At 59.9% G+C, this 230,686-nt stretch carries 209 protein-coding genes, 3 tRNA genes and 4 pseudogenes (2 of these 216 only partly in view); 99 read left to right on the top strand and 117 right to left on the bottom strand.

The genetic code is table 11. The features are described 5' to 3' along the window. Positions 1-626: the start of a preprotein translocase subunit SecA gene (gene secA, locus EXW71_RS19870; protein WP_123715719.1), read on the bottom strand. The gene continues 2,110 nt to the left of window position 1, outside the view; 626 of the gene's 2,736 nt are visible here — the first part of the coding sequence; it begins with the start codon at positions 624-626; the stop codon falls past the left edge of the window. 305 nt (positions 627-931) lie between these two features. Between secA and EXW71_RS19865 the strand changes: the two genes are divergently transcribed. Then, positions 932-1,387 (top strand): DUF721 domain-containing protein, encoded by a 456-nt coding sequence (locus EXW71_RS19865; protein WP_123715720.1) that lies wholly within the window; start codon positions 932-934, stop codon positions 1,385-1,387. A gap of 4 nt (positions 1,388-1,391) precedes the next feature. On the opposite strand, the gene EXW71_RS19860 is transcribed toward EXW71_RS19865, so the two are convergent. Then, positions 1,392-2,870: a helicase HerA-like domain-containing protein gene (locus EXW71_RS19860; protein ID WP_134660122.1), complete on the bottom strand. Its 1,479-nt coding sequence runs from the start codon at positions 2,868-2,870 to the stop codon at positions 1,392-1,394. Positions 2,871-3,075: 205 nt separating this feature from the next. On the opposite strand from EXW71_RS19860, the pseudogene EXW71_RS29450 reads away from it, so the two are divergent. Together EXW71_RS29450 and EXW71_RS29445 are read left to right on the top strand one after the other, a co-directional pair. After that, positions 3,076-4,107, top strand: a pseudogene (locus EXW71_RS29450) (cache domain-containing protein); the annotation flags it as partial. Positions 4,108-4,200: 93 nt separating this feature from the next. Further along, positions 4,201-4,965: a methyl-accepting chemotaxis protein gene (locus EXW71_RS29445; protein ID WP_372241339.1), complete on the top strand. Its 765-nt coding sequence runs from the start codon at positions 4,201-4,203 to the stop codon at positions 4,963-4,965. Between the two features lie 34 nt (positions 4,966-4,999). Here EXW71_RS29445 and EXW71_RS28815 read toward each other — a convergent pair whose 3' ends face one another. Continuing rightward, entirely contained in the window at positions 5,000-5,170 is a 171-nt protein-coding gene (locus EXW71_RS28815; RefSeq protein ID WP_167659661.1) for a hypothetical protein, read from the bottom strand. A gap of 80 nt (positions 5,171-5,250) precedes the next feature. After that, positions 5,251-6,099, bottom strand: a complete 849-nt coding sequence (gene purU / locus EXW71_RS19850; RefSeq protein WP_019821236.1) for a formyltetrahydrofolate deformylase — start codon at positions 6,097-6,099, stop codon at positions 5,251-5,253. A 348-nt stretch (positions 6,100-6,447) separates the two neighbouring features. Here purU and mvaT point away from each other — a divergent pair, with 348 nt between their 5' ends. Next, a complete protein-coding gene (gene mvaT / locus EXW71_RS19845) occupies positions 6,448-6,822 on the top strand; it encodes a histone-like nucleoid-structuring protein MvaT (protein ID WP_003175830.1) in 375 nt (124 codons plus the stop codon). A gap of 88 nt (positions 6,823-6,910) precedes the next feature. Here mvaT and sbcB read toward each other — a convergent pair whose 3' ends face one another. Beyond that, positions 6,911-8,338: an exodeoxyribonuclease I gene (gene sbcB / locus EXW71_RS19840; RefSeq protein ID WP_123715723.1), complete on the bottom strand. Its 1,428-nt coding sequence runs from the start codon at positions 8,336-8,338 to the stop codon at positions 6,911-6,913. Between the two features lie 166 nt (positions 8,339-8,504). Here sbcB and EXW71_RS19835 point away from each other — a divergent pair, with 166 nt between their 5' ends. The 6 genes from EXW71_RS19835 to EXW71_RS19810 are packed head-to-tail and all read left to right on the top strand — an operon-like array spanning position 8,505 to position 15,175. Beyond that, the gene (locus EXW71_RS19835; protein ID WP_134660123.1) at positions 8,505-9,197 is read left to right on the top strand and encodes an RDD family protein; all 693 of its coding nucleotides are present in this window, start codon (positions 8,505-8,507) and stop codon (positions 9,195-9,197) included. Continuing rightward, positions 9,194-10,174, top strand: coding sequence for a stage II sporulation protein M (locus EXW71_RS19830; RefSeq protein ID WP_134660124.1), 981 nt, complete (start codon positions 9,194-9,196; stop codon positions 10,172-10,174). Before EXW71_RS19835 ends, EXW71_RS19830 begins: the two co-directional genes overlap by 4 nt. Then, positions 10,161-11,690 carry a DUF4129 domain-containing protein gene (locus EXW71_RS19825; RefSeq protein ID WP_134660125.1) on the top strand — a complete coding sequence of 510 codons (1,530 nt, stop codon included), beginning with the start codon at positions 10,161-10,163 and terminating at the stop codon, positions 11,688-11,690. Before EXW71_RS19830 ends, EXW71_RS19825 begins: the two co-directional genes overlap by 14 nt. After that, on the top strand, positions 11,687-12,844 hold the full coding sequence (locus tag EXW71_RS19820; protein ID WP_134660126.1) for a DUF4350 domain-containing protein: 1,158 nt from the start codon (positions 11,687-11,689) through the stop codon (positions 12,842-12,844). Before EXW71_RS19825 ends, EXW71_RS19820 begins: the two co-directional genes overlap by 4 nt. Further along, positions 12,841-13,836: a MoxR family ATPase gene (locus tag EXW71_RS19815; protein WP_134660127.1), complete on the top strand. Its 996-nt coding sequence runs from the start codon at positions 12,841-12,843 to the stop codon at positions 13,834-13,836. The genes EXW71_RS19820 and EXW71_RS19815 overlap by 4 nt, the downstream gene beginning before the upstream one ends. A gap of 7 nt (positions 13,837-13,843) precedes the next feature. Then, positions 13,844-15,175 carry a DUF58 domain-containing protein gene (locus EXW71_RS19810; protein WP_134660128.1) on the top strand — a complete coding sequence of 444 codons (1,332 nt, stop codon included), beginning with the start codon at positions 13,844-13,846 and terminating at the stop codon, positions 15,173-15,175. A gap of 58 nt (positions 15,176-15,233) precedes the next feature. On the opposite strand, the gene EXW71_RS19805 is transcribed toward EXW71_RS19810, so the two are convergent. Beyond that, positions 15,234-15,593, bottom strand: coding sequence for a PilZ domain-containing protein (locus EXW71_RS19805; protein WP_134660268.1), 360 nt, complete (start codon positions 15,591-15,593; stop codon positions 15,234-15,236). 225 nt (positions 15,594-15,818) lie between these two features. Continuing rightward, the gene (locus EXW71_RS19800; RefSeq protein WP_134660129.1) at positions 15,819-16,193 is read right to left on the bottom strand and encodes a tol-pal system YbgF family protein; all 375 of its coding nucleotides are present in this window, start codon (positions 16,191-16,193) and stop codon (positions 15,819-15,821) included. 175 nt (positions 16,194-16,368) lie between these two features. Between EXW71_RS19800 and pyk the strand changes: the two genes are divergently transcribed. Next, entirely contained in the window at positions 16,369-17,820 is a 1,452-nt protein-coding gene (pyk, locus tag EXW71_RS19795) for a pyruvate kinase (protein WP_123715747.1), read from the top strand. 55 nt (positions 17,821-17,875) lie between these two features. On the opposite strand, the gene EXW71_RS19790 is transcribed toward pyk, so the two are convergent. Both EXW71_RS19790 and EXW71_RS19785 read right to left on the bottom strand, forming a co-directional pair. Further along, complete coding sequence (locus tag EXW71_RS19790; protein ID WP_134660130.1) at positions 17,876-18,625, bottom strand: enoyl-CoA hydratase-related protein; 750 nt, start codon at positions 18,623-18,625, stop codon at positions 17,876-17,878. A gap of 30 nt (positions 18,626-18,655) precedes the next feature. Beyond that, a complete protein-coding gene (locus EXW71_RS19785; protein WP_134660131.1) occupies positions 18,656-19,588 on the bottom strand; it encodes an iron-sulfur-binding ferredoxin reductase in 933 nt (310 codons plus the stop codon). Positions 19,589-19,804: 216 nt separating this feature from the next. On the opposite strand from EXW71_RS19785, the gene EXW71_RS19780 reads away from it, so the two are divergent. From EXW71_RS19780 to EXW71_RS19765, 4 genes are all read left to right on the top strand, one after another. After that, positions 19,805-21,328 (top strand): fumarate hydratase, encoded by a 1,524-nt coding sequence (locus EXW71_RS19780; RefSeq protein WP_104994706.1) that lies wholly within the window; start codon positions 19,805-19,807, stop codon positions 21,326-21,328. 151 nt (positions 21,329-21,479) lie between these two features. Beyond that, entirely contained in the window at positions 21,480-23,246 is a 1,767-nt protein-coding gene (locus EXW71_RS19775; RefSeq protein WP_123715750.1) for an ATP-binding protein, read from the top strand. Then, positions 23,240-24,574 carry a sigma-54 dependent transcriptional regulator gene (locus tag EXW71_RS19770; RefSeq protein ID WP_134660132.1) on the top strand — a complete coding sequence of 445 codons (1,335 nt, stop codon included), beginning with the start codon at positions 23,240-23,242 and terminating at the stop codon, positions 24,572-24,574. Before EXW71_RS19775 ends, EXW71_RS19770 begins: the two co-directional genes overlap by 7 nt. 166 nt (positions 24,575-24,740) lie before the next feature. Beyond that, the gene (locus tag EXW71_RS19765) at positions 24,741-26,060 is read left to right on the top strand and encodes an MFS transporter (RefSeq protein ID WP_123715752.1); all 1,320 of its coding nucleotides are present in this window, start codon (positions 24,741-24,743) and stop codon (positions 26,058-26,060) included. A gap of 97 nt (positions 26,061-26,157) precedes the next feature. Here EXW71_RS19765 and EXW71_RS19760 read toward each other — a convergent pair whose 3' ends face one another. Next, a complete protein-coding gene (locus EXW71_RS19760) occupies positions 26,158-26,913 on the bottom strand; it encodes a hypothetical protein (RefSeq protein WP_123715753.1) in 756 nt (251 codons plus the stop codon). 193 nt (positions 26,914-27,106) lie between these two features. Here EXW71_RS19760 and EXW71_RS19755 point away from each other — a divergent pair, with 193 nt between their 5' ends. Beyond that, a complete protein-coding gene (locus tag EXW71_RS19755; RefSeq protein ID WP_134660133.1) occupies positions 27,107-27,739 on the top strand; it encodes a flavin reductase family protein in 633 nt (210 codons plus the stop codon). A gap of 125 nt (positions 27,740-27,864) precedes the next feature. Here the strand turns inward: EXW71_RS19755 and EXW71_RS19750 are convergent, their stop codons facing one another. Together EXW71_RS19750 and EXW71_RS19745 are read right to left on the bottom strand one after the other, a co-directional pair. After that, entirely contained in the window at positions 27,865-28,110 is a 246-nt protein-coding gene (locus tag EXW71_RS19750) for a hypothetical protein (protein ID WP_123715802.1), read from the bottom strand. A 41-nt stretch (positions 28,111-28,151) separates the two neighbouring features. Further along, positions 28,152-28,493, bottom strand: coding sequence for an antibiotic biosynthesis monooxygenase family protein (locus EXW71_RS19745; protein WP_110621500.1), 342 nt, complete (start codon positions 28,491-28,493; stop codon positions 28,152-28,154). A 327-nt stretch (positions 28,494-28,820) separates the two neighbouring features. Between EXW71_RS19745 and EXW71_RS19740 the strand changes: the two genes are divergently transcribed. Continuing rightward, on the top strand, positions 28,821-29,750 hold the full coding sequence (locus tag EXW71_RS19740) for an AraC family transcriptional regulator (RefSeq protein WP_123715755.1): 930 nt from the start codon (positions 28,821-28,823) through the stop codon (positions 29,748-29,750). 61 nt (positions 29,751-29,811) lie between these two features. On the opposite strand, the gene EXW71_RS19735 is transcribed toward EXW71_RS19740, so the two are convergent. From EXW71_RS19735 to edd, 4 genes are read right to left on the bottom strand one after another with little or no spacing between them, the layout of a single operon-like run. Beyond that, the gene (locus tag EXW71_RS19735; protein ID WP_167659665.1) at positions 29,812-31,239 is read right to left on the bottom strand and encodes an ATP-binding protein; all 1,428 of its coding nucleotides are present in this window, start codon (positions 31,237-31,239) and stop codon (positions 29,812-29,814) included. Positions 31,240-31,270: 31 nt separating this feature from the next. After that, positions 31,271-32,005 carry a response regulator gene (locus tag EXW71_RS19730; protein ID WP_123715803.1) on the bottom strand — a complete coding sequence of 245 codons (735 nt, stop codon included), beginning with the start codon at positions 32,003-32,005 and terminating at the stop codon, positions 31,271-31,273. Between the two features lie 32 nt (positions 32,006-32,037). Continuing rightward, positions 32,038-32,994 (bottom strand): glucokinase, encoded by a 957-nt coding sequence (locus EXW71_RS19725; RefSeq protein WP_134660135.1) that lies wholly within the window; start codon positions 32,992-32,994, stop codon positions 32,038-32,040. Beyond that, positions 32,991-34,817, bottom strand: coding sequence for a phosphogluconate dehydratase (gene edd, locus EXW71_RS19720; RefSeq protein WP_123715757.1), 1,827 nt, complete (start codon positions 34,815-34,817; stop codon positions 32,991-32,993). Before edd ends, EXW71_RS19725 begins: the two co-directional genes overlap by 4 nt. 221 nt (positions 34,818-35,038) lie before the next feature. Between edd and gap the strand changes: the two genes are divergently transcribed. From gap to EXW71_RS29435, 8 genes and pseudogenes are all read left to right on the top strand, one after another. Further along, on the top strand, positions 35,039-36,040 hold the full coding sequence (gene gap / locus EXW71_RS19715; RefSeq protein WP_123715758.1) for a type I glyceraldehyde-3-phosphate dehydrogenase: 1,002 nt from the start codon (positions 35,039-35,041) through the stop codon (positions 36,038-36,040). 87 nt (positions 36,041-36,127) lie between these two features. Next, entirely contained in the window at positions 36,128-36,646 is a 519-nt protein-coding gene (locus EXW71_RS19710) for an RNA polymerase sigma factor (RefSeq protein ID WP_123715759.1), read from the top strand. Between the two features lie 73 nt (positions 36,647-36,719). Next, positions 36,720-37,688 (top strand): FecR domain-containing protein, encoded by a 969-nt coding sequence (locus tag EXW71_RS19705; RefSeq protein WP_134660136.1) that lies wholly within the window; start codon positions 36,720-36,722, stop codon positions 37,686-37,688. A 116-nt stretch (positions 37,689-37,804) separates the two neighbouring features. Then, entirely contained in the window at positions 37,805-40,363 is a 2,559-nt protein-coding gene (locus EXW71_RS19700) for a TonB-dependent receptor (RefSeq protein WP_134660137.1), read from the top strand. A gap of 135 nt (positions 40,364-40,498) precedes the next feature. Continuing rightward, positions 40,499-41,107, top strand: coding sequence for a biliverdin-producing heme oxygenase (locus tag EXW71_RS19695; RefSeq protein ID WP_134660138.1), 609 nt, complete (start codon positions 40,499-40,501; stop codon positions 41,105-41,107). A gap of 92 nt (positions 41,108-41,199) precedes the next feature. Beyond that, positions 41,200-41,601 carry a YbaN family protein gene (locus EXW71_RS19690; protein WP_134660269.1) on the top strand — a complete coding sequence of 134 codons (402 nt, stop codon included), beginning with the start codon at positions 41,200-41,202 and terminating at the stop codon, positions 41,599-41,601. Positions 41,602-41,739: 138 nt separating this feature from the next. Continuing rightward, positions 41,740-42,972: pseudogene (locus tag EXW71_RS29440) on the top strand (cache domain-containing protein); the annotation flags it as partial. Between the two features lie 150 nt (positions 42,973-43,122). Continuing rightward, positions 43,123-43,878: a methyl-accepting chemotaxis protein gene (locus EXW71_RS29435; RefSeq protein WP_372241338.1), complete on the top strand. Its 756-nt coding sequence runs from the start codon at positions 43,123-43,125 to the stop codon at positions 43,876-43,878. On the opposite strand, the gene EXW71_RS19680 is transcribed toward EXW71_RS29435, so the two are convergent. Continuing rightward, positions 43,879-44,442, bottom strand: coding sequence for an NAD(P)H nitroreductase (locus EXW71_RS19680; protein ID WP_123715765.1), 564 nt, complete (start codon positions 44,440-44,442; stop codon positions 43,879-43,881). A gap of 139 nt (positions 44,443-44,581) precedes the next feature. Here EXW71_RS19680 and EXW71_RS19675 point away from each other — a divergent pair, with 139 nt between their 5' ends. Genes EXW71_RS19675 through EXW71_RS19665 form a run of 3 tightly spaced genes read left to right on the top strand, consistent with a single transcriptional unit; the run spans position 44,582 to position 48,204 of the window. Continuing rightward, complete coding sequence (locus EXW71_RS19675; RefSeq protein ID WP_134660140.1) at positions 44,582-46,009, top strand: di-heme oxidoredictase family protein; 1,428 nt, start codon at positions 44,582-44,584, stop codon at positions 46,007-46,009. A gap of 30 nt (positions 46,010-46,039) precedes the next feature. Continuing rightward, entirely contained in the window at positions 46,040-47,104 is a 1,065-nt protein-coding gene (locus tag EXW71_RS19670; protein WP_134660141.1) for an imelysin family protein, read from the top strand. A 2-nt stretch (positions 47,105-47,106) separates the two neighbouring features. Further along, positions 47,107-48,204 carry a DUF1513 domain-containing protein gene (locus tag EXW71_RS19665; protein WP_134660270.1) on the top strand — a complete coding sequence of 366 codons (1,098 nt, stop codon included), beginning with the start codon at positions 47,107-47,109 and terminating at the stop codon, positions 48,202-48,204. 67 nt (positions 48,205-48,271) lie between these two features. On the opposite strand, the gene EXW71_RS19660 is transcribed toward EXW71_RS19665, so the two are convergent. From EXW71_RS19660 to colR, 5 genes are all read right to left on the bottom strand, one after another. Further along, positions 48,272-48,499 (bottom strand): hypothetical protein, encoded by a 228-nt coding sequence (locus tag EXW71_RS19660; protein WP_123715769.1) that lies wholly within the window; start codon positions 48,497-48,499, stop codon positions 48,272-48,274. Next, positions 48,496-49,215: a lipopolysaccharide kinase InaA family protein gene (locus EXW71_RS19655; RefSeq protein WP_134660142.1), complete on the bottom strand. Its 720-nt coding sequence runs from the start codon at positions 49,213-49,215 to the stop codon at positions 48,496-48,498. Before EXW71_RS19655 ends, EXW71_RS19660 begins: the two co-directional genes overlap by 4 nt. Positions 49,216-49,219: 4 nt before the next feature. Beyond that, on the bottom strand, positions 49,220-49,900 hold the full coding sequence (locus EXW71_RS19650; RefSeq protein ID WP_134660143.1) for a class I SAM-dependent methyltransferase: 681 nt from the start codon (positions 49,898-49,900) through the stop codon (positions 49,220-49,222). Positions 49,901-50,090: 190 nt separating this feature from the next. Beyond that, positions 50,091-51,371 (bottom strand): HAMP domain-containing sensor histidine kinase, encoded by a 1,281-nt coding sequence (locus EXW71_RS19645; protein WP_123715772.1) that lies wholly within the window; start codon positions 51,369-51,371, stop codon positions 50,091-50,093. After that, positions 51,361-52,044: a two-component system response regulator ColR gene (gene colR, locus EXW71_RS19640; RefSeq protein WP_010565305.1), complete on the bottom strand. Its 684-nt coding sequence runs from the start codon at positions 52,042-52,044 to the stop codon at positions 51,361-51,363. Before colR ends, EXW71_RS19645 begins: the two co-directional genes overlap by 11 nt. 270 nt (positions 52,045-52,314) lie before the next feature. Here colR and EXW71_RS19635 point away from each other — a divergent pair, with 270 nt between their 5' ends. The 3 genes from EXW71_RS19635 to EXW71_RS19625 all read left to right on the top strand — a co-directional run bounded on the left by EXW71_RS19635 (position 52,315) and on the right by EXW71_RS19625 (position 55,815). After that, positions 52,315-53,013, top strand: coding sequence for a response regulator transcription factor (locus EXW71_RS19635; protein ID WP_123715773.1), 699 nt, complete (start codon positions 52,315-52,317; stop codon positions 53,011-53,013). Next, on the top strand, positions 53,003-54,301 hold the full coding sequence (locus EXW71_RS19630) for a sensor histidine kinase KdpD (RefSeq protein WP_134660144.1): 1,299 nt from the start codon (positions 53,003-53,005) through the stop codon (positions 54,299-54,301). The genes EXW71_RS19635 and EXW71_RS19630 overlap by 11 nt, the downstream gene beginning before the upstream one ends. Positions 54,302-54,387: 86 nt before the next feature. Next, positions 54,388-55,815, top strand: a complete 1,428-nt coding sequence (locus tag EXW71_RS19625; RefSeq protein WP_134660145.1) for a glycosyl hydrolase family 8 — start codon at positions 54,388-54,390, stop codon at positions 55,813-55,815. A 74-nt stretch (positions 55,816-55,889) separates the two neighbouring features. Here the strand turns inward: EXW71_RS19625 and groL are convergent, their stop codons facing one another. The 5 genes from groL to EXW71_RS19600 all read right to left on the bottom strand — a co-directional run bounded on the left by groL (position 55,890) and on the right by EXW71_RS19600 (position 60,519). Further along, positions 55,890-57,536: a chaperonin GroEL gene (gene groL, locus EXW71_RS19620; protein WP_134660146.1), complete on the bottom strand. Its 1,647-nt coding sequence runs from the start codon at positions 57,534-57,536 to the stop codon at positions 55,890-55,892. Positions 57,537-57,576: 40 nt separating this feature from the next. Further along, complete coding sequence (gene groES, locus EXW71_RS19615) at positions 57,577-57,873, bottom strand: co-chaperone GroES (protein ID WP_123715777.1); 297 nt, start codon at positions 57,871-57,873, stop codon at positions 57,577-57,579. Between the two features lie 247 nt (positions 57,874-58,120). Continuing rightward, positions 58,121-58,597 (bottom strand): FxsA family protein, encoded by a 477-nt coding sequence (locus EXW71_RS19610; protein ID WP_134660147.1) that lies wholly within the window; start codon positions 58,595-58,597, stop codon positions 58,121-58,123. 66 nt (positions 58,598-58,663) lie between these two features. Beyond that, positions 58,664-59,395, bottom strand: a complete 732-nt coding sequence (locus EXW71_RS19605; RefSeq protein ID WP_134660148.1) for a HugZ family protein — start codon at positions 59,393-59,395, stop codon at positions 58,664-58,666. Between the two features lie 116 nt (positions 59,396-59,511). Beyond that, positions 59,512-60,519, bottom strand: coding sequence for a DUF481 domain-containing protein (locus EXW71_RS19600; RefSeq protein ID WP_134660149.1), 1,008 nt, complete (start codon positions 60,517-60,519; stop codon positions 59,512-59,514). A gap of 145 nt (positions 60,520-60,664) precedes the next feature. On the opposite strand from EXW71_RS19600, the gene EXW71_RS19595 reads away from it, so the two are divergent. The 4 genes from EXW71_RS19595 to EXW71_RS19580 all read left to right on the top strand — a co-directional run bounded on the left by EXW71_RS19595 (position 60,665) and on the right by EXW71_RS19580 (position 65,493). Continuing rightward, the gene (locus tag EXW71_RS19595) at positions 60,665-61,027 is read left to right on the top strand and encodes an MGMT family protein (RefSeq protein WP_134660150.1); all 363 of its coding nucleotides are present in this window, start codon (positions 60,665-60,667) and stop codon (positions 61,025-61,027) included. A 43-nt stretch (positions 61,028-61,070) separates the two neighbouring features. Next, on the top strand, positions 61,071-62,603 hold the full coding sequence (locus EXW71_RS19590; protein WP_134660151.1) for an AmpG family muropeptide MFS transporter: 1,533 nt from the start codon (positions 61,071-61,073) through the stop codon (positions 62,601-62,603). Between the two features lie 200 nt (positions 62,604-62,803). Then, positions 62,804-64,519: a proline--tRNA ligase gene (locus EXW71_RS19585; protein WP_134660152.1), complete on the top strand. Its 1,716-nt coding sequence runs from the start codon at positions 62,804-62,806 to the stop codon at positions 64,517-64,519. A 20-nt stretch (positions 64,520-64,539) separates the two neighbouring features. After that, positions 64,540-65,493: a hypothetical protein gene (locus EXW71_RS19580; protein WP_123715784.1), complete on the top strand. Its 954-nt coding sequence runs from the start codon at positions 64,540-64,542 to the stop codon at positions 65,491-65,493. Between the two features lie 126 nt (positions 65,494-65,619). Here the strand turns inward: EXW71_RS19580 and dinB are convergent, their stop codons facing one another. Further along, positions 65,620-66,678, bottom strand: coding sequence for a DNA polymerase IV (gene dinB / locus EXW71_RS19575; protein WP_123715785.1), 1,059 nt, complete (start codon positions 66,676-66,678; stop codon positions 65,620-65,622). Between the two features lie 278 nt (positions 66,679-66,956). On the opposite strand from dinB, the gene EXW71_RS19570 reads away from it, so the two are divergent. The 4 genes from EXW71_RS19570 to EXW71_RS19555 all read left to right on the top strand — a co-directional run bounded on the left by EXW71_RS19570 (position 66,957) and on the right by EXW71_RS19555 (position 71,524). Beyond that, positions 66,957-67,033: transfer RNA gene (locus EXW71_RS19570), tRNA-Met, on the top strand. A 206-nt stretch (positions 67,034-67,239) separates the two neighbouring features. Beyond that, positions 67,240-67,316: transfer RNA gene (locus EXW71_RS19565), tRNA-Met, on the top strand. Positions 67,317-67,595: 279 nt separating this feature from the next. Beyond that, positions 67,596-70,238: a bifunctional lysylphosphatidylglycerol flippase/synthetase MprF gene (mprF, locus tag EXW71_RS19560; RefSeq protein WP_123715786.1), complete on the top strand. Its 2,643-nt coding sequence runs from the start codon at positions 67,596-67,598 to the stop codon at positions 70,236-70,238. Continuing rightward, the gene (locus tag EXW71_RS19555; protein WP_123715787.1) at positions 70,238-71,524 is read left to right on the top strand and encodes a virulence factor family protein; all 1,287 of its coding nucleotides are present in this window, start codon (positions 70,238-70,240) and stop codon (positions 71,522-71,524) included. Before mprF ends, EXW71_RS19555 begins: the two co-directional genes overlap by 1 nt. 137 nt (positions 71,525-71,661) lie before the next feature. On the opposite strand, the gene recJ is transcribed toward EXW71_RS19555, so the two are convergent. Both recJ and EXW71_RS19545 read right to left on the bottom strand, forming a co-directional pair. Next, a complete protein-coding gene (recJ, locus tag EXW71_RS19550; protein WP_123715788.1) occupies positions 71,662-73,371 on the bottom strand; it encodes a single-stranded-DNA-specific exonuclease RecJ in 1,710 nt (569 codons plus the stop codon). Positions 73,372-73,425: 54 nt separating this feature from the next. Continuing rightward, positions 73,426-73,968 carry a YaeQ family protein gene (locus EXW71_RS19545; RefSeq protein ID WP_123715789.1) on the bottom strand — a complete coding sequence of 181 codons (543 nt, stop codon included), beginning with the start codon at positions 73,966-73,968 and terminating at the stop codon, positions 73,426-73,428. Positions 73,969-74,117: 149 nt separating this feature from the next. Here EXW71_RS19545 and EXW71_RS19540 point away from each other — a divergent pair, with 149 nt between their 5' ends. Further along, entirely contained in the window at positions 74,118-75,317 is a 1,200-nt protein-coding gene (locus EXW71_RS19540; RefSeq protein WP_134660153.1) for a CaiB/BaiF CoA-transferase family protein, read from the top strand. After that, positions 75,317-76,201, top strand: a complete 885-nt coding sequence (locus tag EXW71_RS19535; protein WP_134660154.1) for a TIGR02285 family protein — start codon at positions 75,317-75,319, stop codon at positions 76,199-76,201. Before EXW71_RS19540 ends, EXW71_RS19535 begins: the two co-directional genes overlap by 1 nt. Positions 76,202-76,371: 170 nt before the next feature. Here the strand turns inward: EXW71_RS19535 and EXW71_RS19530 are convergent, their stop codons facing one another. Next, the gene (locus tag EXW71_RS19530) at positions 76,372-76,656 is read right to left on the bottom strand and encodes a DUF3509 domain-containing protein (protein WP_134660155.1); all 285 of its coding nucleotides are present in this window, start codon (positions 76,654-76,656) and stop codon (positions 76,372-76,374) included. A gap of 230 nt (positions 76,657-76,886) precedes the next feature. Here EXW71_RS19530 and EXW71_RS19525 point away from each other — a divergent pair, with 230 nt between their 5' ends. Then, positions 76,887-77,525, top strand: coding sequence for a response regulator (locus tag EXW71_RS19525; RefSeq protein ID WP_372241337.1), 639 nt, complete (start codon positions 76,887-76,889; stop codon positions 77,523-77,525). Here EXW71_RS19525 and EXW71_RS19520 read toward each other — a convergent pair. The 6 genes from EXW71_RS19520 to xerD form a co-directional block, all read right to left on the bottom strand. Continuing rightward, positions 77,494-78,738, bottom strand: a complete 1,245-nt coding sequence (locus tag EXW71_RS19520; RefSeq protein ID WP_134660157.1) for an EAL domain-containing protein — start codon at positions 78,736-78,738, stop codon at positions 77,494-77,496. The two genes, EXW71_RS19525 and EXW71_RS19520, sit on opposite strands and share 32 nt — an antisense overlap. Positions 78,739-78,811: 73 nt before the next feature. Next, positions 78,812-82,393 carry an ATP-binding protein gene (locus EXW71_RS19515; RefSeq protein ID WP_134660158.1) on the bottom strand — a complete coding sequence of 1,194 codons (3,582 nt, stop codon included), beginning with the start codon at positions 82,391-82,393 and terminating at the stop codon, positions 78,812-78,814. 110 nt (positions 82,394-82,503) lie between these two features. Continuing rightward, complete coding sequence (gene thrC, locus EXW71_RS19510) at positions 82,504-83,913, bottom strand: threonine synthase (protein WP_123715794.1); 1,410 nt, start codon at positions 83,911-83,913, stop codon at positions 82,504-82,506. Positions 83,914-84,016: 103 nt separating this feature from the next. Next, positions 84,017-85,321, bottom strand: coding sequence for a homoserine dehydrogenase (locus EXW71_RS19505; RefSeq protein ID WP_123715795.1), 1,305 nt, complete (start codon positions 85,319-85,321; stop codon positions 84,017-84,019). 130 nt (positions 85,322-85,451) lie between these two features. Beyond that, positions 85,452-86,183, bottom strand: coding sequence for a thioredoxin fold domain-containing protein (locus EXW71_RS19500; RefSeq protein WP_060754271.1), 732 nt, complete (start codon positions 86,181-86,183; stop codon positions 85,452-85,454). 149 nt (positions 86,184-86,332) lie between these two features. Further along, positions 86,333-87,229, bottom strand: coding sequence for a site-specific tyrosine recombinase XerD (xerD, locus tag EXW71_RS19495; protein WP_134660159.1), 897 nt, complete (start codon positions 87,227-87,229; stop codon positions 86,333-86,335). 107 nt (positions 87,230-87,336) lie between these two features. Here xerD and EXW71_RS19490 point away from each other — a divergent pair, with 107 nt between their 5' ends. Then, positions 87,337-89,145, top strand: a complete 1,809-nt coding sequence (locus EXW71_RS19490; protein WP_134660160.1) for a sodium:proton antiporter — start codon at positions 87,337-87,339, stop codon at positions 89,143-89,145. 2 nt (positions 89,146-89,147) lie between these two features. Here EXW71_RS19490 and EXW71_RS19485 read toward each other — a convergent pair whose 3' ends face one another. From EXW71_RS19485 to ffh, 6 genes are all read right to left on the bottom strand, one after another. Continuing rightward, the gene (locus EXW71_RS19485) at positions 89,148-89,561 is read right to left on the bottom strand and encodes an acyl-CoA thioesterase (protein ID WP_134660161.1); all 414 of its coding nucleotides are present in this window, start codon (positions 89,559-89,561) and stop codon (positions 89,148-89,150) included. Between the two features lie 81 nt (positions 89,562-89,642). Continuing rightward, positions 89,643-89,993, bottom strand: coding sequence for a 50S ribosomal protein L19 (gene rplS, locus EXW71_RS19480; protein ID WP_003175895.1), 351 nt, complete (start codon positions 89,991-89,993; stop codon positions 89,643-89,645). 45 nt (positions 89,994-90,038) lie between these two features. Beyond that, positions 90,039-90,812, bottom strand: coding sequence for a tRNA (guanosine(37)-N1)-methyltransferase TrmD (gene trmD / locus EXW71_RS19475; protein WP_024077235.1), 774 nt, complete (start codon positions 90,810-90,812; stop codon positions 90,039-90,041). Then, a complete protein-coding gene (gene rimM / locus EXW71_RS19470) occupies positions 90,794-91,330 on the bottom strand; it encodes a ribosome maturation factor RimM (protein WP_134660162.1) in 537 nt (178 codons plus the stop codon). The genes trmD and rimM overlap by 19 nt, the downstream gene beginning before the upstream one ends. A gap of 5 nt (positions 91,331-91,335) precedes the next feature. Continuing rightward, positions 91,336-91,587: a 30S ribosomal protein S16 gene (gene rpsP / locus EXW71_RS19465; RefSeq protein ID WP_003209587.1), complete on the bottom strand. Its 252-nt coding sequence runs from the start codon at positions 91,585-91,587 to the stop codon at positions 91,336-91,338. Positions 91,588-91,837: 250 nt separating this feature from the next. After that, positions 91,838-93,214, bottom strand: a complete 1,377-nt coding sequence (gene ffh / locus EXW71_RS19460) for a signal recognition particle protein (protein WP_134660163.1) — start codon at positions 93,212-93,214, stop codon at positions 91,838-91,840. Between the two features lie 234 nt (positions 93,215-93,448). Between ffh and EXW71_RS19455 the strand changes: the two genes are divergently transcribed. From EXW71_RS19455 to EXW71_RS19445, 3 genes are all read left to right on the top strand, one after another. Then, on the top strand, positions 93,449-94,261 hold the full coding sequence (locus EXW71_RS19455) for an inner membrane protein YpjD (protein ID WP_123715376.1): 813 nt from the start codon (positions 93,449-93,451) through the stop codon (positions 94,259-94,261). Between the two features lie 12 nt (positions 94,262-94,273). Beyond that, positions 94,274-95,512 carry a transporter associated domain-containing protein gene (locus EXW71_RS19450; protein WP_134660164.1) on the top strand — a complete coding sequence of 413 codons (1,239 nt, stop codon included), beginning with the start codon at positions 94,274-94,276 and terminating at the stop codon, positions 95,510-95,512. A gap of 266 nt (positions 95,513-95,778) precedes the next feature. Continuing rightward, positions 95,779-97,089, top strand: coding sequence for an MFS transporter (locus tag EXW71_RS19445; protein WP_123715374.1), 1,311 nt, complete (start codon positions 95,779-95,781; stop codon positions 97,087-97,089). Positions 97,090-97,199: 110 nt separating this feature from the next. Here EXW71_RS19445 and purT read toward each other — a convergent pair whose 3' ends face one another. From purT to EXW71_RS19420, 5 genes are all read right to left on the bottom strand, one after another. Further along, a complete protein-coding gene (purT, locus tag EXW71_RS19440; protein ID WP_019817237.1) occupies positions 97,200-98,381 on the bottom strand; it encodes a formate-dependent phosphoribosylglycinamide formyltransferase in 1,182 nt (393 codons plus the stop codon). Between the two features lie 71 nt (positions 98,382-98,452). After that, a complete protein-coding gene (locus tag EXW71_RS19435) occupies positions 98,453-98,920 on the bottom strand; it encodes a preQ0 transporter (RefSeq protein ID WP_123715373.1) in 468 nt (155 codons plus the stop codon). A 124-nt stretch (positions 98,921-99,044) separates the two neighbouring features. Then, a complete protein-coding gene (locus EXW71_RS19430) occupies positions 99,045-99,260 on the bottom strand; it encodes a DUF1289 domain-containing protein (RefSeq protein WP_123715372.1) in 216 nt (71 codons plus the stop codon). Then, positions 99,257-99,781 (bottom strand): gamma carbonic anhydrase family protein, encoded by a 525-nt coding sequence (locus tag EXW71_RS19425; RefSeq protein ID WP_134660165.1) that lies wholly within the window; start codon positions 99,779-99,781, stop codon positions 99,257-99,259. Before EXW71_RS19425 ends, EXW71_RS19430 begins: the two co-directional genes overlap by 4 nt. A gap of 36 nt (positions 99,782-99,817) precedes the next feature. Beyond that, positions 99,818-100,420, bottom strand: coding sequence for a CoA pyrophosphatase (locus tag EXW71_RS19420; protein WP_123715370.1), 603 nt, complete (start codon positions 100,418-100,420; stop codon positions 99,818-99,820). A 146-nt stretch (positions 100,421-100,566) separates the two neighbouring features. On the opposite strand from EXW71_RS19420, the gene EXW71_RS19415 reads away from it, so the two are divergent. The 7 genes from EXW71_RS19415 to nagE all read left to right on the top strand — a co-directional run bounded on the left by EXW71_RS19415 (position 100,567) and on the right by nagE (position 109,081). Beyond that, positions 100,567-101,115: an NUDIX hydrolase gene (locus EXW71_RS19415; RefSeq protein WP_123715369.1), complete on the top strand. Its 549-nt coding sequence runs from the start codon at positions 100,567-100,569 to the stop codon at positions 101,113-101,115. A gap of 39 nt (positions 101,116-101,154) precedes the next feature. After that, on the top strand, positions 101,155-101,658 hold the full coding sequence (locus EXW71_RS19410; RefSeq protein ID WP_134660166.1) for a murein L,D-transpeptidase family protein: 504 nt from the start codon (positions 101,155-101,157) through the stop codon (positions 101,656-101,658). 263 nt (positions 101,659-101,921) lie between these two features. Then, entirely contained in the window at positions 101,922-102,680 is a 759-nt protein-coding gene (locus tag EXW71_RS19405; RefSeq protein WP_123715367.1) for a GntR family transcriptional regulator, read from the top strand. Positions 102,681-102,690: 10 nt separating this feature from the next. Then, entirely contained in the window at positions 102,691-103,797 is a 1,107-nt protein-coding gene (nagA, locus tag EXW71_RS19400; RefSeq protein ID WP_134660167.1) for an N-acetylglucosamine-6-phosphate deacetylase, read from the top strand. Beyond that, positions 103,790-104,800 (top strand): SIS domain-containing protein, encoded by a 1,011-nt coding sequence (locus EXW71_RS19395; RefSeq protein ID WP_123715365.1) that lies wholly within the window; start codon positions 103,790-103,792, stop codon positions 104,798-104,800. Before nagA ends, EXW71_RS19395 begins: the two co-directional genes overlap by 8 nt. A 36-nt stretch (positions 104,801-104,836) precedes the next feature. After that, positions 104,837-107,347, top strand: a complete 2,511-nt coding sequence (gene ptsP, locus EXW71_RS19390; RefSeq protein WP_134660168.1) for a phosphoenolpyruvate--protein phosphotransferase — start codon at positions 104,837-104,839, stop codon at positions 107,345-107,347. Positions 107,348-107,374: 27 nt separating this feature from the next. Then, complete coding sequence (gene nagE / locus EXW71_RS19385) at positions 107,375-109,081, top strand: N-acetylglucosamine-specific PTS transporter subunit IIBC (protein ID WP_134660169.1); 1,707 nt, start codon at positions 107,375-107,377, stop codon at positions 109,079-109,081. A 60-nt stretch (positions 109,082-109,141) separates the two neighbouring features. Here the strand turns inward: nagE and EXW71_RS19380 are convergent, their stop codons facing one another. The 3 genes from EXW71_RS19380 to purL all read right to left on the bottom strand — a co-directional run bounded on the left by EXW71_RS19380 (position 109,142) and on the right by purL (position 113,861). Next, positions 109,142-109,426, bottom strand: coding sequence for a hypothetical protein (locus EXW71_RS19380; RefSeq protein ID WP_134660170.1), 285 nt, complete (start codon positions 109,424-109,426; stop codon positions 109,142-109,144). 222 nt (positions 109,427-109,648) lie between these two features. Beyond that, entirely contained in the window at positions 109,649-109,960 is a 312-nt protein-coding gene (locus tag EXW71_RS19375) for an NGG1p interacting factor NIF3 (protein ID WP_123715362.1), read from the bottom strand. A gap of 4 nt (positions 109,961-109,964) precedes the next feature. Next, a complete protein-coding gene (gene purL, locus EXW71_RS19370; protein ID WP_134660171.1) occupies positions 109,965-113,861 on the bottom strand; it encodes a phosphoribosylformylglycinamidine synthase in 3,897 nt (1,298 codons plus the stop codon). A gap of 287 nt (positions 113,862-114,148) precedes the next feature. Here purL and mltF point away from each other — a divergent pair, with 287 nt between their 5' ends. Next, on the top strand, positions 114,149-115,609 hold the full coding sequence (gene mltF, locus EXW71_RS19365) for a membrane-bound lytic murein transglycosylase MltF (RefSeq protein WP_123715360.1): 1,461 nt from the start codon (positions 114,149-114,151) through the stop codon (positions 115,607-115,609). 53 nt (positions 115,610-115,662) lie between these two features. On the opposite strand, the gene EXW71_RS19360 is transcribed toward mltF, so the two are convergent. The 5 genes from EXW71_RS19360 to treP all read right to left on the bottom strand — a co-directional run bounded on the left by EXW71_RS19360 (position 115,663) and on the right by treP (position 123,163). Beyond that, positions 115,663-115,938 (bottom strand): PTS transporter subunit EIIB, encoded by a 276-nt coding sequence (locus EXW71_RS19360; RefSeq protein ID WP_134660172.1) that lies wholly within the window; start codon positions 115,936-115,938, stop codon positions 115,663-115,665. Between the two features lie 2 nt (positions 115,939-115,940). Further along, a complete protein-coding gene (gene ptsP / locus EXW71_RS19355; RefSeq protein WP_134660173.1) occupies positions 115,941-118,478 on the bottom strand; it encodes a phosphoenolpyruvate--protein phosphotransferase in 2,538 nt (845 codons plus the stop codon). A 184-nt stretch (positions 118,479-118,662) separates the two neighbouring features. Further along, positions 118,663-119,883 carry a carbohydrate porin gene (locus tag EXW71_RS19350; RefSeq protein WP_134660174.1) on the bottom strand — a complete coding sequence of 407 codons (1,221 nt, stop codon included), beginning with the start codon at positions 119,881-119,883 and terminating at the stop codon, positions 118,663-118,665. 71 nt (positions 119,884-119,954) lie between these two features. Next, positions 119,955-121,601 (bottom strand): alpha,alpha-phosphotrehalase, encoded by a 1,647-nt coding sequence (gene treC / locus EXW71_RS19345; RefSeq protein WP_134660175.1) that lies wholly within the window; start codon positions 121,599-121,601, stop codon positions 119,955-119,957. 119 nt (positions 121,602-121,720) lie between these two features. Then, entirely contained in the window at positions 121,721-123,163 is a 1,443-nt protein-coding gene (gene treP / locus EXW71_RS19340) for a PTS system trehalose-specific EIIBC component (protein ID WP_123715356.1), read from the bottom strand. Positions 123,164-123,412: 249 nt separating this feature from the next. Between treP and treR the strand changes: the two genes are divergently transcribed. Next, entirely contained in the window at positions 123,413-124,117 is a 705-nt protein-coding gene (gene treR / locus EXW71_RS19335) for a trehalose operon repressor (protein WP_134660176.1), read from the top strand. 190 nt (positions 124,118-124,307) lie between these two features. Here treR and EXW71_RS19325 read toward each other — a convergent pair whose 3' ends face one another. Next, positions 124,308-125,090: a hypothetical protein gene (locus tag EXW71_RS19325; RefSeq protein WP_134660177.1), complete on the bottom strand. Its 783-nt coding sequence runs from the start codon at positions 125,088-125,090 to the stop codon at positions 124,308-124,310. 86 nt (positions 125,091-125,176) lie between these two features. On the opposite strand from EXW71_RS19325, the gene EXW71_RS19320 reads away from it, so the two are divergent. Then, positions 125,177-125,947: an APH(3')-II family aminoglycoside O-phosphotransferase gene (locus EXW71_RS19320; protein ID WP_134660178.1), complete on the top strand. Its 771-nt coding sequence runs from the start codon at positions 125,177-125,179 to the stop codon at positions 125,945-125,947. A gap of 334 nt (positions 125,948-126,281) precedes the next feature. Next, the gene (locus tag EXW71_RS19315; protein WP_134660179.1) at positions 126,282-128,354 is read left to right on the top strand and encodes a TerD family protein; all 2,073 of its coding nucleotides are present in this window, start codon (positions 126,282-126,284) and stop codon (positions 128,352-128,354) included. Between the two features lie 163 nt (positions 128,355-128,517). Here the strand turns inward: EXW71_RS19315 and guaA are convergent, their stop codons facing one another. The 4 genes from guaA to EXW71_RS19295 all read right to left on the bottom strand — a co-directional run bounded on the left by guaA (position 128,518) and on the right by EXW71_RS19295 (position 133,388). Next, positions 128,518-130,095 (bottom strand): glutamine-hydrolyzing GMP synthase, encoded by a 1,578-nt coding sequence (gene guaA, locus EXW71_RS19310; protein WP_134660180.1) that lies wholly within the window; start codon positions 130,093-130,095, stop codon positions 128,518-128,520. Between the two features lie 126 nt (positions 130,096-130,221). Then, on the bottom strand, positions 130,222-131,691 hold the full coding sequence (gene guaB / locus EXW71_RS19305; protein WP_134660181.1) for an IMP dehydrogenase: 1,470 nt from the start codon (positions 131,689-131,691) through the stop codon (positions 130,222-130,224). A 240-nt stretch (positions 131,692-131,931) separates the two neighbouring features. After that, on the bottom strand, positions 131,932-132,480 hold the full coding sequence (locus EXW71_RS19300; protein ID WP_058422675.1) for a hypothetical protein: 549 nt from the start codon (positions 132,478-132,480) through the stop codon (positions 131,932-131,934). A gap of 140 nt (positions 132,481-132,620) precedes the next feature. After that, positions 132,621-133,388: a sulfite exporter TauE/SafE family protein gene (locus tag EXW71_RS19295; RefSeq protein ID WP_134660182.1), complete on the bottom strand. Its 768-nt coding sequence runs from the start codon at positions 133,386-133,388 to the stop codon at positions 132,621-132,623. A 99-nt stretch (positions 133,389-133,487) separates the two neighbouring features. On the opposite strand from EXW71_RS19295, the gene EXW71_RS19290 reads away from it, so the two are divergent. The 4 genes from EXW71_RS19290 (at position 133,488) to leuA (ending at position 138,594) form a co-directional block, all read left to right on the top strand. Continuing rightward, complete coding sequence (locus tag EXW71_RS19290) at positions 133,488-134,378, top strand: LysR family transcriptional regulator (RefSeq protein ID WP_134660183.1); 891 nt, start codon at positions 133,488-133,490, stop codon at positions 134,376-134,378. 9 nt (positions 134,379-134,387) lie between these two features. Beyond that, on the top strand, positions 134,388-135,767 hold the full coding sequence (xseA, locus tag EXW71_RS19285) for an exodeoxyribonuclease VII large subunit (protein WP_123715347.1): 1,380 nt from the start codon (positions 134,388-134,390) through the stop codon (positions 135,765-135,767). Between the two features lie 3 nt (positions 135,768-135,770). Further along, positions 135,771-136,592, top strand: a complete 822-nt coding sequence (locus EXW71_RS19280; protein WP_134660184.1) for a M23 family metallopeptidase — start codon at positions 135,771-135,773, stop codon at positions 136,590-136,592. 322 nt (positions 136,593-136,914) lie between these two features. Beyond that, positions 136,915-138,594, top strand: a complete 1,680-nt coding sequence (leuA, locus tag EXW71_RS19270) for a 2-isopropylmalate synthase (RefSeq protein ID WP_123715345.1) — start codon at positions 136,915-136,917, stop codon at positions 138,592-138,594. A 118-nt stretch (positions 138,595-138,712) separates the two neighbouring features. On the opposite strand, the gene EXW71_RS19265 is transcribed toward leuA, so the two are convergent. From EXW71_RS19265 to trmJ, 21 genes are all read right to left on the bottom strand, one after another. Then, positions 138,713-139,504 carry an amidohydrolase gene (locus tag EXW71_RS19265; protein ID WP_134660185.1) on the bottom strand — a complete coding sequence of 264 codons (792 nt, stop codon included), beginning with the start codon at positions 139,502-139,504 and terminating at the stop codon, positions 138,713-138,715. Continuing rightward, on the bottom strand, positions 139,492-140,640 hold the full coding sequence (locus EXW71_RS19260; RefSeq protein ID WP_123715344.1) for a pyridoxal phosphate-dependent aminotransferase: 1,149 nt from the start codon (positions 140,638-140,640) through the stop codon (positions 139,492-139,494). Before EXW71_RS19260 ends, EXW71_RS19265 begins: the two co-directional genes overlap by 13 nt. A 189-nt stretch (positions 140,641-140,829) precedes the next feature. After that, positions 140,830-142,299 (bottom strand): ribosome biogenesis GTPase Der, encoded by a 1,470-nt coding sequence (gene der / locus EXW71_RS19255; protein ID WP_016977675.1) that lies wholly within the window; start codon positions 142,297-142,299, stop codon positions 140,830-140,832. Positions 142,300-142,570: 271 nt separating this feature from the next. Beyond that, complete coding sequence (gene bamB / locus EXW71_RS19250) at positions 142,571-143,722, bottom strand: outer membrane protein assembly factor BamB (RefSeq protein ID WP_123715343.1); 1,152 nt, start codon at positions 143,720-143,722, stop codon at positions 142,571-142,573. Next, positions 143,715-144,356: a tetratricopeptide repeat protein gene (locus EXW71_RS19245; protein ID WP_123715342.1), complete on the bottom strand. Its 642-nt coding sequence runs from the start codon at positions 144,354-144,356 to the stop codon at positions 143,715-143,717. Before EXW71_RS19245 ends, bamB begins: the two co-directional genes overlap by 8 nt. 41 nt (positions 144,357-144,397) lie before the next feature. After that, a complete protein-coding gene (hisS, locus tag EXW71_RS19240; protein WP_134660186.1) occupies positions 144,398-145,687 on the bottom strand; it encodes a histidine--tRNA ligase in 1,290 nt (429 codons plus the stop codon). Positions 145,688-145,708: 21 nt separating this feature from the next. After that, positions 145,709-146,818 carry a flavodoxin-dependent (E)-4-hydroxy-3-methylbut-2-enyl-diphosphate synthase gene (gene ispG, locus EXW71_RS19235; RefSeq protein ID WP_123715341.1) on the bottom strand — a complete coding sequence of 370 codons (1,110 nt, stop codon included), beginning with the start codon at positions 146,816-146,818 and terminating at the stop codon, positions 145,709-145,711. A gap of 2 nt (positions 146,819-146,820) precedes the next feature. Then, the gene (locus EXW71_RS19230; RefSeq protein WP_134660187.1) at positions 146,821-147,801 is read right to left on the bottom strand and encodes a RodZ family helix-turn-helix domain-containing protein; all 981 of its coding nucleotides are present in this window, start codon (positions 147,799-147,801) and stop codon (positions 146,821-146,823) included. A 2-nt stretch (positions 147,802-147,803) separates the two neighbouring features. Then, positions 147,804-148,559, bottom strand: a complete 756-nt coding sequence (gene pilW / locus EXW71_RS19225) for a type IV pilus biogenesis/stability protein PilW (RefSeq protein ID WP_134660188.1) — start codon at positions 148,557-148,559, stop codon at positions 147,804-147,806. Positions 148,560-148,571: 12 nt separating this feature from the next. Continuing rightward, a complete protein-coding gene (rlmN, locus tag EXW71_RS19220; protein WP_060754318.1) occupies positions 148,572-149,720 on the bottom strand; it encodes a 23S rRNA (adenine(2503)-C(2))-methyltransferase RlmN in 1,149 nt (382 codons plus the stop codon). Between the two features lie 29 nt (positions 149,721-149,749). Next, a complete protein-coding gene (gene ndk / locus EXW71_RS19215) occupies positions 149,750-150,175 on the bottom strand; it encodes a nucleoside-diphosphate kinase (protein WP_060754319.1) in 426 nt (141 codons plus the stop codon). Between the two features lie 91 nt (positions 150,176-150,266). Further along, on the bottom strand, positions 150,267-150,467 hold the full coding sequence (gene iscX / locus EXW71_RS19210) for a Fe-S cluster assembly protein IscX (protein WP_123715338.1): 201 nt from the start codon (positions 150,465-150,467) through the stop codon (positions 150,267-150,269). Positions 150,468-150,481: 14 nt separating this feature from the next. Further along, positions 150,482-150,823, bottom strand: coding sequence for an ISC system 2Fe-2S type ferredoxin (gene fdx, locus EXW71_RS19205; protein WP_032890689.1), 342 nt, complete (start codon positions 150,821-150,823; stop codon positions 150,482-150,484). A gap of 3 nt (positions 150,824-150,826) precedes the next feature. Further along, on the bottom strand, positions 150,827-152,689 hold the full coding sequence (gene hscA, locus EXW71_RS19200) for a Fe-S protein assembly chaperone HscA (RefSeq protein ID WP_134660189.1): 1,863 nt from the start codon (positions 152,687-152,689) through the stop codon (positions 150,827-150,829). 51 nt (positions 152,690-152,740) lie between these two features. After that, positions 152,741-153,262, bottom strand: a complete 522-nt coding sequence (hscB, locus tag EXW71_RS19195) for a co-chaperone HscB (RefSeq protein WP_123715337.1) — start codon at positions 153,260-153,262, stop codon at positions 152,741-152,743. 8 nt (positions 153,263-153,270) lie between these two features. Then, positions 153,271-153,594 (bottom strand): iron-sulfur cluster assembly protein IscA, encoded by a 324-nt coding sequence (iscA, locus tag EXW71_RS19190; protein ID WP_010565230.1) that lies wholly within the window; start codon positions 153,592-153,594, stop codon positions 153,271-153,273. A gap of 28 nt (positions 153,595-153,622) precedes the next feature. After that, entirely contained in the window at positions 153,623-154,009 is a 387-nt protein-coding gene (gene iscU, locus EXW71_RS19185) for a Fe-S cluster assembly scaffold IscU (protein ID WP_007929523.1), read from the bottom strand. 99 nt (positions 154,010-154,108) lie between these two features. Next, positions 154,109-155,323: an IscS subfamily cysteine desulfurase gene (locus EXW71_RS19180; RefSeq protein WP_060754323.1), complete on the bottom strand. Its 1,215-nt coding sequence runs from the start codon at positions 155,321-155,323 to the stop codon at positions 154,109-154,111. Positions 155,324-155,373: 50 nt separating this feature from the next. Beyond that, positions 155,374-155,865 (bottom strand): Fe-S cluster assembly transcriptional regulator IscR, encoded by a 492-nt coding sequence (gene iscR, locus EXW71_RS19175; protein ID WP_003194020.1) that lies wholly within the window; start codon positions 155,863-155,865, stop codon positions 155,374-155,376. A gap of 338 nt (positions 155,866-156,203) precedes the next feature. After that, on the bottom strand, positions 156,204-156,986 hold the full coding sequence (gene cysE / locus EXW71_RS19170; RefSeq protein WP_134660190.1) for a serine O-acetyltransferase: 783 nt from the start codon (positions 156,984-156,986) through the stop codon (positions 156,204-156,206). A 2-nt stretch (positions 156,987-156,988) separates the two neighbouring features. Continuing rightward, positions 156,989-157,759, bottom strand: coding sequence for a tRNA (cytosine(32)/uridine(32)-2'-O)-methyltransferase TrmJ (gene trmJ, locus EXW71_RS19165; protein ID WP_090368708.1), 771 nt, complete (start codon positions 157,757-157,759; stop codon positions 156,989-156,991). 145 nt (positions 157,760-157,904) lie between these two features. Here trmJ and suhB point away from each other — a divergent pair, with 145 nt between their 5' ends. Further along, positions 157,905-158,720 (top strand): inositol-phosphate phosphatase, encoded by an 816-nt coding sequence (gene suhB / locus EXW71_RS19160; protein ID WP_003175971.1) that lies wholly within the window; start codon positions 157,905-157,907, stop codon positions 158,718-158,720. Positions 158,721-158,924: 204 nt separating this feature from the next. Here suhB and EXW71_RS19155 read toward each other — a convergent pair whose 3' ends face one another. The 6 genes from EXW71_RS19155 to queA all read right to left on the bottom strand — a co-directional run bounded on the left by EXW71_RS19155 (position 158,925) and on the right by queA (position 164,998). After that, positions 158,925-159,467: a glycine zipper 2TM domain-containing protein gene (locus EXW71_RS19155; RefSeq protein ID WP_123715335.1), complete on the bottom strand. Its 543-nt coding sequence runs from the start codon at positions 159,465-159,467 to the stop codon at positions 158,925-158,927. 123 nt (positions 159,468-159,590) lie between these two features. Then, on the bottom strand, positions 159,591-160,505 hold the full coding sequence (secF, locus tag EXW71_RS19150; RefSeq protein ID WP_123715334.1) for a protein translocase subunit SecF: 915 nt from the start codon (positions 160,503-160,505) through the stop codon (positions 159,591-159,593). A gap of 9 nt (positions 160,506-160,514) precedes the next feature. Beyond that, positions 160,515-162,383 carry a protein translocase subunit SecD gene (secD, locus tag EXW71_RS19145; protein WP_134660191.1) on the bottom strand — a complete coding sequence of 623 codons (1,869 nt, stop codon included), beginning with the start codon at positions 162,381-162,383 and terminating at the stop codon, positions 160,515-160,517. A gap of 62 nt (positions 162,384-162,445) precedes the next feature. Then, the gene (gene yajC, locus EXW71_RS19140; RefSeq protein WP_003175975.1) at positions 162,446-162,784 is read right to left on the bottom strand and encodes a preprotein translocase subunit YajC; all 339 of its coding nucleotides are present in this window, start codon (positions 162,782-162,784) and stop codon (positions 162,446-162,448) included. Between the two features lie 43 nt (positions 162,785-162,827). Continuing rightward, complete coding sequence (gene tgt, locus EXW71_RS19135) at positions 162,828-163,943, bottom strand: tRNA guanosine(34) transglycosylase Tgt (RefSeq protein ID WP_010565220.1); 1,116 nt, start codon at positions 163,941-163,943, stop codon at positions 162,828-162,830. 5 nt (positions 163,944-163,948) lie between these two features. After that, on the bottom strand, positions 163,949-164,998 hold the full coding sequence (queA, locus tag EXW71_RS19130) for a tRNA preQ1(34) S-adenosylmethionine ribosyltransferase-isomerase QueA (RefSeq protein WP_123715333.1): 1,050 nt from the start codon (positions 164,996-164,998) through the stop codon (positions 163,949-163,951). 108 nt (positions 164,999-165,106) lie between these two features. Between queA and EXW71_RS19125 the strand changes: the two genes are divergently transcribed. Together EXW71_RS19125 and EXW71_RS29225 are read left to right on the top strand one after the other, a co-directional pair. Further along, a tRNA-Leu gene (locus tag EXW71_RS19125) sits at positions 165,107-165,191 on the top strand. A gap of 1,514 nt (positions 165,192-166,705) precedes the next feature. Next, positions 166,706-168,202, top strand: a complete 1,497-nt coding sequence (locus tag EXW71_RS29225; protein ID WP_134660193.1) for a methyl-accepting chemotaxis protein — start codon at positions 166,706-166,708, stop codon at positions 168,200-168,202. A gap of 77 nt (positions 168,203-168,279) precedes the next feature. Here the strand turns inward: EXW71_RS29225 and EXW71_RS19110 are convergent, their stop codons facing one another. After that, positions 168,280-169,146: an SDR family oxidoreductase gene (locus EXW71_RS19110; RefSeq protein ID WP_134660194.1), complete on the bottom strand. Its 867-nt coding sequence runs from the start codon at positions 169,144-169,146 to the stop codon at positions 168,280-168,282. A gap of 105 nt (positions 169,147-169,251) precedes the next feature. Between EXW71_RS19110 and EXW71_RS19105 the strand changes: the two genes are divergently transcribed. Together EXW71_RS19105 and EXW71_RS19100 are read left to right on the top strand one after the other, a co-directional pair. Further along, complete coding sequence (locus tag EXW71_RS19105; protein WP_134660195.1) at positions 169,252-170,199, top strand: AraC family transcriptional regulator; 948 nt, start codon at positions 169,252-169,254, stop codon at positions 170,197-170,199. Positions 170,200-170,371: 172 nt separating this feature from the next. Beyond that, complete coding sequence (locus EXW71_RS19100; RefSeq protein ID WP_134660196.1) at positions 170,372-170,701, top strand: hypothetical protein; 330 nt, start codon at positions 170,372-170,374, stop codon at positions 170,699-170,701. A gap of 6 nt (positions 170,702-170,707) precedes the next feature. Here EXW71_RS19100 and EXW71_RS19095 read toward each other — a convergent pair whose 3' ends face one another. Then, on the bottom strand, positions 170,708-171,343 hold the full coding sequence (locus tag EXW71_RS19095; protein ID WP_134660197.1) for a LysE family translocator: 636 nt from the start codon (positions 171,341-171,343) through the stop codon (positions 170,708-170,710). 167 nt (positions 171,344-171,510) lie between these two features. Between EXW71_RS19095 and EXW71_RS19090 the strand changes: the two genes are divergently transcribed. Next, a complete protein-coding gene (locus EXW71_RS19090) occupies positions 171,511-171,882 on the top strand; it encodes a PH domain-containing protein (RefSeq protein WP_134660198.1) in 372 nt (123 codons plus the stop codon). 151 nt (positions 171,883-172,033) lie between these two features. On the opposite strand, the gene EXW71_RS19085 is transcribed toward EXW71_RS19090, so the two are convergent. After that, complete coding sequence (locus EXW71_RS19085; RefSeq protein WP_134660199.1) at positions 172,034-172,327, bottom strand: DUF3077 domain-containing protein; 294 nt, start codon at positions 172,325-172,327, stop codon at positions 172,034-172,036. A 735-nt stretch (positions 172,328-173,062) separates the two neighbouring features. Between EXW71_RS19085 and EXW71_RS19080 the strand changes: the two are divergent. The 3 genes and pseudogenes from EXW71_RS19080 to EXW71_RS19070 all read left to right on the top strand — a co-directional run. Then, positions 173,063-173,530 (top strand): annotated as a pseudogene (locus tag EXW71_RS19080) (detoxification); the annotation flags it as partial. A 65-nt stretch (positions 173,531-173,595) separates the two neighbouring features. Further along, on the top strand, positions 173,596-173,883 hold the full coding sequence (locus EXW71_RS19075) for a colicin E3-like toxin immunity protein (RefSeq protein WP_134660200.1): 288 nt from the start codon (positions 173,596-173,598) through the stop codon (positions 173,881-173,883). Between the two features lie 4 nt (positions 173,884-173,887). Next, a complete protein-coding gene (locus EXW71_RS19070; RefSeq protein WP_134660201.1) occupies positions 173,888-174,349 on the top strand; it encodes a hypothetical protein in 462 nt (153 codons plus the stop codon). A 127-nt stretch (positions 174,350-174,476) separates the two neighbouring features. Here the strand turns inward: EXW71_RS19070 and EXW71_RS19065 are convergent, their stop codons facing one another. Both EXW71_RS19065 and EXW71_RS19060 read right to left on the bottom strand, forming a co-directional pair. Further along, a complete protein-coding gene (locus tag EXW71_RS19065; RefSeq protein ID WP_134660202.1) occupies positions 174,477-175,829 on the bottom strand; it encodes a sensor histidine kinase in 1,353 nt (450 codons plus the stop codon). Then, entirely contained in the window at positions 175,826-176,488 is a 663-nt protein-coding gene (locus EXW71_RS19060) for a response regulator (protein ID WP_123715319.1), read from the bottom strand. The genes EXW71_RS19065 and EXW71_RS19060 overlap by 4 nt, the downstream gene beginning before the upstream one ends. A 147-nt stretch (positions 176,489-176,635) precedes the next feature. Between EXW71_RS19060 and EXW71_RS19055 the strand changes: the two genes are divergently transcribed. The 5 genes from EXW71_RS19055 (at position 176,636) to EXW71_RS19035 (ending at position 181,433) form a co-directional block, all read left to right on the top strand. Further along, on the top strand, positions 176,636-176,902 hold the full coding sequence (locus EXW71_RS19055; RefSeq protein ID WP_134660203.1) for a PepSY domain-containing protein: 267 nt from the start codon (positions 176,636-176,638) through the stop codon (positions 176,900-176,902). After that, positions 176,902-177,447 carry a cytochrome b/b6 domain-containing protein gene (locus tag EXW71_RS19050; protein WP_134660204.1) on the top strand — a complete coding sequence of 182 codons (546 nt, stop codon included), beginning with the start codon at positions 176,902-176,904 and terminating at the stop codon, positions 177,445-177,447. The genes EXW71_RS19055 and EXW71_RS19050 overlap by 1 nt, the downstream gene beginning before the upstream one ends. A gap of 21 nt (positions 177,448-177,468) precedes the next feature. After that, the gene (locus tag EXW71_RS19045; protein WP_134660205.1) at positions 177,469-178,737 is read left to right on the top strand and encodes an exo-alpha-sialidase; all 1,269 of its coding nucleotides are present in this window, start codon (positions 177,469-177,471) and stop codon (positions 178,735-178,737) included. After that, positions 178,737-179,348, top strand: a complete 612-nt coding sequence (locus tag EXW71_RS19040; protein ID WP_134660206.1) for a hypothetical protein — start codon at positions 178,737-178,739, stop codon at positions 179,346-179,348. The genes EXW71_RS19045 and EXW71_RS19040 overlap by 1 nt, the downstream gene beginning before the upstream one ends. A gap of 63 nt (positions 179,349-179,411) precedes the next feature. Beyond that, positions 179,412-181,433 (top strand): LTA synthase family protein, encoded by a 2,022-nt coding sequence (locus tag EXW71_RS19035; protein ID WP_134660207.1) that lies wholly within the window; start codon positions 179,412-179,414, stop codon positions 181,431-181,433. Here the strand turns inward: EXW71_RS19035 and EXW71_RS19030 are convergent, their stop codons facing one another. Beyond that, positions 181,434-181,808 carry a cytochrome c family protein gene (locus tag EXW71_RS19030; protein WP_134660208.1) on the bottom strand — a complete coding sequence of 125 codons (375 nt, stop codon included), beginning with the start codon at positions 181,806-181,808 and terminating at the stop codon, positions 181,434-181,436. It abuts the gene before it with no gap. Positions 181,809-182,023: 215 nt separating this feature from the next. Here EXW71_RS19030 and EXW71_RS19025 point away from each other — a divergent pair, with 215 nt between their 5' ends. From EXW71_RS19025 to EXW71_RS19015, 3 genes are all read left to right on the top strand, one after another. Continuing rightward, complete coding sequence (locus tag EXW71_RS19025; RefSeq protein WP_123715314.1) at positions 182,024-182,404, top strand: response regulator; 381 nt, start codon at positions 182,024-182,026, stop codon at positions 182,402-182,404. A 193-nt stretch (positions 182,405-182,597) separates the two neighbouring features. Next, positions 182,598-183,212, top strand: coding sequence for a biliverdin-producing heme oxygenase (locus tag EXW71_RS19020; RefSeq protein WP_134660209.1), 615 nt, complete (start codon positions 182,598-182,600; stop codon positions 183,210-183,212). Then, a complete protein-coding gene (locus tag EXW71_RS19015) occupies positions 183,209-185,452 on the top strand; it encodes an ATP-binding protein (protein WP_134660210.1) in 2,244 nt (747 codons plus the stop codon). The genes EXW71_RS19020 and EXW71_RS19015 overlap by 4 nt, the downstream gene beginning before the upstream one ends. Here the strand turns inward: EXW71_RS19015 and EXW71_RS19010 are convergent. Continuing rightward, entirely contained in the window at positions 185,443-188,757 is a 3,315-nt protein-coding gene (locus EXW71_RS19010; protein ID WP_256657103.1) for a DEAD/DEAH box helicase, read from the bottom strand. The genes EXW71_RS19015 and EXW71_RS19010 overlap by 10 nt on opposite strands. Positions 188,758-188,978: 221 nt before the next feature. On the opposite strand from EXW71_RS19010, the gene EXW71_RS19005 reads away from it, so the two are divergent. Both EXW71_RS19005 and EXW71_RS19000 read left to right on the top strand, forming a co-directional pair. Beyond that, positions 188,979-189,170 (top strand): hypothetical protein, encoded by a 192-nt coding sequence (locus tag EXW71_RS19005; RefSeq protein WP_134660212.1) that lies wholly within the window; start codon positions 188,979-188,981, stop codon positions 189,168-189,170. A gap of 257 nt (positions 189,171-189,427) precedes the next feature. After that, positions 189,428-190,441, top strand: a complete 1,014-nt coding sequence (locus EXW71_RS19000; protein WP_134660213.1) for a diguanylate cyclase domain-containing protein — start codon at positions 189,428-189,430, stop codon at positions 190,439-190,441. Positions 190,442-190,444: 3 nt separating this feature from the next. Here EXW71_RS19000 and EXW71_RS18995 read toward each other — a convergent pair whose 3' ends face one another. Further along, positions 190,445-191,473, bottom strand: coding sequence for an amino acid ABC transporter substrate-binding protein (locus tag EXW71_RS18995; RefSeq protein WP_134660214.1), 1,029 nt, complete (start codon positions 191,471-191,473; stop codon positions 190,445-190,447). Positions 191,474-191,616: 143 nt separating this feature from the next. Here EXW71_RS18995 and EXW71_RS18990 point away from each other — a divergent pair, with 143 nt between their 5' ends. The 5 genes and pseudogenes from EXW71_RS18990 to EXW71_RS18970 all read left to right on the top strand — a co-directional run bounded on the left by EXW71_RS18990 (position 191,617) and on the right by EXW71_RS18970 (position 195,379). Further along, positions 191,617-192,510, top strand: a complete 894-nt coding sequence (locus EXW71_RS18990; RefSeq protein ID WP_134660215.1) for a LysR substrate-binding domain-containing protein — start codon at positions 191,617-191,619, stop codon at positions 192,508-192,510. An 89-nt stretch (positions 192,511-192,599) separates the two neighbouring features. Beyond that, positions 192,600-193,850 (top strand): aspartate aminotransferase family protein, encoded by a 1,251-nt coding sequence (locus tag EXW71_RS18985; RefSeq protein WP_134660216.1) that lies wholly within the window; start codon positions 192,600-192,602, stop codon positions 193,848-193,850. A gap of 109 nt (positions 193,851-193,959) precedes the next feature. Further along, positions 193,960-194,058 (top strand): annotated as a pseudogene (locus EXW71_RS18980) (Txe/YoeB family addiction module toxin); the annotation flags it as partial. A 43-nt stretch (positions 194,059-194,101) separates the two neighbouring features. After that, positions 194,102-194,605 carry a DUF6622 family protein gene (locus tag EXW71_RS18975; RefSeq protein WP_134660217.1) on the top strand — a complete coding sequence of 168 codons (504 nt, stop codon included), beginning with the start codon at positions 194,102-194,104 and terminating at the stop codon, positions 194,603-194,605. Positions 194,606-194,674: 69 nt separating this feature from the next. Next, positions 194,675-195,379 carry a hypothetical protein gene (locus EXW71_RS18970; RefSeq protein WP_134660218.1) on the top strand — a complete coding sequence of 235 codons (705 nt, stop codon included), beginning with the start codon at positions 194,675-194,677 and terminating at the stop codon, positions 195,377-195,379. Between the two features lie 147 nt (positions 195,380-195,526). Here the strand turns inward: EXW71_RS18970 and EXW71_RS18960 are convergent, their stop codons facing one another. Both EXW71_RS18960 and glyA read right to left on the bottom strand, forming a co-directional pair. Further along, positions 195,527-196,618 carry a pyridoxal phosphate-dependent aminotransferase gene (locus tag EXW71_RS18960; protein ID WP_134660220.1) on the bottom strand — a complete coding sequence of 364 codons (1,092 nt, stop codon included), beginning with the start codon at positions 196,616-196,618 and terminating at the stop codon, positions 195,527-195,529. 97 nt (positions 196,619-196,715) lie between these two features. Continuing rightward, complete coding sequence (gene glyA, locus EXW71_RS18955) at positions 196,716-198,071, bottom strand: serine hydroxymethyltransferase (protein WP_134660221.1); 1,356 nt, start codon at positions 198,069-198,071, stop codon at positions 196,716-196,718. Between the two features lie 238 nt (positions 198,072-198,309). Between glyA and EXW71_RS18950 the strand changes: the two genes are divergently transcribed. Both EXW71_RS18950 and EXW71_RS18945 read left to right on the top strand, forming a co-directional pair. After that, the gene (locus tag EXW71_RS18950; protein WP_134660222.1) at positions 198,310-198,915 is read left to right on the top strand and encodes a helix-turn-helix transcriptional regulator; all 606 of its coding nucleotides are present in this window, start codon (positions 198,310-198,312) and stop codon (positions 198,913-198,915) included. Continuing rightward, positions 198,902-199,786 (top strand): queuosine precursor transporter, encoded by an 885-nt coding sequence (locus EXW71_RS18945; protein ID WP_123715298.1) that lies wholly within the window; start codon positions 198,902-198,904, stop codon positions 199,784-199,786. The genes EXW71_RS18950 and EXW71_RS18945 overlap by 14 nt, the downstream gene beginning before the upstream one ends. Positions 199,787-199,921: 135 nt before the next feature. On the opposite strand, the gene queC is transcribed toward EXW71_RS18945, so the two are convergent. The 8 genes from queC to hmpA form a co-directional block, all read right to left on the bottom strand. Beyond that, positions 199,922-200,620: a 7-cyano-7-deazaguanine synthase QueC gene (gene queC, locus EXW71_RS18940; RefSeq protein ID WP_134660223.1), complete on the bottom strand. Its 699-nt coding sequence runs from the start codon at positions 200,618-200,620 to the stop codon at positions 199,922-199,924. 178 nt (positions 200,621-200,798) lie between these two features. Next, positions 200,799-201,686, bottom strand: coding sequence for a heme o synthase (gene cyoE, locus EXW71_RS18935; protein WP_060754363.1), 888 nt, complete (start codon positions 201,684-201,686; stop codon positions 200,799-200,801). An 11-nt stretch (positions 201,687-201,697) separates the two neighbouring features. After that, complete coding sequence (gene cyoD, locus EXW71_RS18930) at positions 201,698-202,033, bottom strand: cytochrome o ubiquinol oxidase subunit IV (protein WP_060754364.1); 336 nt, start codon at positions 202,031-202,033, stop codon at positions 201,698-201,700. Next, positions 202,033-202,659 (bottom strand): cytochrome o ubiquinol oxidase subunit III, encoded by a 627-nt coding sequence (locus EXW71_RS18925; protein WP_123714348.1) that lies wholly within the window; start codon positions 202,657-202,659, stop codon positions 202,033-202,035. The genes cyoD and EXW71_RS18925 overlap by 1 nt, the downstream gene beginning before the upstream one ends. Before the next feature lie 3 nt (positions 202,660-202,662). Then, a complete protein-coding gene (cyoB, locus tag EXW71_RS18920; RefSeq protein ID WP_134660224.1) occupies positions 202,663-204,681 on the bottom strand; it encodes a cytochrome o ubiquinol oxidase subunit I in 2,019 nt (672 codons plus the stop codon). Between the two features lie 3 nt (positions 204,682-204,684). Next, entirely contained in the window at positions 204,685-205,626 is a 942-nt protein-coding gene (gene cyoA, locus EXW71_RS18915; RefSeq protein WP_123715956.1) for a ubiquinol oxidase subunit II, read from the bottom strand. Positions 205,627-206,419: 793 nt separating this feature from the next. After that, positions 206,420-206,926 (bottom strand): disulfide bond formation protein B, encoded by a 507-nt coding sequence (locus tag EXW71_RS18905; RefSeq protein WP_123715954.1) that lies wholly within the window; start codon positions 206,924-206,926, stop codon positions 206,420-206,422. A 164-nt stretch (positions 206,927-207,090) separates the two neighbouring features. Next, positions 207,091-208,269, bottom strand: coding sequence for an NO-inducible flavohemoprotein (gene hmpA, locus EXW71_RS18900; RefSeq protein ID WP_134660225.1), 1,179 nt, complete (start codon positions 208,267-208,269; stop codon positions 207,091-207,093). A gap of 147 nt (positions 208,270-208,416) precedes the next feature. Between hmpA and norR the strand changes: the two genes are divergently transcribed. Further along, positions 208,417-209,943: a nitric oxide reductase transcriptional regulator NorR gene (gene norR, locus EXW71_RS18895; RefSeq protein ID WP_134660226.1), complete on the top strand. Its 1,527-nt coding sequence runs from the start codon at positions 208,417-208,419 to the stop codon at positions 209,941-209,943. Between the two features lie 45 nt (positions 209,944-209,988). On the opposite strand, the gene EXW71_RS18890 is transcribed toward norR, so the two are convergent. Further along, a complete protein-coding gene (locus tag EXW71_RS18890) occupies positions 209,989-210,891 on the bottom strand; it encodes a DMT family transporter (protein ID WP_134660227.1) in 903 nt (300 codons plus the stop codon). A gap of 136 nt (positions 210,892-211,027) precedes the next feature. On the opposite strand from EXW71_RS18890, the gene EXW71_RS18885 reads away from it, so the two are divergent. Continuing rightward, entirely contained in the window at positions 211,028-211,903 is an 876-nt protein-coding gene (locus EXW71_RS18885) for an AraC family transcriptional regulator (protein WP_134660272.1), read from the top strand. Here EXW71_RS18885 and EXW71_RS18880 read toward each other — a convergent pair. The 7 genes from EXW71_RS18880 to EXW71_RS18850 form a co-directional block, all read right to left on the bottom strand. Further along, positions 211,900-214,395 carry a LuxR C-terminal-related transcriptional regulator gene (locus EXW71_RS18880; protein ID WP_134660228.1) on the bottom strand — a complete coding sequence of 832 codons (2,496 nt, stop codon included), beginning with the start codon at positions 214,393-214,395 and terminating at the stop codon, positions 211,900-211,902. The two genes, EXW71_RS18885 and EXW71_RS18880, sit on opposite strands and share 4 nt — an antisense overlap. A gap of 159 nt (positions 214,396-214,554) precedes the next feature. Continuing rightward, on the bottom strand, positions 214,555-215,913 hold the full coding sequence (locus EXW71_RS18875; protein WP_123715949.1) for a DUF1329 domain-containing protein: 1,359 nt from the start codon (positions 215,911-215,913) through the stop codon (positions 214,555-214,557). 27 nt (positions 215,914-215,940) lie between these two features. After that, entirely contained in the window at positions 215,941-217,716 is a 1,776-nt protein-coding gene (locus EXW71_RS18870) for a DUF1302 domain-containing protein (RefSeq protein WP_134660273.1), read from the bottom strand. 497 nt (positions 217,717-218,213) lie between these two features. Continuing rightward, positions 218,214-219,125 carry an SDR family oxidoreductase gene (locus EXW71_RS18865; RefSeq protein ID WP_134660229.1) on the bottom strand — a complete coding sequence of 304 codons (912 nt, stop codon included), beginning with the start codon at positions 219,123-219,125 and terminating at the stop codon, positions 218,214-218,216. A gap of 118 nt (positions 219,126-219,243) precedes the next feature. Then, the gene (locus EXW71_RS18860; RefSeq protein WP_134660230.1) at positions 219,244-220,146 is read right to left on the bottom strand and encodes an alpha/beta fold hydrolase; all 903 of its coding nucleotides are present in this window, start codon (positions 220,144-220,146) and stop codon (positions 219,244-219,246) included. Beyond that, positions 220,146-220,928, bottom strand: coding sequence for a class II aldolase/adducin family protein (locus EXW71_RS18855; RefSeq protein ID WP_123715945.1), 783 nt, complete (start codon positions 220,926-220,928; stop codon positions 220,146-220,148). Before EXW71_RS18855 ends, EXW71_RS18860 begins: the two co-directional genes overlap by 1 nt. A gap of 209 nt (positions 220,929-221,137) precedes the next feature. Further along, complete coding sequence (locus EXW71_RS18850) at positions 221,138-221,593, bottom strand: flavodoxin (RefSeq protein ID WP_134660231.1); 456 nt, start codon at positions 221,591-221,593, stop codon at positions 221,138-221,140. 128 nt (positions 221,594-221,721) lie between these two features. Between EXW71_RS18850 and EXW71_RS18845 the strand changes: the two genes are divergently transcribed. Together EXW71_RS18845 and EXW71_RS18840 are read left to right on the top strand one after the other, a co-directional pair. Further along, entirely contained in the window at positions 221,722-222,189 is a 468-nt protein-coding gene (locus EXW71_RS18845) for a PAS domain S-box protein (protein WP_123715943.1), read from the top strand. Between the two features lie 58 nt (positions 222,190-222,247). Further along, positions 222,248-222,853 carry a hypothetical protein gene (locus EXW71_RS18840; RefSeq protein WP_134660232.1) on the top strand — a complete coding sequence of 202 codons (606 nt, stop codon included), beginning with the start codon at positions 222,248-222,250 and terminating at the stop codon, positions 222,851-222,853. Positions 222,854-222,855: 2 nt separating this feature from the next. On the opposite strand, the gene EXW71_RS18835 is transcribed toward EXW71_RS18840, so the two are convergent. Beyond that, positions 222,856-223,815 (bottom strand): MerR family transcriptional regulator, encoded by a 960-nt coding sequence (locus EXW71_RS18835; RefSeq protein ID WP_134660233.1) that lies wholly within the window; start codon positions 223,813-223,815, stop codon positions 222,856-222,858. Between the two features lie 213 nt (positions 223,816-224,028). Between EXW71_RS18835 and EXW71_RS18830 the strand changes: the two genes are divergently transcribed. The 6 genes from EXW71_RS18830 (at position 224,029) to EXW71_RS18805 (ending at position 227,015) form a co-directional block, all read left to right on the top strand. After that, positions 224,029-224,586, top strand: coding sequence for an antibiotic biosynthesis monooxygenase (locus EXW71_RS18830; protein ID WP_134660234.1), 558 nt, complete (start codon positions 224,029-224,031; stop codon positions 224,584-224,586). Positions 224,587-224,643: 57 nt separating this feature from the next. Continuing rightward, a complete protein-coding gene (folM, locus tag EXW71_RS18825) occupies positions 224,644-225,354 on the top strand; it encodes a dihydromonapterin reductase (RefSeq protein ID WP_134660235.1) in 711 nt (236 codons plus the stop codon). A gap of 20 nt (positions 225,355-225,374) precedes the next feature. After that, positions 225,375-225,935: a GTP cyclohydrolase I FolE gene (gene folE / locus EXW71_RS18820; protein WP_123715938.1), complete on the top strand. Its 561-nt coding sequence runs from the start codon at positions 225,375-225,377 to the stop codon at positions 225,933-225,935. Between the two features lie 2 nt (positions 225,936-225,937). Continuing rightward, complete coding sequence (gene folX / locus EXW71_RS18815) at positions 225,938-226,309, top strand: dihydroneopterin triphosphate 2'-epimerase (RefSeq protein ID WP_003194073.1); 372 nt, start codon at positions 225,938-225,940, stop codon at positions 226,307-226,309. Positions 226,310-226,384: 75 nt separating this feature from the next. Continuing rightward, positions 226,385-226,681: a DUF1244 domain-containing protein gene (locus tag EXW71_RS18810; RefSeq protein ID WP_123715937.1), complete on the top strand. Its 297-nt coding sequence runs from the start codon at positions 226,385-226,387 to the stop codon at positions 226,679-226,681. Continuing rightward, complete coding sequence (locus EXW71_RS18805) at positions 226,674-227,015, top strand: HopJ type III effector protein (RefSeq protein WP_123715936.1); 342 nt, start codon at positions 226,674-226,676, stop codon at positions 227,013-227,015. The genes EXW71_RS18810 and EXW71_RS18805 overlap by 8 nt, the downstream gene beginning before the upstream one ends. 65 nt (positions 227,016-227,080) lie before the next feature. Here EXW71_RS18805 and trxB read toward each other — a convergent pair whose 3' ends face one another. Next, positions 227,081-228,043, bottom strand: a complete 963-nt coding sequence (gene trxB, locus EXW71_RS18800) for a thioredoxin-disulfide reductase (protein WP_003176041.1) — start codon at positions 228,041-228,043, stop codon at positions 227,081-227,083. 281 nt (positions 228,044-228,324) lie between these two features. On the opposite strand from trxB, the gene cysZ reads away from it, so the two are divergent. Then, complete coding sequence (cysZ, locus tag EXW71_RS18795) at positions 228,325-229,089, top strand: sulfate transporter CysZ (RefSeq protein WP_123715935.1); 765 nt, start codon at positions 228,325-228,327, stop codon at positions 229,087-229,089. A 54-nt stretch (positions 229,090-229,143) separates the two neighbouring features. Next, positions 229,144-230,343 carry a glycosyltransferase family 1 protein gene (locus tag EXW71_RS18790; RefSeq protein WP_134660236.1) on the top strand — a complete coding sequence of 400 codons (1,200 nt, stop codon included), beginning with the start codon at positions 229,144-229,146 and terminating at the stop codon, positions 230,341-230,343. Positions 230,344-230,497: 154 nt separating this feature from the next. On the opposite strand, the gene EXW71_RS18785 is transcribed toward EXW71_RS18790, so the two are convergent. Beyond that, positions 230,498-230,686: the 3' portion of an NADH:flavin oxidoreductase gene (locus EXW71_RS18785; protein WP_123715933.1), read on the bottom strand. It continues 915 nt past the right edge of the window; 189 of the gene's 1,104 nt are visible here — the last part of the coding sequence; its start codon lies off the right edge, out of view; the stop codon is at positions 230,498-230,500.

Raw genomic sequence — 230,686 nt, 5'->3', positions numbered from 1 at the left:
TCGATCACGGCAAAGTTGAGTTCACGCTGGAATTTTTCTTCCATGCTGAACGCCATGTTGTCGCGCAGGTAGTCGAAACCGAATTCGTTGTTGGTGCCGTAGGTGATGTCGGCGGCGTAGGCGGCACGTTTCTCTTCCGGCGGCTGGAACGGCGTTACCACGCCGACGGTCAGGCCGAGGAATTCATACAGCGGGCGCATCCAGTTGGCGTCGCGGCGAGCCAGGTAGTCGTTCACCGTCACCACGTGCACGCCCTTGCCGGACAGTGCGTTGAGGTAAACGCCCAGTGTTGCCACCAGGGTCTTGCCTTCACCAGTGCGCATTTCGGCAATCATGCCTTCATGCAAGGTCATGCCGCCGATCAATTGAACGTCGAAGTGGCGCATGCCCATGACACGCTTACCGGCTTCACGGGCGACCGCAAAGGCTTCGGGAAGCAGTTTGTCGAGGGTTTCACCTTTGGCTATGCGGGCCTTGAACTCTTGGGTCTTGGCGCGCAATTGGTCGTCCGAAAGGGCAACCATCTGCTCTTCGAGGGCATTGACCAGCTGCACCGTCTTGAGCATGCGTTTGACTTCGCGCTCATTCTTGCTTCCAAAAAGTTTCTTTAACAAAGGCGCAAACATATCGGCAGGTTCTTCCACACATAGGGATGGAGGGCGCACCGTGAGTGGCCCGAGCAGCCCTCACGGCCGCATGCGAACGCGCATTCTACCCGGAATCGTGGGTGAGGAAAGTGGCGTTGTTCCCAGAGGCAGGCATGGAGCTGTGAGAGGGCTTGTTTAAAATAAGGGCTTTTGCGCGAACTTCAACCCATGGAGCACAGAAGTTACCGATTGATTTCACGGGTAAAACCGCTCGGATGCGTGGCCCGCGGGCATACCGGCGCTTTCTGTTAAGATAGCGGCTCTGTTACTTTAGGTGTCTAAACATGGCATTTCGCCCGCTTACAGCCCGTGCCCCTGGCGTGTTGCTCCGCGAAGCCAAGCCCTTGAAAGCCATCTTTGGCCATGCGCAACGCTTGGGCCATTTGCAACGCCTGCTCGAAAGCCAGCTGCAACCCGCCGCACGAGAACATTGTCATGTAGCGTCCTGGCGTGAAGGGCAGTTGCTATTAATTGTCACAGACGGCCATTGGGCGACCCGCTTGCGTTATCAGCAAAAACGCTTGCAGCGACAATTGATGGCATTCGACGAGTTTGCCAGCTTGACGCGCATTCAGTTCAAGGTGCAACCCTCCACCTCGCCGCAAAAAACGGCAGGCCAGACGATGGACCTATCGGAAAATGCGGCCGAAGCGATTCAGGCTACGGCCGATGAGATCCGGGATCCGGGCCTGCGCGCGGCGCTGGAGCGGCTGGCCGCCCATGCCAGGCCCAAATCCTGAACCGCTACTTGCGCTTGCTGCCACCCAATAACGACCCCAACAAGCCACGTACCAACTGGCGGCCCATCTGATTGGCGGCCTGCTGCATCGCCGACTTCAGGGCCTTGCCTGCCGTCGTTCCCAGAAATGCGCCGGCTTTATCGGTAAAGCTCGGTTCTTCGGCCGCCGGCGTGGCTTGCTCCTGGGTACCCAGGTCTTTGCGGGCCATCAGCACTTCATAGGCCGATTCCCGGTCTATCGGCTTGTCGTACCGCCCCAATAAAGGCGAACCGGCGATCAACGCAGCCCGCTCAGCTTCACTGAGTGGCCCGATCCGTGATTGTGGAGGCGCGACCAGCACCCGCTGGACAACTTCCGGCGTACCTTTTTCCTGCAAGGTGCCCACCAGCGCCTCACCCGTGCCCAGTTCCGTCAACACCGACAAGGTATCGAACGCAGGGTTGGGACGAAAACCATCGGCCACCGCCCGCAGGGATTTCTGCTCTTTGGTGGTAAATGCCCGCAAACCATGTTGTATGCGCAGGCCCAGTTGCGCGAGCACCGTGTCAGGCAGGTCACCCGGGGATTGCGTGACAAAATACACGCCCACCCCTTTGGAGCGAATCAGGCGCACCACTTGCTCCAAACGGTCCTGCAGGGCCTTGGGCGTATCCGCGAACAACAAATGCGCCTCGTCGAAGAACAGCGCCAAAAGCGGCTTGTCTGCGTCGCCGCGCTCGGGGAGTTGTTCGAACAACTCAGCCAGAAGCCACAGCAGGAAGGTCGCGTAGACCTTCGGCGCCTCATGCACCAGGCGGCTGGCGTCCAGCAGGTGGATCCGCCCGCGCCCGTCGCTGGCGGGCTGCAAAATATCTTCGAGCTGCAGGGCCGGCTCGCCAAACAAGGCTTCGGCACCCTGCTGCTCCAGCACAGCGAGGCGTCGCAATAGCGCCTGACTGGAGCCGGTGGTCATCAGCGCCGCATCGTCGCCCAGCAGTTCCGGGTGATAGCGCAAGTGGTTGAGCAGTGCCTTGAGGTCCTTGAGGTCCAGCAGCAACAAACCCTCACGGTCCGCCACCTTGAAGGTTGCATAGAGCGCCGACTGCTGGCTGTCGGTAAGTTCCAACAGGCTACCGAGCAACAACGGCCCCATTTCGCTGATGGTCGTACGCAACGGATGGCCGGATTGCCCGTGGACATCCCACAACGTTACCGGGTAGGCCTTGGCGGTGTAATTGAGGAAAGGCATTCCTGCAATGCGCTCGGCGACCTTACCCTGGGGGTCGGCTGCGGCACCCAGGCCGCAGAGATCACCCTTGATGTCGGCGGCGAATACCGCCACGCCCGCATCACTGAAGGCTTCCGCCAGACGCTGCAGGGTGACGGTCTTGCCCGTGCCGGTGGCACCGGCAATCAAGCCATGACGGTTGGCCAGGCGCATCGCCTGAGCAATGGGCTGGCCGTCAAGGCCGGCACCGATAAGAAGTTGCGTGGAGTCAGGCATTTCGTCACCTATGGTTAATCTTTAGTGCAGCCAAGCCGATACAAGCCAATGTGAGACCCACAAAGTCTAAAAATAGGTCAGAGGGCTCCTACAAAAACCCACAGAACTATTGCCAGAAGTACCACACCTTTTTTGACGCTGCCATTTTGCGCCTCCCAAAAGGACGCGCTTTGGATATTTAAGACCTTAGCGGACCCTACAAGCCATGAATAAAAACCTGCGCTTCAGCCACAAAATCCTGCTTGCAGCCTCCCTTATCGTCATCGCCGCCTTCGCGCTGTTTACCCTCTACAACGACTACCTGCAACGCAACGCGATCCGCGACGACCTCAATAACTACCTGCATGAAATGGGCGATGTCACCGCCAGCAATATTCAAACCTGGCTCACCGGGCGCATCGTCCTGGTGGAAAACGCCGCACAAAATATTGCCACCAATCCCGAACCGTCCGCCGTTGCCACCCTGCTGGAACAGAAAGCACTGACCTCCTCATTCATGGCGACCTACGTCGGCGACAGTAAAGGGACCTTTACCATCCGTCCCGACACCAAGATGCCGGACGGCTTCGACCCGCGAGTCCGCCCCTGGTACAAAGGCGCCCAAAGCAGCAACGGTTCGACCTTGACCGAACCCTATATCGATGCAGCAACCGGGCAGTTGATCATTTCGATCGCCACGCCCAGCGCCAAAGGCGGCCAGAGTATCGGCGTGGTGGGCGGCGACCTGAGCCTGCAAACCCTGGTGGATAACATCGGCGCACTGAACTTCGGTGGCATGGGCTACGCGTTCCTGGTCAGTGCCGACGGCAAAGTGCTGGTGCACCCGGACAAGAACCTGGTGATGAAGGCCCTGGCGGATGTGTACCCGAAAAACACCCCGAAGATCAGCGCTGACTTCAGCGAAGTGGAGGCGAACGGCAAAACCAATATCGTGACCTTTACCCCGATCAAAGGCTTGCCGTCGGTCAACTGGTACCTGGGTATTTCGGTGGATAAAGATAAATCCTTCGCAATGCTCAGCCAGTTCCGCACGTCGGCGGTGATCGCCACGATCATCGCGGTGGTGATCATCATCGCCCTTCTGGGCATGCTGATCCGCGTCCTGCTGCAACCATTGCACGTAATGACCCGGGCCATGCAGGACATCGCCGATGGCGAGGGCGACCTGACGCGACGCCTGACAATCCAGAATAATGATGAGTTCGGCACCCTGGGCAAGGCCTTCAACCGCTTCGTGGAGCGTATCCATACTTCGATTCGCGAAGTGTCCTCCGCCACCGAGCAAGTCAACGAAGTGGCCTTGCGGGTGGTCAGCGCCTCCAACTCGTCAATGGTCAACTCGGACGAACAGGCCAATCGCACCAACAGCGTCGCCGCCGCCATCAACGAATTGGGTGCCGCCGCCCAGGAAATCGCGCGCAACGCGGCACAAGCCTCGCAGCAAGCCAGTGACGCACGGAGCTTGGCCGAAGACGGCCAGCAGGTGGTGGAAAGCAACATCAGGGCGATGAACCAACTGTCCGAGATGATCAGCGCTTCCGGCAACAATATCGAAGCGCTTAATAGCAAGACGGTCAATATCGGCCAGATCCTCGAGGTGATCACCAGCATCTCTCAGCAGACCAACCTGTTGGCGCTCAACGCCGCCATCGAAGCGGCACGCGCCGGGGAAGCCGGCCGAGGGTTTGCGGTAGTGGCTGACGAAGTGCGCAACCTGGCCCATCGCACCCAGGAATCGGCGCAACAAGTACAGAAAATGATTGAAGAACTTCAGGTCGGCGCTCGGGACTCCGTCAGCACCATGAGTGAAAGCCAGCGCCACAGCCAGGACAGCGTGGAAATCGCCAACCTGGCCGGCGAACGCTTGAGCAGCGTGACCCAACGCATTGGCGAGATAGACGGTATGAACCAGTCTGTCGCTACCGCCACCGAAGAGCAGACCTCGGTGGTGGAGTCGATCAACATGGACATCACCGAGATCAACACCCTTAACCAGGAAGGTGTGGAGAACCTGCAATCAACCCTGCGCGCCTGCACTGACCTTGAGCAACAAGCATCGCGCTTGAAGCAATTGGTGGGCAGCTTCCGGATCTGACGCCTGCGCCCGCCGCTTCCAGTGCGGCGGGCCGCTATTTTTGCCGGGTCTCGTCTTTAGGCTGCTCCTGCTCCCACAACTCGGCGGCGCCGGGAAACTCGGTGCCATCCTCTGCGTCCAGGTCGTCCGGGTCATACCGGCTCAAACACCCCTCCCCCAACGTTGCGGGGGCTTTTGATGTGGCTTTGTCCAGTGGGTCGCTCATCGTTCAGTCCTGCGCAGATGTAAAAAGGGCCTGGGTCGATTTAACGCCCAAGCCCTTCCTGGTTCAATCACAACGCGGGATCAGAACACAACGGTCTTGTTGCCATGCACCAGGACGCGATCTTCCAAGTGATAACGCAGGCCACGCGCCAGCACCATCTTCTCGACGTCACGCCCGAAACGCACCATGTCTTCAATGCTGTCACTGTGACTGACACGAACCACGTCCTGTTCGATGATCGGACCTGCGTCCAACTCTTCGGTAACGTAATGGCACGTTGCGCCAATCAACTTCACGCCACGCAGCGATGCCTGGTGATACGGCTTGGCCCCGACGAACGACGGCAAAAAGCTGTGGTGAATGTTGATCACCTTGCCGGCGTATTCGCGGCACAGTTCCGGCGGCAGGATCTGCATGTAGCGCGCCAGCACCACCACGTCGGCATCGTGCTGCTTGACCAGACGGGAGACCTCGGCGAACGCCGGCTCCTTGTCCTGCGGATTGACCGGTACGTGGTAGTACGGGATGCCATGCCATTCCACCATGCTACGCAGGTCGTCATGGTTGGAGATCACACAGGCGATCTCGCAATCCAGCTCATCACTGTGCCAGCGGTGCAACAGGTCGGCGAGGCAGTGGGACTCACGACTGGCCATCAGCACAACACGTTTTTTCTGCTCGGTGTCGGTGATGTGCCATGTCATCGAGAACTCTTCCGCGATCGGCGCGAACGCCTCACGGAAGGCTTCAAGACCAAAGGGCAGCGTGTCGGCACGAATTTCGTGCCGCATGAAAAACCATCCGCTGAGATCGTCCGAGTGATGGCTCGCTTCGGTGATCCAGCCGTTATGGGAGGCCAGAAAGTTACTGACTTTGGCAACGATGCCAACCCGGTCCGGGCAAGCAATCACCAGCCGAAAAGTGCGCATTAGGGGGAAACTCCAGAACTTCGCAAAGGCCGCCATTCTAGCGATTGCGCAGAAAAACTGCAGTATTCCTTGCGCCCTGTTCTGAGCCCGGGTCGCGCCCCGCCTTAATAGCTTAAGGATTTACCACCTCTATATGACCGTACAACGGCAAGCTCACGCATTTATCAAAAAAATAAACCAGACTATCTTTAGGCTTGCGACCTACTAATTAACTCGACTGCGCGGCATTACGACAAACATTCAAAGTAATTCACATAAATGCCTGCTTAAATGTTTACTTGATGAAATTGCCTGACTATTATTAGGCCACTCTCCCTCTCAATCAGCGCTCTACATAAGGTAGTCCCCATGTCACTGATCAACGAATACCGCGCCACCGAAGAAGCTATCAAAGAGCTGCAAGCCCGTTTGAAAAACCTGTCCCAAGACGACAAGCTGAAAACCGAGCTGGAATTCGAAGGCAAACTGCGCACTCTGATGGGTGAATACTCCAAATCCCTGCGCGACATCATCGCGCTGCTGGATCCAGAGTCGAAAGTTAAAGCACCGCGTGGCGCCGTGAAAACCACCGGCACCAAACGTGCTCGCAAGGTCAAGCAATACAAGAACCCGCACAACGGCGAAGTGATTGAAACCAAAGGCGGCAACCACAAGACACTGAAAGAGTGGAAAGCCAAGTGGGGCGGCGATGTGGTTGAAGGCTGGGCTACCCTGCTGGGCTAAGCCAGGTCGGGCTCTCGCCTGATACGCGATACACGAAAAACGCCAGCTTGCTGGCGTTTTTCATGCCTGGATACTCTGCAACTAGCGACTACACGTTCAAACGAGCAGCCAGCGAATCGGCATACTCCTGCCATTGGTCCAGTACCTGGCACTGAAACGGTGTAGCACTAACAGCCAACTCTGCGCATGCCTGTTTAAATGCCAACAGCGTATTGGGCGCTCCCCATTCAGCATTTGACAAACGCTGCTGACAAAAAAGTTTCCAACGTTGTTGCTCGTCGTTGTCCAGGCTTTCAGGAAAGTTACGGGCGCGGTAGCGAAATAATAATTCCGGCAAACGATGATCATCGAAAGGCCACTGCTGACGTGCTAGTTGTGCAGGCTCCGCCGCACGGACTTGTTCGCATAAACGGCGATCGCGGTCACCGATAAAACCATCGTAGAGCTGCTGCTCGGGGTCGGCAGTCGATGCAAAATCTTCCTCGCTGTAAATGGCTGCCAACTTGTCACGCCAAACTTCCTGTGCGTCAGTTAGTCGCAGTGCCCGCGCCTGACAGGTGTCCATATCCAACTGAAGCCGCTCGCGGTCTTGCGCCCTTAACACATTCAGCGGGGCAACGACCGGACAACGGTTAATATGCAACAACTTGAGAGGAACCGGCAGTTCACCTTCCCCCAGGTCATCACGGCGCGTGTAGAGGCGCTGACGCAACACATCGGCGTCCAGGTCCAGCAAAGCCTGGGGATCAAGCCCGAGGTCGCAGACGATCAACGCATTGCGATTGCGCGGGTGCCAGGCCAACGGCAGCACTACCCCCAGGTAATGGCGCTCGGCGGAGAACCGCCCGGAAATATGCACCATCGGTTGCAACAGGCGCACCTGATCCATCACCCGTTGCTTACTGCGCAGTTGAAACAGCCATTCATACAACTTGGGCTGTTTTTCTCGAACCAGCCGCGCCAAGGCGATGGTTGCACGTACATCGGACAACGCATCATGAGCCTGCCCGTGATCGATACCATTGGCTTGCGTCAGCCGCTCCAGCTTGAGGGTTACCCGCCCATCCTGCTCCGGCCAGGCAATCCCCTCGGGACGCAGGGCGTAGGCGGTGCGGACTACATCGATCAAATCCCAGCGACTGTTCCCCCCCTGCCACTCCCGTGCGTAAGGGTCGAAAAAATTCCGATACAAGCTGTAGCGCGTCATTTCATCGTCGAACCGCAGGGTGTTATAGCCGGCACCGCATGTGCCGGGCGCAGCCAACTCGGTGTGCACCCGCGTCATGAAGTCGGCTTCGGCCAAGCCCTTCTCCGCCAGCACGCCAGGGGTAATACCGGTGATCATGCAGGCGGCCGGATGGGGCAGGATATCGTCGCTGGGTTGACAATAAAGATTGAGCGGCGGGCCGATCTCGTTGAGTTCGAGGTCGGTACGAATTCCGGCCACCTGGAGCGGGCGATCGCTGCGCGGGTTGATGCCGGTGGTTTCATAGTCGTACCAGAAAATGGAGGTCACGAGCTGTTCCTGTGCTGAAGATCGACAAAGTCTAGGCGCAGCGAGGCATCCGGGGCCAGCGATACCTGCACTGTACAAATACCCAGTAAAACTTGAAGGGTTGCTTCCACCGTCGACACTGCTAGCATCCGTGTCTGTTAACCGGTCAGCACTGCCAAGGATCGCAATGCCATCAGCCCCGCTGGATACCCGCTACCAGATCGAAACCCCGGAGGGTATCGACCTGCCCTTGCGCCCCGCCGGCCTGCCGGCACGAGCGTTAGCCTTCGCTTTTGACCTGGGTTTGCGTGGTCTGCTCATGGCTATCCTGATCGTGCCCCTGGCGCTACTTGGCAACATCGGCATCGGCCTGGGCTCGCTGCTCCTGTTCCTGGTCAGTTGGTGGTACATGGTGCTGTTTGAAGTCCTCAACCAGGGCAGTTCCCCAGGCAAGCAGGTCATGGGCCTGCGTGTCGTGCAGGACGACGGCACCCCCATCGGCTGGTCGGCCTCCCTGATCCGCAACCTGTTGCGCTTTGTCGACATGCTGCCTTTCGGCTACTTCCTCGGCGCCATCAGTTGCCTGCAACATCCCCATTTCAAACGGCTCGGCGACCTGGCCGCCGGGACGCTGGTGGTCTACCGCGAGAAGCCGCTGGTTCGGCCCCGCATACCTCAAGCTGCCGCTCTGCGCCTGCCGTTTACACTGGACCTGAACGAACAACGTGCCATCCTCGCGTTCGCCGAACGCCAGGGCGAACTGTCGGCCGAGCGAGTGCATGAACTGGCCTCGATCCTCGCTGTGCCCCTGCACGTGTCCCCGGCCCGTGCAGCGGAACAACTCAACGGTGTGGCCCGCGGCTTGTTGGGGCCGACATGAAGCAGAGCCAATTTGAAAGCCGCCACCAGCAGCAATGGCAAACCTTCGCCAGACAACTGGAACAGTTGGAACAAGGTAAAGCCAAGGCCGGTGATGTCACCGACTTCCCCTATCAGTATCGGCGGCTTTGCCAACACCTGGCCCTGGCCCAGGAGCGCGGCTATAGCAGCTACCTGGTGGACCCGCTACAGCAACTCGCACTGCGCGGGCACCAACAACTGTACCGTCATCGCAGCCAACTGGCGGCGAACGTATTGGCTTTCATCCTGGCCGACTTCCCCCGCCTGGTGCGCGAGCAGTGGCGCTTTTTGCTGGTCGCCAGCCTGTTGTTCTTTGGCAGCCTCGTGGGTATAGCCCTGCTGGTCTATCTGTTCCCCGACCTGATCTACAGCATCGTCAGCCCTCAACAGGTCGCTGAAATGCAAGGCATGTACGACCCCGATGGCAGCCACCTGGGACGCGCGGCCGAACGAGCCTCCAGCGAAGACTGGATGATGTTTGGCTATTACGTGATGCACAACATCGGCATCGCCTTCCAGACATTTGCCGCCGGCTTGCTGTTTGGCCTGGGCAGTGTGTTCTTCCTGATTTTCAACGGTTTGATCATCGGGGCGATCTCCGGGCACCTGACCGAAATCGGCTATGGCCAGACGTTCTGGTCATTTGTGATCGGTCACGGTGCATTCGAACTCAGTGCCATCGCTCTGGCCGGCGCGGCAGGTTTGCAACTGGGCTGGTCGCTGATATCTCCCGGGCATTTGACGCGCAGCGAGTCCCTGCGCCTGGCAGCGCGCAAAAGCGTGCAGATGCTCTGTGGCGTGATGGTATTCCTGCTGATCGCTGCGTTTATCGAAGCGTACTGGTCATCCATCGCCACGATCGCCCCCTGGATCAAATACCTCGTGGGCGCCGTACTGTGGTTGTTGGTGGCCGCTTACCTGAGCCTGGCTGGACGGTCCCGTCATGCGCCTGACTGATGCCAGCGTGGTGATTCGCCCCCGTACCTCCTGGGAAGCCATGGACCTTGGCGTACTCATGGCCAGGGCACATCGCCGGCTGTTAATGAGCAGTTGGGCGATGGCCACTTTGCCGATATTTACCTTGCTCACGGTATTGCTGTGGGAATACCCGTCTTTTTCACTGTTCCTGTTCTGGTGGCTCAAACCGGCCTTCGACCGCCTCCCGCTGTACATCCTTTCCAAGGCCCTGTTTGGTGAAATACCCAGCACCAGGCAAGCCGTGCGCCATTGGCCGCGCCTGCTCAAGGGCCAACTGCTGGCCAGCCTGACCTGGCGCCGACTGAGCCTGAGCCGCAGCTTTGTGCTGCCGGTAAACCAGCTTGAGGGGCTGGACGGCCTGGCACGTCAGAAACGCCTGGGAGTATTGCTGCAGCATAACGCTGGAGCAGCACGCTGGCTGACCACCATCGGGATGCACCTGGAAATCGGCCTATGGTTTGGTTGCATGGCCCTGTTCTATCTATTCATTCCAGAACAGCTGGAACTGGACTGGGACTGGCAACGAATGGCGTTGGCATCAGGCTCGAACGACCTATGGGTGGAACATCTGGGCAATGCTGCCTACGCCTTGATACTGGTGTTCTGGGAACCCATCTACGTCGCCTGCGGTTTCAGTCTGTATCTCAACCGCCGTACTGCCCTGGAGGCCTGGGATCTGGAACTGATATTCCGCAGCCTGCGCCAGCGTCTAAGTGGCATCGTCCCGCTGCTACTGGTGGTGGTCGGGTTGATGCTCGCGCAAGTCACTCCACCGGCCATGGCAGCCGAACCCGTGGGCTCCAAACAGCTCAGTACTCACTCCGCCAGCCAATCCATTCAGGAGGTGCTGGAGCATCCTCCCTTCAAGAACCCTGAAACCGTCACCCGTTATCGCTTTGGCGAAGAAAAAACCGCCGTCAGGAGCAAAACAAAAGGCGACGGTAAATTGCCCGCATGGCTGCAGGCACTGTTGGATAACCTCAACAGTAATGCCTTCAAACACGTCGCCGAAGGCTTGAAAATACTGCTGTGGAGCCTGTTGATTGGCGCAATTGCCCTACTGGTGTGGCGCTACCGTGAATGGATGCGTACGTTTGTGCAACGTAGCCGACAGCCCTTACCCAAAGCGGTCAAACCGGTTCCCGCTCAGTTGTTCGGGTTGGACCTGGGGGTTGAAACCTTGCCGGAAGATATTGCCGGCACTGCCGAACAGCTATGGTCCACCCAACCCCGGGAAGCCTTGGGCCTGCTGTATCGCGGCCTGCTCAGCCGGCTACTGCACGAGTTCAACCTACCGCTGAAAAACGCCGATACCGAAGGCCAGGTACTGGAACACGTTCATCGTTTACAGCAACCGCAGTTGCTGGCTTTCAGCGACGAACTGACACGCCACTGGCAAAACCTTGCGTATGGGCACCGCCTTCCTCCGACTGCTGCCCAACAACAGCTTTGCAACGATTGGCGTGTGCTCTTCAGTTCGGGAATGCACCAATGAACAGGCCATTGCTGTGGGTGGCGCTGCTGCTGGTTTGCCTGCTGGGAGCTGGCGGTCTGTACGCGTGGCACAAGGCGATCCCTTATGACGAAGTAATCGACCACGGCCCGTCCGCGCAGGCACAGGCCAATCCCTATCTGGCAGCCGAGTACTTCCTACGCAGGCAAGGCCTGACAGTGGAGCATGCGAATGGCATCGAACGGCTGGCCGATCTGCCAGCTAAAGGCCAAAGCCTGTTGCTGCTGGGCGAGCGCAGCAACATGACCCCGCGCCAGGTCGAGCAACTGTTGGGTTGGACAAAGGCCGGAGGCCACCTGCTGGTGGTGGCCGAGGCGTTGTGGGATGAGGAAACGGGCAAGAGTGGCGACCTGCTGCTGGATCGCCTGGAGATTCACCAAACCCTGAGTGATACGTTCGACGAGCCGGCATCGCCACGTAAAAAGAAAGCACCGGACTTGACCAAGCTCTACGTCGACAATGAAACCGCCCCGGCTTACTTCAGTTTCGATACCAACTTCAACCTCACCGACCCAAGACACCTTGCCCAGTTTTCAGCCAATAGCGCCAAGTCCAGCCACCTGATGCAACTCGACCTTGGGCAAGGCCATGTGACGGTGGTCACCGACAGCGACCTGTGGAAAACCCCGAATATCGGTAAACACGATAACGCCTGGCTGCTGTGGTACCTCAACCAGAACACTGGCGTGACGTTGTTGTTCAACAACAACGCGGACAATTTACTCACCTTGTTGTTGCGCTATTTCCCCCAGGCTTTGGTGGCACTTTTCGCACTGATAATCCTGGCGCTGTGGCACGCCGGCATGCGCGAAGGCCCGATACAACCGCCAGAACCCAAGGCGCGCCGACAGTTGCAGGAGCATTTGAAGGCCAGCGCCGATTTTCTGCTGCGTCGCGGTGGGCAGGGCGCATTGTTGCAAGCGTTGCAACGCGACATCCTGCGCGCCGCCCGCAAGCGCCACCCAGGCTTTGAACACCTCGACACCGCAGCACAATGGCAGGTACTGGAACACCTGACCCGACAACCCTCCCATGCCATCAGCCAGGCGCTCGGCCCACTCCCGCCGAGGCGGCTCTCCAGCGCCGATTTCAGCCGGCAAGTGACGTGCCTGCAAACCCTCAGGAATGCCCTATGAGCGAATACCCACCGACCAAAGCCCTGACCGGCGCAACCCTGCAGCATGCCAGCCAACAGGCCCAGGCTTTGCGCGTTGAATTGCGCAAAGCCGTGATCGGTCAGGATCAGATCATTGATGACGTGCTCACAGCACTGATTGCGGGAGGCCATGTATTGCTCGAAGGGGTGCCTGGCCTGGGCAAGACCCTATTGGTCCGCGCATTGGCCCGCTGTTTTGGTGGCGATTTCGCACGCATCCAGTTCACCCCTGACCTGATGCCCAGCGATGTCACCGGCCACGCCGTCTATGACCGGCATACCGAACAGTTCAAGCTGCGCAAGGGGCCGGTGTTCACTCACTTGCTGCTGGCCGACGAAATCAACCGCGCTCCAGCCAAGACCCAGGCCGCGCTGCTTGAAGCCATGCAGGAACGGCAAGTCACCCTTGAGGGTGAAGCGTTGCCCATCGGCCAACCATTCATGGTGCTGGCCACCCAGAACCCCATCGAACAGGAAGGCACCTACCCCCTGCCGGAAGCCGAGCTGGATCGCTTTATGCTCAAGGTGCGCATGGACTATCCCGACGCCCAGCAAGAAGTGGATATGGTGCGCGAAGTAACACGTTCATCCCGGGCGGACATGCTGGACGTGCAACCATTGCGCACTGTGCTGCACGCCGACGATGTGGTGCAGATGCAACAGATCGCCAGTGAGATGCCCCTGGATGAACAAGTGCTCGATTATGCTGTACGCATCGCGCGCACCACACGCAGTTGGCCAGGGCTGACCATCGGCGCCGGCCCACGGGCGTCCATCGCTCTGGTGCGCGGAGCTCGCGCGCGTGCCCTGCTGCGCGGCGGGGAATTTGTCACACCAGACGACATCAAGGGCTGCGCCCTGGCTGTACTGCGTCACCGGGTACGTATTGCGCCTGAGCTGGACATCGATGGGCTGGAGGTAGACCAGGTGCTCAAGCAGTTGCTTGATCAGATTCCGGCTCCAAGGCAATGACGCGGAAATGAAACCGACCCGTCTGCTGCTGATCTGGCTTGGCGTGCTGCTCGGCTTGAACATTCTGCTGGGCGCTGCGGCAGCCTTGCAGTTCAAGCTGCCCGACACTGTATATTCGGTGGCCTGGGGCTTGTTGCTGGCATTGTTGCTGCTATCGCTGCTGGACGCATTCCGCCTGCGCCGCCGCCCTTCGCCACGGGTAGAAAGGCAAATACCCGGCAGCCTGGCGCTGGGACGCTGGGGGGAAGTCAGGCTGGCAGTGGAACACAATTACCCGCAACCCTTGACCTTGACGGTGTTCGATCACGTTCCTGATGGCTTGAGCGTGGAGAACCTGCCGCAGTCCATCGAGCTGCGTCCTGGCGAGCATAGCGCGCTGGGTTATCGTGTTCGTCCCTTGCGACGAGGGCATTTCAGCTTCAGCCGTTGCGAAATCCACCTGCCCAGCCCCTTGGGGTTGTGGTCGGCACGACGCTTGATTGAGGCCAGGGATGTTACCCGCGTTTACCCGGACTTCGCCCGCTTGTACGGCGCGCAGTTGCAGGGCGTGGACAACTGGCTGAGCCAACTCGGCGTACGTCAGCGCCCGCGACGAGGCTTGGGGCTGGAGTTTCATCAGCTGCGCGAGTTTCGCGAGGGGGACAGCCTGCGCCAGATCGACTGGAAAGCGACTGCACGGCAACGCACGCCAATCGCCCGGGAATATCAGGATGAGCGCGACCAGCAAATCGTGTTCATGCTCGACTGCGGTCGACGCATGCGCAGCCAGGATGACGAGCTCTCCCACTTCGATCACGCCCTCAACGCCTGCCTGTTGCTCAGCTATGTCGCATTGCGACAGGGTGATGCGGTGGGACTGTGCACCTTTGCCAGCGACCAACCGCGTTACCTGACGCCGGTCAAGGGCAGTGGTCAACTGAACCTCTTGCTCAATACGGTTTACGACCTGGATACCACTCGTAAAACAGCCGACTACCAGGCCGCCGCAAGCCATCTGCTGGCTCGACAAAAGCGCCGGGCGCTGGTGATCGTCGTGACCAATCTGCGCGATGAGGACGATGAGGCACTCATGACCGCGGTCAATCGGATCAGCCGGCAACACCGGGTGATGGTGGCCAGCCTGCGAGAACATGTCCTCGATGAACTGCGCCAGGTCCCCGTGCAGACCCTGTCGGAAGCGCTGGCCTACAGTGGTGCGATCGATTACCTCAACAGCCGCAACGAACTCCATGATCGTTTGAACGCCCACGGGCTATCGGTGCTGGATGCTTTGCCGTCCGAGTTGGGAGCCAAGCTGGTCACGCGCTATCTGGGTTGGAAAAAAGCTGGGGTTTTCTAAAAGAAAGCACGGTCCCGGCCGAGGAAAAACCCCTGACCGAGCCGACGACTCGCAGTGTTCAAGCAGAGGCCTGCAGCGGATCGAAACTGAAATAATGCAATAACGCAGTGATCAACCGCCGATACTCTTCGGGCGCCTGACGTATGCAGAAGCCTGAATCGTACTGCTGCGGGTTGATATCCTCATGACTCCACAAACACGTTGCCGTGAGGTCAACAGCCTGGAACTCGCCTCCCAGCCCTGGAAGCTTCAGACGCAGCTCGAAGTCCACGTTAACCATCATGGGTAATTGGCTGATCAACATCAGCCCGTCTTCAGACACATTGCCCAGAAAGCCGATTGGCTTGTCGGTCAGACGATTGAATACCTGCAAAAAACAAGATAACTGATGCCGTTCGATCCTTCGTTCGGTAACCATGGTGAGATCGCCGTCCAGTGGCCATGAATCTGGCCGTGCCAGTGATTCGGAACGAGCCAATTGCCCGCTCTCCCTGGATATCGGTGTGACAATAGTCATTGTATTGCCACGAAACAGCTGCCAAATCCGGGCTACTCATCCGTTCGAATAGAAAACTTGTACAAACGGACATTCAAAGGATAGCTCAAGCCTGGCAACGGGCCAGCAATGCAACGACAAATACCATTACAACGATGCGGGACGCGGCTGTGCCACGCTGGCGCCGGGGTAGTGCCCCAGCTGCTGCAAGGTATCGAGCCTGGCACGGGCGCGATAGGCGTATTCACTCGCAGGATACTGGCTGATGATGAATTGATAAGTTTGCGCGGCATCCACGAACAGCTTCTGGCGTTCCAGGCATTGCCCGCGCAGCATGGAAACTTCGGGTTGCACGTAACGGCGGGAACGGCTTTCACGGTCGACCTGGGACAACTCAAGGGTGACACGCTCGCAATCACCCACCCCGTAGGCACGGTAAGCATTGTTCAAATGATGGTCCATCGACCAGCGGGTACAGCCGACAACACTGACGGCCAAGGCAGCAACGAGCAAAATTCGCATGGGGGTTCTCCTGTCTTGTGCAGTGTATCGACCCCTTGTCGAAAATCTTCAAGGGCGTTCACCTATTCAACCGCAACGAAAACAAGTCAATCATCGATAAGTAGTGCAAACGAACAATGACTACAACGAAAGAGCATAGTAGCCTTCTCCAGCGCTTGAACTCAGGAGTCTGTGCATGTCCGTCCGTCGTACCAAAATCGTCGCAACCCTAGGCCCGGCCAGCAATTCGCCGGAAGTCCTCGAACAACTGATTCTGGCTGGTTTGGACGTCGCCCGTCTGAACTTCTCCCACGGCACCCCGGACGAGCACAAGGCTCGCGCCAAACTGGTGCGTGACCTGGCCGCCAAGCACGGTCGCTTCGTTGCATTGCTGGGTGACCTGCAAGGCCCGAAAATCCGTATCGCCAAATTCGCCAACAAGCGTATCGAGCTGAAGATCGGTGACACCTTCACCTTTTCCACCAGCCATTCGCTGACCGAAGGCAACCAGCAAGTCGTGGGTATCGACTACCCGGACCTGGTCAAGGACTGCGGCGTCGGTGACGAGTTGCTGCTGGACGACGGTCGCGTGGTCATGCGCGTCGATACCGCCACGCCTACTGAACTGCATTGCACCGTGATCATCGGCGGCCCGCTCTCCGACCACAAAGGCATCAACCGTCGCGGGGGTGGCCTGACGGCGCCGGCGCTGACTGAAAAAGACAAGGCCGACATCAAGCTCGCCGCCGAAATGGAAGTGGACTACCTCGCCGTGTCCTTCCCGCGCGACGCCGCCGACATGGAATACGCCCGTAAACTGCGCGACGAAGCCGGCGGCACCGCCTGGCTGGTGGCGAAGATCGAACGCGCCGAAGCCGTGGCCGATGACGAAACCCTCGACGGCCTGATCAACGCTTCCGACGCCGTGATGGTTGCCCGTGGCGATCTGGGTGTGGAAATCGGAGATGCCGAGCTGATCGGTATCCAGAAGAAAATCATCCTGCACGCCCGTCGCCACAATAAAGCGGTGATCGTGGCGACCCAGATGATGGAGTCGATGATCCAGAACCCGATGCCGACCCGTGCCGAAGTGTCCGACGTGGCCAACGCCGTGCTCGACTACACCGACGCCGTGATGCTCTCGGCTGAAAGCGCCGCCGGCCCGTACCCACTGGAAGCTGTCCAAGCCATGGCGCGTATCTGCGTCGGTGCTGAAAAGCACCCGACCAGCAAGACCTCCAGCCACCGTATCGGCAAAGTGTTCGAAAGCTGCGACCAGAGCATCGCCCTGGCCGCCATGTACACCGCCAACCATTTCCCGGGCGTCAAAGCGATCATCGCCTTGACCGAAAGTGGTTACACGCCGTTGATCATGTCGCGCATCCGTTCGTCGGTGCCGATTTACGCGTTCACCCCGCACCGTGAAGCCCAGGCCCGTACGGCGCTGTTCCGTGGCGTGTACACCGTTCCGTTCGATCCGGCGTCGCTGGCGCCGAACGAAGTCAGCCAGAAGGCGATCGACGAACTGGTCAAACGTGGCGTTGTAGAGAAAGGCGACTGGGTCATCCTGACCAAGGGCGACAGCTACCACACCACGGGTGGCACCAATGGCATGAAGATCCTGCATGTGGGCGACCCACAGGTCTGAGTGACACGCTGATAAAAAAAAGCCCTGCCATGTAAATGGCGGGGCTTTTTGTTTCTCAGGATCGGTTGATAAACCCCGACAACGCGGCAATCGCCTCCGGCGACTTCAATCGCTGGACAAACAAAGCGCCCTCCTCCTCGATCACCTGGCGCAATTGCTCGCGATCAACACTCTTCATGAGTTGCTTGGTCACCTGCACCGCTCCCGGTGCAAGGCATTCAAAGCGCCCGGCGATCTCCCGCGCCTTGGCCAACGCCGCCTCGCCGCTGTCCAGCGCCTCGGTGGCAATCCCCCAGGCTGCCGCCTGCTCGCCGGTAAACCCCTCGCCCAGCAGCAACAATTCGGCAGCCTTCGCATGCCCCAACAACCTCGGCAGAATAAGGCTCGAACCAAACTCGGGACACAGCCCCAGGTTGACGAACGGCATGCGCAGCCGCGCATCACGGCTGATATACACCAGGTCGCAATGCAGCAACAGGGTCGTGCCAATGCCCACTGCAGCCCCCGCTACGGCGGCGATCACCGGTTTGCGGCAGTTGAGCAGGCTTTTCATGAAATAAAACGGTGGGCTGTCGAGATCGCTGGGCGGCTGTTCAAGAAAATCGCCGATGTCGTTGCCGGCGGTAAAACACACACTGCTGCCCTGGATCAGCACGCAGCGGATACTTTCATCCGCATCCGCCTGCTCCAGTGCCTCAGCCAGTTGCATGTACATGGCGCGGGTCAGGGCGTTCTTCTTGTCGGGGCGATTGAGCTGCAAGGTCAGCAGCCCACGTTCGCGTTGCTGCTGGATGGCGTTGGTCATGGTGAGTCTCGCGGCTGTAGAGTTCAGCGCTCAACCACGGGGCAGGAACACATCGGCCAGCAGTTGATTACGCGGCAGTCCCGCCAGGAACAGGCGCTTGGAAAACGCTTCGACACTGGCCGGGTGCCCGCAGAGTAAGGCCATAGTTTGCCTTGAAACAAGCCGCAGTTGCGCCAATGCCAGGGTCGCCTGCGCCGCCGTCCACAGTTCCACCGACACGTTTGGATGCTGTGCAGCCAGCTGCGTCAGGGGTTCGGCCAAATAATGCCCGGCAGCATCATGGGCCAGATGAATCACGCGAATGTCGCCCTGATGATCCTGGCGCAAAGCCTCACGCAACACGCCCCACAGCGGCCCCAGGCCCGTGCCGGACGCCAGCAGCCACAAGGATCGATTTTGCCAGTCGGGGTCGTATTGCAGCGCGCCGCCGCGCAGTTCACCCAAGCGCAGACGGTCACCCGGCTGCAGCTGCCGGGCAAGATCACTGAACTCACCAGGCAGGCGACAATCGAGGTGAAACTCCAGGAACGCATCCTCTTGAGGCAAGCTCGCCAAGGAGTACGGCCTCGCCACCTGCCCCGCCCACAACACCAGGTGCTGCCCGGCCCGATAACGCAGGCCTCGTTCCGGTTGCAGGCGCAGGCGCAGCACCGCCGGGCTGAGCCAGTCCACACCCACCACCTGGGCCGGCAAACCGTCACGCGTGGGGTCGAACGCTTCGACGTGCAGATCGCCGCTGACCTGGCACTGACACGCCAGGCGCCAGCCATCCTGGCGTTGCGCCGGACTCAAGGCGTCGGGCAGTTTGTCCTCGACCTCGCCCAGGCACCGCACCAGGCAGGCATGGCAACTGCCCGCCCGGCAACTGTAGGGCACGCCCACACCTGCCTGGTTCAGGGCATCCAGCAGATTACTGCCGGCGGTCACCGACCAATGGCGCTCACCGACGTACAGTTCAGGCATATAAGGACTCAATCATTAGGGGCGCACACAGGGAATCATGCCTGCGACAGTTTGACCATAGTCGGGTGTATCGGCCACCGCGCCGGGTTATACTGCCGCGCCTTTTTAGCGTCGCGCCTGCACCACTTTGGCGTGCCTTGGAAAGGTGGCGTCAGCCGACCGATGCAGCACTGACGCCACCTTTATTGAATGTTCCCTTATAGAGGAGCGCGACTCATGACCGTGATCAAGCAAGACGACCTGATTCAGAGCGTTGCAGACGCCCTGCAATTCATTTCCTATTACCACCCCGTTGACTTCATCCAGGCCATGCACGAAGCCTACCTGCGCGAAGAATCGCCAGCGGCCCGTGACTCCATCGCCCAGATCCTGATCAACTCGCGCATGTGCGCCACCGGCCACCGCCCGATCTGCCAGGACACCGGTATCGTCACCGTGTTCGTGCGCGTGGGCATGGACGTGCGCTGGGACGGCGCCACCATGGGCCTGGACGACATGATCAACGAAGGCGTGCGTCGCGCCTACAACCTGCCGGAAAACGTCCTGCGTGCATCCATCCTTGCCGACCCGGCAGGTGCGCGCAAGAACACCAAGGACAACACCCCGGCCGTAATCCACTACTCCATCGTCCCGGGTAACACCGTGGAAGTGGACGTGGCAGCCAAGGGCGGCGGTTCCGAGAACAAGTCGAAAATGGCCATGCTCAACCCGTCCGACTCGATCGTCGACTGGGTACTCAAGACCGTTCCGACCATGGGTGCCGGCTGGTGCCCACCGGGCATGCTGGGCATCGGCATCGGCGGCACCGCCGAGAAAGCCGCCGTCATGGCCAAAGAAGTGTTGATGGAATCCATCGACATCCACGAGCTGAAAAAGCGCGGCCCGCAGAACCGTATCGAAGAGATGCGCCTGGAGCTGTTCGAGAAGGTCAACCAACTGGGCATCGGCGCCCAGGGCCTGGGTGGCCTGACCACCGTACTCGACGTGAAGATCATGGACTATCCGACCCACGCGGCATCCTTGCCGGTGTGCATGATCCCCAACTGCGCCGCCACCCGTCACGCACACTTCGTGCTCGACGGTTCGGGCCCTGCGTCGCTGGAAGCGCCACCGCTGGACGCCTACCCGGAAATCGTCTGGGAAGCCGGCCCTTCGGCCCGCCGCGTAAACCTCGACACCTTGACCCCGGAAGAAGTGCAGAGCTGGAAGCCGGGCGAAACCGTGTTGCTCAACGGCAAGATGCTCACCGGTCGCGACGCGGCGCATAAGCGCATGGTCGAGATGCTGAACAAGGGCGAAACCCTGCCGGTGGACCTCAAGGGCCGCTTCATCTACTACGTCGGCCCGGTTGATCCGGTGCGCGAAGAAGTCGTTGGCCCGGCAGGCCCGACCACAGCGACGCGGATGGACAAGTTCACCCGTCAGATCCTCGAGCAAACCGGCCTGCTGGGCATGATCGGCAAATCCGAGCGTGGTCCAACCGCGATCGAAGCGATCAAGGACCATAAAGCCGTGTACCTGATGGCCGTCGGCGGCGCCGCTTACCTGGTGGCCCAGGCCATCAAGAAGTCGCGTGTCGTGGCTTTCGCCGAACTGGGCATGGAAGCGATCTACGAGTTCGAGGTGAAAGACATGCCGGTCACCGTCGCGGTGGACAGCAAGGGCGAATCCGTCCACATCACCGGTCCTGCCATCTGGCAGAAAAAGATCAGTGACAGCCTGGCGGTAGAAGTGCAGTAAGCGCTTCCTCGCAAGGATAAAGGCGACTGCGGCCAATGGCCCAGTCGCCTTTTTTATCCTGGGTGCAGCCCAATGTGCACGGGGCGCTCACCACCGACTCCAGCCGCTCGTGATATGGTGCTTACCCCTGACTGCGCCTGCCCATCACCGTATGATCGTGATCCCTCGCCCACTGCGCCTGACCTTCTACTCCCTGTTGATCATCGCCGGTGCGCTGCTGGCCGCGGCCTTGGCCACCCGCCACGCCGAACGCCAGGCCCTGGTAGACGACGCCACACGCGCCAAACAGCAGCTCACGCTCTACGGTAACTCCCTGCACACCCTGATCGAACGCTACCGTGCCCTGCCCGCCGTGCTGGCGCTGGACTCGGAAATGATCAACGCGCTGAAAGGCCCGCTGGATGCCATCACCCAGGACGTGCTCAACCGCAAACTTGAACGTATCAACGGCGCGGCGCAGTCCTCCACCCTGGAACTGATGGACCGCACCGGCCTGGCTGTCGCCGCCAGCAACTGGAACCTGCCCAGCAGCTATGTTGGCCATAACTACGCATTTCGCCCCTATTTCAGCCAGACCCTGAGCCAGGGCACCGGGCGTTTTTATGCGGTGGGCGTGACCACCGGTATTCCCGGTTACTTTCTCTCCAGCGCGGTGGTGGATGAACACGAGCAGTTTCTCGGCGCCATGGTGGTGAAGCTGGAGTTCCCCGAGCTTGAACGCGAGTGGGCCCAGGGCAACGACCTGCTGCTGGTGAGCGACGCGCGCGGCATCGTATTTATCGCCAACCAGCCGGGCTGGCGGTATCGCAACCTGCGCCCGCTGTCGGACGGCGACCTCGCCGAGCTCAAGGCCACGCGCCAATACGACAAAAAACGTTTGCAGCCGCTGGAGACCCAAGCCCTGCAACGTTTCGACGACAACAGCCACCTGATGCGCGTCAACGGTCCCGACGGCAGCGCCAATTACATCTGGGAGTCGCTGCCGCTGAAGGCCGAAGGTTGGACGCTGCACCTGCTGCGCAAACCTCAGTTCGCCTTTGAAGACCAACGCAATGCCGGCCTCGCCGCCGCCGGCTCCTGGCTGGCGCTGGTGTTCCTGACGCTGTTTCTGACCCAGCGTTGGCGCCTGGCCCGTTTGCGCCAGCGCAGCCGCGAGGAACTCGAACAGCTTGTGGCGGAACGCACTCAAGCCTTGCGCATGGCCCAGGACGGCTTGGTGCAATCGGCAAAGCTGGCGGCATTGGGCCAGATGTCTGCCGCCCTCGCCCATGAAATCAACCAGCCACTGACCGCCCAACGCATGCAATTGGCGACGCTGCGCCTGTTGCTGGACCATGGCCGCGTGGACGACGCCTACAAAGCGCTCACCCCGCTGGACGACATGCTCACGCGCATGGCCGCGCTTACCGGCCACCTCAAGACATTCGCCCGCAAAAGCCCCAGTGGCCTGCGTGAACGCCTGGACCTGGCCACCGTGGTCGACCAGTCGCTGCACCTGCTCGATGCGCGCCTGCGCGATGAGGCCATCGGTGTCGTGCTGGACCTGGCCCGTCCCGCCTGGGTGCGCGGCGATGCCATCCGCCTTGAACAGGTGTTGATCAACCTGTTGCGCAACGCGCTCGATGCAATGGCCGACAAACCGCGCAAGCGCCTGGAAATCCGTCTGCATGCCGATCAGCAATTGTGGCAACTGACCGTCAGCGACAGCGGCGGCGGGATTGCTGATGAGCATTTGAGCAGCGTGTTCGACCCCTTCTTCACCACCAAACCGGTGGGTGACGGACTGGGCCTGGGACTGGCCGTGTCTTACGCTATCGTGCACGAATTGGGCGGGCGCCTGATGGCCGGCAATCGTGGCGACGGCGCCGTGTTCACCCTGACCTTGCCTATTGCACTGGAGACACCCGACCTATGTTGAACGCGGTGATTGTGGTCGATGACGAAGCCAGCATTCGCACGGCCGTCGAGCAATGGCTGAGCCTGTCGGGGTTTGACGTGCAGTTGTTCAATCGCGCCGAGGCCTGCCTGGCGCAACTGCCCAAGGACTTTCCCGGTGTCATCTTGAGCGACGTGCGCATGCCCGGGCTCAGCGGCCTGGAGTTGCTGGCCGAAGTGCAACGCCGCGATGCCGACTTGCCGGTGATCCTGCTTACGGGTCATGGCGACGTGCCGATGGCGGTGGAAGCCATGCGCGACGGCGCCTACGATTTCCTGGAAAAACCCTTCAGCCCCGATGCCCTGCTCAATAGCCTGCGTCGCGCCCTGGACAAGCGCCGGCTGATCCTGGAAAACCGTCGCCTGCACCAACAGGCCGACCACCGGGCACAACTTGAATCCAGCCTGCTTGGCGTGTCCCGGGGCTTACAGACCCTGCGTCGCCAGGTACTGGACCTGGCGAACCTGCCGGTCAATGTGCTGATCCGTGGCGAGACCGGCAGCGGTAAGGAACTGGTCGCCCGCTGCCTGCATGATTTCGGCCCGCGGGCGAAGAAGCCATTTGTGGCGCTCAACTGTGCGGCGATCCCCGAGCAGCTGTTTGAAGCCGAGCTGTTCGGCCACGAAAGCGGTGCCTTTACCGGCGCCCAGGGCAAGCGTATCGGCAAGCTGGAATACGCCCACGGCGGCACGCTGTTCCTGGATGAAATCGAAAGCATGCCCCTGGCCCAGCAGGTGAAACTGCTGCGCGTGTTGCAGGAGCAAAAGCTGGAACGGCTGGGCTCCAACCAAAGTATCCACGTGGACCTGCGCATCATCGCCGCCACCAAACCCGACTTGCTCGAAGAGGCCCGTGCCGGGCGCTTTCGTGAAGACCTGGCTTATCGATTGAACGTCGCCCAGTTGCGCCTGCCGCCCTTGCGCGAACGCCGCGAAGATATTCCACTGCTGTTCGATCACTTTGCCCAGACTGCCGCCGAACGCCTGGGCCGTAGCGCCGCGCCGCTGAGCGGAGTGCAATTGGGACGCCTGCTCAGCCATGACTGGCCGGGCAATGTACGCGAGCTGGCCAACGTTGCCGAACGCCAGGTACTGGGGCTGGGCGAACAGGAGCCGGACGCTATCGAGGCCGGGCAATCCCTGGCCGCGCAACAGGAAGCCTTCGAGGCTCATTGCCTGAAGGCGGCATTGACCCGGCATAAGGGCGATATCAAGGCGGTGCTGGCGGAACTGCAGCTGCCGCGCCGGACCTTCAATGAAAAAATGCAGCGCCATGGCCTCGCCCGAGACATGTTCATGAAGGATGAATGAGCGGACTTTCGCTCATCACCTGAAAACCATCGGCGGTTTTCCGCTCAAAATAATCCTGCAACCCTTCTAGACCGGGCCTTCATCCTCCTGGCACAGCTCCTGCTATAGCCCGAACCAGGCTGCGCACGCGCTGCTTCATAAAAACAACTAGATGAAGGATCCTTCAATGGATAACTCCAACACCCTGCCTCTGGGGTCGGCGGCCGCGCCGGCAAAAGAGCGCACCACCTCCAGCCGCATCAAATCGATTTTCAGTGGTTCGGTCGGCAACATGGTCGAGTGGTATGACTGGTACGTCTACGCCGCCTTCTCGTTGTACTTCGCCAAGACCTTCTTCCCGGCAGGCTCCTCCACCGCCCAATTGATGAACACCGCTGCGATCTTCGCCGTGGGTTTCCTGATGCGCCCTATCGGCGGCTGGTTGATGGGGATGTACGCCGACTACAAGGGCCGCAAGGCGGCACTGATGGCATCGGTCCTGCTGATGTGCTTCGGTTCGCTGCTGATCGCCCTGAGCCCCGGCTACGACACCATCGGCATCGGCGCGCCGATCCTGCTGGTCTTCGCGCGCCTGCTGCAAGGTTTGTCGGTGGGTGGTGAATACGGCACTTCGGCCACTTACCTGAGTGAAATGGCGACCAAGGAACGTCGCGGTTTCTTCTCAAGCTTCCAGTACGTGACCCTGATCTCCGGCCAGCTCATCGCGCTGGCGGTGTTGATCGTGCTGCAACAAGTGCTGACCACCGAACAACTGTATGCCTGGGGCTGGCGCATCCCGTTTGCCATCGGCGCCCTGTGCGCGGTCGTCGCGCTGTACCTGCGTCGTGGCATGGAAGAAACCGAGTCGTTCACCAAAAAGGAGAAAGCCAAGGAAAGCGCGATGCGCACCTTGCTGCGTCATCCCAAGGAACTGATGACCGTGGTCGGCCTGACCATGGGTGGCACCCTGGCGTTCTACACCTACACCACTTACATGCAGAAATACCTGGTGAACACCGTCGGCATGAGCATCTCCGACTCCACCACCATCTCGGCAGCCACGCTGTTTCTGTTCATGTGCCTGCAACCCCTCGTCGGCGGGCTCTCGGACAAGGTTGGCCGTCGGCCGATCCTGATCGCCTTCGGCATCCTCGGCACGCTCTGCACCGTACCGATCCTCACCACCCTGCACACCATCCAGACCTGGTGGGGCGCGTTCTTCCTGATCATGGCGGCGCTGATCATCGTCAGCGGCTACACCTCGATCAACGCCGTGGTGAAGGCCGAGCTGTTCCCCACCGAGATCCGTGCCCTGGGCGTGGGCCTGCCGTATGCGCTGACCGTGTCGATCTTCGGCGGTACCGCTGAATACATCGCGCTCTGGTTCAAGAGCATCGGCATGGAAACCGGTTACTACTGGTACGTGACCGCCTGTATCGCAGTGTCGTTGCTGGTCTACGTGACCATGAAAGACACCCGCAAGCACTCGCGCATCACTACGGACTAAGAATGTGAGAGGGGGCTTGCTCCCGATGGCGGTGCGTCAGTCACAAATAACTGACTGACGCACGCCATCGGCAGCAAGCCCCCTCCTGCATTTGGAATCAGGAAATTTCCGCTACCGGAGCGCGCCCGTACTTGCGTTGCGCATACGACGCGCCGGCAATCATCACCACCAGTACGGCCGCCAACACCGCCGACGAACCGATGGTGCCGAAATCCAGGCCGCCCTTTTCATAGGGCTTGGTGAGGAAGTCACCCAGCGTCGCACCAAACGGCCGGGTCAGTACAAACGCCACCCAGAACAACAGCACCGACGAGATCCTGGTGAAGTACTTGAGTGCCACCACCACCGCAATCGCCGAGCCGATCAACAAGGCGCCGCCGGCGAAACCCAGCCCGGAGTCATCCGCCAGGAAGTCGCCCAATGCCGTGCCCAAGGTGTTGGAGAACAGGATGGCCATCCAGTAGAACAATTCACCCCGGAAGGTCTGCACTTTGTTCACGTTCAGCGAGTCGCCGCTGAGGTGCCACAACGCGAAGATGATCATCAGGATCGCGATCAGGATCATGGAACCTGTGGCGTAACCCAGCCCCAGGGTGCGGTCCATGAAGTCAGACATGGTGGTGCCCGCCGTGCTGGTGGACAAAATCACGATCCAGTACAGCACCGGGTTGTAGGTTTTCGACCAGAGTTGCGTCAGCAAGGTAACGAGGAACACGCTGATCAAGATCATCGAGCTGATGGCGTAGCCAACGTTCAGGGTCATCGACAGCAAATCCCCGGCGGTTTCGCCCAAGGTAGTTGCGCAGATTTTCATGACCCAGAACGCCAGAGTGATCTGAGGAAGTTTGTTCATGGTGCAGAAGGCTCCGAAGCACAGTCTTTCAATACGCCGACTTAGAGGGGTGTCGACCTGGCGCGCAGACTGAATGCAGAGCTGTGAAAATTCGGTGGGCAATCAATGAAAATTCCATACGGCCGATGGAAATTCAGCGCTGTGCCTTGCAGTATGGCCTCCTCCCCAAAGCCACCAGCAGGAACTCCTGGCCATGTCTGACGATATCCACTTCTACGAACCCGCCAACGGTCACGGCCTGCCCCATGATCCGTTCAATGCCATCGTCGGGCCACGGCCGATCGGCTGGATTTCTTCCCACGACCGCGAAGGCCGCCTGAACCTGGCGCCCTACAGTTTCTTCAATGCGTTCAACTACATTCCGCCGATCATCGGGTTTTCCAGCGTCGGGCGTAAAGACAGCCTCAACAACATCGAACAGACCGGCGAGTTTGTATGGAACCTGGCCACCCGCCCGTTGGCCGAGCAGATGAACCAGAGTTGCGCCGCCGTATCGCCAGAGGTCAACGAATTCGAATTATCCGGCCTGACGCCGGTGGCCTCGAAAATCGTAGGCGTACCGCGGGTGGGCGAGAGCCCGGTATCGTTTGAATGCAAGGTGACGCAGATCATTCAACTGCAACGCGCCGACAAGCAGCTGGTGCCGAGCTGGCTGGTGCTGGGCGAGGTGGTCGCGGTGCACATCGCCAAGTGGTTGCTCAAGGATGGCATCTACGATACCGCTGCCGCCGAACCGATTTTGCGCGGCGGCGGCCCGGCGGACTACTTCCAGCTGGGGCCGGAGGCGCTGTTCAAAATGTATCGCCCAGGCGCAGCACCACGCTGACTGAACGGCAATAAAACCTGTGGGAGCGGGCTTGCTCGCGAGAGCGGTGGGTCAGTCACAGCACTATCGACTGACGCGCCGCATTCGCGAGCAAGCCCACTCCACATTGGGATTGGCAGCGTTCTTCAGTTGGCGGCAGTTGCCCAAGAGAGTTGACCGTCTTCATCCACATCGACCAGGTAATCAAGCTGCAGCGTCGCTGCATCATCAGCGTCGGAGGCGGTCTTGAACTTTTGTCCATCAAGGATCTTGTGAAAACGGGGTGCGCCCATGCCATCCAGTGCCTTGACGGCAACGGCGGCGCTATAGCCCCCTTCGCCCGGTACTACGGCGGAAACGGCTTCGTGGTGGGCAAACTGTTTACGTGCCATGTTGCAGGTCCTGGCCAATGGAAAGTCGGCCATTCTAACCCTCAACCGGCGAGTTGCAGGTACTCGCCGTAGGCTTTCACGGCAGATGCATCGGTGAAGGTCTGGAAGTCCATGCTGCGCACTACCATGTCGTTCAACAGCTCGGTAAAGATCATCAGGGCCGGCGAATTGAAGTAGGCACTCATCGCCTGTTCGCTGCTCCAGAAACCCGAGACCAGCCACACATCGGGATCGACCTGGGAGTGCTGCAACGAGAATTGCAGGCAACCCTGAGCCTGACGGCCCGGTTCGATCAAACTGCTCAAGCGTGCACCGAGTTCGGTGCTGCACCCGGTACGGGCACGGATAAAGGCCATATGGCTCGCGGGAATGGGGGTGGACATGTTCGACTCTCCCGTTGAGAAGTGATACTCGGCAAGCACGGTGAGGGCGTGTTGCCACAGGATCAAAGATAACGGCGCGGGTGCGAGCGCGGTTAGTCGATTCCTGCAGGCTTATTGCACAATCCTGCGAAAAGCGTAGACAGGTCATCTGGCGCGCAGGATATATGCCAGGCACACACTCAGTGTTTCAGGGAGATGACGGGGCCTGCGCTTGCCTGATTCACGACATATCGCAGGATCAGGCAAGGATTGTGCAGAATCCACGTAACACTTTTTGAAAGCCCCCACTAAGCTGAGCCCATCGAACAAGCGTGTAGAGGACACTCCATGTCGTCGCCTGAACATCAACTGATTCCCCTCGATGCCGAGATGGAAAAACAGCGCGCCGAGCTGGCCAGCATCGTGCAACGCCATACCTGGGAAGACGGTTCCTACGGCACGGCAATCACCTCGCTGTACCTGAACCGCCATAACACTCCGCGCGATTTCATGCCGGTACTGGTAGAGCCGGCCTTGTGTATCCTCGCCAGTGGCAGCAAGGAAGTACGCCTGGCCGACGAAATCTTTGCCTACGACCCGCTCAACTACCTGGTGTTCTCGGTTGCCATGCCGGTGGCCGGGCGGATCATCGATGCCACGCCGCAAGACCCCAACCTGTCGGTGCGTATCAACATCGACCCGGCTCAGCTCACCGCCCTGATCGCCGAGGCCGGGCCGATGGGCGTGCCTTCGCGCCCTACGTCCCGCGGCATGTACGTCGACCGGATCGACAGCCAATTGCTCGACGCCGTGCTGCGTCTGGCGCGCCTGTTGGACACGCCCAAAGACATCGCCATGCTCGCGCCATTGATCAACCGCGAGATCCTCTACCGTCTATTACGTGGACCGCAGGGCTATCGGCTGTATGAAATCGCCGTAGCCAACAGTCAGAGCCACCGTGTCAGCCAGGCGATCACCTGGTTGAACGGCAACTACGAACAACCGTTGCGTATCGATGACCTGGCCAAGGAGGTGAACCTCAGCGTTTCGACCTTGCACCATCGCTTCAAGGCGATCACCGCCATGAGCCCGCTGCAATATCAGAAGCAGTTGCGCCTGCAGGAAGCGCGACGGCTGATGATCGCCGAGGGGCTGGAGGCGTCGGCGGCGGGGTATCGGGTCGGGTATGAAAGCCCGTCGCAGTTCAGCCGGGAGTACAGCCGGTTGTTTGGGGCGCCGCCCTTGAGAGATTTGGCCAGGCTGCGTCAAAGCATCTGATTCATACGCAGCAGCATGTGGGTGGGGTTGCTCCCTCCCACATTTGCCCAGCGGTGTTTTTTCAGTCCAGGGTCCGGGGCAATTGCAGGGTTACCCGCAGGCCACCTTCCCGTAGATTCTGCAGGCTCACCTCCCCGCCATGGCTGTGGGCGATGTTGCGCGCGATCCCCAACCCAAGGCCATAGCCCTGTTGCTGCCCGGCCAGGCGAAAGTGCGGTTCGAAGACTTGCTCCAGACGCTGCTCCGGCACGCCGGGGCCTTCGTCGTCGACGTGCAGGATAAAGTCCACGCCATCGTCCTCGATATGCAAGTGAGCGTTCTGCCCGTACTTCAAGGCGTTGTCGATCAGATTGCCGATGCAGCGCTTGAGCGCCAGTGGCTTGCCCGGGTACGGCGCCAGTGCACGACCGTCCTGGGTGATACGGCCATTACCGTTGGGCGCCAGGTACGGTTCTACCAGGCAGTCGAGCACATGATTCAAGTCCACCGGCTCGATGTTTTCATGGATGTCCGTGTCTTTCACACATTGCAGCGCGCCTTTTACCAGCAGCTCCAATTCGTCCAGGTCGCGGCCGAATTTGGTTTGCAGGTTCTCGTCTTCCAGCAACTCCACGCGCAGGCGCAAGCGGGTGATCGGCGTGCGCAGGTCATGGGAGATCGCACTGAATAATTGGCTGCGCTCGGTCAGGTAACGGCTGATGCGCTCACGCATGGCGTTGAAGGCACGGCCCACTTCCACCACTTCGCTGCCGCCGCCTTCGGCCACCGGCTCTACATCGGCACCCAGAGACATATCCCGCGCCGCCCGCGCCAGACGCTTGAGCGGCCGGCTCTGCCAGTGCACCAGCAGGCCGATGAACAACAACAGCAAGCCGCTGGTCAGCACGATAAACCACACCTGCTGGGCCGGCAGGCCCTGTTCTTCCAGGCTGGTGTAGGGCTCGGGCAACAGCGAGGCAATGTACAGCCATTCACCCGGCGCAAGCTGGATCTGGGTCACCAGCACTGGCGGGTTCACCGGTTCCAACGTCAGCGCGTAATGCGCCCAGGAGCGCGGCAGTTCATCGAGCTTCAAGCCGGCGTTGAAAATCCGCAGGTCTTCGGCACTGACAAACTCGACCGAGATATGCACATCGGCGCCGAGGGTCTGGCGCAGCACTTCATCCACCGCTTCAAGCACCGCCTGCTTGCGCGGCGTCTGCGGCAGTATCGCCATGTCCAATGGCCGATCATTGAGGGTCACCACGAAACGGGTGCCGCCCATGCTGCGCAGTTGATCGAGCACCAACGGACGATAGGCCACCGGCAACGAGCGGAAGTAACTCACGCTGGCGGTCATCGAATGCGCCAGGCTTCGGGCGCTGGTGACCAAGCCTTCAAGCTGAGTCGCACGCAATTGCGAGACCCAGATCACGCTGGACAGCGCCTGAGCAAACAGGACCACGAGCAGGGTCAGCAACAACATGCGCCCCAGCAATGAGCGTGGCACAGGAAAGCGCGCGCGGCGCTCGGTCAAACGCTCAGTGGGCATTGCCGGCAACCACGCTGGCTGCCAGTTGATAACCGCTGCCGCGCACGGTGCGGATCAGCCGTGGGGGTTTTTCGGTATCGCGCAGGCGCTGGCGCAAGCGGCTGACGGCCATGTCGACGATACGGTCCAGTGGCATCAGGTCGCGACCGCGCGTGGCGTTGCCGATGGTGTCGCGGTCGAGAATCTGCTGAGGATGGTCAAGGAACAGCTTGAGCAGCGCAAAGTCGGCACCGGAGAGGATCACCTCTTCGCCATCCACATGAAACAAGCGGTGGCTGATCATATCCAGCCGCCACTCGTCAAACACCAGAACGTCTCCTGCACCGCTGCGCTCCTGGCCAAACTGGGCGCGACGCAACAGGGCCTTGATCCGCGCCTGCAACTCACGGGGGCTGAAGGGCTTGCCGATGTAATCGTCGGCACCCAGCTCCAGGCCGATCACCCGGTCGGTTTCGTCGGAACTGGCAGTCAGCATGATGATTGGCACCTGCGCCTGACGCGGATGCTGGCGAACCCACCGACACAGGCTGAAACCGTCTTCATCGGGCAGCATCACATCAAGAATGACCAGATCGCACGGCGCCTCGCTCATGGCTTGGCGGAACCCCGCACCGTCCGACACACCACGGACTTGGAAACCGGCGCGGCTGAGGTAGGTTTGCAGCAATTCGCGGATTTCCTGGTCATCGTCGACGAGGAGAATCGATTTACTGATTACGCTCACGGGGTCCTCCTTGTTGTTATGGGTGGCGCGGGTCAAGCAAATGCCTGTTCCAATGCAACTCCGGCACCGGTCAAGCCGGAATACGGCGCCGTCACCAACCACACCGGGATGCCCCTGAAGTAGTCGCTCATGCAGCCTTTATCACTGAAACTCTGGGTAAAACCACTGTTGATAAAGAAGTCGGCAAACCTCGGTATCACCCCGCCCACGATATACACGCCGCCGCGCGCGCCCGTGGTCAGCACGTTGTTACCGGCCACGCGGCCCAACCAAATGCTGAACTGGTTCAAGACTTCCATGGCCACCGGGTCACCGGCCAGACCCGCCGCCGTAATGGCTTCGGGAGTGTCCAGCACCGGAGTATGACCATCCACCGCACAGATCGCGCGATAGACGCGCGGCAGGCCGCCACCGCTCAGAGCGGTTTCGGCGCTGACGTGGCCAATCTCATTGTAGATATGCTGCCACAGCTGGGTTTCACGCGGACTGCTCAGGGGCAGATCGACATGGCCGCCCTCCCCTGGCAACGCCGCCCAACGGCCGCCGCCCAGATCCAGCAACGTACCGACGCCCAAACCGGTGCCTGGGCCGATTACCACCGCAGGGCGAAACGCTTCCGGCGTACCTTCGCAGACCACGCGAAATTCGTCGGGCTTGAGCCGCGTCATGCCCAGGGCCATGGCCGTGAAGTCATTCACCAGCAGCAACTCGTCCACCTGCAATGCCTGGCAAAACGCAGACTTGCTCAGGCGCCAGTGATTGTTGGTGAATTTGAATTCATCACCGCTCACCGGCCCGGCGACTGACAGGCACACCGCGCCGATATCGCCGATTTCCAACCCCTCTTCCTTGAGGTAGACCTTGATGGCCTCCTCTGGGCTTGAGTGAGCCGCCGTGGCATGCACCCGGATCGAATGCAGTTCCTGATCCCGCCACAACGCAAAACGAGCGTTGGTTCCCCCGATGTCACCGACCAGCGCTAGCTTCACTTAAGCGTCTCCAAGGCAGAGGTAAAGGCGCTGGCGCCCTGCTCTGCGGAGCTTGCGGCCAAGCGCATAAATGCAAACAGCTCGCGGCCAGCCCCCACGTTGTTGCCCAACAGGCCCGTGGCAGGCGTGCGCGCTGCAAATTCTTCGGCGTCCACCTTAAGCTCCAAGGTGCCCTTCACGCCATCCACGCGAATGATATCGCCATTCTGCACCCGTGCCAGCGGCCCACCGCTCTGGGCTTCGGGGTTGACGTGGATCGCGGCGGGGATCTTACCCGAGGCGCCGGACATACGCCCGTCCGTTACCAACGCCACTTTGAAACCACGATCCTGCAGTACGCCGAGGAACGGGGTCATTTTGTGCAATTCCGGCATGCCGTTGGAGCGCGGGCCCTGGAAGCGCATCACCGCGACGAAGTCTTTTTCCAACTGACCGGCCTTGAACGCGTCGGCCAGGTCCTGTTGATCCTGGAACACCACGGCCGGCGCTTCGACGATTTGATGTTCAAGGGCCACGGCCGAGACTTTCATCACGCCACGGCCGAGGTTGCCTTCCATTACGCGCAGACCGCCCTCGGGCGAGAACGCACGGGCCACGGGGCGCAGGATGGATTCATCGAGACTTTCGATCGGGCCGTCGCGCCAGATCAATTCGCCGTCGACCAGGAACGGCTCCTGGGTGTAACGGCTCAGGCCCTTGCCGGCCACGGTGTTGACGTCTTCGTGGAGCAGGCCGGCCTCGAGCAGCTCGCGGATCAGGAACGACATGCCACCAGCCGCCTGGAAGTGGTTGATGTCGGCCTTGCCGTTTGGATACACGTGGGACAGGGTCGGCACTACCTCGGAGAGGTCGGCCATGTCCTGCCAGGTGAGGATGATGCCCGCCGACATCGCGATGGCCGGCATGTGCAGGGTGTGGTTGGTAGAACCGCCGGTCGCATTGAGGGCGACGATGGAGTTGACGATGGATTTCTCGTCGACGATCTCGCCGATCGGCGTGAAGTTGCCGTTGGCCTTGGTCAGGCGCGTGACCTGGTGCGCAGCTTCGCGGGTCAGCGCGTCACGCAGCGGGGTGTACGGGTTGACGAACGAGGCGCCCGGCAGGTGCAGGCCCATCACTTCCATCAGCAACTGGTTGGTGTTGGCGGTGCCGTAGAAGGTGCAGGTGCCGGGGCTGTGGTAGGACTTCATCTCCGATTCCAGCAGCTCTTCGCGCGTGGCCTTGCCTTCGGCGTAGCGCTGGCGCACATCGGCTTTCTGTTTGTTGGAAATGCCCGACGGCATTGGGCCGCCCGGGACGAAGATCATTGGCAGGTGGCCATAACGCAGCGCACCCATCATCAGGCCGGGGACGATCTTGTCGCAGATGCCCAGCATCAAAGCCGCGTCGAACATGTTGTGGGACAGCGCTACCGCCGTAGACATGGCAATCACTTCGCGGCTGAGCAGGCTCAGCTCCATGCCGGGCTCACCTTGGGTCACGCCGTCGCACATGGCGGGGGTGCCGCCGGCGAACTGGCCGACCGAGCCGACTTCACGCAGGGCTTTCTTGATCTGTTCAGGGAAATGTTCGTATGGCTGGTGCGCCGAGAGCATGTCGTTATATGAGGAAACAATTGCCACGTTGGCGGCATTCATCATACGCAGACTATTTTTATCTTCAGTACCGCAGCCGGCCACGCCATGGGCGAAGTTGGCGCATTGCAGCTTGCCGCGCATCGGACCGTCGCTGGCGGCGCCGCGAATGAGCGCAAGGTAGGCCTCACGGGTGGCGCGGCTGCGGGCGATAAGCCGTTCGGTGACCTCAAGAACGCGGGGATGCATGTGTAGAACTCCAGGCTAACGGATATGGCGACCCTCGTTCCTGGGCTGAGCAAACGCCCGCATCTTGTGGGATGGCAGGGTGTCGTTTGCATCATCGGACCAGTTGATTCAGGTCACTCGTTGTAGATTGAACAAAATATTGCCACTAAAAAGGCTTGTTTTCTATTTTTATGCGAATAATCTTGTAATTCTTACAACAAATCGACGACAGGCACTTTCCAATGACTCTTCGTATCGCAATCAATGGTTTTGGCCGTATCGGCCGTAATGTCCTGCGCGCACTGTATACCCAAGGCTATCGCCAGGATTTGCAGATCGTCGCCATCAATGATCTGGGCGACAGCGCGATCAATGCCCACCTGCTCAAATACGACACTGTGCATGGCACTTTTGACGCAGAGGTCGCCCACGATCAGGAAAGCCTGACCGTCAATGGTGACCGGATTGCTGTCAGTGCCATTCGCAACCCTGGCGAACTGCCATGGGCCGCACTGAAAATCGACGTGGTCTTCGAATGCACCGGCCTGTTCACCGACCGTGCCAAGGCTGCCGCCCATATTACTGCCGGCGCGCGCAAGGTGATCATCTCCGCACCGGCCAAAGGCGCGGACGCCACGGTGGTCTACGGCGTCAACCATGACATTTTGCGTCAATCCCATCAGATCATCTCCAACGCCTCGTGCACCACCAACTGCCTGGCGCCGGTCGCTCAGGTACTGCACCGTGAGCTGGGGATCGAAAGCGGCTTGATGACCACCATTCACGCCTACACCAACGACCAGAACCTGACCGATGTCTACCATACCGACCCGTACCGTGCGCGCTCGGCCACCCAGAACATGATCCCAAGCAAGACCGGCGCGGCCGAAGCCGTCGGCCTGGTCCTGCCGGAACTGGCAGGCAAGCTGACCGGCATGGCCGTGCGTGTACCGGTGATCAACGTGTCGCTGGTCGACCTCACCGTGCAACTGAAGAAAGAAGCCACAGCCGAGGAAGTCAACGCACTGCTCAAAGAAGCCAGCCAGCATTCGAAAATCCTCGGCTATAACACCCTGCCGCTGGTTTCCAGTGACTTCAACCACAACCCGTTGTCGTCGATTTTCGATGCCAATCACACCAAGGTCAGCGGCAAGTTGCTGAAAGTGCTGGCGTGGTATGACAACGAGTGGGGCTTCTCCAACCGTATGCTGGATAACTGCCTGGCGCTGTGCAACGCCGAGTAAGCCAATGATTGGCTCACAGAAATAGCCACTTGCCACTTCAGTTGATGATAAGCATTATCATTAACTGCAAATCGGTCTGGTATCACTGTGAGCCAATCTCGTTTCAACCAAGTCTTTCTCACCCAACGGGTGATTCTGCTACGCACCTTGCAGCGGATGGTGAATAACCACAGCACCGCCGAAGACCTGTTGCAGGAAACCTACCTGCGCGTTACTCGCGCCCTCGGCGAGCGGCCGATCGATCACCTCGAACCCTTTGTTTATCAGACTGCGCGCAACCTGGCGTTGGATCATCTGCGCGCGCGCAGGATTCAGGCGCGTACGCTGCAGGAAGATGTGCCACTGGACATCCTGCAAAGCGTTGCCGCCCCCATCAGCACCCCGGAAGACGCCACCCAGGCCGAGCAACTGCTTGAACACCTGAGCGTCAGCCTCGGCCAGTTGAGCGCCCGCCAGCAGCAGATTTTCATCCTCAGCCGCCTGCACGGTTGCAGCTATCAAGAGATTGCCGATCAACTCCAGGTGTCCTTGAGCACCGTGCAAAAGGAACTGAAATTGATCATGGCCATCTGTGTAGGTGTGGCCGAACGGCTGGATCAGCCTTAAGCTGCACCCGCAGAAATGTCGATCCAAGCTGTAGGAAAGATAAATAGAACGTGGCGAAGACCCGAGGAACACCGTGACTGATCCGAATAAACTGCGCCCCCATGAGCTGGCTCATGAGGTGTTGCAAGATGCGGCCATGGACCAAGCCCTCGATTGGTTGATCGCCTTGCAATGCCCGCAGCCCGGGCAACAAGCCGAGTTTGACGCCTGGCTGGCCAGCGACCCGGCGCACCCGCAGGCTTTCGCCAAAGCCCAGGCCGCGTGGGGTGGCGCACCGGTGCACAGCGCCGCCGTGGCCCTGGCCGCACCCCGCAAGCCCAGCGCCTGGCGCCGTATCAAGCCGCACTGGAAACCTTTGGCCACAGCCGCCGTGCTACTGGTCGGCCTGTTCAGCTTCAGCAACTTGCCAGTGCGCCTGCAAGCCGATCATCTTACGGTCGTGGGCGAACGGCAGCGCCTGCAATTGGACGATGGCTCGAAAGTATTGCTGAACACCAATTCGGCGCTTTCCAGCAGCATCAAGGATCACCAGCGCGTCGCGCGCCTGTATCAAGGCGAGGCGTTTTTTGAAGTCGTGCCCAGCCGCGGCCTGCCCCTTGAGATTGATGCAGGCCCGGTGCGCGCCAGTGTGCGCGACACCGACTTCGCCGTGCGTTACTTCAACGGCGAAGCCCAAGTGCAGGTGCAACGCGGCGATGTCGACCTGAGCAGCACCTTCAACGACGCCCGGGTGCGCCTGAGCGCCGGTGAGAGCATCCGCATTGGCCCCAAGGGATTTGGCCAGCCCGCCAAGCTCGACGCCGGCAAGGATCTGGCCTGGGTCCAGGGCCGACTGGTGTTTGAGAACTGCCCGATGAGTGAAGTGCTGGCCGAACTGCGCCGCTATTACCCGGGTTGGATCGTCAACAACAACGACAAGCTCGCCAGCATCACCGTCACCGGTAATTACCGCCTCGACCAACCCTTGGACGTGGTGCGCTCCCTGGCGCACATCACCTCGGCCAAGCTGTCGGAATACCCGGCACTGGTCATTCTGAACTAAATGAGAATTATTTTTACTCGATAGCAAGCGGTGGTACGTCTCGTCTTAGCCAATGCAACTGATTCCTATTTGGTTCAGTCCGCAACTATAAGATTCGTACCTCCGGAGCGCTCTCGATGTCCTCTCGTTTCAACCGCCGGTCTTCCTCGCCCGTTCTGTCCCTGCTGACCGCCGCCATCCTCCTGGCCGGCGCGCCCATGACGACCGCCATGGCTGCTGAGCCAGTCGCCCGCAGCCATGGCAATTACACCTTCAGCATCGAGCAGCAGCCTCTCGTCTCGGCACTGAATGCCTTTACCGCGGTCACCGGCTGGCAAGTCGGCCTGCCGGCGGAACTGGGCCAGGGCGTGTCGTCCCCTGGCGTACGCGGCCCGCTGTCACCGGAAAAAGCCTTGGACCGACTGTTGGTGGGGACCAACCTGAGCTACCGCAAACTGGGCAGTAACAATATCGTCCTGGAAAAGCGCGCAGCCGGCAGCACGCTCAACTTGCAACAGGTGACGATCAGCGCGACCCGTAATGAACAGGACGTCAACAGTGTGCCGAGCACCGTCACGGTGCACGACCGCGAGGAACTGGACCGCCAGAACGTCAACACCACTCGCGAACTGGTGCGTTACGAACCCGGCCTCTCCGTCGGTGGCGCCGGCACCCGCTCCGGCAACGCGGGCTATAACATTCGCGGTATCGACGGTGACCGCATCCTCACCCAAGTGGACGGTGTCGAAGTCCCCGATAATTTCTTCAACGGCCCTTACGCCAAGACGCGTCGCAATTACGTCGACCCGGAAATCGTCAAGCGTGTGGAAATCCTGCGCGGCCCGGCCTCGGCCCTGTACGGCAGCAGTGCGATTGGTGGCGCGGTGAGCTATTTCACCCTCGACCCGGACGACATCATCAAGCCCGGCCAGGACGTCGGCGCCCGCCTGAAAACCGGCTACAGCTCCGCCGACGAAAGCTGGTTGACCTCCGGCACCGTCGCCGGCCGCGTGCAGGACTTCGACGGCTTGCTGCACCTGAGCCAGCGTAACGGTCATGAGATGGAGTCCTACGACGGTAACAACGCCACCGGCCTGGCCCGCACCGGCGCCAACCCGGAAGATGCGCGCACGACCAATATCCTCGCCAAGTTGGGCTGGAATTACGGCGAGGACAATCGCCTCGGCCTGACGTACGAGAAATTCAAGGATGACCGTGACGTCAACTTGAAGAATGCGGTAGGCGGGCCGTTCGTCGGCGGGCGCGGTTTCAATCTGTACCGTGACCGTCGCGGCAACGACACCATCACCCGTGAACGCTTCGGGCTGGAAAACAGCGTAGCCCTCGAATCGCCGATAGCCGACCGTATCAAGACCAGCCTCAATTACCAGATCGCCAAGACCGACCAGACGACGGCCGAAATCTATCAGTCAGGCCGTCGTGTCCTGCGCACCCGCGACACGCTTTACGAAGAACGCCAGTGGGTATTCGACGCCCAGTTGGACAAGGCTTTCAGCCTCGGCGAGACCGATCACCAGGTGACGTATGGCACCACCCTCAAGCAGCAGAAAGTCACCGGCTCCCGCGAGGGCTCGGCGACCTGCCTTGCCGTCGGCTCCGGCTGCACAGCCATCGGCGCGCCCAGCCCAACCGCCAGCGACAGCGTGAAGAAGTCCAGTGACTTCCCGGACCCGACCATCAACACCTACTCGCTGTTCGCCCAGGACCAGATCGCCTGGAACAAATGGACCTTCCTGCCTGCCGTGCGCTACGACTACACCCAGCTCAAACCCAAGCTGACCCAGGAATTCCTCAATACCGTCAACCCCACCGGCCAGGACACGGTCAACGACAAGGATAAAACCTGGCACCGTGTGACCCCCAAGTTCGGCCTGACTTATGCGCTCACCGATCAATACACCTTGTTCGGCCAATACGCCGAGGGCTTCCGCACGCCGTCGGCCAAGGCGCTGTATGGCCGCTTTGAAAACCTCAACCTGGGTTACACCGTAGAGCCCAACCCGGACCTCAAGCCGGAAACCAGCAAAGGCATCGAAACCGGGATTCGTGGCAAGTTCGACGCAGGCTCCTTCGACATCGCGGTGTTCTACAACAAGTACCGCGACTTCATCGACGAAGACAACGCCGTGGTCGGCGGCACCGTCGAACAGTTCCAGGCCGTCAATATCAAGCGCGCCACCATCAAGGGCGCAGAAGCCAAGGGCCGTCTGAACCTGGATGCTTTCGGCGCCCCTCAGGGACTGTACACCCAGGGTTCGGTTTCATACGCCTACGGCCGCAACGACGAAACCGGCGAGCCGCTCAACAGTGTCAACCCGCTCAAGGGTGTGTTCGGCCTGGGTTACGACGAGGACAACTACGGTGGCCTGCTGAGCTGGACCTTGGTGAAACGGCAGAATCGCGTCGACAGCACCACCTTCCACGCGCCTGATGGCAACGGCCCGTTCAAGACCCCAGGGTTCGGCGTGCTCGACCTGACCGGCTACTACAAAGTCACCCAGGACGTGACCCTCAACGCCGGCCTCTACAACCTGACCGACAAGAAGTATTGGAACTGGGATGACGTACGCAGCTACGACAGCGTCGGCGAAGCCGCCGTGACCGGCCCGGCCAACCTGGACCGTCTGACGCAGCCCGGCCGCAACTTTGCGATCAACCTGATCTGGGACATCTGATCGATGCGCCTCACCTCGCCGGAATTAATCACCGGCAGGTGAGGATTTTTTACTGTGCCACGTCTTCCTGTTCGTCTAGTTGATAACGGCTCTCTTTAGAGCCACAAGGCGCTACCCTTCTCAAGGACTTTTTCGATGACCGCTTCTCCTACCGCAGAACGCCCGAGCCTGCGCTCCCAGCGCCTGAACCAGATCACCAACGAGCCACACACCAAGCTCGACGCCCTGGTCAAAGCCCACGCCCCATTCGAAACCCAGGCCAACTTCGCCCGTTTCGTGGTGGCGCAATACCTGTTCCAGTCGGAATTGGTGGCCCTGTACAACGACCCGGAACTGATCAAAATCGTCCCGGACCTGGCCGAGCGCTGCCGCGCCGAAGCCGCCAGGCTGGACCTGCGCGACCTGGACACCGACGTGCCGGCACCGGTCGCAGGTGCAGTGAAGAACCCAGGCAAAGCCGAAGCCCTGGGCTGGCTGTTCGTGTCGGAAGGCTCCAAGCTGGGTGCGGCGTTCCTGATCAAGCGCGCCGTGGGCCTGGGCCTGAGTGAAACCTTCGGTGCCCGCCACCTGGGTGAACCGGAAGGTGGTCGCGCCGAAGGCTGGAAGCGCTTTACCCGTACGCTCGACGGCCTGGTATTCACCGCCGAAGAAGAGGCCGCGGTAGAAAAAGGTGCGATCGACGCATTCGTGCGCTTCACCGTGCTGCTGGAACAGGCGTACGCTAGCGCCCCCGAACTGGCCTGACGCCCCGATTGAAATGCAATCAACTGTGGGAGGCGCTGCCCCTCCCACACTTGGATCTCGTTTCAGACTGATTTTCTGTGATCACCCCACCTATGACCGGCAAAACCCAATCCACCTCGAAAATCGCCCAGATCCTGTTCGGCCTGCTGGCCTATGTCAGCCTGGGCATCGGGTTGGTGGCGATCGTCATACCGGGTTTGCCCACCACCGAGTTCATCCTGCTCGCCGCCTGGGCCGCGACCAAAAGCTCGCCGCGCCTCAGCGCCTGGCTGGAAAACCACCGGCTGTTCGGCCCCATCCTGTTCAACTGGCGCAACGGCAAGATCATCACGCGTCGCGCCAAAGTCAGCGCCACCGTGAGCATGCTGCTGTGTGCCGGCCTGATGCTGGTGATGCTTGATCACGGCTGGCCGATCTATCTGGCAATTGCCGGGATGAGCCTAGGCAACCTGTGGATCTGGTCGCGCCCGGAACAGCTCGCAGCCCCCGTATAATGGCGCGTGCAGGGTTTCCCCTACCACTCATCGCCTTCTCCTCATGAATCACCAGACTGCGCCGATGCTCCGGATATAGCGCCGAATGGACTTGGCTTGCCTTGCTTGCCTTTCAACACGTCCATTCACGAGTGACCTATGTTCGACACCCTCTCCATCCGCTTGAAAATCGTGCTGTTGTCCGGACTCTGTCTGCTGGGGGTGATCGCGCTCATCGTCAGCATCAACCTCTACAACACCAACCAGAACGATAAATTAGTCAGCGATTCAAGTTCGCGCATGCTCACCGCCAGCGTGGAACAATTGCTGCAAGCCAAGGCGGGCGAACAAGCCGCACAAATGCAGAAAACCTTCGGCGACAGCCTGGTCGCCATTACCGCACTGGCTGACCAGATCAAAGACCTGCGCAACACCGGTGCCAAGCGCGGGCTGGAGGCCGGCGCGCTGCGTGAAGAACTCAATCAGAGCCTGAAGACGGCCTTCGAGCGCAACCGAACAGCGTTGGGTTTCTGGCTCTCGTTCGAACCCAACGCCCTGGATGGCAAGGACAGCGAGTTCATTGATGACAAGGCACGCGTCTCCAATGAAAAAGGCCGCTTCTCCAGCTATTGGAGTCGTGCTGGCGGTGAGGGCTTGAACACCATCATGGTTGAAGACGACCTGACCAAGACCACGCTCAACCTCAGCGGCACTCCCTACAACAGCTGGTACACCTGCCCACGAGACAGCCGTAGCACTTGCCTGCTTGACCCCTACGAAGACACCGTGGCGGGTAAACCTGTGCTGATGACCACCATTTCCCTGCCGCTGATCGTGGACGGCAAAGTCATCGGCGTTGTCGGCATCGACATCGCCCTTAACGCCTTGCAAGCCAACACCGACGCAGCGCAGAAAGACCTGTTCAACGGTGCGGCGCACCTGGAGATTCTCTCCAGCACCGGTTTGATCGCGGCCTACAGCGGCGAACCCGGCAGGGTCGGCAAGAACCTGATCGACATCATCGGCACGGAAGGCAAGGACATCGTGCAACTGCTGGCCACCGGCAACCCTATGATCCGCGAACAGGACGATACGATTCGCGCGGTGTACCCGTTCAAACCGATTGCCGACGCCAAGAACTGGGGCGTGGTAATCAAGCTGCCCAAGAGCGTGATGCTCGCCGATAACGTGAAGCTGCAAGCGGTACTCGACGAAGCCCAGGCCAGCGGCCTGGTCAAAACCCTACTGATCGCCGCTGCCGCCGCGCTGCTGGGCCTGCTGCTGATCTGGCTGACCGCTACCGGCGTCACCCGCCCGATCAACAATGTGGCCGCGATGCTCAAGGATATTGCCAGCGGCGAAGGTGACCTGACCCAGCGACTGGCTTACGCCAGGAAAGATGAACTGGGCGAACTGGCGAACTGGTTCAACCGCTTCCTCGACAAGCTGCAACCAACCATCGCACAGATCAAGCAAAGCATCACCGAAGCCCGTGGCACGGCTGATCAGTCATCCGAGATTGCACGCCAGACCAGCGAAGGCATGCAGGTGCAGTTCCGTGAAATCGACCAGGTGGCCACGGCCTCCAATGAAATGAGCGCCACCGCCCATGATGTGGCCAACAGCGCTTCCAATGCCGCCAATGCCGCACGCGGGGCGGATCAGTCGGCGCGTGAAGGCATGTCGATCATCGAGAAGAGCACCCGCGACATCACCACTCTCGCCGAAGAAGTCAGCAAGGCGGTGACTGAAGTGGAAGCCTTGGCGGTAAACAGCGAGCAGATCGGCTCGGTGCTCGAAGTGATCCGCAGCATTGCCGAGCAGACCAACCTGTTAGCGCTCAACGCCGCCATCGAAGCGGCGCGTGCCGGGGAAAGCGGCCGTGGTTTTGCGGTGGTGGCCGACGAAGTGCGCAACCTGGCCAAACGCACCCAGGACTCGGTAGAGGAAATTCGCCTGGTGATCGAGCGCATCCAGAGCGGCACCCGCGGCGTGGTAGCGACCATGCATTCTAGCCAGCAGCAGGCCCAGAGCAATGCCGGGCAAATCCATCAGGCCGTGCAGGCGCTGGGCAAGATCAGCGATGCGGTGACGGTGATCAGCGACATGAACCTGCAAATCGCCAGCGCCGCCGAAGAGCAGAGCGCGGTGGCCGAAGAGGTCAATCGCAACGTCTCGGCGATCCGCACCGTCACCGAAACCCTCACCGGCCAGGCGACCGAGTCGGCGGCCATCAGCAGCCAGCTCAATGCGCTGGCCGGCCAACAGATGAAGCTGATGGATCAATTCAAGGTCTGACTACGAACCGGTCCAGGCGCTGACAAACGGCGCCACATCTTCTTTCGGTGCAATGCGCGGCGGGTTCTGCGGGGTGCCCAGGTAGAGGAAGCCAATCACTTCCTCATCCGCCGTCAACCCCAGGCCTTTGGCGACGTGGGCCGAGTAGGACAATTCGCCGGTGCGCCACACGGCACCAATCCCCTGGGCGTATGCCGCCAACAGAATGCCATGGGCCGCACAGCCGGCCGCCAGCAACTGTTCGGACTTCGGCACCTTGAAGTGTTCCTGCAGGCGGGCGATCACCACCACGACCAACGGGGCACGCAACGGGCCGTTCAGGGCTTTGTCGATGACGGCTTGCGGAGCATCGGCATCTTGCAGGCGTGCAGCTTCGGCCAACAACTTGCCCATTTGTTCACGAGCGGCGCCTTCCACGGTGAGGAAACGCCAGGGGCGCAACTGGCCGTGGTCCGGCGCGCGCATGGCGGCAGCGAACAGCACATCGCGCTGCGCCTGGGTCGGTGCCGGCTCCAGCAAACGCGGCACAGAAACACGGTTGAGCAAAGCGTCGAGAGCCTGCATTGGCCACCTCCAGAAATAAATGTGCGGCCATTCTAGCGGGAATGAATCGGGTTCCACCAAACGATAATTGCTCTTATTCAATCCGCGCTGCCCTGTTAGACTTTGCGGCTTCATTTTGCGCCCTCGTTCAGGAAACTCGATGTTCCGTTCGCTTTTTCGCCTGTCTGCAGCGTTGATGGCCTTGAGCCTGACTGCCTGCGATGCCCCACCCAGGTTTACCCAGGCAGAGCCGGGGGAATCGCGGGCCGGCGGCGCGACGACGGTGAACAAGCGCGACCAGAACGCGTTTTCCCTGCCCTCAGCCAACCTGGCGCCGAGCCGTCGCCTGGATTTCAGCGTCGGCAACAGCTTCTTTCGCAGCCCGTGGGTGATCGCACCGTCCACCACCACCGCCCGTGATGGCCTGGGGCCGCTGTTCAACACCAACGCCTGCCAGAATTGCCATATCAAGGACGGCCGCGGACACCCGCCATTACCCGACGCGCCGAATGCGGTGTCGATGCTGGTGCGCCTGTCGATTCCGGCCGCGCCGCTGGATGCCAGGCTTATCGAGCAGCTTGGTGTGGTGCCCGAGCCCGTCTACGGCGGGCAATTGCAAGACATGGCCGTGCCGGGCGTAACCCCTGAAGGCAAAGTGCGGGTGGACTACACACCGGTCAACGTCAGCTTCAAGGACGGCACGGTGGTTGAGTTGCGCAAGCCAAACCTGCAAATCACCCAGCTCGGCTACGGACCGATGCATCCAGATACACTTTTTTCAGCGCGAATCGCACCGCCCATGATTGGCCTGGGCCTGCTCGAAGCGATCAGCGATGCCGACATCCTGCGCAATACCGACACAAAAACGGCCGACAAAGAAGCCCTCGTCGGCCGCGCCAATTGGGTGTGGGATGACGCCCAACACAAGACCGTCCTCGGGCGTTTCGGTTGGAAGGCCGGGCAGCCCAACCTCAACCAACAAAATGTTCACGCGTTTTCTGGTGACATGGGCCTCACCACGTCCCTGAGACCCTTTGATGATTGCACGGATGCCCAAATTGCCTGCAAACAGGCCCCCAACGGCAATGGCCCCGATGGCGAGCCGGAAGTCAGCGACAACATCCTGCGCCTGGTGCTGTTCTACACGCGCAACCTCGCGGTTCCCGCACGCAGTGACGTCAACACGCCACAGGTGCTGGCCGGCAAAAACCTGTTCTACCAGGCCGGTTGCCAGGGTTGCCATAAACCGACGTTCACCACGGCCGCTTCTGCCTCCGAACCCGAACTGGCCAACCAGACGATTCGTCCTTATAGCGACCTGTTGCTGCACGACATGGGCGAAGGTCTGGCCGACCACCGCAGCGAGTTCAAGGCCGGTGGCCGTGACTGGCGCACACCGCCGTTGTGGGGTATCGGCCTGACGCAAACCGTGAGTGACCACACCCAGTTTTTACATGATGGTCGCGCCCGCAACCTGCTCGAAGCCGTGCTATGGCACGGCGGTGAAGCACAGGCGGCGCAGCAGCATGTGCTGTCCTTCAATGCCGAGCAGCGCGCCGCGTTGCTGGCGTTCCTGAATTCTTTATAAGCTTCGCCCCAATACAGAAGGGAGCTCTATATGTTCCGTCCCAAGTTGTTGTTCACCAGCCTGGCCGCTTTAGCCCTCGGTGCCTGTTCGCCCCAGGACCCACAAGCGGTGACCTCGGCGGCCATCGCCAAGCAGGTCATTCTGCCGACCTACAGCCGTTGGGTCGAAGCCGACCGCCAGTTGGCCGTCAGCGCCCTCGCCTATTGCCAGGGCAAGGAAAGCCTGGACACCGCGCGCGCCGACTTCCTCCACGCACAAAAAGCCTGGGCCGAGCTGCAACCGCTGCTGATCGGCCCGTTGGCCGAGGGCAACCGTTCGTGGCAGGTGCAGTTCTGGCCGGACAAGAAAAACCTGGTGGGCCGCCAGGTCGAACAACTGGTCAGCGACCACCCGCAGATCGACGCCGCTGCCCTGGCCAAGTCCAGCGTCGTGGTACAGGGCCTGTCGGCTTACGAATACATCCTCTACGACGCCAAGACCGACGTCGCCGATGAAGCGCAGAAGGCTCGCTACTGCCCGTTGCTGGTGGCCATCGGCGAACGCCAGAAAACCCTCGCTGAAGAGATCCTCGCCAGTTGGAACAACACCGACGGGATGCTCGCGCAGATGACCAAGTTTCCCAACCAGCGCTACGCCGATTCCCACGAAGCCATCGCCGACCTGCTGCGTGCGCAGGTAACCGCGCTGGACACTCTGAAGAAAAAACTCGGCACGCCGATGGGTCGCCAGGCCAAGGGTATCCCGCAACCGTTCCAGGCTGACGCATGGCGCAGCCAGGCGTCCCTGCAAAGCCTGGAAGCCAGCCTCGCCGCCGCACAGACCGTATGGGCGGGCGTGGAGAACAAGGGACTGCGCAGCCTGTTGCCGTCGGATCAAAAGCCGCTGGCCGACAAGATCGACGCCGCCTATGCCGCCGCCCTGAAACTGTTCGCCAGCAACCAGCGCACCCTCAATGAACTGCTGGCCGACGACGCCGGACGCCAGCAGCTCAACGACCTTTATGACAGCCTCAACGTGGTCCACCGCCTGCACGAAGGTGAGCTGGCCAAGGCTCTGGGCATCCAACTGGGCTTCAACGCCAACGACGGTGACTGATGATGCTCAGGCGACAGGCTTTGGCGGTTGGCAGCATGCTGCTCAGTGCACTCACGTTGGGTGGCTGGACGCTATTCAAGCAAAAGGACAAAAGCCCACTGTTGCTCTCGGCGCGCGATGACGCCGACGGCAAGCACTACGCGGTAGGTTTTCGCCTGGACGGCAAGCAGGTATTTGCTACCCAGGTCGGCCAGCGCTGCCATGACATCATCCACCACCCGACGCTGCCGATTGCACTGTTCGTCGCCCGTCGTCCGGGTACCGAGAGTTACCTGATCGATTTGCGTGATGGCACGCTGCTGCAAACCGTCACCTCGAACGCCAATCGCCACTTCTATGGCCACGCGGTCATTCACCACAGCGGCGACTGGCTCTATGCCACCGAGAACGACACGTCCGACCCGGGGCGCGGTTTGCTCGGTGTGTATAAGTTCGAGGGCGAGCGGCTGGTGCACAGCGGTGAGATTTCCACCCACGGCATCGGCCCGCACCAGGTGTCGTGGATGCCCGACGGCGAAACCCTGGTAGTGGCCAACGGCGGTATTCGCACCGAAGCCGAAAGCCGCGTGGAGATGAACCTCGACGCCATGGAACCGAGCCTGGTGCTGATGCACCGCGATGGCACGCTGATCAGCAAGGAAACCCTCAGCCAGCAGATGAACAGCGTGCGCCATATGGGGATCGCCCACGACGGCACTGTCCTCACCGGGCAACAATTCATGGGGCCGTCCCATGAACGCTCGGAACTGCTGGCGATCAAGCGGCCAGGGCAACCGTTCGTGGCGTTCCCGGTGGCCGACGAACAATTGCTGGCGATGGGTCACTATACCGCCAGCGTCGCGGTGCACAGCGAACTGCGCCTGGTGGCGCTGACCGCGCCACGGGGCAATCGCTTTTTCATATGGGACATCGATAGCGGTGAGCTACGCCTGGATGGGCCTTTACCCGACTGTGCCGGCGTCGGTGCGGTAACGGATGGCTTTGTCGTCACCTCCGGTCAGGGACGCTGCCGGTTCTACGATTGCCGTCAGACACCATTGGTTGCCACACCGTTGGAATTACCGGCGGGGCTTTGGGATAACCACTTGCATCTGATTTAAAGGCAAAAAAAAGGGCCTCGCATCGCAAGGCCCTGTTTCGGGGGGTTGAATCGTTTCAACGTTCTTCTCAACTTTGCGGCCTCATCCCTTGAGACATCCCGAACATGAACAACAGCAGATCATTATCGGGCCTTGCCTTTACGCTCGCCTTGGCGACACGCGGTAACAGGCATTGCCCGTTACCTGCCACCGCACTGAGCACTTGTGTGCGAGGTTGCTCCCACGCAGCCAGGGCCAGGGCTGCAATACCCAACGCACCGACCAGAAACAAACCTCGTGCTATTTCTAGCTTCATCTGGTTAAACCCTTGATAGCGCTGCCAAACGCCGTCTCATAAAAGTAGCTGAGTTTTTCCCAGTCGGTATCGTTCCACGACGAATGGCGACGCAGTTGCAGCATGTCGTGGGAAGCGGCCTGATAAGCGGTAAAACGCTGGCGGCACTTTTCAAAATCCAGCAGCGCGACTTCCACATTGGCCGCGTCACCCTCGCCCGTTACCCGCACAAAGATGTGCTTGATATACAGGCAACCATGCTGCCAACGCCCCTTGTGCATACGCGCCAGGGTGCCGGCCAGTTCCTTGAGCAGACGCTCATGAACAAGCTCGCCGTACTGTTCACGGCCACCGGCGGCATACCAGTTTTCAATCTCGTCGAAACCGTCCAGCGCCGCAGTCACCAACAGTGCTTTCCATTGGTGCTCCGGATCACGACGCGCTTCGCAAAACACCAGTTCCGGTACACGTACATCAAGCAAACGCAGGCCCTTGAGGGCATCACGTTCACGTAGCACGGTCGGGCGTCCGAACGGGTGGAGCCAACTGCGGTAGATATGCCCGGTCTGACGCTTGCTGTAGAGCAACCGTCCGTTGGTGCCGATGATGCGCTGCACACCACTTTCACCGCCACGTCGACGATTGGGTTCCTCGACCCATTCCCCCTTCTGGCGCCAGAAATAATCAAACCGCTCCTCGGGAGCTACATGACTACCTGCTACGCACTCAACTGCCATCCTCTCACCTCTTACGCAATACATACACACGCCACATGGCGTAGAGCGGCATGAAGTCCAGGGATTCCTGAACACGGAAACCGGCCTGCTCAAATTCTGCCTCGACAGTAGCAGCCGGTAACACAAACCGATTTTGGTAACCTTCCTGCTCACTTCTTTCGCGACGCCGTGCCTCGGTGCGCTTGCGTTTCCAGGCTTTAAAATTGCCATCGACCCACAGCGAGAGGATCACACTGTCGCGCGTTACACGCTGAAACTCCCGCAGTATCGCCAGCCTGTGCTCCGGATCACCAATATGGTGCATCAAGCGCATGCAAAAAATACTGTCGACCGCATTGTCCGGCAAATCGATATCAAAGGCGGATGTCTGCAAAGGACGTACCCGTTTCACCACATCCGCCGATTGGGCGACTGTGGCGACCTTCAACATCGACGCCGAATTATCAGCGCCGATAATCACACGGTTGGGTTTTTCGGCCAGCAATGGCCAGAAACGCCCGGCACCGCAAGGCAGGTCCAGTACCAGCCCAGGCTCACCAGCCATTGCCAGCGCAGCACGCGCCAACTGCTCGTCGCGTTTGTGGGACAACCGGCGAGCCAGATTGTCCTGATGCTTGAGCAAATATTTCTGCGCGTGTTGGTCGTCGTACTTTTCGGAAAATTCGAGCTTGATCGGGGAAGGCATCTAAAACATCTCCAGTTGCTGATGCCTACAACCTTAAGCAGCAAACTGTGAGCGACAGGTCAACTGGTTGTGAAAAACTTGTCCTGTCCAACCCCATACATTTCAAGACTTTACAGACACAAACGATGGCATGGGGCCATGTTCGCCGAAAAGCACGGAAACTGCAGCAGCCTAGCGGCAGGATGGCGAGTCAAGGTTTGACCTGACTCAACTCCACGTGAAAGCGGCAGCCGTTGGGCTCCATGGTGCTCAGGCTGACGCTCCAGCCTTGGCTCTCGCAGATACGTTGCACCAGCGACAAACCTAATCCCAGGCCCTCGCCGCGCTTCTCGCTGCCCCGCACGAAAGGCTCGAACATCGCCTCACGCTTGTCTTCCGGAATGCCCACGCCGGAGTCTTCGACGATAAAACCGCTCGGCTCCAAGGTGAGGCGGATAAACCCTTGCTCGGTGTAATGCAGAGCGTTGCGCAACAAGTTGCCCATCACCGCGTGCAGGAACGTGGTGTTATAGCGGGTAGGCAAGGGATTGCCCGGAAGGTAAATCAACTCAAGACCTTTTTGCTCGATAGGCTCGCGCCAGATACCGAGCAAGTCTTCGGCCACCTGGGTGAGAGTGACCTGCGGTGACATGGCGGCATCATCGTGTTTGGCGCGGGCCAGCATCAGGAAGGTTTGCACCAGTTCGCGCATTTCCTCGCTGGCGCGGGCGATGCGCTGGACCTGGGCACGGCCTCGTTGATCAATAGCCGGGTTCTCCAGCAACAGTTCGCAGGAACTGGCCAACACCATCAAGGGTGTACGCAATTCATGGCTCACGTCGCTGGTAAACAATTGCTCACGGGACAGTGCCTGACGCAAGCGGCCGAGTGTGGCGTCGAACGCCACGGCCAGTTCACCCACCTCATCAGCCGCGTAATCCGGCGCCAATGGCGGCGCCAGACCAAGCAATTGGTCGCGATGACGTACCTGGCGGGCCAGACGTACCACCGGAGCCATCACCTTGCGCGCCAGGACCCAACCGAGGAACACCGCCAGCGCCAGGCTGAGCACGAAGCCCACCAGCACCACAGCAAACAACACGCGCTCACGCTCTTCAAAGTCGCTCTGGTCTTGCAGCAGCACATAACGCCGACCGTCGACCACTTCGACCATGGCGTGGTACGACAGCGACTCACGGAACACCTCATGAAAGCCCGGGTCCAGGTGTCGCAAATCCTTGGGCAGTTCGAAATCGCCGCGCCCACCGCTGAAATAGAACAACTGGTCCGGTTCCGGCCGATGGCTCCAGTCTTCGACACTGTCCATCAATAGCAACCGTTGCAGGTCGCCACCCAGGCCCGCCGAGATCAATTTCTCTTCCACCAGGTGCACAGTCGCAACAATACCCATGGCGAAAGCCCCCGCCACCAATGCGCTCATCAAGGCAAAGGCGATGATGATCCGCTGGGCAAGGCTTTGCTTAAACTCCATCACGGCCCTCGGCCAGGCGATAACCCACACCGTGCACCGTTTGCAGCAATGGCTTGGCGAAAGGTTTGTCGATCACCTGGCGCAATTGGTGAACGTGGCTGCGCAGGCTGTCGCTGTCCGGGCAGTCATCGCCCCATAGGGCTTCTTCGAGAATTTCCCGGCGCAGTACGTGCGGGCTTTTCTGCATCAGCACCGCCAACAGTTTCAGGCCCACCGGGTTGAGCTTGAGCAGGCGCCCTTCGCGGGTGACTTCCAGGGTATCCAGGTCATAGTGCAAGTCGCCCACCTGCAGGGCGCGGCGGCCACCACCCTGGGCACGACGCAGCACCGCTTCAATGCGCGCAGCCAATTCGGACAAGGCAAACGGCTTGAGCAGGTAATCGTCGGCGCCGGACTTGAAGCCCTGCAGCCGGTCATCCAGCTGATCGCGGGCAGTGAGCATGATCACCGGTGTGTCACGGCGCGCATCTTCGCGCAGGCGTTTGCACAAGGTGTAGCCATCAATGCCTGGCAGCATGATGTCGAGCACGATCAAATCGTAATGTTCGGTCGCCGCCAGGTGCAGGCCGGACAAACCGTCCTGCGCGCAGTCAACGGTATAGCCCTTGAGCCCCAGGTAGTCCGCCAGGTTGGCCAGAATATCGCGGTTGTCTTCAACCAATAAAATTCGCATGGGCAGTGTCTCCGTACTGTCGTACCAGCCGTGCTGGCTCGCGCAGCTTAAGGCCTAGAGGGGCTCAGGGATAGACCTGTCGGGCTTATCGATTAATGTTTTCAACCAATCTCATACCTTAACGAGTTTTTCACTATTAGCTCACACACGGACCACATCGCCACGCGCAAGATCATCGTCCAATAGAGGTCGAGTGTGCGTTCCGCCCTTGCCTCCGCCCAGGCAAGGGCGTAACACTTGCGGCCTTGCTCCGGCGACGGCCTCTTTTTCATGTCCGACACCCTTCTGCTGATTGAAGACGACCGTCCACTGGCCGCGCTGACCGCCGAGTTCCTGCGCGCCGAAGGCTTTACCGTTGCGGTGGAGCACCGTGGCGATCGCGCAGCGCAGCGCATTCTCGACGAACGACCTGCCCTGTTGATCCTGGATGTGATGTTGCCGGGTATCGACGGTTTCACCCTGTGCCGACAGATCCGTGACCGCTACCCGGGGCTGATCCTGATGATGACGGCACTGGATGAAAATGCCGAGCAACTGACCGGTTTCGACGTCGGGGCGGACGACTACGTGGTCAAGCCCGTCGACCCTCTGCTATTGCTGGCCAGGGTTCGCTCGCTGCTGCGACGCCACCCACAAGCACCGCGTTCGGTTTATCAGTGGGGTGCGTTTCGATTGGACCTGCATGCCCATTTCGCCTGGCTTGATGAAACGCTCTTGCAGTTCTCGGTCGCCGAGTTCGAGTTACTGGCCATTTTTGCCCGCCACTGCGGCGTGCTGCTGACCCGCGAAAAATTGCTTCAGAGCCTGCGAGGCCTGGAGTACGACGGCGTCAATCGCTCCATTGATATGCGTGTATCACGCCTGCGCAAGAAACTCATGAGCCTGAAGTGCCCCGTGACCATCCAAACCATCACGGCCCAGGGCTACCTGTTCGTCGAGATCCCGCAGGACGCCCTCCATGCTATCTAACGTACGGCCATGGGCAGCCGTCGTGGCGGGCATCAGTTGGGCCGCTTTGACGCTTTATCTACTGTGGCAGTGTGCCAACGCCTCGGTATTTGTCGGTGAGTACAGTTTTTTGCGCTTGATGGCCGGCCCTGGCTACCTGGTGGCCGAGCAGCTCAAAACCCTGCCCGCCGACCAGCGCGAAGCGCGTATGGAAACGCTGCGCGCTCGCTTCCAGTACCCGGTCCACCTGGTGAACATCGACGATATCGAGCTGCCGCCCGAAGCGCTGATCATGCTCAGACACCAACAACCGGCGCAGAACAGTGACGAAGACATCACTTATTTCCCGCTCGACGGCGACACGCTGATTCAGTTCGGCCCGATGTGGGGAACCGCGGAGGTCAAGGACCTGCTGCAATTTCCCGTTTACTGGATCACCGCGTGTGTGGCCGCCCTGCCGGTGTTGCTACTGCTCTGGCTTGGCCTGCGCGCGCGCAGCCGGCGCCTTAACGACCTTGAAGCACTCGACGCGTGCATCGGCACCCTGGCGCGCACACCCAATGCGATGCTGCCGGCCATGGGCAAGGAGTGGACGCCGTTGCTGCAGACGCTGCAGCAACATGCCCAGGACATTACCGCCATGGGCGAACGCCATCGGGAAGTGTCCCAGGCCGTCTCCCATGAACTGCGCACGCCACTGGCGCGCATGCGCTTTGCCTTGACCCTGATGGGCAAAAGTGAAGACCCGGTCACGCGCACGCGCCTTCAGGAACGCTTGCTGACCGACGTCGAAGAGCTGGAAGCCCTGGTGCGTGCGAGCCTGGCCTTCGCGCGAATGGCCGGCGCGCCGTCGGACCTGCAACACGAGCCCATCCGCATCCGCGAATGGCTGCATCAGGAGTTTGCCTTGCTGGATGGTCACCATCGCCGGCTGAGCCTGGAGACCGACCCAACGGATCTGGAGTTGATCGGCGACCGCGCCCTGCTGCACCTGATCGTGCGCAACCTGCTGAGTAATGCCATCACTTATGCTCGTGACCAAGTGTGTGTCAGCGCGGCTTATCATGGCCAACATCATCTGGTCCTGCATGTCGACGATGACGGTCCTGGCGTAGTGGCAGAAAACCGCGAAAAAATCTTCGAGCCCTTTGTGCGGCTGGCCATGGGCGGTGACGAACCCGGTGGCTTCGGCCTTGGCCTGGCACTGGCCAGGCGCGCGACCCAGTGGCACCGCGGCGAACTATCGGTGGCCCGCAGCCCGTTGGGCGGCGCACGCCTGAGCCTGATCCTGCCGTTGCGTCCTCTATAACCCGCCGCGTGTTACAGCCTGTGACAGCGAACCGTTCGCACTGCCCGTAATCTCGCCGCCTGAATTGCAGGTTGGAGAGCCCGTTCATGCGTCCCTCGAAACAGCATTTGCCAACACTGATAGGGTCATTGTGCATAGCCGCCAGCTCACTGCTGGCCAGCGGTGCCTGGGCCTTTAGCCAAGCGGCACCCTACTACCCCGGTTCGATCAAACCCAACCACCTGTCCCAAGCGGTCATGGACCAACAACTGACGCGGTTTTACAAGGAATGGAAAGCCCTTTACCTGTCCGCCGAATGCGGCAACGCTCGCTATTTCATCAAAGTCAATGCCGACGGCAAGCCGGTGGGCGGCGGTACGGCCCCGCACACCATCACCGTATCCGGAGCCCACGGCTATGGCATGTTGCTCAGTGTGATGATGGCCGAGCAGGACCCGGACGCGCAGAAGATCTTTGACGGCATGGTGCTCTATTTCAAAGATCACCCAGCCAAATCCGACCCCGGCTTGATGGCCTGGAATCAGGTCGAAGGCTGCGGCAATTCCACTGGCCGGTTCCGGGGCAACGCCAGCGCCACCGACGGGGACCTGGATATCGCCTACGCCCTGCTGCTGGCCGACCAGGCTTGGGGCAGCCGAGGTGCGATTGACTACCGCAGCCAAGCCAATCAAGTGCTGGCAGCGATCATGCACCATGAAGTACACCCGCGAACCCATCATCTGCTGCTCGGTGACTGGGCCGGCACCGACGGCGATTCCGAGCTTGAATATGCCACCCGCAGCTCGGACTTCATGCAGTCGCACCTCAACAGCTTTTTTGCGATGACGGGTGATAAACGTTGGCTGGCCGTTCGCGACAAAACCTACTCGATCATCAACACCTTCACTGAGCGCTACAGCGCGGGCAGCGCCCTGCTGCCAGACTTCATCAGCCACCTCGACACGTCGATCACGCCCGCCCGCGCAGACTTGCTGGAGGGCAGCCATGACGGTGATTACGCCTGGAATGCGGCCCGTTACCCCTGGCGTGTCGGTCTGGATTACCTGATGTACGGCGACGCGCGCGCGCTGGACACCTTGACCTCATTCAACCACTGGGCGCGCACCACCACGGGCGATCAGCCAAGTGCGTTCAACAACGGCTACCGGATCGATGGCAGCGCGTTCGACGAGGACCAGGATGATCCGGCGTTTATTTCCGCGCTGGGGGTCAGCGCCATGATCAGCCCCGGCAACCAGCCATGGCTCAATAACATCTGGGACAACCTGCAACACCGCCCGCTCAAGGATCATGACTACTACGCCAATACACTCAAGCTGCTGGGTATGGTGGTCATGTCCGGCCACTGGGAACGGCCCAGGCCTGCGCCCCATGAAAGAACCGCGCACCTGCCTGTTCATCGGCCTCTCGACGAAGCTTTACCGCACCCCATGGCACTCCTGCCGCGCGCCCAACTGACCCTGGCACGGGGGTTCACGTTTAGGAAACTGCTGAGGCGCCGCGCAATGGGCTGAATCGGACCACGCCATAAAAAAACCCCGCCTGCATCACTGCAGGCGGGGTTTTTCAGGTGCTGGGTAAGGCTGGCTTACATCATGCCGCCCATGCCACCCATGCCGCCCATGTCTGGCATACCGCCGCCAGCTGCACCTTCTGGTTTCGGCTTGTCAGCAATGGCCGCTTCAGTGGTCAGGACCAGACCGCCGATGGAGGATGCTGCTTGCAGCGCGGAACGAGTCACCTTGGTTGGATCCAGGATGCCCATTTCGATCATGTCGCCATAGACGCCAGTCGCGGCGTTGTAACCGTAGTTACCTTTACCGTTCTTGACCTGGTTGACCACAACGCTTGGCTCGTCACCCGAGTTGGCAGCGATCTGACGCAGCGGCGCTTCAACAGCGCGACGCAGTACAGCGATACCGACGTTCTGATCAGCGTTGTCGCCGGTCAGGTTGGTCAGGGCTTCCAGAGCACGGATCAGCGCTACGCCACCGCCAGGTACCACGCCTTCTTCAACGGCTGCGCGGGTTGCGTGCAGGGCGTCTTCAACGCGGGCTTTCTTCTCTTTCATTTCAACTTCGGAGCCAGCGCCAACCTTGATCACTGCAACGCCGCCGGACAGCTTGGCCAGACGCTCTTGCAGTTTTTCACGGTCGTAGTCGGACGAAGTCTCGGCAACCTGGGCACGGATCTGAGTGATGCGAGCCTGGATGTCCTGCTCTACGCCAGCACCGTCAACGATGATGGTGTTTTCCTTGGAGATGGTCACGCGCTTGGCGCTACCCAGGTTTTCCAGGGTGGCGCTTTCCAGGCTCAGGCCGATCTCTTCGGAGATAACGGTACCACCGGTCAGAACAGCGATGTCCTGCAGCATGGCCTTACGACGGTCGCCGAAGCCTGGAGCCTTGACGGCTGCGACTTTAACGATGCCACGCATGTTGTTCACAACCAGCGTCGCCAGGGCTTCGCCTTCAACGTCTTCGGAAACGATCAGCAGTGGGCGGCCGGCTTTGGCAACGGCTTCCAGTACTGGCAGCATTTCGCGGATGTTGGAGATTTTCTTGTCGACCAGCAGGATCAGCGGGCTGTCCAGCTCGGCAACCATGGTTTCCGGCTTGTTGACGAAGTACGGGGACAGGTAGCCACGGTCGAACTGCATGCCTTCTACAACCGACAGTTCGTTCTCCAGGCCAGTGCCTTCTTCAACGGTGATCACGCCTTCTTTACCGACTTTTTCCATGGCTTCGGCAATGATGTCGCCGATGGAGCTATCGGAGTTGGCGGAGATGGTGCCTACCTGAGCGATAGCCTTGGTGTCGGCGCATGGCTTGGACAGGTTTTTCAGCTCGGCAACGATGGCGATGGTTGCCTTGTCGATGCCGCGCTTGAGGTCCATCGGGTTCATGCCGGCAGCAACGGCCTTGTAGCCTTCGTTGACGATCGCCTGGGCCAGAACGGTAGCGGTGGTGGTGCCGTCGCCTGCGTCATCGTTGGCACGGGAGGCAACGTCTTTGACCAGCTGCGCGCCCATGTTTTCGAAACGGTCTTCCAGTTCGATTTCTTTGGCGACGGAAACGCCGTCCTTGGTGATGGTCGGAGCGCCGAAGCTCTTCTCGATGATCACGTTACGGCCTTTCGGGCCGAGGGTCGCTTTTACCGCATCAGCCAGGACGTTGACGCCAACCAGCATTTTTTTACGGGCGGAATCGCCGAATTTAACTTCTTTAGCAGCCATGATCGATATTCCTTAAATTCTTGGGGAAGATGAGCGGGAATCAGCCTTCGATAACAGCGAGGATTTCGTTCTCGCTCATTACCAGGAGGTCTTCGCCATCGACTTTCACAGTGTTGCTGCCGGAGTAAGGGCCAAATACAACCTTGTCACCCACTTTCACAGCCAGCGCACGTACTTCGCCGTTGTCCAGCACTTTGCCGGAACCCACAGCGATCACTTCGCCGTGGTTGGCTTTTTCAGCAGCCGAACCTGGCAGAACGATACCGCCAGCGGTTTTCTTTTCTTCTTCGCTGCGACGGATGACGACGCGGTCGTGCAGAGGACGAAGCTTGCTCATTGTCGATCTCTCCTAATTGTATTTTCATCGGCCGGTTTCAGTACCGGCGGGTTTGTATTCCGGCTGGGCCGGTCGCGCCTCGCCAGGCAAGACGCGGAAGTCTGACTGGTGTCACCACCAGAAACCTTGCGGTGACCCTTACATAAGGGCGCATATGCCTATTTCAAGGGGCCGCGAATGAAATTTTTTGTGTCTACGGCCGGCTAAAAGCAACACGGCACCCGAAGGTGCCGTGCCAATAAAGCGGTTATTTGGAGTCGCGGTGTTCGAACTCGCCTTCGATCACATCCCCTTCACGCCCCAGGGGCTGGCGCGGAGCCGGACCGCCGCGGGGCTGCAGGTCATCGGCGAAGGCACGCTGGCGAATCGCTGCCTCTTCGGCGCGCTGGCGCATCTTGCCGGCCAGTAATTTGCGCGTGACCGGCAGCAGCATGATCAGGCCGACCACATCGCTGATGAAGCCCGGCAGGATCAACAGGCCACCGGCCAGGGCCATCATCAGGCCTTCAAGCATGGTCTGGGCCGGCAACTCACCGCGATTCAGGCTTTCACGGGCACGCAGGGCTGTAGCCAGGCCGGCGACGCGCAGTACCAGGACGCCCAGCATCGAGCCGGCGATTATCAGCAACAGCGCCGGGAAAAACCCGATCGCGCTGCTGACTTGAACGAATACGAACAGCTCCAACACCGGGAACAGCAGAAAGAGCAATAAAAAAGGGCGCATCAAATGGTTCCTCAACGCAAGAATGCCTTGCCAGTCCACCTTAGATGACGTCGCCGTTTCGTGAATTCAAGCGCTGGCCGCTGCTTTTTTCGGCCAGACCTGGGCGTGAGCCAATGAAACCAAGGCCTCGCGCACTTGTGTCGGAGTATTACAAGACTCGGCGAAAGGCAGCCAATGCAACGACTGGCCGATCCGCAGGTGCATGCCTTCACTGTCGATACCGACCAATTGCGCAGGCTCGGAGGTCGGCAAACCGGCCAGGTCGACATAATGCGCAATGGCTTTGGTGTGATCGCTGTTCATGTGCTCGATCATGCTGCGCTCAGCCTTGCCGGCGAACGGGTTGGCCAGGGTCAACTGGTCGACCCAGTGAATCGCGCCAAACCCACCGATATAACGGTGGCGCACAGGCTTGAGTACCCAAAAATCAAAATCATGAGCCTTGTGGTAGTTGGCCGAGTCGGGGAAGTAGCGGTAGTAACGTTCGGCCGCCGCATCGATCGCCACTTGATCGTCCAGCTTCTCGGCTTCGGCCAGGTAGGTCAGGCGCCCGACCGCCTGCACGTCATCGGCTTCGCGCTCACCCACCAGCAGCGAGCATTTAGGGTCTTTCTGCAGGTTATGGGTGTGCTGGGCAATGCGGCTGATCAGGATCAGCGGACGGCCCTGCTCATCCAGGCAATAAGGCACGACCGAACCGAAGGGGAAGCCAGGCATGGCTTTGGACAGTGTGGAGAGAGCCCCACGGTATTCCTTGAGCAACAGCTCTCGGGCGTTCTTGGCAACGTGCGCGCTCAACGTATGACTCCTCGGGTGTTCGACCGCCCACGGCATATGGGAATGGATCTCAACACAAGGTAATCAATATACGCGCAGGTTGCCAGAGCCTCGCCGGCAGGTTTTGCCGCGTTTTTTTACCAGGCCACACCGAACCCTGCGGTGTAGCGCGTCTTGCTCAAGCTGCTTTCCGTGTCGCCACTGATAATGTCGCGCTCGGCCTTGAGGTTGAGCGACGCCCACTCGGTGACTTTGTAGCGCAGGCCCATTTGTGCATCCAGTGAGTATTCAGCTGGCCCGGCCAGCGGTTTGCCCAGTTCACCGCTGGTGAAGAACTCAACGGTCTTGCCCACCAGATAGCGGTTGTAGTTCCACTTCATGGCCAGGGAGTAGAAGTTGTCCTTGCCGCCGTCGGCATATTCGTAATCGGTGCGGTTAACCAGGGAACCGAGGGAGAATGCGCCCAGTTCATCATCCCAAAACTGGTAGCCGGGGCCGGTACCCACGGTGCGTTGCCGCGACAGGTCTTCCACCTTGTCGCGCTTATAGGTCAGGCGACCCTGCCAGAACCAATGCTCGGTGATGAAGCGGTCCAGGTCATATTCCAAGGCCCAGTTGTCGGTGGTAGTGACGTCGTCCTGGAACTCGCGGTTGTACTCACCCTTCCCGGTATGACGCCACTGGCCGTGACGGGCCGTGGTTTTGAAATCGATGTCGTAGTCGTTGGTGTCTTTGTCGGCACGCTTGTAGTCCAGCGCCAGGTCGACATTGCCCTTCCATACCAGGTCTTCGATGACCGGCTTGGGCTTGATGATCTGCTGGATACTTGCCAGGTCCACGGTCTTGGGCGCTTCGCCGTTGGCCAGGACCACCTTTCCTTCATCCGCTGCTTTCAGCGACTTGGCCTTCTCGCCGGTGTAGGCGTCCTGCTTGACGAGCAATTCCTGGTCGCTCTCCAGGGTTTTCACCTGCTTCCAGTCCACCGGAATCGAGCCCGCGTAGTCTGTCTGGATCAGCAGCTTGCCGCCATCAAAGACTTTGATCTTGCCGGTCAGGCGGTCGCCGTTCTTCAACCACACGGTGTCGGCGAGCACAGGTGTAGAGGCGCTGAGAACAGCAAGGCACAGCAGAGTTCTGGACAACATAAGCAGATTCGAGGCTCGAGGTTGGCGGAAAAGAGGGCGCTATCGTGTTAGATAGCTACGACTGACTCAAGGATTTATATTGAGTTCAATTCTCATCGCCATGCTTACAGACGTTTCTTACAAATAAACGAAGATCTCAGCGGATATGCCCACAGTGAATCCACCTGCCGACACGCCACAAAGTCCCGCCGATATGCGCCGCACCGCGCTGTACCTGACGCTGGCGCAAGTCCCGGAAGGCTGTGTAGTGAGTTACGGCGAGTTGGCGCACTTGGCCGGCCTGGGTCGGGCAGCGCGCTGGGTGGGGCGCACCCTCAGCCAACTGCCCGAAGACACGCGACTGCCCTGGCACCGTGTGCTAGGTGCCGGCGGTCGGATAAGTCTGCCGGTGGGCAGCGCCTCAGGCGACGAACAACGTGCACGTTTACGCAGCGAAGGTGTCACTATCCTGAACAATCGCGTTGATATTCAGCGTCATGGCTGGCGCCCGGTAGAGCACAGCGGTTAGAGTGCGCGCTTTGTTTCCGCAAATCTGAGGCAGACTCCAGCCCATGCCCCGTAAAACCTGGCGCGCCGCGCTCGCCGCCTATGCCAGCCCTTCGACGTTAGTGCTGTTGTTGCTCGGCTTCGCCGCCGGCTTGCCTTACATGTTGGTGTTCTCGACGCTTTCCGTATGGCTGCGCGAGGCCGGTGTGGCCCGCGAGACCATCGGTTATGCGAGCCTGATCGGCCTGGCCTACGCCTTTAAATGGGTCTGGTCGCCGCTGCTCGACCAATGGCGCCTGCCGCTCCTCGGAAAACTGGGGCGCCGCCGCTCGTGGCTGGTGCTTGCCCAGTCGCTGGTGATCCTCGGATTGATCGGCATGGGGTTCTGCGATCCGCAAAAACACTTGTCCTGGCTGATCGCTATCGCGGTGATCGTGGCCTTCGCCTCGGCCACCCAGGACATCGCCGTAGACGCCTACCGCCTGGAAATCGCCGACGACAGCCGCCAGGCCGCCCTGGCCGCCAGTTATATGTCCGGTTACCGCATTGCAGCCCTCTTGGCCACGGCCGGCGCGCTGTTCTTTGCCGAAGGTTTCGGCTCTACCGGCTTCAACTATAAGCACTCGGCCTGGACCGGCACCTATGTCATGTTCGGCGTGCTGATGATCCCAGCGCTCCTGACCACTTTGCTCATGCGTGAACCCGACGTACCACTGCGTACCCAACTGCAGGCCGGCCGCTACAGTTTCATGCACCAACTGGTCTCGGTGTTCGTCTTGATCGTGCTGCTGGTGTCGGTCCCGGCGATGTTCACCCAGTTGTACAACACCGATTTTGCCAGCGTGCTGTTCCACGGCGTCACGTTGTGGGAGCTGTTGATGGAAGACCGCGCGTTCCTGCGCGCCATTCTGTACATCATCCTCACCACCCTGTGCCTGTCGGCCATGGGCCGCCGCGGCCTGGCGCCTGTGCTGACGCCGATCAACGACTTTATCCTGCGCTACCGCTGGCAAGCATTGCTGCTGCTCGGCCTGATTGCGACCTATCGCATGTCCGACACCGTGATGGGCGTGATGGCCAACGTCTTCTATATCGATCAGGGTTTTACCAAGGACCAGATCGCCGGGGTCAGCAAGATCTTCGGCCTGATCATGACACTGCTCGGCGCCGGCATGGGCGGCCTGCTGATCGTGCGTTTCGGTATCCTGCCGATCCTGTTCATCGGCGGCGCGGCCTCGGCCGCAACCAACCTGCTGTTCGTGATGCTCACGGACATGGGCCCGGACCTGCAGATGCTGATCTTCACCATCTCCCTGGATAACTTCAGCTCGGGCCTGGCCACCTCGGCGTTTGTCGCCTATCTGTCGAGCCTGACCAACCTCAAGTTCTCCGCCACCCAATATGCGCTGCTCAGTTCCATCATGCTGTTGCTCCCACGCCTGATTGGCGGGTACTCCGGCGTGATGGTGGAGAAGTTCGGTTATCACAATTTCTTTATCATCACCTGCCTGCTGGGCGTGCCGACGTTGTTCCTGATTGCGCTGCACTGGTTTCAGGAAAGTCGGCGGGCGCGCTTGAGTCCTCCTGCAAAAGAGTGACAAGCACTCTGTGGCGAGGGCGCTTGCTCCCGCAGGAGTGCGCAGCGCCCTCAAAAAAAGCGTTCGACGGCTGCACGCAGTCGAACGGGAGCAAGCTCCCTCATTACAGACAGCCCTTTATTCTGATACCTGTACGGCGGCGGCTCACGCCCGTACAATCCCAAGTCATTTCAAGTCCAAGCAACCGACAACGGCCTACCATGCGTACCAGTCAATATTTGCTCGCCACACAGAAAGAAACGCCTTCCGACGCGGTCGTGATCAGCCATCAGCTGATGCTGCGCGCCGGCATGATCCGCAAACTGGCCTCCGGCCTGTACACCTGGCTGCCCATGGGCTTGAAGGTGATGCGCAAGGTCGAAGCCATCGTTCGTGAAGAAATGAACGCCGCCGGCTCTCTGGAAGTGTTGATGCCGAGCACCCAACCGGCTGAGCTGTGGCAGGAATCCGGGCGCTGGGAAGAGTACGGCCCTGAGTTGCTGCGCTTCAAGGATCGGCATGGTCGCGACTTCTGCGCCGGCCCGACCCACGAAGAAGTGATCACCGACCTGATGCGCAACGAGCTGAGCAGCTATAAACAGCTGCCGCTGAACCTGTATCAGATCCAGACCAAATTCCGCGACGAAATCCGCCCACGCTTCGGTTTGATGCGTGGCCGCGAATTCATCATGAAGGATGCTTATTCGTTTCACGCTGACCAGGCGTCCCTGCAGGCCACCTATGACCGCATGCACACGGCCTATTGCAACGTGTTCACGCGCCTGGGCCTGAAATTCCGCCCGGTTGAAGCCGACAACGGTTCCATCGGCGGCGCCGGTTCCCACGAGTTTCATGTGCTGGCCGAGTCCGGTGAAGACGACATCGTGTTCAGCAACGGCTCCGACTACGCGGCGAACATCGAAAAAGCCGAAGCCGTGCCACGGGAAACGTCCCGCCCAGCACCGTCTGAAGAGCTGCGCCTGGTAGACACCCCTGACACCAAGACCATCGCGGCCCTGGTGGAGAAATTCAATCTGCCGATTGAAAAGACCATCAAGACCCTGATCGTGCGCGCCGAAGAAGAAGGCAAGCTGATTGCGCTGGTGATCCGTGGCGACCACGAACTCAACGAAATCAAGGCCGCCCAGCAACCTGGCGTGGCCAGCCCGCTGGTCATGGCCACCGATGCCGAACTGCGCGACGCCATTGGCGCCGGCGCCGGCTCCCTCGGCCCGCTGAACCTGGCGCTGCCGATCATCATCGACCGCTCGGTCGAGCTGATGAGCGACTTCGCTATTGGCGCGAACATCGACGACAAGCACTACTTCGGCGTGAACTGGGAACGTGACCTGCCGGTTCCGACCGTGGCCGACCTGCGCAACGTGGTCGCCGGCGACCCAAGCCCGGACGGCAAGGGCACTCTGGAAATCAAGCGCGGCATCGAAGTCGGGCACATCTTCCAGTTGGGCAACAAGTACAGCAAGGCGATGAAGTGCGAAGTGCTGGGTGAGAACGGTAAGCCGATTACCCTGGAAATGGGCTGCTACGGCATTGGCGTGTCCCGCGTGGTAGCGGCTGCCATCGAGCAGAACAACGATGAGAAAGGCATCATCTGGAGTGACGCCCTCGCACCGTTCCAGATAGCCCTGGTACCGCTGCGTTACGAAACCGAGCAAGTACGCGAAGCCACCGACAAGCTGTACGCCGAACTGACGGCGGCGGGTTTTGAAGTGCTGCTGGATGACCGGGACAAGAAGACCAGCCCGGGCATCAAGTTCGCCGACATGGAGCTGATTGGCATCCCGCACCGGATCGTGGTCAGTGATCGCGGCCTGGCTGATGGCAATCTAGAATACAAAAGCCGGACCGAAGCCGAAGCCCAGCCATTGCCGGTGGCTGACGTGTTGTCTTTCCTTCAGGCGCGTATTCGTCGCTGAAAACCAGATCAAGAGAAGTCATGTTCAAGCGAAACACCAGAGCCCTGGGGGGCGCCGCCTTGTGCGGCGCCCTGCTTGTCAGCGGCTGCGCCAACCAGATGTCGCAACGCAGTGAGCACGAGGAGCGGATCGAGCGCAAGTTGCTCGACCACAGCCTGCAGATCGATGTAGGCGAGCCCAAAGTGCTGGAACTGCCGCAACGCCGGGTTCGGATTCACGAGCAAAAAACCTTTGAGGTCACCGAATTCGAGGTGACCCGCCGCTATGATCGCTACACCCCCTATCAACCCTGGCGCAAAGTCTACGAGATGCCTCTGGGCGCCGTGGCCCTGGTGGCGGGCGCGGGAGCCAACGTGGCGAATATTTTCGCCCTCGGCAACCTGCCCACCAGCATGACCCGCGACTGGCTGAGTTACGGCGTGGACGGCATCAACCCGTTCATGAACGTGCAGTCCCATGGCCGTGCGCAACAGAACCTGGCGGGCATCGATGAAGTCCAGCGCGACAAGCGCCTAGAGTATTCAAGCCTGCCTTGGAGCGAGCGCCCGGTACAGGTCACCGCCGGCAAGCAAACCCATGAACTGACCACTGACCGTAATGGCGTATTGCGCCTGAACCTGTTGGACAGTCCGTTTGCCGAGCAGGATCTGAACCGCATCAGCACCCTGAAAATCAGCGTGGAAGATGGCCAGGATGACGTGCACTCAGACTCGACCCTGGCTATCAGCAGCACGTTGCGCAGCAAGTTGCTCGAAGCCCATGGCCTGATTTACGACGACCTGGAAGACGACGAAGTCAACCAGTGGGTGCACCGGGTCAAGCGTCTGTCAGAGCTGGGCCTGGAAGAAGAAGCCAGCGAACTGGAACAAAGCCTGATCGAACTGACCCGCAATGATCCTGAGTTGCAGCAGGAATTCCTGCAAGCACTGACCAAGGATGCAGGGCGCCTGGTAGCGGACCCTGGGGCTCGTTAGTCCCTCAAGACCTTTAAAGATCCAACTAGGGGAGCGGGCTTGCTCGCGAAGGCGGAATGTCAGTCGATACATTTATCCCTGATACACCGCCCTCGCGAGCAAGTCCCCACCTTTAACGCGCGGTTTCTACCAGGAAAACTCAAGCTGTTCGTTGCCGTTGCTCAAATCCAGCAAACGCACACCAATCCCCAGCAACCGCACCGGTTTGCCGCCGCGATTGAACGCCTGGGTCAGCAACTGTTGATAACTCTCAAGATCCCTCCCCGCCCCGGCCTGCTCCAGCGTCGTCTGGGTAAAGTCATGAAACTTCACTTTCACAAACGGTTTGCCCGCACGGTAGCTGCTGTCGATGCGCGCCATGCGTCCGGCCAGGGTTTCCATCAGTTCAGGTAGTTTTGCCAAACAACTTGAGAGATCGGGCAAGTCCACATCGTAGGTATTTTCCACACTGATGGATTGCCGCCGGCTGTCGTTCTGCACCACGCGCTCATCGATCCCACGCGCAAGGCTCCAAAGCCGCTCACCAAAACTGCCGAATTCGCGCACCAGCGCCAGCTTGCTCCACTCACGTAGTTGCAGGCAGTCTTCAATACCCAGGCGCGCCAACTTGTCGGCCGTGACCTTGCCCACGCCGTGCAATTTGCTGACCTGCAACTGGGAGACAAAGTCTTCGACCTGGTCCGGGGTAATCACAAACAGGCCGTTGGGTTTCTTCCAATCGCTGGCGATCTTGGCCAGAAACTTGTTCGGCGCTACGCCCGCGGACACGGTGATGTGCAATTGGTTGGAGACACGCCGACGAATATCCTGGGCAATACGCGTGGCGCTGCCGCCGAAGTGCGGGCTGTCGGAGACATCCAGGTAGGCTTCATCCAGCGACAGGGGCTCGATCAGATCGGTGTAGTCACGAAAGATCGCCTGGATTTCCTTGGACGCTTCTTTATAGGCATCCATACGCGGCTTGACGATGGTCAGGTCCGGACACAGCTTAAGGGCGTGGCGTGAAGACATCGCGGATCGCACCCCATAAGCCCGGGCTTCGTAGTTGCAGGTAGCGATCACGCCCCGGCGATCGGCAGAGCCACCCACGGCCAAGGGCTTTTGCGCCAGGTTCGGGTCGTCGCGCATCTCAATCGCGGCGTAGAAGCAATCACAGTCGATGTGGATGATTTTGCGCTGCGTCATATAAACGGGGTGTTATCCAACGGGCGGTCAGTATCGCATTCGCCACTGTATATAGCACCAGTAGTGTGAATCTTCCGCCCGAGCGGTAGGAAATCTCCAAGATGAATTTATTTTTTCAATCGAATTCAGCATACCAATAGAGCTGAAAGCCTCGGCCAGACTGGCTCCGCGCCCTTTCCAAGCGTGGTTTTCAGCGCTAACCAATTGAAGCACAAGCGCTTTTTTTCAGTTCGGCGGTTGACACACGGGCATTCCTCTGTAGAATGCCGCCACACAGACGCGGGATGGAGCAGTCTGGTAGCTCGTCGGGCTCATAACCCGAAGGTCGTCGGTTCAAATCCGGCTCCCGCAACCAAACATCAAAAAAGGCTACTCGAAAGAGTGGCCTTTTTTGTGCGTGTCCGTTTTTGCCCTGTATAAAAATTGTAAGACAAAAAAGCCTTCGCACTCACGTACTTACGAACAGGGTCAGGCACCCGGCGGCTAATTCACACTTATTTGACCCATTAGCCCATTAACGGTTGACACCTCGGCGCTGGGCTGTAGAATGCCGCCCACAGACGCGGGATGGAGCAGTCTGGTAGCTCGTCGGGCTCATAACCCGAAGGTCGTCGGTTCAAATCCGGCTCCCGCAACCAAACATCAAGAAAGGCCACTCGAAAGAGTGGCCTTTTTTGTATCCTATGAAAAAGTTCTTCTGAAACAATGGCATGGCATCTTTCATGAAACCGTACACGGTTTGCAGAGTCCATGTCATTGCAAGCTATGCTCAGTACTCAAGCACGACCCTCTACGACCAATGGCCGCAGTCGCCGCACCCGGCGATAAGCGTTAATATTTGTAATTATTTTGTCCATAGGGATTGGTAACTTGGCTGGATACCCCCATCCTGTCGCGCACAATCCACGAGGTGATTGATGCGCGCCAACTCGTCTGAACCACAAGACACCGTCACAGCAGAACAACCGATTACACCCACCCGTTTGCGTTGGATGGATCTGTTGAGCAAGTACCGTCAGCCCATCGGGCTGGCCGTCACCCTGTTGCTGTTCGCAATCGCCCTGATCGCCTGTCGGCACCTGTTGCTGGAACTGGATCTGTACGCCCTCCACGACTCGATCCTGGAAGTGCCCAAGCCGGCCCTGCTGGGTGCATTTGCCGCCGCGGTCGCCGGCTTCATCATTTTGCTGGGCTATGAGTTTTCCGGCGCCCGCTATGCCGGCGTGAAACTGCCCGCCAAGACCCTGGCCATGGGCGGCTTTACCGCCTTTGCCATCGGCAATGCCATTGGCCTGTCGATGCTCTCGGGCGGATCGGTGCGCTACCGTTTATATGCTCGCCATGGCATCGGGGCCGGTGAAGTCGCCCATATGACTGTGTTCGCCAGCCTGGCCCTGGGCACCGCCCTGCCGCCGCTGGCCGCATTGGCCACGCTGAGCAACCTGCCAGCGGCGTCCACCTACCTGCATTTGCCGCAAGGCTTGCTGGGCGGCATTGCCGCCGCGGTGCTGGTACTGTCGGCGGTGCTGTGCATCGGTATTTACCGCCGCCGCCTGCCGGAACAGCCTTATCCGGATAACCTGCTGGTCAAGGCCGGGCGACGCACCTTGCGCCTGCCGGGCCGGCGCCTGACTTTCCTGCAACTGATCATTACCGCACTGGACGTCGCCGCCGCCGCTACCGTCCTTTATATGCTGTTGCCCGAAGCGCCGCCGTTTGGCCCGTTCCTGCTGGTGTACCTGCTGGCCCTGGCCGCAGGCGTGCTCAGCCATGTACCGGGCGGGGTCGGCGTCTTCGAAGCGATCCTGCTGGCCGCATTCGCCGACAAACTTGGCGCAGCACCGCTGGCTGCAGCCTTGCTCTTGTACCGGTTGATCTACGTGGTACTGCCGCTGTTGATCGCGTGCATCTTCCTGCTGGTCAACGAAGCCCAGCGCCTGTTCCAGACCCAGCAGAGCCTGCGGGTTGCATCAGGTCTGGCGGCGCCGGTATTGGCCGTACTGGTTTTTTTGTCAGGCGTGGTCCTGCTGTTTTCCGGCGCAACACCGGAAATCGACTCACGCCTGGAAAACATCGGCTTCCTGATTCCCCACCGCCTGATTGACGCGTCGCACTTTGGTGCCAGCCTGATCGGCGTACTGTGCCTGTTGCTTGCCCAGGGCCTGCGTCGGCGCTTGTCCGCCGCCTGGATGCTGACCATGGTGCTGCTGCTGACCGGCGCCCTGCTCTCACTGCTCAAGGGCTTCGACTGGGAAGAAGCCAGCCTGATGATCATGACCGCGGTGCTGCTGGCGATCTTCCGTCGCTCGTTCTACCGCGCCAGCCGCCTGACTGAACTGCCGTTCTCGCCGCTGTACCTGGTGGCCAGCGTGTGCGTACTGGGCGCTTCGATCTGGCTGCTGCTGTTTGCCTATCAAGACGTACCGTACAGCCACCAGTTATGGTGGCAATTCACCCTAGACGCCAACGCCCCCCGTGGCCTGCGCTCGCTGCTGGGCGCGGCAGTGCTGCTGGTGATCGTGTCGCTGACCTGGTTGCTGCGTACTGCACGCCCGATCATCCACTTGCCGACACCGGATGAACTGGAGCGTGCCACCAAGATCCTGATGGCCTCCTCCCAGCCCGACGGCGGCCTGGCACTGACCGGCGACAAGGCCTTGCTGTTCCACCCCAACGACGAAGCCTTCCTGATGTATGCCCGTCGTGGGCGCAGCCTGGTGGCCTTGTATGACCCGATCGGCCCGACCCAGCCGCGCGCCGAAATGATCTGGCAGTTCCGTGACCTGTGCGATATCCATCATGCCCGCCCGGTGTTCTACCAGGTACGCGCCGAGAACCTGCCGTATTACATGGATATCGGCCTCACCGCGATCAAACTGGGCGAAGAGGCCCGCGTCGACCTCAAACGCTTTGACCTGGAAGCCAAGGGCAAAGAGATGAAGGACCTGCGCTACACCTGGAACCGCGGCACCCGGGACGGCTTGTCACTGGAGATCTTCGAGCAGGGCCAGGCACCGATGGCTGAACTCAAAGTCATCTCCGATGCGTGGCTGACCGGCAAGAACGTACGGGAAAAGGGTTTCTCCCTGGGACGCTTCAGCGACGACTACCTCAAGCACTTCAGAATTGCGATCGTTCGCTTCGAAGGGCGCCCGGTGGCCTTCGCCAACCTGCTCGAGACTTACAACCACGACCTGGCCAGCCTCGACCTGATGCGCGCTCACCCCGACGCCCCCAAGCTGACCATGGAGTTCATGATGGTTGGCCTGATTCAACACTATAAGAACCATGACTACGCCCGCTTCAGTCTCGGCATGGTGCCGTTGTCAGGCTTGCAACCACGTCGCGGTGCCCCGTTGACCCAACGTTTGGGCTCGATGGTGTTCCGTCGTGGCGAGCAACTGTATAACTTCCAAGGTTTGCGCCGCTTCAAAGACAAGTTCCAGCCCGACTGGGAACCCCGTTACATGGCCGTGCCCGCAGGACTTGATCCGCTGGTGGCACTGGCCGATACCGCCGCCCTGATTGCGGGCGGCTTGACTGGATTGGTGAAACGCTGATGATTCGACGCTCCTGGCGGTATGTATTGGCCATCGTAGTGCTGCTCGTCCTGATTGCAGGCGGTGGCTATTGGTACTGGAACCGCCCTGCCCCACAGCCGACCCTGGAGCAATTGCCCCAGGCCGATGGCTCGGTGATGACCCGCGTAACCCCGAACGGCACGCCGAAAGCCCGCGTAGCGGTGGCCGTGCCGGCCGACGAAGTCCTGACCGACAGCCAGCTGATTGCCCTGAGCCAGGGCGGCAAGGCACAAATCGTTCAAGTCATCCTGCCAAAGGGTGACTGCACGTTGCAGGAACAAGCGTTGCAAAGCGCTCTGGGCCAGCTTAAAGGCCCGGCGACTCTGGTCAGCGGGATCGGCCCGGGGGCTGCGCTCGCGTGGCGCTGGCTCGCCACACAGAACGACGACAAGGCCAACGCCATCTCCGTCGGTTTCGCTTTAGTGCAGGAAGGCTGCAAGGACCCGCTGCCGAAAACCGCTGCCCATGGCAACTGGCTGGTGGCCTGGAACGATAACCCTGACGACGAGAGTGCCAGTTTCGTACGTGATACGCCGCGCGCAACCACCAGCATCAGCGACTACGACATTCACTACCCACAAGTGCTGAACAACGAACTGCGCAAGCAACTGGTCGGCTCGGACAACGGCGGCCTGGCGATTCCGGTGGTAGAAGTACCGGCCGGCCAGGCCAAGGACACCGTCACCCTGTTTCTCTCCGGTGATGGCGGCTGGCGCGACCTTGACCGCGACGTGGCCGGTGAAATGGCCAAGATCGGCTACCCGGTGGTCGGCATCGACACCCTGCGCTACTACTGGCAGCACAAGACCCCTGAGCAAAGCGCCAAGGACCTCACCGAGTTGATGCAACACTACCGGCAGAAGTGGGGCACCAAACGCTTCGTGCTGACCGGTTACTCGTTCGGTGCCGACGTGCTGCCTGCCATCTACAACCGCATGCCGGAAAACGAACAGCAACGCGTTGACGCGATCATCCTGTTGGCGTTCGCGCGTACCGGCAGCTTTGAAATCGAAGTGGAAGGCTGGTTGGGCAACGCGGGCAAGGAAGCTGCCACCGGCCCGGAAATGGCCAAGCTGCCGGCTGACAAAGTTGTGTGCATCTACGGTGCCGAAGAAGTCGACGAAAGCGGCTGCACCGACAAGACTGCCGTGGGCGAAGCCGTGAAGCTGCCAGGCGGGCATCACTTCGATGAGAACTACCCGGCGCTGGCCAAGCGTCTGGTGGATATCATCGTGAAGCACCAGGCCAAGGACAAAGCCGAGTAATTCCAGGCGATACGCCAAACAAACTGTGGGAGGGGGCTTGCTCCCGATTGCGACAGGTCAGTCACATCACCTTTGACTGACCTACCGCGATCGGGAGCAAGCCCCCTCCCACATTTGTTTTGGGGTGTTGCCCAGATCTAGCGAGGTTCTATGTGTGCAATCATCAGTTGCACCGTTTCATTGCCTCGGAATTCGTTCACGTCCAGCTTGTAGGCCAGCTCTACCCAACGCACTGTCGGGTTGGGCCAGACTTCACGATCTACACCAAACGCAATGCCATCAAGCTTCACCGAACCGCATTCGCTCTTGAGCACCACCTTCAAGTGCCGCTCCCCGACAACGCGTTGTTCCACCAACTGAAACACGCCGTGAAACAACGGCTCGGGGAAATGCTGACCCCAGGGCCCGGCATGTCGCAGCGCCCGCGCCAGCTCCAGATGAAACTCTTCCACCGCCAGAGTGCCATCAGACAGCAGGCGCCCCGTGAGGTCTTCTTCACGCAGTTGCCGACGGACTTCAGCATCGAAAGCTTCGGCAAACAGTGGGAAATTCGCCTCGGGCAACGTCAGGCCAGCCGCCATCGCATGGCCGCCGTACTTGGTGATCAGGTTGGGGTGCTGGCTCGCTACGACGGCCAGCGCATCACGGATATGAAAACCCTGTACGGAGCGCCCGGAGCCCTTGAGCAGGCCATCACCCGCATCGGCAAATGCGATGGTCGGGCGGAAATACCGCTCTTTCATGCGCGACGCCAGAATACCGATGACACCTTGGTGCCATTCCGGGTCGAACAGGCACAAGCCGTAAGGCATCGACTCCACCGGCAGGTCTTTGAGCTGAGCCAGGGCCTCGCGCTGCATGCCTTGTTCGATGGATTTGCGATCCTGGTTCATGCCATCGAGTTGCGCGGCCATTTCCCGGGCCGCCGCAACGTCAGTAGTGAGCAGGCATTCAATGCCCAGACTCATGTCGTCCAGGCGCCCGGCAGCGTTGAGCCGTGGCCCGAGGATGAAGCCGAGGTCGGTGGAGGTGATGCGGGCATGATCACGCTTGGCAACTTCGAGGATCGCCTTGATCCCCGGCCGGGCGCGACCGGCGCGGATGCGCTCCAGCCCCTGATGGACCAGGATGCGGTTATTGGCATCCAACGGCACCACATCGGCGACGCTGCCCAGGGCCACCAGGTCGAGCAACTCACCGATATTCGGCTGCGGCTTGTTGTCGTACCAGCCCAGGCTGCGCAAACGGGCGCGCAGGGCCATCAACACGTAAAAGATCACACCAACGCCGGCCAGCGCCTTGCTGGGAAACTCGCAGCCCGGCTGGTTCGGGTTGACGATGGCGTCCGCCGCCGGCAACTCATCCCCGGGCAGGTGGTGGTCAGTGACCAATACCTTCAAACCCGCCGCTTTTGCTGCCGCCACACCTTCGACGCTGGAAATTCCGTTGTCCACGGTAATCAACAGCTGCGGTTGGCGTTGCAACGCTACCTGGACAATTTCCGGGGTCAGGCCATACCCGTACTCGAACCGGTTAGGCACCAGGTAATCCACATGGGCCGCCCCCAGCAGACGCAGGCCCAGAGTGCCCACGGTACTGGCCGTGGCGCCATCGGCGTCGAAGTCACCGACGATCAGGATGCGCTGGCGCTGCTCCAATGCCGTCACCAGCAGGTCTACCGCCGCGTCGATGCCCTTGAGCTGCTGGTAGGGAATCAACCGCGCCAGGCTCTTGTCCAGCTCGGCTTCCGACTGCACCCCGCGTGCGGCGTATAGACGGGTCAACAGCGGTGGTAATTCACCAAGAAACGGCAGAACAGCGGGCAACGGGCGAGGATCGATACGCATGGGACGCTTGGGAAATCTCTTTGGGTAAGTGAGGAACTGGCTTGAAGCTTGTTTTCAACCGCGCTCGCCGGCCAGCCATTGCAATTGCACTTCGTGCTGCCCACGGTCGTCGGTGACGAACATCGTGCCTTCACTGATCATCACGTCCCACTTGATAACGCGGGGCATGTCCTTGGCCAGGGTCTCGAGGACATCTTGCGGCACGGCGGCGATGTGGACGTTCTTCAGGTTGTTGGCGACCGGCACAACTTTGCCTTCCCACACACGCAAGCTGCCATAGGCCAGCAGGCTGGTGCGCTCGGTACGGCGTGAACACCAGGTCAGGCGATCGGCGTCAGGTTGGCCGACTTCAATCCAGTGCAGTACACGGTCATCCAGGCTTTTTTCCCACAGGGCCGGTTCGTCTACATCTGACAGACCACGGCCAAACGTCAACTGCTCGTTGTACCAGAGGGCGTAGGCCAGCAGGCGCACAGTCATGCGCTCTTCGGTTTCCGAAGGGTGACGGGCAATGGTCTGTTTGACGCTCTCGTACACCGATCGGTCAAGGTCAGTGAGGTTGAGTTCGAATTTGTAGGTCGTGGACGGCTGGGCCATGAACGGGCTTCTAATAGACAGGGAAAGGTTGCCAGTCTAACCGATGCAACGGCCATTCAACGAATACTGCGCTGCATCATCCTTATCCCTGGGCCGCTCGCCTATGTTAAAAGGCATCAAACCACCGTCCTGAGCAGACAAGGAACCCCATGTCGTTTAATGCCAAACCCCTTACCGGCTTGAAAGTCATCGAATTGGGCACCCTGATCGCCGGCCCGTTTGCCTCGCGCATCTGCGCCGAATTTGGTGCAGAGGTGATCAAGGTCGAATCGCCGGATGGCGGCGATCCACTGCGCAAATGGCGCAAGTTGTATGAAGGCACATCGCTGTGGTGGTTTGTGCAAGCGCGCAACAAGAAGTCACTGACACTGAACCTCAAGCATCCGGACGGCCTGGCGATCCTCAAGCAACTGTTGGCGGACGCCGACATCCTGATCGAAAATTTCCGTCCCGGTGTCTTGGAAAAACTTGGCCTGAACTGGGAAACCCTGCATGCCCTGAACCCCAAACTGGTGATGGTGCGACTCTCCGGCTTCGGCCAGACCGGGCCGATGAAGGATCAGCCAGGGTTCGGCGCGGTGGGCGAGTCCATGGGCGGCTTGCGTTATATCACCGGCTTCGAAGATCGTCCGCCGGTACGCACCGGGATCTCCATCGGTGATTCGATTGCGGCGTTGTGGGCGGTCATCGGCGCATTGATGGCGTTGCGTCACCGAGAGGTCAACGGCGGCCTGGGACAGGTGGTGGATGTGGCGTTGTACGAAGCCATTTTCGCGATGATGGAAAGCATGATTCCGGAGTTCGACGTGTTCGGGTTCATCCGCGAGCGCACCGGCAACATCATGCCCGGCATCACGCCCTCCTCGATCCATACCAGTGCCGATGGCAAACACGTGCAGATCGGCGCCAATGGTGATGCGATCTTCAAACGCTTCATGTCAGCCATTGGCCGTGAAGACCTGGCCAACGATCCGGAGCTGGCCGGCAACGATGGACGCGACAGCCGCCGTGATGAGCTATACGGCGTGATTGATCGCTGGGTCAATTCACTGCCGTTGGCCCAAGTGATAGAGGCCCTGAACAAAGCCGAGGTGCCCGCCAGTCGCATCTACAGTGCCGAAGACATGCTGGGCGACCCGCAATTTCTGGCGCGGGAAATGTTCCTCAAGGCACAACTGCCGGACGGCAAGGACTTCAAGATGCCAGGTATCGTGCCCAAGCTCTCGGACACACCGGGTAGTTGTGAATGGGTCGGGCCGCAATTGGGCGAGCACAACAACACCGTGCTCAATGAACTGGGCTACGACGCCGCCGCCATCACTCGTTTGCGTGAGGATGGCGCGATCTGATGACTCGCCGCACCCTCCGTTGGCTCATGCACTTGTGCCTCACCAGCGTGATAACCGTCGGGTGGCCGGTGTCGGCCAGCGCCGAAGACACACTGACTTGGCTGCTGCGCGACCTGCCACCGCTGACCATCTTCGAAGGACCGCAAAAAGACCAGGGGACACTGGACCACCTGCTGCCGATGCTCAAAGAGCGCTTGCCGGAATATCACCATCAGGTGCTGCATGTAAATCGTGCCCGGGGCATGCAAATGCTGAGTACCCCGTCATTGACCTGCGACCCCTCGCTGCTGTGGACCGCGGAGCGGGCAAAGTACGTGGCGTTTTCCGCCCAGGCATTTGTGGTGCTCAGCAATGGGGTGATGATCCGGCGCAGCCAGCAGGAAACGCTGGCACCGTTCATCGTCGAGGGGCAGTTTGACCTGCAGGCATTTCTGCAAACCCCCAACGCCCGCCTTGGGGCCATCGCCGAGCGCAGCTACGGACCTGCGATCGACGAGCGTCTCAAGCATACCGACTCGCACAAACTCGTCCTGCATTACGGGAACGACGCCCTGGGCAGCCTGCTGCAAATGCAACGCCTGGGGAGGTTGCAAGCTGTGCTCGGTTACTGGACGGAAATCCGCTACCAGGCAACGCAACAAGGCATAGCGCCTGACGACCTGATGTTCCTTGCGATAAAAGGCGCTGCGCCTTACCAACGCATCTACATCGGGTGCTCGGACACTGTAGAGGGTCGTCAGGCCATTGCACGGATCAATCAGGCCTTGGAGGGTCTCCCACAGGCCGAGGTGAAGAACGCATATGCACTATGGCTCGACCCGGTCATGCGCGAACAGTATTTGCAGGACAACCCGCACTTTTTCCAGGCTTCGCCACTGCACTGACAAATTTCGGGCAAAAAGAAACCCCGAGCAGTGGGGAGACAACTCGGGGTTAAACGTGGCCTACAAAGACCAGTACAACAAGCCACAAACACCGGAGCACAATGTTTGCTCTTGCTGCTAAAAAATCTGACCGATCATGCTGTGGGAAGTTTCCACAGATGAACAAATCTTCATGCGCGGGCTGTATTGCGGGTCTGGGCGGCGTTGCGCAAGGCAGCAATCACTGACGGCTCCAGGCGCCCTTCGGCAATCTTCAGGTCACGCAGCAGGCAATCCACCACATCCACCAGGACGCGCTTATCCGTTAATTGCGCGCGGTCGACTTCACGCTCCACCACGATAGCGCCAGCAGGGTTCTTCACAGTGACCAGGCAATCGTCCTGCACACCTGCGGTGGTCAGCGTAACCTGATAGGGGCTCAATGCTTCTTCGAGCAATAGGCTGATACTTTCCATCTCGATCACCACTCAATCATTCGAATAAGGTTCGAAAAACAAAACTGTCATTAAGATGCTGACATTCAAGTGACCCTTGCTCAAAGCAGAAAGTTCGACCTTTATGTCGCCATCTGCCCGAGTCAGTCGAGCATGCACGGCAAAGATGACAGAGAGAAAACATTCATCAACAGGCTAAAATCCCTGGATTGTAATGGGAGCTTGTCTTGATAACCGCGTCTGATCAGCCACTGCGCATCATCCTTGCCGACGACCACCCGATTTTCCTGATTGGCCTGCGCGCCGTGCTGGAGGGGGACGAGCAGGTACGCATCGTCGCCGAAGCCAATTCGCCACAAGCCCTGGTTGAACTAATGCAAACCTGCGCCTGTGATGTGCTGGTGACCGACTTCATGATGCCTGCCGAGCCTCAGGCAGACGGGCTGCGCCTGATCGGACATCTGCGCAGGCACTACCCCGATCTGCCGATTGTGGTGGTGACCATGCTTAATAACGCAGGCTTGTTTCACGCCATCCTGGAACTGGGTGTCATGGGTTTGCTGAGCAAGGCCAGCCTGGCGAATGAGCTGCCCGAAGCGATCCGACACGCCCGACAACGACGCACCTATGTGGCTCAGGTCATTCGCCAGACGCTGAGCCTCGCGGGGGAAGTCGGCGCTGATTGCCTGCATTCCCAGCAACAGCTATCACCTCGAGAACTGGAGGTGATCCGCCTGTTGGGCGCCGGGTTGACCGTGGGCGAGATCGCCACACAGTTGCATCGCAGCAAACAGACCGTCAGCGCGCAGAAAGTCAGCGCCATGCGCAAGCTTGGCCTGGGTAACGATGCTGCGCTGTTTATCTATGTACAGGAACATGGACTGGCGTAGCCTGAAACATGATCCACTGCTTGAGTGCCTCGACCTCCATTGGTCGTGCAATAAAACAGCCTTGCAGCCAGGCCACTCCGAGCTTGCCGGCTGCGTGATAGTCCGCGGCAGTTTCCACCCCGGTGATCACCACCCCAATGCCCAAATGCGCAGCCATGCTCATGGCGCCGGCCACTATTGCAGCCTTGCGGTCATCCCCGGCCATGCCACTGGCAAATGCGGGCGGGATTTTCAGCTCAGTGAAGGGTAACTCCAGCAAGCTCTGCAGGCTTGTGCCACCCATGCCGAAATCGCCAATAGACAACTTGCATCCCATCATGCGCAGGCGCAGCAGGCCGGTGACGTGAGCACTGTCGGTTTTCAACCTTGAGGTGTCCACCAACTCAAGCGTCAGCCCATGGGCAGGCACGCCATGCAGTTGCAGCAGACTTTGCAGAACTTGGGGAAAGTGCTCTCGCTCAAGCATCCTCCCGGGAATATTCACCGCCACCTGCAACAGGTGGCCGGTCTGGCCCATGACCTGGCCAGCCAGGCCCAGCGCCTGCTCCAGCACGTGCCAGGTAAAGGCTTCCTCCATGCCGGCGAATTCCAGCACCGGCAAGAAAGCGTCAGGCAACAGCAGCTCTTGCTCGTCCAACTGCCAACGGGCCAATGCCTCCACCCGTTGCAGCTCGCCTGCCTGGTTGACGATCGGCTGGAACCAGACCCTGCCGGATCGAACGATGCTGGCCTGGCTGGTGTCGGCCGACGGCGGCAACGGTTCGTGTTCGCCCAGATCCAGCAAATGGCGCACCCGCGCCCATGAGGTCACCGGCTGCCCCGCACGCAAGCGCTCCTGGCAGTCCGTCAACACCTGGCCGATCAGCTTTGCTGAGGCAGGTTTGGGCAAGCACGCCATCACGTTCAGCCCTTGTTGCCGCGCCATGTTGGCCACACCTTGCAGCACGTCCGGCTCGGCGTTGCTGAGCAGAATAAGCACTTGGGCCAGACTGCGCTCGGCCAGTTCGCGGATCAACTCAAGACTATCACCTTGCTCCAGATAGAGATCGCAGATCGCGATGTCCACCGGTCCCTTGCTGTCGAGGGATTGGCGGGCAGTCTCGACCGTCTCGGCGGTGAGTACATTGAACACACCGTTGGCGTTGAGCATCTGGTGCAGCGCCATCAATTGAAAAGGATTGTCTTCAAGGATCAGCACTTTAAGGGAACGCATGGGCAACTCTGTCGGTATCGGGCAAAGACCGGCACAGTAACCAAAAGCCGCATGGCGCCCCATAGGACCAGTCCTAATCGTGAACTTGCAGATAGGGTTGCAAATCACGACTTAACGTCATCATAGCTTGGGACAGCGTTGACCAAGGAGCCTCAAGCCCGTGGCCACGTGACTCACGCGCGCAGCTTTCCAGGGCCATGCACGCCCTGGCCAGCGGCAGGGCATCCACCAACGAGCAAATGCCCTTGAGGCGATGCAACGAAGCGCTCAAACGTGCCATGTCCTGCTCGGCCAAGGCCAATCCCAAGACCTCATGTTCGCGGTCCAGGCTCTTTGCCAACTCTCGCAACATGCTGTGCAGCACCGCTCCGTTCGCCTGAGTCATGGTGCGCAACGTGCAAATATCGAACGAGCGCTGCGCCGTCGCACGCGTGAGCACCTGGGCCCAGTGCTGCAGCGTGATCGGCTTGACCAACAGTTCATCCATCCCGGCTTCTTCGCCGTGTCGTTGCTCTTCTTTCATCGCATTCGCGGTGCAACCTATCAGCAGACAAGCAGGACGTTGCTCGTCGGCTTCAATACGCCGGATCGCTTTGCTCAATCCATAACCGGACATGCCCGGCATCTGGCAATCGGTCACCAGCACGTCAAAGCGTTGCTCACGCCAACAGCGCAAAGCAGCTTGCGCTGAATCGACGGCGATAACCTGATGACCGAGAAACTGCAACTGCTGCACCAGCACCATGCGGTTAGCCGCCAGGTCGTCGACCACCAACACCGACAATGTGTGGCCTGTTTGCGGAAGGGTAGCGGTGGGCGTGGCTGCCACGTCGTCGGTGCTGACCCGAACCAAATGCAAGTCAATACACACCGCTGTGCCCTCGCCAATAGCACTGTCAAGGCGAATACGACCGCCCATCAACTCCACCAACTGCTGACAGATACTCAAACCCAAGCCAGTGCCACCGTGTCCGGCAGCGCTCAACTCAATCGACTGAACAAACGGCTTGAATACCCTCGCCTGCTGAGCAACGTCGATACCCGGGCCGCTGTCCTCGACGCACAGATGCAGGTATTCAGCATCAGCCTCATCGCGCCGACAGGTGACACTGACACGCACCCCGCCCCGCTCTGTAAATTTCAGCGCGTTGCCCAACAGGTTGTGCATGACTTGGCGCAAACGCAGCGGGTCGAACCAGTAGTAGCCCTGCGCCGCGGGGTCAAACGCCAGGGTCAGATGAAGGTCTTTTTTTTTCGCCGTAGCTTCGAACAACCGCTGGATGCCTTCGAAAAATCCTTTCAATTCGGTCGATTGCGGCGCCAGCTGCATGTGACCGGCCTCGATCTTGGCGAGATCCAGGCTGTCGCCCATCAACTCGATCAGTTCATGTGCCGAACGGTGGGCAACCTGCAACCCTTCGGACACGGGCAGTCCGGCGGCCTGGCAGCGCTGCTGTTCCAATTCCAGCAGACCAATAATGGCGTTCATTGGCGTACGGATTTCGTGGCTCAATGTGGAAAGAAACGCGCTTTTTGCGTAGCTGGCCTGGTCGGCGGCCCGGCGCGCCTCCATCAACTGATGTTCAAGGACTTTACGTGCATTGATGTCGATCCAACCGCCCAGCAATCCGCACAAGCGTCCCTCGGCGTCGAAGAACGGCACAGTCCACTGGTAGACGTGAAAGCTGCCACCGTTGAACTCCAGCTCTCGGTCGACAAATAGCGGCTGTTGCGTGACCAACTGCTCCATATGGCTGGCGTGCAAGCGTGCGGCAGTGGCCTCGGGCATCAACCCGCTGTCCATGAGCGTCAGGTCTTGAATCTGTTCGAGACGGGTTGCCAACTGCTGTTCATAACTTTTGTTGCAGGTCACCAGGCGCCCAGCCAGGTCGCGGACAAACAGCGGGTTGGGCATACCATCCAACAGGGCGCGCTTGAACGCCAACTGGTCATTGAGACGGGCTTCGGCCTCCAGCCGCTGGCGTATCTGGCCCTTGAGCCGGCTGTTCCAGACCAGAGATACCAGTACAAACAGTATCGCCATTGCCACTGTCCAATAGACCCAGGCCGGTACACGTTGCCAGGCTGGCACGGGCAGCGCCACCGCACCGATCCAGCGCAGACGCAAAGCGCTCAACTCGGCGACCGGCATAGCCTCCAAAGCCTTGTTCAGAATACTCAGCAGCTCAGTCTGATCCTTGCGCACCGAAAAGCTGCTGGCCGACCACTTGCCATCCACACTGCGACCAATCCGTAAATCATTCTGTGGATAGCTTTGCACTTCCGCTTCGGTCTGCAACGTGGCCGCCGCCTCACCACGTCGCACCCGGTCACGTGCCTCAACATAATTGCTCACCAAGCGCAGATGGATGTCCGGATGCTCCTGGCGGATGTAGCTCTCCAACACGTGCCGAGCCGGCAGAGCCAGAACCTTGCCGGCCAACTGAGCCAAACCGGTCAACGGCGTCGCATCAACCGGTTCGACAAACACCCAGCCTGAGCCGCCGAAACCGTGACTGAAATTGAGCAGTGCCCTGCGTTCCTGATTTTCGGCCAGGGTAGTGTTCATTTCTGCCCTACCGGTTTCGAGCCAGTCAAGCGTTTCGGCGGTGGAGTTCACCTCTTCAAAGACAAACTGCAAACCGGTCATGCGGGAAATACGGTTGAGCAAGTCGACGTTCAAGCCTACCCAACGCGCGTCGTTGTCCTTGAACACGTAGGGCGATAACTGCTGAGCTACCACCACCACATGCGGGTGCTGTAACACCCACCTGCCCTCAGAAGCCGATAACTCGATACGTTCGGCACCTATACCGACGCCGAGCCCGGTGGTCCAACGGGCGAGGATTTCCCGCTGCACAGATTCGTCGATGCTCTCGAGCGCACGGTCCATCATCGCCCCCAGCAAAGGGTCGGCCCGACGGGTGGCGAAGGCGAAACCGATGGGTGGCAAGCGGCTTTCTTCTTTGATCTGCAGGCCCAGATAGGGCCGTAGCGATTTGTAGGCGCGCACAATCACTTCATTGCCGATAAACGCATCGGCGTCGCCCTGCTTGAGTGCTTCAAGGCCGCTGTAGAGGTTGGGCGCAAGCATAATATGACTGTCAGGGTAGGCGGCGTGCACGTTCTCGACATTGGCATATCCGTCGAGCAGCACCACCCTCTTACCCGCCAGGTCATCGCTCTGGATATCATCGCGGCGCAACACCACCACCGAACAGTCGGGCATGTAATCCCGGGTAAACTGCAAGCCTTGCACATTGCGCTCATAACCATTGGCGCTGGTGAGAATATCGATAGCGCCGCTGCGCAGCGCTTCAACCGCCTGGGCACGTTCGGCAAAGCCCAGCACCTGCATCGGCACACCGAGGCGCGCGCCGACCAGACTCAGGTAGTCAGCACTGATGCCTTGGTAGCGATTGCGGTCGCGGGTGATATCAATCGGCTGGTAATCATCAATGGAAATGCCCACCTTCAATACCCGGTGGGCCGCCAGCCACTGTTGCTCCACCGGAGCCAGGGGCAAAGGCTCCAGCGGGATAAACGCCGGCACCAGCTTGAACGGCAGGCTGACAGCAGCCATGCCCACTGGCAGATAGCCAAGCAGCAACACGCACGCAAGCCGTACTGCCACCCATTGGATCAAAACATGCACCGATTGAGTTCCTTCAGCTTGCAGGTTGATCGCTCCCGTAAGTATGCCTCGCCATAATGAAAAAGCCCGTCACGAAGACGGGCTCGACCTATCGCGTAGCAGCCTTTGAATCAGAGAGGCTTACCACGGTTGCCATGCTGGCTGACAAATGCCTGCACTGCTTTCAGGTCATTGGCCAATACGGTGCAACGCTCTTCACGCTCGAACAGGTCGACCAGGTGCACCGGCAGCTCCAGCGCCTTGCCAACGCCCGCTTTCTCCACCGCTTCCGGGAATTTGACCGGGTGAGCAGTGCCGAGGATCACCATCGGGATATCCAGGCTGCGCCGGCATTCGCGGGCGGCCTTCACGCCGATAGCGGTGTGCGGGTCCAGCACTTCGCCGGTCTGGGCGTAGACTTCAGCGATGGTTTCGCAGGTCTGCGCATCGTCCACCGCCAGGGAGTCGAACAACTTGCGGGTTTCTGTCCAGCGCTCTTCATCCACGCTGAAACCGCCACCGCTTTTGAAGTTGTCCATCAAACCGGCAATGGCTGCGCCGTTGCGACCGTGCATGTCGAACAGCAGGCGTTCGAAGTTCGACGAAACCATGATGTCCATGGACGGCGACAAGGTCGCGTGCAGGGTTTCCTTGACGTACTGGTTGCCGCTCATGAAGCGGTGCAGGATGTCGTTGCGGTTGGTGGCGACGATCAACTGGTTGATCGGCAAGCCCATATTGCGCGCCAGGTAGCCGGCGAAGATATCGCCGAAGTTACCGGTGGGCACCGAGAACGACACCGAACGCGCCGGCCCGCCCAACTGCAGCGATGCATGGAAGTAGTAGACGATCTGGGCCATGATCCGCGCCCAGTTGATCGAGTTCACTGCCACCAGGCGCGTGCCTTTCAGGAAGCTCTGGTCAGCGAAACTGTTCTTGACCATTTCCTGGCAGTCATCGAAGTTGCCTTCGATGGCGATGTTATGGATGTTGTCACCCAAAATGGTGGTCATCTGGCGACGTTGCACCTGCGACACACGCTGGTGCGGGTGCAGGATGAAGATGTCGACGTTTTCGCAGTGTTTGCAGCCCTCGATAGCCGCCGAACCGGTATCCCCGGAGGTGGCACCAATAATCACCACGCGCTCGCCGCGCTTTTCCAGCACGTAATCGAGCAGGCGACCCAGCAATTGCAGGGCGAAGTCCTTGAACGCCAGGGTCGGGCCGTGGAACAGCTCGAGAACCCACTCGTTGCCGTTCAGCTGACACAATGGCGCGATGGCGTTGTGGGAAAACACACCGTACGTTTCTTCCAGGATCTTCTTGAAATCCGCGTCCGGAATGCTGCCGGTAACGAACGGGCGCATAACCCGGAACGCCAGCTCGTGGTAGGGCAGGCCGGCCCACGAGGCGATTTCCTCCTGGGTGAAGCGTGGCAGGTTTTCCGGCACGTACAGGCCGCCGTCGGTGGCAAGGCCTGCCAGTAAAACATCTTCGAAATTCAGGGCCGGTGCCTGGCCGCGGGTGCTGATATAACGCATGGAAGCAAACCTTTGGTTTGGGCTTCAAGCTTCAAGTTACAAGCGGCAAGTCAGCGCGAATCGGCTTTTACTTGCAGCTTGTAGCTAACCGCTTGCAGCTGGATTAATTCAAATGTTCGACGCGAATACGAACGACCGGTCCAACCACGCCCTGGAGAGCTTCGAGCGACCGAATGGCATCGTTGATGTGCTGTTCGAGCACACGATGGGTCAGCAGGATCATCGGTACCAGGCCGTCTTGTTCCTCGACTTCCTTCTGCATGATCGACTCGATGTTGATGCCGCGTTCCGACAGGATGCTGGCGACTTGGGCCAACACGCCCGGGTGATCCTTGGCCTGGATCCGCAGGTAGTAGGAGCTCTCGCAGGCCTCGATCGGCAGGATCGGGTGGGCCGACAGCGAGTCCGGCTGGAAGGCCAGGTGCGGTACGCGGTTTTCCGGGTCGCTGGTCATGGCGCGAACCACGTCCACCAGGTCGGCGATCACCGACGAAGCGGTCGGCTCCATGCCGGCGCCGGCGCCGTAAAACAGGGTCGAGCCAGCCGCGTCACCGTTGACCATCACCGCGTTCATCACGCCATTGACGTTGGCGATCAGGCGATCGGCCGGAATCAGCGTCGGGTGTACACGCAACTCGATACCGGCCGGAGTGCTGCGCGCTACGCCCAGGTGCTTGATGCGGTAGCCCAGGGCTTCGGCGTAGTTCACATCGGCGGTGGTCAGCTTGGTGATGCCTTCGGTGTAGGCTTTGTCGAACTGCAGCGGGATACCAAAGGCGATAGACGCCAGGATGGTCAGCTTGTGAGCGGCGTCGATACCTTCGACGTCGAACGTCGGGTCGGCTTCGGCATAACCCAGGGCCTGGGCTTCGGCCAGCACGTCTTCGAAGGTACGGCCCTTCTCGCGCATCTCGGTGAGGATGAAATTACCGGTGCCGTTGATGATGCCGGCCACCCAGTTGATGCGGTTGGCGGAAAGGCCCTCACGGATCGCCTTGATCACCGGGATACCACCCGCCACGGCCGCTTCGAACGCGACGATCACGCCCTTCTCGCGAGCCTTGGCGAAGATTTCATTGCCGTGTACGGCGATCAGCGCCTTGTTGGCGGTGACCACGTGCTTGCCATTCTCGATGGCCTTGAGCACCAGCTCACGCGCCACGGTGTAGCCGCCGACCAGTTCGATGACGATATCGATTTCAGGGTTGGTGGCCACGTCGAAGACATCGTTGGTAATCGCAATACCGGTCGTTTGGAACTGAGGCTTTGGCGAACGCGTGGCAATTTGCGCCACTTCAATCCCACGCCCTGCACGGCGGGAAATTTCTTCGGCGTTACGCTGAAGTACGTTGAAGGTGCCGCCACCGACGGTCCCTAACCCACAGATGCCTACTTTGACCGGTTTCACTGAAGAACTCCCCATGAAACGGCCGACGCTAGGTCGGCCGTGGAAAACAGCCGCACAACTGCGGCTTTCAATTTGATGGCCCGTCGATCTGTCGGCGGGCCATGATCGTCAAAGGTTCGACGACGCTGGTTTACTTGGCACTCAGAGCCAGTTTGGCAACTTGTGGTGCCGGCTGGTAGCCCGGAATTACCTGACCATCAGCCAAAACGATGGCCGGTGTACCGTTCACACCGATTGACTGGCCCAACGCAAACTGCTTGGAAACCGGGTTGGCACATTTGGCCGCCTTGATTTCCTTGCCATCGACCATCTTGTCCATGGCCGCTTTCTTGTCGGTCGAGCACCACACCGCCTGCAATTGCTCGTCACCCGGCGAGCCCAGGCCCTGGCGCGGGAATGCAACGTAGCGTACTTCCACGCCGAGCTTGTTCAGTGCAGGCACTTCGGCGTGCAGCTTGTGGCAGTACGGGCAGGTGGTGTCGGTGAATACGGTGATGTGAGTCTTGGTTTCGCCGATGGCCGGGTAGACCACGGTTTCAGCCACCGGAATACCGTTGATCAGCTTGGACACACCCAGGCGTTCGGCTTTTTCAGTCAGGTTGACCGGCTTGCCGTCTTTCAACTGGAACAGGTAGCCCTGGACGATGTATTGGCCATCGGCACTGGCGTACAGCACGCGGCTGCCCTTGAGCTTGACTTCATACAGGCCGGCCATGGGGCTGGCGCTGATGCTTTCGATCGGGGTATCGAGTTGCAGGTTGGCCAGGCTTTTGCGGATGGTCTGCTCGGCAGCGTCATCGGCGAATGCGAAGGTGGAAACCAACGCAATGGCTGCGGCGGCAATAATCTGGGTCAAGCGCATGGGAACTCCTGAAGGCAGATGCAGGGACGGGTGCGGAACACCGCTGGAAGACACCGGGCCATATACAAGACGCCGTCCCCTTTACTAACCCGCAAAGCCTACCACAGTTGGGCCGCAGGGCAGCCCGTAGCAGGACAAATTGGCGGTTTTCAGCCGCGCGGGTGGTGTTTGGCATGCATGTCCTGCAATCGCGCACGCGCTACGTGGGTATAGATTTGAGTTGTGGATAAGTCGCTATGGCCAAGCAACATTTGCACGACCCGCAAATCCGCACCATGGTTGAGCAAATGGGTAGCAAAGGCATGGCGCAACGTGTGGGGCGACAATGCCTTGCCGATCCCGGCCACTTTGGCCTGGTGTTTGATACGGTGCCAGAAGGTCTGGCGGGTCATCTGCTCGCCACGCAGGCTGGGGAACAATACATCGCTGGGCCGCCCGCCGAGGAGTTCGCTGCGGGCATCGCGCATATAGCGTTCGACCCACACGATCGCCTCTTCACCCATCGGCACCAGGCGCTCCTTGCTGCCCTTGCCCATCACCCGCAACACCCCCTGGCGCAGATTGACTTGCTCCAGGGTCAGGCTGATCAGTTCAGTCACCCGCAGGCCGCAGGCGTAAAGCACCTCGAGCATGGCACGGTCACGCTGGCCGATGGCCTCACTGAGGTCGGGCGCGGCGAGCAAGGCATCCACATCGGCTTCCGACAAGGATTTGGGTAAAGGCCTGCCGAGCTGCGGCATGTCGACTTGCAGGGTCGGGTCGACAGCGATCAGTTTTTCCCGCAGCAGGTAGCGATAAAAGCCGCGCACACCGGAGAGAAAACGCGCAGTGGAACGCGGCTTGTAGTTTTGTTCCAGGCGCCAGGCCAGGTGATCCAGAATCAACTCACGACCGGCATTGATCAATTCGAGGTTCTTCTCCTGCAACCAGCCGTTGAACAGGGCTAAATCGCTGCGATAAGCCTGGCGGGTGTTGTCCGACAGGCCTTTCTCCAGCCATAAAGCGTCAAGGAAACGGTCGATCAGCGGGTGGTCAGTGGCAGGCATGGGCACTCAAGCGGCGCAGCACAGGGCTTTGCGCGAATTATTTAGTGAACTGTGACAAGGGCCACTAGTCTTTCATAGCCCGCTATTTCAAGGAACAGGGAGCTTCAATGAACGAACAACAGATCCTGCTGGCACTGGGCGGTATCGGCGTGGCCGCATTGGCCTGCCAATGGCTGGCATGGCGCCTGAAACTTCCGGCCATCCTGTTTCTGTTGTTGAGCGGCATCCTGGCGGGCCCGGTGCTGGGCTGGCTCAACCCCCAGGAAATGTTCGGCCCGCTGCTCATGCCCTTGGTATCCCTGGCCGTGGCCCTGATTCTGTTTGAAGGCAGCCTCACCCTGCACCTCTCGGAATGGAAGGAAATCGGCAGTGTCGTCCATCGACTGGTTACCCTCGGCGCCCTGTCGACATGGGCGGTAATCACCGTTGCTACCCACTGGCTGCTGGGCTTTGACTGGCTGCTCGCCCTGCTGTTCGGCACCCTGACCCTGGTAACCGGGCCAACCGTGATTGTGCCCATGTTGCGGGTCGTACGCCCCAAAGCGTCCATCGCGAACATCCTGCGCTGGGAGGGCATCGTCATTGACCCGATCGGCGCACTGCTGGCCGTGGTGGTCTACAGCTTCATCATCGCGCGCGCGTCGGGCGACGGCCTGAGCCACAGCCTGCTGACCTTTGGCGGAGTCATCCTGTGCGGCAGCGTGTTCGGCATTGCGGGTGGCTGGGTGCTGGGGCAGATCATGCGTCGGCAGTGGCTGCCCGAATACCTGCACAACCTGGCGACACTGGCAGGGGTACTGGGGATATTCATCGCTTCCAACCTGGTGCTGCATGAGTCCGGCTTGCTCGCGGTCACCCTCATGGGCATGTGGTTGGCCAATATGAAAGGCGTGGACGTGCGGCACATCCTGCATTTCAAGGAAAACCTCAGTGTGCTGTTGATTTCCGGGCTATTCATTCTGCTGGCAGCGCGCCTGGACCTGAACGCCTTGATTGCCCTGGGACCGCTGGTACTGATTCTGTTGTTGATCATTCAATTTATCGCACGGCCTTTGAATGTCGCGCTTTCAACCTGGGGTTCCGGGCTGAACTGGCGCGAGCGTGCGCTGCTGTCGTGGATCGCCCCACGCGGAATCGTGGCGGCGGCGGTGTCGGCCATCTTCGCCATACGCCTGGATGAAGCCGGCCATGAAGGTGCATTACTGCTGGTTCCGCTGACGTTTGCCGTCATTATCGGCACCGTTGTACTGCAAAGCGCCACGGCACGCCCGCTGGCCCGCCTGCTGAAAGTAGCCGAGCCTGCGCCCAGCGGTTTTCTGATCGTCGGCGCGAACGGCCCGGCGCGCATCCTCGGCAAGGCCCTGCAGCAACTGGGCAGCCGCGTGTTGCTGACCGACTCAAGCTGGGAAAACATCCGCGCCAGCCGGATGGAAGGGCTGCCCACCTACTTCGGCAACCCGGCCTCACAACACGCCGAGTCACATCTGGATCTGGTCGGGCTTGGGCATCTGTTGGCACTCTCCCCTTCCGGCGAACTGAATACCCTGGCCGCCATGCGCTTTCGCCACGACTTCGGGCATCGCCTGTTCGCCCTGGCCAGCAGCCAGGAAAGCCGCCGTACCGATAAACACAAAGCCAGCCATGAGCATCGCGGCCACCTGCTGGGCAGCCAACCCTTGAGCTATACCAAACTCGCCAGCCTGCTGGGCCAAGGCGCCGAGTTGTACAGCACCCATCTGACGGAGGAATTCGGATTGGATCAGTACCAGGCACTGCATGGTGATCGCGCGACCCTGCTGTTTGCCCGCGATACCAGCGGCTGGGTGCATGTCATCACCCCGGACAGCAGCTTGAAACCTGCCGCCGGCTGGACCCTGCTGGCAGTGATCCAGCCGGAAACCACTGCCACCGTATGAAGTCAGTCAACAAACCCCGGTAACACGGGTACCGGGCGTTTGTCGGCATCGATCGCCACAAAGCTGAACACGCCCTGGATCGCCTTTTCGCGGCCATCAACACTCATGCTCTCGACAAAGACTTCAACTTCGACCTTGAGGCTGGTATTGCCCACTTTGATCACGCGGCCAATCAACTCAACGATGGAGCCGGCCGGAATCGCGTGATTGAAGTCGATGCGATCAGTGGAAACCGTCACCAACGGCAAGCGGCAAAAACGCGTGGCGGTAATGAACGACACCTCGTCCATCCATGCCAAGGCAGTGCCGCCGAACAAGGTATTGTGATGATTGGTGGTCGGCGGGAACACCGCCTTGGTCACATGAGTGACGGACAGATCGGTGCGGCGCTGGATTTCTTCGAGACGGGTGGTCATGGACAATACCGGCAGATAGACAAATTTCAGGCACAAAAAAGCAGCCCGTAGGCTGCTTTTTTCTGCATCGGGAAGCTGGACTTAAGCCAGTTTTTCCTTGATGCGAGCTGCTTTACCGGACAGGTCACGCAGGTAGTACAGCTTGGCTTTACGTACGTCACCGCGACGCTTGACGGCCATGCTGTCGATTTGCGGGCTGTAGGTCTGGAAAGTACGCTCTACGCCAACACCGTTGGAGATTTTACGAACAGTGAAAGCACTGTTCACACCACGGTTACGCTTGGCGATTACCACGCCTTCGAACGCTTGCAGACGCGAACGGTCGCCTTCCTTCACTTTCACCTGAACGACAATGGTGTCGCCCGGGGCAAAGGTAGGGATCTCTTTGGTCATCTGCTCTGCTTCGAGTGCAAGGATGATTTTGTTAGTCATGCTGTGCTCCTAAGGTAAGTCAATGGACCTACCATCGATACGTTGTTAACTATCGTCCCGCGCGAGGATGTATTCCTCGAGCAGCTTCTTCTCTTCTCCAGAAAGCGAGCGGCTTTCCAGAAGATCGGCGCGTCGTTCATAGGTCCGACCAAGGGACTGCTGTAAACGCCAACGCCGGATGTGTGCGTGATTGCCACTTAGCAATACGTCGGGAACACGCTGATCCGCATACACCTCCGGTCGGGTGTAGTGCGGGCAATCCAGCAAACCATCCGTAAAGGAGTCTTCCTCCGCGGAGTCCGCATGCCCTAAAGCTCCAGGCAGCAGTCGTGTAACCGCATCTATCAGGACCATCGCCGGCAGCTCGCCGCCAGACAGGACATAGTCCCCAATCGACCACTCTTCATCGACATGAGCTTCAATAAAACGCTCGTCAATGCCTTCATAGCGACCGGCAATCAGGATCAGTGCTTCCTCATTTGCCAGTTCGCGTACCGCCGCCTGTTTCAGCTGACGGCCTTGAGGGGACAGGTAAATTACCTTCGCCTTCTCCCCGGCAGCGGCCTTGGCCTGAACCAACGCGTCTTCCAGGGGTTTGATCTTCATCACCATGCCCGGGCCACCGCCAAATGGGCGATCGTCCACAGTGTGATGTCGATCCGTCGTGTAGTCTCGCGGGTTCCAACAGGTAAGCTGCAACAGCCCCTGTTTCACCGCCCGACTGGTGATGCCGTACTCGCTGATGGCGGAAAACATCTCGGGAAACAAACTGATCACTTCAATGCGCAAATTAGCCACGCTTAGAAGTCCGCGTCCCATTCCACCTTCATCTCGCCTGCGACCAGGTCGACGGCCAACACGCATTGCTCCGTATAGGGCAACAGGCGTTCGCGATCATCCAGGCTGCCAGCGCAAGGCTTGACCACCATTACATCATTGGCGCCGGTTTCCAGAAGATGGTCGATTTTCCCGAGCAATTGCCCGAGTTGATCAATAACCTTCAGACCTTCCAGCTGGTACCAGTAGTACTCGCCATCGGTCAATTCAGGGAACAGGTTGCGTGGCACGCAGATCTCATAACCAGCCAGAAGACGAGCTTCTTCACGATCATCAAGACCCTTGAGCTTTGCGACCAGGAACTTATCGCTCCCACGTCCGCTGACCAGCTCGACCTGCTTCACACTCCCTTCGCGCTTGAGCGTCCAGGTTTTGTACTGCAGCAGGTTTTCAGTCGGATCAGTAAAGGAATACACCTTCACTTCGCCGCGAACGCCATGAACAGAATAAATCTTGCCGATAACGATCAAATCATCAGCAACAGCAGGCGTCGCGTTCATATCGCTCAGGCCGCAGCCTTAGAAGCGTCCTTCAGCAACTGAGCAACGCGCTCAGAAGGTTGTGCACCAACGCTCAGCCAGTAGGCTACGCGCTCTTGGTTCACGGACAGACGAACTTCTTGACCACGAGCGATCGGGTTGAAGAAGCCAACTTGTTCTTTGTGAGAGCCGTCACGTGGGTTGCGGCTGTCAGTTACGGTCAAGTGGTAAAACGGGCGCTTTTTGGAGCCGCCAAGGGCAAGACGGATTGTTAGCATGTGAACATCGTTCCTGTAGTCGGTGCTGCAAATCTAAATGCACAGCGGGCATAGGTGCCCGAAAGGCCGCATATTCTAAGGAATATCCGGACTTTTGCAAATGTCTTTTTCTGACGCCTATCAGCGTGCCACTCAGATCTGCTATAGAGCCGTCGGTTAAAACGGCGAGTCAGCGCCCGCCAATGGCGGGTTTGCTGGAGATCCCACATCCCTGTGGGTCGGAGCACAAGCAGGCTTGCGCTCGAATTTCTTACATCTTTGGCATACCGCCGCCGGGCAACATACCGCCCATGCCGCGCATCATCTTGGCCATGCCGCCCTTGGCGGAGAACTTCTTCATCATCTTCTGCATCTGCTTGTGCTGCTTGATCAAGCGACCAATGTCCTGCACCTGGGTGCCGGAACCCATGGCGATCCGGCGCTTGCGCGAACCGCTGATCAGCTCAGGGTCGCGGCGCTCGGCCGGCGTCATGGAATTGATGATGGCTTCCATCTGCTTGAACTGCTTCTCTGCCGCGCCCTGGGCATTGCCCATCTGCGCCAGGTTCACACCGCCGATGTTCGGCAGTTTGTCCATCAGGCCGCCAAGGCCGCCCATGTTCTTCATCTGTTGCAACTGGTCGCGGAAGTCTTCGAGGTCGAAGCCCTTGCCCTTTTTCAGCTTCTTGGCCAGCTTGTCGGCCTTGTCCTTATCGAGGGTCGCTTCAGCCTGTTCGATCAGGCTGAGCACGTCACCCATGCCGAGGATACGCGAAGCAATACGCTCAGGGTGGAACGGTTCGAGCGCTTCGCTCTTCTCGCCCATACCAATGAACTTGATCGGCTTGCCGGTGATGGCACGTACCGACAACGCGGCACCGCCACGGGCGTCACCGTCGACCTTGGTCAGGATCACACCGGTCAGCGGCAGCGCGTCACCGAAGGCCTTGGCCGTGTTGGCCGCATCCTGGCCGGTCATGGCGTCGACCACGAACAGTGTTTCGACCGGATTGATCGCAGCATGCAGTGCCTTGATCTCGCCCATCATCTCTTCGTCGATGTGCAGGCGACCGGCGGTATCAACGATGACCACGTCGATGAATTTCAGCCTGGCTTCTTTAATAGCTGCGTTGGCAATGTCGACCGGCTTCTGGCTCAGGTCGGACGTGAAGAAGGTCACGCCCACTTCGCCAGCCAGCATTTCCAACTGCTTGATGGCCGCCGGACGGTACACGTCGGCCGATACCACCATGACCGACTTCTTCTTGCGCTCTTTAAGGAAGCGCGCCAGCTTGCCGGCCGTGGTGGTCTTACCCGCACCTTGCAGGCCCGCCATCAGCACAACGGCTGGTGGCACTGCGCTGAGGTTAAGATCTTCGTTGGCCACGCCCATCAGGCTTTCGAGTTCGGCCTGGACGATCTTCACAAAGGCCTGGCCCGGGGTCAGGCTGCGGGACACTTCGGTGCCGACCGCACGCTCCTTGACCGAGTTGACGAAGTCTTTGACCACAGGCAAGGCCACGTCGGCTTCCAGCAACGCCATGCGCACTTCACGCAGGGTGTCTTTAATATTGTCCTCGGTGAGCTTGGCCTTGCCGGTAACGTGGCGCAGCGTCTGCGAGAGACGGTCAGTCAGGTTTTCAAACATGCGCGATCCTTTCAGGCCCTATTCATCGAAATGCATTGGTAGACCGAGGTAATGGCGGCCCAGGCTGTGGTAAATCGCTATTAAAAACAGCGCTCGGCGAGCCTGCGGCGTGGGCAGGTCGCGGATTATAGCGAAGACTGCGCCCGTGCACACCCGCTGTCTGGCCCGGGAGTCTTTCGTGGAACGCGGGGGTATGCGAAACTCAACGCCTTTCGGGCTTATCTATCAGGATTTATGGTCCCCTTGTCACCCAGTTTGCTACCCAGCCTCGCCGCCGCCATCTTGTATGCCGCTGCGACCCTCTATCAGGGCACTCGTCTGGCCCAAGGCACTAAAGCGGACAAACGTCTGTTGGTGGGCCTTGGCGTCCTGGCCCTGCTGGCCCATGCCACGAGCCTTTACACCCACCTGATGACACCGGTCGGCCTGGGCCTGGACTTTTTCAGCGCCGCCAGCCTGATCGCCGCCGCCGTCATCGCGCTGACCCTGCTGGCGTGCTACCGCATTCCGGTAGAGAACCTGCTGGTGCTGCTATTCCCGTTGGGAATATTGACCGTACTGCTGGCGCATTTCACGCCGACCGGCACCGTGCAGGTCATTGATGAAGAGCCCGGCATCCTGGCGCACATCCTGTTGTCGATCCTGGCCTACGGCATGTTCACCATTGCGGTGTTCCAAGCCCTGCTCCTGCTGCTGCAGGACCACCAGTTGAAAAACAAACACCCGTCCGGGCTGATCAAGAACTTCCCGCCGCTGCAAACCATGGAAAGCCTGCTGTTCGGCTTCCTGTGGGCCGGCTGGACGCTGCTGTCGCTGTCGCTGATCTCCGGCTGGCTGTTCGTCGAAAACCTGTTTGCCCAGCACCTGGTGCACAAAACCCTGCTGGCCTGCCTGGCCTGGGTGGTGTTCAGCGTGCTGCTGTGGGGACGCAACCGTCTCGGCTGGCGCGGGCACAAGGCAATCCGCTGGACCCTGGCCGGTTTCTGCCTGCTGATGCTGGCCTATTTCGGCAGCAAGCTGGTTCGCGAATACATCCTGCATATCTGACGGGCAGCAAAAATGGACAACTTGCCCCTGGGGCCGATGCTCGCAGTAATCGCCCTGCTGATTCTATGGGCGGCGCTGTTTACCGCCATCGAAGCCGCACAACAGCACCTGCTGGCCCTGCGCCCCGGTACACGCCAGGGCGACAAGGCCGCTGCCCGCCTGAGCTTCCCGCGTAACAGCCTGATCCTGTGCAACAGCCTGTGCCGCGCTGCCGTGGTGATTCTCTGCACCGTACTCGCCATCTATGCCTGGGCGCAGAACGGTCCCTGGCTCGGCTGGCTGATTTCCTGCGCCCTGTTACTGATCCTCGCCGACTACCTGCCCCGCGCCCTGGCCACCCGTCACCCGCAAGCCGTATTGGGGTTCGGCAATACACTGCTGGGCGTTCCCCTGAAAATCCTCTACCCCCTGGCCTGGTTGCTCAACGGCATCAGCCTGTTGCTGCTGCGCCCCTTCGCGCGTAAATCCGGCGTGGTGAAAAAGAGCGACGAGCCGCTGCCCGAGCATGACGACGAGCCGGAACCTGAGGCAGGCGAAAGCCGTACCCCGGGCTTGCCCGGTATCCACGCGCTGGACAACATCACGGTCAACGACATCCTGGTGCCACGCAGCGAGGTGGATGGCATCAACCTCGATGACTCCACCGAAGAGATCATCGAACAGCTGCGCACCTCCCAGCGCACGCGCCTGCCGGTGTTCCACAGCGATATCAACCAGGTCGAAGCGGTGCTCAACACGCGGCAGATCCAGCACCTGCTGCCCGACGCCAGCCTGACCAAAGAAGCCTTGCTCGCTGCCTGCCACGAACCTTACTTCGTCCCGGAAAGCACGCCCCTGCAGTTGCAACTGCTGAACTTCCACAAACAGCAACGCCGCCTGGGCATGGTGGTGGACGAATACGGCGAAGTGCTGGGCATCGTCACCCTGGAAGATATCCTCGAAGAAATCGTCGGCGAATTCGAAAGCGAGCAAAGTGTGGACAACCCGCACATCGAAGCCCAAACGGACGGCCGCTACATCATCGACGGCGCCGCTTCGATCCGTGAGCTGAACAAAAGCCTGGGCTGGCACCTGCCCAGCGACGGCCCCAAGACCCTCAACGGGCTGGTGACCGAAGCGCTGGAGACCATTCCCGATTGCGCCGTATGCCTGAAAATCGGCCGTTATCGCCTGGAAATCCTCGAGACCGAGGACAACCGCGTCAGCAAAGTGCTGATCTGGCACACCAGCCGAGTGCCGGTCGCCGCATAACCTGGGAGCAAGCCCGCTCCCACGTTTTGATGTGCTGCGTGCCAGCCCACTTGTTGTATGTTCAAACCCCTTCCTATAATCGGGCGGCTTATCCAAGCCTCGCCCGACCGCGTGCTACCCGCACTGAGCGCGTCCAGGCACCGCACCATCCTGTCTGACCGGTGTTTGCTCCCATCCCGAGCCGCCCCGCGCACTGCCCTGAACCCTGGGTGTTCGACCAATAAAAATCCGCGTCCAAACGCGCAATGACTGTCAGGGATACTGCCATGAGCACCACTTACAACGAGGCCGCGACCGCCGCCCCGAGCAACTCGACCGCACGGGTCGCCACGGCGAGCATCGTCGGCACCGCTATCGAATTCTACGATTTCTACATCTATGCCACCGCCGCGGCGCTGGTGATCGGCCCGGTGTTCTTCCCGCAGACCTCCGGCACCGCCCAGATGCTGGCGTCGTTCCTGACCTTCGGTATCGCTTTTATTGCCCGCCCACTGGGTTCGGCGCTGTTTGGCCACTTTGGAGACCGCATCGGCCGCAAATCCACGCTGGTCGCCTCCTTGCTGCTGATGGGCGTGTGCACCACGCTGATCGGCTTGCTGCCCGGTTATGACAGTATCGGAGCCTGGGCGCCTATCCTGTTGTGCGTGCTGCGTTTCGGCCAGGGCCTTGGCCTGGGCGGCGAATGGGGTGGCGCGGCGTTGCTGGCCACCGAGAATGCGCCGAAAGGCAAACGCGCCTGGTTCGGCATGTTCCCGCAACTTGGGCCTTCGATTGGCTTTCTGGCAGCCAATGGCTTATTCCTGATCCTGGCCATGAGCCTGAGCGATGAGCAATTTCGCAGTTGGGGCTGGCGCATCCCTTTCATCCTCAGCGCCGCGCTGGTGATGGTCGGCCTGTATGCACGGTTGAAGCTGCACGAGACCCCGGTGTTCGCCAATGCCGTGGCCAAAGAAGCCCCGGTGAAAGTACCGCTGGTGGAATTGTTCAGCCAGCATTGGGCCCCCGTACTGCTGGGCGCCGCGTCGATGGTGGTGTGCTATGCACTGTTCTATATCACCACCGCATTTTCCCTGAGCTACGGCGTATCGACACTGGGCTACAGCCGCGAGACGTTCCTTGGTCTGCTGTGCTTTGCCGTGTTGTTCATGGGGTTGGCGACGCCGCTGGCGGCCCTGGCCAGTGACCGATATGGTCGCAAGCCGGTACTGATCGTCGGGGCGATCCTGGCGATTTTGTCGGGTTTCACCATGGAACCGCTGCTGACCCACGGCTCAACCTGGGGCGTGGCGCTGTTCCTGGCGCTGGAGCTGTTTTTGATGGGCGTGACCTTCGCACCGATGGGCGCACTGTTACCGGAACTGTTCCCGACCCGTGTGCGTTATACCGGCGCTTCGGCGGCATATAACCTGGGTGGGATTGTAGGAGCATCGGCTGCACCGTTTTTCGCGACCAAGCTGGTGGCGATGGGCGGGCTGAGTTATGTCGGCGGGTATGTGTCGGCGGCAGCGTTGCTCAGCTTGATTGCCGTGCTGTGCCTGAAAGAGACGCGGGATAACGACTTGAATCGCGTCGACTGATTAGCGCGAATCGCCCTGTAGGAGCGAGCTTGCTCGCGAAGAAGGTACATCCGACGCAGCGATGCGCCTGAAATACCTTCGCGAGCAAGCTCGCTCCTACAGGGGTTGGGTTACAGCTCTACAACAACCGCTTGGGAAGCGCGGGTCGCTTTCGCCCGGGCCGCTTCAATCGACTCGTCCCGCGCCAGCGCCACACCCATGCGGCGCTGACCATTCACCTCGGGCTTGCCAAACAGCCGCAACGCCGTGTCAGGCTCACTCAATGCCGCGCCCAGGTTAGCGAACGCCGTCTGAGTCGACTGCCCTTCCACCAGGATCACCGCCGAAGCCGAAGGCCCGAACTGACGGATCAACGGGATCGGCAGGCCCAGGATGGCGCGAGCATGCAGCGCGAACTGCGACAAGTCCTGGGAAATCAGGGTCACCAGGCCAGTGTCATGAGGGCGCGGCGACACTTCGCTGAACCACACCTGGTCACCCTTGATGAACAACTCCACGCCAAACAGGCCACGGCCACCCAGGGCCTCGGTCACCGCCTTGGCAACGCGCTCGGACTCCGCCAGGGCAATCGGGCTCATGGCTTGCGGCTGCCAGGATTCCTGGTAATCGCCCTTCTCCTGGCGATGGCCAACCGGCGCGCAGAAGGTCGTGCCGCCGATGTGGCGCACGGTCAGCAGGGTGATTTCGTAGTCGAAGTCGATAAAGCCTTCGATGATCACACGGCCTTTACCGGCACGCCCGCCCTCCTGAGCGTAGTCCCAGGCTTTCTGCACGTCGTCGGTGCTGCGCAGCAGGCTCTGGCCTTTGCCCGACGAGCTCATCACCGGCTTGACCACGCAGGGGAAGCCCAGGTCCTGTACGGCCTTGCTGTAGTCTTCGAAGGTGTCGGCGAAGTGGTACGGCGAGGTCGGCAGGTCCAGTTCTTCGGCGGCCAGGCGACGGATGCCTTCGCGGTTCATGGTCAGCGAGGTGGCACGCGCAGTCGGGATCACGGTGAAGCCCTCGGCCTCCAGTTCTACCAGGGTAGCGGTGGCGATGGCTTCGATTTCCGGCACGATGAAGTGCGGTTTCTCGGCCTCGATCACTGCGCGCAGGGCGGCGCCGTCGAGCATGTTGATCACATGGCTGCGATGGGCGACCTGCATGGCCGGCGCGTTGGCGTAGCGATCCACGGCAATCACTTCAACGCCCAGGCGTTGCAGTTCGATCACCACTTCCTTGCCCAGCTCACCGCAGCCACACAGCAAAACGCGGGTCGCGGTTGGCGACAATGGAGTTCCGATTCGGGTCATCTCAGGTCCTCAGGGGAGCGGATCATGGGGGGAGAAAGGCCGGCATTTTACATGAACTGTAAAAATTGGCCTCAGTTGGCGACGGCACGTTTGCGCATACGCCACGCCATGATCAGCCACACCACCGTGACCCCGGCAAATTTCGACACCAATGCCGTCCCGGCCACCGCCGGCGTGAGCGCACCGATCAGGCCGAAAAAAATAAAGGTATCGAGAGGAATGCTCAGCGCCGAACTTATCCACAGGCGATCGTGGAGGGGGCGCCTGGTGATGCTGAACACCAGCCAGTCGATACATTCGGACACCGCGAACGCCGTGGCACTGGCCATGGCAATCGCCGGGTCGGACGTTACATACGACAAGACCAGCGCCGCCAGCATAGCGACAATCGCGCCATGCCCGAAGCGGGTCTGCACCATGTCCCGCAGGATAAACACCAGGCCACCCCAGGCGGACCAGATGACATCCAGGTGCGGGGCGGTGGAGAAGGCGAAGTTGATCAGCACGACGCTGCTGATGTAGGCAATCAGGAAGAGCATGGGACAGAAAACCTGTAGGAGCGAGCTTGCTCGCGAAAACGTTAACGATTACACGGGGGACAAGACTATACGCAGTGTCCTCGCGTTTTTCGCGAGCAAGCTCACTCCTACAGGAGGGCAGCTGTCAGGCGCCGGACTTACCAGGCATCATCCACACCAACCCACTCGCCACCGCCCGCTCATGGCATAACCCCAGCACCACCCGGCGCTCGGCATTGTCCATGCGGCTCCAGCGCGTAATCTCATCCACGGTGCGCTGGCAACCGGTGCAGATGTCGTCATCATCCAGTGCACAAATGCTTACGCACGGCGAGGCGACGGGGCGTTCTATCGGGTTCATTCTTCCTGCTCGGCCAGGTCACGCGCATAGCGCTGCGAGTTATGTACATAGTGCGCGGCACTGGCTTCGAGCATGCGTTTCTGTGCCTCGGTCAGCTCGCGCACCACTTTGCCCGGCGAGCCCATCACCAGCGAACCGTCGGGAATTTCCTTGCCCTCGCCGATCAGCGAGTTGGCGCCGATGATGCAGTGCTTGCCGATCTTCGCTCCGTTCAGGATCACCGCGTTGATGCCGATCAGGCTGTAGTCGTCGACGGTGCAACCGTGCAGCATGGCGTTGTGGCCAATGGTCACGCCGGTGCCCAGGGTCAGCGGATAGCCCATGTCGGTATGCATCACACTGCCGTCTTGTACGTTGCTGTTTTTGCCGATCAGGATCAGTTCGTTGTCGCCACGCAATACCGCGTTAAACCACACATTGGCGCCCTCCTCCAGCTTGACCTTGCCCACCAGCGTGGCATTCGGCGCCACCCAGCTGTGTGGATGCGTCTCGACGCGGGCTTCGCCCAGGCGATATTTCATGGTGTGTCCTCACGGCATTGCCACACAAGCGGTGGCTCAGGTGTTGATGAAGCTCTTGGGCGGCTGGTGCAGGCTGATCTTGGCGTCGTCATACAGCAGGTTGATCAGCTCGACAATCATGATCGCCGTCAGGCCCCAGATCTTGTATTCGCCAAACCGATAGCTGGGCACATACCAACTGCGCCCCTGGTAATCGATTCGATGGGTGTGTTCGCGCGGGTCCTGGCGGAAAAACTCCAGGGGCACGCTGAAGACCGCGGCAATCTCGGCGTCGTTAGCCAGGTATTCGACGTAATCCGGGATCACACCGACATAGGGCGTGACCCGGATGCCATGCAGGGAAATCAATGGGCTCAACGGCCCGATCACTTCCACCAGCCCGGGGGGCAGGCCGATTTCCTCTTCGGCTTCGCGCAATGCGGTAAAGATCAGGTCGGGGTCTTCGGGGTCGCGGCGCCCGCCGGGAAAGGCCACTTCGCCACCGTGGGTCGACAGGCCGCTGGCGCGCAAGGTCAGGATCAGCTCGGGTTCGTCACTGCGGGTAATCGGCACCAGCACGGCGGCCTCGGGGAAACGCCCGTCAGTCTCCAATGTGTGAGGGGTGTGGTTGCTTACCCGGCGAAGTAGCTCGTCCAGCATGAGTCATCTCGGTCTGTTGGCTACCTTGCATCATGCACCAAAGCAGGCAGGCACCCAACCCCAAAACCCGCAGCATGTCGCGAAACGACAACTTGCAGGGCCCTGCCCGCCAAGCCAAGATAGGCTCACTCTCCAGGAACCCCAGCATGAACTTCTGCAGCCAGTGCGGTAAACCGGTTACCCAGCGCATTCCCGAAGGCGACGGCCGCCTGCGTTATGTGTGCGATCACTGCTCGACCATTCACTATCAGAACCCCAATATCGTCGCCGGCACGGTGCCGGTGTGGGGCGATAAAGTGTTGCTGTGCCGCCGCGCCATCGAGCCACGCCTGGGTTACTGGACGCTGCCCGCAGGCTTCATGGAGAACGGCGAGACCGTGGAGCAGGCGGCCACGCGTGAAACGCTGGAGGAAGCCTGCGCCCGTGTACGCAACCTGAGCATCTATACCCTGATCGATGTGCCGCACATCAGCCAGGTGCATATCTTCTACCGCGCCGAGCTGCTCGACCTGGACTTTGCCGCAGGCCCCGAGAGCCTTGAGGTGAAGCTGTTCGATGAAGCCGACATCCCTTGGTCAGAGCTGGCTTTCCGCACGGTCGGGCGTACCTTAGAATGCTTCTTCGCCGACCGCCGGCAGCAAGTGTTCCCGGTGCGCAGCGAGTCGGTGCCGCCCATGATGCCATCGGCCAAATAACACTCAAGGCAGCATTTTTCTACAAGGGAAACCGTTTCAATGCGTTGGTTGCTCGCTGTTTTCTGCCTGTCATTCGCTACGTTGTCTTCGGCCTCCACGGTGGAAATCATCGGCGGCAAGCCAGTCGAAAAAATCCTGGTGCTCAAGTCCGCCCGTCAGTTGCAGTTGATCAATGACGGCAAGCCTCTCAAGACCTACCGCATTTCCCTGGGCCGCAACCCCAAGGGGGCCAAGCTGATCGAGGGCGACCGCCGCACACCGGAAGGCCTCTACTGGATCGACTGGCGCAAGACCAGCGAGCGATTCAACCTGTCGATGCACATTTCCTACCCTAATATCAGCGACGCCGCCCGCGCCCGCCGTGAAGGGGTAAAACCGGGCAGCATGATCATGATCCATGGTACCCCCGACAGTGCGGATTACCCGGAGCAGTTGTTTCACACCCTGGACTGGACCGACGGTTGCATCGGCATGCGCAACGTGGACATGCGCGAAGTCTGGAACCTGGTCAAAGACGGCACCCTGATCGAGATTCGTCCGTAATCCCGCACCGTTCGTAAAATAATTCGAAAAAAACTCCTGCCCCTGGCGGCGCCTGCCGGTGAATACCAGTTCACCGCGCCGGGCTGCGCTGTTCTGCGCGCGATAAAGACCTCTCTAATACCACTTGATACCAGGCACCATTATTTACCCCTAAAACCAGCGTTCGCACCGTTTTGGCTGCATTGACATGGTATTTAAGTGGTATTAATTTTCGGCCAATACCGGGCGACAACACTCCAATAACCGCATCGGACACCTGACAGATGAACGCCATCCTGACCCTGCGCCCCGACGACAAACAATCCACGCCGTTGTACCTGCAATTGGCGCGCAATCTGGAAGCGGCGATCCATGCCGGCCAGTGGAAATCCGAACAGGCGCTGCCGTCGGAACGCGTACTCAGCGAACAACTGGGCATCTCGCGGGTCACCGCCCGTAAAGCCCTGGAAGTGCTGCTGGCCCAGGGCCTGATCCGCCGCAGCCAGGGTTCCGGCACCTTTATCACCCCGCGCCTGGAACAGCCGCTGTCACGCCTGTCGGGCTTCAGCGAGATGTTAAGGCTCAAGGGGTTTGTGCCCAGCTCCCAATGGCTGGAGCGTGAAATCACCCCGCCAACCCACGAAGAGCTGATCCGCCTGGCGCTGTCGCCCACCGACAAAGTGGCGCGCCTCAAGCGTTTGCGCAAAGCCGATGACACCGTGATGGCGATTGAAATGACCGCCATGCCCGCGTCGGTACTGCCGAACCCGCAGGCCATCGGCAATTCGCTGTACGAATACCTCGAAGGCATCGGCAAACCCATCGTGCGCGCCCTGCAGCATATCCAGGCGATCAACGCTTCCGACGAGTTCGCCAAGCTGGTGGGCATTGCCCCTGGCACCGCCATGCTGCTGATGACTCGGGTCGGCTACACCGCCGACAACACCCCGATTGAAATCACCGACACCTATTGCCGCAACGACTACTACGACTTCGTAGCAGAGCTGCGCAGGTATGACTTTGCCGCCGAGTTGCGGCCTTAGAGAACTGCCCATGTCCGAAGACAACATCCTTACGCCCAGCGGCTGGATTCGCGGCCGCCTGGTGCACGAATACGGCAAGGTAGTCGCCATCGAAGGCACACCATGCGACCCGGCGCAAAACGCGTTGCCCTACCTGTTACCGGGCTTTATCGACCTGCACGTACACGGCGGCGGCGGCGCGGACATCATGGAAGGCAGCGATGCCTTCGAGACCATCACCCGCACCCACGTGCGATTTGGTACGACCTCGCTGCTGGCCACCACCATGACTGCGCCGGTAGACGAAATCTCCCGTGTGCTCGGCCAGCTCGGCACGTTCTGTGAGCAGCGTCCTGCGGGTGCAGCCCGAGTGCTCGGCGTGCACCTGGAAGGCCCCTACATCAATCCGGGAAAACTCGGCGCCCAACCCAACTTTGCCCACACCGCACTGATGGCCGAAGTGGAAGCCTACTTGCGCCTGGCGCCGATCCGCGTGATCACCATCGCCCCGGAGATCGCCGGGCATGACGCCCTGATCCGCGCACTCAGCGAGCGCGGCGTGCGTATGCAAATCGGCCACACCCTGGGCAGCTACGAAGAAGGCGTCGCCGCCCTCGCCGCCGGGGCCACCAGCTTCACTCATTTGTACAACGCCATGAGCCCGCTGCATCACCGCGAGCCGGGCATCGTCGGCGCCGCGCTGGCCCATGCCAAGTACGCCGAATTGATCCCGGACCTGCTGCACGTCCACCCCGGCGCGATGCGCGTGGCCCTGCGTGCAATCCCATGCCTTTACTGCGTCACCGACTCCACCGCCGCCGCCGGTATGCCCGACGGCGAATACAAGCTGGGCAGCCACACCGTGACCAAATGCCTGGGCGGTGTGCGCCTGGCCGACGGCACCCTCGCCGGCAGCACCCTGACCATGGATCAGGCGCTGCGCAACCTGGTGAAAATCGGCCTGCCTATCAGCGAAGCCTCACAACGCCTGTCGCAGTTTCCTGCGGACTACCTGGGCATCGAAGAACGCGGGCGCCTGCAACCCGGCAGTTTTGCCGACTGCGTGCGCCTGGACCGCTCCCTGCATCTGACCGACGTAATGGTCGAAGGAGAAACCATTGACTTCAAAAATGCTTGAAGAGGCACTGGCCTCGTGCGACGCCGTTGCGGCACAACTGCAACGCCTGGACCCGCTGCTCGAAGAAGTCGCCGGCCGCCTGCGCCGCCAGCCGCCACAAGTGGCGATGACCATCGCCCGTGGCAGCTCGGACCACGCCGCCAGTTACTTTGCGTACTTGACTATGCAGCACGTGGGCATCCCGGTGGCCTCGTTGCCGATGTCGGTGGTGACCCTGTTGCAGGCACCGTTGAAAGTCAGCGGCCAGGTGGCGTTCGGTTTTTCTCAATCCGGTCAGAGCCCGGACTTGGTCAACAGCCTGCGCCTGCTGCGCAAACGCGGAGCCCTGAGCATCTCGCTGGTCAACGCCGAAGGCTCGCCGCTGGAAGCCGCCTGCGAATTCCATCTGCCGCTGTGCGCCGGGCCGGAACAAAGCGTTGCCGCCACTAAGAGTTTTATCGCCACATTGAGTGCCAGCGCGTTGCTGATCGGCCACTGGAACCAGGAAGACGACCTGCTGCAAGCCTGCCGCGCCTTGCCTGGCGAACTGCGTGCAGCCGCCCAGCAGGATTGGCGCCTGGCTATCGACGCCCTGCGCGACTGCCGGCAACTGATGGTGATCGGCCGTGGCGCAGGGTTTGCCATCGCCCAGGAAGCCGCGCTCAAGCTCAAGGAAACCTCGGCGATCCAGGCCGAAGCCTTCAGCAGCGCCGAAGTACGCCACGGGCCGATGGCCTTGATCGACAAGAACTACCCCTTGCTGGTGTTCGCCCCACGTGGAGCCGAACAGGCCGGCCTGCTGAGCCTGGCCGCCGATATGCGCCAGCGCGGCGCCCGTGTGCTGCTGGCCGCGCCGGACGATATTGCCGAACGCGACCTGACCCTGAGCCGCGCCGAACACCCGAGCCTGGATCCGATCCTGGCGATCCAGAGCTTTTACGTGATGGCCGCAGGCCTGGCAGTTGCCCGGGGCATGGACCCGGACCAGCCGCGTCACTTGAGCAAAGTCACCCGCACTCACTGAGTGGTTTGCAGCGTTTTCCTGATGAGTACCGTGCCCATGTCCAACAATAATAATGCATTGACCCTCAGCGCCCCCCTCAGCGGGCCGGTACTGACCCTGGGCAACATTCCCGACGAAGTGTTCGCCAGCCACGCCATGGGCGATGGGATTGCCATCGACCCGCTGAACGATTGCCTGCACGCGCCGTGTGACGGGGTGATCATCCATGTGGCCCGCACCGGGCATGCACTGACGATCCGCGCCGAGAATGGCGCCGAAGTCTTGATGCATGTGGGCATCGACACGGTAGAACTCAACGGCGAAGGCTTTGCGCTGTTGGTCGAGAACGGCGCACGGGTGAAGCAGGGCCAGGCACTGGTGCAGTTTGATCTGGACCGCATTGCGCGCCAGTGCAAAAGCCTGGTCAGCCTGATCATTCTGACCAATGGCGAGCACTTTGAATCACGCGCTGTCGCGGAGCAAAAGGTCAAAGTCGGCCAGCCGCTGTTGCAGATCACCGCACGCTCGACGACAGCGGCTGAAACGGCTGTGGATAACTCCGTCCTGGAGGCCGGCGCCAGCGTGCGCATTACTCACCGTGGCGGTTTGCATGCCCGCCCCGCCGCGTTGATCCGCAAGACCGCGCAGGGTTTCAGCAGCACGGCCCATCTACACTTCGATGAGAAGTACGCCGCGTGCGACAGCCTTATCGGCTTGTTGGGGCTGGGCATTGGCGAAGGCGATGAGGTCAGGGTGAGCTGTCGCGGCAAAGACGCCGAGGCGGCCGTGCAGGCGTTGGTCGCCGCGCTGTCCGCCAGCGTTAAAGAGGCACACCACGCGCCGGCCGTCGCTACGCCCCGTCGGGCAAACACCGAAGCCGGGGTACTGCAAGGTGTGTGCGCAGCGCCGGGCCTGGTCTGCGGACCGTTGTTCCGTCTGGCCGGCATCGAGCTGCCGCACGACCCCGGCAACCACAGCACCGACGAACAATTGCGCCGGCTGGACGCCGCGCTGGAACAGGTACGCGTTGAAATCCGCGGCACTTTGGACCATGCCCGACAGCGCAAGAACATCGAAGAAGAAGACATCTTCGCCGCCCACCTCGCCCTGCTCGAAGACCCGGCCCTGCTGGAAGCCGCCACCCGTGCCATCGAACACGGCAGTGCCGCCACCCACGCCTGGCGCGACGCAATCCAGGCGCAGTGCGCCGTGCTGCTGGCCCTGGGCAAGCCGTTGTTTGCCGAGCGCGCCAACGACCTGCGGGATTTGCAGCAACGCGTGCTGCGTGCGCTGCTGGGCGAAGCCTGGCACTTCGAACTGCCCGCCGGCGCGATTGTCAGCGCCCATGAGCTGACCCCCTCCGACCTGCTGCAATTGAGCGCGCAGAACGCCGTCGGCATCTGCATGGCCGAAGGCGGCGCCACCTCCCACGTGGCCATTCTGGCCCGTGGCAAAGGCCTGCCTTGTGTGGTTGCACTGGGCAGCGAAGTACTCGACGTGCCTCAAGGTCAACGCGTCGTACTCGACGCCGCCAACGGCCGCCTGGAACTGGCGCCCAGCGAAGCGCGCCACGCCGAAGTGCACCAGCTTCGCGAGGCACAAAAGGCGCGTCGCCAGCAGCAACAGGCTCAGGCCCGGGAACCTGCGCGCACCACCGATGGCGTGCGCATTGAAATTGCGGCCAATGTCGCTTCCAGCGCCGAGGCCCAGGTGGCCTTTGAAAACGGCGCCGACGGCGTCGGCCTGCTGCGCACTGAGTTCCTCTTCGTCGACCGCCGTACCGCGCCGGATGAGCAGGAACAACGCCAGGCCTATCAAGCCGTGCTGGATGCCATGGGCGATAAATCGGTGATCATCCGCACCATCGACGTGGGCGGCGACAAGCAGCTCGATTACCTGCCGCTGCCTGCCGAAGCCAACCCGGTGTTGGGCCTGCGCGGCATCCGCATGGCGCAGGTGCGCCCGGAACTGCTCGACCAGCAACTGCGTGCCCTGCTGCAAGTCAGCCCGCTGGAGCGCTGCCGCATCCTGCTGCCGATGGTCAGCGAAGTCGACGAACTGCTGCAGATCCGCCAGCGCCTCGATGAGTTATGCACAGCGTTGGAACTGACCTTGCGCCCGGAACTGGGCGTGATGATCGAAGTGCCGGCCGCCGCGCTGATGGCCGAACAACTGGCCGAGCATGCGGACTTCCTGTCCATCGGCACCAACGACCTGTCCCAATACACCCTGGCCATGGACCGCGACCACGCCGGCCTTGCCGCCCGGGTCGACGCCCTGCATCCGGCCCTGCTGCGATTGATCGCCCAGACCTGCGCCGGCGCGGCCAAACATGGGCGTTGGGTTGGCGTGTGTGGTGCCCTCGCCTCCGACCCGCTGGCCACGCCGGTATTGGTCGGCCTGGGCGTCAGCGAGCTGTCGGTGAGCCCGCTGCAGATCGGAGAAATCAAGGACCGCGTCCGGCATCTGGACGCGGCGCAATGCCGGCAACTGAGCCAGGGCCTGCTCGACCTGAGCAGCGCCAGGGCGGTTCGCCAAGCCTGTCAACACCACTGGCCGCTGAGCTGACAACAACAAGAAAAAAGGAGACACGCCATGTACCAACACTTTATCGAAGGCCTGCAACGCCTGGGCCGCGCATTGATGCTGCCGATTGCGATCTTGCCGATTGCCGGCCTCTTGCTGCGCCTGGGCGACACCGATCTTTTGAATATTGCGGTGATGCACGACGCCGGTCAGGCGATATTCGCCAACCTGGCGCTGATCTTCGCCATCGGCATCGCGGTAGGCTTTGCCCGTGACAACAATGGCACGGCGGGCCTGGCCGGCGCGATTGGTTACCTGGTGATGATCTCCACCCTCAAGGTGATGGACACCAGCATCAACATGGGCATGCTCGCCGGGATCGCCAGCGGTCTGATGGCCGGCGGGCTGTACAACCGTTTCAAGGACATCAAGCTGCCGGAGTACCTCGCGTTTTTCGGCGGGCGACGCTTTGTGCCGATTGTGACCGGGTTCAGTGCGGTCGGGCTGGGCGTCATCTTTGGCTTGATCTGGCCGCCGATCCAGCATGGCATCAACAGTTTTGGCGTGCTGCTGATGGAAAGCGGCAGCTTCGGCGCGTTCGTCTTCGGCGTGTTCAACCGCCTGCTGATCGTCACCGGCCTGCACCATATCCTCAACAATATGGCGTGGTTCGTGTTCGGCAGCTTTACCGACCCGGCCACCGGCGCGGTCGTGACCGGCGACCTCACCCGTTATTTCGCCGGCGACCCCAAAGGCGGCCAGTTCATGACCGGCATGTTCCCGGTGATGCTGTTCGGCCTGCCTGCCGCGTGCCTGGCGATGTACCGCAACGCCTTGCCGGAACGCCGTAAGGTCATGGGCGGGATTTTCCTGTCGATGGCACTGACTTCGTTCCTGACTGGAGTGACCGAGCCGATTGAGTTCGCGTTCATGTTCCTCGCGCCATTCCTCTACCTGATACACGCCGTACTGACTGGCCTGTCGATGGCCGTCACCAATATGTTGAACATTCACCTGGGCTTTACCTTCTCCGGTGGGTTTATCGACATGGTGCTGGGTTGGGGCAAATCCACCAACGGCTGGCTGGTGTTCCCGGTGGGGTTGGCATACGCGGTGGTCTACTACAGCGTGTTCAACTATTGCATTCGCCGGTTCAACCTGAAAACGCCAGGCCGTGAAGATATCCAGGTGGCGCAGGCCGAAGCGATGAGTGACAACCAACGCGCTACGGCTTACATCCAGGCCTTGGGCGGCGCAGAGAACCTGCTGAGCGTCGGCGCCTGCACCACGCGCCTGCGGCTGGACATGGTGGATCGCAACAAGGCGGTGGATGCGCAACTCAAAGCACTGGGCGCCATGGCTGTCGTGCGGCCGGGTAACGGCGGGAGTCTGCAGGTGGTAGTTGGCCCGATGGCCGACAGCATCGCCGATGAGATTCGGTTGGCCATGCCTTCGTTTGCTGCCAGCGTGCCGGCGAAGGTTTCGCCTGTGGATAAACCGGTGACAGTGAACGTGCAGGAAGCCGAGAAATGGCTGAATGCGTTGGGTGGCCGGGCCAATGTGCGGCAGTTGGAAGCGGTGGCGATGACGCGGTTGCGGGTGGAGTTGGGGGATGATTCAGTGTTGTCGGAAGCGGACCTGACTGCGCTGGGTTGCCAAGGCGTGAGCCAACTCGATAGCGGTATCTGGCACTTGCTGATTGGTGACAAAGCTTCAGGATTGGGTGAGGCACTGGAGCGCTTGGTCAGTGGCCGTGTAGTCAACGCAAGAGCTTAGCCTTTCAGGCGACCGCAGGTCATTCCCACCCACACGGGTAGGAATGATCAGTGGTCATGACTACGTTACTGTTACCACCCATGGCGCTGAATGATGAGTGTCACCTCGCGTCGAAGCCACGAAATGGTAAGTCATTGCCTTCAGGTTAGAGACCTCAAGAGAAAAACCACCATTCACAGGTTCCTTGGAAATCACTAGAACGGGCCCGCCAACACCGTCAGTGATCTTGATGTATTGATCGGCCACAGTTGACTCTCCGACAATTCTGAGCGATCTGGCAGGCGTCGTGCCGGGGTTCGGGATGGCGGTTCCCCCATCGGCGACTCTGATGATAGAAACTGACATGTCACTTCTCCTTTTGCGTTAGATGAAAGGCTAATAAACATGACTGGAACGCCTGCCGTAACTGTCAAAGTTAACAGGTGTGCGAAGTAATCCGACAAGTGGAAAAGGTACGGGCGTCGATATCAACAGCCAGATCAAGCGCCGGCGATGGGATTTCAACGCCAACAAAAAACCCGCTGACCAAACTGGCCCAGCGGGTTTCTTGTTTATGCAGCGTGCGAATCAAAAGTCCGCCAACTGCCACACCTCATACGCCGGCGTTTCGTACGGGTGGCTGAGTTTGAGCGCAGCCACAACAGCCACGATCAACTCATCCGCCACCACCAGCTCAACCTTCCACTCTTCAACCACTTCAACCTGGCCCACCTGCCCGAGAAACGGCTGGCTGCCGTCCAACGCGCGGAATTGGCCTTGGCCCAGCACTTGCCAGGCGCAGCTGTCGTAGTCGCCAATGCGCCCGCCACCAGCGGCGAAGACGGCGGTTTTTACCGTCTCCACGTGGCTTGCGGGCACAAAGAAGGCAAGCTTGTACACGGCCTTAGTTCACCCATACGCGGGCGTTGCGGAACATGCGCATCCAGGCGCCATCTTCGTTCCACTCTTCCGGACGCCACGAGTTCTGCACGGCGCGGAATACACGCTCCGGGTGCGGCATCATGATGGTGACGCGACCGTCACGGCTGGTGAGACCGGTGATCCCGCGCGGCGAGCCGTTCGGGTTGGCCGGGTAGGCCTCGGTGACCTTGCCGTGATTGTCGACGAAACGCATGGCCACGCAACCGGACAGGTCGGCTTCAAGCAAGGCTTCTTCGCTGGCGAACTCGGCATGGCCTTCACCGTGAGCGATGGCGATCGGCATGCGCGAACCGGCCATGCCTTGCAGGAAGATCGAGTTGGATTCCTGCACCTGCACCATGGCGACACGGGCTTCGAACTGCTCGGAACGGTTGCGCACAAAGTGCGGCCAGAACTCGCTGCCCGGGATCAGTTCGTGAAGGTTGGACATCATCTGGCAACCGTTGCACACGCCCAGGGTGAAGCTGTCGTTGCGTTCGAAGAAGCCCTGGAACGCGTCGCGGGCACGGCTGTTGAACAAGGCCGACTTGGCCCAGCCTTCACCGGCACCCAGCACGTCGCCGTAGGAGAAACCGCCGCAAGCCACCAGGCCTTTGAACTCGTTGAGGTCAACGCGACCGGCGAGGATGTCGCTCATGTGCACGTCGATCGCATTGAAGCCGGCACGGTCGAACGCGGCCGCCATTTCCACCTGGCCGTTGACGCCCTGCTCACGCAGCACCGCCACTTGTGGGCGGATGCCTTTCTTGATGTAAGGCGCGGCGATGTCCTGGTTGACGTCGAAGCTGAGCTTGGTGCTCAGGCCCGGGTTGTCTTCCTCCAGGATCACGTCGAATTCCTGCTGGGCGCAGTCGGCGTTATCACGCAGGCGTTGGACCTGGTAGCTGGTCTCGGCCCACTGGCGTTGCAGCAAGCGGCGCTGGCCGGCAAACACGGTGTCGCCATCGAAGGAGATATTGATTTCGCCGTTGTTGACCGGCTGGCCGATCACCGCCACACAGTCGTCCAGGCCAGCGGCGCTGAACTGTGCGAGTACATCCGGGGTAGCGTCCTGGCGAACCTGGATCACCGCGCCCAACTCTTCGTTGAACAGGATGCCGTTGATTTCAGCCGCCGCCTCGGCAACGCTGTCGAGCACGATGTTCAGGCCGCAGTGACCGGCAAAGGCCATCTCTACAACGGTGGTCAGCAGGCCGCCGTCGGAGCGGTCGTGGTAAGCCAGCAGGTGGCCGTCGGCATTGAGGCCCTGGATCACGGCGAAGAAGGCTTTCAGGTCTTCGGCGTCATCGACGTCCGGTGCCTGCTTGCCGAGTTTGCCATGGGTTTGCGCCAGGATGGATGCACCCATGCGGTTCTGGCCACGGCCCAGGTCGATCAGGATCAGATCGGTGGTGCCCTTGTCCATGCGCAGCTGCGGGGTCAGGGTCTGGCGGATGTCGGTCACCGGTGCAAAGCCCGTGACGATCAACGAAAGCGGCGACGTGACGCTCTTGTCAGTGCCGTTGTCGTTCCAACGGGTGGCCATGGACATGGAGTCCTTGCCCACCGGAATGGTGATACCCAGCTCCGGGCATAGCTCCATGCCGACCGCTTTAACGGTGTCGTACAGGCGCGCATCTTCACCCGGGTGACCAGCGGCGGACATCCAGTTGGCCGACAGCTTGATGTCGGACAATTTACCGATACGCGACGCAGCGATGTTGGTGAGGGTTTCACCAATGGCCATGCGGCCCGACGCCGGGGCATCCAGCAGAGCCAGCGGGGTACGCTCGCCCATGGCCATGGCTTCACCGGTGTACACGTCGAAACTGGTGGCGGTGACGGCAACGTCGGCCACCGGAACCTGCCACGGGCCGACCATTTGGTCACGGGCCACCAGGCCAGTGATGGTGCGGTCGCCGATGGTAATCAGGAAGCTTTTGCTCGCCACGGACGGGTGGTGCAGCACGCGTTCGATGCTGTCGGCCAGGTCCAGGGGGCTTGGATCAAAGTCATCGCCCAGCTCGGTTTCACGCACGGCCGAGCGGTGCATGCGCGGGGCTTTGCCCAGCAGCACTTCCAGCGGCATGTCCACCGGGCTGTTGCCGAAGTGGCTGTCCGTCACAGTCAGCTGCGGCTCGGCAGTGGCCTCGCCAACCACGGCGAACGGGCAACGCTCGCGCTCGCAGATGGCCTGGAAGCGCGCGAAGTCTTCAGCGCCAACGGCCAGTACGTAACGTTCCTGGGATTCGTTGCTCCAGATTTCGTGCGGGGCCATGCCCGGCTCGTCATTTGGAATATTGCGCAATTCGAAACGGCCACCACGGTCGCCGTCGTTGACCAGTTCCGGGAAGGCGTTGGACAAACCACCAGCGCCCACGTCGTGGATGAAGCTGATCGGGTTCTTGTCGCCCAACTGCCAGCAACGGTCGATGACTTCCTGGCAGCGGCGCTCCATCTCAGGGTTTTCGCGCTGTACGGAAGCGAAGTCCAGGTCCGCCGAGCTGGTGCCGGTGGCCATGGAAGAAGCGGCGCCGCCGCCCAGGCCGATCAACATCGCCGGGCCACCGAGCACGATCAGCTTGGAACCGACCAGGATCTCGCCTTTCTTGACGTGTTCTTCACGGATGTTGCCCATGCCGCCGGCCAACATGATCGGCTTGTGGTAACCGCGCACTTCCTCGCCACGCGGGGTGGTGATGGATTGCTCGAAGGTACGGAAATAGCCGGTCAGGGCCGGACGCCCGAATTCATTGTTGAACGCCGCGCCGCCCAGCGGGCCTTCGATCATGATGTCCAGTGCGTTGACGATGCGCTCAGGCTTGCCGTATGGCACTTCCCACGGCTGTTCGAAGCCCGGGATCTGCAGGTTGGACACGGTGAAACCGGTGAGGCCCGCCTTTGGCTTGGCGCCACGGCCGGTGGCGCCTTCGTCGCGGATCTCGCCGCCCGAACCTGTGGCTGCACCCGGGAACGGGGCAATCGCGGTCGGGTGGTTGTGGGTTTCAACCTTCATCAGGATGTGCACCGGCTCCTGCACCGCGCCGTACTGGCGGGTTTCAGGGTCAGGGAAGAAACGGCCGGCGACAGAGCCGACGATCACCGAGGCATTGTCCTTATAAGCCGACAGAACGCCTTCGCTGTGCATCACGTAGGTGTTCTTGATCATGCCGAACAGGCTTTTTTCCTGGCTTTCGCCGTCGATGTCCCAACTGGCGTTGAAGATCTTGTGACGGCAGTGCTCGGAGTTGGCCTGGGCGAACATCATCAGTTCGATGTCGTGCGGGTTGCGCTTCAAGCCATTGAAGGCGTTGACCAGGTAGTCGATCTCGTCTTCGGCCAGGGCCAGGCCCAGTTCGGTGTTGGCCTTCTCGAGGGCGGCACGACCACCACCGATCACGTCGATCGCGGTCAGCGGCTTGGGTTCGGCGTGGCTGAACAGGCCGGCAGCCTGTTCCAGCTGGCCGACGATGATCTGGGTCATGCGGTCGTGCAGGCTGCTGGCGATCAGCTCGGCTTCGGCATCGCTGAACTGGCCGGCGACGTAGAAGGCGATACCGCGTTCCAGGCGCTGGATGCTCGAAAGGCCGCAGTTACGGGCAATATCGCTGGCCTTGCTCGACCAGGGCGAGATGGTGCCGAACCGTGGCAGGACCAGGAACAAGCGGCCGGTCGGCTCTTGAACGGGAACGCTGGGGCCGTACTTCAGAAGGCGTGCGAGCACTTGCTGTTCGTCGGCGGTCAAGACGCCGGTAACGTCGGCGAAGTGAGCAAATTCAGCATACAAGCCTGTAACAGCTGGAACCTTCTGGCTCAGTTGCTCAAGGAGTTTGCTGTGGCGAAAGGCAGAAAGGGCAGGAGCGCCGCGCAGGATCAACATCTTCGGGACAGCCTCGGGAAGGGGGTGTGCTTTGAGGCCGTGCATTCTAGCGTAAACCGCCGCCAACGGCACCCGAAACGCTACGGCTGGCCGCTGCCGAACGTCAGTTGGCAGGCAATGCACGGTCTCGGGGCGTTTTGCAGAGGCGTGCACGCAGTTATTTTAACGGTCACAAACCTTCGCCAACCCTTGTTTCTGCGGGGTCCAGCCCGGTTTTCCGGGCGCTAGCAGACAAGTCCCCCGCTGTCGAGATATGGCGCCGAGGGCCGTTTGCGTATACTGCGCCAATGTTCTCCCCAACTGCTTTGCGCCAGCGATGCGCCAAATGGCTCTTCGTCACCGGACTCTTCCTGCTGCTCAGCGCCTGTGTTGATAAACCCAGCACGCTCGAGCGAATCAAGGAGGATGGTGTATTGCGGGTGGTTACCCGCAACAGCCCGGCGACTTATTTCCAGGACCGCAACGGTGAAACCGGTTTCGAGTACGAACTGGTCAAGCGCTTTGCCGACGAACTGGGCGTGAAGCTGGAAATCGAGACCGCCGACAATCTCGACGATCTGTTCGGCCAGTTGGGCAAACCCAAAGGCCCGGTTCTCGCCGCTGCCGGCCTGGTCAGCAGCGAGCAGCGCCAGCAACAGGTACGTTTTTCCCATCCTTACCTCGAAGTGACCCCGCAGATCATCTACCGCAACGGCCAGTCGCGCCCGACCAACGCGGCAGACCTGGTCGGCAAGAAGATCATGGTGCTCAAGGGCAGCACCCACGCCGAACAACTGGCGGCGCTTAAAAAGCAGAATCCTGCGATTGAATACGAAGAATCCGACGCCGTTGAAGTAGTCGACCTACTACGCATGGTGGACGAGGGCCAGATCGACCTGACCCTCGTGGACTCCAACGAAGTGGCGATGAACCAGGTGTACTTCCCCAACGTGCGCGTGGCGTTCGACCTCGGCAACGCCAGCAACCAGAGCTGGGCCGTGGCGGCAGGTGATGACAACAGTCTGCTCAACGAAATCAACAGTTACCTGGACAAGGTCGAGAAGAACGGCACCCTGCAGCGCCTGAAAGACCGCTATTACGGGCATGTCGATGTGCTCGGCTATGTCGGCGCCTACACCTTCGCGCAACACCTGCAGCAGCGCCTGCCCAAATACGAGAAACACTTTCGCAGCTACGCCAAGGAAGAAAAAGTCGACTGGCGACTATTGGCAGCCATCGGTTACCAGGAATCCATGTGGCAACCGGCCGTCACCTCCAAGACCGGTGTGCGCGGCCTGATGATGCTGACCCAGAACACCGCCCAGGCCATGGGCGTGTCGAACCGGCTGGATGCCAAGCAAAGCATCATGGGCGGTGCCAAATACCTGGCGAAAATCAAGGATGAATTGGACGACAGCATCGCCGAACCCGATCGCACCTGGTTCGCCCTCGCCGCCTACAACGTCGGCACGGGCCACCTGGAGGATGCGCGCACCCTGGCCAAGCGCGAAGGCCTGAACCCGAACAAATGGCTGGATGTGAAAAAGATGCTGCCGCGCCTGTCGCAGAAGCAGTGGTACAGCAAGACCCGCTACGGCTACGCCCGGGGCGGCGAGCCCGTGCACTTTGTGGCGAACATCCGCCGTTACTACGACATCCTGACCTGGGTAACCCAACCGCAGTTGGAAGGCAACCAGGTGGTCGAGGGCAACTTGCACGTACCGGGCATCGACAAGACCAAGCCGCCGGAAGAAACCCCGCCGTTGTAATCAGGGTTCTTCAAATCCGGGAACCACCTCGCCCAGGGTGGCCTGCCCCCGCCCTAAAGCCCGGTGAGCAGATGCACCACCCCGCCCGCCAACACCATCACTGGCACTCCCGCCGCCTTCAACGCCGTCTCATCCAACTGCCCCGCATCCTTCAACTGGACCCGCACCCGTGTCAGCGCAACACGCTGTTGCGAGTTGAGATTGTGTGCACCACCCAGGGCCCTCAGCACATCGTCAGACACCAGGTTTTGTGTCGGCGCCACCACCGTCTCGGCGATCAAATCCGGAGTCAGGGCTTTCCAGAACGCCCGCTGCAATTTCTCGAACATACTCAGTGCTCCACAACAGGTGAGGTTTCAACGGTGGCCGCATGGAACAGGCGCAGGGCTTCGCGTACCTGGGCGGCTTCTTCCAGGCCCAATACCTGACGGGCGATGAGCTGGCAGTCGGCGAGGTCCAGATCGCGCACGGTGGCCTTGATGGTCGGGATCAACGGCACGCTGACCGACAACTCATCCACTCCCAGCCCGATCAGCATCGGTACCGCCAGCGTCTCAGACGCCAAGGCACCGCACACGCCCACCCACTTGCCATGGGCATGGGCGGCCTTGACGGTGCTGGCGATCAAACGCAGCACTGCGGGGTGAAAGCTGTCGGCCTGGCTGGCCAGGCGTGGGTGGTCGCGGTCCATGGCCAAAGTGTATTGAGTCAAGTCGTTGGTGCCGATGGAAAAGAAATCCACATGCGGTGCAAACACATCGGCCATCAAGGCGGCAGACGGCACTTCGATCATGATGCCCAGCTTCGGCAGTTCGGTGAGCCCGAGCGCCAGCGCTTCTTCCTGAAGAATCGCGCGGGCCAGGTGCAACTCCGACAGCAGGCTGACCATCGGCAACATGATATGCAGGCGTGCGAGGCCGGCACTGGCGAGGATCGCGCGCAACTGTTCGCGCAACAGCTGCGGACGCTCCAGGCACAGGCGAATACCGCGCAAGCCGAGAAACGGATTGGCCTCGCTGTCCATCGGTACATAGGCCAACGGTTTGTCGCCACCGACGTCCAGGGTACGCACCACCAGATTGCGCCCAGGGCCCAAGGCACGGGCGATGGCGGTATAGGTGCCGGCTTGCTCCTGCGGACTCGGTGCGCGGTTGCGGTCCAGGTACAGAAACTCCGAACGCAAAAGGCCGACGCCCTCACCGCCCAGGGTCAAGGACTGCTCCACCTCCTGCAACGAGGCGACGTTAGCCGTGACTTCGACGTGATGACCGTCGCGGGTGACGGCCGGCAGGGTCGCCTGTGTCACGTCACGCTGACGCCTGTGCACATGCTGCTGGCGCGCCGTTTCCAACTGTTCGATTTCGGCCAGGTTCGGCTCCAGGTGCAACTCGCCTTTGTCAGCGTCGAGCAGCACCTGCTTGCCGTTGGCCAATGCCAGTACCTGCACCGGCACGCCACAGATCGCCGGCAAGCCCAAAGCCCGCGCGAGAATGGCGACGTGACTGGTCGCGCCACCGCCGACGGTGACGAAGCCAAGCACCTTATGCGTGTCCAGGCCGGCGGTTTGCGAGGGGGTCAGTTGTTCGGCAATCAGGATCGCGCGTTCGGGTAAATCCCAGGCGCGGTCCTCAATGCCGAGGATCAATTTCAGTACGCGCCGGCCGACATCGACGAGGTCCGCCGTACGTTCGGCGAGCAGGGCACTGCCCAGGCCCTGGAACAACTTACCGGTGGCGACCGTGGCGCTGTTCCAGGCGAATGCAGCGCTCTTGCCTTGTGCCAGCAGAGCGTGGGCCTGTTCCAGCAATGTCGGGTCTTCGAGCAGTTCCTGGTGGGCGCGGAAAATCTCGACCTGGGCACTGCCTGCCGCGTTGTCTTGCAATGTTTGCAGGGCGACGCTTGCCGCCAGCAATCCTCGCTCCAGGGCTGCGCGTTCGACCACTTCGCCGGCGCCTTGTTCGGTAATCGTCAGTGCAGGCTCGGCCACCTGCACCACTTGGCCAAACGCAGACCCCGGCGACGCACAAACGCCTCGCAATAATGTGGCTGACGCCGCCGTAGCCAACGGCTCAGTCACCTCGACAGCCACCTCGTCCGTCGCATCGACCGTCTCACCACAGCCTTCATTCAACAACTTCACCAGCGTCTTGATCGCTGCCTCGGCATCCTCTCCGGCGGCGCTCACTTGCAAGGTATCGCCCTGTACGGTTTGCAGCGCCATGATCGCCACCAGCGACTTGGCATTAGCGCTCTGGACTTGCTTGTGCAAATAGATGCTCGCCTTGAACCCCTTCGCCGCCTGGGCAAACACCGCCGCGGGGCGGGCGTGCAGGCCGTTGGCATTGGGCAAGGTCAACGGCTTGGAGAACAGTGCGTCGCCCTCCTCCTCAACAACCTCGTCAACGGCTTGAGCAGGTGACACCCGCAGCAGCGGCTGGCCTGCCTCCACCTGGCCATCGGCCAAAAGCGTGAAAGGCTCGCCGCTGACGACCAGCATCAGCGTCAGCAAACTACGCGCATTGAGCGCCACGTAGTCGGCATCGAATTCGATCAGAGGTTGCCCGACCGCCACGTGCTGGCCTTCCTGCACCAATCGAGTGAAGCCCTGGCCCGCCAGGTTCACGGTGTCCAGGCCGATATGCATCAGCACCTGGACGCCGTTGTCGTCGGTCACGCTGACGGCATGCCCACTGTCCTGGATATTGCTGATCACCCCGGCCAACGGCGCGCTGAGGGTCTGCGAGGTCGGGTCGATGCATACGCCGTCGCCGATCAGGCGACTGGCGAACACCGGGTCGGGCACCTGATCCAGCGCCAGCAGCACGCCGGACAAAGGCGCCAGCAGTTCCAGGGGTTGAGTTGTGGTCATGACTTCACCTGCTGTTTGTTCTGTAAAAATCATAGGGCGAACGCAAATTCCCGGGTGAACGACGATCAATGTGTCAGAGCGGGCCTGCTCACGAATGCGGTGGGGCATTCAATACCTGTGTTGCCTGATAGACCGCTTTCGCGAGCAAGCCCGCTCCCACATTTATCCCGCGTACACCAGGGATTCACTTCCACCAATATTCGACCTGCACACCGACGTTCGACCCATGCCGTGCAGTGCCGTAGGCGCCGGTGTCGGACAGCGCCGAACCTGCCGCCAACTCATTCGCCGCACGCTTGGCCGCTTCGTTCCAGCTTGCATAGGTGTAGTACAAGCGCACCTCCGGTCGTGCCCAGAATTCAGGACCTTTGGGCGACCAGGTCGGGGCGAAGGTGAATTTGCTCAGTTTGCGCGTGCCACCCGTGGCCTCAACCTGATCATGCCCAAGCTCGGTGACCAGTTTGAATTGCTCGCTGAGTGCATACGCCGGGCGCACGCCGATGGACATCCAGGTCTGGTCCTGGCTGCCGGGACGGATGTCTTTCTGGTACACCGCCTCGACCTGCCCGCCGAAACGCGGGGTGAGCTGCCAGTCGAAAAACTCCACGGCGCGGTAGCTTTTGCTGCTCTTGTCCAGTCTCGTATCGCCGGTATAACCGAGGCCGGTGCCAGGGCCTTCGCCGTATTGCAGGGCGAATTTGTTCTTGCCACCCAGGAAAGGTTTTTGCACATGCTGCGCCGTGATCGCCCACCCACTGTTGGCGTCGCGACCGCCGGCTTTGTCGATGTAGCTCAAGCCGAACTCCAGTTCACCACCAGGGTTGGTCTTGAAGCCCGCCACGTTGAAGTCGTGACGGGTGGCGTATTCCTTCTGGTACAGGTTGTCCTTGCGCGAGAGGGCATAGCTGTATTTGAGGTCGCCGATCAATACGTCCTCGACGCCGCCACCCGTGGCGCTCTGGTTCCAGTAGTAGAAGTCGGAGATGTGGATGTCGTTACGTTTGTAGTAACGCCGCCCCGCCCACAGCGAGCCGCCATTGAGGCTGGGCAAGTTGGACCACTGCGCATACATCTGCGGCATGCGCGCCGAACCATTGTCTTCGCCCTGGAATTTCAGGGCACGGTCGTACTTGTTGTAGAGAGACGCCATCGCATCGACGCTAAGCACCGAGCCGTCATCAAGGGTGAGCACATCCTGGCGCAATTCGAGCTCGGCGTACTGCTCGCATTCGTTCCCCAAACGGTATTTCGTTTGCGCCCCCGGCAACTGAAAGCACTGCTGTTTGCCACTGCCTGTTGAGGTGCCCGCGCCGCTGCGCAGGTAACCGGCGAACTCCAGGGCCTGAGCGGCAAATGGGGCGGTGAGACACGACGCAATGAGGCCCAGCTTTATTGTTGTTTTCATGAAGCACTCCACTATTTTTATTATGTTTTTTGCAGCGCCCCTGCACTCCCATACAGGGGTTCCAGCGGGTCTCACTCCTTGAGGTGCAGCACAAACGATTCATAAGGGCGTAACGCCACCCTGCTCGAACGCGGCGGGCAGTCGGGGTAGTTGCTGATCAGCAGGCGTTGCTCAGTCGCTGTGCCGATGACACCTTCCGGCAATAGGACTTCGCAGCTTTCGCCATAGAAATTGTTGAGTACCAGCAAGCGCTCGCCCTGGCCTTCGCGCACGTAGGCCCAGACTTGCGGGTGGTCTTGCAACAGTGGGCGGTAAACGCCTTCTTGAATCAGCGGCTCGTGGCGACGCAGAGCGATCAGCGCACGGTAGTGATGCAGCACCGAATCCGGGTCATCCAATTGGCTGGCAACGTTGATCTGCGCCGCATTGGCCGGAATGCCGATCCAGGGTTCACCCGTGCTGAAACCGGCATTCGCCTCCTGATTCCACTGCATTGGTGTGCGCCCGTTGTCACGGGACTTCTGCATGATCGCCGCCATGCTCGATGCCTCGGACTCACCGGCATCACGCTTGAGTCGGAAGATGTTCAGGGTCTCCACATCGCGATACTGCGAGATGCTGTCGAAGCCCGGATTGGTCATGCCCAGTTCTTCGCCCTGGTACACAAACGGCGTGCCCTGCAGGAAGTGCAACGCGGTACCGAGCATCTTGGCCGAGACCACGCGGTGCTCGCCGTCATCACCAAAACGCGAGACCACTCGCGGCTGGTCATGGTTACACCAGAACAGCGCATTCCAGCCGCCACCGGCCTGCATACCCAGTTGCCAGTCGGAAAAGATCTGCTTGAGTTGCAGGAAATCGAAGTCGGCCTTCACCCACTTCTGCAAATTCGGATAATCGACTTTCAGGTGATGAAAGTTGAAAGTCATCGACAGTTCTTTCGACTCTGGCCGCGAGTAGCGGATGCAGTGTTCAAGGCTGGTGGACGACATCTCGCCGACATTGATCAGTGCATGCCCTTCGAAGACTTCGCGGTGCATTTCCTGCAGGTATTCGTGCACGTTGGGGCCGTCGGTGTAGAAGCGCCGGCCATCGCTGGTGTCTTCGGGAAAATCGGCGGGCTTGGAAATCAGGTTGATCACGTCCAGGCGGAAACCGCCCACGCCTTTGTCGCGCCAGAAGCGCATCAGCTTGTACACCTCGGCGCGCACGTTGGGGTTATCCCAATTGAGGTCGGCCTGGGTGTGGTCGAACAGGTGCAGGAAGTACTGGCCGGTTTGCGCTTCGTACTCCCAGGCCGAGCCGCCGAACTTGGATTCCCAGTTGTTCGGTTGGTCGCGCCAGATGTAGAAGTCGCGGTATGGGTTGTCGAGACTGCTGCGCGCTTGCTGGAACCACTCATGTTCGATGGAGGTGTGGTTGACCACAATATCCAGCATCAGCTTGATGCCGCGCTTGGCCGCTTCGCTGATCAGCAGGTCGCAGTCGGCCATGGTGCCGTAGCTGGGATCGATGGCGTAGTAGTCGCTGATGTCGTAGCCGTTGTCGCGTTGCGGCGAACGCAGGAACGGCGTGATCCACAGGCAATCCACACCCAGCCATTTGAGGTAGTCGAGTTTGTCCACGATGCCCAGCAGGTCACCGGTGGCGTTACCCGCGTGGCTGTGGAAGCTTTTGGGGTAGATCTGGTAGATCACCGAGTGCTGCCAGTCTTGCATGGGGACTCCTTCAGTAAGTTGTGTGCTGGCCCCTCGGGCCTCATCGGGAGCAAGCCCCTTCCCACTTGTGAATGCGTTCACAAATCAATATGGGAGAGGCTCGCTCCGATAGCGGTCGATCAGGCGACTCGATACCCAGGCCGGACAATCTTCATGCTCAACGCACAGGTCAGAACAAACGGCACCACAATCGCGATGACCATCCCGATCACAAACATGGCGATGGAGTGCGGCACGATCGAAATAAACCCGGGCAAGCCCCCCACGCCGATGGCCGATGCCTGCACCTTGTTCATCGACAGGAAAATGCTGCCCAACGCAGAGCCCGCAAGGGCCGCATAAAATGGAAACTTGAAGCGCAGGTTCACCCCGAACATCGCCGGTTCGGTAATGCCGAAGTAAGCGGAGATCGCCGAGGTCGACGCCATGCTTTTGTCCCGCGCATTGCGGGTCGTGTAGAACACCGCGAGCGCGGCGCTGCCCTGGGCCAGGTTGGACATCACGATCATCGGCCAGATAAAGGTGCCGCCCTGGGTGGAGATAAGCTGCAGGTCTACGGCGAGGAACATGTGGTGCATGCCGGTGATCACCAGCGGCGCGTACAACAGGCCAAAGATCGCTCCGCCTACCATCGGTGCCAGGTCAAACAGGGTGACCACACCCTCGGTGATCAGGATGCCGAGGTGGCGGGTCACCGGGCCGATGATGGCCAGGGCCAGCACCCCGGTCACGACGATGGTGGTAATCGGCACTACGAGCAGTTGAATCGCGTTGGGCACGCGTGCCCGCAGCCATTTCTCGATCACGCTCATCACATACGCCGCCATCAGGATCGGCAGGATCTGCCCCTGATAACCGACTTTTTCGATCTTGAACCAGCCGAAAATATCGAAGTACGGCAGGCTCTGGCCATCGAGCCCGGCCACGGCCTTGCCGTAATTCCAGGCGTTGAGCAGATCCGGGTGTACCAACATCAGGCCGAGCACAATGCCGAGGATCTCACTGCCGCCAAAGCGCTTGGCCGCCGACCAGCCCACCAGCGCCGGCAGGAACACGAACGAGGTGTTGGCCATCAGGTTGATCAGGCTCCACAGGCCATCCAGGTTCGGATAGGCCTCCAGCAGCGTCTTGCCCTCGATGAACATGCCCTTGGCGCCCATCAGGTTGTTCACACCCATCAGCAGGCCGGCGATGATCAAGGCGGGCAGGATCGGCATGAACACATCGGAGAAGACCCGCACCAGGCGCTGCATGGCGTTGGTCTTGTCGGCGCCCTTCTTCTTCACATCCGCGATGGTGGCGGCGGCCAGCCCGGTTTGCTCGCGCAATGCGGCGTAGACCTTTTCCACTTCACCGGGGCCGATCACCACCTGGAACAGGCCGCCGGTGAAAAACGAGCCCTTGACCAGGTCGACCTGGTTCAACGCGCTGCCGTTGACCCGGCTGGGGTCCTTGAGCGCCAGACGCAGGCGGGTCACGCAGTGGGCAGCTTGCTCAAGGTTGTCGCTGCCCCCGAGGTTCTCGAGAATCTCGCGGGCAATCGTCGAATAGTCGTGGCTCATGCTTGGTTTCCACTTTGATTTTTTTATTTGGGGGCAGTCATTGGCAGCACGCCGAGGGCAAAAGTACTCGTCTGTACGAGTTAAAGCAACAACTCGTCTGTACGAGTTACAAATTGTTTACTTTTCCGAACCCTGAGTCGGACATTTCTGTTCTTGCTCCGGCATCCAATGGACAAACCCCACCTCTGCCACTAAGGTTCCTGCCTGAACGCGCAGTCACCTTCATCCGTCGGGCACAGAGCCATCTCCATGAGCAAATACAACCAGATCTATACGGATCTGCTTGCCAGCATCACCACCGAACGCCTGCAACGCGGCACGCGCCTTCCCTCCGAAACCGAACTGATGGACAGCTACCAGGCCAGCCGCGGCACCGTGCGCCGCGCCATCGAGCAGCTTCAGGAACGTGGTTTTGCACAAAAAATCCACGGCAAGGGCACCTTCGTGCTGTCGCCCAACCCGATCGAGTTCCAACTGGGTGGTATCGTCAGCTTCCACGAAACCCACGCCGACCTGGGCGATGACGTACGCACTGAAGTCGTCGAATTCACCCAGTTGCCCCTGGAAGGCTCACTGCTGCAACACATCGAAGCAGAACCCGGCACCCTGATCACCCGCATCAAACGGGTACGGCGCATCGGCGGCAAACGCGTGATCCTCGACATCAACCACTTCGTCGCTGACGTGATCCCGGGGCTGGACCGCGCTATCGCCGAACAGTCGATCTACGCGTTTATCGAACAGACCTTACAACTGCAAATTGCCTACGCCCAACGCACCATCGAAGCCCTGCCGCGCAGCAAGGACGACCAGGCACACCTCGACCTAGACGGCCAGAGCCATGTGATCGTGGTGAGTAACCAGACGTTTTTGCAGGACGGGCGGCAGTTCGAGTACACCGAGTCGCGGCATACGTTGGATAAGTTTTACTTTTCGGATATTGCGCGTCGTTGAAAGGTACGCGCAGGGTTGGGGGCTAGAGGCTTGAGAGCCGCGCCTCTTAATCGATGGTGTAGCCCCGCCGCTGATCAAACGCCTGATATTTTCGGGAGATCGCAGGATCGTCTGAACACCCCTCGACAGTGTCCGTCGTCACTAAGCCATTCAGGCCGCGGACGGAATGAATAGCGGCTCCTTGAATGGGTCAAACACGCTGCTTTTCCCTCAAATAGTTGGTGAGCAGGTGAACCGCTTCCAGACCGGTGACTTTTTTCTCTTTCTTCAGCGCGATGACCAAGTTCTCTATGACGTCTGTGCGAACATCATCTCCCGCCAGACGGGAAACATTTTCTGCCCACTCATCTGCGTAAGTCCTGATATAAGCGACCTGGCACGAGTCCGCCAGATCCATCACATAACGCCTTAGTCCAGACTCAGGAATGATCAACGCACCCGTTTTCGGATGACGCCGTACCGAGCTTTTCGGTTTCCGGGGAGAGGCGAGTTCATTGACATAAACCACCGACCGTCCCCCGAGCGATAACTTGCGTCGAATTCGGCGGCTACCTTTCACACAGATCTTTGCGTTTTTTGACACGACTGAACGCCCCGATCCGGATTTGGCGACTTGCACAGACGCACTAACACCCAGCCGCTGAAACACCTCAACAGCGAGTGTTTCAAGGTCAGCTACAGGAGTGACAACGCCTGTATCAGGGTGACGCGAAGCTTTCGCGTAGATGCCAATGCCCATGCGGACGATCACGCCTTTGCGCATTAGCTCATCCAACGCAACAGAAACCTGTGAATGCCCGCCAAGCGCAGCAACATCCATGCGCAGGATCACGTTTTCCAGCATGCCATCAATGGCACTCTGCATACGCTCTTCCAGCTTCATGTACGGGCCTCCAAGATTGCGACCGCTCACAGTGAGCAATGGCATCAGCGTGTTAATTAAATCAGAAGCAATAAGGTAGCGTTGCTTCATTCCGATTATGGGCAAGCCCAGGAAACTCTCCAACCCTTGCCGGCTTGAGGTAGAGTTTGTACGGGTGTCAGCTGGAAAGAAAGCACGTGAATATTCCAAACAAATGGCGTGGACAATACCCCCATGCACTCGTCGAGCAGCAAGCCATCGGCGAGTCGCGTGCAGATGTCTTTCGCCTGCGCCAGGACGACGGCACGGATCTGTTCCTGAAGTCCGAGCCCCTTGAGGAACACGGTGAGCTGGCAGATGAAATCAAGCGGCTTCGCTGGCTGCGGCAGGTTGATCTGCCTGCGCCTGTGGTCCTGGATGAAGTGCAAGACGACCATCGCCATTGGCTACTGATGACCACCGTACCGGGACAGGACCTGGCCAGCGCCAGCGAGCTTTCTGCCGCGCAGGTCATCAACCTACTGGCGACGGCGCTGCGTACATTGCATCAAGTTCCTATCGCACGCTGCCCCTTCGACCATTCACTTGAGCAACGCATCGCACGCGCCCAGGCACATGTCAGCGCGGGGCGGGTGGACGAGTCGGACTTCGACGACGAGCGACTGGGGCAAAGTGCTGAAGACGTGTTTGCCGAACTGTTGTCGACTCAGCCAGAGCCCCATGATCGGGTCGTCACCCACGGCGACGCCTGTCTGCCGAACTTCATGGCGGCAGAGGGTCACTTCAGCGGCTTCATCGACTGCGGTCGGCTGGGGATCAGTGACCGTTATCAAGACCTTGCCCTGGCAGCGCGGAGTATTCAGCGCAACCTGGGGCAGGCATGGGTTAAACCCTTTTTTGAGGTTTATGGTGTGGAACCCGATGAGCAGCGGATCAAGTTCTATTGTTTGTTGGATGAGTTTTTCTGACGCCGAGTGCACCCTCGATACCCACCTCTAACAGGTAAGAGACAGGCAGGGCGCAAAGCAACCCTGTGGTGAGGGAGCTTGCTCCCGCTGGGTCGCGAAGCGGCCCCCTTCTTCCGGCGAAGCAGCTTGTTACTGTTGAGAGACGCTGCGACCTGACAAACAGATTCAACCTTTCGTAGAATGCCCTCGTGGCTATGGAACACCTTCCTTCTAACCTCCGATGACCTAGGGGTTTCGCTCTCCACACTGCGCCTGCTGCTTGCAGGCGTTTTTACATCAGCTGTAGCAAGACGCTACAACTCGTCCACGACGGCGCTAAGGGAGTAAATCAAGCATGAATCAGGGGTTGTTCCTGCGTCGCCGTAGCAAAGTTCACGTCCCGATGGGCACTGGCGGTGCCACGCGCGCTCAGGTCGCGTCGGCTGTCCGGGAAGTCGCGGCGTTCCGATGTGTATTGTCAGAGTCTCTGATTGAGCAAATCGGCAAGTTATCAGCAACAGAACTCAAGTACTGGCTGCGGGAAATTGTTGGCGTCCTTCGGCGGGAAACGGGCGCTCATGTACACCACAGGCCCTTTTACCCTGACTTTCCAGAGCAGGTCCTGACAGCCTCAGAGGCGGAGTTGTACCTTAACGCCGTCATTCACTACCTCACGCTTCTACGGTTACCACCGACCGAACACGCTCGACCTGCGATGCTTGAAGGCAACTTCATATCCCGCGTTATCGAACCGGGAAGTGTCTCTGAGTTCGAGTCACTCCTTGAACCGCTGATATCATCGCGCACCTCGCTCTCAGAAGAGGAAACTGCCGATGTCATCTGGTTTATCCGAGAGTACAAAAGCGATGTGTTCCGACTGCTGCCTGAGTCCGTACCGTTTCGGGAGATCCGTGCACAGGTTGGCAGCGCACTTATCCTGCATGTAGCCGGTGATGCACGGGTTGAGGCATTTCTGGAGCGAAACGTCGATACGGCAACTGACGTGCTACGACTCGCGGTCGCGCTGAATGGAGGAGACGTGTCACTGGCGACAGCGTCGACACGTTTCACTGCGATGAAGCGTTCGATGCGCCGCCTGCTGTTGCGCCTGCTCGACCGCATCCCCAACGCTGCAGAAGACGTGATGCGGCAGGCTGAGCGATGGAAACGACTGGCTGAAGTACTGCATCCGGGCGACTACGCCGACAACTACCCTCGAGCGCTCGCCGCAATCACGGCAGCACGTCGCAACGAAGCACCAGATTCATTTGCATCACGCGTCGAAAAATTGCTTGCCCAGCGTCATATCGCCACGCTTATACCGATACTCCAAAGCCGTCCTGGCGAGTTTGCACGACGGCTGGACGTGACCCTGCGGCGCACGACTGAACCCGAATCGGTTCTCGATGCGTTCGAGGTGGTTGCACCACAAGTGTCCTCTCCTGTCTTGCTGCAACTACTGGCCCAGGTACGGGCACCGCGCCCCCTTCCCCTGCGAACCTTCATACCGAAAGGTGCATTTGCCAAAGTCTATGGCATAAAGGACCGACGCGAACCTATCGCCCCCGACGTGTTGGCACGTACAGCCAGAATCTGCGAGGACGCTCTCGTATCGCGTTTTACGTCGCTACCGCCACTGGGCCGTTGTTTCATCGATCCAGCATTACGCGAATACAAGGTGCCGCTGGCGCAGCGAGCCTCATCGAAGTCGTTGAGAACGCTGGTGCGGGGTAGTCGCTTGCCTATGCCTGACACGCGCTTCATTCGCCTGTTCTTATGGTGGAAGAACGGCCGTGGACGCACCGACATCGACTTGTCCGCAGCATTTTTCGACGCCAATTTTGTATTCATAGAATCGGTCGCGTACTACAACCTGAAGGCTTTCGGCGGCTACCACAGCGGCGACATCGTCGACGCGCCCGACGGAGCTTCAGAGTTCATCGACCTCGACCTCGATATCCTCGTCAAGAAGGGTATCCGCTACGTCGTTACGTCTATCAACTCATTCACCGAGCAGCCGTACTGCGATCTTCCTGAATGCTTCGCTGGCTGGATGGCGCGCGCCGACACTGCGTCGGGTGAAGTATTCGAGCCGCGCTCCGTGTTCGATCGCATCGATATCGCATCCGACACAGTGATCTGTCTGCCATTCGTGATGGACTTGCAGGAGCGCCACACGATTTGGGCCGACTTGGGGCTCACTTCATCTCCGCGATGGAACAACGTCGGAAACAACCTCAGCGGGGTTTCGTTAATGCTGCGAGCATTGGTACATACGCCAAGACCGGACTTGGAGACTCTGTTCGATTTGCATGTTCGAGCACGGGGAGAACGAGTGCCTTCACCGCAGCAAGCACAGTCGGTGTTTGCGCCTGATCAAGGGATCACACCATTCGATACGGATTTGATTCGATCACAGTTTCTCTAATACTTACACTAGCCTTTGTCGCTCATTGAAACGACGGTTTTTGCTTCGGAGCTTTCTGCCCAAAAACAAAAATGCCAGTCAGCAAAACTGACTGGCATTGGCTAGGCCCTTCCTGCGCTAATCGGGGTCTAGCGCCGCACTCTAATCAGTGCAGGGTGCCCAATCACTCCCACTCAATCGTCGCCGGCGGCTTGCTCGACACGTCATAAGTAACGCGCGAAATGCCTTCGATCTCATTGATGATACGGCCGCTGACAGTTTCCAGCAGTTCGTACGGCAGGTGTGCCCAGCGGGCGGTCATGAAGTCGATGGTTTCTACGGCACGCAGGGCCACGACCCATGCGTAGCGACGGCCATCGCCTACGACGCCAACGGATTTCACCGGTTGGAACACCACGAATGCCTGGCTGACTTTGTGATACCAGTCGGCCTTGCGCAGTTCTTCGATGAAGATGTGGTCGGCACGACGCAGCAAGTCGGCGTATTCCTTCTTCACTTCACCCAGGATGCGCACGCCCAGGCCCGGGCCCGGGAATGGGTGGCGGTAGACCATGTCGTACGGCAGGCCCAGTTCCAGGCCCAGACGGCGGACTTCGTCCTTGAACAGTTCGCGCAACGGCTCTACCAGCTTGAGGTTCATTTCCTCAGGCAGGCCACCCACGTTGTGGTGGGACTTGATCACGTGGGCCTTGCCGCTCTTGGCGCCGGCCGACTCGATCACGTCAGGGTAGATGGTGCCTTGGGCCAGGTACTTGATGTTGTCCAGTTTGTTGGACTCGGCATCGAATACGTCGATGAAGGTACGACCGATGATCTTGCGTTTCTTCTCCGGGTCGGACTCGCCGGCCAGGTTGTTCAGGAACTGCTCTTCGGCGTTGGCACGGATCACCTTGACGCCCATGTTCTCGGCGAACATGGCCATCACTTGCTCGCCTTCATGCAGGCGCAGCAGGCCGTTATCGACGAATACACAGGTCAACTGGTCGCCGATGGCTTTGTGCAGCAGTGCTGCAACCACGGAGGAGTCAACGCCGCCGGACAGGCCGAGCAGCACGTTGTCGGTGCCGACCTGGGCACGCACCTGGGCAATGGCGTCCTCAGCGATTTTCGACGGTGTCCACAGGGCTTCACACTCGCAGATGTCGAGGATGAAGCGCGACAGGATGCGGCCGCCTTGCTTGGTGTGGGTCACTTCCGGGTGGAACTGCACGCCGTAGTAACGACGCTCGTCGCTGAACATGCCGGCAATCGGGCAGCTCGGGGTGCTGGCCAGGATGTGGAAGTCTTCCGGCATCCGGGTGACTTTGTCACCGTGGCTCATCCACACATCAAGGCCGAACAGGCCATCGGCGTCGATGTGATCTTCGATACCGTCCAGCAGGCGGCTCTTGCCGACCACGTCCACACGGGCATAACCGAATTCACGCAACTCGGAACCTTCAACCTTGCCGCCCAGTTGCTCGGCCATGGTCTGCATGCCGTAGCAGATACCGAAGACCGGCACGCCCAAGTCGAATACCGCTTGCGGGCAGCGCGGGCTGTTGGCTTCGTGCACGGACTCGGGGCCGCCGGCGAGGATGACACCTTTAGGGGCGAATTCGCGGATCGCTGCGTCGTCCATGTCGAACGGATGCAGTTCGCAGTACACGCCGATTTCACGCACGCGGCGGGCGATCAGTTGGGTGTACTGGGAACCGAAGTCGAGGATCAGGATGCGGTGGGCGTGAATGTCGAGGGCCATGAGAGAAACTCTGAAGAGCAGTTGCAAGCTTCAAGCTGCAAGCTGCAAGTAATCGGAAGCCGCGCGGTAGCTGTACGAATACAGCCCCGCTTGCAGCTTATAACTTGAGGCTTATAGCTGTCGGCATCAGCCGACCCGGTAGTTTGGCGCTTCCTTGGTGATCTGCACGTCGTGGACATGGGATTCAGCCATGCCGGCGCCGGTGATCCGTACGAACTCCGGCTTGGTGCGCATTTCTTCGATGTTGGCGCTACCGGTATAGCCCATCGAGGAACGCAGGCCACCCATCAACTGATGGATGATGGCGCTCAGAGGGCCTTTGTACGGCACACGGCCTTCGATACCTTCCGGTACGAGCTTCTCGGCACCTGCCGAGGAGTCCTGGAAGTAACGGTCGGAAGAACCTTGTGCCTGGGACATGGCGCCCAGCGAACCCATGCCACGGTAAGCCTTGTACGAACGCCCCTGGAACAGCTCAACCTCACCCGGTGCTTCTTCGGTACCGGCGAACATCGAGCCCATCATCACGCAGGAGGCACCGGCAACGATGGCCTTGGACAGGTCACCGGAGAAACGGATGCCGCCGTCGGCGATCAACGGCACACCAGTGCCTTCAAGGGCAGCGGCGACGTTGGCGATGGCGCTGATTTGCGGCACGCCGACACCGGCGACGATACGGGTGGTGCAGATCGAGCCAGGGCCGATACCGACCTTGACGGCGTCGGCGCCGGCTTCGGCCAGGGCCTTGGCGGCTGCGCCGGTAGCGATGTTGCCACCGATCACCTGCACGTCAGGGAAGTTCTCCTTGACCCAACGCACACGGTCGATCACGCCTTTGGAGTGACCGTGGGCCGTGTCGACCACCACCACGTCAACACCGGCAGCAACCAGGGCCGAAACGCGGTCGCCGGTGTCTTTACCGGTACCGACGGCGGCGCCGACGCGCAGACGACCTTGGTCATCCTTGCTGGCCAGCGGGTAAGCCTTGGCTTTTTCGATGTCGTTGACGGTCATCATGCCTTTGAGGGTGAATTTGTCGTCGACGATCAGCACGCGCTCGATGCGGTGCTTGTGCAGCAGTTCGCGCACATCGTTCTTGTCGGCGCCTTCCTTGACCGTGACCAGACGCTCTTTAGGCGTCATCACTTCGCGGACGGTGACTTCAAGGCGGTTTTCGAAACGCACGTCACGGGAAGTGACGATACCGACCAGGTCGCCATCGTGCAGCACCGGAACACCGGAGATGTTGTGCAGGCGAGTCAGATCGAACAAGTCACGCACGGTGGCGTCGGCTTCGATGGTGATTGGATCCTTCACCACACCGGCTTCGTAACGCTTGACCTTGCGCACTTCGGCAGCTTGCTGCTCGATGGTCATGTTCTTGTGGATGATGCCAATGCCGCCTTCCTGAGCCATGGCGATGGCCAGACGGGCTTCAGTGACGGTGTCCATGGCAGCGGAAATCAGAGGAATATTCAGCTCGATGCCACGGGTTAGGCGGGTCTTGAGACTGACTTCGTTAGGAAGCACCTCGGAATAACCAGGCACTAGGAGAATGTCGTCGAATGTCAGAGCTTCTTGGCTGATACGCAGCATCGCGGGGGCTCCCGAGCGGGAAAATGGAAGCGCGCCATTATATACACGCACCCTGCCGGGCTCAATGTAAAACTCTGACAAACTTGGTAATACTGATAGATGGGTAAAACCTGGCGCTTTTCTGCAGGAGCGAGCTTGCTCACGAAGAACGCCAGGGCACCACGTTCAAACCGGACAGCCCGGTTTATCGTTGGCGATTTTCGCGAGCAAGCTCGCTCCCACAGGGGTCGGGTTACAAGCCTACAGTTCGACTTTGACCCAGCTCATCTTCTGGTCCAACCAATCGGCAAATTCGTCGATAAAGCTCTGCTTGAACCCGGCCTCCGCCCAATTGTTGAAAATGAATCCCAGGTTGGAAAACCCGCATTCCTGCAGGAACAGAAAACCGTTGATGTCATCTTCATGCCCACACAGCGGGCAGGTGAAGTTGTCAGTGTGGCCAGGCATCCAGTCTTCCAGGCTTTCAAACAGCGCTTCGCCGACTTCCTTGAGGCATTCCGGGCACCCGGCTTCTTCGAGAAAGCCCTTGGCCGGCGTATAGATGCAACGCTTGTAGATGATCTCCAGGCCGTTGACCGGCTCGTTGAACGGCAGCGCCTCGGGATGCAGCACCACGGCCCGGGCGCCATCTGCAAGCGCGTAGGCCATGCGGTTGCCGGTGCGGCCGCAGGTGGTCAGCTCTTCCTTGATGATGTTCTTGCGCACCAGCCAGCGCACGATCGCCCGAGCGCGGGGTTCGTGGACGGGCAAGGTGGAGATTTTCGGGACAAGGATGCTTTGGGAGTTCATGAGAGTCCTGCGGTGTGCCGTCTGACGCCTTCGCGAGCAGCACGCCCCCACATTTGAAGTCTTCACAAATCAAATGTGGCGGCAGGCTTGCTCGCGAAGAGGCCCTGAAGGCTGGCAGCTTAATCCCTGAAGAAATCAGGTCAAGTGCTCAGATACCGCCCGATCAACGCAATGCCGCTGGCCAGCACCAGCCACGTCACCAATCGCACAAAGGCTTCACGGGACATGCGCATCGTCAGTCTGCGCCCACACCACAGCCCGAGGGCCATTGCCGGCAACAGGCACAGCGCTAGCATCAACAACGGCAAGTCGGCATACACCCCGGCGATCAGGAACAGGCTCAGGCGCACCACCGTGCTGCAACTGATCAACGCGCTTTGCGTAGCGCGAGCAGCGTCCTTGGGCAACCGACTGTTCAAGTACATCGCGTATAAAAAGCCACCACTGCCGAACAATGCGCCAAACAAGCCGCCAACGGTGCGCATGGGAATCGACCAGCCCGCCGCCAGTTGCGTCGGCCGCGCCTTTACCGCCAGGCTGTAAATCGCATAGGCACTGATAAACAGCCCCATCAACAGCAACAACAGATCCGAATGCAGATTGAGCAAAAACACCACACCGAGTGTGCATCCCACCGCCATGCACGGCAGCAAACGCAATAGCTCAGGCTTATTCACGTCACGCCGCGACTGCAGCAGATTGCCAAATGCGGCGACGAAGTCCAGCAACACCAGCAGCGGGATGATCTTCGACAGCGGCATGAACATAATCAGGATCGGCCCCGCCACCAATGCCGTACCAAAGCCGGCAATACCAAAGACGATATAGGCCACGGCCACGCCCAGGCCGATCACCAGCCACTCCATACCGCCAAACGACCACTGACTCATCAGCTCAACCGGGCTCATGGGCTTATTCCTTGAAAAGATGGCCATCACTTTAGCCACGGGCGAGGGATGCGACTAATATCTTCAACGCTCTCCAGCCATCTCGAAAAGGCATGACGCGTGATCTCTACCCGCCAGTTGCGTTACTTCGTCGAAATCGCCGACAGCGGCAGCTTCAGCGCGGCCGCAGAACGCTTGTTTGTCGCACAATCGGCCCTGAGTCGACAGATCAAGGCGCTGGAGACCCAGCTGCAAACCCCGCTGTTCGAGCGCACCGCACGCCAGCCGCGACTCACCGCCGCCGGTGAAGCCTTCTATCCACGGGCGCGAAATCTGCTGAGTGAGCTGCTCAAGGCCAGCGAGATGGCGACGCAAGTGGGCCACGGCCAACTGGGTACCCTGCGCCTGAGCCACTCAAGCACCGTGCCGATGAGCGGCCCGTTGCTGCAAGGCATCAGTACCTGGCTGGAGCGCTGCCCCGGAGTGTCGGTGGATATCGCCAAACTCTCCTCCGAAGCGCAACTGGAGGAAATCGCCGAGGGTCGCCTGGACGTCGGGCTGTTACGCCTGCCAGCACTGCGCCAACGTGAAGGCGTATGCATAGAGCCTTTATATAGCGAGCAATTGTTGCTGGCGGTGCCGCCAACCCATCCACTGGCACGCACTGACAGGCCGATTGAATCGGCGCAGCTCAAGGATGAAGCGTTTATCTCGATCCCCCATCCCCAACGTGGTGGCCTGAGTTATCTGTCGGCGGAACTGTGCATGCGCGCGGGATTTTTCCCCAAGGCGGCGCGAGTGATGTCGCGCAAGACCACCCAGCTGCAACTGATCCAGGCCGGTTTCGGTATCGCCTTGTTACCAAAATCCATGCAGGACATTGCCCCGCCCAACCTGCACTTTTTGCCCCTCGCCGACCCGGACTGCTTGAGCACCGTGGCCCTGGCCTGCGCGCACACGCCCAACGCGCTGGTGGCGCAATTCTGCCAAACCCTGCGCGAATGCCTATAAACTGCCGCCATGATTAAAGATCCCTTTGCCCGTTTGGGCCTGGACCGTGAAGTCCTGACTGTCAGCCAGCTCAACGGCCGCGCGCGGGTGTTGCTGGAAGACGTGTTCACCAATATCTGGGTTGAAGGCGAGATATCCAACCTCGCCCGCCCAGCCTCCGGCCACGTGTACTTCACCCTCAAGGACAGTGGCGCCCAGGTCCGTTGCGCGCTGTTTCGCAACAATGCCGCACGGGTGCGCCAAGCCTTGAAGGACGGCCTGGCGGTGAAGGTACGTGGCAAGGTCTCGCTGTTCGAGGGCCGTGGCGACTACCAGTTGATCCTTGATACCGTTGAGCCTGCCGGCGATGGCGCTCTGCGCCTGGCGTTCGATGCCTTGAAGGAAAAACTCAGTGCCGAGGGCCTGTTCAGTGCCGAACGCAAAGTGCCGCTGCCGGCCCACCCTCGACGCATTGGCATCATCAGCTCGCCGACCGGCGCGGTGATCCGCGACATCATCAGTGTGTTCGGCCGCCGGGCACCAAACGTCGAACTGACACTGATCCCGACCGCCGTGCAAGGTCGCGAAGCAATTCCGCAAATTGTGCGCGCGCTGAAACTCGCCGACGCCCGGGGTTTTGACGCATTGATCCTGGCCCGAGGCGGAGGCTCGCTGGAAGACCTCTGGTGCTTCAACGAGGAGGCCGTAGCCCGCGCAATCGATGCCTGTGTAACGCCCATTGTCAGCGCGGTCGGCCATGAAACAGACGTGTCCATCAGCGACTTCGTGGCCGATGTGCGCGCCCCTACCCCCTCCGCCGCCGCTGAATTACTGGCGCCGGACGCCAGCCATCTGGTGCGCCAGGTAGAAAACCTGCATCGCCGCCTGGTGATGCTGATGCGCAACCGCCTGAGCCACGACCGCCTGCGCCTGGAGGGTTTGGCACGCCGCCTGCGCCATCCCGGTGAACGTTTGCGCCAGCAAGCCCAGCGCCTGGATGACTTGGACATGCGCCTGCGCCGCGCGTTCGAACGCAGCCTCAATACCCGTCGCGAACGCCTGATTCGCCTGGAAACCCGCCTGGCCGGCCAACATCCCGGACGCCAACTGGCCTTGTTGCGCCAACGCCTGGATAGCCTCGCCGAACGCCTGCCCCGCGCCATGCGCGAAGGCCTGAAGGCGCGCCGCCTGCAACTGCAAAGCCAGGTGCAGACGCTGCAGGTGGTCAGCCCGCTGGCAACCCTGGGCCGCGGTTATAGCATCCTGCTGGATGAACGCGGCCAGGCCATCCGCAACGCCGCGCAAACCCACACCGGCCAGCGCCTGACCGCTCGCCTCGGTGAAGGCGAACTGCAGGTGCGGGTTGAAGACAACCACCTGACCCCCGTCACTCTTTCGTTACTGGATTGATCAATGCCACGCTTATTCAGCCTGTTGATGCTGCTGTGCCTTGCCTTTAATGCCCATGCGGACAGCTACATCACCCGTACCTTGAACAAACCGGTGCCCGGCGGCGTTGCCGTGGTCGATCTCGGCCCATCGGCGATGGCCCCCAAAGCCACGTATCAGGGCAAACCGGTGCTGGTGGTCAAGGAGCAGGACAACTGGCTGGCGATTGTCGGCATTCCACTGACGGTTAAACCGGGAAACGAGCGCATCAACAGCGGCGGGCGCAATCTGCCATTTATCGTCGGTTACAAGAAATACCCGGAACAACGCATCACCTTGAAAAACAAAAGCCAGGTCAACCCCGATCCGGCGCAACTCAAGCGTATCGAGGGCGAGTTGGCGGTGCAGATCAAGGCATACCGCACCTTCAGCCCCAACGTGCCGAGCAACCTGGTGCTGGATAAACCGGTGAACGGACCGCTGTCGAGCAAGTTCGGCGTGCGCCGCTTCTTCAATGGCGAGGAGCGTAACCCTCATTCCGGCCTGGACTTTGCCGTCGGTGCCGGCACCCCGATCAAAACCCCTGCGGCTGGGAAAGTGGTCCTGACCGGCAACTACTTCTTCAACGGCAACACCGTGTTTGTCGACCATGGCCAAGGCTTTATCAGCATGTTTTGCCATATGTCGAAGATCGACGTGAAAGTGGGCGATCAACTGGCACGCGGCGCGGTGGTCGGCAAGGTCGGCTCTACAGGCCGTGCGACCGGGCCGCATATGCATTGGAACGTCAGCCTCAATGATGCGCGAGTGGACCCGGCGATCTTTATCGGCGCGTTCCAACCCTGATAGACTCGATTGCGCGCCTGCCAATGGGCGCGCAATAAAAACCAGACACCACACACTTAACGACCATAAAATCTCGTTTTTTACGCCAATAGCAGAACTTCTCTCAATTTTTTTCGACTGCTTGCCATCTTTCACCTCGGCGGTTAGGGTTGAGCTTATGAAAACCTCTCACACCCTCATTCAGCTCCGCCAGCACCGCAGCCTGTGCCTTGTCAGCGCACGACTGCCAGGCTGAATCGATCTGCCTCGTCCCCGGTTTTATCCCTAATAAACGCTTTCCGGCAGGCCGCCTCTTCTCGGCCCTACAACAAGGATTCTTCTGATGAGCATGCTCAAAGACCCATCTTCCAAGTACCGCGCCTTCCCGACTATCGATATCCCGGACCGCACCTGGCCTTCGAAAACCATCACCACCGCGCCGATCTGGTGCAGTTCCGACCTGCGTGATGGCAACCAGTCGCTGATCGAGCCAATGGACGCGGTTAAAAAGCTGCGCTTCTGGAAGACCCTGGTGGCTGTCGGCGTGAAGGAAATCGAAGCCTCGTTCCCGGCAGCTTCGCAAACCGACTTCGACTTTGTACGCACCCTGATCGAAGACAACCACATCCCCGAGGACACCACTATCCAGGTGCTGACCCAGGGCCGTGAAGACCTGATTGCACGGACTTTCGAATCCCTGCGCGGCGCCAAGAAAGCCATCGTGCACCTGTACAACGCCACGTCGCCGTCGTTCCGTCGCATCGTGTTCAACCAGGACAAGGAAGGCATCAAGGCCATCGCGGTCAACGCCGCCAAGCTGTTCGTCAAATACGCCGCCCTGCAGCCTGAAACCCAGTGGACCTTCGAATACTCCCCGGAGACGTTCAGCGCCACCGAGCTGGAGTTCGCCAAGGAAGTGTGTGACGCGGTGATCGAGGTGTGGAACCCGACACCTGAGCACAAGATGATCCTCAACCTGCCGGCCACCGTTGAATGCGCCACGCCGAATATCTATGCCGACCAGATCGAATGGTTCGGTCGCCATATCAACCGTCGTGACAGCGTGATCATCAGCCTGCACACCCACAACGACCGGGGCACCGGCGTTGCCGCCACCGAGCTGGGCCTGATGGCCGGTGCCGACCGTGTCGAAGGCTGCCTGTTCGGCAACGGCGAACGTACCGGCAACGTCGACCTGGTCACCGTGGCACTGAACATGTACACCCAGGGCCTCGACCCGCAGCTGGACTTCTCCGACATCGATGGCGTGCGCAAGGTCGTCGAGGAGTGCAACCAGATCCAGGTTCATCCACGCCACCCGTACGTCGGCGACCTGGTGCACACCGCCTTCTCCGGCTCTCACCAGGACGCGATCCGCAAAGGCTTCGCCCAGCAAAAAGACGATGCGCTGTGGGAAGTGCCGTACCTGCCGATCGACCCGGCCGACATCGGCCGCAGCTACGAAGCGGTGATTCGCGTGAACAGCCAGTCGGGCAAAGGCGGCATCACCTACCTGCTGGAGCAGGAATACGACATCAGCCTGCCGCGTCGCATGCAGATCGAGTTCAGCCAAGTGGTTCAGGCTGAAACCGACCGCGTGGGCCTGGAGATGACTGCTCCGCAGATCTATGCCTTGCTGCAGCGTGAGTACCTGCAAGCCAACACCCCCTACGCGCTGGTCAGCCATCGCCTGCAGGAAGAGAACGGCAACAGTACGGTAGAAGTGGAAGTCTCCGGCAAAGGCCAAGGTGAAACCAACCTGCGCTGGCAGGGCAAGGGCTACGGCACCCTGGAAGCCCTGGTCGCCTCCCTGCCGATCAAGGTGGAGATCATGGACTACAACGAACATGCTATCGGTGCAGGTACCAATGCCAAGGCGGCGGCCTACATTGAATTGCGTGTGAATGGCGAGCGCCCGGTGCACGGTGTGGGGATTGATGAAAACATCACCACGGCGAGCTTTAAGGCGGTATTCAGTGCGCTGAACCGCTCGTTGAGCCAGCTGGAAGCGAAAGCGGCGTAAGCACTTACCGCTGACATGCAAAAGGCCCCTGGGTGAGAATCCAGGGGCCTTTTTATTTAAGAGGTGTGGTGATCGGTCTGGCCTCATCGGGAGCAATATTCCCGCCAGCAAAAATCCATCAGACCAACTGGAAAGTATCCGCATCCAGATTAGCCGGAAACCGCGTGCGATACGCCGCCAGTTCAGCCGCGTCCAGGCACACCTGGAACACCCCGTCCGCCTCCCCTGCGCTCAGCAAGGTCTCACCCTGGAAATCCAGCACCTGGCTGTCGCCGGTATAGACAAAGCCTTTGCCATCCGTACCGACCCGGTTCACCGCCGCCACATAGCACAGGTTTTCGATAGCCCGTGCAGGCAACAGCCGATTCCAATGCAGTCGCCGTGCCCCCGGCCAGTTGGCGGTGTACAGCAGCAGGTCAGTGTCATGGGCATCGCGGCTCCACACCGGGAAGCGCAGGTCGTAGCAAATCAGCGGGCGAATGCGCCAGCCCTTCAATTCGAACTGCACCTGGCGCTCGCCGGGCGTGTAGTGGTCGTGCTCGCCGGCCATTCTGAACAGGTGGCGCTTGTCGTAATGCAGCACTTCACCATCCGGACGCGCCCACAGCAGGCGATTGCGGTGGCTGCCGTCGGCCGCCTTGATGATGACGCTGCCGGTGAGCACCGCATTGTGTTTCGCCGCCTGGGCCTGCAGCCATTGATGGGTTGGCCCGTGTTCCGGCTCGGCAAGCATGGCCGATTCCATAGAAAAACCGGTGGTGAACATCTCCGGCAACACGATCAGGTCAGCCCCTGTGATCTGCTCCAGCAACAGCTCGAAATGTTCAAGGTTGGCTTGTCGGTCATGCCAGACGAGACTGGTCTGGACCAGGGCAATATTCAGATTCGGCAATGTACTCAGATCACGCATAGCTTTTCGGCCGCTTGTCGCAGCGTCTCCTCGCGTTTGGCAAAGCACAGGCGCACCAGGCGCTGGCCTTGGGGTGGGTGCTGGTAGAACACTGAGACCGGGATGGTCGCCACGCCATGTTCGCGGGTCATCCACAGTGACATGGCAACGTCATCCAGGTCCGGGCGAATCTGTGAGTAATCCACCAGTTGAAAGTAAGTGCCGGTCACCCGGGTAAAACTGAAACGCGACGGTGCGAGCAGGTCGCAGAACAGATCGCGCTTGGCCTGGTAGAACGCCGGCAGTTCGTCGACATGCTCCGGATGTTCGGCCATGAAGTCCGCCAAAGCATACTGCAGCGGCGTCACCGCGCAGAAGTTGACATATTGATGCACCTTGCGCAGTTCGGCCGTCAGGGCCGGTGGCGCGACTACGTAGCCGGTTTTCCAGCCAGTGACGTGGTAGGTCTTGCCGAAAGAACTGACCACGAACGCACGCTGGTACAGCTCTTCATGGGCCAGCACGCTGACGTGTGATACGCCATCAAATACCAGATGCTCATAAACCTCATCGCTGACCAGATAAATATCGCGGTCGCGGATCAGTTCGGCCAACTGGTCCAACTCGGCACGACTGATCAATGCGCCGGTAGGATTGTGCGGGGTATTGAGGATGATCATGCGCGTGCGCGGCGAGAGCGCAGCCTTGATCCTTTCAAAATCCAGGGCAAAGCCTTGCGGGCTCAGTTGCACATGTACGCAACGACCGCCGGCCAATTCGACGGAGGGTTCGTAGCTGTCGTAACTGGGGTCGAACACGATGACTTCATCACCGTTGCGAATCACTGTCTGGATCGCACAGAAGATCGCCTCGGTAGCACCGGGGGTGATGGTCACCTCACTGTCAGCATTGACCACGGCGCCATAACTGCGCGCGATCTTGGCTGCCACCTGCTGACGCAGCACCGGCAGACCGGTCATTGGCGCATATTGGTTGTGCCCCAGGGCGACATGCTTGCCCACCGCGTCGAGCAAACCCTGGGGGCCATTGAAGTCCGGGAAACCCTGGGACAGGTTGAGCGCGCCGGTTTCGGCGGCGAGTTGCGACATGGTGGTGAAAATGGTCGTGCCGACATTCGGCAGCTTGCTGGTGATCATGGGAGCCCCCTTCGGGTGAGCTGAAAGTTTTAAGCTGCAAGCTGCAAGTAGGTCAAGAGCCAAAATGCCAGGCACAAAAAAGGGCTCATTTAGAGCCCTTTTTTGTGCCTGGCATTTTGAGTGTCGAGCCGCTAGCTACAAGCTACAAGTAATCTCGCTGTTACTTGCCGCTTGCCACTAGTCGCTGCCCTACTTTTTATCTCGGCGCTTCTTGTCGGCCTTCTTGTGGTGAGTCATCAAACGACGCTTCTTGTTCACCTGACGGTCAGTCAAGGTGTTCTTGTTGCCTTCGTATGGGTTCTCGCCACCTTTGAACTCGATACGAATCGGCGTACCGACCAGTTTCAAGACGCGGCGGTAGGTGTTTTCCAGGTAGCGCACATAGGACTTCGGCACCTTCTCGATCTGATTACCGTGAATCACGATAATCGGCGGGTTGGCACCGCCCAAGTGGGCATAACGCAGTTTGATCCGGCGGTTGTTGACCATCGGTGGCGCGTGCTCGCCCACCGCGTCTTCCAGGATCTGGGTGAGACGGTTGGTCGGCCAGCGGGTCACCGCGGACTTGAACGAGTTCTGTACGGAGGCGTAGAGGTTACCCACACCGGTGCCGTGCAGGGCCGAGATAAAGTGGATATCGGCGAACTCGACGAAGAACAGGCGACGCTGCAGCTCGATCTTGACGAAATCGCGCTCGCTGGGCGTCATGCCATCCCACTTGTTGATCGCGATGACCAGTGCGCGACCAGCCTCCAGGGCAAAGCCCAGCAGGTTGAGGTCGTGGTCGACCACACCTTCGCGGGCATCCATCACAAAGATCACCACGTTGGCGTCTTTGATCGCCTGCAGGGTCTTCACCACCGAGAACTTTTCAACTTCCTCGTGGATCTTGCCGCGCTTGCGCACACCAGCGGTGTCGATCAGCGTGTACTTTTCCTCGTTACGTTCGAACGGGATATAGATGCTGTCGCGGGTAGTGCCGGGTTGGTCGTACACGATAACCCGGTCTTCACCGAGCATGCGGTTGACCAGTGTCGACTTACCGACGTTCGGACGGCCGATGATGGCGATCTTGATACCGTCTTTTTCGCTCGGGCCAGGAATGCGCTTGGCTTCCTCGCCTTCGGCAACGATTTCCTCTTCGCCTTCTTCTTCCTCGACATCATCCTTAGGGAAATCGCGCAGGGCGATTTCCAGCATCTGGGTGATACCGCGACCGTGAGCGCCGGCGACCGGAATCGCATCGCCCAGGCCCATCGGGCTGAATTCGGCACGGGCCGCTTCAGGATCGATGTTGTCGATCTTGTTCGCGACCAGATAGGAACGCTTGTTGCGCTTGCGCAGGTGCTCGCCAATCATTTGGTCAGCAGCGGTGTAGCCCGCACGGGCGTCCACCAGGAACAGCACGACATCGGCTTCTTCAATGGCGAGCAGCGACTGCTCGGCCATTTTTTCGTCCATGCCATGCTCGTCACCGGAAATACCACCGGTGTCGACAATAATATAGGAGCGCCCTTGCCACTTTGCCTCACCGTATTGGCGATCACGGGTCAGACCGGACAAGTCGCCGACGATGGCGTCACGAGTCCTGGTCAGGCGGTTGAACAAGGTGGACTTGCCGACGTTAGGTCGGCCCACCAGGGCGATTACGGGAACCATGCGGCTCTCCACTTCGTTATTTCAGAAAATACAAAAGCCGCTGCAAGGCAGCGGCTGGTGCTCGACTGCAGGAGCGAGCTTGCTGTGGCGAGGGAGCTTGCTCCCGCTGGGCTGCGTAGCAGCCCCCAAAACCAGGCATTCAAGATGCATGAGTTGCATCCGGTTGGCCGGTTTGGGAGCGCTCCGCGCTCCAGCGGGAGCACGCCCCCTCGCCACATGACACTCGCTCCTACAGGTGAAGCTGCTTGAGGGGCTACCCCAAGCATAGTTCTTACTTGATGGTCAGGGCTTCCAGCTTGCCGCTGTTGCCAAACACATAAAGCATGTTACCCACGACCAGCGGACGAGCACGCAGGCCGTCGCTGTCGATACGCTCGCGGCCGACAAAACGACCGTCCACCTGACTCAGCAGATGCAGGTAACCTTCGAAGTCACCCACCGCTACGTAGCTGGAGAACACTTCCGGTGCCGACAACTGACGGCGAGCCAGGGAGTCATTGCTCCACAGTGCAGTAGTGGAGCGTTCGTCGACACTTTCAACCGTGCCGGACGCCAGGCTTACGTAGACGCTGCCAAACCCTTGGGCGACACCGGCATAGCTGGAAGCATCACGCTGCCAGTTGATACGCCCGCTTTGCAGGTCCAGCGCAGCAACGCGCCCTTGATAAGTGGCAACGTAGAGGGTCTCGCCCGACAGCAGCAAGCCGCCGTCGATGTCCACTACGCGGTCCAACTCGGAGCGACCTTGCGGGATGGCAACACGGGTTTCCCAGGCAGGCACGCCGTTCTGGGTATCCAGGGCGACCACTTTACCGGTGGACAGGCCCGCAACGGCCAGGTTATTGGTCACGATCGGACCGCTGGTACCGCGCAAGGTCAACACCGCCGGGGTGCTGTCATACAACCAGCGCTGATTGCCGGTAGAGGCATCCAGGCCGATCAGGCGGTCATCCTGGGTCTGTACCACGACCACATCGCCGTTGGTAGCAGGCGCGGCGAGGACTTCACTGGTCACGCGAGCGCGCCATTTCTCTTCACCGCTGCTGGAGTCCAAGGCGACCACTTCGCCTTTGAGCGTACCGATCAACACCATGCCGTAGCCGACGCCCACACCACCGGAAACCGGCAGGTCGAGGTCTTTCTTCCATTTGACGTCGCCGTTCATGCGGTCCATGGACATAACGACGCCAGTGGAATCGGTGGCCACAATGTTTTCGCCGTCGATTGCCGGCTGCAACAGGTTGTAGAGGTCGCCCTGACCATCACCGACGGAGCGGCTCCACTGCTTTTGCAGGACCACTTCTTCCTTGAAGCTGGTCAGCTCGGCCGGAGGCAGTTCTTTCTTGCTGTTGCTGCTGCAACCCGCGGCCAGAACGGCCAGAGCCAGCAATGCTGCATGTTTCCAACGGATCACGTCACGCATCCCCTTTGGCCAAGTCGTCCAGCTTGATTTGTAAGCCACCGACCGCCGCTTCATCAGACAGCGCCGCCTTGGCTTTTTGGTACGCAGCATGGGCTTCGTCGGTACGACCCAATTGGACCAACAGGTCGCCCTTGAGCTCTTCGCGAGTGGCCACAAATGCCTTGTCAGCATCGCCGTCGAGCAGCTTGAGTGCTTCGTCAGCCTTGTTCTGTGCCGCCAATACCTGTGCCAGGCGCTGACGTGCGATCTCACCCAGGGTCGGGTTGGTCGGCTTGTCGGCGACGGCCTTCAGCTCGGTGGCTGCATCATCCAGCTTGCCGGTGTCGACCGCGACTTTCGCGACGAACAGGCTAGCGTATTGGGCGTAGGTGCTACCGCCGAATTCGTTTTTCAGCTTGCCGGCCAGGTCAGCAACCTGCGCCGGGTCAGGCTTGCCGTCCGGGGTCAGCGTGGTTTCCAGCAATTGCTGATAGAGGATCGAGGCGCCTTGGGACTGGTTGGCCTGATACTTGTGCCAGGCTTGCCAGCCGAACACCACCACTAACGCCAGCAGACCGCCAGTAACCAGGGGCTTGCCGTTACGCTGCCACCAGTCCTTGAACTCGGCCAGTTGCTCATCATCAGTACTCGACACCCCAATACTCCTTAATCGCTAAATTCGGCTGTTCGACAGCTTCAACCCTGCACGACGCAGGTGGCCAAGTGCGCGGCTAGCGCATCAAAGGCAATGTTTTGTTGTTCGCCCTGGCCACGCAGGGGTTTGAAACCTATCACTTGCTGGGCCAGTTCGTCATCGCCGAGGATCAGCGCATACAGCGCACCGCTCTTGTCAGCCTTCTTGAACTGGCTCTTGAAGCTGCCGGCGCCGGCATTGATCTGCAGGCGCAGGTTCGGCAGTTGGTCGCGTACTTTTTCGCTCAAGGCCAGGGCAGCCAGTTCGGCGGCCTCGCCAAAGGCGCACAGGTACACATCCACCTGACGGGAAATCTCTTCCGGGACCTGCTCCAGGGTTTCCAGCAGCAGAATCAGCCGCTCGATACCCATGGCGAAACCTACGCCTGTAGTTGGCTTGCCGCCCATTTGCTCAACCAGGCCGTCGTAGCGACCACCGGCACACACGGTGCCTTGGGCGCCGAGCTTGTCGGTGACCCACTCGAACACGGTCTTGCTGTAGTAATCGAGGCCGCGAACCAGTTTCGGGTTGATCACGTAGGGAATACCGGCGGCATCCAGGCGAGCCTTGAGGCCCTCGAAGTGCGCACGGGATTCGTCGTCCAGGTAGTCGGCCATTTTCGGCGCGCCTACCAGTACGGCCTGGGTGTCGGCGTTCTTGGTGTCCAGTACGCGCAACGGGTTGGTTTTCAGACGGCGCTGGCTGTCTTCATCCAGCTTGTCCAGATGGGCGGACAGGTACTCGACCAGGGCTTCGCGGTAGCGGCCCCGGGATTCGCTGGTGCCCAGGCTGTTGAGTTCGAGCTTGACCGCGTCACGGATGCCCAGCTGGCCCCACAGGCGCCAGGTCAGCACGATCAGCTCTGCATCAATATCCGGACCGTCAAGGTTGAAGACCTCGCAACCGATCTGGTGGAACTGACGGTAACGACCTTTCTGTGGACGCTCGTGGCGGAACATCGGGCCGATGTACCAGAGCTTCTGGGTCTGGCCACCACCCGTGATGCCATGCTCGAGCACGGCGCGCACGCACGCGGCGGTACCTTCCGGACGCAGGGTCAGGGAGTCGCCATTGCGGTCTTCAAAGGTGTACATCTCTTTTTCAACGATGTCGGTTACTTCACCGATGGAGCGCTTGAACAGCTCGGTGAACTCGACGATCGGCATACGGATCTGTTTGTAACCGTAGTTATCCAACAGACGCGCGACCGTGCTCTCGAAGTAACGCCACAGTGGCGTCTGCTCCGGCAGGATGTCGTTCATGCCACGAATGGCTTGCAGAGACTTGCTCACATCTAATCCTTAAATTCGTTCTTAGCCGCGCGCGATCAGCGCTGCGTCAGCCGCGACCTTCTCGGCCGCTTTCTCGCGGATCAGCCTTTCAAGCTCATCCACCAGATTGTCATTCGTCAACTTCTGCGATGGCTTGCCGTCGATGTAAATGAGGTTCGGCGTGCCGCCGGTCAGGCCTATGTGCGCCTCTTTGGCTTCACCCGGGCCGTTGACCACGCAACCGATCACCGCAACATCCAGCGGCACCAGCAGATCCTCGAGGCGTCCTTCCAGTTCGTTCATGGTTTTCACCACGTCGAAGTTCTGCCGCGAGCAGCTGGGGCAGGCAATGAAGTTAATGCCACGGGAACGCAAGTGCAGGGATTTGAGAATGTCGTAACCGACCTTCACTTCCTCTACCGGGTCTGCCGCCAGGGAGATGCGGATAGTATCGCCAATCCCTTCGGCGAGCAGCATACCGAGACCCACCGCAGATTTCACTGTGCCTGAGCGCAAACCACCCGCTTCAGTGATACCCAGGTGCAGCGGCTGCACGATTTCCTTGGCCAGCAGGCGGTAGGCTTCGACCGCCATGAACACATCGGAGGCCTTGACGCTGACCTTGAAGTCCTGGAAGTTCAGACGTTCAAGGTGCTCAACATGGCGCAACGCCGATTCAACCAAGGCCGCCGGGGTAGGCTCGCCATATTTCTTTTGCAGGTCTTTTTCCAGGGAACCGGCATTGACACCGATACGGATTGGAATGCCACGGTCACGGGCAGCGTCTACCACGGCGCGCACCCGGTCTTCGCGACCAATATTGCCCGGGTTGATGCGCAGGCAATCCACACCCAACTCGGCTACGCGCAATGCGATCCTGTAGTCGAAATGAATATCGGCGACCAAAGGCACCTTGACCAATTGCTTGATGCGGCCGAACGCTTCGGCGGCGTCCATATCCGGCACGGAAACCCGAACGATGTCGACACCGGCGGCTTCCAGACGGTTGATCTGGGCGACGGTGGCTGCCACATCGTTGGTGTCGCTGTTGGTCATGCTTTGTACCGCGATGGGGGCGTCGCCACCCACCGGCACCGAGCCGACCCAGATCTTGCGCGATACGCGACGTTTGATTGGAGATTCGCCGTGCATGACTATTGTCCCAACTTGAGGCGAGCAGTTTCGCCACTGGTGAACGGCGCCACGTCCACAGGCTGGCCGTTGTAGGCCACTTGCGCGCCACGGGCATAGCCCAGACGCAGCGTCAGAGGAGGCTTGCCGCCCTGGTCGAGCGTATCTCCCTTACGCTTCAGACCGCTAAACAGCACTTTGCCATTGCCATCGGTGACTTGCGTCCAGCAGTCAGCGATGAAGGTAATTTGTACGTGACCATCACCCGCGATCAGGGCTGGGGTGGTGGGCGGCGAGATCGCAGGGGCTGCCGGAGCGGCTGGCGCTGGAGTCGCTGGCGCAGGCGTGGCCGGTGCATGGGCCTGGGCGACCGGGGCTGCCGGTGTCGCGGGGGCTGGTGCGGCGGCGGTCGCGGCCGGTGCGGTTTCAGGCGCGGGCTGCTCGGTGGCAACCGGCGCCTCAGGCGCAGCCTGGCCTTCAGCCACAGCCTGGTCTTCCGGCTCATCCAGCGGATGAATCTGGGTGGTGCCATCGGCGCTTTCGACTTCAACGTGTTCCATGGCGTTGCTGGTCAGGTCCTTAGTGCGCTGGGAAGTCTGGTCTTGCCACCAGACGAAACCGCCACCAATGACAGCGATCAGCAGCAACAGGCTGACAATCCGCAAAATCGTGTGGGAAACCCGTACCGGCTCTTCGATGCGGCCCAGGCCGTGCACATTGCTGCCCTGGGAGTCGGTGCCGGTGAACTGGTCGAACTCCTGCACCAATACGGCCTGGTCGATGCCCAGCAACTTGGCGTAGGCACGGATATAACCGCGGGCGAAGGTGTGCCCCGGCAACTTGTCGAACGCGCCGGCCTCCAGATTGGCCAGGGACGTGCTGGTCAAATTGAGCTTGAGGGCCACTTCTGCCAGCGACCAGCCATTGCTTTCGCGGGCCTGACGCAAGGTCTCGCCTGGGTTTACGCGATTAGCTGCTACAACTTCCGGGGGCGCCGCTTTCATCATTACTCCGACAGGTATTGCTGATATTCCGGCGTACCGGGATAGAGTCGTTCGAGTTGCTGGGCAAAACGTGCGGCCGTATCCGGTTCTTCATGAACCGTCGCCAGGCGCGCACCGAGCAATAGACTACGTGCATTTTGCCCGCTGAGCAGGCTAAAGCGTTCGTAATAGTCGCGTGCCGGCACATAATGCCTGTCTTCGTAAGACAACTCAGCCATTTCGAGCAACGCCCGTGGCTGACGACTATTCAAATGCAGGGCTTTTTCCAGTTGCTGGCGGGCAGTATCACGCTGGCCGAGACGCACCGAAGTGACACCCAGGTTTTCAAATACCCGCGACCGCTCGGGGTAAAGGGTATCGGCGGATGCTTGCTGGAAATAATGGGAGGCCTGGTCATAGCGTTTCTGCTCGAACAGAAAGCTGCCGTAATTGTTCAGCAACCGTGGGTCAGCAGGACGTGAGGCCAGGGCCTTATGGAAATACTGCTCAGCCAGTTCAGGCTCGGCCTGGGCCTGGAAAACCAACGCCAGCGCGGCATTCGCGTCGGCATCGCCACCGTCCAGTTCAAGGGCCTTTTTCAATGGCACCTTGGCCTGCTCGCTCATGCCTTGCTGCAAATAACCCAAGCCCAACTGCACATAGGCAACTCGCGCCTCGTCACGGCCTTTACCGGTCTGCAAAGGGCTGTCATGGCCCGATGAAACACAACCGGCGGCAAAGCCGGTAACAAGCAAGAGCAGCGCAAGGCGCAAGGGCATAGAGATCCTCTCTCAGATTCGATTCACAGCAATTTGCGGCAGATCGTCGGCGGCGTTCAATTCACGCACGGCGATATAACGCTCGCTGCGGCGGGTGCGGTCCATCACCTGCCCTACCAATTGGCCACAGGCGGCGTCGATGTCTTCCCCACGCGTGGTGCGTACGGTGACGTTGTAGCCGGCCTGGTGCAGTTGATCCTGGAAACGGCGAATGGCGTTGTTGCTCGGCCGCTCGTAGCCAGAATGTGGAAACGGGTTAAACGGAATCAGGTTGATCTTGCACGGGATGTTCTTGAGCAACTCGATCATCTCGACCGCGTGCTCGACCTTGTCATTGATGTCTTTGAGCAAGGTGTACTCGATGGTCAGCACGCGCTTTTCGCCCAGGGACGACATGTAGCGCTGGCAAGATTCGAGCAGCATCTTAAGCGGATACTTCTTGTTGATCGGCACCAATTGGTTACGCAATGCGTCATTGGGTGCGTGCAGCGACAACGCCAGGGAGACGTCGATGTGCTTGGACAGCTCATCGATCATCGGCACCACGCCGGAGGTCGACAGGGTCACACGGCGCTTGGAGATGCCATAGCCCAGATCGTCCATCATCAGGTGCATGGCCGAAACGACGTTATCGAAGTTCAGCAGCGGCTCACCCATGCCCATCATCACCACGTTGGTGATGGCACGGTCGACGGTCGCCGGGACGCTGCCAAAGGATTTGTTGGCAATCCACACCTGGCCGATGACTTCGGCGGCGGTGAGGTTGCTATTGAAGCCTTGCTTGCCGGTGGAGCAGAAACTGCAGTCCAGGGCACAGCCTGCCTGGGACGAAACGCACAAGGTGCCGCGCTTGCCCTGGGGAATGTAGACGGTCTCGACGCAGCTGCCGGACGCCACGCGCACCACCCACTTACGGGTGCCGTCGCTGGAGATGTCCTCGCTCACCACCTCGGGACCACGAACCTCGGCAATGGCCTTGAGCTTGTCGCGCAGGGCCTTGCTGACGTTCGTCATGGCATCGAAATCGTCGACGCCAAAGTGGTGAATCCACTTCATTACCTGACCGGCACGGAAACGCTTCTCCCCGATTGAGTCGAAGAATTTTTCCATTTCCTGTTGAGTCAGCCCCAGCAGGTTGGTTTTAACAGTCGATGTAGTCATGGATTCACCCTCACTCTTTAAGCCGATGCTTAGCGAGCGGTTACTTCAGTAGCAGCGAAAAAGTAAGCGATTTCGCGAGCAGCAGCGGCTTCGGAGTCCGAACCGTGAACAGCGTTGGCGTCGATGGACTCAGCGAAGTCAGCACGGATGGTGCCGGCAGCCGCTTCTTTAGGGTTGGTAGCGCCCATCAGCTCACGGTTCAGAGCGATAGCGTTTTCGCCTTCCAGAACCTGGACAACAACAGGACCGGAGATCATGAAGGCAACCAGGTCGCCGAAGAAACCGCGAGCGCTGTGCTCAGCGTAGAAGCCTTCAGCTTCAGCCTTGGACAGTTGCTTGAGTTTCGAAGCTACAACCTTCAGGCCGGCTTTTTCGAAACGAGTGGTGATCTCGCCGATGACGTTTTTTGCAACAGCGTCAGGCTTGATGATGGAGAAAGTACGTTGAACAGCCATGGTGTAACTCCAGAAACGGTAATTTACGAAAAATTAAACCCGCGAATTATACGCGGGTTATTGGGTATTGCCTAACTGCGTGAGGAAGGCGTCAGTCCTGTTCTTCTTTCCAGGCGGTCTGGATAGCTTCCAGGACCTTTTCGCCGCCACGGTCCCGCTCATCTTCAAACCCTGGCAAAGCCATGACCATGTCACGCAAAGCGACAAAGTTCAGCGAATAGGGGTCCAGATCCGGATGACCATCAGCCAGCAGAATGGCGATTTCTTGTACATCAACCCATTTCAGGCTCATGACATTTCCTTGAATCAATGCGGCGCTTCGGCCGCATGGTTGAGCGAATACTTCGGAATTTCGACCGTGATGTCTTCAGTCCCGACCTTTGCCTGACAGCTTAGGCGCGATTGCGCCTCAAGGCCCCACGCACGATCGAGAAAGTCCTCCTCCAACTCATCGGCTTCTTCAAGGGAGTTGAAACCCTCGCGAATGATGCAATGGCAGGTGGTGCAGGCGCAGACCCCGCCGCAAGCGCTCTCGATCTCGATGTGGTTGTCATGGGCAACTTCGAGGATGGACTTGCCGGTCTCAGCCTCCACGACCATACCGTCCGGGCAATGCTCGGCGTGTGGCAGAAAAATGACCTGCGGCATTACTTATTCCTCGATTTCGTTCAGGTTGCGCCCGGCCAGTGCGGCTTTCACCGTCTGATCCATGCGGCGGGCGGCAAAAGCATCGGTCACTTGCGACAGGCGCTTGGTCTGTTGTTCGATGGCATAGCCATCGGTGCCTTTCATCAGTTCAGCCAGTTCCTGCATCTGCAGGTCAATGACCATGCGCTCTTCGGCGTCCAGCAGGCGCTCGCCATCCGCATCAAGGGCGCCCTGCACCGCCTCAAGCAGACGCTGGGCATCCACTTGCTGCTCGCGCAATACACGGGCGACCTTGTCATCACCGGCGTACTGGAACGAATCCTTGAGCATCCTGGCGATTTCACCGTCGGTCAGGCCATAGGATGGCTTGACCTGGATACTGGCTTCAACGCCCGAGCCCAGTTCACGCGCAGCCACATTCAGCAAGCCGTCGGCGTCAACCTGAAAGGTCACGCGAATCTTCGCCGCACCCGCTACCATCGCGGGAATGCCGCGCAATTCAAAGCGCGCCAGGGAGCGACAGTCGCTGATCAGCTCGCGCTCGCCTTGCAGCACATGAATCATCATGGCCGTCTGGCCATCTTTGTAAGTGGTGAAATCTTGAGCGCGGGCGACGGGGATGGTGGTGTTGCGCGGGATCACCTTCTCCATCAGCCCACCCATGGTTTCCAGACCCAGGGACAGCGGAATCACGTCGAGCAGCAGCAGTTCGCCACCATCACGCTTGTTGCCAGCCAGGGTATCCGCCTGGATCGCAGCGCCGATAGCGACTACCTGATCCGGGTCGATTTCAGTCAACGGCTGACGACCGAAAGCTTCAGCCACCGCCTCGCGCACACGCGGCACACGCGTGGAACCGCCGACCATCACCACCGCACCGACATCTTCCAGCTCGATACCGGAATCACGCACCGCGCGACGGCAGGCTTTCAGGCTGCGGGCCACCATCGGCTCAATCAATGCATCGAAGGCTTCGCGAGTCAGCTCGGCCGACCAATTGCCGTAGGACACTTCAACAGATGTCGCATCCGTCAACGCTTCCTTGGCGGCACAGGCAGTTTGCAGCAGATTGCGCTGGGCGCCCGGGTCCAGATCAGCGGACAAACCGGCGCCGGCGATGATCCAGCCGGCGATGGCGTGATCGAAGTCATCACCGCCCAGGGCGCTGTCGCCACCGGTGGCCAGCACTTCGAAGACACCGCCGGTCAGACGCAAGATCGAGATATCAAAGGTGCCGCCGCCCAGGTCATAAATCGCAACTAGGCCCTCGGCGTGCTGGTCCAGACCATAGGCCACAGCCGCAGCGGTCGGTTCGTTAAGCAGGCGCAGCACGTTCAGGCCGGCGAGCTTTGCCGCATCCTTGGTGGCTTGGCGCTGGGCGTCGTCGAAATAAGCGGGAACCGTGATCACGGCACCGACCAGCTCGCCACCCAAGGTGGTTTCCGCACGTTGACGCAACACCTTGAGGATATCGGCCGACACTTCCACAGGACTTTTCGGGCCCTGGACGGTGTCGATGAACGGCATGTGGGATTCGCCGCCGACAAAACGGTAAGGCAGCTGGTCGCCCAATTGCTTGACGTCGGACAGCCCACGACCCATCAAGCGCTTGACCGACAGCACGGTATTCAGAGGATCGGTAGACGCCGCCAATTTGGCCGACTCACCGACTTCGGTGCGATCGGCGTGGTAGCGCACGGCGGACGGCAGGATAACCTGCCCATCAACGTCGGGCAGCGGCTCGGACAGGCCGCTGCGCAAGGCAGCAACCAGGGAATTGGTGGTGCCCAGGTCAATCCCGACCGCCAGACGACGCTGGTGCGGTTGAGGGCTTTGGCCGGGTTCGGCGATCTGCAGTAGAGCCATGGTAATCAGGTCTTATCTGTCTATCAGGCGTGCGACACGGGCAGCACTGGGTTAATCGTCGAGGCGCTCTTCTAGCTGGCGCACTTCGTAGGTGAGCTTGTCGAGGAACTGCATGCGCCGCATCAGGCGTTCGGCCTGTTCACGCTGCGCCGCATCATCCCAACAGGCTGCGAAGCTTTCGTTGAGCTCATCCTGGGCCACTTTCAGACGACGCTTGAAGACCGCAACACCGGCCAGATCGGCTTCATCCTGCAAGTCTTCGAGTTCTTCGCGCCACTGCATCTGCTGCATCAGGAAGTCCGGATCGTGCACCGTCACTTCCAGCGGCAACTCGCCACCCTTCATCGCAAGCAAGTAACGCGCGCGTTTCGGGGGACTCTTGAGGGTCTGATAGGCTTCGTTGAGGCTGGCAGACTGCTCCAGCGCCAAGCGTTGCTCACGCTCTGAAGCGTCAGCGAAGCGGTCCGGATGTACGCCGCGCGCCAATTCTCGGTAGCGCGTGGCAAGCTGCTCAAGGTCCAGCCGAAAGCTCGGCTGCAGCTCGAATAAAGCGAAATGACAAGGAGTACCCACGAATAGCCTCAGATGTTGAAGCTTTCGCCGCAGCCACACTCACCGCGTACGTTGGGGTTGTTGAACTTGAAGCCTTCGTTCAACCCTTCCTTGACGAAATCGAGCTCGGTGCCGTCCAGGTAAGTCAGGCTCTTAGGGTCGATGATCACTTTCTCGCCGTGACTTTCGAACACCTGGTCCTCCGCAACCACCTCGTCGACAAACTCCAGCACATAGGCAAGGCCGGAACAGCCCGTGGTGCGCACACCCAGACGAATCCCCTCACCTTTACCGCGCCCATCCAGGGAGCGTCGCACGTGCCGTGCAGCCGCTTCTGTCATGCTGATAGCCATCGTTGACTCCTTACTCGTCGCCAAATGCTTAGATCAAGCCTTTCTTCTGCTTGTAGTCGCGAACGGCCGCCTTGATGGCGTCTTCCGCGAGTACGGAGCAGTGAATTTTCACTGGCGGCAGGGCCAGTTCTTCGGCCAGCTGAGTGTTCTTGATGGTCTCTGCTTCATCCAGAGTCTTGCCTTTCATCCACTCGGTCGCCAGGGAGCTGGAGGCGATGGCCGAACCGCAGCCATAAGTCTTGAACTTGGCATCTTCGATGATGCCCTGCTCGTTGACCTTGATCTGCAGGCGCATCACATCGCCGCACGCCGGAGCGCCGACCATGCCGGTGCCGACATCAGGGTCTTCCGCGTTCATCTTGCCGACGTTGCGCGGGTTTTCGTAGTGGTCAATGACCTTTTCGCTGTAAGCCATGGTACTGAATCCTCACTCATCAGGGCCGCTCTGGAACCCTGCAGAAACGCCTGCGTTTTCCGCCACGTTCCTACAGAGCTTGGGTGGCGGCTTCTATATTTAGTGTGCCGCCCACTCGATCTTGGAGATATCGACACCGTCTTTGAACATGTCCCACAGCGGCGACAGAGTGCGCAGCTTGTTGACGGCTTCGCAGACTTTCTGCGCGGCGTAGTCGACTTGTTCTTCAGTGGTGAAGCGGCCGAAGGTAAAGCGGATCGAGCTATGTGCCAGTTCGTCGTTGCGGCCCAGGGCACGCAGCACGTAGGACGGCTCAAGAGAGGCCGAGGTGCAGGCGGAACCGGACGAAACCGCCAGGTCCTTGAGCGCCATGATCAGCGACTCGCCTTCGACGTAGTTGAAGCTCAAATTCAGGTTGTGCGGTACACGAGCGGTCATGCTGCCGTTGATGTAAAGCTCTTCAAGGTTTTCGACCTGCTTGTAGAAGCGATCACTGAGAGCCTTGATGCGTACGTTTTCGGCAGCCATGTCTTCTTTGGCCACACGGAAGGCTTCGCCCATGCCGACGATCTGGTGGGTCGCCAGGGTACCGGAACGCATGCCGCGCTCGTGACCGCCACCGTGCATGGTGGCTTCGATGCGCACGCGGGGCTTGCGGCTCACGTACAGCGCGCCAATGCCTTTAGGGCCATAGGTTTTGTGGGCGGAGAACGACATCAGGTCGACTTTCAGCTTCGACAGGTCGATATCGACTTTGCCGGTGGACTGAGCGGCGTCGACGTGCAGCAGAATCCCCTTGGAACGGGTCAGCTCGCCGATAGCCGCGATGTCGTTGATGGTGCCGATCTCGTTGTTCACGTGGATCACGGAAACCAGGATGGTGTCTTCACGCAACGCGGCTTCGATCATGGCCGGGGTGACGATACCGTCGGTGGTGGGCTCAAGGTAGGTAACCTCGAAACCTTCACGCTCCAGTTGGCGCATGGTGTCGAGGACAGCCTTGTGCTCAATCTTGGTGGTGATCAGGTGCTTGCCTTTGGTCGCGTAGAAATGCGCGGCGCCCTTGATTGCCAGGTTGTCGGACTCGGTAGCACCGGAAGTCCAGACGATTTCACGCGGATCAGCGCCAACCAGGTCCGCGACCTGACGACGAGCGTTCTCGACCGCTTCCTCGGCTTTCCAGCCGAATACGTGGGAACGAGAGGCCGGGTTGCCGAAATTTCCGTCAACCAGCAGGCATTCGCTCATCTTTTGCGCAACACGCGGATCAACCGGGGTGGTCGCTGAGTAATCAAGGTAAATCGGCAATTTCATGGACTTTCTCCTAAATCAGGCTGGCTGGCGCACCGTTAGCTCTTCGGCTGTCACTCGACGGCGGACGCTTCAATCTTGTCCAGACGCGGCGCCTTGGTGTTGCAACGGCGCTGGTCCTGACGCTGGGCTACTTCTTGCACCTCACGGCGAGTCACAAGATCAGCCAAGCTGATACCACTCAAAAACTCATGGATCTGCAGGCTCAAGTCGCACCACAGGTGGTGCGTCAGGCAGGTGTCGCCGGCATGGCAATCACCCAGGCCCTGGCATTTGGTTGCGTCGACGGATTCGTTGACCGCATCGATCACCTGGGCTACCTGGATACCCTGCATATCGCGGGACAACTGATAGCCGCCACCTGGCCCTCGCACACTGGAAACCAAGTTACTACGGCGTAATTTGGCGAACAGTTGCTCGAGGTAAGACAGGGAAATGCCTTGGCGCTCGGAGATATCGGCCAGGGACACCGGCCCAGTTTGCGCGTGCAAGGCCAAGTCGAGCATGGCGGTCACCGCGTATCGGCCTTTTGTAGTCAGTCTCATGGACAAGTACCAAGGTGTTTCAGAATGGGAGCAAGTATGCGATTCCCGAGTATTTAAGTCAACTATAAGACCTAGTACTTTAGTCAGGATTACCCGTAAAAAGGGCGCGCGAATCATAGCAGGATGGGGTGGGGGCGAACAGCGGGAACGGACAACCAGCACTGCCAGAGACAACGAAGATCAAATGTGAGAGCGGGCTTACTGTGGCGAGGGAGCTTGCTCCCGTTCGACTGCGAAGCGGTCGCCAGCTTTTGGGGGCGCTTTGCACCCCAGCGGGAGCAAGCTCCCTCGCCACAAAAAGAGCGCTCCCACGGGGGATTTGCTGCGCCTGCCGGGACTCAGCCAGCCTTGGTGGCGGCCTCGTTCTTGATCTCGGCGAAGTCTTCTTCGCGCAGCTCTGGCAGATCTTTCGCACAGTAGCTGCTGCCCAACTCCTTCAGCGCACCACACATGCCATCCAGTTTGCCGTCGACCGCTTGCAAGTGGTCAAGCAACTGCCCAATGGCACGCGCCACCGGGTCCGGCATATCTTCACTGACGCCGTAGGCATCGAAACCGATCTTCTCGGCCATGGCCTTGCGCTTGGCTTCCTGCTCTTCGCCGACTTCCGGCTTGACGATGATGCGCCCCGGAATACCTACAACGGTAGCGCCAGGCGGCACGGCCTTGGTCACCACGGCATTGGAACCGACTTTAGCGCCGGCGCCGACTGTAAATGGACCGAGCACCTTGGCGCCCGCCCCTACTACAACGCCGTCACCCAGGGTTGGATGGCGCTTGCCTTTATTCCAGCTGGTGCCGCCCAGGGTAACGCCCTGATACAGCGTCACGTCATCACCGATCTCAGCGGTCTCGCCGATCACAATGCCCATGCCATGGTCGATAAAGAAGCGACGCCCCACTTTAGCGCCCGGATGAATCTCAATCCCGGTCAACCAGCGACCAAAGTTCGACACCAGTCGCGCCAGCCACTTCCAGCCCATACCCCACAAGGCGCCGGACAGCCGGTGAATCCAGATCGCGTGCATACCCGGGTAGCAGGTCAGCACTTCAAAGGCATTGCGCGCCGCCGGGTCACGGTGGAAAACACTCTGGATATCTTCTCGCAAACGCTCGAACATTTTTAATCCTTCCGCTTAAGAAGCTCACCACGGGCCGCTTTCTGGGTTTCCGTGAGGATGCCACGCAATATATTCATTTCTGCCCGGCTCACCGAGCTACGCCCGTACAAGCGGCGCAGGCGCGCCATCAAGTGCCGTGGTTTTTCAGGATCGAGGAATTCGATGGCCACCAGGGTTTGCTCCAGGTGCTCATAGAAGCGCTCCAACTCGTCCATGGTGGCCAGTTCGCCACTCTTGGTCGAGGCAACCTCTTCCTTTTCTACCTTGCTCGGCTGGCCGGCAGCCGCCAGCCAAGCCATACGCACTTCATAGGTCAACACCTGCACGGCCGCCCCAAGGTTCAACGAACTGAACCCGGGGTCCGATGGAATATGCACGTGGTAATGACATCGCTGCAGCTCTTCATTGGTCAGGCCGGAGTCTTCACGGCCGAATACCAAGGCGATTTCAGCACCGCCGGCTGCCTCTTCCACCACCTTGGTTCCGCATTCGCGCGGGTCCAGCAGCGGCCAGGGAATACGCCGATCACGGGCACTGGTGCCGAGCACCAGGTTGCAGCCGACCAAGGCGTCTTCAAGGGTGGCGACAACCTGGGCTTTCTCCAGGATGTCATTGGCGCCGGACGCTCGGGCATCAGCCTCGTGGTGCGGGAACACACGCGGCTCGACCAGCACCAGGCGCGTCAGCCCCATGTTTTTCATGGCTCGCGCCACCCCGCCGATGTTGCCGGGATGACTGGTATTGACCAAGACGACACGAATGTTTTGCAGCAAGGGAGGCGCTCTCGGACAGAGGAAAGGGGAGCAAATCTTACAGAACAGCCTAAGGTTATGCCATGAAAGCTAACGTCGTCCTTCACCTGAAGAAAGTTTCTGCTAGAATGCCCGGCTTTCTTTAACAACCTTAGGTGACACATCCATGCAGCCCATGCTGAATATCGCGCTGCGCGCCGCCCGCAGCGCCAGTGAATTGATCTTCCGCTCCATCGAGCGCCTGGATACCATCAAGGTCGACGAAAAAGACGCCAAGGATTATGTATCCGAGGTGGATCGCGCCGCCGAACAGAAAATCATCGACGCACTGCGCAAGGCTTACCCTACCCACGGCATCCTCGGCGAAGAAACCGGCCTGCACAAAGGTAGCGGCGAAGGTGAAGACTACCTGTGGATCATCGACCCACTGGACGGCACCACCAACTTCCTGCGTGGCATCCCGCACTTTGCCGTGAGCATCGCCTGCAAATACCGGGGCCGCCTGGAACACGCCGTTGTTCTGGACCCGGTGCGCCAGGAAGAATTCACCGCCAGCCGCGGCCGTGGCGCCCAACTGAACGGTCGTCGCCTGCGCGTCAGCGGCCGCACTAGCCTGGACGGCGCCCTGCTGGGTACCGGCTTCCCATTCCGCGACGACCAGATGGACAACCTGGAAAACTACCTGGGCATGTTCCGCGCCCTGGTTGGCCAGACCGCAGGCATCCGCCGCGCCGGCGCAGCAAGCCTGGACCTGGCTTACGTCGCGGCCGGTCGTTTTGATGCATTCTGGGAATCCGGCCTGTCCGAGTGGGACATGGCAGCGGGCGCCCTGTTGATCCAAGAAGCCGGCGGCCTGGTGAGCGACTTCACCGGCGGTCACGACTTCCTGGAAAAAGGCCACGTCGTCGCCGGTAACACCAAATGCTTCAAGGCAGTACTGACGGCGATCCAGCCGCACCTGCCGGCTTCGCTGAAGCGCTAAGCGAGCGAGCACAAAAAAGCACCCCTCGGGGTGCTTTTTTTATGCCTGGGATTCAGGTAATGCTGCGCCTCCTGGCCACATACATACCCTGATGCGGGAGCGGGTCTGCTCGCAAATGCGCCGGGTCAGTCAATACAGCTGTCGACTGACAGCACACCTTCGCGAGCAAGCCCTCCTCCACGTTTGAACAGAACCCGGCAGGAATTATTGCTGGTTCTGACCCAGGATCAGGCGACCTTCTTTGTCGACCGGGATCTGGCTACCCGGGTCACGCTCCATGCGCACCGAACCTTCTTTACCATCCAGGGTGTAACGCACGTCATACCCGACAACCTTGTCGCTGATGTCATTGACGGTGTTACAACGAGTCTGCGTGGTCGTGTAGGTATCACGGTTCTGCATACCTTCCTGAACCTTGTTACCGGCATAACCACCACCGACTGCACCAGCCACGGTGGCCAACTTCTTGCCATTACCGCCACCGACCTGGTTGCCCAACAGGCCACCAGCCAAAGCACCGACCACGGTACCGACGATCTGGTGCTGATCCTGAACCGGCCTCTGCCGGGTTACTGCAACGTCCTTGCAGACTTCGCGAGGCGTTTTAATCTGGGTTTTGACAGGCTGCACCGCCAACACTTGCGCATACTCAGGGCCGCTTTTAACCAGGCTGTAGGTGGCAACAGCGCCCCCGGCAGTCACACCGACAGCACCCAGTACCGCACCAACCAGCAACGACTTGTTCACATGAACCTCCTGACCATCACAAGCGGACCGAAACGTCCGCGCTATACCCAGCCTTGGAGCATAAAAAAAGGCGCGAGTTCAATACTCACGCCTTCTTTGTAACAGCAAGTCAACAAGCACCCATCAAGGGCGATCGTCGACCTCCTTGCCGGTAGCGGCCGGAGGGATCAAGTCTTCGCTGTTGAGGTTCAGCCAGATCAGCACCACGTTGGCGATGTAGATCGACGAGTAGGTACCCGCCAGAACACCGATGAACAGCGCCAGGGAGAAGCCCCACAGGTTGTCGCCACCGAAGATCATCAGCGCGGCGATCGCCAGCAACGTGGAGATCGAGGTTGCCATGGTCCGCAGCAGGGTCTGGGTGGTGGAAACGTTGATGTTCTCGATCAACGACGCCTTGCGCAGTACGCGGAAGTTCTCACGAACCCGGTCGAATACCACAATGGTGTCGTTGAGGGAGTAACCGATGATTGCCAGCACCGCGGCCAGTACGGTCAGGTCGAAGGTAATCTGGAAATACGCCAGGATACCCACGGTCACGATCACGTCGTGGATCAGCGACACAATAGCGCCGACACCGAACTTCCACTGAAAGCGGAACGCCAGGTAGATCATGATGCCGACCAGCGCCATCAGCATGCCGAGGCCGCCCTGGTCACGCAGTTCTTCACCCACCTGCGGGCCCACGAACTCGACGCGCTTGACCGACGCCGGGTTGTCGCCACCGACCTTCTGCAAGGCCTCGGCTACCTGGTGACCCAGTTGCGGATCTTCGCCCGGCATGCGCACCAGCAGGTCGGTAGTCGCACCGAAGCTCTGCACGATGGCTTCGTGATAACCGGCCTTGACCAGCTCGCCACGCACCAGGGTGACGTCGGCCGGCTTCTCGTAGGTCAGCTCGATGAGCGTACCGCCAGTGAAGTCCAGGCCGTAGTTCAGACCCTTATGGAACCAGCTGAACAATGCCAGAACGGTAAGGAGCACAGTGGCGCCGAACGCAATGTTGCGAACGCCCATGAAGTTGATTGTACGTAACATGGCAGCCCCTTAAATCCACAACTTCTTGAAGTCACGCCCGCCAAAGATCAGGTTGACCATTGCACGGGTCACCATGATGGCCGTGAACATCGAGGTAAAGATACCGAGGGACATGGTTACCGCAAAACCCTTGACCGGGCCGGTGCCCATGGCAAAGAGAATCCCGCCGACCAGCAAGGTGGTCAGGTTGGAGTCGAGGATCGCGGTAAATGCCCGGCCGAAGCCTTCGTTGATTGCACGTTGTACGGTCATGCCCGCAGCGATCTCTTCACGAATCCGCGAGAAGATCAGTACGTTGGCGTCTACCGCCATACCCATGGTCAGCACGATACCGGCGATACCCGGCAGGGTCAGCGTAGCGCCCAGCAGCGACATCAAGGCCAGCAGCATTACCATGTTGCCCGCCAGGGCCACGGTGGCGATGATGCCGAAGAAGCGATAGATGGCGATGATGAACAACGATACGAACAGCATGCCCCACAAGGCCGCGTCGATACCCTTGGTGATGTTGTCGGCACCCAGGCTCGGGCCAATGGTGCGCTCTTCAGCGAAGTACATCGGCGCCGCCAGGCCACCGGCACGCAGCAGCAACGCCAGCTCGGACGACTCGCCCTGGCCATTCAGGCCGGTGATACGGAATTGAGCACCCAGTGGCGACTGGATGGTCGCCAGGCTGATGATCTTCTTCTCTTCCTTGAACGCCTGTACCGGCACGTCTTTCTCGACACCGTCGACCACTTGCTTGGTGTAGGTAGTGACCGGGCGTTGCTCGATGAAGATCACCGCCATGCTGCGACCGACGTTACTGCGCGTGGCGCGGCTCATCAGTTCGCCGCCGTGGCCATCCAGGCGGATGTTCACTTCAGGGGTACCGTGCTCGCCGAAACCAGCCTTGGCGTCGGTCACCTGGTCACCCGTGATGATCAGGCTGCGCTCGATCAAAGCGGGAGGGCGATTGCCTTCGCGGAACTCGAATTCCTCGGCAGTGGCGCGGGAAGCACCCGGCTCTGCAGCCAGACGGAATTCCAGGTTGGCGGTTTTACCCAGGATACGCTTGGCTTCAGCGGTGTCCTGTACGCCCGGCAGTTCAACCACAATGCGGTTGGCGCCCTGGCGCTGAACAATCGGCTCGGCCACACCCAGCTCGTTGACGCGGTTACGCACCGTGGTCAAGTTCTGCTTGATGGAGTATTCGCGGATTTCCGCCAGCTTGGCCGGGGTCATCGCCAGACGCAGTACAGGTTGACCGTTCAGGTCGGCCGGCACGATGTCGAAATCGTTGAAGTTCTTGCGGACCAGCGCACGAGCCTGTTCGCGGGAAGCTTCGTCAGAGAAGCCCAGCTGGATGGCACCGTTGAGCTGCGGCAGGCTGCGATAACGCAACTTCTCTTTGCGCAGCAGGCTCTTCACGTCGCCTTCATAGACTTTCAGGCGTGCATCAAGGGCTTTTTCCATGTCGACTTCCAGCAGGAAGTGAACACCACCGGACAAGTCCAGACCCAGCTTCATCGGGTGCGCGCCGATCTTGCGCAACCAGGTGGGCGTGGTCTGCGCCAGGTTGAGCGCGACCACATAGTCGTCACCCATGGCCTTGCGCACCACGTCTTTAGCCGGCAATTGGTCTTCTGCCTTGGTCAGGCGCAGCAAACCGCCCTTCGCACCTGCCGCCAATGTTGCCGCCTTGACCTGGATACCTGCGTCGGTGAGCGCTTTGCTCGCGCGCTCCAGGTCAGCCTGATTGACTTGCAGCGAAGTGCTGGCGCCAGTGATCTGGATCGCCGGGTCATCAGGATAGAGATTGGGAGCGGAATAAATAAAACCGATCGCCAGCACCGCCAGGATCAGTACGTATTTCCACAGAGGGTATTTGTTCAGCATCACGCCGCCCGCTTATAACGCGGGGCGCCTTGCGCGCCCCGTCGATTGGTAAAGGTTGTTACTTAGATCGCTTTGAGCGTGCCTTTTGGCAGCGTGGCGGCGATGGCGCCCTTCTGGAACTTCATTTCCACGGTGTCGGAGACTTCCAGTACCACGAAAGCATCGGAAACCTTGGTGATCTTGCCGGCGATACCGCCAGTGGTCACCACTTCGTCGCCTTTCTGCAGGCTGCCCAGCAGGTTTTTCTGCTCTTTGGCACGCTTGGCCTGTGGACGCCAGATCATCAGGTAGAAGATGACCAGGAAGCCGACCAGGAAAATCCACTCGAAACCACCGCCCATAGGACCGGCAGCGGCAGGCGCAGCGGCATCCGCCATGGCGTTAGAGATAAAAAAGCTCATTTAGCACTCCAGTTGCAAATAGTGAATCTTAGGGTCGGAAAACTCAGTCCAAGGGCGGCACAGGGAGCCCGCGCTTGGCATAGAAGGCATCGACGAAGGCGGCCAATGTACCCTGTTGAATAGCCTCGCGCAAACCAGCCATCAGGACTTGGTAGTGGCGCAAATTGTGGATGGTATTCAACATGCTACCCAGCATTTCCCCGCACTTGTCCAGATGGTGCAGATAAGCACGGGAGAAGTTCTGGCAGGTGTAGCAGTCACAGGTCGGATCGAGCGGCGAATCATCATGGCGATGGAACGCGTTACGGATCTTCAGCACGCCTGTATCGATGAACAGATGCCCATTGCGGGCATTACGGGTTGGCATCACGCAATCGAACATGTCCACACCGCGGCGCACACCCTCTACGAGATCTTCCGGTTTGCCAACGCCCATAAGGTAACGAGGTTTGTCAGCCGGCATCAGGCCCGGCAGGTAATCCAGCACCTTGATCATCTCGTGCTTGGGCTCGCCCACCGACAGACCACCGATGGCCAGGCCGTCAAAGCCGATCTTGTCCAAGCCTTCCAACGAGCGCTTGCGCAGGCTTTCATGCATGCCGCCCTGCACGATACCGAACAGTGCGGCGGTATTGTCGCCATGGGCATTCTTCGAGCGCTGCGCCCAACGCAACGACAACTCCATGGAAACGCGCGCGACATCTTCGTCAGCCGGGTACGGCGTGCATTCGTCGAAAATCATCACGATGTCGGAGCCCAGGTCGCGCTGCACCTGCATCGACTCTTCCGGGCCCATGAACACTTTGGAACCGTCCACCGGCGAGGCGAAGGTCACGCCCTCTTCCTTGATCTTGCGCATGGCGCCCAGGCTGAACACCTGGAAACCACCGGAGTCGGTAAGGATCGGGCCTTGCCACTTCATGAAGTCATGCAGGTCGCCATGCTTCTTGATCACTTCCGTGCCCGGGCGCAGCCACAGGTGGAAAGTGTTACCCAGGATAATCTCGGCGCCGGTGGCGACAATATCGCGCGGCAGCATGCCCTTCACGGTGCCATAGGTACCCACCGGCATGAAGGCCGGGGTCTCGACGGTGCCGCGCGGGAACGTCAGGCGCCCACGCCGGGCTTTACCGTCGGTGGCGAGCAATTCAAACGACATACGACTCATAAGGTTTCCTCTGGGCCGCGTGGCGCCGGGTTACGGGTGATAAACATCGCATCACCGTAGCTGAAAAAACGGTACTCGTTGGCGATGGCAGCGTGGTAAGCGGCCATGGTTTCCGGGTAACCGGCAAATGCCGACACCAGCATCAACAGCGTGGATTCCGGCAGATGAAAGTTGGTGACCAGGCAATCGACCACATGGAACGGCCGACCTGGATAGATAAAGATATCGGTGTCGCCGCTGAACGGCTTGAGCACGCCATCGCGCGCCGCACTCTCCAGGGACCGTACACTGGTGGTGCCCACCGCCACTACGCGTCCGCCACGCGCCTTGCAGGCGTTGACCGCATCCACCACATCCTGGCTGACTTCGAGCCATTCGCTGTGCATATGGTGGTCTTCAATGTTATCCACACGCACCGGCTGAAAGGTCCCGGCCCCCACGTGCAGGGTCACATAGGCAGTCTCGACGCCCTTCGCGGCAATCGCATCCAGCAGCGGCTGGTCGAAATGCAGCCCGGCCGTTGGTGCGGCGACGGCGCCCGGGCGCTGCGAGTAAACCGTCTGATAACGCTCGCGGTCCGCGTCTTCGTCGGGACGGTCTATATAAGGAGGCAACGGCATATGGCCGACGCGCTCCAGCAGCGGCAACACTTCCTCGGCGAACTTGAGTTCGAACAGCGCATCATGACGCGCCACCATCTCGGCTTCGCCACCGCCATCAATCAAGATCGACGAGCCCGGTTTCGGCGACTTGCTGGAGCGCACATGGGCCAGTACGCGATGACTGTCCAGCACCCGCTCCACCAGAATTTCCAGCTTGCCGCCGGAAGCTTTCTGGCCAAACAGCCGCGCCGGAATCACCCGGGTATTGTTGAACACCATCAGATCACCTGGGCGCAAATGCTCAAGCAAATCAGTGAATTGACGGTGTGCGAGGGCACCGCTCACCCCGTCCAGGGTCAGCAGTCGACTGGCGCGACGCTCGGCCAAAGGGTGGCGAGCGATCAGCGAATCAGGGAGCTCAAAAGTAAAGTCAGCAACGCGCATGATGGGGTTCGTCTAGCAGGGCCGGGAAGTCTAGCGGAAATAGTGAAAATTGACCATGAAACGTGATTGACCAACGGTAATCTCATCTCTATACTTCGCCGCCATTGAGCCCTGATGGCGGAATTGGTAGACGCGGCGGATTCAAAATCCGTTTTCGAAAGGAGTGGGAGTTCGAGTCTCCCTCGGGGCACCATCTTAAAAAAAGACCTTGAAATTCAAGGTCTTTTTTTTCGCCTGGAGAAAAGTGCGTAGCCAGCGGAATAACTGCTCACCGCCCACTATCAACCTGAAACACAAGCCACTGCAGGAGCTGGCTTGCCTGCGAAGACGCCAGCCCCAGCACCTTCAAACTGCCTGCCTATATGCACCTATTGTTTCTCGGATGCTCAAGTCCATCCGCGGCGAGAGATTCCCGGAGGGCAGCCTGGAGGGTTGCGAGCGTTTGGAGATGAAGAGTCGTGGTCTGACCCCGATTGCATTCGTGACTGTCCAACGAGCCGCATACATTGGCAGACGGTCGGAGGGGCCTCGGTCATATCCATCCAACCACATGAACCGCGTCGCTTTATGTCAGGATAGATATACAGCACATCGTCCCTGCCTCCCGAGACTGAGCATGCCATCCAGCCCAGCATCAAACCTCGCATTTCGTACAGGCTCAATCACAACCGCCTTCCCGTCTGACCTTACGTTGAGAGCTGAAGGCTTACACCCAATATTGGGGAGCACCAGCCAAGCAACTCATCCAGGCATTGAAGTCAGAGTAGGTAGCGAGGATTTAGTCATTCCCTATCGAATTCATCACGAGGGCAATGAGCGGGGGTGTTCACAGTTAAATGGGCTTCAAAGCGTCATGTACTCCTGCATCCTGACTAGGCATCACGATGGTCATGTCCGACAACGTCAGCTAAGGCAAATTCTCTCTGTGTCTGAGCCTTGGGTGGTCCCGTTCGTGATGCAGCTAACTGGCGAGTACGTAATGGAAATACTTGATACCTGCGAGGCCCACCTGCAAGCGCTTGATCCGGAGCTGTACGGAGCATTCATCAGGGACAACCCAAAGTACTTCAAAGCACAACAGGATCGGATGGTCAGTTACTGGGATTGCTACTACCGAAACCTGTATAAGCACAGGCAGGACTATGTGGGGTTTCGGTTATTCGAGCACTTTCGTAAACTCGCAAAGGGATAAAAGGTGAGCCAGCGCACGTCAGCGTGTATCCCTACCTGTATCCCTAACCGTAAAATCCGTCTACAAGGCACGGTTTATATGGCGTGCGCGAGTCTCCCTCGGGCACCATCTTAAAAAAAGACCTTGAAATTCAAGGTCTTTTTTTTTCGCCTGGAGAAAAGTGCGCGGCCAGCGGAATAACTGCTCACCGCCCACTATCAACCTGAAACACGAGCCTCTGTAGGAACTGGCTTGCCTGCGAAGACGCCAGCCCAAACACCTCCAAACAACCTGCCTATATCCACCTATTGTTCCCGGTGGGCAGCTTGGAGAGTTGCGAGCGTTGGAGAAGAAGAATCGTGGTCTGACCTCGATTGCATTTTCGGCCTCCCCACTAAAGCCCCTCCCAACAACGCCGATAACCTCCTACCACCAATCAACCCCCGCTCCCCCAACAACTGATTCACTCCCCGCCTACGCGTATGGCACGTCGCATGCTTGCCTGACCCTGGACTGTCCACATGGAGTAAGAGTGAATGCCTGCGCAAGTCCGTTTCTTCGAGCACTACCGCAAAGCCGACCGCATCATGCTTGCCCTGATCTGGCTGATGACTCTGTTCTCCCTGGGCCTGGCGTTCTGGCACGACACGCTGCTTCAAGCCCTCTTCGTAGGAGGCGGCACTAGCGTGGTGCTTACCCTGGCTTATCGCGTCATCGGAGGCACTCGCCTGATGCGTTGCGCACTGGGTGTCGGGCTGATGGTCATGGCGGCGTTGCACATCAACCAGGCCGAGGGTGTCATCGAATCGCACTTCGGTATCTTCGCGCTGTTGGCAGTGCTGACTTTCTACCGCGACTGGCTGCCCATCCTGGTGGCCGCCGTGACCATCGCGGTGCACCACGTGGTGTTCCATGCCTTGCAGCACCAGGGCTTTGCGGTGTTTGTGATGGATCATCGCGGAGGCTGGAGCATGATTTTCGTGCATGCTTTCTACGTGGTGATGGAGACGGTCGCCCTCCTCTACCTCGCGGTGCACAGCCAGAAAGAAGCAGTAGAAAGCCAGGAAATGCTCGAAAAAATGCTCGCCGTCACCACGCGGTTCAGCGGTGAGGCCGCCAAGGGCAACGCGGAAACCGTCCATGTTTCCCTTGCCACCCGTTTCGACCATTTTCTGACCCAGATCACCGGCCTGATCGACGGCGTCGCCCGCGACTCCCATGGCCTCGGCCAACTCGGCCAGGAGCTGGCCCACGCCAGCGGAACCCTGGAAACAGGCGCGCGCCATCAATTGGCGGAAATCGCTCAAATGACCGGTTCCATGCAGCGCATGGAAGACGCCATGGGCCATATCACCGTGCACGTGGAGCACGCCGTCGAGCACGCGGGTAAAGCCAGCCGGCAGATCATCCGCGGCCAGGAAAGTGTCGGCCGCGCCCAGCAGGAAATCACCCAACTCGCTACCCGCCTAAACGACACCAACGAGACGGTCCAAGGACTGGCCGTGCAAGCCGAACAGATCGGTTCGGTAATGGAAGTCATCAACAGCATCGCCAACCAGACCAATCTGCTGGCCCTCAACGCCGCCATCGAAGCCGCCCGCGCGGGTGAGCAAGGGCGCGGATTTGCGGTGGTCGCCGATGAGGTACGCAGCCTGGCGCAGCGCACGGCGGTGTCTACCCAGGAGATCAAGTCGATTATTGAAGGGTTGCAACACGGCAGCCGGCTGGCGGTTGAAGCCATGCATGACAGCCGCCAAGGCGTGGAGCGCTGCGTGGAAGACAGCCAACTGGCGGTGGAGATGCTGCGCGCGGTGGGCAATGACATTTCGCAGATTGATCAGTTGAATGGGCAGATCGTGTCGACCACCCGCGAGCAATCCACGGCGAATGCGGAGATTGTGGGACGGCTGCAATCGGTGCAGAGCATTGCGCAGAATACCGCGCAGGATGTAGAAACGTTGGCCAGCAGCAGTGAGCGATTGCCGCCGATTGCGGTGCGGCTGGATGCGTTGGGGCGCCGGTTTCATCAGTAAATGGAAAAGACCTTGAAATCCAAGGTCTTTTTTTTCGCCTGGAGAAAGTGTGCGTCAGATGACTTATCGGCGATCAATCAGCCTTGTAGTGCAGCAAGCGCAGTGGCTACCGACGCGGAGAGTGACGTGGTCGGCCGACCAATCAGTGCACTCATCTGGCGACTTTCGTCGAACAGGGCATCCCGTGCGGCATGATCGTCGGAATCGGCTAACAACTCAGCGACGGGGACAGGCAGCCCGGCGCCAACCAAGGCTGCGTAGAACTCAGCACGAGGCATATTTACGTACTGAAGCGACTTGCCGGTTTGGCGGTTGACTTCGGTCACCATGTCAGCGCGCGTGTACGCACTGTCACCGGCCAACTCGAAAATCCGGTTGCCGCCGATAGGCTGAGTCAGTACTGCCGCCGCCGCATCTGCATAGTCAGCACGCGAAGCCCAAGAAATCCTGCCCTCGGCGGCTGAGCCGATGAATGCACCCTGTTCGAGTGCAACGGGCAAGCTGGCAAGGTAGTTCTCGACGTACCAGCCGTTTCGCAGCAAGACGTATGGCAAACCTGATGCGACGATCAAAGCCTCAGTCTCACGGTGCTCAACAGCCAAGTTCATCGGAGAGTGATCCGCATGAAGCAGGCTGGTGTATGCGAGTTGACGTACTCCAGTCTTCTTCGCGGCATCAATAACGGATGCGTGCTGTGCCACGCGCTGTCCCAGCTCACTGGAAGAGATCAGCAGCACACGCTCGGCCCCAACAAATGCAGCCTCCAGCGTTGAAGGGCGTGAATAGTCGGCCTCACGCACCACCACCCCGCGTGCGGCAAAGTCGGAAGCTTTGGAGGGGGTACGCACAGCCGCAACAATGCTCGTGGCGGGCACGCCTCGGGCGAGCAACTGGTTGATAACGAGGCGGCCAAGTTGGCCGGTAGCGCCAGTGACGACAATCATGGGTATAACTCCGGATGTATTGATGATACGTCCATGGTATTCAACAAAAATAGAACGGATAATGGCTATTCGTACTAACTCCATGTCCAGCAGTCCGGATTATTGATGATAAAAGCAGATCCGCTCAGTTCCATATTGCGCGACACCGGCGTCGCACGCAGGCTGCTCGACCTCAGCGATCTGCCGCACGCTCGTGCACTGCGGTTTCCCTGTGAGCGCAGCGTTGGCCTTCATCTGGTATTGCGTGGGCCGGTCTATGTGCACACTCCCGAGTGGGGTGAGCCACTGTGCCTTGCCAGCGGCGATGTGGCTGTCCTGGGACGAGGTCACGACCATTTGCTGAGTACGCAACCGTCGCTGGAGGGGCTGCCGGTCGACCAGATCCGCTTGTCTTCACTTGGCGTGCCCGACGCGACGGCCACGGTGTTGAGCGGTGCCTACCAGTTCTGGCATGCGCCGCTCCATCCATTCTTCGCAGAGATGCCCGCATTGACCGTGTTGCGCGCTACGGAACTGCCCCGGCTGGACCCTCTGGCATTGGTCAGCGGTCTGCTGGTGGATGAGTTGCGCGCCGTCGATGCGCCCGGCGCCAGCATCGTCATGCAGGGCTTACTGGACGTTATCTTTACCTACGCGCTGCGCCATGTGATTGCCAACTGCGCAAAAGTAAAAGCCGGATGGAGCCAGGCGCAAAGCGACCCTCAGATTGGACGTGTGGTTGCCCTCATGCACGAAGAAATCGCCCATGCCTGGACCTTGGATGAGTTGGCTCGGCGTGCCGGTTTGTCGCGTACTGCGCTGGCCGAACGGTTCCGCAAAACCATGGGAGACACCCCGCTGAACCACTTGCGTACCTTACGCATGCAACAAGCGGTTCAACTGCTGACTGAAACCGACCGGCCGCTGGAGGCGGTGGCTACAGCCATCGGCTACCAGGACGCGTTCAGCTTTTCGAAGGTGTTTAAGCGCAGCGTTGGTCTGTCCCCGAAAGCCTTCAGGCAACGAGACGCGGAAGACCGACTCAATTTCTGGCGTTTCAAAACAGAGAGCTGAATGTGTCAGGTTCACGAGTCTTACGCACCTGCCCGTTTGCCGCCCGCTCAGTGGCGGCTACTCCCGGATGTGCCGAGACACGAGTGAGGCCCCTGCCCATCTCATTGCTCTTTTTTTTCATGCGCAGAACAGTGATGATCGCCCTCCCCCCCAAAGCCTAGGAACCGAGACCATGGAATTGACGCTGGAAGCGGTTGCGCTTTTTGCACTGAAACTGGTGCACGAGACGGACGGCGGCAGCCCGATTTTGCGCGATGATCTGGTCATGGATGGGTATGAGCGGGAAGTGTTTGGGTTGTTGGTGCGGCAGGGGAATTTGGCCGCTATTCAATCCAAAATAACGGCGTGTGTAGATCAAGCACTTGCGGCACTGGGTGGTGTCGACACGGTAATGGGCCGCGAGCTGCAGCGGTTGGCGACGGATGTACAAAACGTCGATCGACTCGATGACATGCGCGTGCCGCTGACCCATCTCAGGAATTACCTTAGAGACATCCTGTAAGGCGACCTATCGCCGCCCTTCAACCGCCATACGCACCGCCAACCCCATCAACACCGAGCCCATCAACCAACGCTGCACCACCTGCCAGCTGGGCCGGGTGACGAAAAACACAGCGATGGAACCTGCCATGGTGGCAATCGTCGCGTTGACGCTCACGCTGATGAAAATCTGCGTGAAGCCCAATACCAGCGATTGCATCAACACACTGCCGTGGCCGTTCGGATCGATGAACTGGGGCAGCAGCGACAAATACATCACCGCCACCTTGGGGTTCAGCAGGTTGGTCACCAACCCCATGGTGAACAGCTTGCGCGGGCTGTCCTGAGGCAGGTCGCGCACTTGGAACGGTGAGCGCCCACCTGGCTTGACCGCCTGCCAGGCCATATAGATCAGATACAGCGCACCGCCGAAGCGCAGCGCGTCATAGGCAAACGGCACCGCCATGACCAAGGCCGTGATCCCCAATGCCGCGCACAGCATATAAACCAAAAAACCCAAGGCTACGCCGCCCAGCGAAATCAACCCGGCGGTACGGCCCTGGCAGATCGAGCGGGAAATGAGGTAAATCATGTTCGGACCGGGCGTAAGCACCATACCGAGCGAGATCAGCGCATAGGCCAGCCAGCTGGAAAGTTCAGGCATTGTTGGGCTCCTGGATTCTTATTCGGTCGGCGTGAAATCCTTGGCCAACCTTGCAGTGTTGGCCGTCATGTTAGGGCGTTAAAAAGCACGCCGTTAGATACAGATCCGCGAGTAAAACGTCATACAGGCCCAGGCGTTTACCGCACCACTTACACAGGGACAGGTACATGATCGACTTCAACAACAAAGGCTTTTTCAAGCTCAAACAGAACAACGAATACGCCGAACGCGTCTCGGCCCTGCTGCTGGACGGCGAAGAAGTGATCGACGCCTACAAAGCCCTGCGTGACGGGGTGGTGTTCACCACCAAACGCATCATCGCGGTGAACGTGCAGGGGATTACCGGCAGCAAGAAAGACTTCACGTCGCTGCCGTATAAAAACATCGTGGCTTATTCGGTAGAAACGTCCGGGACGTTTGACCTGGATTCGGAGCTGGAGATTTACTTTTCGTCGCTGGGGAAAGTGAAGTTTGAGTTCACGGGGAAGACGTCGATTGTGGAAATCTCACGACTGATTTCCAAGCATCTGCTGGGCTGATCGGCGGGTCAAGAAAGACCTTGGCGCCCAAGGTCTTTCTTGCTGCACACGCGATTTAAACGGATGCACCCCAATCAAAATGTGGGAGCTGGCTTGCCTGCGATGACGCCAGCCGCCACACCATCAAATCACCCGCTTACCCCGCAACAGCTTACCCCTCATCCATCACCCCATTCGGCAACATTCCATTCGCCAAATCATCCACCACCGCCTTCGCCATCTCCCCCAAATAATGCGCTGCCCAGGCATAGCGATCGGCGCCCGTGTCCATGGCTGCATCCAACGCCAGCAGCTTGGAACAGTGCAACAGCTCAGAGGCATGCTCCAGGGCATCGCGAATAGGTACACCGGAATTGACGCGGAATAGACGGTGGAGATTGGGCTGATTGCCGCAAGTGGAGAAGGTAATGACGCCGAGGGTTTTGTTGAGGGGAGGGTTGATCATTGGGCACCTCCGAACTGCGTGGAGGTGTTGATAACTTTATTGCGAGGGTACGACCTGTCAGAAACGCTCATGGTATAGCTCCCATTCATTGATGTGAGCTGCTCCATTCGTTTCCAGGCGAATGGGTGGCAGCTGTGCGCAGGCTGGAAACCGGGGAATAGGCAAACCCGGCAGACTCGAAAGTCTCCCACGCACAGCCGCCATAGCACGCATATGCTGGCACAAAAATGGCGCCAACGGTCGTGATAAATGGTGGCGCCTGTGCGGCCATATCCCACGGGTTTCCAGGCCCGGTCGCTGATTACACAGCGACAGCGCAGAAGTTAGCTGAGAGATGAAAGCTTGGGTAGTTAGGGGCTGTGGCGAAATGTTGCGGCCGCTGAATGCCCTCGCAGATGGCAGCTCCAATAACTGGCGAAACAGATACCTGGGCGCGTCAAGGCATGCCGAAGCCAGCAATACCCGGAGCACCGTCAGCGGTAAAGGGCGAACACCTCATCCGTCATACCCCATTCCTAACTCCTGGGCTTGTTGCGCCCATGATGCAGCTCCGGCGTTACGCAATTCAATTCGACCAAACGCAAAACGAAGCAAACGATAATCGGAGTATTCGAAACAGAGACGCCCGCTCAAGCATCAGTCTACTTTTCCCACACCGACCACCGAACTACACCGACATCAGCTTCTGAGCCCCCCTCTTAGGCTCACTCCCTCGCACAAGGAAGTGAGCCGGTCATGTCAGAACGTTTTTACCCTCCCACCGACGAAGAGTTACGCAAGCGACGGATCCTGACACCGCAGCCATCGCGTGCGCCGTATTCGCCGTCTGTTGATTTTTTCGCCCCCTCCCCCGCCCCGGCCCCTACACCAGCCAAACCTCCCGGCTGCGTCTTCATCAAGCCCTGCCAACTGCCTGATGGCATCACCCATTACTTCAACCCGAGCGGTTATGTCCCGTTGGAGCTGGTCAAGGAGTACGGCCATTTAAGCCTGTTGGGTGGGCGTGAGGTAGACAGTCGAAGCATGGTTGCCTTGCGCAGGATCGGCGGCAGCGCACTGCCAGCAGGCTTGGGGCAGTTGGCATTACGTTCGGCGGTCCTGGAATCGGCAGCCACCGCCGTCGGGTCTGTCGCTGGTGGTTTGTTGACAGGGTTGGTGGCCCTGGCCTGGCCCTCGGCGCTGGGTGACAGCGCGCTCTACACACCGCCGAGCGTCGAGGACGGGCGGACTCCAAACGTCGAATTTACAGATAAAGAGGCACTTGAAAAATGGCGATGAAAATCAGATTACGTTGGTACGAAAAGCACAGCAATGACTTGAAGGCGGACGAGTATTCAGCGGAAATCCCAGATCCAGACAGCGTCTTTGAAGCGTTGGACTTAGCCGAAGAGACCGCGATATATGCCGACGTATTCAACGTTCTGCCTAGCTGGATAATGATTATTCAGCCGCATTTCCAGCACATGATTGAACCCGACCGACTCGACTACCAAATTTCCTTCCGCTACCAAGGCGCCTGGCCGCCACCTCCAAAGCAACCCAAGAAGGCGTCTTGATGCAATGAAATCCACACATCAAAAGCCCCTCCTCTACCGCTCAGTCAATACCCGAACCCATGGCGTGTGCCACGGCAGCTATTGCGCCTACCGGTATGAACGACACACCAAAAGCGAAAAAGACAAACTGTCAAAACGCGGGTCGATGCACAGCCATCAACGACACGGTCTTGATTACACCCCGCTCTTCCGGTTTCTTCTATCCAAGGTCGGCCAGCCATGGGATCAGGTTTTCAGCGAAGCCAAAGCCCGATTGGATCGCCCAGATCCTATATTCTGGATGGTTGCGCTACATGAAAGCGACAAACAGGATTACGTGAGAACGGATGAAAACAGCTACTACAGCGGCCTGTGGGTCGACGAAGCCGGGCTGTTGCAAAAGGTCAATCCACAACTGACACCTGAGCAGATGGAACCCTTTTACGACGGCTACACCCACACTTTCAACGGTGTGGTGTTCACATAGCCTTTACGGCGCAAACGGCTAGTTACAGCGATACAAGCATTAGGGCCTGCCCGGCATACCGAGGTGACCCCATCGCAGCCTCGCTCAGGCTCGGCAGCCCCCACAGGGGATCGAAGGTGCGGTTGTTTCAGGTGTTCTCAAACACCAACCGCGCACATAACCCGCCCCGCTCCCGGTTATGCAGCGCCAGCCGACAGCCGATCTTGCCGACGATCATCTGCACGATCGCCAACCCCAACCCCGCACCATTGGCATTGCCTCGGCTGTAAAACCGCTCGAACAGGCGTTCCATGTGCGCCTCGTCAATGCCCGGACCTTGGTCTTTCACGCTCAGGCAATGGGCACCAATCACCACTTTCACTTCACTGCCCGCAGGGGAAAAGTTGAGGGCATTGGTGACCAGGTTCTGGAACGCGATGGCCAGCGCCACCGGCTCGGTTGCTACCCAGCAATCCTCATTGCCTTCGAGCACCAGGTCCACGCCTTTTTCCATGGCCAGCGGGGTCAACTCGGCGAGTTCTTCGCGCACCAGTTCGGTCAGTTGCACACGCTCACACACGGGGTTGTTCAGTTGCGGTTCGATCCGCGCCATAGTCAGCAGCTGGCTGCCGATGCGGGTGGCGCGGTCGACGCCGTTGACCAAAAAGTCCAACGCCTCGCGCCGCTGTTCCTCAGTGACGGCGCTCTGCGCGTTCTGGGCGTGAATGCGCAGGATCGCCAACGGTGTGCGCAGTTCGTGGGCGGCGTCGGCGATGAAACGCCGTTCACGCCCCAGCAACTCGTCCACTTGGACCAACAGGCGGTTAAGCGCGGTCTGCATGGGTTCCAGGTCGTTGGGCAAGGGCTTGAGGTGCAAGGGTTGCAACGTCTCGGCGGTTTGCCCACGGATGGACAGGGCCATGGTGCGCAAGGGCTTGAAGCCCCAGCCGATCACCAGCCAGATCAACAGCGCCAGCAGCGGCACGCCAATCAGCGTGGGCCAGAGGGTGTGGCGCACAATGCGCTGGATCAGGTCCTGGCGAATGTCATCGCGCTCGCCCACCCAGATCAACAGGCCTTGCTGCGGGTCGGCCAGGAGGAAGGCGCACCAGTCGTTGCCATTGTCCAGCAAGTCGTGGGAACCGAGGGTCGTGGGCGGCGCCGCCAGCACCGGGGCTTCAGCGGAACGCACGAGCAATTCACCCGCGCTGTTCCATATCTGGAACGTCAGGCGGGTTTCATAGGGGTGGGCCACGCCATCCTCGCCCACTCGGCTCATGGCTTGGTCAAACGCCTGGTAAAGCCGATCCCAATCCGCTTCCCCGGGGTCACGCTGGCGCAACACGCCTTGCAGCAGGCGCGCACTCTGGGCGAGCTGGGCGTCATAGACTTCTTCGATTTCGTGGTGGCTGTCACGCAGCACCAGCCAGCTGATCAGCGCGTCACCTGCCAGGATCAACAGTAAGACGGGGATGAGGATGCGCGCCCGAACCGACGTCATGGTTTGAGCGCCAGCACATAGCCAACACCGCGCACGGTGCGGATCAACTCGGTGGATAACTTTTTGCGCAGGTTGTGGATCAGCACTTCCAAGGTGTTGCTCTCGACCCGATCCTGCCAGCCATACAACGCACGGGACAGGCGCTCGCGGGTCACCACCTTGCCGGGGCGCACCATCAGTTGGTGCAGCAGTTGGTATTCCATCGGGGTGACGATGATGTCGGCCTCCTGATAGCGCACTTGCTGGGTGGCCGGGTCGAGGCTGATACCCGCGTGCTCGAGCATCGGTTGCGCACGCCCCTGACTGCGGCGCAACAGGGCGCGCACGCGGGCTTTAAGCTCTTCGACATCGAAGGGTTTGACCAGGTAGTCATCCGCTCCGGCATCCAACCCGGCAATGCGCTCGGCGGTGCCGTCGCGGGCGGTAAGGATCAACACCGGCACGTCGTGTTGCTCGGCGCGCAGTTGCTGCAACACGTCAAGGCCATCGAGGCGCGGCAGGCCGAGGTCGAGCAGCAACAGGTCGAAGCTCTCCGTGCGCAGGGCATGCAAGGCAGCAAGGCCATCCTGCAACCAATCGAGGGTGTAGCCTTCGGCGCCCAACGCCACGCGAATACCCTGGCCAAGGGCACGATCATCTTCGACGAGGAGTAGGCGCATAACAAAATCTCTGTAGGAAACGGCGGCATCATGCCGGGTTCTGGTCCTGGCTATTTCGGCAAAGATGTTACGGCGCATTGCCAACTAAGGTTGCGCTAAGGTTGGTTTTGCACTGTGAAACCTCCCACATTCGCTGAGAGCTTTTCCATGCGCAAAATTCTCCTGCTGTCCTTGATTCTTGCCAGCCCACTGGCCGTCGCCGGCCCGCAGTGCACCACCGCCGAGCGCTCGCAGTGGCAAGACGAAAAAACCTTCCAGGACAAGCTCAAGGCCGAAGGCTACACAATCAGCAAGTTCAAAGTCACCGACGGCAACTGCTACGAGATCTACGGCTTCGACAAAGACAAGCGCAAGGTCGAGATCTACCACGACCCCGTCACCGGCAAAGCCGTGAAGACTGAGATCAAGGGCTGATGCCAGGCGACTCCCTGCGCCTGTGGGACCCGCTGGTCAGGCTGTTTCATCTGTCCATCGCAGGGGTCTTCATCGCCAACTACTTCTTCAATGAAGCCGGCGATGCCTGGCATGTCTGGCTGGGCTATTACGCCATGGCCTGGCTGCTGGTGCGCACGGTGTGGGGATTCGTCGGGCCGCGCAGTGCACGTTGGGTGGACTTTTGGCCTACGCCAAAACGGCTGAATGCCCACGTGCGCTCCCTGCTTAACGGCAAGCCACACCATCGATTGGGCCATTCGCCGCTGGGTGCGCTGGTGATGTTGTTGATGTTGTCGGCCCTGCTGACCATCGGTATCAGCGGCTTCCTGATGCAGGAGGTAGACGCAATATGGGGCGCCGACTGGCCGCTGCAAGTCCACGAGACCGCCGCCAATGTGCTGCTGGCGCTGGTGTGCGTGCATGTGCCGGCAGCCGTGTTTGAAAGTATCCAGGTAAGGGACAACCTGCCGTTATCCATGCTCACCGGCCGCAGGAAGCGCTTGCCGGATGAACGTGCGCAGTAATCCTTTTTCGACAGGTTCTCTATGCGCTCCGCCTTAATCATTTGCAGCCTGTTCGCGGTGTTTTTCGCCGCCTGGCAAAGCCATCCACCCCACACGTTGGCGCCGTTTGCCCAAGCCGGCCAGAGCGGTACGCCAACCACGACAACCCCGCACTACACCAGCCGGTTTGTGTCCTCGCAGATCACTGATTTTGTGCACTCATCCTCCGTGACGGCCCTGCCCGGCGGCGATTTGATGGCCGTGTGGTTTGCCGGCTCCCGCGAAGGCGCTGCCGACGTGCAGGTGCGCGCCGCGCGGTTTGATGCACGCAGCGGCGAATGGGGCGCCGAGCAGGTAGTGGCCACGCGTGAAAGTACCCGTGACGGCACCCAGCGCTACATTCGCAAGTTGGGAAACCCGGTGATCGCGTTGGGGCCGGACCAACGCCTGTGGATGTTTTACGTGTCGGTGTCGGTCGGCGGTTGGGCTACCAGCGCGATCAACGTGATGGTCTCGGACGATATGGGCGCGAACTGGTCGGCGCCGCGTCAACTGGTGACCTCGCCCTTCTTCAACATCAGCACCCTGGTGCGCGCCGCGCCGGTATTTCATGCCGACGGCTCCATCGGCCTGCCGGTGTACCACGAGTTCATGGGCAAGTTTGCCGAGTACCTGTACCTGAGCGCCGACGGTGCGGTGATCGATAAATTCCGCATCAGTCGCGGCAAACACTCCCTGCAACCGACCATCGTGCCGCAGGATGGCCAACGCGCCGTGGCGATGTTGCGCTATGCCGGTGAAACTCATCACCGGGTACTCGCCAGTCGCACCGAAGATGCCGGGCAAACCTGGAGCGAACCCTACCCACTGGCGCCGGCCAACCCCAATTCCTCACTGGCGGCCGTAGCGACCCAGGACGATGGTTTGCTGGTGGCGCTCAACGACCTACAGGACGGTCGTTTCAAGCTCAGCCTCTACGGTACCGACGCCCGGCTCAGCCAGTGGCGCACCGTGGTCGAGCTGGACCAGTCCCCTGACCCTCTGGGCCAGCCGTTCGCTCCCGAGGTGTACAAAGAGATCATCGGCGAAGGCTTTCGCGCTTCCAGTGGAGCCAGGCGTTTGCCGCTAGAGCAACGCTTTCTCAGCAACCTGGATTACCGCGTGTGCAAACCCCGTGGCTGTGAATTCGAATACGAGTACCCCTACTTCAGCCGTAGCCCGGACGGCATGTATCACTTGGTGTACTCCTGGAATAACACCTTTATCAAACATGTCAGCTTCAACGAAGCCTGGCTGGCGGAGCGTCTGTGATGATGTCGTTGTGGCAGGCCCATTTGAGTTTTGTACTGCTGGGGTTTGTGTTCTCGAGCTTGTTTGGATTTACCAAACGATGGCGACCGTGGTTATTGCCGCTGTGGGCCGTGCTCAGTTTCATCCAGGTGAATGAACTACCGTTGGCGGCCTATTTGCGCAGCGTGACCGATGACTTGGCCATCAGCACATTGGTGTTGCTGGGATGGGTCGCGCTCTGTCGTTTGGGGCTGCTGCAGCCGCTTGAGCGTGCGCATCAACTGCAACTGTTGCTGCTGTTCGGTGGGCTGAGCCTGCTGCTGTATCCGGCCACGATGGGGCTGACGTATTTCGATCCCTACCGCTGGGGTTTCAACCCTCGACCGATGATCGTGATGGTGGCAGCCGCCGCGTTGTTGATGCTGTGGCTGCGCAATGCCCTGGCCGTATGGATGCTGGTGTTGGGCACGCTGGCGTTCGCCGTGCGGCTCAAGGCTTCGGAGAACTACTGGGATTATCTGGTCGATCCGCTTTTGACCGGTTACTGCTTGGTCGCGGGAGTACTGCAATTCAAACCGTGGGAGCGGGCGTACGCGCAATGGCGGCGGGTCAGTCAGCGCCACAGTGGCTGATCCATCGCTAGCGGGAGTTCCCTGCACGTGGGGCTTGCATCGTTTTAAAGAATGGGGATGAAAATGGGTGCGTTGCAATCACGCCGCCTGCGCTACGGCGTGGGGGCGATCGGGTTGGTGTTTGTGTTGCTGGCTGCGCTGCGGCTGGTGTTTGTCGTGGGCTTTTCGGGGCTTGATTTGAACACCCCAGGGCTGATGGAAACCCTGGGCATCGGCCTGCGTTTCGACCTGCGCCTGGCGGTGCTGGTCTTGTTGCCACTGGCCGTGCTGGCCTGGCTGCCACGCTGGAACCTCGTCACGCTGCCGGCGCTGCGCTGGCTGGTACGTGGCTACCTGGTGGTGGTACTGGCGATGGTCGGCCTGGTGTACATCATTGATTTCGGCCACTACGCCTACTTGGGGACACGCATCAACGCGACCGTGTTTCGTTACCTGCAAGACGCGCAGATTTCTCAACAGATGGTGTGGGAAACCTACCCGGTGTTGTGGATAACCGCCTGCTGGCTGGCCGCCGTGGGGCTATGGGTGTGGGCGCTGGTCTGCCTGGAACGGCTGACCCTGGATCGCGCGCCCAAAGCCATCGGCAAACCGGCGCTGGCGTCGGCTTCAGTGATCGGCGTCATCGCGGTGCTGCTGGCTCTGCTCGGCCGCGTAGCCAACCTGAACCTGGAAAACCCGGTGCCCCTGCGCTGGAGCGACGCGTTCTTTTCCGGTAACAGCCAGGTGGCCGCCGTGGGCCTGAACCCGGTGCTGTTCTTGTACGACACACTCAAGGTCGGCCAGTCGCAATTCGATGAAGCCAAGGTGCGCGAGCTGTACCCACACGTCGCTCACTACCTGGGCGTCGACCAACCCGACGCCGCGCAATTGAACTTTACCCGCGAACAAACCGTACAGCCCTATCGCCTGGCCGGCGAACGGGCACCCAACGTGGTCTTCGTGATGCTCGAATCCCTCGGCACCAGCGCCGTGGGCGCCTACGGCAACCCGCTGAACCCCACACCGAACCTGGACAAACTGGCGACACAAAGCTGGTTCTTCAAACACTTCTATGTGCCCGTCACCGGCACTGCAAAAACCGTGTGGGCGAGCATCACAGGGGTACCCGACGTGACCCGGCAGGAGACTGCCACACGCCACCCGCTGCTCACCCGCCAACACACGTTGATCAACGCGTTCGAGGGCTACCAGAAGTTCTACATGATCGGCGGCAACGCCGGTTGGGCAAATATCAACGCACTGATCCGCCAGAGCATCGACGGCGTACAATTGTTTGAGGAGAGCCACTGGCGCTCGCCCCGCGTGGATGTGTGGGGCATTTCCGATCTGGACTTGTTCAAGGAGAGCGACCGGTTATTAAGCGCCGTGCCCAAAAACCAGCCGTTCTTCGCCTACCTGCAAACCTCCGGCAACCACCGCCCCTTCACCATTCCCAAGCAAAACGATGGCTTCCAGTTAAACGACGTCACGCTGGAACAGGCCCAAGCGGCCGGCTCGCGCAGCGTCGAGCAATACCAGGCGGTGCGGCTGCTGGACTACAACATCGGCCGCCTGATGGAGATCGCCAAGGCCGGTGGTTGGTACGACAACAGCATTTTTGTGTTCTTCGGCGACCACAACACCCGCATCAGCCAGATCCCGCACATGGCCCCGGCTTTCGAGCAACTGGGCCTGGAAAGCAACAACGTGCCCTTGCTGATTCACTCTCCAGGCCTCAAGCCTCGCGTGATCGAAGAGGCGGTGGGCCTGGCCGACCTGCTGCCCACCGTGGCCGGTATGGCCGGCGTGCCGTTTTCCAATCGCGCGATGGGCCGGGATATCCAGCAACCGGCACCGGAAGGCGAACGCATGGTGCCGCTGGTGCTGCAGGAAGGCACGTTCCCGATTATCGGCGGGGTCACCCAGCACTTCCTGCTGCAAATGCAGCACGACGGCAGTTCACCCACGCTGCATGACTTGGCCTCGCCAACGCCTCGGGAAGATGTCGCCAAGCAGCACCCCGAAGCGTTTCAACGCCTGCAGGCGCTGACGCGTGGGCTGCACGAAAGTGCTCGATTGATGCTGTTCAGGAATGTGCGCGAGTGATCACTGGGCCTGTAAGGTTTCCAGGTACGCCAGGATGTCGTCGATTTTTTGCGGGTCACTGATGCCCCAGAAAATCATGCGCGTACCGCTGACGACCTTTTTCGGCGACTCGATATAGGCAGCCAGTTTGTCCCGGGTCCAGACTACACCGGAGTTTTTCATCGCATCGGAGTACTGATAGTCAGCGGTGGTGCCGGCCGGCCGGCCGATAATGCCGTTGAGCTCGGGGCCAAAGCCACCCCGTGCGCCTTCGCCGACGCTATGGCAGCCGCCACAGGTCTTGGTGAAGAGCTTGCCGCCCGCCTCGGCATCGCCGGCAGCGAAGGCCGGGCCGGTGGCGAGCATCAGGGCAAACATCAATAAGGCGTACTTCATGGTCGGCTCCACATCAGGTGTAGCGCACGATTATGCCTGTTTGTCTTCCACCCCTGCCTATCCAGATCAAGAGTGACGGCCTTAAGAGGGCCTGATAGCGGCCCTCCTTGAGCAACCCTGGCACATGACCACTCATCGCTTTGGATAGACTTGATAGAACCTATTCAAGCCTGCCCCACTCCATCTAGTTATCCCCAGATGGTGAAGTAAGAATCATGGCCCAGCCATCAATTTTAGTGTTGGAAGACGACGAAATCATTCGGTCGTTGATGGTGGATGTACTGGAAGATTTCGGTGCATTGGTAACGTCGTTTTCTTCGGCAGATGAAGGAATGATTTACCTGGAGCGCGGCGATGATCCGGTGGACCTGATTGTCAGCGATATCCAAATGCCGGGTTTGCTCAATGGGTATGACCTGAGCAGGGTCGTTGCCCATCGCTGGCCGTCCGTGCCGGTGGTGTTGACTTCCGGCAATACCAAATTGGCGGCTCAATTGGGCAAGTCTGTGCGATTCCTGCCTAAACCGTGGAGCGTCGAGCATTTGCTCGAGTGCGTGCAAGTGGCGCTGACCCGGCAGGGTTTGTCCATGCATTAATAGCACTGCGACATCATTTGGTGCGAACTTCGTGGTCCGTCCTGCGGTCATTAATGAAGCTAGGAGCGATTTTTCTGATCCGCTGGTCAGTGTTTTCGCCTTTCGCGCAGAACCCGGCCATGAGTTGTGTAGAATCGTCGCCCATTTCCGCGCGTCATTCATGGCCGAGAGGCCCACAGTTCGAGCTTATTGAATGCATTCACAGGCCCATGACGTCAGTGCGCCCTCATTGCTGGAAGCGCTGCGCACAGGCACTGGCTTGCTGCATGTCGCGCTGGAAAAGCGCTTGCCCTTTTTTTCCGAACGTTTGGACGCACCGTGGTACCGCCGCCTGCTCCAGGCGTATTACGGATTTTATGCGCCGATGGAAGCCGCACTGTACGCAAGCGGCTTGATCCCCGAGGGCTTTGACTCGGCACGGCGTGTAAAGACGCCAACACTGATAGGCGACCTGAAAGCCCTCGGCCTGGATGACGCGGCCATTCGCGCCTTGCCCTACTGCCGGCAACTTCCGACTTTCAACACGCCCGCCGCCTGCCTCGGCGCCCTCTACGTGCTGGAGGGCGCGACGCTCGGCGGCCAGGTCCTGCGTCGGGAAATAGCCCAGCGCCTGGCGGTGAACGCCGACAGCGGTGGCGCATTTCTTAACGTGTACGGCGCCGAGACCGGTCGACGCTGGAAAGACTTTCTCGATTACCTGGGTTGCCTGCCACTGGACGCTGACGCTAAAGAGCGCGCGGTCATCGCTGCCCGCTCGACATTCAGCGGCTTTGAGCAATGGCTCGAGAGCCAGGAGGTACTGCTATGAAACCCGATGATTTTGAAGAATTGCTTGCCAACTGTGCCAACGAGCCGATCCGCTTCCCTGGCGCGATCCAGCCCCACGGCGTGCTGTTGACCTTGTCGGAACCGGACCTGAACATCATCCAGATCAGTGCCAACGTCGGCAGCCTGTTCGGCCATGCGCCTGAATCGCTGCTGGGCCAGCCGTTGCAGACTTTGATCGGGATGGAGCACGCCGAGGCCGTACGGTCGATGGCCGAACACAATACGTTTTTCGACGCAGCACCGCTGCACATCACCTTCAAGGGCGAGCCATTCGAAGGGCTGTTGCATCGCCACCAGAACGTATTGGTGCTGGAATTCGAACCGCGACTGGAGCATTTCAAACCGCACGCGCTGAACGGCCGCACCAGTGACCTGGGCAAGATGCTGCAACGCCTGCAATCAGCGAAAACCCTGCAAGCGCTGTACGAAATCAGCGTGACCGAAATCCAGGCCATGACCGGCTACGACCGGGTATTGATCTATCGTTTCGAAGAAGAAGGCCATGGCCAGGTGATCGCCGAGGCGTCGGCACCGTCCATGGAGCTTTTCAACGGGCTGTTCTTCCCGGCGTCCGACATCCCGGAACAAGCCCGCGAACTGTATCGCACCAACTGGCTGCGCATCATCCCGAATGCGGCCTACGAGCCGGTGCCCTTATTGCCCAGGTTGCGCCCGGACACCGGCCAGCCGTTGGACCTGAGCTTCGCCACCCTGCGCAGCGTGTCGCCGATTCACTGCCAGTACATGCAGAACATGGGCGTGCTGTCGTCCATGAGCATCTCGCTGATGAAGGGTGACAAGCTTTGGGGACTGATCAGTTGCGGCAATCGCGAGCCGCTGCTGGTACCCAACGAGCTGCGCACTGTCTGCCAGACCATCGGCCAGGTGTTGTCATTACAGATCAGCGCCATGGAAGCATTGGAACTGAGCCGGCAGCGCGAAGAAAAAATCGCTGCCCTGGCCACCCTCGATAAAGCGATGAGAGCCTGTGAAGGCAACGTCTTCGATGGGCTGGCCCAGCAAGCTCAAGTGCTGATGGACCTGACGCTTTCAGGCGGTGTGGCGATCATCGAAGACAAACAGTTGCACCGTTACGGCAATTGCCCGGAGCCAGCGCAGATCCGAGCACTGCACAAATGGCTGCAAGAGCGTGACGAACCGGTTTTCTCCAGCCATAACCTGATGGCGGTCTACCCACCCGCCGCAGAGTTTCAACAGGTCGCCAGTGGCGTTTTGGCCATGAGCCTGCCCAAGCCTGTGGATAACGGCGTGCTGTGGTTCCGCCCGGAAGTGAAGGAAAACGTCAACTGGAGCGGCAACCCGAACAAGCCTCTCGACCTGGAAAGCGGCGACGCTGGGTTGCGCCTGCGCCCGCGCACCTCATTTGAAATATGGAAGGTGGAAATGGCCGGCATCTCCACCAAATGGAGCCACGGCGATCACTTTGCCGCCAACGACCTGCGCCGCTCGGCCCTGGAAAACGATCTGGCGCGCCAGGTACTACGTGAACAACAGGCCGTGCGGGCCCGTGATGAACTGGTGGCGGTAGTGTCCCACGACCTGCGCAACCCAATGACCGTCATATCCATGCTCTGCGGCATGATGCAAAATGCCTTCAGCTCTGATGGTCCGCACACGTCGCGGCGGATATCGTCGGCCATCGATACCATGCAACAAGCCGCCACCCGTATGAATACGTTGCTGGAGGACTTGCTCGACACCTCGAAAATCGAGGCCGGGCGTTACGTGGTCAAGCCGGTTGCACTGGATGTCAGCCAGATGTTCGAGGAAGCCTATTCACTGCTGTCCCCCCTGGCGCTGGAGAAAGGTGTCGACCTGTCGTTCAACACCGAGCCCGGCCTGAAGATAAACGCCGACCCGGAACGTCTCTTCCAGGTCTTGTCGAACCTGATCGGCAACGCCATCAAGTTCACCCCGCGCCAAGGCAATATCGGTATCAGCGCCATGAGCAATGGCGAAGAGATCGTGTTTTCGGTGCGCGATTCCGGCGAGGGCATCGGGCCCGAACAACTGCCTCACGTATTCGACCGTTACTGGACCAACACCGAAAACAATCCCACCGGCAGTGGCCTGGGGCTGTATATCACCCAAGGGATTGTCCAGGCTCATGGCGGCAAGATCGTTGCTGAAAGTGAAGTGGGCCGTGGCAGTGAGTTCCGCTTTACGGTGCCAAGAATCAGCGACGACGCTCAGGCCTGACCCAAACGGTCGGGCGCCGTTTGTGCACGCCCACCCTTGGTAATGATGCCGAAGGCATTACGCGTGACCCGGGCGAGCGCATGCTCGCCACGCGCAGCAAGGGAAAAGTGCTCCAACTGCCCCCACAGCTCAATGTCACCCACCAGGTAGACGCGATGCCTGGCCCGGGTCAGCGCCACATTCAGCAGGTTCGGTTTGGAGGCGGCCCATTGCGCGCCTCCCGCGTGGCCCTTGTCTGCGCCCAGAAGCATGAACACCGTGTCCTGCTCTTTGCCCTGAAACGTATGCACCGTGCCGACGTTACGCTTGACCCACTCTTTAAGGTCCCCGCGCCGGGGTACGCCGCCCGCCCATTCGATTTGCATCAGGTGCTGGCGCAGCGCCTGGCGGACGGCCTTGAATGGCGACACCACGTACAGCTTGGGCAACGCCTGGTCACGCTGGAACAGGCACACGATCACCTTCGCCATGAATTCAATCTGCTCGTACACCACTTGCTTGCGGGTCACGTTGCCGCGTATGTCCACCCAACTGCTGGGCAGGTCGATCAACGGAGTGTCCGGGGCGTTTCTCTGGGCAAGACCAAAGACCATCTTGTCGTCATACGCCATCCGGTTGGCCAGGGAAAACATCGGGTCATGGCAACGCCGATGCACGCGCAATGGGCTGCCGATCCAAAGACGCTTCCCCATCATCGGCGCATACGTGCCAAATCGGCTGGCTTGATCAGCCAGCCGTTGCACCGAGACCTGATGGGGGGCATAGCTGTCGTCGTGGGTAAAAGGTGACAGTTGCCCCAAGGCCGTGATCAGTTGCCGTGGCAGGGTAAACACCGGTTCAATTTGCAGCGGGTCACCCACCACCACGCAGCGTCGGGCTCGCCATAGCGCACCCACGGCGGCCTGGGGCACTGCCTGGCCGGCTTCGTCAATAAAGACCCAACCCAGCGCATCGCTTTGCAAGCCACGGAACTGGTTGGCAAAGGACGCGAACGTGGTGGAAACCACCGGCACAATCATGAACAGGTTTTGCCAGACAGGCAGGACGTGGCTGGCGTCTTCCGGCTGCTTGTTGTTCAGCAGGTGAGAGATGGCCCAAAGGTTGGAGCGCATTCGGTTTTTTGGCTGCCCGGCCTCATGCAACCAGGCTTGCTGCAATTGCAGGGCTGCCGCGAACAACGCCGAACGCAGTCGAGCAAACTGAACATCGTGCCACAGGCCTTTGATCTGAAACTGCGGCAACTCCAGGTCAGCCAAGGTGGCAGGCAGCAAAGGGACGCCCAGGCGCTGCTCGAGTGCCGCACGCTCTGCCGTTTTGGTTTCCCAGTCGCGCGACCTTTGCGCCAGTTTCCGTTCACAGGCCTGCCGTTGACCTTCAAGCTTCGCGAGCTGGCTGGAAAGAGTCAGCGCTTCGCTTTTGAGGGCTCTGAGCCGAGCATGAGACTCGAGTTGCAACTTGGCATTTTCGGCACACTGGCGGGTGTAGGCCCTGGCAGCCTGGGTGTGCCAGAACCGCGCCCACCAACCGGGCGACGTGCGATCGATCAGCCGTTGCTGTTCGACGAGCGACAGACAGTCCTTCTCCTCCTCCTGCTGGCGCCGCAAGTTCTCACGCACCGTCGCGTCAGTGGCCTCCACGCACGTCTGCAGGTGCGTATGCGCTTGCTGCGCCTGCGCCACGTAGCTGGCCTGGGTACCATCGCCCAGTTCTTCGAGCAATTGCGCCAGGCGCTCTCGCTCGGCCAGTGCGGTGCTGACGGCCTTGTCAGCCAGGTTGAAAGCGGCCCGCGCCGACGCAAAACTTGTCGGCTGCTCCTGGTCGAGCCACTTCCAAAGGGTCAGCGGTCGCTCCGTTTTGTCGGACTTGAACGTGTTGAAAAACAGCCCCTCGCGAAAGCGGCGCCGATTAGTGGCGTTGCCCAACGCACAACTGACCAGGCCCCAGGGGATGTCCTGGTCCTTGGGAAAAACCGGGCCAGTTTTCTTGACCTTCACGGCCAGGTTATGGGCCACCGGCTGCAGATAACCAACCGATCGCCAGGTGGCATCCAGGGCGTTGCGCTTGGTCAGGTCCACCGAGATGTTTTCCACCGCGGCATTATTCGACGATGCCACGACCATCTCGAAACCGGTCAAGGCCTCGATCAGCGGCCATACCTGCCGCTCCTCATCCTTGAAGCGAACGGTCAGCGGCTGCTGGCTGAACGCGTCATTGACGCTCGACAAGCCTGACAGTACCCGCGCACGGCGCACGATGTTGTCCGCAAACAGGTCGCGCAACAGCGTTGTCTTGCCGGTACCCGGCGGCCCGTTGACCGCAAACAGGCCGCTGTAATGCAAGTCTGCGCCTGCCTGATTGAGCGCAAACTGTTGCATCAGGCTCATCGGGTGTTCAGCGTTGCCCAACCAGTGGCCGATGCTCAAATGGCGCGGCCGCAGCCGCTGATACAGCAGCTCCCGCCCGGCGTCGGAATACAGGTCCAGGCGCTGATCGTCGGCAAGCGGGGTCAGGTACTGGCGCAGTGCTGCGGGCACATTGCCTGTGCGCACACTGTGCATCGCCCGCTCGAGGTCGCCGATGTAAAAACTGTTGAGGATGTCGAGGTCGTCGACGGGGTCATCCTCGTCCTCTTCTTCCTGGAGTGCCGTGGGTTCCTGATCGCTCGCGACATCAGGCTCCTGGGTGGCCCTGGCCTTGGTCTTGACCTCAAGCACGGCCAGCGGCTGGTCAGCCCCGGGGTAAAAACCCGCCCATTCGCACAGCGTCTGGTGCAGCGAAAGCACTTCACCCGCGGTCAGCGGGCCACTGGCATTATCAAGACGGGTGGCGAAAAAGTTGTTGAACAGGTTGATCAGGTAGCCGCGGGCAGACTCGAACTCGGATGCCCCCAGCGCTCCCAATCCTTGGGACAACGTCTGGCCCAAAGCCCAGGGTGCGGTAGAAATAGAGATGGAGTCGGCGAGAGGGCAACCGGACTTATCCAGGCCGATCTTGGCAAAACAGGTCTGCCCCTCGAGGTCGGCGCGCGCCTCTTCCTCGAAGCGCGCAATGTCGCTCAACGGTGCAGGAATCGGCAACAGCTTCTCACACACCGTGAGCACTGCAGACTTGTCGAACACCCCCAGAAAGAGGCTGTAGCCGGTGATCTCCTTATCAACGGGCACATCGATGTGGTTCCATTGGGTAGAGCCTGCCTCGAGACAGGCTGCCTGCAGAACCACCTTCGATTGCCAGCCCTCCAACTCATCCAGGCGCTGATCCAGGCCATAGGGCACGAAAAATTCGACCTTGTGCCAATAATCCAATATGGCCAGAAGTCTTTGCTGATCAAAGGGTGCCAACGTCCTGTATCCCGAATATCCATAATCGAGGGGTGAGTGTACACGCCCCTCTTCTCAACGGAGCAGCGCCATGGTCACTCTCGGTCATCTTTTGACGTGAGACGTTTATAGTCCAGTCGCCCAGTGCTCTGTAGGTTTGGTGCGCGTCGACCCCGCTCGACGCTTACCCACCTACGGAGAAAACCATGATTGATGTATTTTTCAGCGTCTCCCCCGACTATTCCTCCCTGCATCAGGATCGCAGTGTCACGCCTGACCGGCAGCCGCCCGCCAAACCGAAGCCCGCGCCCGGCCCATCCATTGACTTCAGCGACCGCCGAAAAAAACCGGGCCGCCCAGGCGATCTGGATAGCCTTGGCGGCGGCGCAGTCCTTTAACCGTGTCAACCGCTGAGGTAGCGCAACTCAACGGCGCCTCAACTGCAGCGGGTTTGCCCTGACGCCAGTCGGTCAGGGCTTGCCCCACAGAATCGGCAGGGTTTCACCTGACGAATAGTGGCTCATAGCCACAATCCTAAAGCAGTATCCTCGCCCTATTCAAAGCCCGCAGCCCCCGAGGTACAGTAGCGCCAGCCACGGAGTATCGGCCTCAACCACGACTGGCCTTAAAGCTGGTCCAAGCAGGGAGCGCGCATATGGGCGATACATCCGACGACAATCCGCTGAGAAATGACTTTTCCGACCTCAACAGCGACATGTTGCATGCGGTCATGGAATTGGTCAGCGATGGGATCTGGGATTGGAATGCCAATACCGGCTTCGTCTACCGCAACCCCGGCTGGTACGAAATGCTCGGCTACCCCCGTCACTCCATGGAGAACACCGTGTTCACCTGGGAGAACGTGATCCACCCCGATGACTACCCGCAAGTCATGATGCTGTTCGATGCCTACATTCATCGTCGTGCGCCCCTCTACCGAGCCGAATACCGCTGCCGCAAGGCCGATGGCACTTACCTGTGGATCGAAGACCGTGGCTACATCATTGCACGCAATGAAGACGGTTCGGTCGCACGCATGGTCGGCGCCCATCGCGATATCCAGATACGCAAATCCTCGATCGAACAGCTTGAGCAACGCAACCAGTCCCTTGAGGCCCTGGTGGCCGAGCGCACCCGCGAGCTGTCGCGGGTCAACCAGCAACTGCAAGTGCAACTGGACGAAAACCGCTCCCTGGCTGAACGCGACACCTTGACCCACGTGGCTAACCGCTACTGCCTGGAGAAAGTGCTGCTGGAAGAATGCGAGCGCGCCGAACGCTTTCGTTTGCCGCTGGCGCTGGTGGCCATGGATATTGATGACTTCAAGCCGATCAATGATCGACACGGCCACGCCGTCGGTGACCAGGCCCTGGTGCGCGTGGTGGAAAGCCTGTTGGCCTGCGTACGAGAGGACGACCTGTTGGCGCGCTGGGGAGGCGACGAGTTTATGTGGGTCTTGCCCAAAAGCTCGCTGGAGGTTGCCAAGGCGCTGGCTGAGAAGGCTCGTCACGCCATGCACGAAATACCCGCAGCAGGCGACTTCACCCTTTCATTGAGCCTGGGCGTGGTCGAACGTCGTCCGGGTGAGCCCCCAGCCGCCTTGATGGCAAGGGCCGATCAAGCGTTGTATCGGTCCAAGGCGGCGGGGAAGGACAGGGTCTCGGAGTAACGCTCAGCGCACCGGCGGCGCGTACTGGATGCCGCCGTTACTCCACAGTGCATTAAGCCCGCGCTTGATCTTCAATGCGCTGCCCTGGCCGATGTTGCGCTCGAACACTTCGCCATAGTTGCCCACCTGCCTGACGATCTGCACCACCCAATCCTTGCGCAGTTTCAAGTCCTTGCCATACTCGCCGTCGGCGCCGAGCAAGCGTGCGACGTCCGGGTTCCGGGTGGTCCTGGCTTGCTCTTCGACGTTCTGCGAAGTGATGCCCATTTCCTCGGCATTGAGCATGGCGAACAGCGTCCACTTGACGATGCTGAACCACTCATCGTCCCCCTTGCGCACCAGCGGTCCCAACGGTTCCTTGGAGATCACTTGCGGCAGCACCACGAACTCGTCCGGGTGAGCCATCTTGATGCGCTGGGCGTAGAGGCCCGACTGATCGGTGGTCAGCACATCGCAGCGCCCTGCTTCCAGCCCCTTGGCACTCTCGTCGGCGGTATCGAAGGTGATCGGCGTGTACTTCATGCCATGGGTACGGAAGTAATCGGAGACGTTGAGTTCCGTCGTCGTGCCGGCCTGGATGCAAATGGTCGCACCGTCCAGTTGCTTGGCGTCGGTCACGCCCAACTTGTTGTTCACCAGAAAGCCGATCCCGTCGTAGTAGGTCACGCCGGTGAACACCAGGCCCATCCCCGAATCACGGGAGCTGGTCCAGGTGGTGTTGCGTGAAATGACATCGACTTCACCGGATTGCAGCGCGGTGAATCGCTCCTTGGCGGTCAACTGGCTGAACTTCACTTTCGAGGCGTCACCAAATACCGCGGCGGCCACGGCATGACACACATCCACATCGATACCCGTCATCTTGCCCTGGCTGTCCGGTACGCCGAAACCCGGCAAGCCGTCGCTGACCCCGCACTGGATAAAGCCCTTCTTCTGGATCGCGTCCAGTGTTGCGCCAGCGTGCGCAGTACCGGCCAGGGCCAATGCTGCGGTGGTGCCGATCACGGCCAAGGTGGTGTTGAATGGGTTCATGCAAGGCGCTCCCTGTCATTCCTTTTTATTCGGCGCTGCACAGCCCGCGCCGGTTTATAGTGATGCCGGGCAGTATCGACAGCTTTCCCGCCTGCCACAAACGACCTTTAGGCAAAGGCTCCTTCCGATTTGGAATGAACTGCATGATTTCAAAACGCTTGACCCCTTCGATGACCGCCTTGCAATGCTTCGAAGCGGCCGCCCGCCACCTGAGTTTCACCCGCGCCGCTGAAGAACTGCACCTGACCCAAAGTGCGGTGAGCAAGCAGGTGGCGCAGCTGGAAGAGATGCTGTGCCACAACCTGTTCGAACGGGTGCGCCAGCGGCTGTACCTGTCACCGGCAGGTTCGCTGTACCTGGCCGAAGTGCACAAGATCCTGACCCAGGTGGACATCTCCAGCCGCTATATCCTCACCTACGGCGGCGAGACCGAAGTGCTGCGCATCGCCACCCAGCCAACGTTCGGTGACCGCTGGCTGGTGCCCAAGCTCAAGGATTTCGCGGCGAAGCATCCCAATATCCACTTGGACGTGCGCAATGAGCTGGAGCCTTTTGACGTGCTGCAGGCCAAGGCCGATATCGCGTTTTTCTTCGGCCAGGGCTCATGGCCGGGAGCGACCTGCATCGAGCTGTTCCACGAAGCGGTCGTGCCGGTCTGTGCCCCCGGGTTCGTCGCCGAGGGCAGCGATGCCTCTTCGCGCCATACCCTGTTGCAATGCACCTCGCGCCCGGAAGCCTGGCACGAGTGGTTCCTGGAGCAGGGCCTGCATTCGCAGAACAGCTACCACGGGCCGCGTTTCGACACGTTCTACATGTGCATCCGTGCCGCGCAGTCGGGTTATGGCGTGGCGTTGGTGCCGCAGTATCTGGTGGCCGAGGAGTTGGCCAACGGCAGCCTGATGATCCCGTGGAACTACGCGATGCCCAGCGCCGGTGCGCACTTTATCGCTCATGCCGAACATGCCGGCGACATCCCCAAAGTGAAAGCCTTCCTGAACTGGATGGTCGACTACCTCGCGGCACATCCTGACTTTTAATAATGACCCGGCGACTTTATTTCGTTTGCGGCAGGGCCGGGCGCGCGGCTTAGATAAAAAGACGCCCGCCACTGCCGAGTCCGAGAGTCATGAACCACGACACCATCAGCCAGTCGATTTCCATCGTTCACCCCATCAGCCTCAGCCACGGCAAGAACGCCGAAGTATGGGACACCACGGGCAAACGTTATATCGACTTTGTCGGCGGCATCGGTGTGCTCAACCTCGGCCATTGCCACCCTGGCGTGGTCGAAGCGATTCGGGAGCAGGCGACGAAGCTGACGCACTACGCGTTCAACGCCGCGCCCCACGCGCCCTACATCGAATTGATGGAGCGCCTCAGCGCATTCATTCCGGTGAATTACCCGGTGAGCGGCATGCTCACCAACAGCGGCGCGGAGGCCGCTGAAAATGCCTTGAAGATCGTCCGCGGCGCCACCGGCCGTACGGCGGTGATTGCCTTTGACGGCGCCTTCCACGGCCGCACTTTGGCCACCCTCAACCTCAACGGCAAAGTGGCGCCCTACAAGCAAAAGGTCGGGGTACTGCCAGGCCCCGTGTACCACCTGCCCTACCCCAGTGCCGATAATGGCGTCACTTGCGCTGAAGCGCTGAAGGCCATGGACCGCTTGTTCAGCGTGGAAATCGACGTCAACGATGTCGCCTGTTTCATCATCGAACCGGTGCAGGGTGAAGGTGGCTTCCTGGCCCTGGATATCGAATTTGCCCAAGCCTTGCGGCGTTTCTGCGACGCGAAAGGCATCCTGCTGATTGCCGATGAAATCCAGTCCGGCTTTGGCCGCACCGGCCAGCGATTTGCGTTCTCGCGACTGGGCATCGAGCCGGACCTGATCCTGCTCGGTAAAAGTATCGCCGGGGGGGTGCCATTGGGCGCCGTGGTCGGCCGTAAAACCTTGCTCGACAGCCTGCCCAAGGGCGGCCTGGGTGGCACCTATTCCGGCAACCCCATCGCGTGCGCAGGTGCATTGGCCACCCTTGATGCAATGACCGATGCGCACCTGAAAACCTGGGGTTCACAACAGGAAGAAGCCATCGTCAGCCGTTACCACACCTGGCTTGCACAGGGCGTTTGCGCGGTTCTGGGCCGCATGACCGGCGTGGGGGCCATGCGCGGCATCGAGCTGGTCAATGCCGACGGCACGCCTGCTTCCCAGCAACTGACCCAACTGCTCGGCCTGGCCCGGGAGGCGGGCTTGCTGCTGATGCCCAGCGGCAAGTCGCGGCACATCATCCGCCTGTTGGCACCGCTGACCATTGAGCCTGCGGTACTGGAGGAAGGTCTGGATATCCTGGAGGCGTGCCTGCGGCAGTTGGCTTAGTAAGGCGCGTCAACGGGCTTACCGCGTGGGAAACCGCGCTTTTTTGATGCGAGTCTGGGCAAAACCGTGGGTGACATCACGTAAGTTTGCGAACGGGTAAAGCCAGGCCGAGGCGGGGCTCAAACGTATAAACCTGCTGATCAAAGTGATACAAAGAGATCTCTTTGAAGGCTTCGGCGCACCTGAACCGCCCCAGCGCAACCTGAGCCTCCTGAGAATGTAACCAACACATTTCTGCAAGGACGCACACCATGCTCGACATCCTTCAAGGCACGCCCCTGTGGGTGTACGCCGTTTACGCGTGGATTTGTTACTACGGCATCAAAGCCTGTGTGGGCGGCCGTGAGAGTCGTCGCTCGCTATTGATTCTGCCGGTGGTTCTGGTGGCGTGGTCACTGATGTCACTGGCACCTTCAATACTCTCGAGCAGCACCTGGGTGGGCGGCGCTGTGGTGGGCAGCCTGCTGGGGATGTTGTTGTTCAATGCCGATGGCGCCCGGCTGGATGTCAATGGTGAAACCCTGGTGCTGGCCGGCACATGGAAAACCCTGCTGGTCTCGCAGCTGTTTTTCGCGGTGAAGTACTATTTCGGCTACCAGCAGGCGGTGCACCCGCTATTTTTGAGCACGCCAGAGATGCTGGCGGTGGTTGGCGGAGTCTCGGGGTTTACCGTTGGTCTGTTCTGCGGGCGAGCCGTACGGCTGCAGCGGGCGCTGAACGCTTTGCGTCGCGATAAGGGCATTGTGCTGCCTTGACCTGATCCCCCCGCCCCTTGAAAATGCGCGACGCTTTTTTGTCCCGCTTACTGAAGTAGTGAAATTTCAATGTCCGATTCGCACACCGAAGAATCCGTAGTCACCTTGCAATCCAAAGCTGAATACGAAAACGCCATCAATCTTTCACAGCATGTGCCTGCGGCCAAGATCATCAGCGAGATGGTGCTGGACGCGTTCCACACCTCCAAGGAAAGCGACCAGATCCGCGAACTGCGCACCGCCATCCGCCAGGCCCATGATGCCTTCGACGATGACAAAGCCTACGAGCTGATGGGCCAGCTCAAGCAACTGAAGGACGCCGAGGCTGCCGACAACGCCGCTCTGGAAAACCTCAGCAGCCAGTTTTCGATCAGCCGCATCCTGTCCAGTTTCAAGGACGACCCCGAGTTTCAGGAGCTGGTCTACGGCCTGGCCCTCAAAGTGCTGAACCAATCGCACCAGGCCATCAGCAACCCAAGCGCCGCCAAGGGCAAGGCTGCACGCGCCAAGAAAGACACCGAAGTGTTTGTGATCAGCAAAGATGGCATCAGCGTCACCCTGCCGCTGCGCACGCCGCGCTCCAAACTGAACGTTGACCGTGAGGCGCTTGAGTTCCTCGGTTTTGCGTTCGTGGGCGAAGGCAGCGAAGCGGAGCTGGAAAGTGAAACCTTCGTCGACAACAGTGGCGTGGAACAGCCGATCACGCGCAAAAGCATCGTGACCGCACTGCAACAGCAAAGCGCCTTCGACGGTTACACCATCGCCCCCCAATAAGGCCCTGAGACCTGCGACCTTCATGCCTGTGGCGAGGGAGCTTGCTCCCGCTGGGCTGCGCAGCGGCCCCAGCTTTTGGTTTGAAAAGACTGGGCCTGCTACGCAGTCCAACGGGAGCAAGCTCCCTCGCCACGGTCCTTTGGCCAACTAAGCCTTCATCACCTGCGCCGCGAACACTTCACGAAAGCGTTCCATCTCCCGCTGGGTGCCGACCGTTACCCGCACCCACTGCGGCCAGTTTTTCCAGACCCGCCCGACCATCACGTTCTGTGCGGCGAGCCGCTCGATGGCGTGCGCTGCGGGCTGTTTTACGTCGATCATGAAGCAGTTGCTGTGCGACACCGTGCAGGTAAAGCCATGGGTCTTGAGCCAGGCTATCGTTTCCTCGCGTAACCGTGCATTGAGTGCCTTGCGTTGTGGCAGCAACGCGACATCTTCCAGGCTCGCCCGCGCGCCGAGCAAAGAGGACGCTGCTGGCACGTTGTCCCCACCGAACACCGCCAGCCGCTCCAGCAACGCAGGATGGCCGACCGCCAAACCCAGACGCGCTCCAGCCATGCCGTAGATTTTCGAAAACGTACGCAGCACCAGCAAGTCGTCGTGCTCCTTGACCCAGCTCACGCAGCTGGGTGCATCGGAGAAATCGATATAAGCCTCATCCACCACCAGCACGCTGCCTCTGGGTTTGTTTGCCAGCGCTTGGCGGATCGCCTCAGTGGGCGTCAGGGTGCCGGTCGGGTTGTTGGGGTTGCACAAATACAACATGCCGGCCTGTGGGTTTGCGGCCAGCATGGCGGGTACATCATGGGCATGCTGGGCGTCGAGATTCACCTCGTGCACCGGCGCCTTGTGCGACTCGGCCGCCTGGCGTGGGACTTCGTATGACGGCGTAGCCATCACCAGGCCGCGGGTTGGACTGGTGAACGCCAACACCGCGTAACGCAGGGCGGCCATCGAGCCGGCAAACACCGCGACGTTTTCCTCGTTGATTCCTTGCTGCTGGGCAAACAATGCTGCCAACGCGTACATGTCTGGGTAGGGATAACGCCCGGACGTTGCGATCCCACGCTGCATCGCCTCACGGGCCGCGCTTGAAGGGCCGTAGGGGCTTTCGTTGTAGTTGAGCAGCACCTTGTCAGACTTTTTCGGCGGCGGGCCGGCGAGCGCCCAATCCAGGTGCCCCAGCACGGGCAAGGCCGCGCCGAGGGCAAGAAGGGAACGACGACTCACACTGACCATGGTAACGACTCCTCGTATACGGGGGATGGGTTCGCCCAGTTCGTACAGAGGAGTATGACGAGGAGAATGCCGGCTGATTTAACCGGGCAGTTGAGAATCAGCGCTCCAGGTAGTCGGTGATGGGGTAGCTCGCACACAATGTTTGCACCCGCGAACGCAACTGTTCACGCACCGCTGGTTCCTGCCGGTAATCCTGCTCGTCCAGCGGCGTCACGCTGTCGAGTATCCGACACACCAGTTCGACAACCTGTCGGCAGCCCTGGGGATCGATCATGCGTTGCGCCATGGAACCGGTGCCCAGGCACAAGCCGCTGGTGACCGATGACGGTCGCGTGTCGCCCGGTACGCGATGCTTGTTCACCACAATACCGCACCCCTCCAGCGCCGACTCCGCGATGGCGCCGGTCATGGCGCCACGCAACCTGATCAGCACCGTGTGGTTTTCGCTTCGTCCACCCACCACTTCGTAGCCATGCGCCTGAAAAGCACGGGCCATTTCGTCGGCAAGCGTACGAACCCGCCCCATGCAGGCGTCGAACTGCGGTGACTTCGCGTAGCCCAGGGCAGCAGCTTTAGCAGCGATCATATTGACGGCCGGTGCTCCCTGCATGCGTGGGAATACGGCCTGATCGAGGACACGGCTGAAGGTCGACTTCAAACCGGGCACCTTGGTATTGGCATCGCGCCCGGACAGAATCAACCCACCACGAGGGCCGCCAAGCTGCTTGTGTGTGCAGGTGATGGTGACATGAGCGGCGTTGATCGGGTTCGGATGGCGTCCTGTCACGACCAGCCCGGCAATGTAGGAAATATCCGCGAGCAGGATGGCGCCCGCCTCATCGGCAATCTCACGAAACCGGTCGAAATCCACCACCCGCGAGTAAGCCTGCGTACCGCAGATGATGATGCGCGGGCGATGCGCGAGGGCCAGGCTGCGCACCTGCTCGTAATCGATCAGGCCTTCGGCGGTGGTGCCGTAGCGGATGGCTTTGTAGTAGGCCCCCGTGAGAACAGCCGGGCTGCCGAGGGCGATATCACCGTCATGGTCGTGGGCCATACCCAGCAAGGTATCTCCAGGCTCAAGCAACGCTGAGAGGACTTGGGAAATCGCGATGGATGCCGAGTGAGACTGCACGCCGGCGTAGTGAGCGTCGAACAGCTCCCGCGCCCGGCGAATGGCCAAGGCTTCGACCCGATCGACGTTCTCACAGCCGGGGCGATAGCCTCTGCCCGGCAGGCCTTCAGCCGTGACATTGACCAGTGCCGAGGCACAGGCCATCAGCGTATACGGCTTGACGGCGCAAGACGAAGGGACCAGCGATAAGGTGCGGTGCTGTCGCGTGACTTCCGCGTCGAGGATGCTCGCCAGCTCGGCATCTTCAGCGTGCAGGTCCGCCAGGCCGCGACGCAGCAGGTCGGCCTGGTCTTTCAGTAGTGCGGTATTGAGTGCCATCAGTGCGGTTCCCTTCCAGCGTATCGCGGGCCGATTCGTCCTGAACCGGGCGTTCAATTAAACAGAAATTTAAACGTTTTCCCATTTAAATGTTCATTTTTACCGATCTCGATCACAGGAAACGCCGAGGCAGCGCATTCGCACTTTATTGTTGTGGCCCACGCGTGCAACACTCCCGGCGCCGCTAGCCGGTGGTGTGAAAAGTGGACGTTTATAACTAAAGGGAAGTGGTGAGCACGTGATACACAAACGGGAAAAAACCGAGCACTTGAAGAGCAACATCAAGTACTTGATCAAAAGCCGTGGCGAAACCCAGCTTTCGTTAAGCAACGCCGCCGGCCTGACCAGGACCACGATCTACAACATCCTGGAAGGCAAGGTCGTCAATGTGCAGCAGTCGACCATTCGCAAGATTTCCGATTTCTTCGGCATCTCCTACGACGAAATCGAAACTGTCGATTTCGAAGCCAAGGAAATCCTCGAGAGCAGTGTTTCCCCCCAGGGCAACATGAACCCGGCGGCGGTGCCGATCCTCAAGGAAAGCCTGGTCATCCAGAACCTGGACAAGCGCATCGGCGAGCTGGCCACGGTGTATCCGCTGACCTACTACTTCGGTACGTGCTGCAACCTGATTGGCGTGCGCCTGGAGCACGGCATTCCCGGCATCAACGAAGCGGGTGACTTGTTGATCGTGCAAAAAGGCACGTCGAGCCCCGGCAAGGAAAAGTTGGTGTACGACAGGGCTACCCGCAAGATGTTCATCACCCTTGAAGCCTGTAGCAACTCAGAGCGCTTGTGCGTGGTCGGTGACATCGTCGAGGAGCGCTTCAATGACAACGTATGAAGCGGCCGTCGAAAACAGCAAATACAAACTGCTGGGGTTTGAGAATGACAAGAGCCTGGCGATCATCATGGTGATTGCCACCGGCAAGGTCATCAAGATGAAGCTGAGCGAAGTCATCAGCAGCGAAATAATGGACAACCTGAACAAAATGGAAGTTAAGAACATGTACAAGAAGTTCTATTCACAGGGAGGAACACTGACCGCCTATGACCTGAATGACCGTAACGAAAGCTCCTGGATGATCTACATCATCCTCAACCTGCTGTTGTTCACGTTCTATATTTTCACCAGTATCGCCGCGACCAAACCCATTTACCTGGAGTCGCTGGGCATCATCGTGACGCCGGGGACCTTCCTGTACCCCCTGACCTTCTTGATCGTCGACCTGTTGAACGAGCAGTTCGGCCTGCGACTGGCCAGAAGGGCCATTCTGTTTGCGTTTGCCAGTAACGCGATGATCATCATCCTGCTCTACGGCTCGACCTTTCTGCCGGGGCTGCCGGGCTGGAAACTGGATGGGCCGTATAACGACGTGATCATTCAAGTGTCCTCGGTACTGGTCGCCTCCTCGGTGTCGTTCCTGGTGTCCGAGAATATAAACTCGTACTTGCTGTGCAAGATCAAAGAGCTGACCAACTCCAGGTACCTGTACCTGCGCATCTTCCTCAGCACGTTCTTCGCGGTCATCATCGACAGCTTCCTGTTTTGCTTCATTGCCTTCTACGGCGCGATGCAAACCAGCGACATCCTGAGCATGATCTACGTGCAGATCGCGATCAAAGTCGGCTTTGCGTTCTTCAATATCCTGCCGGCCTACGGTGCGCGGGCGCTGTTCAAGCGCTGGATCACCGGCACCACGGCAACACTGTAACCTGTGGCGAGGGAGCTTGCTCCCGCTGGGTCGCGTAGCGGCCCCAGCTTTTGGTTTGAAAAGACTGGGCCTGCTACGCAGTCCAGCGGGAGCAAGCTCCCTCGCCACGGGTGAGCGGTTGCTCGCGGGAATGACTTAATTCAGCTGCAACTTCTGCTTGAGGCTCTGCATCACGTCAGTCTTGTTCTGCAGGTACTCATTCAAGCCGCGAGCGCGCAGGTTGCACGCGTCACAATGACCGCAACCCGTGCCGATGATGCCGTTGTAGCAGGTCAGGGTGTTGTGGCGCACCAGCTCCAACTGGTTGTGATAGTCGGCCAGTGCCCAGGTCTCGGCCTTGTTCAGCCACATCAACGGGGTGTCCAGGCGCAGTTTGTATTCCATGCCCAGTTCCAGCGCCTTGTTCAGTGCCTTGACGAACTCATCGCGACAATCGGGATAACCCGAGAAGTCGGTTTCGCATACACCGGTAATCACGGTTTCAGCCTTCACCTGATAGGCGTAGATCGCTGCCAGGGTCAGGAACAGAATGTTGCGCCCCGGCACAAAGGTGCTCGGCAGGCTCTCGCCCGAGCTGTTCACGGTCGGCACCGGGATGTTGTCGCGGGTCAGGCTGCTGATGGCCAGCTCGTTGAGCAAGGACACATCCATCACTTTGTGAACGGTGGCGCCCAACTGCTTGGCAAGCTGCTGGGCGACTTCAATTTCCGCCACGTGGCGCTGGCCATAATCGAAGGTAATGCAGTGCACTTCGTCATACAGTGGCAATGCCTGAATCAGACAGGTCGTCGAATCCTGCCCGCCACTGAATACCATAACGGCTTTTTTACTCATCTCTGCGCTTCCTGCATTTGTAGAATGTGGGTGTAGGAGCGAGCTTGCTCGCGAAAAACGGCAACGATAACGCAGCGTGCCCGGTTTGGCACGACACCCTCAGGTTTTTCGCGGACAAGCCAAAATACAAAAAACCCCGCGCTTCTTGCGAAGGCGGGGTTGTTTTTCATCCATCGACTCAGTGTGCGTAGGTCAGCAACAGCTCTTTCGGCACTTGGAAATCCAGGGACATCATCACGCTCAGCGCGGTGATGGTGAAGATCGAGAACACGAACAGCTTGCGCGCCCAGACGGTGTCATCCACCGCCTTGTAACCGGTCCAGGCCATGTACAACCAGTACATGCCCATGGCGGCCGCAACGGCGAGGTAGCTCATGCCGGCGTAGCCACTGAAGGTCAACATCAAGGTCGCCAGGAGGAAGGCCAGGATGTAGAGCAGGATGTGTTTCTTGGCCACCTGGATGCCACGCTTGACCGGCAGAACCGGAATCGACGCAGCCAGGTAGTCATTGAAGCGGAAAATCGCGATGGCGTAGGAATGCGGCATCTGCCACAGGCTGAACATCACCAGTAGCGTCAGCGCGGCCATGTCGAAGCTATTGGTCACAGCCACATAACCAATCACCGGCGGCATCGCCCCCGACAGACTGCCCACCAGCGTGCCGTGAACCGACTTGCGCTTGAGGTACAGGCTGTAGAGGCCGACGTAGATGACAAAGCCGATCACGGCAAACAGCGCCGCCAACGGGTTGGCCACCTTGTACAACAATGCCACACCGGCAACACCCAGGACGGTCGCGTAAACCAGTGCCAGCTTCAGGGAAATAAGCCCCTGGACCAGCACGCGGTTCTTGGTGCGCTCCATCTTGATATCGATGTCACGGTCGATGCAGTTGTTGAAGACACAACCGGAAGCTACCACCAGGGACGTGCCGATCATTGCAGCCAAGAAAATGGCCAGATCGACATGCCCCTTGGAGGCCAGGAAGAAACCGCCCGCCACAGAAAGCACGTTACCGAAAATGATCCCCGGTTTGGTGATTTGGATAAAGTGCTTAAGCGACATCGGGTCTTACCTCACTTCGCCATCATGTAGGTGTGGATGCTGAACATGATCCACAGCGACAGACCAACCAGCAGAACGATCACCAGGCCTGCGAACACGAATGCAATCACGTTCTCACGCTGGGCCGCAGAGCGGTCCAGGTGCAGGAAGTACACCAGGTGAACCAGAACCTGAATCACTGCGAACGCCAGGACGATCATCAAGGTGATCGACTTCGGCAAGGTTGGGTACATCACCAGGCCGAACGGGATCAGGGTCAGGATGACCGACAGGATGAAGCCGATAGCGTAAGACTTGACGCTGCCGTGGCTTGCATCGTGGCTGTCATGGGAGTGTGCATTAGCCATTACAGAGTCCCCATCAGGTAGACAACGGTGAATACGCAGATCCAGACCACGTCCAGGAAGTGCCAGAACAGGCTCAGGCAGCTCAGGCGAGTCTTGTTGGTGTTGGTCAGGCCGTGCTTATTGACCTGATACATCATCACCGCCATCCACAGCAGACCTGCCGATACGTGCAGACCGTGGGTGCCTACCAGCGTGAAGAACGCGGACAGGAAGCCGGAACGGTGCGGGCCGTAGCCTTCGGAGATCAGCAGGTGGAACTCGTTGACTTCCATGCCGATGAAGCCCAGGCCGAACAGGAAGGTCAGTGCCAGCCAGCTCAGTACGCCTTTCTTGTTGCCCTTGTAGAAGGCCAACATGGCGAAGCCGTAGGTAATCGAACTGAACAACAGCAAGGCGGTTTCGCCGAGCACATAAGGCAGTTCGAAGATGTCGTGGCCCGACGGGCCACCGGCAGTGTTGTTTACCAGTACCGCGTACACCGCGAAGATCGACGCAAACAAGATGCAGTCGGTCATCAGGTAGAGCCAGAAACCGAAAACGGTCATTGGCCCCGAGTCGTGGTGATGGTCATCGTGCCCATGGTCATCGACATGGGCGTGTCCAGCATTGGTCACTAAGTTCGACATGGTTTAAGCCTGTTCCAACGAGGTTTCTACACGGTTGGCCGGAATCTTCTTCTCGGCTACCAGGCGAGCGTGCTGCTCGGCTTCGATGCGCTCGATCGTCTCGACCGGCACCATGTAGCCTTGATCATCACGGGCAGCGTGGATGATGAAGTAACCGATAGTGCCGACCAGGCTCACGATTGCCAGCCACCAGATGTGCCAGATCATCGCGAAACCGAACACGGTCAGCAGGCCGCCCATCACCACGCCAGTGGCGGTGTTGTTTGGCATGTGGATCGGTTCGTAGTGCTTGGGCTTCTGGTACGCAGTACCGTCTTCCTTGGCTTCGGTGAACGCATCAATGGTGTTCGCAGTAGGGATCACGGCGAAGTTGTAGAACGGAGGTGGCGACGAGGTCGACCATTCCAGGGTGTGGCCGTTCCATGGGTCACCGGATTCGCACATGTTCTGCTTGCGATCACGCACGCTGACGTACAGCTGGATCAGCTGGCAGGCGATACCCACGGCGATCATCACCGCACCGAACATGGCGACGTACAGGTACGGCACCCACTCAGGGTTGGTGGTGGCGTTCAGACGACGGGTCATGCCCATGAAGCCCAGTGCATAGAGCGGCATGAACGCGACGAAGAAGCCCGAGATCCAGAACCAGAACGCAGCCTTGCCCCAACCTTCGTGCAGCTTGAAGCCGAACGCTTTAGGGAAGTAGAAGGCGAAACCAGCGATGTAACCGAATACAGCACCACCGATGATCACGTTGTGGAAGTGAGCGATCACGAACAGGCTGTTGTGCAGTACGAAGTCAGCACCCGGAATGGCCAGCAGTACGCCGGTCATGCCGCCGATAGCGAAGGTCACCATGAAGCCCAGGGTCCACAGAACCTGGCTGGTGATACGCAGACGGCCGTGGTAGATGGTGAACAGCCAGTTGAATAGCTTCACCCCCGTCGGGATGGAAATCAGCATCGTTGCCAGGCCGAAGAAGGCGTTGACGCTGGCACCCGAACCCATGGTGAAGAAGTGGTGCAGCCAAACCATGAAGCCCAGGATCGAGATCGCGCCGGAGGCGTAGACCATCGAGTGGTGACCGAACAGGCGCTTGCCGGTAAAGGTCGAGATCACTTCGGAGAAGATACCGAACGCTGGCAGGATCAGGATGTACACCTCAGGGTGACCCCATGCCCAGAACAGGTTCACGTACATCATTGGATTGCCACCAAGTTCGTTGGTGAAAATGTGGAAATCCAGGTAACGGTCAAGCGACAGCAGCGCCATGGTAGCGGCCAGGATCGGGAACGAAGCCACGATCAGGACGTTTGCCCAGGTGCAGGTCCAGGTGAAGATCGGCATGTCCATCAGTTTCATGCCAGGGGCGCGCATTTTCAGGACGGTGGCCAGGAAGTTGACCCCCGTCAGCGTCGTCCCGAGCCCTGATAACTGTAGCGCCCAGATGTAGTAGTCCACACCCACGCCCGGACTGTACTGAATGCCCGACAATGGCGGATACGCAACCCAACCGGTCTTGGCGAATTCGCCGACGCCCAGGGAAACGTTGATCAGCACCACGCCGGAAACCAGCAGCCAGAAGCTCAGGGAGTTCAGGAACGGGTAGGCAACGTCACGCGCACCGATCTGCAGCGGCAAGGCAAGGTTCATCAAGCCGGTGAAGAATGGCATCGCCATGAAGATGATCATGATCACACCGTGGGCGGTGAAGATCTGGTCATAGTGTTCAGGCGGCAGGTAGCCAGGCGAACCCTCGGTGGCCATGGCCAACTGGGTACGCATCATGATGGCGTCGGCAAAACCACGCAGCAGCATGACCATGGCAACGATGACGTACATGACGCCGATTTTCTTGTGGTCGACCGAAGTCAGCCACTCGGTCCACAGGTAGGACCACTTCTTGAAGTACGTGATACCCGCAACAAGGGCCAGTCCACCCAGCGCGATCATGGCGATAGTCACCATTACGATCGGCTCGTGGAACGGCACCGCATCCCAACTTAATTTACCAAACATCGTTTACTCCTCTGCCCCAGCAGTTGAATGCGAGCCCATGTCAGAACCTTCAACCACGGCCACTTCTTTCTTCTCGTGCTTGACCGGCTTGCCTGGCTTCATACCTTCGTACTTGTCGACGATTTTCTGAAACAGGTTCGGCTCATACGCGGAGTACAGAGCGACTGGGTTGTTCTGGCTTGGTTTGGCCAGGGCGTCGTATTCAGCTTGATCAAGCTGTTTAGGTGCGGCCTTGACTTCGGCTACCCAGGCGTTGAAATCTTCCTGGCTCGTCGAGATCGCTTTGAATTTCATGCCGGTGAAGCCAGCGCCGCTGTAGTTGGCGGAGATGCCTTCCATTTCAGCTTTCTGGTTGGCGATCAGGTGCAGCTTGGTCTGCATGCCTGCCATTGCGTAGATCTGACCGCCCAGTGCTGGGATGAAGAACGAGTTCATCACGGCGTCGGAGGTGATCTTGAAGTTAACCGGAGTGTGCTCCGGGAATACGATCTTGTTGACGGTGGCGATACCCAGGTCCGGGTAGATGAACAGCCACTTCCAGTCCAGCGCGACCACTTCGATGTTGATCGGCTTGGCGTCGGATTCCAGCGGACGGTATGGGTCCAATGCGTGGGTGGACTTGTAGGTCACATAACCCAAGGCAATGATGATGAGGATCGGGACCAGCCACACCGCGATTTCGATCTTGGTGGAGTGCGACCACTTCGGCGCGTAGGTAGCGCTGGTGTTCGACGCGCGGTATTTCCAGGCGAAGGCGAAGGTCATGATGATCACAGGGACCACGACCAGCAGCATCAGCAGGGTGGCGGTGATGATCAGGTTTCGTTCATCCAGACCGACCTGTCCTTTTGGGTCGAGCAAGGTCCACTTGCAGCCTCCCAGCATTAACAGCATGCCAAGCAGCGGCAAAAAGCCTAGTAATCGGGGGTACCTGTTTTTACTCATCTCACGACCTCTAAAGCAGCTTGCGCAATGCAGTTGGGTTTTGATCGCCAACACTTCACCCTGCCAAGGGTTGGCATTTCTCTTCGATTGAATAAGAGCCTGCCCATCACGTCATATATGAGCGTTTCACGGACCTGCAGTGAGTTCTTATTCGATTTCGTGGCTAAAGGCCTTGTTACAGACCAATTCCATTTGGTGCGGATAGTTGAAAGGCTGCCGGAACCTGGGGTCGCACAGAGCCTTCCATCTGCTCCTCGACCGCTCCAATGCTCAAATATTGAACAGCACCGGACATTCAGTGCGGGCGATTGTAGTTAGCTAGCGATGTATAAACCATGTCTTATAAAGAAATAATTTTTATCGATTCCAGCAATAATCCTTCACCATTCTTGCAAAGGTTCGCGATCTTATCGCGTTCGATTCTCAACAAAAACCACAAAAATTGCCGTGTTATTAGGCAAAGGGCCACATCCCTTACAGGCTGTAAGGGCATGGTAAACGCAAGCAAGTCCCCATAAAACAAGGCATTCGCAGACGCCCCTGACGCTGGAACCCAGCGAGCTTTGTGCTGTCCCACACGCCACGAACTGACAGCACAATTTGCGCGCCAGGCGCAAATTTAATGGCCCATATGGCGGCTCAAAAACGTCCTGCGACAGCATCCGTGTGACAACATGTCGCATGCTGCGCGCACCTGAAATTGCTCCTTGTCACAGCAGTTTCACAAAATCCCTACAAAGCAAAACGCCTCGGCCTTCCTCCAAGGAAGACCGGGGCGTTTTTCGTGCATGACTCAGTTACTGCGTTGGCGGTTACGGTAAATGCCCAGAGGCACCAGGATCACCGTCAGCACGAACGCCACCAGCGCCCATTGCGCCAGGGACAGACCGAGTATCGGCGGGTACGGCGTGCTGCAAAAGCCATCCACCTGGAAACCCAGGGGGAACACCTTCGCAAGGGGCAGTTCATCGACAATCGGCTGCAGTACATCCACACCGCAGCTGACCTCGGGGAAGAACTGGGTGTACACATGATGGCCAGCAGCTGCGACGCCACCCAGGGCACTGAGCACCACCAGCCCTTCGAAAAACGTGAGCGCCCCCCGGGTGCGCATGGCTGCGCCGATGAACGCGAACACCGCGATCAACAGCAAGGCATAGCGTTGCAGGATGCACAGCGGGCACGGAGCCTCACCCAACACCACTTGCATGTACAGCGCCCCGCCGATCAGCGCCAGGCAGATGATGCCCAGCAACACCAGAAAGCGTCGCTCCCTGCCTAAACGCAATTCGTCACTCATCCCCGTTTCCCTTTTTCGTTGTGCCAATGGCCGCAAGTTTACACACAGGCCACCGTTTAAACAGAGCACGGTTAACAGGGGATTAATCGAGAGAAATGCCGAACTGAATGTGGGAAGGGGCTGCCCTCCTCCCACATGATTTTAGACAGTGCGAGCTTCAGCGCTTATTCCAAGGCAGCCGCCGGACCGAAGAATTCGTAGCGGCTTTGGTTTTCCGGCACACCCAACGCCTTGAGGTGGCGCTTGATCGCCGCCATGAACCCTTTAGGGCCCAGGAAGTAAGCATCCACATCACGCTGCTCGGGTAACCACGCCGCCAGTTGCTCCTGGGTCAGCATGCCCACTTTGTCCGCCACGCTCACACCGTCATCCTCGGCATAGCAATAGAAGCGCTTGAGCTGCGGATGCCGGGCAGCCAGGCCATCCACCCAGTCACGGAACGCATGCACCCCGCCGTTACGTGCACAGTGAATAAAATGCACCGGCCGCTCTGTCGCCAGGGCCGCTTCGAGCATCGGCAAGGTCGGTGTGATGCCCACCCCACCGCTGATCAGCACCAGCGGCTTGGCGCTGGCCGCCAGGGTGAACTCCCCCGCAGGCGGAAACAGGTCGATGGTTGCGCCGACGTGTATCTGGTCATGCAGGTAATTGGAGACCCGCCCATTGGCTTCACGCTTGACGCTGATGCGGTACAGGCCGTTATCGGTCAGGGCCGACAGGGAATAGTTGCGGCGCACTTCCTCGCCGTCGAGCACCAGCTTCATGCCGATGTATTGCCCAGGTGCGGCCGCCAGGATCGGGCCATTGTCCACCGGGGCGAAATAGAAGGAGCTGATCTCGTCGCTCTCCTCCACCCGCTTGACCAGGATAAACGGCCGCGCACCACGCCAGCCGCCCAGGGCCTGGGCTTTTTCGTCGTAGATGGCGGCTTCGGCGCCGATCAGGATGTCCGCCAACTGACCATAAGCCGCGCCCCAGGCACTGATCACTTCAGGGGTGGCGATCTCGCTGCCCAGCACTTCAGCGATGGCGCGCAGCAGGCAGTTACCGACGATCGGGTAGTGTTCCGGCAAAATCTGCAAGGCCACGTGCTTGTTGATGATCTTCGCCACCAGATCGCCGAGTTGATCCAACTGATCGATATGCCGCGCGTACATCAACACACCGTTGGCCAGGGCCCGAGGCTGGTCGCCGCTGGCTTGGTGGGCCTGGTTGAACAGCGGGCGAACCTGCGGATACTCGCTGAGCATCATGCGATAGAAATGGGTGATCAGGGCTTCGCCGCCGCTTTCCAGCAGGGGCACGGTGGATTTGACGATTGCACGGTCTTGGGCACTAAGCATGGCTGACTCCTGGGTCTTTTTACTGATTACCCTGTCTTACTCAGTATTCGTGCCAAGTTATTTATCGTTATTTTTCAATGAGTTAAATATTATGTAGTCAGTATGACTTCCTACACTTTATAGTCATAAAGACTACAAGGAGTCATTATGACTGCACACTCGTTGCTCACAACCCTGCTGCCTCTGGTCGCCGACCTGTCCCGCGAGTTGCCCGAAGGCGAACGCTACCGCCGCCTGCTGCAAGCCATGCGCGCCTTGCTGCCGTGCGATGCCGCCGCGTTGCTGCGCCTGGACGGCGAATGGCTGGTGCCCTTGGCAGTGGACGGCTTGAGCCCCGATACCCTGGGACGGCGCTTCAAGGTCAACGAACACCCGCGGTTTGCCGTACTGCTGAGCAGCCCCGGCCCGACCCGCTTCGACAGTGACAGCGAACTGCCCGACCCTTACGACGGTTTGGTCGAGGGTCTGCACGGGCATCTGCAAGTACACGACTGCATGGGTTGCCCGCTGTTTGTCGGCGACCGCCCCTGGGGCCTGCTGACCCTTGATGCATTGGATACCGAGCGTTTCGAGCGCGTTGAACTGGAGGCCCTGCAAGCCTTCGCCAGCCTCGCGGCCGCCACCGTCAACGTGGCCGAACGTATCGAGCATCTGACCCTGCGCGCCGAGATCTACCGCGAAGCCAGTGGCCAGCAGCACAAGGAAATGATCGGCCAGAGCAAACCCCATAAACGTTTGGTGGAAGAGATCAAGCTGGTGGGCGGCAGCGATCTCACGGTGTTGATCACCGGCGAAACCGGGGTTGGCAAGGAACTGGTGGCCCAAGCTATCCATGCGGCTTCGCTGCGTGCGGACAAACCGATGATCAGCCTCAACTGCGCTGCCTTGCCGGATACGCTGGTGGAAAGCGAACTGTTCGGGCATGTGCGCGGTGCCTTTACCGGTGCACTGAACGAACGCCGGGGCAAGTTCGAGCTGGCCAACGGCGGGACCTTGTTCCTCGACGAAGTGGGCGAATTGTCGCTGGCCGTGCAAGCCAAGCTGCTGCGCGTACTGCAAAGCGGCCAATTGCAGCGCCTGGGCTCGGACAAGGAGCATCGGGTTGACGTGCGCCTGATCGCCGCGACCAACCGCGACCTGGCCGAGGAAGTGCGCAATGGCCGCTACCGCGCCGACTTCTATCACCGGCTGAGCGTGTACCCGCTGCAAGTACCAGCGTTGCGCGAGCGTGGCCGCGACGTGTTGCTGTTGGCGGGGTTCTTCCTGGAGCAGAACCGCTCACGCATGGGTTTGGGCAGCCTGCGCCTGAGCAGCGATGCCCAGGCGGCACTGTTGGCCTACAACTGGCCGGGCAATGTGCGGGAGCTGGAGCATTTGATCGGGCGCAGCGCCCTCAAGGCCCTGGGTCATTATCGTGAGCGTCCGAAGATCCTGAGCTTGAGTGCGCAGGACCTGGACCTGCCCGACATCAGCACGCCGCCGGTGATCGAAACGCAGCCCGAATCCGCCCATGTGGTCACCGGCGACCTGCGCCAGGCCACCGAGCACTATCAGCGCCAGCTCATCGGCGCCTGCCTGGAACGCCATCAGCACAACTGGGCAGGCGCCGCCCGCGAACTGGGCATGGACCGCGCCAACCTGGGCCGCATGGCCAGGCGCCTGGGGCTCAAATAGCGCGCCCACCTCGGTCAAGATGTGCGAGCAAGCCCGCCTCCCGCATCAGATTTGCTGTGCCCTGAGGCCGGCGTTAAGCGGCTTGGGCTTTCTGAACACCAGCACATTGCCCAACATCACCAGCACCAACCCCATCAACGCCGGGGCGGTCCATTGGTAGCCTTCGGCAAACGCCGACACATTCAGCGCTACCACCGGAAACAGCACCGTGCAGTACGCCGCGCGCTCCGGGCCCATGCGGCCGACCAGCGTGAGGTAGGCGGTAAAGCCGATCACCGAACCCGGAATCACCAGGTACCACAGGGCGCCGATATAACGCGCGCTCCAATCCATATCGAACGGTATACCGCGCACGACACAGTAGGTCGCCAGCATCGCCGAGCCATACACCATGCCCCACGCATTGGTGGTCAACGGCTTGAGCCCGGCCTTCTGCTGCAGGCTCGACAACAGGTTGCCCGCCGAAAAGCACATCGTGCCGAGCAAGGCCAAGCCCAGGCCGAGCAAGGTCTGCGGGCTGGCGGTATGCCCGACCACCTCCGGCCAGAACAGCAAGCCCAGCCCCAGCAGCCCCAGCGCGCCGCCCATCAACACGTTACGCGCCACCCGTTGGCCGAAGAACACTCGGGCATTCAACGCGTTCCACAGCGTGGCCGTGGAAAACACCACCGCCACCAACCCGCTGGGGATCCACTGGCTGGCGGTAAGAAAACACATGAAGTTGACGCAGAACAGGCACCCCCCCTGGGCCAGGCAAATCAGGTGCCCGCGCCGGTTCATCACCTGCAGCTTGCGGCTGAGCAGCAACAGCGCAAACAACACCAACGCCGCCAGGCCGAAGCGATAGACGATCGACACCGGAATTGCCACCACGCCCAACTGCCACTTGAGGGCGATCCAAGTGGTGCCCCAGATCAGCACCGTGAGTAAATACAGGAAAAGGTTCATAGCAGGCTCCGTCGATAGAGCCACAGTGTCACCGCCCATCCGCGCAATGCACTTGCAGATTCTTGCGCTTTTGTCGGGCGGTGGGATCACAGCGCCAGCCGCCCGGAGTAGGATGCAAGGCGTCGGAGAATACGCCATGCCAGCCCTGGAAACCCTGCAAGTCTTTCAGTCCCTTAACCGCTCGCCCAACGCACGCCTGGAAGCCTGCGCCGAGCTCGGTGACGGTTTGTCTGCGGCCGTGTGGAGCAACCACCACGATGCTCAGGATTACCAGGCGCCCGGCCATCACACCCTGTCCTGCTACATCGGCGGCGGCACCGGCACGTTTCGGCGTGACCAGCCGGGCACCAAGGGTGGCCCCGACAAGCTGTGCATCCTGCCCGCCGAGCATCAGTCGGCCTGGGTGATCAACGGCGAAATCCGCCTGGCCCATGTGTATTTCAGCCCGGAGCAATTTGCCCTGGGTTGCGTCACCCTGCTCGACCGCGAGCCGCGCGCGCTGCAATTGCGCGAAAGCACCTTTCTCGAGGACGCCGCCCAGGCCCGACGTTTTCACCAGTTGGTCGCCCTCAACTGGCATGAGCCCGCCGAGCGCCTGCTGACCAGCAGCCTGGCCCATGAAATGCTCAGCCATACCCTGCTCAGCCAGGTCGGCGCACGCGACGGACTGCGCTTGAAAGGCGGGCTGGCGGCCTACCAGCGCCGGCTGTTGACGGCGTACATCGACCACCACCTGGAAGACGCGATCAGCCTGGGGCAACTGGCCGGACTGTGTGCGCTGTCGGAATACCATTTTGCGCGGATGTTCCGTCAAAGCTTCGGCCTGCCGCCCCATCAATATCTCTTGGCGCGACGCCTGGCCCGCGCGCAAGCCCTTCTGCGCGGCGGTGCGTTGCCATTGAGCGAGATCGCCTGGATGTGCGGCTTTTCCAGCGCCAGCCACTTCACCCATCGTTTTCGCCAGGCGGTGGGCGCCACGCCCGGAGAATACCGCCAGGCATTGCGCACCTAGGTCATCAAGCCCAACGTCTTGGCTTTGGCCACCGCCTGGGTGCGCCGCTCCACGCCGAGTTTGCTATGGATGCGCCGCGCGTGGGTCTTGACGGTGTGCAGGGAAATAAACAGGCGGTCGGCGATTTCCAGGTTGGAGTTGCCCAGGGCGATCAGCTGCAACACTTCCAGCTCGCGCTGACTCAGGGGATTGTCCGCCGCGCCCTCTGGAGACGCATGCGTCTCCAGGCCCAATTCGCTCAACAGCCCGGGCGAGCGCAAGCGCAGTTCGCGCAGCGCCTGTTGTATCTGGCAACGCTGCGCCAGTGCCTGCCCGGTTTGCAGCGCATGGCGAGCCAGGGTCGAATCGCCCAACTGCCAGGCCACTTCACCCAGTGCCAGGTGTAATTCGGTTTCCAGGCACAGCATGCCGCGTTGTCGAGTGGTGTCGAGCAAGGCATTGAGCCGCGCGATGGGTTGATCGGCGCAGCCCAGCTTGACCTCGGCCAGCACCAGCAGGTATTCCAGGCGCGGCACCAGTTCCAGGGTGGCCGGCGGCGCCTGGAGCGCCCGGGGGCCACGAAAGTGACGCAATACCCGACGCACCGCTTCCACCGTCAATTCAGCCCGCCCCTGCTGCAGCCAGAAGTGCCCACTGACCAACAACAGCACGGCGCGGTACACCGTGTCCGGTACCTGGCGTTGCTGCATCAATCGCTCGGCGTCACGCAACTGGATAAAAGCCTGGGCGTAATCGCCACGATTGGCCGCCAGCAGCGCCAAGCCGAGAAACCCATACAGCACGCGCTTGTCGTGGCTGTGCAGGCACAGGTTCAAGCCTTCAGTGAAACACTCGCTCGCCAGGGTGTCTTGCCCTTGGCGCAACGCCAGGTGCCCACGTCGCAGAGCGATACGCCCGGCCAGCGGCCCGGCCTTGAGGCGCTGGCGAACCAGCATCGCCTGTACCGTTTCCAGCAGGCTTTGTGCACGATATGGCGCACCGCGCTGCTCCAGCAGTTGAGCGTGATCCAGCTCAAGCAAGGCCTCCAGGACCAGCGAGCCATGGGCGCGGGCCAGGCACAGGGCCTCGCGGCTCAAGGCTTGGGCCACGTCCAGTTCGCCGCGCAGCAACGCTTGCTGGGTCAGGCCCGACAGGCACATCAAACGCGAGGTCCAGGCGCTGTCGGGCAAGGCTTGCAGCGCCTCCAGAAAATGTTCGCGGGAGCGCTCGGCATCGCCGCCCAAATGCAACAGCCAGCCCCATTGCGCCTGCCAGCGCGCCAACAAAAGGCGCTGTTGCGCCGCCGTCGGCTGCGGAGCAAACCGTGCAAGCTGGTCGATACACACACCCGCTTGTTCAAAGCGCCCGGCAAACAGCAACGCGGCCGTCACCAACCCGACCAGTTGCGCCGAGCCCAACATCAATTCATCACCGTGCTGCTCATGCAAACGCAACAACAGCACGGCGTTTTCCCCTCGGAACAAATCCTCGAAACTGAAATGCTGCAACAGGCTCACCGCCACTTCGTACTCTTCAGCGAGCAGCGCCTGTTCAAAGGCCGCTTGCCAATCACGCTCGCCGGTAAACCATTGGCAGGCGCGTCGATGCCAGGAGCGTTTGGCCGGCCAGGGTGCTTCGCGCAGCAATCGCGCCAACGGCGGGAACACCTGCAGCCAGTCCGGGGTGTCTTCCCAGGGCTGGATGAAGGCACCGAGGGCCTGCAACTCCCGCAGGTAGTGGTCACCGTCACCGAAGCCGAACAGGTGCTCACACAACCCCGGATTGAATCGTGGCAAATGCGCCAGCACGCGCCAGGCTTCGGCCAGCTCAGGCGTCAAGGTGCTGAACAGCTCATGTTGCAGGTAGTCGAGCAAGGTTTTGTCGGGATGGCCGTCGCCGAGCAACGCGATGCGCACCCCGGCGCACCAACCGCCACTGAACTGCATCACACGGTCGAGGGTATGCCCGGCGCCGAGCAATGGCTGGATTTCCGCAGGGCTGAACAGCAGCTCGTTGCACTCCAAGAGTTCATCGTCGAGCAGCAGGCGTGACCAGTTGCACGCCGGTCGCCGCCGCGCGCCGAGCCACCAGGTGAGTGCCGGGCCGGCGGCGGTGAGCAGGCGGTCAAGCAAGGCGTCCAGCTCGGGGGCGGGCAGACGGCAAAAATCATCGAGGAACACCCATCCCGGGTGCTGCCAGCGGCCAAGGTCGAGCAACAACGTGGCCTCGTCGATAAAGGACAAGCCCAGGTTCTGCGCCAACCGTCGGCAGAAATCCAAAGGCGTGAGAGCGGCGCCATTGAGTGGCAGCCAATAGACCTGGCACCCCGCCGGCGCCTGCAATGCACACTCGGCCAACAGCGCACTTTTGCCGCTGCCGCCGGGGGCACACAGCAACTTGACCCTCGCCGACGCGGCCAGCAACGGCTCGGCCAGGCGCGGGCGCAACAGATGATGGGCGGACAGCCGTGGCATGAATCCAGGACGGTCCAGGCAGCGTGTCATGGCAGTCATTGCTGCATCCTGCTTTTTATTGTTATCTGTGCCCTACCCTAGTCCTGTGGTCGGTGGTTGTTGAAGAAGTATTCAGCACGCTGATTGTCAGCCATGCATGGAACCCAATGTGGGAGGGAGCAAGCCCTCTCCCACACGTCGATTGCATTCACATCGCTACTACCGGACGCCCTCGGACCGCAACGCCGCCGGGGTGTAATCCGCCGCCTTGGCCGCAAAGCCGAACACGAAACTGCTCTTCTCCTCGTTCTTCATGCCCAGGGCGATGTAGCGCCCGGCGATGATGTCGTACAGGGTTTCCACGGTGTAGGCCGGCACCTGGTGGTCGTAGTAGAACTGCGCATGGCCTTCGGCGACGCGCCACAGTTGGCCACGGCCGTCGTAGTGGTCCACCAGTGCGACCTGCCAACTGTCTTCGTCGATATACATGTGGCGCTTGGCATAGATGTGCCGCTCACTCGGCTTGACCGTGCCGACCACTTCCCACACCCGGTGCAGTTCGTAGCGCGTGAGGTCCTGGTTGATATGCCCGGCCTTGATGATGTCGTCGTATTTGAGGGTCGGCGAATCGAGCTTGTAGCTGTTGTAGGGGATGTACATCTCTTTTTTGCCGACCAGTTTCCAGTCATAACGGTCGGGAGCGCCGGAGAACATATCGAAGTTGTCGGTGGTGCGCAGGCCGTCGGAGGCCGTGCCCGGGCCGTCATACGACACTTGCGGCGCACGCCGCACCCGCCGCTGACCGGCGTTGTAGATCCAGGCCAGGCGCGGCTCTTTCACTTGGTCGAGGGTTTCGTGCACCAGCAGCACGTTGCCCGCCAGGCGTGCCGGCGCGGTCACCGATTGCTTGAAGAAGCTCAGCACGTTGGCTGCCTTGGCCGGGTCGATATCAGGGATGGCCTGGGGCACCGCCACTTCTTCCTCGAAGCGGATCGGCGTGTAGCTGCCGTTGGTCTGCGGGGTGGCCTGGGTGATGATGCGCCGCAGATTACCGCCGTGGTAACGGGTGATGTGGTTCCACAACACTTCCACGCCGTTCTTGGGAATCGGGAACGCGTAGTAACGGTTGCCGGTGAAATTCTCCAGGCCGTTACCGTCGTTGATGGTGTGCACGTTCAGCGCGCTGCGCTTGATCGACTCGTAGATGTCCGGTGGCAGGTTGACCGTGCGGTGGCTCGGGTATACCGGGATCTTGTAGGTCTCGGGGTAGCGCTTGAACATCGCCACCTGGCCTTCGGAGAGCTTGTCCTTGTACTTATCCACGGTCGCCGCGGTGATCACGAACAGCGGTTTTTCACTGGCGAAGGGGTCGGCCAGGAAGCCCTTGCTGTCCACCGCTCCGGCATTTTTCGGGATGCCGCCGGTCCACGCCGGGATCGAGCCATCGGCGTTACCGGCTTTCTCCGCGCCGACCGGGGTCAGGGTCGTGCCGAGCTTGGCGGCTTCTTCGGGCGATACCGCCGCCATCACGTTGGCGGCCAATACACTCAGCGCCATCACTGCAAATAGCTTACGCATAGGTTTTTGTCCTTCCTTAAAACCAGATCAGAAGTTCACGCCGAAGCTGAGGGCGATAAAGTCGCGGTCGGTCAGGGTGTTGTAGTCACCGCCAAAGAAGTCGGTGTAGCTGAGGCTGGCGGTGTAGGTGTTGCGATAGTCCGCATCCACCCCGACGCTGATCGCCTTGGCGCCTTCGTTGAAAATACCGTTGGGGCCGTAGCCACTGACGTCATGCGACCAGGACAGGTTGGGCTTGAGGTTCACCCCGGCAAACACGTTGTTGTAGTCGAGGATCGCCCTGGCGCGGTAACCCCAGGAGTTGGCGGTGACGAAACCGTCGGTATCGCCTTGGAACCCATAGGCACCGAACACCGAGTCGCGGCCGTAGCGCAGTTTGGTTTTGGCTTCCAGACCGCCGACGTGCACGAACGCCGCCTCGCCCACCAAGGTCAGGCGTTCGGCGCCCAGCACCTGGTCGAAGAATTGGGTCATGGTGCTTTGGATCTGGGTGATTTCCTTGCGGCGATAACCTGAGTTGTCGGAGCCGAACGAGCTGCGGATCGGCGACGCGGTGTTACCGGCAATCGGGTTGACCAGGGCCAGGGTCAGGTCGGTGGTGTTGAGCTGCACCGGAGCATTGGGACGGTAGCTGATCTCTCCGGTCCAGGCCGTGCCGGTGGGCAAGGTGGTGGAGAAGCTGGCGCCATACAGGCGGATGTCTTCGGGATAGTCGAGGTAATACTGGCCGCGACCGAGCATGGTGCTCTGGGCCAGCCCCGCGCCGGTGCCGGGTGCAATGGCGTTGGCGGCGTTGGCGATACGTCCGATGGTGGCCAGGCTGGTGTTGGCGGTGAGGGTTCCCACGGTGGGCGTGCGGCTGTGGTAGTTCATGAAGTACAGGCCGTATTCCGTGTCATCCCCCAGCCAGCGCAAGGCCGCACCGAACTGGCCGCCATCCCGCGCCTCACGGTCTTTGGCACGCTGCACCACCACGCCTTCGCGGGTGACCTGGAAGCCCTGGCCGAATGCCGCCGCCACCGGTTGCAACGGCGCGATCGCCGGGCTGCCGACGGTGTAATTGTTGTTGCAGCCATGGGCGACCACATCGTTGCCGAAGAAGGTGCCGCAGTTATCCACCACGGTATTTTCCCAGTTCAACTGGTAGAAACCTTCCACCGACAGCTGATTGGTCAGGCTCTGGGAGGCGAACAGCATGTTGACCGGGATCAGCCCTTCCTTGATTTCAGCGCCCGGCCGGCGGAAGGCCGAGACGTCGATGGGGTTGATGCTGTTGATCGAGTTGCCGATAAACGTACTCTCGCCCCAGCTCACCACCTGTTTACCCACGCGCACAGCGCCTGGCAGGTCGCCGATGGAATAGTTGTGATACACGAACGCATCGAGCAGCTCGTAGCCGGAAGAACGTGCGCCTTCGTCGCGGTGGTTATTGCTGATCTGTTTGAATTCGCGGTTTTCGTCTTGCAGCTCGAAGTCGTACCAGTACTTGCCGCGTACGAACACGCCGCTGTCGCCGTACTTGAGCTCCAGGTCGTGAATGCCCTTGAAGATCTTGGAGAAGGTTTCGCCCTTCTTGAAGTTCAGCCGCCCGTCATCCCCGGTGGATGCCTGCCCCGTGCCGCCGTTGGGAACCCCAACCAGCTTCTTGTCGGCATCGCGCATGCCCCAGCTGGCGCCGACCGACAGCGAAGAATCGAATTGCCCTTCGATCTCGCCGATATTGAACGAAACAGCCTGGGCCTGGGCGCAGCAACCCAGTGCCACCGCTGCAGCGAGCGCCTGTGGCGTGAAGATGGCGCGCATTGTTGTTTTTGTCATGCGTCTTCCCCGGTGAGTGACAGAAGGCTCCACCCTACTGCCGCCCGCCAAGGGGGATAAGCGCACCAAGGAGGTATTCGCGTTGTCGCTCGAAAGGATGAACAGGCGCTCTGGCCGGGCTGCGCACGGGGCCATGGATTGGATAGATAACGGGTTATCAGAGGGATGGATGGCCTATGGACGACTGTTGCCAATCTGGTAACAGTCCTTGTCCCGAACCGCTATTACTCATTTCGTTACAACGGACTATTCTTACCGGGCTTTCAGGGCAAACAGCCCGCTTCCAGCTTCGGGAGACAAGCCTGATTTAAACGGATTGGCTAATACATTCAATCTGTTACCGGTGTTCACCGACGTTGATTTATCGCTCCTTGATCCAACGTCTTACTTTGGCCGCTGCTTTTGCAGCGGCCTTTTTTATGCCCGCAATAAAACGGGGCGCTATCAGCGCCCCGTTGGATTGAGTGTTTTTCAAACAACGATCAAAGGCTGAATTTCTGCAAGTTGGCCATCATCTCCTTCAGTGCCTCGATATTGTCCTTCGGGTGTACGGCGCCCTCAAAGTCGCAAATCTGCGCCCAGTGCGCCGCCACATCATCCGGCGAGAAGCCGGCTTCGGGGTCAAAACCCACTCCCAGGCTGCGCTCCCAGCGGGTTTTGCCGATCCAACCACCCCCCACTTCGAACAACCCGGAGGTTTCCTCGCAGGCCTCGCTGCCCAGGTACACCACCAGCGGGCTGACCAGTTCCGGCTTGAGGCGTTCGAACACCTGCGGCGGGATCAGCCCTTCGGTCATACGGGTGCCGCCGGTGGGGGCGATGGCGTTGACCAGGATGTTGTTCTTGCGCCCTTCCAGCGCCAGCGTGCGGGTCAAGCCATACAAACCCAGCTTGGCCATGCCGTAGTTGGACTGGCCGAAGTTGCCGTAGATGCCTGAAGTCGAGGCGGTGAAGATCACCCGGCCATAGCCTTGTTCACGCATATGCGGCCAGGCTGCGCGGGTGACTTTATAGGCGCCTTCGACATGCACCCGGTAAACCAGGTCCCAATCGCTGTCGTCCATTTTGTGGAAGGTCTTGTCGCGCAGGATGCCGGCGTTGTTCACCACCACGTCGATGCGACCGAAGGCGTCGAGAGCGTTCTGAACGATCTTGTCACCCTCGGTGACGGAGTCATGGTTGGCTTCGGCAATGCCGCCCGCCGCACGGATTTCAGCCACCACCCGGTCAGCCGCCGAGGCATTGGCGCCTTCGCCCTGGGTCGAGCCACCCAGGTCGTTGACCAACACTTTGGCCCCATGTGCGGCGAACAGCAGCGCATGGGCCCGGCCCAATCCGCCACCGGCGCCGGTGACGATCACGACCTTATCCTGGAACTGCACTGATTCACTCATACCGAACTCCGCTGGCGACAATGGGAATGGCCTTAGTGTCAGGCACGCAGTCTCTGGTCACAATAAAGTCAGCCAAGGCTGAATGGTGCGCGATAAGGCAGCGGGATGATTACGCCGCTCAAGAACAGGCCGCACGTGACTCAGAAGAGCCAATGCGCTCGCGAAACGCCAAATAGTGTTTTAGCACCTGCACGGGGGCTTCGATCTGCGGGTAATGGCCGATCTTCGCCAGCAGCACCGTATCGGCGTGGGGCACCAACTGCTGATAACGCGCCACCATATGGGCACCGGAGATCGGGTCGACTTCGCCGTCGATCACCCTCAGGGGCACCGCGTCACGTTGCATCGCGCCCACCCAGCGCTCACGCAGGCGGCGGCGCTGTGGGATGTAAGCGATCAGTTTGTGCAGGATGCGCGGGCCGTCGTTGCAATTGAGCAGGCTCCAGAAATCATCCAGCACGCTTTCACTGGGCCGAGTGTGCGGGCCAAAAATCTGATTGAAACTGTTGGCCATCGCATTGCGCCCAAAGGTGCGGCCGATCATCCAGCCGAGCGGGCTCAGCAACAATTTCTGCACCAAGGCCGCCCGATGGGTTTCCGGGAACAGCCCACCATTGAGGAACACGCAACTGGCCATCTGAAACCGGCCTTCGTAATGGCGCGCGAGCAATTCCTGGGCGACGCTGTCGCCATAGTCATGGGCCAGTACATGCACGGGTCGCTCTATTCCAAGGTGTGCGAGCAACGCCTGCTGCAAATCCGCCTGTTCCAACAAGCAATAGTCGTGGTCCAGCGGTTTGGCCGAGTCGCCAAACCCGAGCATGTCGCAGGCGATCACCAGGTTGCGCTGGGCCAGGGGCTGCCACAGGTAATGCCAGTCCCAGCTCCCCGTGGGGAAGCCATGGATCATCAAGAGTGGCTCGCCCTGCCCCGCCACCCAGTAACGCACCGGGTAGCCACGGAAGACGAACTCCTGGCTACGTTTGCGCCAGGCTCTGAGCGGGATTTCGGCAAGAGGCATCAGCTTTTATACCCAGGATCCTGCAGGTCTAATTTACGCAACAGCGCCGGCCACGCCAGTGCACCTCCCATACCCTGGGCGCTCTTTGTGACAGCCGCCACCATCGCCTTGGCCCCGGCAAGGATTTGCGGCTCGATGGCAATCAATTCGGCGCTGCCGTTTTGCGCCAGTACCTGGATATCGCAGGCACGCTGGAAGGTGAACATCATCAGGAAGGTGTCGGCAATGGTACTGCCACAGGTGAGCAACCCATGGTTGTGCAGCATCAGAAAGTTGTTTTCACCCAGGTCGGCCTGCAGGCGGGCCTTTTCTTCGTGGTTAAGCGCCACGCCTTCATAGGCGTGATACGCCAGGCTCGACAGCACGAACAAGGATTGCTGGCTGATGGGCAGCACGCCTTGCTTCTGCGCAGAGACGGCAACACCTGCAGCGGTGTGGGTGTGCAGCACGCAGACCACGTCGTGGCGCACTTCATGGATGGCACTGTGAATGGTGTAGCCCGCCGGGTTGATCTCGTAGGGGCTGTCCATCCGCTTGTTGCCGGCCTGATCGACCTTGACCAGGCTCGAGGCGGTGATTTCGTGGAACATCAACCCATACGGGTTGATAAGAAAGTCATCGGTGCCCGGCACCTTGGCCGAAATATGAGTGAAGATCAGGTCATCCCAACCATGCGACGCCACCAGGCGATAGCAGGCCGCCAGGTCGACGCGGGTCTGCCATTCGGCAGCGCTGACCTGATCTTTGACATTCTGTGACGTTTGAATGGGAGCTAGGCTCACGGCAACGACCTCCTTGGCGCACTTCTTATTATTTTTTGAGTGAAGGGCCAGTCTAGCCAGACGTCGTGGCACACGGAGTTGCCTTGCCAGCCAGCTTGATGACTGAACGAGTCAGCCATGAGAATAGTACAAGTCGTGTCAGAGAAACGCCGCCAATAAAGGCGCGGCGGGCGTCATCGACCTGGCTGGCGTTGTGCAGGCGTTCGCGGTCAACCGCGCAGTGCAGTGACCAACTCGGCCAGCCACGGTTCGGCGTCGGCTTCGGGGGTCACGCTTTCGCTGGCGTCCAGGCGCAGCATCGGCAGGACCTCGCGTACGCCCAGCTCAGCGAACAGCTCACGCATTTGCTCGCCACCGCCGCAGAACGTGTCGCCATAACTGGCGTCGCCCAGGCCGATCACGGCTCCGGGCAGGCCGCGCCAGGCGGCGGGCAGTTGGTCGCGAATGCTCGAATACAGAGGTTGCAGGTTGTCGGGCAGCTCACCCATGCCAGTGGTGGAGGTCACCGCCAGAAACGCTTCGGGGGCAAATGCCTGCACGTCGGCCAGGGTGGCGCGAGGGTTATGCCAGGCTTCAAAACCGGCCGCGTTGAGGATGCCGACGGCGTGGCGGGCGACTTCTTCAGCCGTGCCGTAAACCGAGCCGGAAAGGATGGCGACTTTCATCAATCTGATCCTGTAGTTGAGCGAAAGCGTGGGATATTAGCAGCTGACACAAATTTTTCAGCTTACCCCGTCTAACATTCAAGACTTGCCATAAACTCCAAGTTCCAAAACAAGCCCTGGACCGCTCGATGATTAACGCCAAGCTGATGCAAATGGTCGTCAATGCTTCCAACGACGGTATCGTCGTCGCCGAACGCGAAGGCAAGGATAAACCGCTGATCTACGTCAACCCGGCGTTTGAGCGCCTGACCGGCTACGCGCTGGACGATATCCTGTATCAGGATTGCCGCTTCCTGCAGTCGGGTGACCGCGACCAACCCGCCCTGATGGCCATTCGCGAAACCCTCGACAACGGCGGTGCCTGTCGGGAAATCCTGCGTAACTACCGCAAGGACGGCAGCCATTTCTGGAACGAGCTGTCGCTTTCGACGGTGTACAACGAGGCCGACGGGCAGACGTATTTCGTCGGCGTACAAAAAGACGTCACTACCCAAGTCAAAGCCCAGCAGCGTGTGGCGCAGCTGGAAGCGCAGGTGGCCGAGCTTAAAGGCGAACTGGCGGCACTCAAGACGACAAGCGGATTTAACAAACTGTAAAAAATGCAGTCTTTAGAGCGATAATGGCCTTTTAATGCTCCCTCATTGAGCTACATCAATGCACCGCGACGCTCTATTGACGCAGGACGAACTGGACTTCATCCAAGACATGCAACATAACCCGCAGCTCAACCTGCGGGATGCCGGGTCGAGCCTGACTGTCAATGGTGGTGCACAGATCCGCGATTTGCTCACACGGCTGGCCGCTCACGACCACGTCACCATCCAGGCGCAGTTCGACAACCAACAGCTCACCTTTCCCCTGCAATTGGTTGAAGACGAGTTTCACGCGGTGCATCTGCGCCTCGGTGTGCCGAGCATTTTCGAAGACGGGCCGATGGTTCGCCCTTGGCGCCTGGCCCTGGAAGCACCAGTGCCGCTGGAAAATGTGCGCGGCAACCCGGGTGCGCTCTGGGTGCATGAGGTGTCATTCAAGGGCGTGCTGGTGGAGTTTCGTGGCCGGGCCAAACCGCCGAAAACCTTTTCCCTGTGGTTCAGCCCTTCAGGTTACGAACGCATTGCCTTGCGTGGCACGCTGGAGCGAGAAACCGCCCGGGGCTTGTTCGCCTACCGCCTGAACCAGAGTAACGCGGATGAAATCGAGCGCTTGCGCCAGTTCATCCTGCATCAGCATCGACTGGTCCACCCTCACGTACATGCCTGAGTTCAGGTATCCAGCTGCCCGTTGAGAAACTGCCGCAAACGGCGCTGCATCAGGCGCCCCTCATTGCCCAGGCATCCGATGGAGGAGCCTGCGAGGTCGTCTTCGGCCAGTTCCGAGGCCGCACCGGCAAGAAACAGCGGGCAATCCAGCGTCAACGCCAAGCGGTTCAAACGCCTGTGCAGGTCATGATTGGGTGAGTGGTTGGAGAAGACCACCAGCGCGCAGGGCTGGGTCTTTTCACAGACCAGTGTCAACTCATCAAAAGGCTGGCCCATCCCCAGCACCTTGACGGCCAAATCGTCACGACTGATCAGCAATGCCGCGACCAGTAACTCCAATTCACGACATTCGCCGGGAATTGCGGCCATCACCACACGCGGCGCCGGGGAAGCACATGCCAGGTGCAGGCGCTGCGCGACCTGTGCGCAGAGGAAGGCATCGTAGAACAGCCACTCGCTGGCCTGGCCGAATTGGCTTCGATGGCGCGACAGCTCCTCCCAGAGCGGCATCAGAACGTTCTGAAACGCCACACTGAGGGGGTACGTGCCCGCAATCTGCCCATACAGCCGCTCCAGCATCCGATCATCGAAACCGCTGACGGCTTGCCTCAGGCGTGCCTGCCATTGCGGCCATTCAGCGTCTTCGACCGCTTCCTGCTCGGAACGCACGACTGCTGCCTGCTGATCGTCGCGGGCGAGGATCTTGCCGACCTTGCTCACCGCCACGCCCCGTCCTACCCAATCGAGAATGCGATGGACGGTTTCAATATCGGACTTGGAGTAGAGACGATGCCCGCTTTCGGTGCGTGTGGGCTGAATCAGACCATAACGGCGTTCCCATGCGCGCAACGTAACCGGGTTGACGCCTGTCAGTCTCGAGACTTCACGAATCGGAAACAGCTGATCGGAATCAGCCGCATCTTGATGCGAAGTACTATCTAACGGAGCAGTAATCACGGGCATTTTGAGCCAAAACCAACGGTAACCGGGCGCTCATTTAACGCCTTTAGATCTGTCTTTTTCAAGGTCTGCGCGCTTTAGACCAATGTCACTGGCGTATTTTTCTAAAACAGGAATAATCCTTGCCTGTTTTTTCCACGTAGCTGCAATACCCCCGCAGCTTCGTTCGTGCGCCACCTACCCGGTTCCGCGCACCCGTCTATTTGGAGATACACAATGTCTACCTCCCCCGTTACCTTGATGGTTGCGCGTCGCGTGGCCAAAGGACGCTACGAAGAGTTGATGGCTTGGCTGCGCGAAGGCGAGCAATTGGCCACCGACTTCCCCGGCTACCTGGGTTCCGGTGTACTGGCGCCGCCCCCCAACGATGACGAATTTCAGATCATATTCCGCTTCGCCGACGAAAAAACCCTGCATGCCTGGGAGTTCTCGGCTTCGCGCAGCGCCTGGCTGAGCCGTGGCAGCGAGTTGTTCGCCAACCCATCCGAGCACCGGGTACGCGGCATCGATGGCTGGTTCGGCGCCGTGGGCGCACGCCCTCCCCGCTGGAAACAGGCGGTGGCGATCTGGCTGGCATTTTTCCCGGTGTCACTGCTGTTCAACTTCGGCCTTGGGCCACTGCTCAGCGAGCTGGCCCTGCTCCCCCGTGTGCTGGTCAGCACAGCGGCACTCACGCCGTTGATGGTGTACTTCTTTATCCCGCTGTCGACCCACCTGCTGGCGAATTGGCTACATCCCACGCCGCCGCGCAAGGTCACCGAAGCCCCCGCGTGAGTACAGGGGGGCCGGTCGCTGGTATAGTTCCAGCCTGCCAGCGATTTGAGCCCCCCAATGACTGCAACCAACGCCCCGATCCTGATCACCGGTGCCGGCCAGCGCGTCGGCCTGCACTGCGCCGAGCGGTTGCTGGATGACGGTCATGCGGTGATCTTCAGCTACCGCAGCGAACGCCAAGGCGTCGACACTTTGCGCAAGCGTGGCGCCATCGGCCTGTTTGCCGACTTTTCCAGCGAAGTCGGGATTCTCGCGTTTATCGCACAATTGAAAACTCACACCGACAGCCTGCGTGCAATCATCCACAACGCCTCGGCGTGGGTCGCGGAAACGCCGGGCGACGAAACCCGCGCGTTCCATGACATGTTCAGCGTGCACATGCTTGCGCCCTACCTGATCAACCTGCATTGTTCTGCTTTGCTGCAGCGCTCGACACCTGCCGATATCGTGCATATCAGTGATGATGTGGTGCGCAAGGGCAGCCGCCAGCACATCGCATACTGCGCCACCAAGGCCGGGCTCGACAGCCTCACGCTGTCGTTTGCCGCGCAGTTCGCGCCGCTGATCAAGGTCAACGGCATCGCCCCGGCGATGGTGATGTTCAACGAGAACGACGACGCGGCCTACCGCGCCAAGGTCCTGGCCAAGTCCGCTCTGGGCATCGAACCCGGGCCGCAGGTGATCTACCAGAGCGTGCGTTACCTGCTGGACAACCCGTATGTCACCGGTACCACCCTGACCGTCAACGGCGGGCGGCATATCAAGTAAGCCGTTTGTGAGGATGTCGTATGACCTTATCCCTGCCCCACCACTACCGCGAGATCCTCAAGGGCCTGGGCGAAGACCCGCAGCGCGAAGGTTTGCTCGACACGCCCAAGCGAGCCGCCAAGGCCATGCAATACTTGTGTCACGGCTACGAACAGAACCTGGACGAGATCGTCAATGGCGCACTGTTTGCGTCCGATAATGACGAGATGGTGATCCTCAAGGACATCGAGCTGTATTCACTCTGCGAGCACCACTTGCTGCCCTTTATCGGCAAGGCCCATGTGGCCTATATTCCGACCGGCAAGGTGCTCGGCCTGTCGAAGCTGGCGCGCATTGTCGACATGTATGCGCGGCGCCTGCAGATCCAGGAAAACCTCACGCGGCAAATCGCCGACGCGATCCAGCAGGTCACCCAGGCCGCCGGCGTGGCGGTGGTTATCGAAGCCAGGCACATGTGCATGATGATGCGCGGCGTGGAGAAACAGAACTCAACCATGAACACCTCGGTGATGCTCGGCGCGTTCCGCGAGTCGAACACCACCCGCATGGAGTTCCTGCAACTGATTGGACGGAGCAAGTAGCAATGCCACAACTTCAACCAGGCATGGCGCGCATCCGGGTCAAGGACCTGTGCCTGCGCACGTTTATCGGCATCAACGAGGACGAAATCCTCAATAAGCAGGATGTGCTGATCAACCTGACGATCCTGTATGCCGCCCAGGAAGCGGTGCGCGACAACGACATCGACCACGCGCTGAACTACCGCACCATCACCAAGGCCATCATTGCCCACGTCGAAGGCAATCGCTTCGCCTTGCTGGAGCGCCTGACTCAGGAACTGCTGGACCTGGTGATGAGTAACGAATCGGTGCTGTATGCCGAAGTCGAAGTGGACAAGCCTCATGCGCTGCGCTTTGCCGAATCGGTGTCGATAACGTTAGCTGCAAGCCGTTAGCGACAAGCGACAAGCAAAGGCCAACCCATTACAACTTACAGCTTGAAGCTTGAAGCTGTCTCAAAGAGATCCCCCATGACCGATCAACAACGTCTCGAACTCGAAGCCGCTGCCTTTCGCCGTTTGGTGGCACATCTGGACAGCCGCAAGGATGTGCAGAACATCGACCTGATGAACCTCGCCGGCTTCTGCCGTAACTGCCTGTCCAAGTGGTACAAGGCCGAGGCTGACGAGCGCCAGATCGAGCTGAGCCTCGATGACGCACGTGAAGTGGTGTACGGCATGCCGTACGCCGAGTGGAAAGCCCAATACCAGAAAGAAGCCAGCGCCGACCAACAGGCGGCGTTCGCCAAAGGAAAAACCCATGACTGATTTGAACACCCTGCGTGCCAGCCTCAACAGCGGCGAACATGTCTTTGCCGACACCCTCGCATTTGTCGCCGCCGGTTATGACTACCAGCCGCAAGCGTTCACCAACGGCAGCGTGGAAAACGCCGCGGGGCAGAACGAAGGGTCGTGCAAGACCTTGGGCCTGGCATTGCTGGAAGGCCTGAGCGACCAGGAGGCATTGCTGGCGTTTGGTGAGCATTACCGTTCGGTGTTGGCGACGCCTGAGGGCAGCGACCACGGTAATATCCGTGCGTTGATCGCCAATGGCTTGGCCGGTGTGAAGTTCAGCGCACAGCCCCTGACTCGCCGCTCCTGAGTCAGGCATAAAGTAAAATGTGGGAGGGGCGGTGCGCCCCTCCCACATTGGTTTTGCAGCGTTGGTTAGAACGAAGCGTTCTGCAAGCCGTCGAGGTAACGCTCGGCGTCCAGTGCCGCCATGCAGCCGGCGCCGGCCGAGGTGATAGCCTGGCGGTACACGTGGTCGGCCACATCACCGGCAGCGAAGATACCTTCAATGTTGGTCGCAGTGGCGTTGCCTTCACGGCCGCCCTGCACCACCAGGTAACCATCTTTGGCTTCGAGCACGCCTTCGAACAACGAAGTGTTCGGAGTGTGGCCGATGGCGATGAACACGCCGTCGACTTTCAGCTCGTCGAAGCTGCCGTCGTTGTTCTTCAAGCGCGCACCGGTCACGCCCATGTTGTCGCCCAGGACTTCGTCCAGGGTGGCGTTGAGCTTGAGGATGATCTTGCCTTCAGCCACACGGGCATGCAGCTTGTCGATCAGGATTTTCTCGGCGCGGAAGGTTTCGCGGCGGTGAACCAGCGTCACGGTGCTGGCGATATTGGCCAGATACAGCGCTTCCTCAACGGCCGTGTTACCGCCACCGACGACGGCGACCGGTTTGTTGCGGTAGAAGAAACCGTCGCACGTCGCGCAGGCGGAAACGCCTTTGCCCATGAACGCTTCTTCCGACGGCAGGCCCAGGTAACGGGCGCTGGCGCCGGTGGCGATGATCAACGCGTCACAGGTGTACACACCACTGTCGCCGGTCAGGCTGTAAGGCTTCTTGGAGAAGTCGACCTTGTTGATGTGATCAAACACGATTTCGGTTTCAAAACGCTCGGCGTGCTCTTTCATGCGCTCCATCAGCACCGGGCCGGTCAGGCCGTGGACGTCGCCCGGCCAGTTGTCGACTTCAGTGGTGGTGGTCAACTGACCGCCCGCCTGCATGCCGGTGATCAGCAGCGGCTTGAGGTTGGCCCGGGCAGCGTAGACGGCAGCGCTGTAACCGGCAGGGCCGGAACCGAGAATAATCACTCGCGAATGACGGGTATCAGACATGACTCACTCCTATCGACCACCCGGACAACAAGGCGGCTGGAATAAAAAAGGACCGCGAAGCACTTGGGGAAGGCTTGAACTCGCAGGCCCTGAAAATAATGGGTGCAGCGTATCGAGGGGGGCAAGATTAAGGAAATACGGAATAACAATCCAGCTCATAGGTGGTCTCTATGCAGTCGACTCGATTAATCGAGACGTTTGTTACTGCTGATGTCGCCGCTTTCACCCAACCTGCAAAGCCGGTAAGGTCGGCGCGTTTGTCCCACTGCTCGGAGTTCTCCATGCCCGCCCCTGCTCTTTCCGGCCCGCAATACCTGCGTGAGGGCCTCAAACTGGTGTTGAGCCCCGGCCTGCGCTTGTTTGTGCTGCTTCCGCTGGCGATCAACCTGGTGCTGTTCGTCGGCTTGATCTATTTCGCCGGCCATCAGTTCAGCCTGTGGGTCGACAGCCTGATGCCGACGCTGCCCAGTTGGTTGAGCTTCCTCAGCTACATCTTATGGCCCCTCTTTGTGGTGCTGGTGGTGTTGATGGTGTTTTTCACCTTCACCATGCTCGCCAATATCATCGCGGCGCCGTTCAACGGTTTTCTCGCGGAAAAGGTTGAAGTGGTGGTGCGCGGCACCGATGACTTCCCGCCATTCAGTTGGAGTGAACTGGTCGCGATGGTGCCGCGCACCTTGGCCCGTGAAATGCGCAAACTGGGCTACTTCCTACCACGGGCCATCGGCCTGTTTATCCTGTCGTTCATCCCGGTGGTCAACCTGATCGCGGCGCCGCTCTGGCTGCTGTTCGGTGTGTGGATGATGGCGATCCAATACATCGACTACCCGGCCGACAACCACAAGCTGGGCTGGAACGAAATGCTCGCCTGGCTGCGCCAGAAGCGCTGGCAGAGCATGAGTTTTGGCGGGATCGTTTACCTGGTGTTGCTGGTGCCGGTAGTTAACCTGCTGATGATGCCGGCGGCCGTGGCCGGTGCCACGTTGTTCTGGGTGCGCGAGCAAGGTGCCGAGGCGATGACCCGGCAAAATATGACCACGTCATAAATCCATCATCCCAATGACACAATGACGACATGGCCCACGGTGACACTGTGGGTCATGACGACAGCCTCGCTTCATATCACTTTAATTACCGAAACCTTCCCGCCGGAAATCAACGGGGTGGCCAATACCCTCGGCCGCCTGTGCGAGGGTTTACGCGCGCGTGGCCATCAAGTCGAACTGGTACGCCCCCGCCAGGGCACTGACCAGAGTCGCCCCAACGATGAACAATTACTGCTGTGCCGCGGCTGGCCTCTGCCGGGTTACCCGGGCCTGCAATGGGGCCAATCGTCGATGCACAAATTGCTGCGGCGCTGGACCCGTCAACGCCCGGACGTGCTGTATATCGCCACGGAAGGGCCGCTGGGTTTATCGGCCCTGCGTGCGGCCCGTCGCCTGGGCATCAGTGTGGTCAGTGGCTTCCACACCAACTTCCAGCAGTATTCGAACCAATATGGCTTAAGCCTATTGAGCCGCATGGTTACTCATTATCTGCGTTGGTTTCATAACCGCTCGACCTTGACCCTGGTGCCGAGCGCCAGCCAACGCCTGGAGCTGGAGCGCCGGCATTTCGAGCGCCTGGGCATGCTGTCGCGCGGGGTCGACAGCCAATTGTTCCATCCGGCCAAACGCGATAACGCGCTGCGTGAAAGCTGGGCCTTGAACAGTGAGCAAATCGCCGTGCTGCATGTAGGCCGCCTGGCGCAGGAAAAAAACCTGGGGCTGATCAAACGCTGCTTCGAAACCCTGCAGGACACTTATCCACTGCGCCAGATGAAGCTGATCATCGTCGGAGATGGCCCACAACGGGCAACGATGGAAAAGGCACTGCCCGAGGCGATTTTCTGCGGCACCCTGCGGGGTGAGGAATTGGCGCGGCATTACGCGTCGGGCGATGTGTTCCTGTTTCCCAGCCTGACCGAAACCTTCGGCAACGTAGTGCTGGAAGCCATGGCGTCAGGGTTGGGGGTGGTGGCGTACGATCAGGCGGCGGCGACCCAGCACATCCGCCACGGTTACAACGGTGTGACCGCGATGCCAGGGGATGAAGAAGCATTTTGCGATGCGGCCAACTGGCTGCTTGAAGAGCGCGAGACGCTGCGAACGGTACGCCTGAATGCCCGCCAGCATGCCAGTCGCCAAGGCTGGCCCGCCATTATCGAGCAGTTCGAGAACCAATTACGGGGGGTGTGCGCGCAGGGTTTTGATCCATCCAAACCCGCCACACCTGCACTGAAGGATCTGCGGGTGCCGTGAGTCAGTTCGCATATCCTGCAGGCTCAACCCCAAAAAACAGGCCATGAATCCAAATTCGGACGTCCCGGATGGGGGTCCATCGCCCTATTCTGAATAGCCCAAAGGCTGGGTATCTTCTTACCCAGCCTTCCTCGGCAAACGCTTCAACTGTTACTCAAACCAACGTCGTCAATGCCTCACGACTGAACGGCAGGATATCGCCCTCGCGCCCTTCGCGTACTTTGACCGCCCAATCCGGGTCCACCAGCAGTGCGCGTCCTACAGCCACCAGGTCGAACTCGTCGTTGTTCAGACGCTCCAGCAGTTTTTCCAGGCTCGCTGGCTGTGCAACTTTGTCGGTGTT

The sequence above is a fragment of the Pseudomonas sp. BCA17 genome (assembly GCF_004519405.1).
In the GTDB taxonomy this organism is placed as follows: Bacteria; Pseudomonadota; Gammaproteobacteria; order Pseudomonadales; family Pseudomonadaceae; genus Aquipseudomonas.
This window is presented reverse-complemented; position numbering and strand designations above follow the sequence as displayed.

Excerpts from the sequence above, each read along its gene's own strand:
- EXW71_RS19865 (WP_123715720.1), top strand. The coding sequence starts at position 932 with ATGGCATTTCGCCCGCTTACAGCCCGTGCCCCTGGCGTGTTGCTCCGC.
- EXW71_RS19860 (WP_134660122.1), bottom strand. The coding sequence starts at position 2,870 with ATGCCTGACTCCACGCAACTTCTTATCGGTGCCGGCCTTGACGGCCAG.
- EXW71_RS29445 (WP_372241339.1), top strand. The coding sequence starts at position 4,201 with ATGGTCAACTCGGACGAACAGGCCAATCGCACCAACAGCGTCGCCGCC.
- EXW71_RS28815 (WP_167659661.1), bottom strand. The coding sequence starts at position 5,170 with ATGAGCGACCCACTGGACAAAGCCACATCAAAAGCCCCCGCAACGTTG.
- purU (WP_019821236.1), bottom strand. The coding sequence starts at position 6,099 with ATGCGCACTTTTCGGCTGGTGATTGCTTGCCCGGACCGGGTTGGCATC.
- mvaT (WP_003175830.1), top strand. The coding sequence starts at position 6,448 with ATGTCACTGATCAACGAATACCGCGCCACCGAAGAAGCTATCAAAGAG.
- EXW71_RS19835 (WP_134660123.1), top strand. The coding sequence starts at position 8,505 with ATGCCATCAGCCCCGCTGGATACCCGCTACCAGATCGAAACCCCGGAG.
- EXW71_RS19830 (WP_134660124.1), top strand. The coding sequence starts at position 9,194 with ATGAAGCAGAGCCAATTTGAAAGCCGCCACCAGCAGCAATGGCAAACC.
- EXW71_RS19825 (WP_134660125.1), top strand. The coding sequence starts at position 10,161 with ATGCGCCTGACTGATGCCAGCGTGGTGATTCGCCCCCGTACCTCCTGG.
- EXW71_RS19820 (WP_134660126.1), top strand. The coding sequence starts at position 11,687 with ATGAACAGGCCATTGCTGTGGGTGGCGCTGCTGCTGGTTTGCCTGCTG.
- EXW71_RS19815 (WP_134660127.1), top strand. The coding sequence starts at position 12,841 with ATGAGCGAATACCCACCGACCAAAGCCCTGACCGGCGCAACCCTGCAG.
- EXW71_RS19810 (WP_134660128.1), top strand. The coding sequence starts at position 13,844 with ATGAAACCGACCCGTCTGCTGCTGATCTGGCTTGGCGTGCTGCTCGGC.
- EXW71_RS19805 (WP_134660268.1), bottom strand. The coding sequence starts at position 15,593 with ATGGTTACCGAACGAAGGATCGAACGGCATCAGTTATCTTGTTTTTTG.
- EXW71_RS19800 (WP_134660129.1), bottom strand. The coding sequence starts at position 16,193 with ATGCGAATTTTGCTCGTTGCTGCCTTGGCCGTCAGTGTTGTCGGCTGT.
- pyk (WP_123715747.1), top strand. The coding sequence starts at position 16,369 with ATGTCCGTCCGTCGTACCAAAATCGTCGCAACCCTAGGCCCGGCCAGC.
- EXW71_RS19790 (WP_134660130.1), bottom strand. The coding sequence starts at position 18,625 with ATGACCAACGCCATCCAGCAGCAACGCGAACGTGGGCTGCTGACCTTG.
- EXW71_RS19785 (WP_134660131.1), bottom strand. The coding sequence starts at position 19,588 with ATGCCTGAACTGTACGTCGGTGAGCGCCATTGGTCGGTGACCGCCGGC.
- EXW71_RS19780 (WP_104994706.1), top strand. The coding sequence starts at position 19,805 with ATGACCGTGATCAAGCAAGACGACCTGATTCAGAGCGTTGCAGACGCC.
- EXW71_RS19775 (WP_123715750.1), top strand. The coding sequence starts at position 21,480 with ATGATCGTGATCCCTCGCCCACTGCGCCTGACCTTCTACTCCCTGTTG.
- EXW71_RS19770 (WP_134660132.1), top strand. The coding sequence starts at position 23,240 with ATGTTGAACGCGGTGATTGTGGTCGATGACGAAGCCAGCATTCGCACG.
- EXW71_RS19765 (WP_123715752.1), top strand. The coding sequence starts at position 24,741 with ATGGATAACTCCAACACCCTGCCTCTGGGGTCGGCGGCCGCGCCGGCA.
- EXW71_RS19760 (WP_123715753.1), bottom strand. The coding sequence starts at position 26,913 with ATGAACAAACTTCCTCAGATCACTCTGGCGTTCTGGGTCATGAAAATC.
- EXW71_RS19755 (WP_134660133.1), top strand. The coding sequence starts at position 27,107 with ATGTCTGACGATATCCACTTCTACGAACCCGCCAACGGTCACGGCCTG.
- EXW71_RS19750 (WP_123715802.1), bottom strand. The coding sequence starts at position 28,110 with ATGGCACGTAAACAGTTTGCCCACCACGAAGCCGTTTCCGCCGTAGTA.
- EXW71_RS19745 (WP_110621500.1), bottom strand. The coding sequence starts at position 28,493 with ATGTCCACCCCCATTCCCGCGAGCCATATGGCCTTTATCCGTGCCCGT.
- EXW71_RS19740 (WP_123715755.1), top strand. The coding sequence starts at position 28,821 with ATGTCGTCGCCTGAACATCAACTGATTCCCCTCGATGCCGAGATGGAA.
- edd (WP_123715757.1), bottom strand. The coding sequence starts at position 34,817 with ATGCATCCCCGCGTTCTTGAGGTCACCGAACGGCTTATCGCCCGCAGC.
- gap (WP_123715758.1), top strand. The coding sequence starts at position 35,039 with ATGACTCTTCGTATCGCAATCAATGGTTTTGGCCGTATCGGCCGTAAT.
- EXW71_RS19700 (WP_134660137.1), top strand. The coding sequence starts at position 37,805 with ATGTCCTCTCGTTTCAACCGCCGGTCTTCCTCGCCCGTTCTGTCCCTG.
- EXW71_RS19695 (WP_134660138.1), top strand. The coding sequence starts at position 40,499 with ATGACCGCTTCTCCTACCGCAGAACGCCCGAGCCTGCGCTCCCAGCGC.
- EXW71_RS19690 (WP_134660269.1), top strand. The coding sequence starts at position 41,200 with ATGACCGGCAAAACCCAATCCACCTCGAAAATCGCCCAGATCCTGTTC.
- EXW71_RS29435 (WP_372241338.1), top strand. The coding sequence starts at position 43,123 with ATGCAGGTGCAGTTCCGTGAAATCGACCAGGTGGCCACGGCCTCCAAT.
- EXW71_RS19680 (WP_123715765.1), bottom strand. The coding sequence starts at position 44,442 with ATGCAGGCTCTCGACGCTTTGCTCAACCGTGTTTCTGTGCCGCGTTTG.
- EXW71_RS19675 (WP_134660140.1), top strand. The coding sequence starts at position 44,582 with ATGTTCCGTTCGCTTTTTCGCCTGTCTGCAGCGTTGATGGCCTTGAGC.
- EXW71_RS19670 (WP_134660141.1), top strand. The coding sequence starts at position 46,040 with ATGTTCCGTCCCAAGTTGTTGTTCACCAGCCTGGCCGCTTTAGCCCTC.
- EXW71_RS19665 (WP_134660270.1), top strand. The coding sequence starts at position 47,107 with ATGCTCAGGCGACAGGCTTTGGCGGTTGGCAGCATGCTGCTCAGTGCA.
- EXW71_RS19660 (WP_123715769.1), bottom strand. The coding sequence starts at position 48,499 with ATGAAGCTAGAAATAGCACGAGGTTTGTTTCTGGTCGGTGCGTTGGGT.
- EXW71_RS19655 (WP_134660142.1), bottom strand. The coding sequence starts at position 49,215 with ATGGCAGTTGAGTGCGTAGCAGGTAGTCATGTAGCTCCCGAGGAGCGG.
- EXW71_RS19650 (WP_134660143.1), bottom strand. The coding sequence starts at position 49,900 with ATGCCTTCCCCGATCAAGCTCGAATTTTCCGAAAAGTACGACGACCAA.
- EXW71_RS19645 (WP_123715772.1), bottom strand. The coding sequence starts at position 51,371 with ATGGAGTTTAAGCAAAGCCTTGCCCAGCGGATCATCATCGCCTTTGCC.
- colR (WP_010565305.1), bottom strand. The coding sequence starts at position 52,044 with ATGCGAATTTTATTGGTTGAAGACAACCGCGATATTCTGGCCAACCTG.
- EXW71_RS19635 (WP_123715773.1), top strand. The coding sequence starts at position 52,315 with ATGTCCGACACCCTTCTGCTGATTGAAGACGACCGTCCACTGGCCGCG.
- EXW71_RS19630 (WP_134660144.1), top strand. The coding sequence starts at position 53,003 with ATGCTATCTAACGTACGGCCATGGGCAGCCGTCGTGGCGGGCATCAGT.
- EXW71_RS19625 (WP_134660145.1), top strand. The coding sequence starts at position 54,388 with ATGCGTCCCTCGAAACAGCATTTGCCAACACTGATAGGGTCATTGTGC.
- groL (WP_134660146.1), bottom strand. The coding sequence starts at position 57,536 with ATGGCTGCTAAAGAAGTTAAATTCGGCGATTCCGCCCGTAAAAAAATG.
- groES (WP_123715777.1), bottom strand. The coding sequence starts at position 57,873 with ATGAGCAAGCTTCGTCCTCTGCACGACCGCGTCGTCATCCGTCGCAGC.
- EXW71_RS19610 (WP_134660147.1), bottom strand. The coding sequence starts at position 58,597 with ATGCGCCCTTTTTTATTGCTCTTTCTGCTGTTCCCGGTGTTGGAGCTG.
- EXW71_RS19600 (WP_134660149.1), bottom strand. The coding sequence starts at position 60,519 with ATGTTGTCCAGAACTCTGCTGTGCCTTGCTGTTCTCAGCGCCTCTACA.
- EXW71_RS19595 (WP_134660150.1), top strand. The coding sequence starts at position 60,665 with ATGCCCACAGTGAATCCACCTGCCGACACGCCACAAAGTCCCGCCGAT.
- EXW71_RS19590 (WP_134660151.1), top strand. The coding sequence starts at position 61,071 with ATGCCCCGTAAAACCTGGCGCGCCGCGCTCGCCGCCTATGCCAGCCCT.
- EXW71_RS19585 (WP_134660152.1), top strand. The coding sequence starts at position 62,804 with ATGCGTACCAGTCAATATTTGCTCGCCACACAGAAAGAAACGCCTTCC.
- EXW71_RS19580 (WP_123715784.1), top strand. The coding sequence starts at position 64,540 with ATGTTCAAGCGAAACACCAGAGCCCTGGGGGGCGCCGCCTTGTGCGGC.
- dinB (WP_123715785.1), bottom strand. The coding sequence starts at position 66,678 with ATGACGCAGCGCAAAATCATCCACATCGACTGTGATTGCTTCTACGCC.
- mprF (WP_123715786.1), top strand. The coding sequence starts at position 67,596 with ATGCGCGCCAACTCGTCTGAACCACAAGACACCGTCACAGCAGAACAA.
- EXW71_RS19555 (WP_123715787.1), top strand. The coding sequence starts at position 70,238 with ATGATTCGACGCTCCTGGCGGTATGTATTGGCCATCGTAGTGCTGCTC.
- recJ (WP_123715788.1), bottom strand. The coding sequence starts at position 73,371 with ATGCGTATCGATCCTCGCCCGTTGCCCGCTGTTCTGCCGTTTCTTGGT.
- EXW71_RS19545 (WP_123715789.1), bottom strand. The coding sequence starts at position 73,968 with ATGGCCCAGCCGTCCACGACCTACAAATTCGAACTCAACCTCACTGAC.
- EXW71_RS19540 (WP_134660153.1), top strand. The coding sequence starts at position 74,118 with ATGTCGTTTAATGCCAAACCCCTTACCGGCTTGAAAGTCATCGAATTG.
- EXW71_RS19535 (WP_134660154.1), top strand. The coding sequence starts at position 75,317 with ATGACTCGCCGCACCCTCCGTTGGCTCATGCACTTGTGCCTCACCAGC.
- EXW71_RS19530 (WP_134660155.1), bottom strand. The coding sequence starts at position 76,656 with ATGGAAAGTATCAGCCTATTGCTCGAAGAAGCATTGAGCCCCTATCAG.
- EXW71_RS19520 (WP_134660157.1), bottom strand. The coding sequence starts at position 78,738 with ATGCGTTCCCTTAAAGTGCTGATCCTTGAAGACAATCCTTTTCAATTG.
- thrC (WP_123715794.1), bottom strand. The coding sequence starts at position 83,913 with ATGCGTTATATCAGCACCCGCGGCCAGGCACCGGCCCTGAATTTCGAA.
- EXW71_RS19500 (WP_060754271.1), bottom strand. The coding sequence starts at position 86,183 with ATGCGCTTGACCCAGATTATTGCCGCCGCAGCCATTGCGTTGGTTTCC.
- xerD (WP_134660159.1), bottom strand. The coding sequence starts at position 87,229 with ATGCCTGCCACTGACCACCCGCTGATCGACCGTTTCCTTGACGCTTTA.
- EXW71_RS19490 (WP_134660160.1), top strand. The coding sequence starts at position 87,337 with ATGAACGAACAACAGATCCTGCTGGCACTGGGCGGTATCGGCGTGGCC.
- EXW71_RS19485 (WP_134660161.1), bottom strand. The coding sequence starts at position 89,561 with ATGACCACCCGTCTCGAAGAAATCCAGCGCCGCACCGATCTGTCCGTC.
- rplS (WP_003175895.1), bottom strand. The coding sequence starts at position 89,993 with ATGACTAACAAAATCATCCTTGCACTCGAAGCAGAGCAGATGACCAAA.
- trmD (WP_024077235.1), bottom strand. The coding sequence starts at position 90,812 with ATGGGACGCGGACTTCTAAGCGTGGCTAATTTGCGCATTGAAGTGATC.
- rimM (WP_134660162.1), bottom strand. The coding sequence starts at position 91,330 with ATGAACGCGACGCCTGCTGTTGCTGATGATTTGATCGTTATCGGCAAG.
- rpsP (WP_003209587.1), bottom strand. The coding sequence starts at position 91,587 with ATGCTAACAATCCGTCTTGCCCTTGGCGGCTCCAAAAAGCGCCCGTTT.
- ffh (WP_134660163.1), bottom strand. The coding sequence starts at position 93,214 with ATGTTTGAAAACCTGACTGACCGTCTCTCGCAGACGCTGCGCCACGTT.
- EXW71_RS19455 (WP_123715376.1), top strand. The coding sequence starts at position 93,449 with ATGGTCCCCTTGTCACCCAGTTTGCTACCCAGCCTCGCCGCCGCCATC.
- EXW71_RS19450 (WP_134660164.1), top strand. The coding sequence starts at position 94,274 with ATGGACAACTTGCCCCTGGGGCCGATGCTCGCAGTAATCGCCCTGCTG.
- EXW71_RS19445 (WP_123715374.1), top strand. The coding sequence starts at position 95,779 with ATGAGCACCACTTACAACGAGGCCGCGACCGCCGCCCCGAGCAACTCG.
- purT (WP_019817237.1), bottom strand. The coding sequence starts at position 98,381 with ATGACCCGAATCGGAACTCCATTGTCGCCAACCGCGACCCGCGTTTTG.
- EXW71_RS19435 (WP_123715373.1), bottom strand. The coding sequence starts at position 98,920 with ATGCTCTTCCTGATTGCCTACATCAGCAGCGTCGTGCTGATCAACTTC.
- EXW71_RS19430 (WP_123715372.1), bottom strand. The coding sequence starts at position 99,260 with ATGAACCCGATAGAACGCCCCGTCGCCTCGCCGTGCGTAAGCATTTGT.
- EXW71_RS19425 (WP_134660165.1), bottom strand. The coding sequence starts at position 99,781 with ATGAAATATCGCCTGGGCGAAGCCCGCGTCGAGACGCATCCACACAGC.
- EXW71_RS19420 (WP_123715370.1), bottom strand. The coding sequence starts at position 100,420 with ATGCTGGACGAGCTACTTCGCCGGGTAAGCAACCACACCCCTCACACA.
- EXW71_RS19415 (WP_123715369.1), top strand. The coding sequence starts at position 100,567 with ATGAACTTCTGCAGCCAGTGCGGTAAACCGGTTACCCAGCGCATTCCC.
- EXW71_RS19410 (WP_134660166.1), top strand. The coding sequence starts at position 101,155 with ATGCGTTGGTTGCTCGCTGTTTTCTGCCTGTCATTCGCTACGTTGTCT.
- EXW71_RS19405 (WP_123715367.1), top strand. The coding sequence starts at position 101,922 with ATGAACGCCATCCTGACCCTGCGCCCCGACGACAAACAATCCACGCCG.
- nagA (WP_134660167.1), top strand. The coding sequence starts at position 102,691 with ATGTCCGAAGACAACATCCTTACGCCCAGCGGCTGGATTCGCGGCCGC.
- EXW71_RS19395 (WP_123715365.1), top strand. The coding sequence starts at position 103,790 with ATGCTTGAAGAGGCACTGGCCTCGTGCGACGCCGTTGCGGCACAACTG.
- ptsP (WP_134660168.1), top strand. The coding sequence starts at position 104,837 with ATGTCCAACAATAATAATGCATTGACCCTCAGCGCCCCCCTCAGCGGG.
- nagE (WP_134660169.1), top strand. The coding sequence starts at position 107,375 with ATGTACCAACACTTTATCGAAGGCCTGCAACGCCTGGGCCGCGCATTG.
- EXW71_RS19380 (WP_134660170.1), bottom strand. The coding sequence starts at position 109,426 with ATGTCAGTTTCTATCATCAGAGTCGCCGATGGGGGAACCGCCATCCCG.
- purL (WP_134660171.1), bottom strand. The coding sequence starts at position 113,861 with ATGTTGATCCTGCGCGGCGCTCCTGCCCTTTCTGCCTTTCGCCACAGC.
- mltF (WP_123715360.1), top strand. The coding sequence starts at position 114,149 with ATGTTCTCCCCAACTGCTTTGCGCCAGCGATGCGCCAAATGGCTCTTC.
- EXW71_RS19360 (WP_134660172.1), bottom strand. The coding sequence starts at position 115,938 with ATGTTCGAGAAATTGCAGCGGGCGTTCTGGAAAGCCCTGACTCCGGAT.
- ptsP (WP_134660173.1), bottom strand. The coding sequence starts at position 118,478 with ATGACCACAACTCAACCCCTGGAACTGCTGGCGCCTTTGTCCGGCGTG.
- EXW71_RS19350 (WP_134660174.1), bottom strand. The coding sequence starts at position 119,883 with ATGAAAACAACAATAAAGCTGGGCCTCATTGCGTCGTGTCTCACCGCC.
- treC (WP_134660175.1), bottom strand. The coding sequence starts at position 121,601 with ATGCAAGACTGGCAGCACTCGGTGATCTACCAGATCTACCCCAAAAGC.
- treP (WP_123715356.1), bottom strand. The coding sequence starts at position 123,163 with ATGAGCCACGACTATTCGACGATTGCCCGCGAGATTCTCGAGAACCTC.
- treR (WP_134660176.1), top strand. The coding sequence starts at position 123,413 with ATGAGCAAATACAACCAGATCTATACGGATCTGCTTGCCAGCATCACC.
- EXW71_RS19325 (WP_134660177.1), bottom strand. The coding sequence starts at position 125,090 with ATGAAGCAACGCTACCTTATTGCTTCTGATTTAATTAACACGCTGATG.
- EXW71_RS19315 (WP_134660179.1), top strand. The coding sequence starts at position 126,282 with ATGAATCAGGGGTTGTTCCTGCGTCGCCGTAGCAAAGTTCACGTCCCG.
- guaA (WP_134660180.1), bottom strand. The coding sequence starts at position 130,095 with ATGGCCCTCGACATTCACGCCCACCGCATCCTGATCCTCGACTTCGGT.
- guaB (WP_134660181.1), bottom strand. The coding sequence starts at position 131,691 with ATGCTGCGTATCAGCCAAGAAGCTCTGACATTCGACGACATTCTCCTA.
- EXW71_RS19300 (WP_058422675.1), bottom strand. The coding sequence starts at position 132,480 with ATGAACTCCCAAAGCATCCTTGTCCCGAAAATCTCCACCTTGCCCGTC.
- EXW71_RS19295 (WP_134660182.1), bottom strand. The coding sequence starts at position 133,388 with ATGAGCCCGGTTGAGCTGATGAGTCAGTGGTCGTTTGGCGGTATGGAG.
- xseA (WP_123715347.1), top strand. The coding sequence starts at position 134,388 with ATGATTAAAGATCCCTTTGCCCGTTTGGGCCTGGACCGTGAAGTCCTG.
- EXW71_RS19280 (WP_134660184.1), top strand. The coding sequence starts at position 135,771 with ATGCCACGCTTATTCAGCCTGTTGATGCTGCTGTGCCTTGCCTTTAAT.
- leuA (WP_123715345.1), top strand. The coding sequence starts at position 136,915 with ATGAGCATGCTCAAAGACCCATCTTCCAAGTACCGCGCCTTCCCGACT.
- EXW71_RS19265 (WP_134660185.1), bottom strand. The coding sequence starts at position 139,504 with ATGCGTGATCTGAGTACATTGCCGAATCTGAATATTGCCCTGGTCCAG.
- EXW71_RS19260 (WP_123715344.1), bottom strand. The coding sequence starts at position 140,640 with ATGATCACCAGCAAGCTGCCGAATGTCGGCACGACCATTTTCACCACC.
- der (WP_016977675.1), bottom strand. The coding sequence starts at position 142,299 with ATGGTTCCCGTAATCGCCCTGGTGGGCCGACCTAACGTCGGCAAGTCC.
- bamB (WP_123715343.1), bottom strand. The coding sequence starts at position 143,722 with ATGCGTGACGTGATCCGTTGGAAACATGCAGCATTGCTGGCTCTGGCC.
- ispG (WP_123715341.1), bottom strand. The coding sequence starts at position 146,818 with ATGCACGGCGAATCTCCAATCAAACGTCGCGTATCGCGCAAGATCTGG.
- EXW71_RS19230 (WP_134660187.1), bottom strand. The coding sequence starts at position 147,801 with ATGAAAGCGGCGCCCCCGGAAGTTGTAGCAGCTAATCGCGTAAACCCA.
- pilW (WP_134660188.1), bottom strand. The coding sequence starts at position 148,559 with ATGCCCTTGCGCCTTGCGCTGCTCTTGCTTGTTACCGGCTTTGCCGCC.
- rlmN (WP_060754318.1), bottom strand. The coding sequence starts at position 149,720 with ATGACTACATCGACTGTTAAAACCAACCTGCTGGGGCTGACTCAACAG.
- ndk (WP_060754319.1), bottom strand. The coding sequence starts at position 150,175 with ATGGCTGTTCAACGTACTTTCTCCATCATCAAGCCTGACGCTGTTGCA.
- iscX (WP_123715338.1), bottom strand. The coding sequence starts at position 150,467 with ATGAGCCTGAAATGGGTTGATGTACAAGAAATCGCCATTCTGCTGGCT.
- fdx (WP_032890689.1), bottom strand. The coding sequence starts at position 150,823 with ATGCCGCAGGTCATTTTTCTGCCACACGCCGAGCATTGCCCGGACGGT.
- hscA (WP_134660189.1), bottom strand. The coding sequence starts at position 152,689 with ATGGCTCTACTGCAGATCGCCGAACCCGGCCAAAGCCCTCAACCGCAC.
- iscA (WP_010565230.1), bottom strand. The coding sequence starts at position 153,594 with ATGGCTATCAGCATGACAGAAGCGGCTGCACGGCACGTGCGACGCTCC.
- iscU (WP_007929523.1), bottom strand. The coding sequence starts at position 154,009 with ATGGCTTACAGCGAAAAGGTCATTGACCACTACGAAAACCCGCGCAAC.
- EXW71_RS19180 (WP_060754323.1), bottom strand. The coding sequence starts at position 155,323 with ATGAAATTGCCGATTTACCTTGATTACTCAGCGACCACCCCGGTTGAT.
- iscR (WP_003194020.1), bottom strand. The coding sequence starts at position 155,865 with ATGAGACTGACTACAAAAGGCCGATACGCGGTGACCGCCATGCTCGAC.
- cysE (WP_134660190.1), bottom strand. The coding sequence starts at position 156,986 with ATGTTCGAGCGTTTGCGAGAAGATATCCAGAGTGTTTTCCACCGTGAC.
- suhB (WP_003175971.1), top strand. The coding sequence starts at position 157,905 with ATGCAGCCCATGCTGAATATCGCGCTGCGCGCCGCCCGCAGCGCCAGT.
- secF (WP_123715334.1), bottom strand. The coding sequence starts at position 160,505 with ATGTTACGTACAATCAACTTCATGGGCGTTCGCAACATTGCGTTCGGC.
- secD (WP_134660191.1), bottom strand. The coding sequence starts at position 162,383 with ATGCTGAACAAATACCCTCTGTGGAAATACGTACTGATCCTGGCGGTG.
- yajC (WP_003175975.1), bottom strand. The coding sequence starts at position 162,784 with ATGAGCTTTTTTATCTCTAACGCCATGGCGGATGCCGCTGCGCCTGCC.
- tgt (WP_010565220.1), bottom strand. The coding sequence starts at position 163,943 with ATGTCGTTTGAATTGCTCGCCACCGACGGTAAAGCCCGGCGTGGGCGC.
- queA (WP_123715333.1), bottom strand. The coding sequence starts at position 164,998 with ATGCGCGTTGCTGACTTTACTTTTGAGCTCCCTGATTCGCTGATCGCT.
- EXW71_RS29225 (WP_134660193.1), top strand. The coding sequence starts at position 166,706 with ATGCCTGCGCAAGTCCGTTTCTTCGAGCACTACCGCAAAGCCGACCGC.
- EXW71_RS19110 (WP_134660194.1), bottom strand. The coding sequence starts at position 169,146 with ATGATTGTCGTCACTGGCGCTACCGGCCAACTTGGCCGCCTCGTTATC.
- EXW71_RS19105 (WP_134660195.1), top strand. The coding sequence starts at position 169,252 with ATGATAAAAGCAGATCCGCTCAGTTCCATATTGCGCGACACCGGCGTC.
- EXW71_RS19100 (WP_134660196.1), top strand. The coding sequence starts at position 170,372 with ATGGAATTGACGCTGGAAGCGGTTGCGCTTTTTGCACTGAAACTGGTG.
- EXW71_RS19095 (WP_134660197.1), bottom strand. The coding sequence starts at position 171,343 with ATGCCTGAACTTTCCAGCTGGCTGGCCTATGCGCTGATCTCGCTCGGT.
- EXW71_RS19090 (WP_134660198.1), top strand. The coding sequence starts at position 171,511 with ATGATCGACTTCAACAACAAAGGCTTTTTCAAGCTCAAACAGAACAAC.
- EXW71_RS19085 (WP_134660199.1), bottom strand. The coding sequence starts at position 172,327 with ATGATCAACCCTCCCCTCAACAAAACCCTCGGCGTCATTACCTTCTCC.
- EXW71_RS19075 (WP_134660200.1), top strand. The coding sequence starts at position 173,596 with ATGGCGATGAAAATCAGATTACGTTGGTACGAAAAGCACAGCAATGAC.
- EXW71_RS19070 (WP_134660201.1), top strand. The coding sequence starts at position 173,888 with ATGAAATCCACACATCAAAAGCCCCTCCTCTACCGCTCAGTCAATACC.
- EXW71_RS19065 (WP_134660202.1), bottom strand. The coding sequence starts at position 175,829 with ATGACGTCGGTTCGGGCGCGCATCCTCATCCCCGTCTTACTGTTGATC.
- EXW71_RS19060 (WP_123715319.1), bottom strand. The coding sequence starts at position 176,488 with ATGCGCCTACTCCTCGTCGAAGATGATCGTGCCCTTGGCCAGGGTATT.
- EXW71_RS19055 (WP_134660203.1), top strand. The coding sequence starts at position 176,636 with ATGCGCAAAATTCTCCTGCTGTCCTTGATTCTTGCCAGCCCACTGGCC.
- EXW71_RS19050 (WP_134660204.1), top strand. The coding sequence starts at position 176,902 with ATGCCAGGCGACTCCCTGCGCCTGTGGGACCCGCTGGTCAGGCTGTTT.
- EXW71_RS19045 (WP_134660205.1), top strand. The coding sequence starts at position 177,469 with ATGCGCTCCGCCTTAATCATTTGCAGCCTGTTCGCGGTGTTTTTCGCC.
- EXW71_RS19040 (WP_134660206.1), top strand. The coding sequence starts at position 178,737 with ATGATGTCGTTGTGGCAGGCCCATTTGAGTTTTGTACTGCTGGGGTTT.
- EXW71_RS19035 (WP_134660207.1), top strand. The coding sequence starts at position 179,412 with ATGGGTGCGTTGCAATCACGCCGCCTGCGCTACGGCGTGGGGGCGATC.
- EXW71_RS19030 (WP_134660208.1), bottom strand. The coding sequence starts at position 181,808 with ATGAAGTACGCCTTATTGATGTTTGCCCTGATGCTCGCCACCGGCCCG.
- EXW71_RS19025 (WP_123715314.1), top strand. The coding sequence starts at position 182,024 with ATGGCCCAGCCATCAATTTTAGTGTTGGAAGACGACGAAATCATTCGG.
- EXW71_RS19020 (WP_134660209.1), top strand. The coding sequence starts at position 182,598 with ATGCATTCACAGGCCCATGACGTCAGTGCGCCCTCATTGCTGGAAGCG.
- EXW71_RS19015 (WP_134660210.1), top strand. The coding sequence starts at position 183,209 with ATGAAACCCGATGATTTTGAAGAATTGCTTGCCAACTGTGCCAACGAG.
- EXW71_RS19005 (WP_134660212.1), top strand. The coding sequence starts at position 188,979 with ATGATTGATGTATTTTTCAGCGTCTCCCCCGACTATTCCTCCCTGCAT.
- EXW71_RS19000 (WP_134660213.1), top strand. The coding sequence starts at position 189,428 with ATGGGCGATACATCCGACGACAATCCGCTGAGAAATGACTTTTCCGAC.
- EXW71_RS18995 (WP_134660214.1), bottom strand. The coding sequence starts at position 191,473 with ATGAACCCATTCAACACCACCTTGGCCGTGATCGGCACCACCGCAGCA.
- EXW71_RS18990 (WP_134660215.1), top strand. The coding sequence starts at position 191,617 with ATGATTTCAAAACGCTTGACCCCTTCGATGACCGCCTTGCAATGCTTC.
- EXW71_RS18985 (WP_134660216.1), top strand. The coding sequence starts at position 192,600 with ATGAACCACGACACCATCAGCCAGTCGATTTCCATCGTTCACCCCATC.
- EXW71_RS18975 (WP_134660217.1), top strand. The coding sequence starts at position 194,102 with ATGCTCGACATCCTTCAAGGCACGCCCCTGTGGGTGTACGCCGTTTAC.
- EXW71_RS18970 (WP_134660218.1), top strand. The coding sequence starts at position 194,675 with ATGTCCGATTCGCACACCGAAGAATCCGTAGTCACCTTGCAATCCAAA.
- EXW71_RS18960 (WP_134660220.1), bottom strand. The coding sequence starts at position 196,618 with ATGGTCAGTGTGAGTCGTCGTTCCCTTCTTGCCCTCGGCGCGGCCTTG.
- glyA (WP_134660221.1), bottom strand. The coding sequence starts at position 198,071 with ATGGCACTCAATACCGCACTACTGAAAGACCAGGCCGACCTGCTGCGT.
- EXW71_RS18945 (WP_123715298.1), top strand. The coding sequence starts at position 198,902 with ATGACAACGTATGAAGCGGCCGTCGAAAACAGCAAATACAAACTGCTG.
- queC (WP_134660223.1), bottom strand. The coding sequence starts at position 200,620 with ATGAGTAAAAAAGCCGTTATGGTATTCAGTGGCGGGCAGGATTCGACG.
- cyoE (WP_060754363.1), bottom strand. The coding sequence starts at position 201,686 with ATGTCGCTTAAGCACTTTATCCAAATCACCAAACCGGGGATCATTTTC.
- cyoD (WP_060754364.1), bottom strand. The coding sequence starts at position 202,033 with ATGGCTAATGCACACTCCCATGACAGCCACGATGCAAGCCACGGCAGC.
- EXW71_RS18925 (WP_123714348.1), bottom strand. The coding sequence starts at position 202,659 with ATGTCGAACTTAGTGACCAATGCTGGACACGCCCATGTCGATGACCAT.
- cyoB (WP_134660224.1), bottom strand. The coding sequence starts at position 204,681 with ATGTTTGGTAAATTAAGTTGGGATGCGGTGCCGTTCCACGAGCCGATC.
- cyoA (WP_123715956.1), bottom strand. The coding sequence starts at position 205,626 with ATGAGTAAAAACAGGTACCCCCGATTACTAGGCTTTTTGCCGCTGCTT.
- EXW71_RS18905 (WP_123715954.1), bottom strand. The coding sequence starts at position 206,926 with ATGAGTGACGAATTGCGTTTAGGCAGGGAGCGACGCTTTCTGGTGTTG.
- hmpA (WP_134660225.1), bottom strand. The coding sequence starts at position 208,269 with ATGCTTAGTGCCCAAGACCGTGCAATCGTCAAATCCACCGTGCCCCTG.
- norR (WP_134660226.1), top strand. The coding sequence starts at position 208,417 with ATGACTGCACACTCGTTGCTCACAACCCTGCTGCCTCTGGTCGCCGAC.
- EXW71_RS18890 (WP_134660227.1), bottom strand. The coding sequence starts at position 210,891 with ATGAACCTTTTCCTGTATTTACTCACGGTGCTGATCTGGGGCACCACT.
- EXW71_RS18885 (WP_134660272.1), top strand. The coding sequence starts at position 211,028 with ATGCCAGCCCTGGAAACCCTGCAAGTCTTTCAGTCCCTTAACCGCTCG.
- EXW71_RS18880 (WP_134660228.1), bottom strand. The coding sequence starts at position 214,395 with ATGACTGCCATGACACGCTGCCTGGACCGTCCTGGATTCATGCCACGG.
- EXW71_RS18875 (WP_123715949.1), bottom strand. The coding sequence starts at position 215,913 with ATGCGTAAGCTATTTGCAGTGATGGCGCTGAGTGTATTGGCCGCCAAC.
- EXW71_RS18870 (WP_134660273.1), bottom strand. The coding sequence starts at position 217,716 with ATGCGCGCCATCTTCACGCCACAGGCGCTCGCTGCAGCGGTGGCACTG.
- EXW71_RS18865 (WP_134660229.1), bottom strand. The coding sequence starts at position 219,125 with ATGAGTGAATCAGTGCAGTTCCAGGATAAGGTCGTGATCGTCACCGGC.
- EXW71_RS18860 (WP_134660230.1), bottom strand. The coding sequence starts at position 220,146 with ATGCCTCTTGCCGAAATCCCGCTCAGAGCCTGGCGCAAACGTAGCCAG.
- EXW71_RS18850 (WP_134660231.1), bottom strand. The coding sequence starts at position 221,593 with ATGAAAGTCGCCATCCTTTCCGGCTCGGTTTACGGCACGGCTGAAGAA.
- EXW71_RS18845 (WP_123715943.1), top strand. The coding sequence starts at position 221,722 with ATGATTAACGCCAAGCTGATGCAAATGGTCGTCAATGCTTCCAACGAC.
- EXW71_RS18840 (WP_134660232.1), top strand. The coding sequence starts at position 222,248 with ATGCACCGCGACGCTCTATTGACGCAGGACGAACTGGACTTCATCCAA.
- EXW71_RS18835 (WP_134660233.1), bottom strand. The coding sequence starts at position 223,815 with ATGCCCGTGATTACTGCTCCGTTAGATAGTACTTCGCATCAAGATGCG.
- EXW71_RS18830 (WP_134660234.1), top strand. The coding sequence starts at position 224,029 with ATGTCTACCTCCCCCGTTACCTTGATGGTTGCGCGTCGCGTGGCCAAA.
- folM (WP_134660235.1), top strand. The coding sequence starts at position 224,644 with ATGACTGCAACCAACGCCCCGATCCTGATCACCGGTGCCGGCCAGCGC.
- folE (WP_123715938.1), top strand. The coding sequence starts at position 225,375 with ATGACCTTATCCCTGCCCCACCACTACCGCGAGATCCTCAAGGGCCTG.
- folX (WP_003194073.1), top strand. The coding sequence starts at position 225,938 with ATGCCACAACTTCAACCAGGCATGGCGCGCATCCGGGTCAAGGACCTG.
- EXW71_RS18810 (WP_123715937.1), top strand. The coding sequence starts at position 226,385 with ATGACCGATCAACAACGTCTCGAACTCGAAGCCGCTGCCTTTCGCCGT.
- EXW71_RS18805 (WP_123715936.1), top strand. The coding sequence starts at position 226,674 with ATGACTGATTTGAACACCCTGCGTGCCAGCCTCAACAGCGGCGAACAT.
- trxB (WP_003176041.1), bottom strand. The coding sequence starts at position 228,043 with ATGTCTGATACCCGTCATTCGCGAGTGATTATTCTCGGTTCCGGCCCT.
- cysZ (WP_123715935.1), top strand. The coding sequence starts at position 228,325 with ATGCCCGCCCCTGCTCTTTCCGGCCCGCAATACCTGCGTGAGGGCCTC.
- EXW71_RS18790 (WP_134660236.1), top strand. The coding sequence starts at position 229,144 with ATGACGACAGCCTCGCTTCATATCACTTTAATTACCGAAACCTTCCCG.